Annotated in this window: 207 protein-coding genes, 4 tRNA genes, 2 pseudogenes and 2 riboswitches (2 of these 215 cut by a window edge); of the genes and pseudogenes, 122 read left to right on the top strand and 91 right to left on the bottom strand. The window is 66.1% G+C overall.

Features of this window, described 5'->3' with window-relative positions:
• A protein-coding gene (locus F9Z44_RS23175; protein WP_159607716.1) for a methyl-accepting chemotaxis protein crosses the window boundary here: on the top strand, window positions 1–1,412 show its 3' portion. The gene continues 178 nt to the left of window position 1, outside the view; only the last 1,412 of its 1,590 coding nucleotides appear in the window; its start codon lies beyond the left edge, outside the window; its stop codon occupies window positions 1,410–1,412.
• A gap of 19 nt (window positions 1,413–1,431) precedes the next feature.
• On the opposite strand, the gene F9Z44_RS15935 is transcribed toward F9Z44_RS23175, so the two are convergent.
• Window positions 1,432–2,877, bottom strand: coding sequence for an 8-oxoguanine deaminase (locus F9Z44_RS15935; RefSeq protein WP_159607715.1), 1,446 nt, complete (start codon window positions 2,875–2,877; stop codon window positions 1,432–1,434).
• Window positions 2,874–3,788, bottom strand: coding sequence for a LysR family transcriptional regulator (locus tag F9Z44_RS15930; RefSeq protein WP_159608766.1), 915 nt, complete (start codon window positions 3,786–3,788; stop codon window positions 2,874–2,876). The genes F9Z44_RS15935 and F9Z44_RS15930 overlap by 4 nt, the downstream gene beginning before the upstream one ends.
• A 130-nt stretch (window positions 3,789–3,918) precedes the next feature.
• Between F9Z44_RS15930 and gcl the strand changes: the two genes are divergently transcribed.
• The 8 genes from gcl to F9Z44_RS15890 all read left to right on the top strand — a co-directional run bounded on the left by gcl (window position 3,919) and on the right by F9Z44_RS15890 (window position 12,902).
• Window positions 3,919–5,709: a glyoxylate carboligase gene (gene gcl / locus F9Z44_RS15925; RefSeq protein WP_159607714.1), complete on the top strand. Its 1,791-nt coding sequence runs from the start codon at window positions 3,919–3,921 to the stop codon at window positions 5,707–5,709.
• Between the two features lie 13 nt (window positions 5,710–5,722).
• Window positions 5,723–6,520 (top strand): hydroxypyruvate isomerase, encoded by a 798-nt coding sequence (gene hyi / locus F9Z44_RS15920; protein WP_159607713.1) that lies wholly within the window; start codon window positions 5,723–5,725, stop codon window positions 6,518–6,520.
• A gap of 20 nt (window positions 6,521–6,540) precedes the next feature.
• The gene (gene glxR, locus F9Z44_RS15915; RefSeq protein ID WP_159607712.1) at window positions 6,541–7,449 is read left to right on the top strand and encodes a 2-hydroxy-3-oxopropionate reductase; all 909 of its coding nucleotides are present in this window, start codon (window positions 6,541–6,543) and stop codon (window positions 7,447–7,449) included.
• A gap of 82 nt (window positions 7,450–7,531) precedes the next feature.
• Complete coding sequence (locus tag F9Z44_RS15910) at window positions 7,532–8,857, top strand: glycerate kinase type-2 family protein (RefSeq protein WP_159607711.1); 1,326 nt, start codon at window positions 7,532–7,534, stop codon at window positions 8,855–8,857.
• A gap of 176 nt (window positions 8,858–9,033) precedes the next feature.
• Window positions 9,034–9,702, top strand: a complete 669-nt coding sequence (locus F9Z44_RS15905) for a DUF3348 family protein (protein ID WP_159607710.1) — start codon at window positions 9,034–9,036, stop codon at window positions 9,700–9,702.
• Window positions 9,699–11,726 carry a DUF802 domain-containing protein gene (locus F9Z44_RS15900; protein ID WP_159607709.1) on the top strand — a complete coding sequence of 676 codons (2,028 nt, stop codon included), beginning with the start codon at window positions 9,699–9,701 and terminating at the stop codon, window positions 11,724–11,726. Before F9Z44_RS15905 ends, F9Z44_RS15900 begins: the two co-directional genes overlap by 4 nt.
• Window positions 11,726–12,400 (top strand): OmpA family protein, encoded by a 675-nt coding sequence (locus F9Z44_RS15895; protein ID WP_159607708.1) that lies wholly within the window; start codon window positions 11,726–11,728, stop codon window positions 12,398–12,400. Before F9Z44_RS15900 ends, F9Z44_RS15895 begins: the two co-directional genes overlap by 1 nt.
• Window positions 12,393–12,902 (top strand): DUF2894 domain-containing protein, encoded by a 510-nt coding sequence (locus F9Z44_RS15890; RefSeq protein ID WP_159607707.1) that lies wholly within the window; start codon window positions 12,393–12,395, stop codon window positions 12,900–12,902. The genes F9Z44_RS15895 and F9Z44_RS15890 overlap by 8 nt, the downstream gene beginning before the upstream one ends.
• A gap of 45 nt (window positions 12,903–12,947) precedes the next feature.
• Here the strand turns inward: F9Z44_RS15890 and F9Z44_RS15885 are convergent, their stop codons facing one another.
• From F9Z44_RS15885 to F9Z44_RS15875, 3 genes are all read right to left on the bottom strand, one after another.
• Window positions 12,948–14,030 carry a TRAP transporter substrate-binding protein gene (locus F9Z44_RS15885; RefSeq protein WP_159607706.1) on the bottom strand — a complete coding sequence of 361 codons (1,083 nt, stop codon included), beginning with the start codon at window positions 14,028–14,030 and terminating at the stop codon, window positions 12,948–12,950.
• Window positions 14,031–14,166: 136 nt separating this feature from the next.
• On the bottom strand, window positions 14,167–14,928 hold the full coding sequence (locus F9Z44_RS15880; protein WP_159607705.1) for an ABC transporter permease: 762 nt from the start codon (window positions 14,926–14,928) through the stop codon (window positions 14,167–14,169).
• Complete coding sequence (locus tag F9Z44_RS15875) at window positions 14,925–15,890, bottom strand: ABC transporter ATP-binding protein (RefSeq protein WP_159607704.1); 966 nt, start codon at window positions 15,888–15,890, stop codon at window positions 14,925–14,927. The genes F9Z44_RS15880 and F9Z44_RS15875 overlap by 4 nt, the downstream gene beginning before the upstream one ends.
• Before the next feature lie 70 nt (window positions 15,891–15,960).
• On the opposite strand from F9Z44_RS15875, the gene F9Z44_RS15870 reads away from it, so the two are divergent.
• On the top strand, window positions 15,961–17,055 hold the full coding sequence (locus F9Z44_RS15870) for a PA0069 family radical SAM protein (RefSeq protein ID WP_159607703.1): 1,095 nt from the start codon (window positions 15,961–15,963) through the stop codon (window positions 17,053–17,055).
• Here the strand turns inward: F9Z44_RS15870 and F9Z44_RS15865 are convergent.
• The 3 genes and pseudogenes from F9Z44_RS15865 to ybaL form a co-directional block, all read right to left on the bottom strand.
• Entirely contained in the window at window positions 17,015–17,188 is a 174-nt protein-coding gene (locus F9Z44_RS15865; protein WP_442907294.1) for an oxidoreductase-like domain-containing protein, read from the bottom strand. The two genes, F9Z44_RS15870 and F9Z44_RS15865, sit on opposite strands and share 41 nt — an antisense overlap.
• Before the next feature lie 93 nt (window positions 17,189–17,281).
• Window positions 17,282–17,503, bottom strand: a pseudogene (locus F9Z44_RS22795) (DUF1653 domain-containing protein); the annotation flags it as partial.
• Window positions 17,504–17,511: 8 nt separating this feature from the next.
• Window positions 17,512–19,206, bottom strand: a complete 1,695-nt coding sequence (gene ybaL, locus F9Z44_RS15860; RefSeq protein WP_159607702.1) for a YbaL family putative K(+) efflux transporter — start codon at window positions 19,204–19,206, stop codon at window positions 17,512–17,514.
• Window positions 19,207–19,377: 171 nt separating this feature from the next.
• On the opposite strand from ybaL, the gene F9Z44_RS15855 reads away from it, so the two are divergent.
• The 4 genes from F9Z44_RS15855 (at window position 19,378) to F9Z44_RS15840 (ending at window position 22,393) form a co-directional block, all read left to right on the top strand.
• Entirely contained in the window at window positions 19,378–20,646 is a 1,269-nt protein-coding gene (locus F9Z44_RS15855; RefSeq protein ID WP_159607701.1) for an amidohydrolase family protein, read from the top strand.
• Window positions 20,647–20,650: 4 nt separating this feature from the next.
• Window positions 20,651–20,839, top strand: a complete 189-nt coding sequence (locus F9Z44_RS15850) for a hypothetical protein (RefSeq protein ID WP_159607700.1) — start codon at window positions 20,651–20,653, stop codon at window positions 20,837–20,839.
• 200 nt (window positions 20,840–21,039) lie between these two features.
• Window positions 21,040–21,258: a YdcH family protein gene (locus F9Z44_RS15845; protein ID WP_159607699.1), complete on the top strand. Its 219-nt coding sequence runs from the start codon at window positions 21,040–21,042 to the stop codon at window positions 21,256–21,258.
• 37 nt (window positions 21,259–21,295) lie between these two features.
• Window positions 21,296–22,393, top strand: coding sequence for an NAD(P)-dependent alcohol dehydrogenase (locus F9Z44_RS15840; protein ID WP_159607698.1), 1,098 nt, complete (start codon window positions 21,296–21,298; stop codon window positions 22,391–22,393).
• A gap of 9 nt (window positions 22,394–22,402) precedes the next feature.
• On the opposite strand, the gene F9Z44_RS15835 is transcribed toward F9Z44_RS15840, so the two are convergent.
• From F9Z44_RS15835 to xdhA, 4 genes are all read right to left on the bottom strand, one after another.
• Window positions 22,403–22,795: a VOC family protein gene (locus F9Z44_RS15835; RefSeq protein ID WP_159607697.1), complete on the bottom strand. Its 393-nt coding sequence runs from the start codon at window positions 22,793–22,795 to the stop codon at window positions 22,403–22,405.
• A 119-nt stretch (window positions 22,796–22,914) separates the two neighbouring features.
• Complete coding sequence (locus tag F9Z44_RS15830; RefSeq protein ID WP_236574161.1) at window positions 22,915–23,703, bottom strand: alpha/beta hydrolase; 789 nt, start codon at window positions 23,701–23,703, stop codon at window positions 22,915–22,917.
• 46 nt (window positions 23,704–23,749) lie between these two features.
• The gene (xdhB, locus tag F9Z44_RS15825) at window positions 23,750–26,059 is read right to left on the bottom strand and encodes a xanthine dehydrogenase molybdopterin binding subunit (protein WP_159607696.1); all 2,310 of its coding nucleotides are present in this window, start codon (window positions 26,057–26,059) and stop codon (window positions 23,750–23,752) included.
• Window positions 26,056–27,615: a xanthine dehydrogenase small subunit gene (gene xdhA / locus F9Z44_RS15820; protein WP_159607695.1), complete on the bottom strand. Its 1,560-nt coding sequence runs from the start codon at window positions 27,613–27,615 to the stop codon at window positions 26,056–26,058. Before xdhA ends, xdhB begins: the two co-directional genes overlap by 4 nt.
• 94 nt (window positions 27,616–27,709) lie before the next feature.
• Here xdhA and F9Z44_RS15815 point away from each other — a divergent pair, with 94 nt between their 5' ends.
• The 10 genes from F9Z44_RS15815 (at window position 27,710) to guaD (ending at window position 39,300) form a co-directional block, all read left to right on the top strand.
• Entirely contained in the window at window positions 27,710–28,690 is a 981-nt protein-coding gene (locus tag F9Z44_RS15815; protein WP_159607694.1) for a LysR family transcriptional regulator, read from the top strand.
• Window positions 28,687–30,225: an ABC transporter ATP-binding protein gene (locus F9Z44_RS15810; protein ID WP_159607693.1), complete on the top strand. Its 1,539-nt coding sequence runs from the start codon at window positions 28,687–28,689 to the stop codon at window positions 30,223–30,225. The genes F9Z44_RS15815 and F9Z44_RS15810 overlap by 4 nt, the downstream gene beginning before the upstream one ends.
• Window positions 30,212–31,267 (top strand): ABC transporter permease, encoded by a 1,056-nt coding sequence (locus F9Z44_RS15805; RefSeq protein ID WP_159607692.1) that lies wholly within the window; start codon window positions 30,212–30,214, stop codon window positions 31,265–31,267. Before F9Z44_RS15810 ends, F9Z44_RS15805 begins: the two co-directional genes overlap by 14 nt.
• 19 nt (window positions 31,268–31,286) lie before the next feature.
• Complete coding sequence (locus tag F9Z44_RS15800) at window positions 31,287–32,207, top strand: ABC transporter permease (RefSeq protein ID WP_159607691.1); 921 nt, start codon at window positions 31,287–31,289, stop codon at window positions 32,205–32,207.
• A gap of 109 nt (window positions 32,208–32,316) precedes the next feature.
• Complete coding sequence (locus F9Z44_RS15795; protein ID WP_159607690.1) at window positions 32,317–33,462, top strand: BMP family ABC transporter substrate-binding protein; 1,146 nt, start codon at window positions 32,317–32,319, stop codon at window positions 33,460–33,462.
• Window positions 33,463–33,529: 67 nt separating this feature from the next.
• Entirely contained in the window at window positions 33,530–34,543 is a 1,014-nt protein-coding gene (locus F9Z44_RS15790) for an aromatic ring-hydroxylating oxygenase subunit alpha (RefSeq protein WP_159607689.1), read from the top strand.
• Between the two features lie 10 nt (window positions 34,544–34,553).
• The gene (locus F9Z44_RS15785) at window positions 34,554–35,567 is read left to right on the top strand and encodes an adenosine deaminase (RefSeq protein ID WP_159607688.1); all 1,014 of its coding nucleotides are present in this window, start codon (window positions 34,554–34,556) and stop codon (window positions 35,565–35,567) included.
• Between the two features lie 90 nt (window positions 35,568–35,657).
• Entirely contained in the window at window positions 35,658–36,797 is a 1,140-nt protein-coding gene (locus F9Z44_RS15780; protein WP_159607687.1) for a Fic family protein, read from the top strand.
• A 72-nt stretch (window positions 36,798–36,869) separates the two neighbouring features.
• Window positions 36,870–37,964, top strand: a complete 1,095-nt coding sequence (locus F9Z44_RS15775) for a BMP family ABC transporter substrate-binding protein (protein ID WP_159607686.1) — start codon at window positions 36,870–36,872, stop codon at window positions 37,962–37,964.
• Between the two features lie 55 nt (window positions 37,965–38,019).
• Window positions 38,020–39,300, top strand: a complete 1,281-nt coding sequence (gene guaD, locus F9Z44_RS15770; protein WP_159607685.1) for a guanine deaminase — start codon at window positions 38,020–38,022, stop codon at window positions 39,298–39,300.
• 193 nt (window positions 39,301–39,493) lie between these two features.
• Here guaD and F9Z44_RS15765 read toward each other — a convergent pair whose 3' ends face one another.
• Genes F9Z44_RS15765 through F9Z44_RS15755 form a run of 3 tightly spaced genes read right to left on the bottom strand, consistent with a single transcriptional unit; the run spans window position 39,494 to window position 42,504 of the window.
• Entirely contained in the window at window positions 39,494–40,492 is a 999-nt protein-coding gene (locus tag F9Z44_RS15765; protein WP_159607684.1) for a cytochrome d ubiquinol oxidase subunit II, read from the bottom strand.
• Window positions 40,493–40,494: 2 nt separating this feature from the next.
• Window positions 40,495–41,862, bottom strand: coding sequence for a cytochrome ubiquinol oxidase subunit I (locus F9Z44_RS15760; RefSeq protein WP_159607683.1), 1,368 nt, complete (start codon window positions 41,860–41,862; stop codon window positions 40,495–40,497).
• 39 nt (window positions 41,863–41,901) lie between these two features.
• Complete coding sequence (locus F9Z44_RS15755) at window positions 41,902–42,504, bottom strand: GbsR/MarR family transcriptional regulator (protein WP_159607682.1); 603 nt, start codon at window positions 42,502–42,504, stop codon at window positions 41,902–41,904.
• Window positions 42,505–42,628: 124 nt separating this feature from the next.
• On the opposite strand from F9Z44_RS15755, the gene dcd reads away from it, so the two are divergent.
• The 4 genes from dcd to F9Z44_RS15735 all read left to right on the top strand — a co-directional run bounded on the left by dcd (window position 42,629) and on the right by F9Z44_RS15735 (window position 46,989).
• A complete protein-coding gene (dcd, locus tag F9Z44_RS15750) occupies window positions 42,629–43,201 on the top strand; it encodes a dCTP deaminase (RefSeq protein WP_056272648.1) in 573 nt (190 codons plus the stop codon).
• Between the two features lie 158 nt (window positions 43,202–43,359).
• Window positions 43,360–44,463 carry a fatty acid desaturase gene (locus F9Z44_RS15745; RefSeq protein WP_159607681.1) on the top strand — a complete coding sequence of 368 codons (1,104 nt, stop codon included), beginning with the start codon at window positions 43,360–43,362 and terminating at the stop codon, window positions 44,461–44,463.
• Between the two features lie 58 nt (window positions 44,464–44,521).
• The gene (gene ypfJ, locus F9Z44_RS15740) at window positions 44,522–45,400 is read left to right on the top strand and encodes a KPN_02809 family neutral zinc metallopeptidase (RefSeq protein WP_159607680.1); all 879 of its coding nucleotides are present in this window, start codon (window positions 44,522–44,524) and stop codon (window positions 45,398–45,400) included.
• 68 nt (window positions 45,401–45,468) lie between these two features.
• Window positions 45,469–46,989, top strand: a complete 1,521-nt coding sequence (locus tag F9Z44_RS15735; RefSeq protein WP_159607679.1) for a DEAD/DEAH box helicase — start codon at window positions 45,469–45,471, stop codon at window positions 46,987–46,989.
• Window positions 46,990–47,012: 23 nt separating this feature from the next.
• Here F9Z44_RS15735 and F9Z44_RS15730 read toward each other — a convergent pair whose 3' ends face one another.
• Window positions 47,013–47,852, bottom strand: a complete 840-nt coding sequence (locus F9Z44_RS15730; RefSeq protein ID WP_159607678.1) for a symmetrical bis(5'-nucleosyl)-tetraphosphatase — start codon at window positions 47,850–47,852, stop codon at window positions 47,013–47,015.
• 9 nt (window positions 47,853–47,861) lie between these two features.
• On the opposite strand from F9Z44_RS15730, the gene F9Z44_RS15725 reads away from it, so the two are divergent.
• The 5 genes from F9Z44_RS15725 (at window position 47,862) to F9Z44_RS15705 (ending at window position 53,825) form a co-directional block, all read left to right on the top strand.
• Window positions 47,862–49,172, top strand: a complete 1,311-nt coding sequence (locus F9Z44_RS15725; RefSeq protein ID WP_159607677.1) for a hemolysin family protein — start codon at window positions 47,862–47,864, stop codon at window positions 49,170–49,172.
• 214 nt (window positions 49,173–49,386) lie between these two features.
• The gene (locus tag F9Z44_RS15720; RefSeq protein WP_159607676.1) at window positions 49,387–50,850 is read left to right on the top strand and encodes a form I ribulose bisphosphate carboxylase large subunit; all 1,464 of its coding nucleotides are present in this window, start codon (window positions 49,387–49,389) and stop codon (window positions 50,848–50,850) included.
• A gap of 12 nt (window positions 50,851–50,862) precedes the next feature.
• A complete protein-coding gene (locus tag F9Z44_RS15715; RefSeq protein ID WP_159607675.1) occupies window positions 50,863–51,303 on the top strand; it encodes a ribulose bisphosphate carboxylase small subunit in 441 nt (146 codons plus the stop codon).
• Window positions 51,304–51,314: 11 nt separating this feature from the next.
• Window positions 51,315–52,271 carry a CbbX protein gene (gene cbbX / locus F9Z44_RS15710; RefSeq protein WP_159607674.1) on the top strand — a complete coding sequence of 319 codons (957 nt, stop codon included), beginning with the start codon at window positions 51,315–51,317 and terminating at the stop codon, window positions 52,269–52,271.
• Between the two features lie 201 nt (window positions 52,272–52,472).
• Window positions 52,473–53,825: an FG-GAP repeat protein gene (locus F9Z44_RS15705; protein ID WP_159607673.1), complete on the top strand. Its 1,353-nt coding sequence runs from the start codon at window positions 52,473–52,475 to the stop codon at window positions 53,823–53,825.
• Window positions 53,826–53,865: 40 nt separating this feature from the next.
• Here the strand turns inward: F9Z44_RS15705 and F9Z44_RS15700 are convergent, their stop codons facing one another.
• Window positions 53,866–56,160, bottom strand: a complete 2,295-nt coding sequence (locus F9Z44_RS15700) for a helicase C-terminal domain-containing protein (protein ID WP_159607672.1) — start codon at window positions 56,158–56,160, stop codon at window positions 53,866–53,868.
• Window positions 56,157–56,807 (bottom strand): glutathione S-transferase N-terminal domain-containing protein, encoded by a 651-nt coding sequence (locus F9Z44_RS15695; protein WP_236574160.1) that lies wholly within the window; start codon window positions 56,805–56,807, stop codon window positions 56,157–56,159. Before F9Z44_RS15695 ends, F9Z44_RS15700 begins: the two co-directional genes overlap by 4 nt.
• Before the next feature lie 121 nt (window positions 56,808–56,928).
• Here F9Z44_RS15695 and F9Z44_RS15690 point away from each other — a divergent pair, with 121 nt between their 5' ends.
• Both F9Z44_RS15690 and F9Z44_RS15685 read left to right on the top strand, forming a co-directional pair.
• Window positions 56,929–57,459 carry an Mpo1 family 2-hydroxy fatty acid dioxygenase gene (locus F9Z44_RS15690; protein WP_159607670.1) on the top strand — a complete coding sequence of 177 codons (531 nt, stop codon included), beginning with the start codon at window positions 56,929–56,931 and terminating at the stop codon, window positions 57,457–57,459.
• 134 nt (window positions 57,460–57,593) lie between these two features.
• Window positions 57,594–58,118, top strand: a complete 525-nt coding sequence (locus F9Z44_RS15685; protein WP_159607669.1) for a hypothetical protein — start codon at window positions 57,594–57,596, stop codon at window positions 58,116–58,118.
• A gap of 10 nt (window positions 58,119–58,128) precedes the next feature.
• Here F9Z44_RS15685 and chrA read toward each other — a convergent pair whose 3' ends face one another.
• Both chrA and F9Z44_RS15675 read right to left on the bottom strand, forming a co-directional pair.
• A complete protein-coding gene (gene chrA, locus F9Z44_RS15680; protein ID WP_159607668.1) occupies window positions 58,129–59,469 on the bottom strand; it encodes a chromate efflux transporter in 1,341 nt (446 codons plus the stop codon).
• A complete protein-coding gene (locus F9Z44_RS15675) occupies window positions 59,466–60,386 on the bottom strand; it encodes a chromate resistance protein ChrB domain-containing protein (RefSeq protein WP_201449975.1) in 921 nt (306 codons plus the stop codon). Before F9Z44_RS15675 ends, chrA begins: the two co-directional genes overlap by 4 nt.
• A gap of 209 nt (window positions 60,387–60,595) precedes the next feature.
• On the opposite strand from F9Z44_RS15675, the gene groL reads away from it, so the two are divergent.
• The 5 genes from groL to F9Z44_RS15650 all read left to right on the top strand — a co-directional run bounded on the left by groL (window position 60,596) and on the right by F9Z44_RS15650 (window position 64,713).
• Entirely contained in the window at window positions 60,596–62,230 is a 1,635-nt protein-coding gene (gene groL, locus F9Z44_RS15670; protein WP_159607667.1) for a chaperonin GroEL, read from the top strand.
• A 317-nt stretch (window positions 62,231–62,547) separates the two neighbouring features.
• Window positions 62,548–63,201, top strand: a complete 654-nt coding sequence (locus F9Z44_RS15665; protein ID WP_159607666.1) for a BON domain-containing protein — start codon at window positions 62,548–62,550, stop codon at window positions 63,199–63,201.
• A gap of 47 nt (window positions 63,202–63,248) precedes the next feature.
• A complete protein-coding gene (locus F9Z44_RS15660; RefSeq protein WP_159607665.1) occupies window positions 63,249–63,710 on the top strand; it encodes a CBS domain-containing protein in 462 nt (153 codons plus the stop codon).
• A gap of 149 nt (window positions 63,711–63,859) precedes the next feature.
• The gene (locus tag F9Z44_RS15655; RefSeq protein ID WP_159607664.1) at window positions 63,860–64,288 is read left to right on the top strand and encodes an Hsp20/alpha crystallin family protein; all 429 of its coding nucleotides are present in this window, start codon (window positions 63,860–63,862) and stop codon (window positions 64,286–64,288) included.
• Window positions 64,288–64,713 carry a c-type cytochrome gene (locus F9Z44_RS15650; protein ID WP_159607663.1) on the top strand — a complete coding sequence of 142 codons (426 nt, stop codon included), beginning with the start codon at window positions 64,288–64,290 and terminating at the stop codon, window positions 64,711–64,713. Before F9Z44_RS15655 ends, F9Z44_RS15650 begins: the two co-directional genes overlap by 1 nt.
• 273 nt (window positions 64,714–64,986) lie before the next feature.
• Here F9Z44_RS15650 and F9Z44_RS15645 read toward each other — a convergent pair whose 3' ends face one another.
• The 4 genes from F9Z44_RS15645 to F9Z44_RS15635 form a co-directional block, all read right to left on the bottom strand.
• A complete protein-coding gene (locus tag F9Z44_RS15645; RefSeq protein WP_236574159.1) occupies window positions 64,987–65,970 on the bottom strand; it encodes a hypothetical protein in 984 nt (327 codons plus the stop codon).
• 93 nt (window positions 65,971–66,063) lie between these two features.
• Window positions 66,064–66,372, bottom strand: a complete 309-nt coding sequence (locus F9Z44_RS15640; protein ID WP_236574158.1) for a hypothetical protein — start codon at window positions 66,370–66,372, stop codon at window positions 66,064–66,066.
• Window positions 66,373–66,379: 7 nt separating this feature from the next.
• Window positions 66,380–66,505 carry a hypothetical protein gene (locus F9Z44_RS23170; RefSeq protein ID WP_268894195.1) on the bottom strand — a complete coding sequence of 42 codons (126 nt, stop codon included), beginning with the start codon at window positions 66,503–66,505 and terminating at the stop codon, window positions 66,380–66,382.
• Between the two features lie 105 nt (window positions 66,506–66,610).
• Window positions 66,611–67,432 carry a universal stress protein gene (locus F9Z44_RS15635; RefSeq protein WP_159607662.1) on the bottom strand — a complete coding sequence of 274 codons (822 nt, stop codon included), beginning with the start codon at window positions 67,430–67,432 and terminating at the stop codon, window positions 66,611–66,613.
• Window positions 67,433–67,630: 198 nt separating this feature from the next.
• Between F9Z44_RS15635 and mgtA the strand changes: the two genes are divergently transcribed.
• The 3 genes and pseudogenes from mgtA to F9Z44_RS15620 all read left to right on the top strand — a co-directional run bounded on the left by mgtA (window position 67,631) and on the right by F9Z44_RS15620 (window position 71,390).
• Window positions 67,631–70,213: a magnesium-translocating P-type ATPase gene (mgtA, locus tag F9Z44_RS15630; RefSeq protein WP_159607661.1), complete on the top strand. Its 2,583-nt coding sequence runs from the start codon at window positions 67,631–67,633 to the stop codon at window positions 70,211–70,213.
• Window positions 70,213–70,937 (top strand): annotated as a pseudogene (locus tag F9Z44_RS15625) (alcohol dehydrogenase catalytic domain-containing protein). The gene mgtA and the pseudogene F9Z44_RS15625 overlap by 1 nt, the downstream one beginning before the upstream one ends.
• A 180-nt stretch (window positions 70,938–71,117) precedes the next feature.
• Complete coding sequence (locus F9Z44_RS15620) at window positions 71,118–71,390, top strand: DUF2934 domain-containing protein (RefSeq protein ID WP_159607660.1); 273 nt, start codon at window positions 71,118–71,120, stop codon at window positions 71,388–71,390.
• Between the two features lie 21 nt (window positions 71,391–71,411).
• On the opposite strand, the gene F9Z44_RS15615 is transcribed toward F9Z44_RS15620, so the two are convergent.
• The gene (locus tag F9Z44_RS15615; RefSeq protein WP_159607658.1) at window positions 71,412–71,819 is read right to left on the bottom strand and encodes a DUF2177 family protein; all 408 of its coding nucleotides are present in this window, start codon (window positions 71,817–71,819) and stop codon (window positions 71,412–71,414) included.
• Between the two features lie 18 nt (window positions 71,820–71,837).
• Window positions 71,838–73,208 carry a PQQ-dependent sugar dehydrogenase gene (locus F9Z44_RS15610; RefSeq protein ID WP_159607656.1) on the bottom strand — a complete coding sequence of 457 codons (1,371 nt, stop codon included), beginning with the start codon at window positions 73,206–73,208 and terminating at the stop codon, window positions 71,838–71,840.
• Between the two features lie 163 nt (window positions 73,209–73,371).
• Between F9Z44_RS15610 and F9Z44_RS15605 the strand changes: the two genes are divergently transcribed.
• From F9Z44_RS15605 to F9Z44_RS15585, 5 genes are all read left to right on the top strand, one after another.
• Complete coding sequence (locus F9Z44_RS15605) at window positions 73,372–75,066, top strand: hybrid sensor histidine kinase/response regulator (protein ID WP_159607654.1); 1,695 nt, start codon at window positions 73,372–73,374, stop codon at window positions 75,064–75,066.
• Complete coding sequence (locus F9Z44_RS15600) at window positions 75,063–75,881, top strand: response regulator (protein ID WP_159607652.1); 819 nt, start codon at window positions 75,063–75,065, stop codon at window positions 75,879–75,881. The genes F9Z44_RS15605 and F9Z44_RS15600 overlap by 4 nt, the downstream gene beginning before the upstream one ends.
• Before the next feature lie 70 nt (window positions 75,882–75,951).
• Complete coding sequence (locus tag F9Z44_RS15595; protein ID WP_159607650.1) at window positions 75,952–77,559, top strand: gamma-glutamyltransferase family protein; 1,608 nt, start codon at window positions 75,952–75,954, stop codon at window positions 77,557–77,559.
• Window positions 77,559–78,524: a diacylglycerol/lipid kinase family protein gene (locus F9Z44_RS15590; protein ID WP_159607648.1), complete on the top strand. Its 966-nt coding sequence runs from the start codon at window positions 77,559–77,561 to the stop codon at window positions 78,522–78,524. Before F9Z44_RS15595 ends, F9Z44_RS15590 begins: the two co-directional genes overlap by 1 nt.
• Window positions 78,521–79,318 (top strand): metallophosphoesterase family protein, encoded by a 798-nt coding sequence (locus F9Z44_RS15585; protein WP_159607646.1) that lies wholly within the window; start codon window positions 78,521–78,523, stop codon window positions 79,316–79,318. The genes F9Z44_RS15590 and F9Z44_RS15585 overlap by 4 nt, the downstream gene beginning before the upstream one ends.
• On the opposite strand, the gene F9Z44_RS15580 is transcribed toward F9Z44_RS15585, so the two are convergent.
• Window positions 79,312–79,545: a SlyX family protein gene (locus tag F9Z44_RS15580; protein ID WP_159607644.1), complete on the bottom strand. Its 234-nt coding sequence runs from the start codon at window positions 79,543–79,545 to the stop codon at window positions 79,312–79,314. The genes F9Z44_RS15585 and F9Z44_RS15580 overlap by 7 nt on opposite strands.
• Window positions 79,546–79,656: 111 nt before the next feature.
• Window positions 79,657–80,295: a glycine zipper 2TM domain-containing protein gene (locus tag F9Z44_RS23165; protein WP_159607642.1), complete on the bottom strand. Its 639-nt coding sequence runs from the start codon at window positions 80,293–80,295 to the stop codon at window positions 79,657–79,659.
• Between the two features lie 298 nt (window positions 80,296–80,593).
• Here F9Z44_RS23165 and F9Z44_RS15570 point away from each other — a divergent pair, with 298 nt between their 5' ends.
• A complete protein-coding gene (locus tag F9Z44_RS15570; protein ID WP_442907202.1) occupies window positions 80,594–81,310 on the top strand; it encodes a Crp/Fnr family transcriptional regulator in 717 nt (238 codons plus the stop codon).
• A 179-nt stretch (window positions 81,311–81,489) separates the two neighbouring features.
• Window positions 81,490–81,783 carry a GYD domain-containing protein gene (locus F9Z44_RS15565; protein ID WP_159607640.1) on the top strand — a complete coding sequence of 98 codons (294 nt, stop codon included), beginning with the start codon at window positions 81,490–81,492 and terminating at the stop codon, window positions 81,781–81,783.
• A 25-nt stretch (window positions 81,784–81,808) separates the two neighbouring features.
• On the opposite strand, the gene F9Z44_RS15560 is transcribed toward F9Z44_RS15565, so the two are convergent.
• Genes F9Z44_RS15560 through F9Z44_RS15545 form a run of 4 tightly spaced genes read right to left on the bottom strand, consistent with a single transcriptional unit; the run spans window position 81,809 to window position 84,815 of the window.
• Window positions 81,809–82,750 carry a thiamine phosphate synthase gene (locus F9Z44_RS15560; protein WP_159607638.1) on the bottom strand — a complete coding sequence of 314 codons (942 nt, stop codon included), beginning with the start codon at window positions 82,748–82,750 and terminating at the stop codon, window positions 81,809–81,811.
• Window positions 82,747–83,553: a thiazole synthase gene (locus F9Z44_RS15555; RefSeq protein WP_159608759.1), complete on the bottom strand. Its 807-nt coding sequence runs from the start codon at window positions 83,551–83,553 to the stop codon at window positions 82,747–82,749. Before F9Z44_RS15555 ends, F9Z44_RS15560 begins: the two co-directional genes overlap by 4 nt.
• A 17-nt stretch (window positions 83,554–83,570) precedes the next feature.
• Complete coding sequence (gene thiS, locus F9Z44_RS15550; RefSeq protein WP_159607636.1) at window positions 83,571–83,768, bottom strand: sulfur carrier protein ThiS; 198 nt, start codon at window positions 83,766–83,768, stop codon at window positions 83,571–83,573.
• Window positions 83,769–83,774: 6 nt separating this feature from the next.
• A complete protein-coding gene (locus tag F9Z44_RS15545; RefSeq protein WP_236574374.1) occupies window positions 83,775–84,815 on the bottom strand; it encodes an FAD-dependent oxidoreductase in 1,041 nt (346 codons plus the stop codon).
• Window positions 84,816–84,895: 80 nt separating this feature from the next.
• On the opposite strand from F9Z44_RS15545, the gene thiD reads away from it, so the two are divergent.
• Complete coding sequence (gene thiD, locus F9Z44_RS15540) at window positions 84,896–85,747, top strand: bifunctional hydroxymethylpyrimidine kinase/phosphomethylpyrimidine kinase (RefSeq protein ID WP_159607632.1); 852 nt, start codon at window positions 84,896–84,898, stop codon at window positions 85,745–85,747.
• A 20-nt stretch (window positions 85,748–85,767) separates the two neighbouring features.
• On the opposite strand, the gene F9Z44_RS15535 is transcribed toward thiD, so the two are convergent.
• Together F9Z44_RS15535 and F9Z44_RS15530 are read right to left on the bottom strand one after the other, a co-directional pair.
• Complete coding sequence (locus F9Z44_RS15535; protein ID WP_159607630.1) at window positions 85,768–87,093, bottom strand: purine-cytosine permease family protein; 1,326 nt, start codon at window positions 87,091–87,093, stop codon at window positions 85,768–85,770.
• A 74-nt stretch (window positions 87,094–87,167) separates the two neighbouring features.
• Window positions 87,168–87,277, bottom strand: a riboswitch (TPP riboswitch).
• Between the two features lie 152 nt (window positions 87,278–87,429).
• On the bottom strand, window positions 87,430–88,371 hold the full coding sequence (locus F9Z44_RS15530; RefSeq protein WP_159607628.1) for a LysR family transcriptional regulator: 942 nt from the start codon (window positions 88,369–88,371) through the stop codon (window positions 87,430–87,432).
• 73 nt (window positions 88,372–88,444) lie between these two features.
• Here F9Z44_RS15530 and F9Z44_RS15525 point away from each other — a divergent pair, with 73 nt between their 5' ends.
• From F9Z44_RS15525 to F9Z44_RS15495, 7 genes are all read left to right on the top strand, one after another.
• On the top strand, window positions 88,445–89,170 hold the full coding sequence (locus F9Z44_RS15525) for an HAD-IA family hydrolase (protein ID WP_159607626.1): 726 nt from the start codon (window positions 88,445–88,447) through the stop codon (window positions 89,168–89,170).
• Between the two features lie 28 nt (window positions 89,171–89,198).
• Window positions 89,199–90,290 (top strand): class 1 fructose-bisphosphatase, encoded by a 1,092-nt coding sequence (locus F9Z44_RS15520; RefSeq protein WP_159607624.1) that lies wholly within the window; start codon window positions 89,199–89,201, stop codon window positions 90,288–90,290.
• A gap of 27 nt (window positions 90,291–90,317) precedes the next feature.
• Entirely contained in the window at window positions 90,318–91,202 is an 885-nt protein-coding gene (locus F9Z44_RS15515) for a phosphoribulokinase (protein ID WP_159607622.1), read from the top strand.
• Window positions 91,203–91,221: 19 nt separating this feature from the next.
• Complete coding sequence (gene tkt / locus F9Z44_RS15510; protein WP_159607620.1) at window positions 91,222–93,234, top strand: transketolase; 2,013 nt, start codon at window positions 91,222–91,224, stop codon at window positions 93,232–93,234.
• A 100-nt stretch (window positions 93,235–93,334) separates the two neighbouring features.
• On the top strand, window positions 93,335–94,003 hold the full coding sequence (locus F9Z44_RS15505; protein ID WP_159607618.1) for a phosphoglycolate phosphatase: 669 nt from the start codon (window positions 93,335–93,337) through the stop codon (window positions 94,001–94,003).
• A gap of 25 nt (window positions 94,004–94,028) precedes the next feature.
• The gene (gene fba / locus F9Z44_RS15500; protein ID WP_159607615.1) at window positions 94,029–95,066 is read left to right on the top strand and encodes a class II fructose-bisphosphate aldolase; all 1,038 of its coding nucleotides are present in this window, start codon (window positions 94,029–94,031) and stop codon (window positions 95,064–95,066) included.
• An 87-nt stretch (window positions 95,067–95,153) separates the two neighbouring features.
• Entirely contained in the window at window positions 95,154–96,107 is a 954-nt protein-coding gene (locus tag F9Z44_RS15495) for a formylglycine-generating enzyme family protein (protein ID WP_236574157.1), read from the top strand.
• A 92-nt stretch (window positions 96,108–96,199) separates the two neighbouring features.
• Here F9Z44_RS15495 and F9Z44_RS15490 read toward each other — a convergent pair whose 3' ends face one another.
• Window positions 96,200–97,474 (bottom strand): NAD(P)/FAD-dependent oxidoreductase, encoded by a 1,275-nt coding sequence (locus tag F9Z44_RS15490; protein ID WP_159607611.1) that lies wholly within the window; start codon window positions 97,472–97,474, stop codon window positions 96,200–96,202.
• Window positions 97,475–97,484: 10 nt separating this feature from the next.
• Window positions 97,485–97,787 (bottom strand): c-type cytochrome, encoded by a 303-nt coding sequence (locus tag F9Z44_RS15485; protein WP_201449973.1) that lies wholly within the window; start codon window positions 97,785–97,787, stop codon window positions 97,485–97,487.
• Window positions 97,788–98,020: 233 nt separating this feature from the next.
• On the opposite strand from F9Z44_RS15485, the gene soxC reads away from it, so the two are divergent.
• The 8 genes from soxC to soxB all read left to right on the top strand — a co-directional run bounded on the left by soxC (window position 98,021) and on the right by soxB (window position 105,078).
• On the top strand, window positions 98,021–99,364 hold the full coding sequence (gene soxC, locus F9Z44_RS15480; RefSeq protein WP_159607609.1) for a sulfite dehydrogenase: 1,344 nt from the start codon (window positions 98,021–98,023) through the stop codon (window positions 99,362–99,364).
• Between the two features lie 10 nt (window positions 99,365–99,374).
• Window positions 99,375–100,433 (top strand): c-type cytochrome, encoded by a 1,059-nt coding sequence (locus F9Z44_RS15475; RefSeq protein WP_236574156.1) that lies wholly within the window; start codon window positions 99,375–99,377, stop codon window positions 100,431–100,433.
• Window positions 100,434–100,535: 102 nt separating this feature from the next.
• Window positions 100,536–100,874, top strand: coding sequence for a c-type cytochrome (locus tag F9Z44_RS15470; protein ID WP_274382129.1), 339 nt, complete (start codon window positions 100,536–100,538; stop codon window positions 100,872–100,874).
• A 47-nt stretch (window positions 100,875–100,921) separates the two neighbouring features.
• The gene (soxY, locus tag F9Z44_RS15465) at window positions 100,922–101,377 is read left to right on the top strand and encodes a thiosulfate oxidation carrier protein SoxY (protein ID WP_159607605.1); all 456 of its coding nucleotides are present in this window, start codon (window positions 100,922–100,924) and stop codon (window positions 101,375–101,377) included.
• Between the two features lie 51 nt (window positions 101,378–101,428).
• Complete coding sequence (gene soxZ, locus F9Z44_RS15460) at window positions 101,429–101,740, top strand: thiosulfate oxidation carrier complex protein SoxZ (protein WP_172823073.1); 312 nt, start codon at window positions 101,429–101,431, stop codon at window positions 101,738–101,740.
• Window positions 101,741–101,784: 44 nt separating this feature from the next.
• Window positions 101,785–102,591, top strand: a complete 807-nt coding sequence (gene soxA, locus F9Z44_RS15455; protein WP_159607603.1) for a sulfur oxidation c-type cytochrome SoxA — start codon at window positions 101,785–101,787, stop codon at window positions 102,589–102,591.
• Window positions 102,592–102,607: 16 nt separating this feature from the next.
• Complete coding sequence (gene soxX, locus F9Z44_RS15450; RefSeq protein WP_159607601.1) at window positions 102,608–103,258, top strand: sulfur oxidation c-type cytochrome SoxX; 651 nt, start codon at window positions 102,608–102,610, stop codon at window positions 103,256–103,258.
• Between the two features lie 95 nt (window positions 103,259–103,353).
• Window positions 103,354–105,078, top strand: coding sequence for a thiosulfohydrolase SoxB (soxB, locus tag F9Z44_RS15445; RefSeq protein ID WP_159607599.1), 1,725 nt, complete (start codon window positions 103,354–103,356; stop codon window positions 105,076–105,078).
• A gap of 82 nt (window positions 105,079–105,160) precedes the next feature.
• Here soxB and F9Z44_RS15440 read toward each other — a convergent pair whose 3' ends face one another.
• A complete protein-coding gene (locus tag F9Z44_RS15440) occupies window positions 105,161–106,168 on the bottom strand; it encodes a porin (protein WP_159607597.1) in 1,008 nt (335 codons plus the stop codon).
• A gap of 201 nt (window positions 106,169–106,369) precedes the next feature.
• On the opposite strand from F9Z44_RS15440, the gene F9Z44_RS15435 reads away from it, so the two are divergent.
• On the top strand, window positions 106,370–107,629 hold the full coding sequence (locus tag F9Z44_RS15435) for an NAD(P)/FAD-dependent oxidoreductase (RefSeq protein WP_159607595.1): 1,260 nt from the start codon (window positions 106,370–106,372) through the stop codon (window positions 107,627–107,629).
• A gap of 69 nt (window positions 107,630–107,698) precedes the next feature.
• Here F9Z44_RS15435 and F9Z44_RS15430 read toward each other — a convergent pair.
• From F9Z44_RS15430 to F9Z44_RS15405, 6 genes are all read right to left on the bottom strand, one after another.
• Window positions 107,699–107,774, bottom strand: a tRNA-Thr gene (locus F9Z44_RS15430).
• A gap of 11 nt (window positions 107,775–107,785) precedes the next feature.
• Window positions 107,786–108,793, bottom strand: a complete 1,008-nt coding sequence (locus F9Z44_RS15425) for a class 1 fructose-bisphosphatase (protein WP_159607593.1) — start codon at window positions 108,791–108,793, stop codon at window positions 107,786–107,788.
• A gap of 71 nt (window positions 108,794–108,864) precedes the next feature.
• Window positions 108,865–111,561 carry an aminopeptidase N gene (gene pepN / locus F9Z44_RS15420; protein ID WP_201449972.1) on the bottom strand — a complete coding sequence of 899 codons (2,697 nt, stop codon included), beginning with the start codon at window positions 111,559–111,561 and terminating at the stop codon, window positions 108,865–108,867.
• 2 nt (window positions 111,562–111,563) lie between these two features.
• Window positions 111,564–112,668 (bottom strand): peptide chain release factor 2 gene (gene prfB, locus F9Z44_RS15415; RefSeq protein ID WP_159607591.1). Its coding sequence is split into 2 segments (ribosomal slippage): window positions 111,564–112,586 and window positions 112,588–112,668, totalling 1,104 coding nucleotides; the frame shifts between segments, so codons are not numbered across the junction.
• Between the two features lie 71 nt (window positions 112,669–112,739).
• Complete coding sequence (locus F9Z44_RS15410) at window positions 112,740–113,279, bottom strand: hypothetical protein (RefSeq protein ID WP_159607589.1); 540 nt, start codon at window positions 113,277–113,279, stop codon at window positions 112,740–112,742.
• Between the two features lie 77 nt (window positions 113,280–113,356).
• Window positions 113,357–114,274 (bottom strand): alpha/beta fold hydrolase, encoded by a 918-nt coding sequence (locus F9Z44_RS15405; RefSeq protein ID WP_159607587.1) that lies wholly within the window; start codon window positions 114,272–114,274, stop codon window positions 113,357–113,359.
• 35 nt (window positions 114,275–114,309) lie between these two features.
• Between F9Z44_RS15405 and F9Z44_RS15400 the strand changes: the two genes are divergently transcribed.
• Window positions 114,310–116,052: an acyl-CoA synthetase gene (locus tag F9Z44_RS15400; protein WP_159607585.1), complete on the top strand. Its 1,743-nt coding sequence runs from the start codon at window positions 114,310–114,312 to the stop codon at window positions 116,050–116,052.
• A gap of 59 nt (window positions 116,053–116,111) precedes the next feature.
• Here F9Z44_RS15400 and F9Z44_RS15395 read toward each other — a convergent pair whose 3' ends face one another.
• Entirely contained in the window at window positions 116,112–117,032 is a 921-nt protein-coding gene (locus F9Z44_RS15395; protein ID WP_159607583.1) for a LysR family transcriptional regulator, read from the bottom strand.
• Between the two features lie 202 nt (window positions 117,033–117,234).
• On the opposite strand from F9Z44_RS15395, the gene F9Z44_RS15390 reads away from it, so the two are divergent.
• Genes F9Z44_RS15390 through F9Z44_RS15370 form a run of 5 tightly spaced genes read left to right on the top strand, consistent with a single transcriptional unit; the run spans window position 117,235 to window position 122,675 of the window.
• Window positions 117,235–118,422: an ABC transporter substrate-binding protein gene (locus F9Z44_RS15390; RefSeq protein ID WP_159607581.1), complete on the top strand. Its 1,188-nt coding sequence runs from the start codon at window positions 117,235–117,237 to the stop codon at window positions 118,420–118,422.
• A 4-nt stretch (window positions 118,423–118,426) separates the two neighbouring features.
• Window positions 118,427–119,440, top strand: a complete 1,014-nt coding sequence (locus F9Z44_RS15385; RefSeq protein ID WP_159607579.1) for an ABC transporter ATP-binding protein — start codon at window positions 118,427–118,429, stop codon at window positions 119,438–119,440.
• On the top strand, window positions 119,437–120,390 hold the full coding sequence (locus tag F9Z44_RS15380) for an ABC transporter permease (RefSeq protein WP_159607577.1): 954 nt from the start codon (window positions 119,437–119,439) through the stop codon (window positions 120,388–120,390). The genes F9Z44_RS15385 and F9Z44_RS15380 overlap by 4 nt, the downstream gene beginning before the upstream one ends.
• Window positions 120,380–121,186 carry an ABC transporter permease gene (locus tag F9Z44_RS15375; RefSeq protein ID WP_159607575.1) on the top strand — a complete coding sequence of 269 codons (807 nt, stop codon included), beginning with the start codon at window positions 120,380–120,382 and terminating at the stop codon, window positions 121,184–121,186. The genes F9Z44_RS15380 and F9Z44_RS15375 overlap by 11 nt, the downstream gene beginning before the upstream one ends.
• 34 nt (window positions 121,187–121,220) lie before the next feature.
• Window positions 121,221–122,675 carry a gamma-aminobutyraldehyde dehydrogenase gene (locus F9Z44_RS15370; RefSeq protein WP_159607573.1) on the top strand — a complete coding sequence of 485 codons (1,455 nt, stop codon included), beginning with the start codon at window positions 121,221–121,223 and terminating at the stop codon, window positions 122,673–122,675.
• 238 nt (window positions 122,676–122,913) lie between these two features.
• Here the strand turns inward: F9Z44_RS15370 and F9Z44_RS15365 are convergent, their stop codons facing one another.
• Entirely contained in the window at window positions 122,914–123,585 is a 672-nt protein-coding gene (locus F9Z44_RS15365) for an OmpA family protein (protein WP_159607571.1), read from the bottom strand.
• Between the two features lie 179 nt (window positions 123,586–123,764).
• Between F9Z44_RS15365 and F9Z44_RS15360 the strand changes: the two genes are divergently transcribed.
• The 4 genes from F9Z44_RS15360 to F9Z44_RS15345 all read left to right on the top strand — a co-directional run bounded on the left by F9Z44_RS15360 (window position 123,765) and on the right by F9Z44_RS15345 (window position 126,374).
• Window positions 123,765–124,817, top strand: coding sequence for an aldo/keto reductase (locus F9Z44_RS15360; protein ID WP_159607569.1), 1,053 nt, complete (start codon window positions 123,765–123,767; stop codon window positions 124,815–124,817).
• Window positions 124,818–124,825: 8 nt separating this feature from the next.
• Window positions 124,826–125,317 (top strand): aminoacyl-tRNA deacylase, encoded by a 492-nt coding sequence (locus F9Z44_RS15355; RefSeq protein WP_159607567.1) that lies wholly within the window; start codon window positions 124,826–124,828, stop codon window positions 125,315–125,317.
• 65 nt (window positions 125,318–125,382) lie between these two features.
• Window positions 125,383–126,015, top strand: coding sequence for a glycerol-3-phosphate 1-O-acyltransferase PlsY (gene plsY, locus F9Z44_RS15350; RefSeq protein ID WP_159607566.1), 633 nt, complete (start codon window positions 125,383–125,385; stop codon window positions 126,013–126,015).
• Window positions 126,012–126,374 (top strand): RidA family protein, encoded by a 363-nt coding sequence (locus F9Z44_RS15345; RefSeq protein WP_159607564.1) that lies wholly within the window; start codon window positions 126,012–126,014, stop codon window positions 126,372–126,374. The genes plsY and F9Z44_RS15345 overlap by 4 nt, the downstream gene beginning before the upstream one ends.
• Here the strand turns inward: F9Z44_RS15345 and F9Z44_RS15340 are convergent, their stop codons facing one another.
• On the bottom strand, window positions 126,375–127,022 hold the full coding sequence (locus F9Z44_RS15340) for a retropepsin-like aspartic protease family protein (protein WP_236574155.1): 648 nt from the start codon (window positions 127,020–127,022) through the stop codon (window positions 126,375–126,377). It lies immediately after the preceding gene.
• A 1-nt stretch (window position 127,023) separates the two neighbouring features.
• Window positions 127,024–127,509, bottom strand: a complete 486-nt coding sequence (locus F9Z44_RS15335; protein WP_159607562.1) for a YajQ family cyclic di-GMP-binding protein — start codon at window positions 127,507–127,509, stop codon at window positions 127,024–127,026.
• 40 nt (window positions 127,510–127,549) lie between these two features.
• On the opposite strand from F9Z44_RS15335, the gene murB reads away from it, so the two are divergent.
• The gene (murB, locus tag F9Z44_RS15330) at window positions 127,550–128,599 is read left to right on the top strand and encodes a UDP-N-acetylmuramate dehydrogenase (protein ID WP_159607560.1); all 1,050 of its coding nucleotides are present in this window, start codon (window positions 127,550–127,552) and stop codon (window positions 128,597–128,599) included.
• An 88-nt stretch (window positions 128,600–128,687) separates the two neighbouring features.
• On the opposite strand, the gene argG is transcribed toward murB, so the two are convergent.
• From argG to F9Z44_RS15315, 3 genes are all read right to left on the bottom strand, one after another.
• A complete protein-coding gene (argG, locus tag F9Z44_RS15325; RefSeq protein ID WP_159607558.1) occupies window positions 128,688–130,019 on the bottom strand; it encodes an argininosuccinate synthase in 1,332 nt (443 codons plus the stop codon).
• Between the two features lie 17 nt (window positions 130,020–130,036).
• Window positions 130,037–130,354: a pyrimidine/purine nucleoside phosphorylase gene (gene ppnP, locus F9Z44_RS15320; protein ID WP_159607556.1), complete on the bottom strand. Its 318-nt coding sequence runs from the start codon at window positions 130,352–130,354 to the stop codon at window positions 130,037–130,039.
• A gap of 79 nt (window positions 130,355–130,433) precedes the next feature.
• Window positions 130,434–130,778, bottom strand: coding sequence for an arsenate reductase (locus F9Z44_RS15315; RefSeq protein WP_159607555.1), 345 nt, complete (start codon window positions 130,776–130,778; stop codon window positions 130,434–130,436).
• Window positions 130,779–130,836: 58 nt separating this feature from the next.
• Here F9Z44_RS15315 and folC point away from each other — a divergent pair, with 58 nt between their 5' ends.
• The 9 genes from folC to F9Z44_RS15270 all read left to right on the top strand — a co-directional run bounded on the left by folC (window position 130,837) and on the right by F9Z44_RS15270 (window position 138,118).
• Window positions 130,837–132,186 (top strand): bifunctional tetrahydrofolate synthase/dihydrofolate synthase, encoded by a 1,350-nt coding sequence (gene folC / locus F9Z44_RS15310; RefSeq protein ID WP_159607554.1) that lies wholly within the window; start codon window positions 130,837–130,839, stop codon window positions 132,184–132,186.
• 80 nt (window positions 132,187–132,266) lie between these two features.
• Window positions 132,267–132,974 (top strand): SPOR domain-containing protein, encoded by a 708-nt coding sequence (locus F9Z44_RS15305; protein ID WP_159607553.1) that lies wholly within the window; start codon window positions 132,267–132,269, stop codon window positions 132,972–132,974.
• A gap of 22 nt (window positions 132,975–132,996) precedes the next feature.
• Window positions 132,997–133,482 carry a CvpA family protein gene (locus F9Z44_RS15300; protein WP_159607552.1) on the top strand — a complete coding sequence of 162 codons (486 nt, stop codon included), beginning with the start codon at window positions 132,997–132,999 and terminating at the stop codon, window positions 133,480–133,482.
• Between the two features lie 32 nt (window positions 133,483–133,514).
• A complete protein-coding gene (purF, locus tag F9Z44_RS15295) occupies window positions 133,515–135,020 on the top strand; it encodes an amidophosphoribosyltransferase (protein ID WP_159607551.1) in 1,506 nt (501 codons plus the stop codon).
• Window positions 135,021–135,032: 12 nt separating this feature from the next.
• Entirely contained in the window at window positions 135,033–136,238 is a 1,206-nt protein-coding gene (locus tag F9Z44_RS15290; RefSeq protein ID WP_159607550.1) for an O-succinylhomoserine sulfhydrylase, read from the top strand.
• Between the two features lies 1 nt (window position 136,239).
• Window positions 136,240–137,628 (top strand): glutamate--tRNA ligase, encoded by a 1,389-nt coding sequence (gene gltX / locus F9Z44_RS15285; protein ID WP_159607549.1) that lies wholly within the window; start codon window positions 136,240–136,242, stop codon window positions 137,626–137,628.
• A 76-nt stretch (window positions 137,629–137,704) separates the two neighbouring features.
• A tRNA-Ala gene (locus F9Z44_RS15280) sits at window positions 137,705–137,780 on the top strand.
• Between the two features lie 115 nt (window positions 137,781–137,895).
• A tRNA-Glu gene (locus F9Z44_RS15275) sits at window positions 137,896–137,971 on the top strand.
• 70 nt (window positions 137,972–138,041) lie between these two features.
• A tRNA-Asp gene (locus F9Z44_RS15270) sits at window positions 138,042–138,118 on the top strand.
• Between the two features lie 72 nt (window positions 138,119–138,190).
• Here the strand turns inward: F9Z44_RS15270 and F9Z44_RS15265 are convergent.
• The 3 genes from F9Z44_RS15265 to F9Z44_RS15255 all read right to left on the bottom strand — a co-directional run bounded on the left by F9Z44_RS15265 (window position 138,191) and on the right by F9Z44_RS15255 (window position 141,207).
• Complete coding sequence (locus F9Z44_RS15265; protein ID WP_159607548.1) at window positions 138,191–139,102, bottom strand: DMT family transporter; 912 nt, start codon at window positions 139,100–139,102, stop codon at window positions 138,191–138,193.
• 99 nt (window positions 139,103–139,201) lie between these two features.
• On the bottom strand, window positions 139,202–139,702 hold the full coding sequence (locus F9Z44_RS15260; protein ID WP_159607547.1) for a methylated-DNA--[protein]-cysteine S-methyltransferase: 501 nt from the start codon (window positions 139,700–139,702) through the stop codon (window positions 139,202–139,204).
• A complete protein-coding gene (locus F9Z44_RS15255; RefSeq protein WP_442907200.1) occupies window positions 139,699–141,207 on the bottom strand; it encodes a DNA-3-methyladenine glycosylase 2 family protein in 1,509 nt (502 codons plus the stop codon). Before F9Z44_RS15255 ends, F9Z44_RS15260 begins: the two co-directional genes overlap by 4 nt.
• A gap of 117 nt (window positions 141,208–141,324) precedes the next feature.
• Here F9Z44_RS15255 and F9Z44_RS15250 point away from each other — a divergent pair, with 117 nt between their 5' ends.
• Complete coding sequence (locus F9Z44_RS15250) at window positions 141,325–142,707, top strand: phosphomannomutase/phosphoglucomutase (protein ID WP_159607543.1); 1,383 nt, start codon at window positions 141,325–141,327, stop codon at window positions 142,705–142,707.
• A gap of 10 nt (window positions 142,708–142,717) precedes the next feature.
• Here F9Z44_RS15250 and F9Z44_RS15245 read toward each other — a convergent pair whose 3' ends face one another.
• Window positions 142,718–143,989: a 3-deoxy-D-manno-octulosonic acid transferase gene (locus F9Z44_RS15245; protein ID WP_159607541.1), complete on the bottom strand. Its 1,272-nt coding sequence runs from the start codon at window positions 143,987–143,989 to the stop codon at window positions 142,718–142,720.
• Window positions 143,986–145,383: a 3-deoxy-D-manno-octulosonic acid transferase gene (locus F9Z44_RS15240; RefSeq protein ID WP_159607539.1), complete on the bottom strand. Its 1,398-nt coding sequence runs from the start codon at window positions 145,381–145,383 to the stop codon at window positions 143,986–143,988. Before F9Z44_RS15240 ends, F9Z44_RS15245 begins: the two co-directional genes overlap by 4 nt.
• A 135-nt stretch (window positions 145,384–145,518) precedes the next feature.
• On the opposite strand from F9Z44_RS15240, the gene F9Z44_RS15235 reads away from it, so the two are divergent.
• The 6 genes from F9Z44_RS15235 (at window position 145,519) to F9Z44_RS15210 (ending at window position 151,737) form a co-directional block, all read left to right on the top strand.
• Window positions 145,519–146,208, top strand: a complete 690-nt coding sequence (locus F9Z44_RS15235; protein ID WP_159607537.1) for an acylneuraminate cytidylyltransferase family protein — start codon at window positions 145,519–145,521, stop codon at window positions 146,206–146,208.
• Window positions 146,198–147,100 (top strand): hypothetical protein, encoded by a 903-nt coding sequence (locus F9Z44_RS15230; protein ID WP_159607535.1) that lies wholly within the window; start codon window positions 146,198–146,200, stop codon window positions 147,098–147,100. The genes F9Z44_RS15235 and F9Z44_RS15230 overlap by 11 nt, the downstream gene beginning before the upstream one ends.
• A 30-nt stretch (window positions 147,101–147,130) precedes the next feature.
• Window positions 147,131–148,183 carry an N-acetylneuraminate synthase family protein gene (locus tag F9Z44_RS15225; RefSeq protein WP_159607533.1) on the top strand — a complete coding sequence of 351 codons (1,053 nt, stop codon included), beginning with the start codon at window positions 147,131–147,133 and terminating at the stop codon, window positions 148,181–148,183.
• A 71-nt stretch (window positions 148,184–148,254) separates the two neighbouring features.
• Window positions 148,255–149,376, top strand: a complete 1,122-nt coding sequence (neuC, locus tag F9Z44_RS15220) for a UDP-N-acetylglucosamine 2-epimerase (protein ID WP_159607531.1) — start codon at window positions 148,255–148,257, stop codon at window positions 149,374–149,376.
• A gap of 97 nt (window positions 149,377–149,473) precedes the next feature.
• On the top strand, window positions 149,474–150,649 hold the full coding sequence (locus F9Z44_RS15215) for an O-antigen ligase family protein (RefSeq protein ID WP_238407286.1): 1,176 nt from the start codon (window positions 149,474–149,476) through the stop codon (window positions 150,647–150,649).
• Window positions 150,646–151,737: a rhamnan synthesis F family protein gene (locus F9Z44_RS15210; protein ID WP_159607527.1), complete on the top strand. Its 1,092-nt coding sequence runs from the start codon at window positions 150,646–150,648 to the stop codon at window positions 151,735–151,737. The genes F9Z44_RS15215 and F9Z44_RS15210 overlap by 4 nt, the downstream gene beginning before the upstream one ends.
• A 10-nt stretch (window positions 151,738–151,747) precedes the next feature.
• Here F9Z44_RS15210 and F9Z44_RS15205 read toward each other — a convergent pair whose 3' ends face one another.
• From F9Z44_RS15205 to F9Z44_RS15175, 7 genes are all read right to left on the bottom strand, one after another.
• On the bottom strand, window positions 151,748–153,106 hold the full coding sequence (locus tag F9Z44_RS15205; protein ID WP_159607525.1) for a TolC family outer membrane protein: 1,359 nt from the start codon (window positions 153,104–153,106) through the stop codon (window positions 151,748–151,750).
• Between the two features lie 41 nt (window positions 153,107–153,147).
• On the bottom strand, window positions 153,148–153,498 hold the full coding sequence (locus F9Z44_RS15200) for a rhodanese-like domain-containing protein (protein WP_159607523.1): 351 nt from the start codon (window positions 153,496–153,498) through the stop codon (window positions 153,148–153,150).
• A 21-nt stretch (window positions 153,499–153,519) separates the two neighbouring features.
• The gene (locus tag F9Z44_RS15195) at window positions 153,520–154,227 is read right to left on the bottom strand and encodes a protein-L-isoaspartate O-methyltransferase family protein (protein WP_159607521.1); all 708 of its coding nucleotides are present in this window, start codon (window positions 154,225–154,227) and stop codon (window positions 153,520–153,522) included.
• A gap of 52 nt (window positions 154,228–154,279) precedes the next feature.
• Complete coding sequence (locus F9Z44_RS15190) at window positions 154,280–157,453, bottom strand: efflux RND transporter permease subunit (RefSeq protein ID WP_159607519.1); 3,174 nt, start codon at window positions 157,451–157,453, stop codon at window positions 154,280–154,282.
• Window positions 157,454–157,463: 10 nt separating this feature from the next.
• A complete protein-coding gene (locus F9Z44_RS15185) occupies window positions 157,464–158,624 on the bottom strand; it encodes an efflux RND transporter periplasmic adaptor subunit (protein ID WP_236574154.1) in 1,161 nt (386 codons plus the stop codon).
• A 19-nt stretch (window positions 158,625–158,643) separates the two neighbouring features.
• A complete protein-coding gene (locus F9Z44_RS15180; protein WP_159607517.1) occupies window positions 158,644–159,336 on the bottom strand; it encodes a TetR/AcrR family transcriptional regulator in 693 nt (230 codons plus the stop codon).
• Window positions 159,337–159,441: 105 nt separating this feature from the next.
• Window positions 159,442–160,635, bottom strand: coding sequence for an acyl-CoA dehydrogenase (locus F9Z44_RS15175; protein ID WP_159607515.1), 1,194 nt, complete (start codon window positions 160,633–160,635; stop codon window positions 159,442–159,444).
• A gap of 104 nt (window positions 160,636–160,739) precedes the next feature.
• Between F9Z44_RS15175 and F9Z44_RS15170 the strand changes: the two genes are divergently transcribed.
• Both F9Z44_RS15170 and msrA read left to right on the top strand, forming a co-directional pair.
• Complete coding sequence (locus tag F9Z44_RS15170; protein WP_159607513.1) at window positions 160,740–161,630, top strand: LysR family transcriptional regulator; 891 nt, start codon at window positions 160,740–160,742, stop codon at window positions 161,628–161,630.
• A gap of 61 nt (window positions 161,631–161,691) precedes the next feature.
• Entirely contained in the window at window positions 161,692–162,228 is a 537-nt protein-coding gene (msrA, locus tag F9Z44_RS15165) for a peptide-methionine (S)-S-oxide reductase MsrA (RefSeq protein WP_159607511.1), read from the top strand.
• A 37-nt stretch (window positions 162,229–162,265) separates the two neighbouring features.
• Here msrA and F9Z44_RS15160 read toward each other — a convergent pair whose 3' ends face one another.
• Window positions 162,266–163,135 (bottom strand): EamA family transporter, encoded by an 870-nt coding sequence (locus F9Z44_RS15160; RefSeq protein WP_201449971.1) that lies wholly within the window; start codon window positions 163,133–163,135, stop codon window positions 162,266–162,268.
• Window positions 163,136–163,247: 112 nt separating this feature from the next.
• Here F9Z44_RS15160 and F9Z44_RS15155 point away from each other — a divergent pair, with 112 nt between their 5' ends.
• Window positions 163,248–163,487, top strand: a complete 240-nt coding sequence (locus F9Z44_RS15155; protein ID WP_236574153.1) for a hypothetical protein — start codon at window positions 163,248–163,250, stop codon at window positions 163,485–163,487.
• A 102-nt stretch (window positions 163,488–163,589) separates the two neighbouring features.
• Window positions 163,590–164,492 (top strand): AEC family transporter, encoded by a 903-nt coding sequence (locus tag F9Z44_RS15150; protein ID WP_236574152.1) that lies wholly within the window; start codon window positions 163,590–163,592, stop codon window positions 164,490–164,492.
• A gap of 12 nt (window positions 164,493–164,504) precedes the next feature.
• Here F9Z44_RS15150 and F9Z44_RS15145 read toward each other — a convergent pair whose 3' ends face one another.
• Together F9Z44_RS15145 and F9Z44_RS15140 are read right to left on the bottom strand one after the other, a co-directional pair.
• Complete coding sequence (locus F9Z44_RS15145; protein WP_159607505.1) at window positions 164,505–164,963, bottom strand: NINE protein; 459 nt, start codon at window positions 164,961–164,963, stop codon at window positions 164,505–164,507.
• A complete protein-coding gene (locus F9Z44_RS15140) occupies window positions 164,960–165,490 on the bottom strand; it encodes a GNAT family N-acetyltransferase (RefSeq protein WP_159607504.1) in 531 nt (176 codons plus the stop codon). The genes F9Z44_RS15145 and F9Z44_RS15140 overlap by 4 nt, the downstream gene beginning before the upstream one ends.
• Window positions 165,491–165,676: 186 nt before the next feature.
• On the opposite strand from F9Z44_RS15140, the gene rpsP reads away from it, so the two are divergent.
• The 6 genes from rpsP to F9Z44_RS15110 all read left to right on the top strand — a co-directional run bounded on the left by rpsP (window position 165,677) and on the right by F9Z44_RS15110 (window position 169,575).
• Window positions 165,677–165,937, top strand: a complete 261-nt coding sequence (gene rpsP / locus F9Z44_RS15135) for a 30S ribosomal protein S16 (protein ID WP_159607503.1) — start codon at window positions 165,677–165,679, stop codon at window positions 165,935–165,937.
• A gap of 16 nt (window positions 165,938–165,953) precedes the next feature.
• Window positions 165,954–166,553 (top strand): ribosome maturation factor RimM, encoded by a 600-nt coding sequence (rimM, locus tag F9Z44_RS15130; RefSeq protein WP_159607502.1) that lies wholly within the window; start codon window positions 165,954–165,956, stop codon window positions 166,551–166,553.
• Window positions 166,554–166,562: 9 nt separating this feature from the next.
• The gene (trmD, locus tag F9Z44_RS15125) at window positions 166,563–167,339 is read left to right on the top strand and encodes a tRNA (guanosine(37)-N1)-methyltransferase TrmD (RefSeq protein ID WP_159607501.1); all 777 of its coding nucleotides are present in this window, start codon (window positions 166,563–166,565) and stop codon (window positions 167,337–167,339) included.
• A gap of 143 nt (window positions 167,340–167,482) precedes the next feature.
• On the top strand, window positions 167,483–167,848 hold the full coding sequence (rplS, locus tag F9Z44_RS15120) for a 50S ribosomal protein L19 (RefSeq protein WP_069048777.1): 366 nt from the start codon (window positions 167,483–167,485) through the stop codon (window positions 167,846–167,848).
• A 75-nt stretch (window positions 167,849–167,923) separates the two neighbouring features.
• The gene (locus F9Z44_RS15115; protein ID WP_159607500.1) at window positions 167,924–168,601 is read left to right on the top strand and encodes a CoA pyrophosphatase; all 678 of its coding nucleotides are present in this window, start codon (window positions 167,924–167,926) and stop codon (window positions 168,599–168,601) included.
• A 44-nt stretch (window positions 168,602–168,645) separates the two neighbouring features.
• A complete protein-coding gene (locus tag F9Z44_RS15110; RefSeq protein ID WP_159607499.1) occupies window positions 168,646–169,575 on the top strand; it encodes a CobD/CbiB family protein in 930 nt (309 codons plus the stop codon).
• A 6-nt stretch (window positions 169,576–169,581) separates the two neighbouring features.
• On the opposite strand, the gene rsgA is transcribed toward F9Z44_RS15110, so the two are convergent.
• The 3 genes from rsgA to F9Z44_RS15095 are packed head-to-tail and all read right to left on the bottom strand — an operon-like array spanning window position 169,582 to window position 172,126.
• Complete coding sequence (gene rsgA, locus F9Z44_RS15105; protein ID WP_159607498.1) at window positions 169,582–170,529, bottom strand: ribosome small subunit-dependent GTPase A; 948 nt, start codon at window positions 170,527–170,529, stop codon at window positions 169,582–169,584.
• Entirely contained in the window at window positions 170,529–170,849 is a 321-nt protein-coding gene (locus F9Z44_RS15100) for a 4a-hydroxytetrahydrobiopterin dehydratase (protein ID WP_159607497.1), read from the bottom strand. The genes rsgA and F9Z44_RS15100 overlap by 1 nt, the downstream gene beginning before the upstream one ends.
• Window positions 170,850–170,857: 8 nt before the next feature.
• Entirely contained in the window at window positions 170,858–172,126 is a 1,269-nt protein-coding gene (locus tag F9Z44_RS15095; protein WP_159607496.1) for a M48 family metallopeptidase, read from the bottom strand.
• Window positions 172,127–172,226: 100 nt separating this feature from the next.
• On the opposite strand from F9Z44_RS15095, the gene orn reads away from it, so the two are divergent.
• The 7 genes from orn to F9Z44_RS15060 all read left to right on the top strand — a co-directional run bounded on the left by orn (window position 172,227) and on the right by F9Z44_RS15060 (window position 181,877).
• Entirely contained in the window at window positions 172,227–172,832 is a 606-nt protein-coding gene (gene orn / locus F9Z44_RS15090; protein WP_159607494.1) for an oligoribonuclease, read from the top strand.
• A 14-nt stretch (window positions 172,833–172,846) separates the two neighbouring features.
• Window positions 172,847–174,442, top strand: coding sequence for an inorganic phosphate transporter (locus tag F9Z44_RS15085; RefSeq protein WP_159607492.1), 1,596 nt, complete (start codon window positions 172,847–172,849; stop codon window positions 174,440–174,442).
• A gap of 448 nt (window positions 174,443–174,890) precedes the next feature.
• Window positions 174,891–176,843 (top strand): DEAD/DEAH box helicase, encoded by a 1,953-nt coding sequence (locus F9Z44_RS15080; protein ID WP_159607490.1) that lies wholly within the window; start codon window positions 174,891–174,893, stop codon window positions 176,841–176,843.
• A gap of 471 nt (window positions 176,844–177,314) precedes the next feature.
• A complete protein-coding gene (ltrA, locus tag F9Z44_RS15075; protein ID WP_159606150.1) occupies window positions 177,315–178,700 on the top strand; it encodes a group II intron reverse transcriptase/maturase in 1,386 nt (461 codons plus the stop codon).
• Between the two features lie 153 nt (window positions 178,701–178,853).
• On the top strand, window positions 178,854–180,380 hold the full coding sequence (locus tag F9Z44_RS15070) for a cryptochrome/deoxyribodipyrimidine photo-lyase family protein (protein ID WP_159607488.1): 1,527 nt from the start codon (window positions 178,854–178,856) through the stop codon (window positions 180,378–180,380).
• Window positions 180,381–180,500: 120 nt separating this feature from the next.
• Entirely contained in the window at window positions 180,501–181,589 is a 1,089-nt protein-coding gene (locus F9Z44_RS15065; protein WP_159607486.1) for an alpha/beta fold hydrolase, read from the top strand.
• 135 nt (window positions 181,590–181,724) lie between these two features.
• Window positions 181,725–181,877, top strand: coding sequence for a hypothetical protein (locus tag F9Z44_RS15060; protein WP_159607484.1), 153 nt, complete (start codon window positions 181,725–181,727; stop codon window positions 181,875–181,877).
• A gap of 43 nt (window positions 181,878–181,920) precedes the next feature.
• Here the strand turns inward: F9Z44_RS15060 and atzF are convergent, their stop codons facing one another.
• From atzF to F9Z44_RS15025, 7 genes are all read right to left on the bottom strand, one after another.
• Complete coding sequence (atzF, locus tag F9Z44_RS15055; protein WP_159607482.1) at window positions 181,921–183,759, bottom strand: allophanate hydrolase; 1,839 nt, start codon at window positions 183,757–183,759, stop codon at window positions 181,921–181,923.
• A 28-nt stretch (window positions 183,760–183,787) separates the two neighbouring features.
• A complete protein-coding gene (locus F9Z44_RS15050) occupies window positions 183,788–187,360 on the bottom strand; it encodes a 5-oxoprolinase/urea amidolyase family protein (protein WP_159607480.1) in 3,573 nt (1,190 codons plus the stop codon).
• Window positions 187,361–187,448: 88 nt separating this feature from the next.
• Entirely contained in the window at window positions 187,449–188,114 is a 666-nt protein-coding gene (locus F9Z44_RS15045) for an urea amidolyase associated protein UAAP2 (protein ID WP_159607478.1), read from the bottom strand.
• A gap of 10 nt (window positions 188,115–188,124) precedes the next feature.
• Window positions 188,125–188,823, bottom strand: a complete 699-nt coding sequence (locus F9Z44_RS15040) for an urea amidolyase associated protein UAAP1 (protein ID WP_201450078.1) — start codon at window positions 188,821–188,823, stop codon at window positions 188,125–188,127.
• A 156-nt stretch (window positions 188,824–188,979) separates the two neighbouring features.
• A complete protein-coding gene (locus F9Z44_RS15035; RefSeq protein WP_159607474.1) occupies window positions 188,980–189,825 on the bottom strand; it encodes an ABC transporter ATP-binding protein in 846 nt (281 codons plus the stop codon).
• Between the two features lie 5 nt (window positions 189,826–189,830).
• A complete protein-coding gene (locus tag F9Z44_RS15030; RefSeq protein ID WP_159607472.1) occupies window positions 189,831–190,691 on the bottom strand; it encodes an ABC transporter permease in 861 nt (286 codons plus the stop codon).
• Window positions 190,692–190,747: 56 nt separating this feature from the next.
• Window positions 190,748–190,860: riboswitch (guanidine-I (ykkC/yxkD leader) on the bottom strand.
• A gap of 241 nt (window positions 190,861–191,101) precedes the next feature.
• A complete protein-coding gene (locus tag F9Z44_RS15025) occupies window positions 191,102–192,085 on the bottom strand; it encodes an IS5 family transposase (RefSeq protein ID WP_159607470.1) in 984 nt (327 codons plus the stop codon).
• 255 nt (window positions 192,086–192,340) lie between these two features.
• Here F9Z44_RS15025 and F9Z44_RS15020 point away from each other — a divergent pair, with 255 nt between their 5' ends.
• Window positions 192,341–193,087: a hypothetical protein gene (locus F9Z44_RS15020; RefSeq protein ID WP_159607468.1), complete on the top strand. Its 747-nt coding sequence runs from the start codon at window positions 192,341–192,343 to the stop codon at window positions 193,085–193,087.
• A gap of 169 nt (window positions 193,088–193,256) precedes the next feature.
• Here the strand turns inward: F9Z44_RS15020 and F9Z44_RS15015 are convergent, their stop codons facing one another.
• The 5 genes from F9Z44_RS15015 to F9Z44_RS14995 all read right to left on the bottom strand — a co-directional run bounded on the left by F9Z44_RS15015 (window position 193,257) and on the right by F9Z44_RS14995 (window position 198,749).
• Window positions 193,257–193,478, bottom strand: a complete 222-nt coding sequence (locus F9Z44_RS15015) for a TIGR02450 family Trp-rich protein (RefSeq protein WP_159608752.1) — start codon at window positions 193,476–193,478, stop codon at window positions 193,257–193,259.
• Window positions 193,479–193,508: 30 nt separating this feature from the next.
• Entirely contained in the window at window positions 193,509–194,579 is a 1,071-nt protein-coding gene (mltB, locus tag F9Z44_RS15010) for a lytic murein transglycosylase B (protein ID WP_442907198.1), read from the bottom strand.
• 22 nt (window positions 194,580–194,601) lie between these two features.
• Window positions 194,602–196,629 (bottom strand): transglutaminase family protein, encoded by a 2,028-nt coding sequence (locus F9Z44_RS15005; RefSeq protein ID WP_236574151.1) that lies wholly within the window; start codon window positions 196,627–196,629, stop codon window positions 194,602–194,604.
• 125 nt (window positions 196,630–196,754) lie between these two features.
• Window positions 196,755–197,825: a DUF58 domain-containing protein gene (locus tag F9Z44_RS15000; RefSeq protein ID WP_159607465.1), complete on the bottom strand. Its 1,071-nt coding sequence runs from the start codon at window positions 197,823–197,825 to the stop codon at window positions 196,755–196,757.
• Window positions 197,826–197,828: 3 nt separating this feature from the next.
• Entirely contained in the window at window positions 197,829–198,749 is a 921-nt protein-coding gene (locus F9Z44_RS14995) for an AAA family ATPase (protein ID WP_159607463.1), read from the bottom strand.
• A gap of 26 nt (window positions 198,750–198,775) precedes the next feature.
• Here F9Z44_RS14995 and F9Z44_RS14990 point away from each other — a divergent pair, with 26 nt between their 5' ends.
• Genes F9Z44_RS14990 through F9Z44_RS14980 form a run of 3 tightly spaced genes read left to right on the top strand, consistent with a single transcriptional unit; the run spans window position 198,776 to window position 201,938 of the window.
• Complete coding sequence (locus tag F9Z44_RS14990; RefSeq protein WP_159607462.1) at window positions 198,776–199,729, top strand: histone deacetylase family protein; 954 nt, start codon at window positions 198,776–198,778, stop codon at window positions 199,727–199,729.
• Between the two features lie 35 nt (window positions 199,730–199,764).
• Window positions 199,765–200,577, top strand: a complete 813-nt coding sequence (locus F9Z44_RS14985; RefSeq protein ID WP_159607461.1) for an enoyl-CoA hydratase — start codon at window positions 199,765–199,767, stop codon at window positions 200,575–200,577.
• A 32-nt stretch (window positions 200,578–200,609) separates the two neighbouring features.
• On the top strand, window positions 200,610–201,938 hold the full coding sequence (locus F9Z44_RS14980) for a mechanosensitive ion channel family protein (RefSeq protein WP_159607460.1): 1,329 nt from the start codon (window positions 200,610–200,612) through the stop codon (window positions 201,936–201,938).
• Here the strand turns inward: F9Z44_RS14980 and F9Z44_RS14975 are convergent.
• From F9Z44_RS14975 to F9Z44_RS14965, 3 genes are all read right to left on the bottom strand, one after another.
• Window positions 201,915–203,210 carry a TRAP transporter large permease gene (locus tag F9Z44_RS14975; RefSeq protein ID WP_159607459.1) on the bottom strand — a complete coding sequence of 432 codons (1,296 nt, stop codon included), beginning with the start codon at window positions 203,208–203,210 and terminating at the stop codon, window positions 201,915–201,917. The two genes, F9Z44_RS14980 and F9Z44_RS14975, sit on opposite strands and share 24 nt — an antisense overlap.
• Complete coding sequence (locus tag F9Z44_RS14970) at window positions 203,207–203,725, bottom strand: TRAP transporter small permease (protein ID WP_159607458.1); 519 nt, start codon at window positions 203,723–203,725, stop codon at window positions 203,207–203,209. Before F9Z44_RS14970 ends, F9Z44_RS14975 begins: the two co-directional genes overlap by 4 nt.
• 79 nt (window positions 203,726–203,804) lie before the next feature.
• Window positions 203,805–204,818 carry a TRAP transporter substrate-binding protein gene (locus F9Z44_RS14965; RefSeq protein WP_159607457.1) on the bottom strand — a complete coding sequence of 338 codons (1,014 nt, stop codon included), beginning with the start codon at window positions 204,816–204,818 and terminating at the stop codon, window positions 203,805–203,807.
• Window positions 204,819–205,166: 348 nt separating this feature from the next.
• Here F9Z44_RS14965 and F9Z44_RS14960 point away from each other — a divergent pair, with 348 nt between their 5' ends.
• The 4 genes from F9Z44_RS14960 (at window position 205,167) to F9Z44_RS14945 (ending at window position 209,736) form a co-directional block, all read left to right on the top strand.
• Window positions 205,167–205,916: an electron transfer flavoprotein subunit beta/FixA family protein gene (locus tag F9Z44_RS14960; protein WP_159607456.1), complete on the top strand. Its 750-nt coding sequence runs from the start codon at window positions 205,167–205,169 to the stop codon at window positions 205,914–205,916.
• Window positions 205,917–205,927: 11 nt separating this feature from the next.
• On the top strand, window positions 205,928–206,860 hold the full coding sequence (locus tag F9Z44_RS14955; RefSeq protein WP_159607455.1) for an electron transfer flavoprotein subunit alpha/FixB family protein: 933 nt from the start codon (window positions 205,928–205,930) through the stop codon (window positions 206,858–206,860).
• Between the two features lie 78 nt (window positions 206,861–206,938).
• The gene (locus tag F9Z44_RS14950) at window positions 206,939–208,729 is read left to right on the top strand and encodes an acyl-CoA dehydrogenase (RefSeq protein ID WP_159607453.1); all 1,791 of its coding nucleotides are present in this window, start codon (window positions 206,939–206,941) and stop codon (window positions 208,727–208,729) included.
• Between the two features lie 26 nt (window positions 208,730–208,755).
• Window positions 208,756–209,736 carry an NAD(P)H-dependent flavin oxidoreductase gene (locus F9Z44_RS14945; protein WP_159607451.1) on the top strand — a complete coding sequence of 327 codons (981 nt, stop codon included), beginning with the start codon at window positions 208,756–208,758 and terminating at the stop codon, window positions 209,734–209,736.
• Between the two features lie 75 nt (window positions 209,737–209,811).
• Here the strand turns inward: F9Z44_RS14945 and F9Z44_RS14940 are convergent, their stop codons facing one another.
• The gene (locus F9Z44_RS14940; protein WP_159607449.1) at window positions 209,812–212,121 is read right to left on the bottom strand and encodes a penicillin-binding protein 1A; all 2,310 of its coding nucleotides are present in this window, start codon (window positions 212,119–212,121) and stop codon (window positions 209,812–209,814) included.
• 126 nt (window positions 212,122–212,247) lie between these two features.
• Between F9Z44_RS14940 and creB the strand changes: the two genes are divergently transcribed.
• From creB to creD, 3 genes are all read left to right on the top strand, one after another.
• A complete protein-coding gene (gene creB / locus F9Z44_RS14935; RefSeq protein ID WP_159607447.1) occupies window positions 212,248–212,940 on the top strand; it encodes a two-component system response regulator CreB in 693 nt (230 codons plus the stop codon).
• A gap of 3 nt (window positions 212,941–212,943) precedes the next feature.
• Window positions 212,944–214,383: a two-component system sensor histidine kinase CreC gene (creC, locus tag F9Z44_RS14930; RefSeq protein ID WP_159607445.1), complete on the top strand. Its 1,440-nt coding sequence runs from the start codon at window positions 212,944–212,946 to the stop codon at window positions 214,381–214,383.
• 95 nt (window positions 214,384–214,478) lie between these two features.
• Window positions 214,479–215,828, top strand: a complete 1,350-nt coding sequence (gene creD, locus F9Z44_RS14925) for a cell envelope integrity protein CreD (protein WP_159607443.1) — start codon at window positions 214,479–214,481, stop codon at window positions 215,826–215,828.
• Here the strand turns inward: creD and F9Z44_RS14920 are convergent.
• The 7 genes in view from F9Z44_RS14920 to F9Z44_RS14890 are tightly spaced (at most 48 nt apart) and all read right to left on the bottom strand, a layout consistent with a single transcriptional unit that may run on beyond the window.
• Complete coding sequence (locus tag F9Z44_RS14920; protein WP_159607441.1) at window positions 215,822–216,109, bottom strand: DUF1330 domain-containing protein; 288 nt, start codon at window positions 216,107–216,109, stop codon at window positions 215,822–215,824. The two genes, creD and F9Z44_RS14920, sit on opposite strands and share 7 nt — an antisense overlap.
• 48 nt (window positions 216,110–216,157) lie before the next feature.
• The gene (gene xylB, locus F9Z44_RS14915) at window positions 216,158–217,630 is read right to left on the bottom strand and encodes a xylulokinase (protein WP_159607439.1); all 1,473 of its coding nucleotides are present in this window, start codon (window positions 217,628–217,630) and stop codon (window positions 216,158–216,160) included.
• Window positions 217,631–217,633: 3 nt separating this feature from the next.
• Window positions 217,634–218,569, bottom strand: a complete 936-nt coding sequence (locus tag F9Z44_RS14910) for an AraC family transcriptional regulator (RefSeq protein WP_159607437.1) — start codon at window positions 218,567–218,569, stop codon at window positions 217,634–217,636.
• Window positions 218,570–218,595: 26 nt separating this feature from the next.
• The gene (gene dalD / locus F9Z44_RS14905; protein ID WP_159607435.1) at window positions 218,596–220,014 is read right to left on the bottom strand and encodes a D-arabinitol 4-dehydrogenase; all 1,419 of its coding nucleotides are present in this window, start codon (window positions 220,012–220,014) and stop codon (window positions 218,596–218,598) included.
• 21 nt (window positions 220,015–220,035) lie between these two features.
• Complete coding sequence (locus tag F9Z44_RS14900) at window positions 220,036–220,770, bottom strand: SDR family oxidoreductase (RefSeq protein WP_159607433.1); 735 nt, start codon at window positions 220,768–220,770, stop codon at window positions 220,036–220,038.
• Window positions 220,771–220,808: 38 nt separating this feature from the next.
• On the bottom strand, window positions 220,809–221,852 hold the full coding sequence (locus F9Z44_RS14895; protein ID WP_159607431.1) for an ABC transporter ATP-binding protein: 1,044 nt from the start codon (window positions 221,850–221,852) through the stop codon (window positions 220,809–220,811).
• 20 nt (window positions 221,853–221,872) lie between these two features.
• Window positions 221,873–222,428 carry the 3' portion of a carbohydrate ABC transporter permease gene (locus F9Z44_RS14890; RefSeq protein ID WP_159607429.1) on the bottom strand. 275 nt of this gene lie beyond the right edge of the window, so 556 of the gene's 831 nt are visible here — the last part of the coding sequence; the start codon falls outside the window, past its right edge — the gene reads right to left on this strand; its stop codon occupies window positions 221,873–221,875.

The raw sequence follows: 222,428 nt of genomic DNA, 5'->3' as shown, positions 1-222,428 counted from the left end.
TGGGCGCCCTGTCGGATGCGCGTGCGCTGGCGGTGGAATACCGCGAGTTCGAGATCAAGCACAGCCGCACCGAGGACGGCAGTTACCACGCCGAGTACGAAGACAAGATGAAAGAGGCCGGCAAGTCGCTGGAGGCCTTGTTCGCCGGCTACCAGGGACGCGTTTCAGGCGACGAGGAAACGGCGCTGACTGGCAAGCTCTCGACAGCCTGGGCTGCCTACCAGCAGGCCAACGAGAAGGTCATCAAGCTCGGTCGCGCCAAACAGCAGGTGGATGCTGCCGACATCGCCGACGGTCTCTCCAGCATGGCGTTCGATGAAGTGGTGTCTGCCCTCAACGGTTTGATCCAGTTCAACTACGACGGTGGCGAAGCCTCTGCACAGCATGTGACCACCGTGTACGACCAGGCGCGTTTTGCCGTCATGGGCTTGCTGGGCATGTCGCTGGTGATCGGCATTGGCCTGGCGCTGATGCTCACCCGCAACATGCTGCGCCAGCTGGGTGGTGAGCCGCGCACCGCGGTGACCATTGCCCGGGCTGTGGCCGAAGGCGACCTGACCACGCCGATCCATCTCCGCAAAGGCGACACCGACAGCCTGCTGGCCTGGCTGCTGGCCATGCAGCAAGGTCTGTCCAAGGCCGTGACCGATGTGCGCCGGAGTTCCGACTACGTCTCGCACGCCAGCGGCGAGATCGCCTCGGGCAACCAGGATCTCTCGGCCCGCACCGAGCAGCAGGCCAGCGAGCTGCAGCAGACAGCGGCCACCATGGAGCAACTGGGCACGACCGTGCGCCACAACGCCGACAACGCGCGCCAGGCCAGCCAGCTGGCCCAGAGCGCGTCCAGCGTGGCGGTGCAGGGCGGTGAGGTGGTGGGCCGAGTGGTGCAGACCATGAAGGGCATCAACGAGAGCAGCCGCAAGATCAGCGACATCATCGGTGTCATCGACGGTATCGCGTTCCAGACCAACATCCTGGCGCTCAACGCCGCGGTGGAAGCCGCGCGGGCGGGCGAGCAGGGCCGCGGTTTTGCGGTGGTGGCTGGCGAGGTGCGCAACCTGGCACAACGCAGCGCCGAAGCGGCCAAGGAAATCAAGGGCCTGATCGGCGCCAGCGTGGACCGCGTCGAACAGGGCTCCGCCCTGGTTGATCAGGCCGGCACCACCATGCAGGAAGTGGTGGCATCGATCCGCCGCGTGAGCGATATCGTGGGCGAGATCAGCGCAGCGAGTTCCGAGCAGAGCTCGGGTGTGGCGCAGGTGGGTCAGGCCATCACCCGCATGGACCAGGGCACGCAACAGAACGCGGCGCTGGTCGAAGAGAGCGCAGCGGCCGCCGACAGCCTCAAGCAACAGGCGCAGCAGCTCGTGGCATCGGTGGCGGTTTTCAAGACCGGGGTCGCGCGCGCCTGAGCTGTCGCGCCTGCTCCCCTCAGACAACCGCCTGCGCCAGCTCCCTGGCCAGGCGGTTGTGCTTTTCCAGCAGCGGTCCGAGGTCCACCGTGGTCAGCTGGCCCTGCCGCACCACCACCCGCCCGTTCACGACCGTGCATGCGGCCTGCGCGCTGGCGCACAAGAGCAGGCTGGCTACCGGGTCGTGCACCGCGCCGCCGGCAAAGCCCAGCGTGCGCAGATCAAAGAGCGCGAAGTCGGCGCACAGGCCGGGCGCGAGATACCCGACATCGCTGCGTCCCAACACCTGGGCGCCGCCGCGCGTGGCGATAAAGAGTGCGTCGCGCGCCGTCATTTCGGCCGGGCCCAGGTCGCAGCCGAAGAAGGTTTTGTCTGCGCGCACCTCGGGCGGCTGCATCGCGCGGCCCACGCGGGCCAGCAGCAGGGCCTGGCGGGCCTCGGCCACCATGTGCGCGCCGTCGTTGCTCGCGCTGCCGTCCACGCCCAGGCCCACGGGAACGCCGGCGTCCAGCAAGCGGCGCACCGGGGCGATGCCCGAGGCCAGGCGCATGTTGCTGCAGGGGCAGTGCGCCACGCCAGTGCGGCTGGCCGCGAACAGCGAGATGCCGTCGTCGTCGAGCTTGACGCAGTGCGCGTGCCACACGTCGTCACCCAGCCAGCCGAGGTCTTGCGCGTACTGCGCGGGCGTGCGGTTGAACCTGGCCAGGCTGTAGGCGATGTCGTGGTCGTTCTCGGCCAGGTGGGTGTGCAGGCGCACGCCTTGCCCTTTGAACGATCGCGCCAGCGCGGCGCTGTCCTTCATGAGTCCGGTACTCACCGAGAACGGCGAACACGGGGCCAGCGCGATCTGCAGCATGGCGCCATGGCGCGCGTCGTGCCAGGTCTCGATGAGCCGCTGGCTGTCTTTGAGGATGGCGTCTTCGCGCTCCACCACGCTGTCGGGTGGCAGACCGCCTTGCGATTGCCCCACGCTCATGCTGCCGCGCGTGGCCACAAAACGCATGCCGATGGCCTGCGCGGCTTCGATGCTGTCTTCCAGCCGAACGCCGTTGGGATAGAGGTAGAGGTGGTCGCTGGTGGTGGTGCAGCCGCTCAGGAGCAGCTCGGCCATGGCCACCTGGGTGGAGACCCGAACCATCTCGGGCGTGAGGCCGGTCCACACCGGGTAGAGCCCTTGCAGCCAGCCAAACAGCTCGGCGTTCTGCACGGCGGGTAGAGCCCGCGTGAGGCTTTGATACATGTGGTGGTGCGTGTTGACCAGACCCGGTACCACCAGATGGCCGCGCGCGTCGATGGTTTCGTCGGCTTCCTTCAGCGCGGGCGGCAGTTCGCTGGCCGGGCCGATCCATTCGATCAGGTGGTCGCGCACAAAGAGCGAGGCGTCCTTGAGTTCGCGCCCCTGCGCCGGGTCGGTGTGGTCGAAGGTGGCGATGCAGGTTGCGTTGTGGATCAGCAGGGTGGTCATGGTGTGTCGCGCAGCCAGTAGCCAGGCCGTGCGTAGATCTTCTTGAGGTGGTCGATGAAGAAGCGCACCTTGGCCGGCAGGTGGCGCTGCTGCGGGTACACCGCCAGGATGTCGTACTCGGGCAGGGCGAACTCGTCGAGCACGGTCACCAGTTCGCCACGCTGGAGCTGGAGCTGGATCTCCCAGGTGCTGCGCCAGCCCAGGCCCAGGCCTTCGCTCACCCAGCGGTGCAGCAGCTCGCCGTCGTTGCAGTCCAGGTTGCCCTCGGCGCGCACCGTCACGGTCTTGCCGTCCTGCAAGAAATACCAGCCGCGCTGCTGGCCACCCTGCAGGTTGAAGGCCAGGCAGTTGTGGGATTTCAGGTCTTCCAACGTCTTGGGCTTGCCATGCTTGCGGAAGTAGGCGGGCGTGCCGCAGACCACGCGCTGGTTGGTCGCGAGTTTGATGGCCACGAAGTTCGGGTCGATCACGTTGCCGATGCGCAGGGCCATGTCGTAACCATCGCGCACCAGGTCGACCACGCGGTCGGTGAGGTTGAACGAGATGCGGACCTGCGGATTCGCCTTGAGAAAGGCGCTGGCGTGCGGCGCCACATGCATCCGACCGAAAGCCGCAGGCGCCGACACCACCAGGTGGCCGCTGGCGCTGTGGTGCTGCGAGGAGACGGCGGCTTCGGCGCTGGCCCATTGCGCCAGCAGGCCGCGGCATTCGTCGAGAAAGGTGGCGCCTTGTTCGGTGAGCACCAGGCGGCGGGTGGAGCGGTGCATGAGCTGGGTGCCCAGGCGCTTTTCCAGCGCATCGATGCGCCGGCCCATCATCACCGGCGTGATGCCCGCGTGCAGCGCGGCCGAAGCGAGGCTGCCGTGCTCCATCACCTGCACGAAGGCTTCGATTTCCTTGTAGCGGTCCATGACCGCATGGTAGTCCTGAAATTCCGATTCCATACCTCAGGTACCGAATCAACGTACAGCCAGTGGCATTCTCAAAACCGGGTGTGCTCCCTAGCATCGGGCAGCGTTCAAAAACCAACCGGAGACAGACATGCCGAAGATGAAAGCCGCGATGGCCGCCGTGCTCGTGATGGAGAAGGAAGGGATCACCCAGGCCTTCGGTGTGCCCGGTGCCGCCATCAACCCGCTGTATGCCCAGCTGCGCGAGCGCCAGACCATTGCCCATGTGCTGGCGCGCCACGTGGAGGGTGCGTCGCACATGGCCGAGGGCTACACCCGGGCCAAGGCCGGCAACATCGGCGTGTGCATCGGCACCAGCGGGCCGGCCGGCACCGACATGATCACCGGTCTGTACTCGGCCATCGCCGACAGCATCCCGATCCTGTGCATCACCGGCCAGGCACCGCGTGCACGCATGTACAAGGAAGACTTCCAGGCGGTGGACATCGAAGCCATCAGCAAGCCGGTGACCAAGTGGAGCGTGACGGTGCGCGAGCCTGCGCTGGTGCCGCGCGCCTTCCAGCAGGCGTTTCACCTCATGCGCTCGGGCCGCCCGGGCCCGGTGCTGATCGATCTGCCGATCGACGTGCAGATGGCCGAGATCGAGTTCGACATCGACACCTACGAGCCGCTGCCCGTCTACAAACCCGCCGCCACACGCAAGCAGGTGGAGAAGGCGCTGGACATGCTGGCTGCTTCAGCCAAGCCGCTCATCGTGGCCGGTGGCGGCATCATCAACGCCGACGCGTCCGACCTGCTGGTGGAACTGGCCGAACTCACCGGCGTGCCGGTGATCCCCACCCTCATGGCCTGGGGCAGCATTCCCGACGATCACCCGCTCATGGCCGGCATGTGCGGCCTGCAGACCAGCCACCGCTACGGCAACGCCACGATGCTGGCCAGCGACTTCGTGCTGGGCATCGGCAACCGCTGGGCCAACCGCCATACCGGGTCGGTCGAGGTCTACACCCAGGGCCGCACGTTCGTGCATGTGGACATCGAACCCACGCAGATCGGCCGCGTGTTCAACCCCGACCTGGGCATCGTGTCGGACGCGAAGATCGCGCTCGAACTCTTCGTGCAGGTGGCGCGTGAGCGCCAGGCCGCCGGGCGGCTGAAGGACTACAGCACCTGGGCCGCACGCTGCGCCGAGCGAAAGAAGCTCATGCAGCGCAAGACGCACTTCGACAACGTGCCGATCAAACCGCAGCGTGTGTACGAAGAAATGAATGCCGCCTTCGGCCGCGACACGGTGTACGTGTCCACCATCGGCCTGAGCCAGATTGCCGGTGCGCAGTTCCTGCATGTGTACGGCCCACGCCAGTGGATCAACTGCGGCCAGGCGGGCCCGCTGGGCTGGACGATCCCCGCCGCGCTCGGCGTGGTGGCGGCCGACCCGACCAAGACCGTGGTCGGCCTCTCGGGCGACTACGACTTCCAGTTCCTGGTGGAAGAGCTGGCCGTGGGCGCGCAGTTCCGCCTGCCCTATGTGCAGGTGCTGGTGAACAACAGCTACCTGGGCCTGATCCGCCAGGCGCAGCGTGGTTTCGAGATGGACTATTGCGTGCAGCTCGCGTTCGACAACCAGAACGTGGACGACCCGGCGCTCAAGGGCTACGGCGTGGACCACCAGGCGGTGGTGGAAGGCCTGGGTTGCAAGTCGCTGCGTGTGACCGATCCGGCGAAGATCCAGGCCGCGCTGCGCAAAGCGCAGGTGATGGCGCGTCAACACAGCGTGCCGGTGGTCGTGGAGGTGATCCTGGAGAAGGTGACCAACATCGCCATGGGCACCGAGATCAACGCCATCAACGAGTTTGAAGACATCGAGTGCCTGCACCCCGAGGGCCGCGAAGGCCTCGTGGCTGCCGGACTGTTGGAATAACAAGGAAATACACGTGCCTCGTTTTGCCGCCAACCTCTCCATGCTCTGGACAGAGCTGCCGTTCCTCGACCGTTTTGCCGCCGCTTCAAAAGCCGGCTTCAAGGCCGTGGAGTTTCTGTTTCCCTACGACCACCCTGCCGAGGAGGTCGCGAAGCGTCTCAAGGACAACCAGCTTGAGCCGGTGCTGCACAACCTGCCACCGGGCGACTGGGCTGGGGGAGAACGCGGCATCGCCTGCATCCCCGGACGCGAAGACGAGTTCCGCGCCGGGGTGGCCAGGGCCGCGAGTTACGCGCCGGTGATCGGCGTGCAACGCTGGCACTGCATGGCCGGCCTGGTGCCTGCCGGCGTGAGCCAGGCGCAGGCCAGCGCCACCTGGGTGGGCAATGTGCGCTACGCAGCAGCCGAGGCGAAGAAGCTCGGCATCCCGCTGCTGATCGAGCCCATCAACCGTTTCGACATGCCAGGTTACTTTGTCAACCGCCCGCGCCAGGCCATCGAGCTGATGGACGAGGTCGGCTCCGACAACGTCTTCCTGCAGTACGACATTTACCACGCGCAACGCATGGAAGGCGAGCTGGCCAACACCATCCGCGAGCTGCTGCCGCGCATCGCTCACATGCAGCTGGCCGACACACCGGGCCGCCACGAGCCCGGCACCGGCGAGATCGATCACCGCTTCCTGTTCGGGTACATCGACGCGCTGGGCTACACCGGCTGGATCGGCTGTGAATACAAGCCCAAAGATGCAAGCCCCGGCGGCACCGACCGGGGCCTGGGCTGGATCGCAGCCCACGGACAGACGCTTTGAACTCTCCAGCAGAAACACACATGACCAAGAACGGACTCAAAGTCGGCTTCATCGGCCTGGGCACGATGGGCACGCCCATGGCGCTCAACCTGCTCAAGGCAGGGCACGCCCTGTTTGTGAGCAGCCGCAGCAAGGTGCCCGAGGCGTTCGCCGAACAGGGCGCGACCATCTGCACCAACGCCACCGAGGTGGCCAAGCGCGCCGACATCGTCATCACCATGGTGCCCGACACCCCGCACGTGGAGGATGTGCTGTTTGGCGAACACGGCGTGTCCAAAGGACTGCAGGCCGGCAAGGTGGTGGTGGACATGAGTTCCATCAGCCCCATGGCCACCAAGCAGTTTGCGCAGAAGATCAACGCGCTGGGCTGCGAGTACCTGGACGCACCGGTCAGCGGCGGCGAGGTGGGCGCCAAGGCCGCCAGCCTCACCATCATGGTGGGTGGCTCGCAGGACACGTTCGACCGGGTGAAGCCACTGTTTGAAGCCATGGGCAAGAACATCACCCTGGTGGGTGGCAACGGCGACGGCCAGACCACCAAGGTGGCCAACCAGATCATCGTGGCGCTCAACATCGAGGCCGTGGCCGAGGCCCTGCTGTTTGCCAGCAAGGCCGGCGCCGACCCGGCCAAGGTGCGCCAGGCGCTGATGGGCGGATTCGCCGCCAGCCGCATTCTGGAAGTGCATGGCGAACGCATGATCCAGCGCACCTTCAAGCCAGGCTTTCGCATCGAGCTGCACCAGAAAGACCTGAACCTCGCGTTGCAGGGCGCGAAAGAACTGGGCCTGAGCCTGCCGCACACGGCGAGCGCGGCGCAGCTGATGCAGAGCTGTGCGGCGCATGGCATGGCGGGGCTGGACCATTCGGCGCTGTGCCGCAGCCTGGAGCACATGGCCAACCACGCCATCGCGCCAGACCCGGCTGCCTGAAGTGCATGCGCGCCCTCTCTCGCCAGCGGAGCGTGTTGGGGTGAAGGTTGGGGTGAGGGCCGGCATTCTCTAAACTCGCCCCATGCCCCACACAACCCCACCCCCCTCCCTGAACGACCCCCGCGCCCTGCTGCGCCACCTGTACGACGTGGCGGTGCAGCGCGCGCTGCCGCTGCACAATACGGCCGCGTTTCTGCCTCCCCCGCCCAGGGGCCGCACCGTGGTGATCGGTGCCGGCAAGGCCGGTGGTGCCATGGCCCAGGCGGTGGAAGCCCTGTGGCCAGCCGACGCACCCATCTCCGGCCTGGTGGTCACGCGCTACGACCACACGCCGCCCCGCCCGGCGGGTTTGAAGGACCGCATCGAGGTGGTGGAAGCCTCGCACCCGGTGCCCGACGCCGCTGGCCTGGCCGCTGCGCAGCGCATCCTGCAACTCACCCAGGGCCTCACGGCCGACGACCTGGTGCTCTGCCTGATCTCGGGTGGTGGCTCCTCGTTGCTCACGCTGCCGGCCGAGGGCCTCACGCTGGAAGACAAGCAACGCATCAACCGCGAACTGCTCAACAGCGGCGCCAACATCCTGGAGATGAACACCGTGCGCAAGCACCTATCGCGCATCAAGGGCGGGCGGCTGGCGGCCGGCTGCGCACCTGCGCGCGTGGTCACCATCACCATCAGCGACGTGCCGGGCGACGACGTGAGCGTGATCGCCAGCGGCCCCACCGTGGCCGACGCCACAAGTTGCGCCGACGCGCTGGATATCCTGCAACGCTACGGCATCGACGTGCCCGCCGGCGTGCGCGCGCAGCTGGAGCGCGGTGAGTTGGAGACGCCCAAGCCGGGTGATGCGCGCCTGCAAGGCCACGAGGTGCACCTGATCGCCACGCCGCAGCAAAGCCTGGAAGCCGCCGCAGCCGCGGCGCGCGCGATCGGGCTCAACACGTATGTACTCAGCGACGAGATCGAAGGCGAATCGCGCGAGGTGGGCAAGGTGCACGCCGCGCTGGCGCGCTCGGCGGCGCTGGGCCGCAGCGATTTCAAGACACCCTGCGTGATCCTCAGCGGCGGCGAGACCACCGTGACCGTGCGACCGCGCGTGGAGGGTCAAGCCAAGGGCAAGGGCGGCAGGGCGGGCGAGTTCTGCCTCGGCATGGCGCAGGCGCTCAATGGCATCGCTGGCGTGTGGGCGCTGGCCGCCGACACCGACGGCATCGACGGCATGGAAGACAACGCCGGCGCGCTCGTCACGCCCGACACCCTGGCCCGCGCCGCCGCGCAGGCACTCAAGGTCACCGATCACCTCGCGCGCAACGACGCTTACGGCTATTTCGAGCCGCTGGGTGACCTGGTGGTCACCGGGCCCACGCACACCAACGTGAACGATTTCAGGGCCGTGCTCGTTCTTTGACGCCCCAACGGGCCGGCAGACGGTTACAAATCGGCCCGGCGGATCGTTTCTAATGTCGCCTTGGCCGCCGGTTGTCCGGCCTGGCCACCGCTGACGGGCGTGCACGCCCCACCAAGTCGGCAAACCACCCTGTACTCGATGCCGATTGCGCCCGCAGGGCGCCAAGGAATGCTTTTTTGCGCAGCAACTTCAACCGCTCAGCCCTGGTGCGCCAGCTCGCCGGCTGGCAACCCACGCCCGCGGAGGTCTCCCGGCAAGACCTGGCCGAGCGGCTGGGTCATTGGCTCAACGTGGCCGACGCCATCGCGCTGAGTTCGCTCCACCAGGCCCTGCCCGCCGTGGCACGCGCCCGGCGCCCCGCAGTGTCGGCGAGCGCCAGCAGCGTGCAGGCCGAGCTCCAGCGCGTGCGCGCCACCCTGAGCCAGGCCATCACCGCCCCTCCAGGTGAACCCGGTGATGAGCCTGCCGATGACGCCGACGCCAGCTTCGCCCTGCACCACCAGCGCTGTCTGGAACAGCAGCGCCGCATGGAAATGAGCGTGGACGCCTTGCGTGGCCATGTGCGCAAGACCCTGTCACAAACCTCCCCGCGCCTGGCGCAGCTCGCCGCGCTGGACGCCGTGCTCGACCCGATGCTGGGCGGGCGCGAACAGAAGCTGCTGTCCACCGTGCCGGTCTTTCTCAAGGCGCGCTTCGACCAGTTGCGCCAGACCCACCCCGGCGGCTGGCAGCCGCTGTTTGAACACGAGCTGCAGCAAACGCTGCTGGCTGAGCTCGACCTGCGGCTGCAGCCTGTGGCCGGCATGGTCGAAGCCCTCGGCCAGGAAGTGAAACAACACCCATGAACCACAACGCAGTGAACCGCCTCTTTTTCGCCAGCGCCTTTGCCCTCGGCCTCATCGCCGTGGTCTGGGTCGGCGCGGGCTTTGTCGGCACCAGTGCCATCGCCCTGGCCATGACCGTGGCCATCGGCGGGGTCTACCTGCTGGGCGCGCAGGAGGTCCGGCGCTTTCGTGCCCTCACGGCCGGGCTGGCGCAGGCGCTGGCTGACGTGCCGCAGCCGCTGGTGCACTTGAGCGACTGGCTCGGCCGCGTGCCGCCCGGGCTGCACAACGCCGTGCGCACACGGATCGAAGGTGAAAGAGGTGCCTTGCCGGGCCTGGCCCTCACGCCTTACCTCATCGGCTTGCTGGTGATGCTGGGCATGCTCGGCACCTTCCTGGGTCTGGTCGTCACCTTCCGGGGTGCCGTGTTCACGCTCGAAGGAACGGCCGACCTGCAGGCCATCCGTTCGGCGCTGGCCGCGCCCATCAAGGGCCTGGGCCTGGCGTTCGGCACCTCCGTCGTGGGCGTGGCCACCTCGGCCATGCTGGGCCTCATGTCGGTCATCAGCCGGCGCGAGCGCATGGAGGTGGTGCGCCAGCTCGACGCCCAGATCACCACCGTGTTCCACCCGTTTTCGCTCGCGCACCAGCGCAATGAAACCTTCAAGGCGCTGCAGCAGCAGGCCGGTGCCTTGCCCGCCGTGGTGGACCAGCTGCAGGCCCTGATGGCGCAGATGGAGCGCCGCGGCCAGCAGCTCGACGAACAGTTGCTGGAGCGCCAGGCGCTGTTTCACCGCGAAGCCGGTGTGGCTTACCAGGAGCTTGGCCAGTCGGTGGCGCGCTCGCTGAACGAGAGCCTGTCGGCCAGCGCGCGCATCGCTGGCGAGACCTTGCAGCCGGTGGTGTCCAACGCCATGGCGGCCATCGCGAGCGAGTCCACGCGCCTGCACGAGCGCGTGGGTGCTGCGGTGCAGGCACAACTCGACGGCATCTCGATCCGCTGGGACGCCACCGCCACCACAGTGGCGCAGGGCTGGAGCGCCGCGCTGCAGCAGCACGCGCACACCACCGAACAACAGGCCGTTGGTCTGGAGCGGGCACTCGGGGCCTTCACCAGCACCTTCGAGCAACGTTCCGCCGCCTTGCTCGCCAGCGTGCACGACACCGTGTCGCGTTCCCGGGCTGAGCAGACCGTGGCCGAACAGCACCAGCAGACCGCCTGGAAAGAGGCCTTGCAGGCCATGGCCACCACGCTGCAGGGCGAGTGGCAACAGCTGGGTGCGCAGACCCTGGCCCAGCAGCAGGCTGTGGGCCAGACGCTGCAGCAGACCGCGACCGACTGGCGTTCCGAGCTGGCCGCCTTGCGCAGCGACGAAGCCACGCGCTTTGATGCGGCCGTGCAGCGCCTGGGCGAACTGCAGACGTCACTCAACACCCAGGTGGCCACCCACCTGGCCCTGCTGGGTGCCGCGATCGAGGCACCCATCGCGCGCCTGTTGGAAACGGCCACCGAGGCGCCCAAGGCCGCGGCCGAGGTGATCGCGCAGCTGCGCCGGGAAGCCACGCAGCTGGGCGAGCGCGACAACCTCGCACTGCGGGAACGCACGGCCCTCATGAACAACATCGGCAGCCTGCTGCAGACCGTTCAGCACGCCACGGGCGAGCAACGCGAGGCCATCGAATCGCTGGTGACCTCGGCCAGCGCCGTGCTCGACCAGGTGGGCCGCCAGTTCGCCGAGACCGTGGGTGCGCAAGCCCACCGCGCGCAAGAGGTGGCCGCTCAGGTGAGTGGCAGCGCGATCGAACTCGCCAGCCTCGGAGAAGCCTTCGGTCACGGCGTGCAGCTCTTCGCCGCCACCAACGAAAAACTCATCGGCAGCCTGCAACGCATCGAAGAGGCGGTGGGGCAGTCGATGGTGCGCAGCGACGAGCAACTGGCCTACTACGTGGCGCAGGCGCGCGAGGTGATCGATCTGAGCATCAGCTCGCAGCAAGGCATCGTGGACGACCTGCGCCGGCTGCGCGCGGCCGAGAGGGCTGCGTGATGACCGGGCTGGACAACGCCCTGGACGACAGCCTGGAGGACGGCACCGGCGAACAGACCGCGCCGGTCTGGGCCGTGTTCGGCGACCTCATGGCCGGTCTGGTGGGCGCCTTCGTGCTCATCCTCATCGGCGTGCTGGTGGTGCAGATGGATCTGGTGGCCAGCCTGCAGGCCGAGGTGCAGAAGCGCCAGCAGGAAGAGGCCCGCCGCATGGCGCTGGAAAAAGCGCTGGCGATCCCGCTGCAGACCGGTCGCGTGACGCTGGACAATGGCCGCATCGGCATCAGCGGCAGCGTGCTGTTTCCGCTCAACTCCGACGAGTTGCGGTCCGAGGGCCGCCTGCTGCTCAAGAGCCTTGTGCCGCCGCTGCAGGTGTACCTGGGCGAGCGCGACGAGATGCTGATGGTCAGCGGCTTCACCGACGATCGCCCGGTGCAGGCCAACAACCAGCGCTACACCGACAACCTGGAGCTCTCGGCCCAGCGCGCGCTCACCGTGACCCGCGTGCTGATCCAGGAGGGCATGCCACCGCAGCGCGTGTTCAGCGCGGCTTTCGGCGCCGAGCAACCCGTGGCCTCCAACGCCGACGAAAAAGGCCGCTCGCTCAACCGGCGGGTGGAGATGGCGCCCGTGCCCAAGGCGGCCAGCGCAGCGAAGGTTTCGCTGCGTGAGTGACGCTGTGCGCGCTCACTATGCGCAGGCCTTGCAGCGGCGCATGCAGGCCGCGCCCGAGGCCGTGCAGCGTGTGCTGCAGGAGCGGCTGCAACGCGCCCTGGCCGAGACAGCCGAGGCGCCCGAGGTGGGCGAAACAAGTCCACCACGCGCCCGGCAGAAGAAGACGCTGTCGCCACTGGGCCAGCTCAACCAGACACTGGCCTCCGCACAGGCCGGACCCGATCTGAAAAGCGCGCAGCGTTTCCGCGAAACCTGGTCCCGCATCTGCGCCGAAGAAGAGGTGACCCAGGCCGTGGAGCGGGGTCCCGAGAACGCGGGCCCGCTCAATTCGCACATGCTCGTGCTGCGCACCCTGGGGCTCATGCGCGATCTCTCGCCCGACTACCTGCGGCGTTTCATGTCGCACGCCGACACGCTGCTGTGGCTGGACCAGGCGCACGGCAGGCTCAAGGAACCAGCGGGCAAAACAAAGCCCGTCAAGACGGGCCGTGTGAAGCGCTGAGGGCCAGCGGCCGGCGGAATGTTCCGCCAGGCCGCTGCCGGTCCATCAGATCTTGGCGGTGGCGATGAAGCTGTCATAGCGCCACTCGGAGAAGCGGCTCCACAGAACCTGGTCGCGCTGGAAGGCGCGCATGTCCTGGTGGATCTTCTTGAACTCGGGCGACTTGGCTTCGTGCGTGGCAAAGACTTCCATGGCGGCCTTGAAGCCCGCGTCCAGCACGTCCTTGGAAAACGGCTTGAGCTTGGTGCCGCTGCCCACCAGGCGCTTGAGGGCGACCGGGTTCAGGGCGTCGTACTTGGCGGTCATGTCCCGCGCGGCCACGGCGCCAGCGGCACGCACGATGGCCTTGTTTTCTGGTGTCAGTGCGTCGAAGGCTTTCTTGTTGATGAAGAACTCCAGCTCGGCGCCACCTTCCCACCAGCCGGGGTAGTAGTAGAACGGCGCGACCTTGTTGAAGCCCAGGCGCTCGTCGTCCGCCGGGCCGACGAACTCCGTGGCGTCCAGCGTGCCTTTTTCCAGCGCCTGGTACACCTCACCAGCGGGCATGTTCTGCGCCACCACGCCCAGCTTGGCCATGGTCTCGCCGAACAGGCCGCCACCCAGGCGCATCTTCAGGCCCTTGAGATCGGCCACGCTCTTGATTTCCTTGCGGTACCAGCCACCCATCTGGGTGCCGGTGTTGCCCGAGCTCATGGAGAGGATGTTGAACTTGCCGTAGAACTCGTCCATCAGCTTGCGGCCATTGCCGTGTTCCATCCAGGCGTCCATGTGGCGCGCGGTCAGGCCAAACGGCACGGCGCAGCCGAAGGCGAAGATGGGGTCTTTGCCGGTGAAGTAGTAGGGCGCTGTCTGCGCCATCTCGATGGTGTTGTCCTGGAGACCATCCACCACACCGAAGGCGGGCATCAGTTCGCCAGCGGCGTGCACGGACACGTCGAACTTGCCGCCCGAGAGGGCCTTGACCGTCTCGGCGAATTTTTCTGCCGAACCGAAAATGGTGGGCAGCGATTTGGGGAAGCTGGAAGCCAGGCGCCAGCGCACAGCGGCCTGTGCGTGCACGGCGGGGGCGATACCGGTGGTCAGGACGCCGGCGATGCCAGCGTTCTTGATCATTGAACGACGATCCATTGAACTTGTCTCCAGAGGGAAGGTGGCAGTGAACAGGCATGGGGTTCCCATGCCCTGGGGGGTGTCAAGTGTGCCATTTCCTGAATGGCGGTTGGCCCGCGCCGGTGCCCGGTGCGACACCGGCCGGCAGCGACGATCAGCGCCGGATCTTCCAACCCGTCTTGAAGACCCACCACACCACCGCCAGGCACACCGCCATGAACGCCAGCGTCATGCCCGTGCTCACGGCGATGTGCACGTCGGCTACGCCGTAGAAGGCCCAGCGCAGACCGCTGATGAGGTAGACAACGGGGTTGAACAGCGACACCGTCTGCCACACCGGAGGCAGCATGTTGATGCTGTAGAACGCACCGCCCAGGAAGGTGAGCGGCGTGATGATGAGCAGCGGGATCACCTGAAGTTTCTGGAAGCTGTCGGCCCACAGGCCGATGATGAAACCGAACAGGCAGAAAGTGACGGCGGTGAGCACAAGGAAGCCCACCATCCACACCGGGTGCGCCACCTCGTACGGCACAAAGGCGCGCGCTGTCAGCAGGATCAGCAGACCCAGCGTGAGGCTCTTGGTGGCCGCCGCGCCCACATAGCCCAGCAGCACCTCGACCCAGTTCACCGGCGCACTCAGCAGTTCGTAGATGGTGCCGGACCATTTGGGCATGTAGATGCCGAAGGCCGCGTTGGAAATGCTCTCGCTCAGCAGCGAGAGCATGAGCAGGCCGGGGATGATGTAAGCGCCGTAGCTCACACCGTCGATGTTGCCCATGCGCGAGCCGATGGCCGAGCCGAAGACGATGAAGTACAGCGAGGTGCTGAGCACCGGCGCGATGATGCTTTGCGCCCAGGTGCGCAAGGCGCGGTTCATTTCAAACTGGTAAATGGCCCGCACGGCGTGAAAGTTCATGCCACGACCTCTTTCTGTTCATGGACCAGGCTGACAAAGATGTCTTCGAGCGAACTCTCGCTGGAGCGCAGGTCCTTGAAGTGGATGCCGTGCTCGCCCAGCGCGCGCAGCAGCTCGGCGATGCCGGTGTCGTCCTTCTGTGCGTCGAAGGTGTAGGTGAGGGCGTGACCACTCTCGGTGATCTCCAGCGCCCACGAAGCCAGCGCGTCGGGCACGCTGGTGATGGTCTGCTGCAGCGTGAGCGTGAGCTGCTTCTTGCCCAGCTTGCGCATGAGCACGTGTTTGTCTTCCACCACGATCAGCTCCCCCTTGCGGATCACGCCGATGCGGTCGGCCATGTCTTCGGCTTCTTCGATGTAGTGCGTGGTGAGAATGATGGTGGTGCCCGCTTCGCGCAGCTCGCGCACCATGCGCCACATGTCGTGTCGCAGTTCCACGTCCACGCCCGCGCTCGGTTCGTCCAGAAAAAGTATCTTGGGCTCGTGCGAGAGCGCCTTGGCAATGAGCACGCGGCGCTTCATACCGCCCGAGAGCGCCATGATCTTGTTGTCCTTCTTGTCCCAGAGCGAGAGGTCCTTGAGGATCTTCTCGATGTAGGCCGGATCGGGTGCCTTGCCGAAGAGGCCACGGCTGAAACTCACCGTGGCCCACACGGTTTCAAACGAATCGGTGTGCAGTTCCTGTGGCACCAGGCCGATGGCCTCACGCGCCTGGCGGTAGTCGCGCACGGTGTCATGGCCGTCGGCCACCACCGTGCCTTCGGTGGCGTTGGTCATGCCGCAGATGACGCTGATCAGCGTGGTCTTGCCGGCGCCGTTGGGGCCCAGCAAGGCAAAGATCTCGCCGCGGCGGATGTCGAGGTCGACCCGCTTGAGGGCCTGGAAACCACCGGCGTAGGTTTTGCTGACGCCGCGCACGGAGACGATGGCCTCGCTGCCGGGGCTGGCTGGAGTTGAAGACATGGGAGCTCCACGGAAGGTGGATGAAAAAGAGGGTGGATTCTAGGCTGTATCTGTGTACAGTGTTTGCTCCATGTCCACTGCCCACATTCCATTGCAGGCCATCAAGGGCCGCGGGCTGGCCCAGCACCAGCCGCACCGCTTCGAGCGCGACGCCCGCGAGGCGTTCGACGACGGCTGGGGTGCGCTCGACGACGCGTTGCGGGCGCGCGATGAGGCACCACCGCCGGCCACCGAGGTGAGCTTCGAGGACGCGAAGAGCGCCATCACCCACAACGACTCGCCCGACATCGGCTTTCGCCTGGGCCTCAACCCGTACCGGGGTTGCGAACACGGCTGCGTGTACTGCTACGCGCGTCCCAGCCACAGCTACCTCAACCTCTCGCCGGGCATCGACTTCGAAACGAAGCTGATCGCCAAACGCAACATCGCGCAGGTGCTGCAGCGCGAACTGGCCAGTCCGCGCCATGTGCCCGAGCTGCTCGCCATCGGCACCGTTACCGACGCCTATCAACCCGTTGAGCGGGAACTGCGCCTCATGCGCGGTGTGTTGCAGGTGCTGGTCGACACACGGCACCCGCTGGCCATCGTCACCAAGGGCAGCGGTGTGGAGCGCGACATCGACCTGCTCGCGCCCATGGCTGCGCAGGGTCTGGCGGCGGTGTACGTGACCATCACCTCGCTGGACGCCAAACTCACCCGCCTGCTGGAGCCCCGCGCGGCCGCGCCCCACCGCCGGCTGCGCACCATCCGCACGCTGGCCGAGGCTGGCATTCCGGTGGGCGTGAGCGTGGCGCCGCAGATTCCGTTCATCAACGACGACATGGAGCAGGTGCTGGAGGCGGCGCATGAGGCCGGCGCCCGGCGCGCCTTCTACACCGTGCTGCGCCTGCCGCATGAGTTGAGCCCCATGTTTCGGCAGTGGCTGGAGCTGCACTACCCGGACCGCGCCGCGCGTGTGATGGCCCGCGTGCAGGAGATGCGCGGCGGGCGCGACTACAACGCCGACTTCGCGCAACGCATGAAAGGCAGCGGCGTGTGGGCCGACCTGATCCGCCAGCGCTTCGATAAAACCTGCGACCGCCTGGGCTACGCGCGCGAACGCGAGCCGCTAAAAACCACGCTGTTCAGGCCGGCGAGCCTGCAGGGCCAGCAGTCGCTGTTTTGAGCAAGCCCAGCGCGTCCGTGCGCCAGTGGTGCAGGGCCTCGTAAAAGCCTTCCCACACGCAGCCGTTGCAACCGCGCCCGCAGCAGGTGGAGGGCTCGGGCGGGGGCGGGCGCAGGGCCGCATCCAGGTGCATGCCCTGGCGCTGCGCCAGGCCGCGCAGGTGGGCCACCAGGGCTTGTGCGGTGGGCAGGTCGGCCAGCGGCACCTGGGCCGGGTCGTGGCGCACGAAGCGGGGCTGTGTGCGGCCTTCAAATTCCCCTGTCTCGCCAAACATGGCCGCTGGACGCACCCACTGGCCCCATCCGCCGTAGAGCGCGCGGTACAGCGTCATGCCCTGCAGGGTCTCGCTGCAGCGCACAGTGTCGAGCACCTCGTACCAGCCGCCCTTGTAGTGGCGGTAGAGGCCGGGTGCGGTGGGGTTCAGCGGGGGCAGGTCGTTGTCGGTCATCGCGGATGTCAGCGTTTGAATTGCAGCAACACGTGCGCTGCCATGCCGCGCGCCAGTTCGGTGTCGCCCAGAAACACAGTGCCCAGACTCTCGCTCTTCAGCAGCGCGGCTTCTTCTTCGTTGTGCGTGCGCAGGATCACATCGATCTCGGGGTTGAGCGTGCGCGCAATCTCCACCATCTTGCGCACGCTCATGGTGTCGGGGATCGTGATCACCAGCACAGCCGCCCGGGCAATGTGCGCCTGTATCAGGACCTCGGGCGTGGACGCATCACCGCTGACAGCCGCGATGCCGTCCTTGCGCAGCGCGTCGACGATCTCCCGGTTTTCCTCGGCTACCACGAAGGGAATGTGTTGCTCGCGCAGCGTCTGCGCGATGCGCTGGCCCACGCGGCCATGGCCGACCAGCACCACCTGGCGGGCCAGCAGCGACTCGTGGGTGGACGCGGGCAACTCGGCCAGCGGGTCGTCGCGTGCTTCCAGCTTGCGGGCGTAGGCCGAGCGCTTGCGCACCCAGGCCTGCAGGGGTTCCACCGCCGAGAACAGCGCGGAGTTGGCGGCGATGGAAATGAGCGCACCCGCCAGCACCAGGCTCTGGCCTTCCACCGGCATCAGCTTCAGCGCCACACCCAGACCCGCCAGGATGAAGGAGAACTCGCCGATCTGCGCCAGGCTCACACCCACCGTGAGTGCGGTGTTGAGCGGGTACCGAAACAGCAGCACCAGCGCAACCGCCGCGAGCGTCTTGCCCAGCAAGATGATGGCGACCACCGCGAGCAGCTTGAGCGGCTCGTTCCACACCACGGCGGGATCGAACAACATGCCCACCGACACGAAGAACAGCACGGCAAACGCATCGCGCAGCGGCAACGATTCGTCGGCCGCGCGGTGGCTGAACTCGGACTCCCGCATCATCATGCCGGCGAAGAAGGCGCCCAGTGCGAAGGACACGTCGAACAGCTTGCCCGCGCCAAAGGCCACGCCCACCGCCACGGCCACCACGCTCAGTGTGAACAGCTCCTGTGAGCCGGTGCGCGCCACCCACCACAGCGCCTTGGGCAGGAGGCGGCGCCCCACCACCAGCATGAGCACGATGAAGGCCGTGACCTTGGCCAGCGTGATGCCCACCGCTTGCCAGATGTCGCTGCCCTGTGTGGCGGCCACGCCCTCGGCCGGTGCAATGACACCGGCCAGCGCCGGCAGCAACACCAGCACCATCACCATGACCAGGTCTTCCACCACCAGCCAGCCCACGGCGATCTGACCGTTGATGGATTTCAGCAGGCCCTTGGCTTCCAGCGCACGCAACAGCACCACGGTGCTCGCCACCGACAGACACAGGCCGAAGACCAGCGAGCCGGCCAGGCTCCAGCCCCAGAAGTGCGACAGGCCGATGCCCAGCAAGGTGGCCACGCCGATCTGCACGATGGCGCCCGGCACGGCGATGCGGCGCACGGCCATGAGGTCGTTGATCGAGAAGTGCAGGCCCACACCGAACATCAGCAGCATCACGCCGATCTCGGCCAGCTGACTGGCCAGTCCCACGTCGGCCACGAAACCCGGGGTGGCCGGGCTGATGACGATGCCCGCCAGCAGATAGCCCACCAGGGGCGGCATGCGCAGGCGCACCGCGATGTACCCGAAGACCATCGCCAGGCCGAAACCCGCTGCGATGGTGGCGATCAGGCTGACGTCGTGCGGCATCGGCGGGGCCTTTCTGCGGATGGGGTGGTGGGTGCTGCTTCCTCCGGTGCGGGCCGGTGTTGCGTTCGATTATGGAGGGCGTACTCGGCGAGCCGCGCAGCGGCCTGCCGAATTCCTGTGCGCCGCTTATCCTCAGAGCCTCACGAAACCCGACCGCCGAGGTGAACGCCGATGCTGGACCTGCTGATCACCCACGCCACCCTGCCCGACGGCCGCACCGACATGGGCGTGGCCGTGCAGGGCGGGTGCATCGTTGAAGTGGCTGCCGGCTTGAACGCACCGGCCCACGAACTGCTGGACGCCGAAGGCCAGTTGCTCACGCCGCCGTTTTGCGACCCCCACTTCCACATGGACGCCACGCTCAGCTACGGCCTGCCGCGCGTGAACCAGAGCGGCACGTTGCTCGAAGGCATTGCGTTGTGGGGCGAGCTCAAGCCCCTGCTGACCGAAGAAGCGCTGGTGGAGCGCGCGCTCGCCTATGGCGACTGGGCCGTGGCCAAGGGCCTGCTGGCCATCCGCAGCCACGTGGACACCAGCGATCCGAGCCTGCTGCCGGTGCGCGCCATGCTGGAAGCCAAGCGACGCATGTCGCCCTACCTCGACGTGCAGCTCGTCGCCTTTCCGCAGGATGGCGTGTTGCGCTCCCCCGGAGGGCTGGACAAGTTGAAGCGCGCACTCGACCTGGGCGTGGACGTGGTCGGCGGCATCCCGCATTTCGAGCGCACGTACCAGGAGGGCACCGCCAGCGTGAAGCTGCTGTGCGAACTCGCCGCCGAGCGCGGCCTGCCGGTGGACATGCACTGCGACGAAAGCGACGACCCGCTCTCGCGCCACATCGAGACCCTGGCCTTCGAGGCGCAGCGCCTGGGCTTGCAGGGTCGCGTCAACGGCTCGCATCTCACCTCCATGCACAGCATGGACAACTACTTTGTTTCCAAGCTGATCCCCCTGATTGCCGAAGCCGGCGTGAGCGCCGTGGCCAATCCGCTCATCAACATCACGCTGCAGGGCCGGCACGACACCTACCCCAAACGCCGTGGCATGACGCGCGTGCCCGAGCTCATGGCCGCTGGCGTGACGGTGGCCTTTGGCCACGACTGCGTGATGGACCCCTGGTATTCGCTGGGCAGTGGCGACATGCTGGAGGTGGCCCACATGGGTCTGCACGTGGCGCAGATGACCAGCCAGGCCGGCATGCGCCAATGTTTCGAGGCGGTGACGACGAACGCGGCGAAGGTGATGGGATTGGATGGCTACGGCATAGCGGCGGGCTGTGATGCCAGCTTCGTGCTGCTGCAGGCACGCGACCCGATCGAAGCGATCCGCCTGCGCGCCACGCGGCTGAAGGTTTGGCGCAAAGGACAACTGCTCTCAGAGACACCACCGACGACCGCGCGCCTGAATTTGCCTGGCCGAATGGACAACTTGCCCAAGCACTGAACCCATGCAACACAACAGCGACGAACGCTTCAAGACCGCCCTGCAGATTGCCGCCATCGTCTGCCTGCTGGGGCTCGTTTCCATGATCTTCCACAAGGCTTTGGCCGACATTTCCCTGGTGTGGCAGCAGCACTCGGGCGGCGATTTCTGGTTGGCGCTCGGGCGTTACCTGTTTCGCAATCTGGCGGGTTGAGCGGGCGGCGCTTTCAACCGGCTTCTGCTGGTCCGGGCGCTGGCGCACAGATGCGGCGGCGCATCGCGGCCAAGCTGGTACGTCGCGTTTTGCTTGACCTGCGTCAACAGCGATGGGCCCGCCCGGGTCCACACTGAAACCCAGGCCAAGACATCCCCTCAAGTCCGCGATCCCTGCGGCGCTCACCGAAAGGCACACCCATGTTTCCAGAGTACCGAGAACTCATCACCAGCCTCAAGGGCAACGACCATCATTTCACGCGCCTGTTCGACCAGCACAACGCGCTCGACCAGAAGATCAAGAACATGGAAGACGGCCTGGAGATCGCGACCAACGTCGAGATCGAAACGCTCAAACGCGAAAAGCTGCAGCTCAAGGACGAGCTCTACACCATCCTCAAAAAAGCCAGCGCTGCCTGAGCCTGCCGGGCTTGTTCAACCGTTTCAGGAGAACCCCATGGCCACCATGATGAAAGCCGCCGTGTTCGTGGAGAAGAACCGCATCGAGGTGGTGGACAAACCCATCCCCGACGTGGGCCCCAACGACGCGCTGATCCGCATCACCACCACCACCATCTGCGGCACCGACGTGCACATCCTCAAGGGTGAGTACCCGGTGGCCAAGGGCCTGACCATCGGCCACGAGCCTGTGGGCGTGATCGAAAAACTCGGCAGCGCCGTGCAGGGTTACACCGAAGGCCAGCGCGCGATTGCCGGGGCCATCTGCCCCAACTTCAATTCGTACGCCGCGCAAGATGGCGCGCCCTCGCAAGACGGCAGCTACCTCATTCCCCAGGGCCTGTGCGGCTGCCACGGCTTCAAGGCCACGGCGGGCTGGCGCTTTGGCAACCTGATCGACGGCACCCAGGCCGAGTACGTGCTGGTGCCCGACGCCCAGGCCAACCTCGCGCCCATTCCCGACGGCCTGACCGACGAGCAGGTGCTGATGTGCCCCGACATCATGTCCACCGGCTTCAAGGGCGCGGAGAACGCCAACATCCGCATCGGCGACACCGTGGTGGTGTTTGCGCAAGGGCCCATCGGCCTGTGTGCCACGGCCGGCGCGCGCCTGCTGGGTGCCTCCACCATCATCGCGGTGGACGGCAACGACCACCGCCTGGGCATCGCGAAAAAGATGGGCGCCGACCTCACGCTCAATTTCAAGAACTGCGACGTGGTCGACGAGATCATGAAGATCACCGGCGGGCGCGGCGCAGACTCGTCCATTGAAGCGCTGGGCACGCAGACCACGTTCGAATCGGCGCTTCGCGTGCTCAAACCCGGCGGCACGCTCTCCAGCCTGGGCGTGTATTCGAGCGACCTCACCATTCCCCTGGGGGCGTTTGCCGCCGGCCTGGGCGACCACCGCATCGTCACCGCGCTGTGTCCTGGCGGCAAGGAACGCATGCGCCGGCTCATGAACGTGGTGGCGTCTGGCCGCATTGACCTGGGCCTGATGGTCACGCACCAGTTCAAGCTCGACGACATCGTGGCCGCTTACGAGCTGTTTGCGAACCAGCGCGACGGCGTGTTGAAGGTGGCGATCAAGCCCTGACCGTGGGTCTCATGGCACGCGGTACAGGGCGCAGAGCTTGTTGCCGTCCGGGTCGCGCACATAGGCCAGGTGCGTGCTGCCCGATGGGCCGCCACGCGGGCCGGGTGCCTCTTCAACCGACACGCCACCGTGCGCCACCGCCGTGTCGTGAAACGCCTGCAACTGCTCGGCTGACGCGCACTTGAAGCCGATGGTGCCGCCGTTGGCGGGACACGCCGCTTCGCCGTTGATGGGTTCGCTCACGCAGAACGACGTGCCTTCGTGGCGAAAGAAGAGCCGCTTGTGGCCCGAGCCTGCCGTGTTTTCCACCGGTTTACCCACGCCGATCGTACCGAGCACCGCGGTGTAGAACTTCTTCGATCGCTCCAGGTCGTTGGTCCCGACCATCACATGACTGAACATCTTGTCTCCTTGCGGCAAAAAATTTTGCAGGCGGATGCTATCGCGTGGTGAGGAGTTGAGTGGGTTGCAAGGGTGACAGCGTCCTGCTGGCTCGGGCGAGCACCACCACGCGCCTGCGCCTAAGGTGCGAGCACCCAGCGGGCCACCTGTTGCACCACATCGGACTCAAGGCCGTTGAAGCCGTGGTAGGCGAACTCTGCACAGGGGTCGCCCGTGTTCTGCCCGCCTTTGAACGACAACAACTCGCGGCGTGTTGTGTTGACCAGCTTCGCCATCAGCGCGGGCGTCTCGGAGAACTGGCAGAGCGAACAGCCGTCCTGTTCGTGGTGAACGACCAGCACCGGAATTCGAATCTTTTCAAGCGGCATGGCCGTCACCGAGCGGCTGCGCTCGTCGGTGACGATGGAGGAGGTCAGGACCACGCCGTCGGGGCCTTCCACGCCGGAAAGTTCCGTGGCGAGGTAGGCGACCGACTGGGTTCCCCGGCTCGTTCCCACGAGCCACACGGGTACCTTGGCGTTCTGCCGCAGCCACGCCACCACGGCCTTGATGTTCCCCGCGTGCTCTGCCGTCTGGCGAAAGCCCGACAGGTAGGGCATGGACTGACGATCGGAGGGGGCATCCACCACCGCGACCACCAGCCCCTGTTCGGCGAACAACTGCCGTGTTCTGACAAGGAAGTTGGTGTTGCCCCATTTCATGGAACCACCAGGCTGGATTTGCAGGCCGCCATGACCTCCCGGCAGCAACACCACGGCCGCCTTGGGATTGGGTGGGGTGAGAACGATCATGCGCTGGGTGACGCCCGGCTGGGTCTGAATGTCCACCACGGCTTGCGTGGTTTGGGCGCTTGCCATGAACGTCAGAGTGCAAACCAGGGTCACCAAGAGTTGCTTCATGGAGAGCATGTTGCGTCCTTTCGGATACCACGTTGAATGGTCGTGGCAAGGCTGGTCATCCCGTCACCGCCCTCAAAACCTCCTCCGCCGTCCCCGGCGCATTCATCCCCTCCGGCGTCCCACCCGCCTGCGCCACCGCATCGCGCAGTGCTTCAAACACGCTGATGGCCAGCATGAACGGGGGCTCGCCCACGGCTTTGCTGCCGTGCACGTTGTCTTCCCGGTTGGGCTCGGGCCAGAGATTCACCTGGAAGTGTTCTGGGATGTCGCCGGTGGTGGGGATCTTGTAGGTGCTGGGGGCGTGGGTTTGTAAATAGCCCCTGTCGTTCCACACCAGTTGTTCGGTGGTGAGCCAGCCCATGCCTTGCACAAAGCCGCCTTCGATCTGGCCGATGTCGATGGCGGGGTTGATGCTGTGGCCCACGTCGTGAAGGATGTCGACCTTGAGCACGCGGCTTTCGCCGGTGAGGGTGTCGATGGCGACTTCGCTCACCGCTGCGCCGTACGCAAAGTAATAGAACGGCCGGCCCTGCATGGTGGTCTTGTCGTAGTGGATCTTGGGCGTGCGGTAGAAGCCGTCGCTCCAGAGCTGGATGCGGTTGGCGTAGGCGGCGTGCACCACGGCGTTGAACGCACGTGTGGTCTTGGGCGTGATCACCTGGCCGGCTTCGAACCGCACGGCGCCGGCGCCGCAGCCGTCGAGCCCTGCCACGAAGGCAGCGAGGTTGTCGCGCACGTGGCGCGCGGCAAACTGCGCGGCGCGGCCGTTGAGGTCGGTGCCGCTGCTGGCGGCGGTGGCGCTGGCGTTGGGCACCTTGCTGGTGTCGGCCGCGGTGGACATGACCTGCTCGAACGGCACGCCCAGTTCGTCGGCCACGATGGCGGCCACCTTGGTGTTGAGGCCCTGGCCCATTTCGGTGCCTCCGTGGTTGACCTGCACGCTGCCGTCGGTGTACACGTGCACCAGCGCACCGGCCTGGTTGAACAGCGTGGCGGTGAAGCTGATGCCGAACTTGACCGGGGTGAGGGCGATGCCTTTTTTGATGATGGGGCTTTTGGCGTTCCAGGTGGCGATCTGCTCGCGGCGTTCTCGGTAGTGGCTGGTTTGGGCCAGCGTGGTCATGAGCGGTTCGAGGATGTTGTCCTCCACCGGCATCTGGTAGTGGGTGACGTTCCTGTCTTCAATGCCGTAGAGGTTGCGCAGCCGCACATCCAGCGGGTCCAGGCCCAGCCTGCGCGCGATGTCGCTCAAGATGCGCTCGATCACGATCACACCCTGGGGCCCGCCGAAGCCGCGAAATGCGGTGTGGCTCTGGGTGTTGGTCTTGCAGCGGTAGCTGGCAATGGCCACGTCTTCCAGAAAGTAGGCGTTGTCGGCGTGGAAGATGGCGCGGTCGGCCACCGGACCGGAGAGGTCGGCTGAAAAGCCGCAGTTGGCCAGCATCTCCAGCTCCAGCCCGCAGAGCAGGCCAGTGGCGTCGAACCCGGCGCGGTAGTGGTAGGCGAAGGGGTGGCGTTTGCCAGTGATCAGGAAATCGTCGTCGCGGTCCAGCCGCAGTTTCACCGGGCGCTTGAGCCGGTTGGCTGCGATCGCAGCCCACACGGCCAGGTGCCCAGCCTGCGTTTCCTTGCCGCCGAAACCACCGCCCATGCGCCGGCATTCGACCGTCACGGCGTGGTTGGCGATGCCCAGCGCATGAGACACCCAGTGCTGCACCTCGCCGGGGTGCTGTGTGCTGGTGTAGACCCACCACTGGTTTTGCTCCAGTGGCAACACATAGGCGATCTGGCCTTCCAGGTAGAAGTGCTCCTGGCCGCCGACCTCGAAGTGGCCTTCGAGCGTGTGGGGCGCGCGCTTCAAGGCGGCGCTTGCATCGCCCCGTTTCACATGCACGGGCGGCAACACGTAGCTTTGCAGCGCGTGGGCTTCGTGCACGCTGATCACGGCGGGCAGGGGCTCGATGTCGAGCTGGACCAGCCTGGCCGCGCGGCGAGCCGTCATGGTGTCGTCGGCCAGCAGCAGCGCCACCACCTGACCGGTGAACTGCACGGTGTCGCTGGCAAACACGGGTTCGTCGTGGCCGAAGGCGGCGAGTACCGGGTCGCCAGGGATGTCGCGCGCATCGACGATGCCGCGCACGCCGGGCAGGGCGAGGGCGGCGGTGGCGTCGATGCCGCGCAGGCGGCCGTGGGCCACGGGGGAGCAGATGGGCGCTGCGTGCAGCGTGCCGCGCACCTCGGGGATGTCGTCGATGTAGGTGGCCCCGCCGGCCACCTGGGCACGCGCGCTTTCGTGGTGGCGCGAGACGCCGGCGGCGCGCGGGCTGTGGGTGGTCAGGGCGGTGAGGGTGTCGGGTGCGTTCATGCCATGGCCTCCATCGAAACCGATTCGAGGTTGATCGCCTGAAGGCCCTGGCCTTCCAGCCAGAAGCGCTGCAGCAGGTTGCCCAGCACGGCCTGGCGGTAGGCGGCGCTGGCGCGCATGTCGGAGATGGGCTGGAACTCGTCGCGCAGCACGGTCATGGTGGCCATCACGGTGTTGGCGTTCCAAGGCTGGCCGAGCAAGGCAGCTTCGGTCTGGCGGGCGCGCACGGGTGTGGCGGCCACGCCGCCTGCACCGATGGAGATGGAGCTGACCTTGCCACGGTCCAGCGTCATGCGGATGGCCAGGCAGACAGCGGAGATGTCGTCGTCGAAGCGTTTGCTGATCTTGTAAACCTTCATGGTTTCGTCCGCCCTCGGCCGCGGCACCTTGATCCAGCACAGCAACTCATCCGCCTTCATCACATGGGTGCGGTAGCCGGTGTACAGGTCTTCCAGCCGCAGCTCGCGGTGCACCACCGCCTTGCGCCTCAAATCCCACCGCATCAGCACGACGCTGGCGCCCAGCGCGATCAGCAGCGGCATGCTGTCGCCGATGGGCGAGCCGTTGGCCACGTTGCCGCCCAGCGTGCCCGAGTTGCGCACCGGCAGGCCGGCGAAGCGCTGGGCGAAGGTCTTGAGCTGCGGGCGCTCGGTCACCAGCGCGGCGTAGGCCTGGTGCAGCGACACCGCCGCGCCAATGGCGATGTGGTGCGTGTAGGTTTCCACGCGGCGCAGTTCTTTGGCGGCGGTCACGTCGAGCACCTGGGCAAAGCGCTTGTGCAGCTTGGTCACCCACAGACCCACGTCGGTGCAGCCTGCCACCACCTGGGCTTGGGGGTGGGCGGCGCGCGCCTGCAGCAGGCTTGTCAACGTGGAGGGTCGCAGGAAGTTCTGTTGTGTAGCGGCGGGCAGGCGCTTGAGCGCCGCGAGCACGCCTGCCTCGTCCACTTTGCAGCCCGCGGGCAGCGGCAGGCTGCCCATTTGCTGTGCTGCATCGAGGATGGGCCGGTAGCCGGTGCAGCGGCACAGGTTGCCCGAGAGGTCGGCGGCCGCCTGGGCGCGGTCGATGCCCTGGCCGCCCTGGGAGTTTTGGTACATGCTGAACAGGCTCATGACGAAGCCCGGCGTGCAAAAGCCGCACTGGCTGCCGTGGCACTGCACCATGGCTTCTTGCGCTGGATGCAAGCCCCCACGCTCCGCCGCTGGCGCGGGTCGCTGCCCGCCGGGGGGGCTGACCCCGCCTTGGGGCGGCCCGGCGGCGGTGTCGTCCTGCGCCCCGATGTCTTCCACCGTCCACACCGCCATGCCCTGCACCGAATGCGCCAGCCGGATGCAGCTGTTGATCGCCTTGTATTGCAGCTGCCCGCCCACCGCCTCGCCCAGCACCACGGTGCAGGCGCCGCAGTCGCCTTCACCGCAGCCCTCCTTGGTGCCGGTGCAGGCCAGGTCTTCGCGCAGCACCTCCAGCAGGGTGCGGTCGGGCGGTACGTTGTCCAGCGTCACGGCCTGGCCGCGGCGCCAGAAAGTCAGGGGTTGGGGTGAAATCAGGGGGGTCATGCGCATCAGCATACGCCGGGCCTCGTGGCACAACATATGCTCGGTCATATGTTGAAAATGCCGAAACCACCACCCCACCGACACTGACCTGGGTATGAAATACGTGTCGATGTTCGACAAGATTGATCTCCACCTGATCCGCGTGTTGCACACCGTGCTCACCGAGCGCAGCGTTTCGCGCGCGGCGCTGCGCATGGGCATGTACCAGCCGGCGGTGAGCGCGGCCCTCAAGCGCCTGCGCGAGCTGGCCGGGGACCCCTTGTTGGTGCGTTCGGGCTCGGGCATGGTGCCCACCGTGGCCGGTTTGCGCATGATCGAGCCGGCGGCGGACATCCTGCGCAGTGCAGAGGTGCTGTTTTCCGATGCGCGCAGCTTTGACCCGGCCACCGCCCACCACACCTTCAGCCTGGCCGCCAGCGACTACCTCGACCCGTTTTTCTTGCCGCAGCTGGTGTCGCAGCTCAAGAGCGCGGCACCTCACTGCCCGATCGACATCCACCCCCTCTCGCGCGATTCCGATTACCGCAACCACCTGGCCCAGGGCACGGTGGACGTGGTGATCGGCAACTGGGCGCAGCCGCCCGACGACCTGCACCTGGGGCGCCTGTTTGGCGACGAGGTGGTGTGCCTGGTGTCCAGCCAGCACCCGGCCGCGCGCCGGGGCTGGGACGTGGAGGCCTGGCTGGGCGCCGAACACATTGCACCCACGCCCACCCACCCCGGCGCGCGCGGCTTCATCGACGACCACCTGGCCACCCTGGGCATGGTGCGCAACATCACGGCGCGCTGCCCGCATTTCGGCTTGATCCCGGCCATGGTGGCCGGCAGCCTGCTGGTGTTGACCACCGGGCGACAGTATTGCGAGCGGTTTGTGGGCACGCTGCCGGTGCAGGTGTTGCCGTGCCCGGTGCCGTTCCCCCGCATGATGTATTACCAGCTCTGGCACGAGCGCACCCACGCCTCGACGGCCGGGCGCTGGCTGCGCGAGCAGATCAAGGGCGTGGCGGCTTCCCTGCGCCGACTGGAGCCCGAGCCCGTTGCCGGCGGCAACCCTTCTCAAGACGCATCCGCATGACCACCACCCGACTCCAGCTCAGCGGCATCACCAAGCGCTACCCCGGCGTGGTGGCCAACAGCGGCATCTCGCTCACCGTGCAGCCCGGCTCGGTGCACGCCGTGCTGGGCGAAAACGGCGCCGGCAAATCCACCCTGATGAAGATCATCTACGGCTCGGTCAAGCCCGACGAAGGCACCGTCACCTTCAACGGCCAGCCGGTGCACATCCGCAACCCTCAGGAGGCGCGCGCGTTGGGCATCAGCATGGTGTTCCAGCACTTCAGCCTGTTCGACACGCTCACCGTGGCCGAGAACGTGTGGCTGGGGCTGGACAAGAGCCTGAGCCTGCCCGAGGTGAGTGCGAGCATCACCGCCAAGGCCACCGAGTACGGGCTGGACATCGACCCCTCGCGCCCGGTGCACACACTCAGCGTGGGCGAGATGCAGCGGGTGGAGATCATCCGCGCGCTGCTCACGCGCCCGCAGCTGCTCATACTCGACGAACCCACCTCGGTGCTCACGCCGCAGGCGGTGGAGAAACTGTTCGTGGTGCTGCGGCTGCTGGCGGCGCAGGGCTGCAGCATCCTCTACATCAGCCACAAGCTGCACGAGATCCGCGAGCTGTGCGACGCCTGCACCGTGTTGCGCGGCGGCCAGGTCACCGGCGTGTGCGACCCGCGCCAGGAGAGCAACGCCTCACTCTCGCGCCTGATGATCGGTGCCGAGCCGCCGGCGCTGAACGTGCGCGAGCTGCACGCCGGCGCGCCGGTGCTGGAGGTGAGCGGCCTCACGCTGGCCAGCGACGACCCTTTCGGCACCCACCTCGCCGACATCGCGCTCACGGTGCGCGCGGGCGAGGTGGTGGGCATTGCGGGTGTGTCGGGCAACGGGCAGAGCGAGCTCTTGTATTGCCTGTCGGGCGAAGACACGCGCGCGCCGGCCCGCAGCATTCGCATGGGCAGCCACGACGTGGCGCGCCTGAGCCCGGGCAAGCGCCGCGCGCTCGGCCTGCACTTCGTACCCGAGGAACGCCTGGGGCGCGGCGCCGTGCCCACGCTCTCGCTGGCGCACAACCTGCTGCTCTCGCGCAAAGACGCGCTGGGCGCGGGCGGCTGGATCAGGCTGGGGGCCTTGAAGAAACAGGCGGCCGAGGTGATCGCGCGCTACAACGTGAAAGCCAGCGGGCCGGAGGCGGCAGCCAAATCGCTCTCGGGTGGCAATTTGCAGAAATTCATCGTGGGCCGAGAGATCGAGGCCAAGCCCAAGCTGCTCATCGTCAGCCAGCCCACATGGGGTGTGGACGTGGGCGCGTCGGCGCAGATTCGAGGCGAGATCCTGGCGCTGCGCGACGCGGGCTGTGCGGTGCTGGTGGTGAGCGAAGAGCTCGACGAGTTGTTCGAGATCAGCGACCGGCTGCACGTGATCGCCAAGGGGCGCCTGTCGCCGAGCCTGGACCGCAAGGACGCCACCATCGAGCGCATCGGCGAATGGATGTCGGGCCTCTGGGACGACCCACAGAACAACAAGAAGGAGACCGCCCATGCTGCGGCTTGAAGTCCGACCCCAACCGTCCAAAGGCTGGGGCTACGCGTCGCCGCTGCTGGCGCTCGCCATCACGGTCGTCATCGGCGTGATCCTGTTCGCCGTGCTCGGCAAAGACCCGGTGCGCGGCCTGCAGGTGTTTTTCTGGGAACCGATCAAGAGCACGTATGCGCTCTCCGAGCTCATGGTCAAGGCCACGCCGCTCCTGATCATCGCGCTCGGTCTGGCCGTGTGTTTCCGCTCCAACGTGTGGAACATCGGTGCCGAGGGCCAGTACATCCTGGGTGCGATCTTCGCGGCGGGTGTGGCGCTCACCGCCGACAAGACCACCGGACCCTGGATCGTGCCGGCGGTGCTGGCGGCCGGGGTGATCGGGGGCATGCTGTGGGCCGGCCTGGTGGCGCTGCTGCGCGACCGCTTCAACGCCAACGAGATCCTGGTGAGCCTGATGTTGGTGTATGTGGCCATCCAGGTGCTCAACTTCCTGGTCTACGGGCCCTGGAAGGACCCGCTGGGCTACAACTTCCCGCAGACCAAGACCTTTGAGTCGGTCACGCAGATACCCAAACTCATCCAGGGTTCGCGCGTCAACATCGGCCTGCTGCTGGCGCTGGCGGGTGTGGCGGCGGTGTGGGTGTTTTTGTTCCGCACCTACGCGGGCTATGCGCAACTCGTCGGGGGTCTGGCGCCTGCGGCGGCACGCTACGCCGGTTTTTCGTCGCGCAAGGCGCTGTGGACAGCCTTGCTGGTCTCGGGTGGAACGGCCGGTCTGGCTGGTGCGCTGGAGGTGGCCGGGCCGATCGGTCAGCTCACGCCATATGTGCCGGCGGGCTACGGCTTCGCCGCCATCATCGTGGCCTTCGTGGGCCGCCTGCACCCGGTGGGCATCGTGTTCTCGGCCATCCTCATGAGCATGTTCTACATCGGGGGCGAGCTCGCGCAGTCGCGCCTGGGGCTGCCGAAATCGATCACCGGGGTGTTCCAGGGGCTGCTGCTGTTTGCCTTGTTGGCCTGCGACACCTTGATCGCTTACCGACTGGTCTGGAAAAAATAACTCAACGGGACCGCACGCCATGGAATCCATCGCACTGCTCTTCGCCGCCTCGCTCAACGCCGGCACCGTGCTGGCCATTGCCTCGCTGGGCCTGCTGATCAACGAGAAAGCCGGCATCGTCAACCTGGGCGCCGAAGGCATGATGCTGTGCGCCGCGCTGGCCGGCTTTGCCACCGTGGTGCACACCGGCAGCACGGCGCTGGGCTTTGTCGCCGGCATGGGGGCGGGCGCACTCCTGGCGGCCATCTTCGGGGGCCTGGTGATCTGGCTCAACACCAACCAGTACGCCACCGGCCTGGCACTCAGCCTGTTCGGCGCCGGCTTCTCGGCCTTTGCCGGCTCGCGCTATGTGCAGGAAAAGCTGCCCGAGCAAAGCCAGTACGCCATTCCCTTCCTGTCCGACATTCCTTTGCTGGGCTCGGCGCTGTTTCGCCACCACCCCATGGTCTATGCCTGCGTGGCGCTGGTGTTCGGCCTCATCTGGTTCCTCTACCGCACGCGCGCCGGTCTGGTGCTGCGCAGCGTGGGTGAGAGCCCGGAGTCGGCCCATGCGCTGGGGTATCCGGTGCGGCGCATCCGCCTGATGGCCGTGATGGCCGGTGGTGCGCTGTGTGGACTGGCTGGGGCCTACGTGTCCACCGTGTACACGCCGCTGTGGGTGGAGGGCATGATCGCCGGCAAGGGCTGGATCGCGCTGGCCCTCACCACCTTTGCCACCTGGCGCCCGGCGCGCGTGTTGCTTGGTGCGTACCTGTTTGGTGGCGTGACCATGTTGCAGTTTCACCTGCAGGGCATCGGCGTCAACGTGCCCAGCCAATTTCTGACCATGATGCCGTACCTGGCCACCATCGTGGTGCTCGTGCTGATCTCGCGCAACCCGACCTGGATCCGCATCAACATGCCGACTTCCATCGGGAAGCCGTTTTATCCGGGCGCATAATTTCAAGCCAACTTTCTTGAAAAATCCGCCTGCGCAGATACCCTACGGGGTGAGGCTGAACTCGTTTTCCGTTTCCGTTCCACCACCCTCCCAACCTTGAGGTTCATCCATGACAGATTTGAGCAAACGTTCCCTGATGAAGGTCGCTGCGCTGACCGCCTTGGCCAGCGCCGTGCTGATCGGCTGTGGCAAGAAGGAAGAGGTCGCTGCGCCCGCTGCACCTGCGCCCGCCGCCGCACCGGCGCCGAAGCCCGAGCCGCTGAAGATCGCCTTTGCCTACGTTGGCCCGGTGGGTGATGGCGGCTGGACCTTCGCCCACGACAACGGCCGCAAGGCAGTCGAGAAGGAGTTTGGCGACAAGGTTGTCACCAGCTTCGTGGAGAACGTGCCCGAGAGCGCCGACGCCGAGCGCGTGTTGCGCGATCTCGCCAGCCAGGGCAACAAGCTGGTGTTCGGCACCACCTTCGGCTACATGGAGCCCATGCTCAAGGTAGCACCCGACTTCAAGGACGTGAAGTTCGAGCACGCCACCGGCTACAAGACCGCCGAGAACATGCGCACCTACGACAGCCGCACCTACGAAGGCGCGTACATGGCTGGCGTGATCGCCGGCAGCATGACCAAGAGCAACAAGCTCGGCGTCGTGGCCTCGATTCCAATTCCTGAAGTGATCCGCAACATCAACAGCTTCACGCTGGGCGCGCAATCGGTGAACCCCAAGATCAAGACCAGCGTGGTCTGGGTCAACGGCTGGTTCGATCCACCAAAAGAAACCGAAGCCGCCACCTCGCTGATCAACGGGGGTGCCGACGTGCTGTTCCAGAACACCGACTCGTCCGCCGTGCTGCAGACCGCAGAGAAGCTGGGCAAGCGCGCCTTCGGCTGGGACTCCGACATGACCGCCTATGGCCCCAAGGCCCACCTGGGCTCGGCCGTGATCAACTGGGCGCCTTACTACATCAAGGCCACCAAGGATGCGCTGGAAGGCACCTGGTCCACCGGTGGCGTATGGTGGGGCGTGAAGGAAGGCGCGATCGACATGGTTTCGGTGGCTGAAGACGTGCCCGCCGAAGCCAAGGCCAAGGTGGACGCCGTGCGCGCCGGCTTGAAGGACGGCAGCTTCTCGATCTGGAAGGGCCCGATCATGGGTTCGGATGGCAAGGAAGTGCTGGCCAAGGACGTGGTCGCCGACGACAAGTTCCTGGGTGGCGTGAAGTTCTACGTCAAGGGCGTCGAGGGCAAAGTTCCCAACTGATCCCGCCCGACATGCATTGACAACGAAAGCCGCCTTCGGGCGGCTTTCCTGTTTGAATGAGGCTCCGATGATCGAACAACAACTCTGGTACCCCGTGATCGCATCCAACCAGGTGCGTGAGGCGCCGGTGGCGTGCGCGCTGCTCGGGCAAGCACTGGTGCTCTGGCGGGAACCCGGGCACGACGCAGGCCGTGTGCACGCCTGGGCCGACCAGTGCCCGCACCGCGGCGCCCAGCTCTCGCTGGGCCGGGTGTTGATCGGTGTGCACGGTGCGCGGCTGGAATGCCCTTACCACGGCTGGCAGTTTGGTCACACGGGGCAGTGCCAGCACATTCCCGCCGCGCCCGACTTCACGCCGCCCGCTGGCCATGTGGCCACGGTGTTCGATGCGTGTGAGCGTTTCGGGCTGGTGTGGGTGCGGCTGCAGGCGCCACAGACCGCGCGCGGATCTCTCGATGACCTGCCCGTGTTCGCCCCAGGTGACGACGCGGCGTGGCGTCGTGTCGTCTGCGGCCCTTACGAGCTCAACACCAGCGCGCCACGCCTGGTAGAGAATTTTCTCGACCTCAGCCACTTCGGCTTCGTGCACGAAGGCTGGCTGGGCGAACGCAGCCATGCGAAGGTGGAAACAGGGCAGGTGGAAGAGGGCGCTGACGGATTGGCCGTGATCGGTGCGCGTGCCTGGCAGCCCCGCGCTTACGCGGGTGCGGACGGTGGTGCGTGGATCGCCTACCGCTACGACGTGCCGCACCCCTTTGCCGCCATCTTGCGCAAGGACGCGACCGCAGGCGACCCGGTGAGCAATGCCATTGCACTTTTCATCCGTCCCGATGCCGACACGGCATGCACCGCCTGGTTCGTGATGGCCACGCAGGGGGATGCGTCGAGCGACCAGCAGCTGATCGACTTTCAGGACACCGTGTTTGCACAAGACCGCCCGGTGGTGGAATCGCAGACGCCGCGCACCCTGCCGATTGGTCGCACAGCGCCGGTGACCGAAGTGCATGGACCCGCCGATCGCGTGTCGAGCGCTTACCGCCGCTATCTCAAACGCCTTGGCATCTCGCTGGGCACTTGTTGAAAGATCCGACATGACCACGACCGCCGCCGAACTCGCCGCCGCCATCCCCAAGGCCGAGCTGCACATCCACATCGAAGGCTCGCTGGAGCCCGAGCTGATTTTTGCGCTCGCGCAGCGCAACGGACTGAGCCTGCCCTATGCGAGCGTGGAAGCGCTGCGCGAGGCCTACGCCTTCACCAACCTGCAGAGTTTTCTGGACATTTACTACGCCGGTGCCAGCGTGTTGCTGCAGGAGGCCGACTTTCACGACATGGCCTGGGCCTACTTCCTGCACGCCAAGGCCGACAACGTGGTGCACGCTGAACTCTTCTTCGACCCGCAGACCCACACCGCGCGCGGCGTGCCCATGGCCACCGTGATTCAGGGCCTTTCGAGCGCGTGCAAGCGTGCCCAGGCCGAGCTGGGCATCAGTGCCTCGCTCATCCTGTGTTTCCTGCGCCACCTGAGCGAAGAAGACGCCTTTGCCACCTTGGAAGCAGCGCTGCCCCACCGCGAACACTTCATCGGCGTGGGTCTGGATTCGAGCGAGGTCGGCCACCCGCCAGCGAAGTTCTCTCGCGTGTTCGCGCGCTGCCGCGAACTCGGTCTGCGCATCGTGGCGCACGCGGGCGAAGAGGGACCACCGGGCTACATCTGGGAAGCGCTGAACGATCTGAAGACCGAGCGCATCGACCACGGCGTGCGCTCGCTCGAAGACCCGGCGCTGGTGGCCGAGCTCGCGAAGCGCCGCACGCCACTCACGGTGTGCCCGTTGTCCAACCTCAAGCTCTGCGTGGTGAACGATCTGAAGGACCACCCGATGAAGCGCCTGCTGAATGCCGGTCTGTGCGCCACCGTCAACTCGGACGATCCGGCCTATTTCGGCGGTTACATGAACGCCAATTTCGTGCAGACGGTCGAGGCCCTGGACCTGTCGCGCGACGACGTGATCACGCTGGCGCGCAACAGCTTTGAAGCCAGCTTCGTGAGCGAGGCCCGCCGCGCGGAGCTGATGGTCCTGCTGGATGGTTTCATTGCCACCTGAGCGGGGTGTGCGGCGAATAGCCGCGCCATTCGCCGCATGATGTGCGGTGAATGACTTGAAAATTCACCGCACCAGCGGCACAATCGCCGCATGAACAGCGGTGAATACCGGCGCGCCCCGCGCTACATCTGGCAGGCCCCTGAGTGGCCGGCCCTGCACTACGACCTGTCGGCGCTGGCTGCGCCGCTGGCGGACGTGAGCCGCGCCCAGGGCGTTTTGCTGGGCCGCCTGGCCGACGTGGGCATGGCCTTGCAGGAGCGCGCCAGCCTGCTCGCGCTGACCGACGACGTGGTCAAGACCAGCGCCATCGAAGGTGAGCAGCTGGACGTGTTGTCCGTGCGGTCGTCGGTGGCCCGCCGCCTGGGCGTGGACATCGGGGCGTTGTTGCCCGCGAACCGCCATGTGGACGGCGTGGTCGACATGGTGCTGGATGCCACCCAGCTCCATCAGGAGCCGTTGACAGCCGAGCGGCTTTTCGGCTGGCATGCGGCGCTGTTTCCCACCGGCTTCGGCAGTCTCACCCGCATTCGCGTGGGCGCCTGGCGCAACGACGCGTCGGGTCCGATGCAGGTGGTGTCGGGGCCGGTGCAGCGGCAGCGGGTGCACTTCGAGGCGCCGCCGGCCGAACGCCTGTCTGCCGAGATGGACGAATTTCTTGCGTGGGCCAATGCCGCCACCGGCGAGCCGGCGGTGATCAAGGCCGGGCTGGCCCACCTGTGGCTTGTGACGGTGCACCCGTTCGACGACGGCAACGGCCGCATTGCGCGAGCGGTGGGCGATCTTTTTCTTGCGCGGGGCGATGGCAGCCCGCAACGCTTCTACAGCCTCTCCGCGCAGATCCAGCGCGAGCGCAAACGCTACTACGAGGTGCTGGAGCGCACGCAGCGCGGCGACCTGGACGCCACCGAGTGGCTGAGCTGGTTTCTCGCCACTTTGCTGCGCGCGGTGGAGAGTGCCCACCAGACGCTGGATTCGGTGTTGCTCAAGGTGCGTTTCTGGCAGCGCTGGGCGCAGACCCCCTTGAACGAGCGGCAGGTGGCCATGCTCAACCGTGTGCTCGATGGTTTTGAAGGCCGGCTTACCAGCGGGCAGTGGGCCAAGCTGACCAAGTGTTCGCCCGACACGGCATTGCGTGACCTGCAGCAACTGCTGTCGCAAGGGGTGCTGCGCAAGACGGAGGCGGGCGGTCGAAGCACCGCATACGAGCTGGTTCACGGCGAGCGCAGTTAAAATCCATACCCAGCGAGCCCGGTGCTTCCCCGGCTCGCTTTTTCATTCACGGAAGCCATGTAGAGGACCACCATGTACAAAAACCTCGTGACCCGGTGCGTCTGCGCACTGGCGGTTGCCAGTTTTTCCATTCCCTTTTCCACCCACGCACAGGCCCCGGCGCCCACGCCGTTGAAGGCCGCGTTCGTCTATGTCGCGCCACTCACCCCCGCAGGCTGGGTGCGCCAGCACGAGCAGGGGCGTCTTGCGGTGCAGGCCGCCCTGGGCAACCGCGTGCAGACCAGTTTTGTGGAGAACGTGCCCGAGGGGGCCGACGCCGAGCGTGTGATCCGCGATCTGGCGCAGCAGGGCCACCGCATCATCTTCACGCCGAGCTTCGGCTACATGGAGCCCACGCTCAAGGTGGCGCGCGAGTTCCCCGACGTGAAGTTCGAATCCATCACCGGCTACAAGACTGCGCCCAACGTGGCCACGGCGAACGCGCGCTACTACGAAGGCCGTTATCTCGCTGGTGTGGCTGCGGGGCGTCTGGCGACGCAGGCTGGTTACGTGGCGGGCTTCCCCATCCCCGAGGTGATCCAGGGCATCAATGCGTTCACGCTGGGCATGCGCTCGGTCAACCCCAAGGCCACCGTGCGTGTGGTGTTCCTGGGCGAGTGGTTCAACCCGCCGCGCGAGCGCGACGCGGCCATGACGCTCATGAACCAGGGTGCCGAGGTGCTGGCGTTTCACACCGGCTCCACCGCCGTGATGACCGCAGCGCAGGAGCGCGGCAAGCTCGCCGTGGCTTACCACTCCGACATGCGCCAGTTCGGGCCCGACGCGCAGGTCGTGGCTGTGACCCACCTCTGGGGCGACTACTACACCCGCCGCGTGCAGGCCGTGCTGGACGGCAAGTGGGAGAGCGGCAGCGTGTGGGGCGGTGTGAAGGACGGCATGGTCCGCGTGGATGGTTTCGGCCCCAAGGTGCCGGCCGCCGTGCGTGACGAGGTGCTGGCACGACAGGCCGACATGGCTGCGGGCCGCCTGCAGGTGTTTGCCAGCGTCGGTGGTGTGCGCGACAACGAAGGTCAGGTCGCGATTGCTGCCGGAAAGTCGCTCTCCGACGCCGAGATCCTGGGCATGAAGTGGCTGGCCGAAGGCGTGCTGGCCAAGATCGACCGATAGGCGCCATGTCCCTTTTGGTATGTCGGACGTTCTTCGTGGCACTAAGCTCGTGCCCATGAAAGCTTACCGAGCGCCCCTGCTGCGTTTTGCCGACGACCAGTCTCCCGTGTTCGAGGCCGACGGCCTGCTGGTCGTGGGGCCGGACGCAAAAGGGCAATCGGTCGTGCGCGCCGTGGGCGACCACGCGGCGCTGATCGATCGCTTCCCCGGCGTGGCGGTGGAAGACCTGCGCGGCAAGATCATCGCGCCGGGGTTTGTGGACATGCACATCCACTACCCGCAGACGGACGTGATCGGTGCGCCCGCCGCGGGCCTGCTGCCCTGGCTGGAGAACTACACCTTTCCGCACGAGTCGCGTTTTCACGATGGTGAACATGCGGGTGAGGTGGCCCGTTTCTTCTTTGACGAACTGAGCCGCCACGGTGTGACCACCGCGCTCACATTCGCCACCTCGCACCCCGCGTCGGTGAACGCGGCATTTGAAGAGGCGCAACGCCGCGGCCTGCGGTTCATCACCGGCAAGGTGCTGCAGGACCGTCACAGCCCCGACGGCGTGCGCGACGACACCGAGCAGAGCCTGATCGACACGGAGGCGCTGATCCAGCGCTGGCACGGCGTGGACCGACTGGGCTACGCGATCACGCCTCGCTTTGCGCCCACCAGCACGCCCGAGCAGTTGCGCGGAGCGGGTGAGCTGGCCGCGAAGCATGGCGACGTGTGGATCCAGTCGCACGTGGCCGAAAACCTGGACGAAGTGCGCTGGGCGGCCGAGCTGTTTCCAAACGCGCGCAGCTACCTGGGCGTGTACGGCGACTTCGGTCTGCTGCGCGAGCGCGCGGTGTATGCCCACTGCATCCACCTCGACGCCGCCGACCGCGCGCTGATGGCGCACACGGGTGCGGTGGCAGCGGTGAGCCCCACGAGCAACCTGTTCCTGGGCAGCGGCTTTTTTGACTTTGCAGCGGCCGACGCCGCGGGCATGGGCTACGGCCTGGCCAGCGACGTGGGTGGTGGCACCAGCTTCTCACCGTTTCACACCATGCTGGCGGCCTACTGCGTGGGCCGAGAAGGCCAGAGCAAGCCGGGCCTTAGCCTCACGCCAGGCCAGCTGTGGTGGCAACACACGGCGGGTGCGGCGAAGGCGCTCGGCCTGGAGGGTGTGGTGGGCAACCTGCAACCTGGTAACGAGGCCGACTTCGTGGTGCTCGATCCGAAGGCCACACCGCTGTTGGCCCGCAAGACTTCTCAGGCCAGCAGCCTCGACGAACTGCTGTTCGCGCTGATCGTGCTGGGTGATGACCGGGTGATTGAACGGACGTTGGTCGCGGGCCAGTAAGCCAGACAGCCGCCCCTCACCCCAGCCCTCTCCCCAGAGGGGCGAGGGAGCGAAGACACACAACGCGCGAAGCAACGCAAGTGCCAGGGGCATCAAGGGTCCGGCTCCGCCGGCCCAAGATGCCATCCCCCCTCCCAGCGCCGAAGGCGCGCCAGAGAGGGGGAAGCCGCGTCAGCGGCGCAGGGGGGTGCTTCTAGTTGTACGTCAGATCGCGGGCTTTCCCCCAGAACACCCGGTACATGAAGACCGTGTAGACGATGATCACCGGCAGCGTGATCGCCACACCGATGAAGATCACGGTGAGCGACTCGGTGCCGATGGCCGCTTCCCAAACCGTCATGCGGCCGATCACGATGTCGGGGTAGATGCTGTACGACAGGCCGAAGAAGGCCAGCACGAAGATCAGCACGGTGGAGACGAACACCACCCACCCGTAGCCGGCCTTCACCACCTCGGGGTGGGTGACCACCCAGCGCACGGCGAAGAAGGCGATGGCGCAGGTCAGCGGCACCGGCAGCAGCGCGAACACCTCGGGCACGCCAAACCACTTCTGCACCACCGCCGGATTCACCAGCGGCGTGGCCGCCGAGATGGCCACCAACGCCACACCCATGGGCCAGAGCACGCGCCGCGCCCAGTGCACCGCGCGCGCCTGCAACTCACCGTCGGTCTTCATGATCAGCCAGCCTGCGCCCAGCAGGATGTAGGCGGCCGGCAGCGTGATCGCTATGCCCAGGCTGAACGCGAGGCCGAGCAGGCCTTGTTCGAAGCCGGTGATGTAGCTGCCCAGCATCCAGCCCTGCGCGCTGCTGGCGAGCAGCGAGCCGGCAAAGAAGGCCCTGTTCCAGAAGGCCTTGTATTGCAGCGGTGCCTTCACGCGGAAGTCGAACGCCACGCCGCGCAGGATCAGGCCGATCAGCATCACGGCCACCGGCAGATACAGCGCCTGCAACACCAGGCCGTGTGCAAACGGAAACGCCACCAGCAACACGCCAACGCCCAGCACCAGCCAGGTTTCGTTGGCGTCCCAGAACGGACCGATGCTGGCGATCATGGTGTCCTTCTGGCTTTCGGTGGCCAGCGGCAGCAGCAGGCCCACGCCGAGGTCGTAGCCGTCGAGCACCACATACGCCAGCAGGGCCAGGCCCATCACGGCGAGGAAGATGAGGGGGAGGAGTTGCGCCCAGGTCATGTTCAGACTCCTGCCTTGCCCAGCGCGGCATTGCCACCGGGAATCGGTGCGTGTTTGAACGGGTTCTCCGCCATGTACTTGAGCACGCCGATGTAGGTGACCAGCAGCAGGCCGTAGACGATGAGGTAGGCCGTGAGCGTGAGCGCGATCATGGGTGGCGCGATGTGGGTGGCGATCTCGCTGGTGCGCAGCAGGCCATAGACCATGAAGGGCTGACGGCCGATCTCAGTCACGTACCAGCCCGAGAGCGTGGCCACCCAGCCAGAGAACGTCATGCCCGCGAGCACATACAGCAGCGGCCTTGGCAGGCGCACCTTGCCGTCGTCCAGCTCCCGGCGCTTGCGCCAGAGTTGCCACGCAGCGAACCACGCCACTGCCAGCATCAGCGAGCCCATGCCCACCATCACACGGAAGGCCCAGAAGACGGGTGCCACCGGCGGGTGTGCGCCCGGGAACTCGTTGATGCCCTTGATTTCCGCAGCGGCGTCATGCGCGAGGATCAGGCTGGCCAGCTTGGGGACCTTGATCGCGTATCGCGTCTCGCCCGCCTTCTCGTCGGGGATGCCGAACAGCGTGAGCGGCGCGCCCTTCTCGGTGTGCCAGATGCCTTCCATGGCGGCGATCTTGGCGGGCTGGTGCTCCAGCGTGTTCAGGCCATGCATGTCGCCCGCCACAAACTGGATCGGGATGACGATGGCGGCGGCCACCAGCGCGGTGCGCATCGCCTTGTGGGTACCGGCGGTGGCGCTGCCCTTGATGAGCTGCCACGCGCACAGGCCGGCGATCAGGAACGAGGCGGTGAGGGCAGAGGCCAGCAGCTTGTGGGCGAAGCGGTAGGGGAAGGAGGGGTTGAACACCACAGCCAGCCAGTCGGTGGCGTGGAACTGGCCGTTGACGATTTCATAGCCGGCGGGGGTCTGCAACCAGGAGTTGAGGCTCAGGATCCAGAACGCCGACATGGTGGTGCCGAGGGCCACCAGGAACGTGGCGGTGAGGTGCACGCGTTCCGAAACGCGGCCCCTGCCGAACAGCATGATCCCCAGGAAGCTCGCCTCCAGAAAGAACGCGGTTAGCACTTCGTATCCGAGCAGCGGACCGGCGATATTGCCGGCCTTTTCCATGAAGCCAGGCCAGTTGGTGCCGAACTGGAAGCTCATGACGATGCCCGAGACAACCCCGAGCGCAAACGTCAGCGCGAACACCTTGGTCCAGAAGTAATAAGCCTCTTCCCAGGCAGGGTCGCGCGTCTTGATGAACCGCAGCCGGAAGAACAACAGGAACCAGCACATCGCGATCGTGATGGTCGGAAACAGGATGTGAAAGCTGATGTTGGCTGCGAATTGCAGGCGCGACAGGATCAAGGCGTCCATGGGGATGTCCGGTGCGGGTGAATCGGAGGGTGTGGGTGCTCAGGCCGCGTGGTCCAGTGGATCTTTTGGCGGCGCCTTGCGCGCGGGCGACTTGCCGGTGAGGCGGTCCTTGAATTCGAGCACCTTGGTGACCGTGGTGCCCATGCCCATGAGCTGCATGGCGGTCTCGGGCGCGAGTTTCTGCACGTCGTCGAACCAGGTCATGAGGCGGTCGATCAGGTCGTGCATCTCGCGCATGCGGGCCTGGGCGTGGCGCTCGGCGTCGGTCGTGGGCGTGTCGAGCAGGGCGGTGCGCAGCATCGAGAGCGTGGGCTCCACTTCGCGGCGGCGCCGCTCTTCGGCCAGCACGCGGAAGATTTCCCACACGTCGGCCGGGGCCTCGAAATATTCACGTCGGTCGCCAGGCTGGTGGCGCAGGCGCACCAGGCGCCAGGCCTGCAGCTCCTTCAGGCCCATGCTCACATTGGAGCGTGAGAATTCCAGCGTCTCGGCAATGTCGTCGGCGTTGAGCGCCTGCGGCGAGATGAAAAGCAGGGCGTAGATCTGGCCGACGGTGCGGTTGATGCCCCACTTGCTGCCCATTTCCCCGAAGTGGGCAACGAACTCGCGGTTGAGCGGGGGGAGGTGGTCTTGCAGCGGCATGGGCGTGACTCTACCGTTGCTCGCTTGAAGTTTCAGTAATTACTGAAATTCCGGAAAGTTCTCGGGGTTATCGCTTGGGGTCGAGGCGGCGTGGCCCGGGTCCGACTCCCTACAATCGCGCACCATGAGCATCAAAAGCGACAAATGGATCCGCCGCATGGCCGAAGAACACGGCCTGATTTCACCTTTCGAGCCAGGGCAGGTGCGTGCTGTGGACGGCAAGAAGGTGATCAGCTACGGCACGAGCAGCTACGGCTACGACATCCGATGCGCGCCCGAATTCAAGGTGTTCACCAACATCCACAGCACGGTGGTGGACCCGAAGAACTTTGATGAAAACAGCTTCGTGGACATCAACAAGGATGTCTGCGTCATCCCGCCCAACAGCTTCGCGCTGGCGCGCACCATGGAGTACTTCCGCATCCCGCGCAACGTGCTGACCATCTGCCTGGGCAAGAGCACCTACGCGCGCTGCGGGATCATCGTCAACGTGACGCCATTCGAGCCCGAGTGGGAGGGCTACGTGACGCTGGAGTTCAGCAACACCACGCCGCTGCCGGCCAAGATCTACGCGGGCGAGGGCTGTGCCCAGGTGCTGTTCTTCGAGAGCGACAAGGACGATGTCTGCGAGGTCAGCTACAAGGACCGCGGCGGCAAGTACCAGGGCCAGACGGGCGTTACCCTCCCCAAGGCTTAGGAAAGAACTCCCCCGCCGCGCTTCGCGCGACCCCCTCCGGGGGCAACACCTGCGGCCCGGCAAAGCCGGTTCCGCGTTGTTCTGGACCGTCGTTCCACCGCCGGTGCCTTGACTTGTATCAAGGCCTTGTGGGGCTTTGGCCGATAGCATCCCCGGCCATGTCCAGCAATCCCGTCTTCCTCGCTTCCCCCGACCCCATCCCTGCCAGCCAGCCCCTGCCACACCGCAAGGTGATCCGGAGCTGGCTCACCCCCATCGTCGAACGCCGCACCGCGCGCGCCGTCGCCTTGCTGGCGCTGGACTGGGCGATCTTTGCCGCGCTGATGGTCGCCACCGTGCTCCTGTCGGCCTGGTGGGCCAAGCTGCTGTGCGGCCTGGCGGCGGGCTTCATGATCGGGCGTCTTTTCATCATCGGCCACGATGCCTGCCACCAGAGCTACACACCGCACCGCGGACTCAACCGCGTGCTCGGCCGCATCGCCATGTTGCCTTCGCTCACGCCTTACAGCCTGTGGGAGGTGGGGCACAACGTGGTCCACCACGGCTACACCAACCTCAAGGGCGTGGACTTTGTCTGGGCGCCGCTGACCCGCGCGGAGTTCGATGCACTGAGGCCCGGCCAGCGCGCCCTGGAGCGGCTCTATCGCAGCGGCTGGGGGCCTGCTGCCTACTACCTGGTGGAGATGTGGTGGAAGCGCATGTTCTTTCCGCGCAAGACCTACCTGGGCACGCGGCGCGCCGAGTTCGTGTGGGACGGGGTGATCGTCGTGGCCACCGCCGCGGTGTGGATCGGTGCGCTGGTGGCGTCCGCCCTGGCCACCGATCAGTCGGTTGCCCTGCTGGTGAGCCTGGGCTTCGGCGTGCCATTTTTGTTCTGGAACGCCATGATCGGCTTCGTGGTCTACGTGCACCACACCCACACCGCCGTGCAGTGGCACGACGACAAGGCAGCCTGGGCGCGCGCCGCACCCTTCGTATCGACCACTGTGCACCTCACGTTTCCCCTGCGCATCGGCGCGCTGCTGCACCACATCATGGAGCACACCGCGCACCATGTGGACATGAGCATCCCGCTCTACAGGCTTGAACCTGCGCAGCAACTGCTGGAAACCACCTTGCCCGGGCGCATCACGGTGCAGCGCTTTTCGTGGCGCTGGTACTTCGACACCGCGCGCCGCTGCAAGCTCTACGACTTCAGTCGCTGCTGCTGGACCGACTTCGAAGGCCGCCAGACCAGTGCCTGCCAGACGGCCGTCGCCTGAGGTGGACCGGCCCGGATAATGGTCCGCGCAGCGACTCCCGCTGCGCAGGAGACGCAGCATGAAATGGGAAAACAACCGTGAGTCCGACCAGGTCGAAGACCGGCGCTCGAGCCCGGGCCGTGGGTTCGGCGGCGGAGGCGGACGCAACATCGGTCTGGGCACCATCGTGGTGGCCCTGGTGGCCGGCTGGATCTTCGGCATCAACCCCATGACCATCCTGGGCGCTCTCAGCGGAGGTGATCTTTCCGCACCCTCGCAGGTGGAATCCACGCAGGGTCCGACGCAGGCGCCCACCGACGACATGGGCCGTTTCGTGGCCTCGGTGCTCGGTGGCACCGAAGACGTGTGGGGCCCCATGTTCCAGCAGGGCGGATCGACCTACCAGAAGCCGCGCCTGGTGCTGTTTCGCGGCGCCACGCCCACGGCCTGCGGCACTGGCCAGTCGGCCATGGGCCCGTTCTACTGCCCGGGCGACCAGAAGGTCTACATCGACCTGGCCTTCTACGACACGCTGCGCAACCAACTCGGTGCCCCGGGCGACTTCGCGCAGGCTTACGTGATCGCGCACGAGGTGGGCCACCACGTGCAGAACCTGCTGGGCATCACCGGCAAGATGGACGAGATGCGCGGCAAGGTCAGCCAGCGAGAGTTCAACGCGATGTCGGTGCGGGTCGAGCTGCAGGCCGACTGCTTTGCCGGCATCTGGGCGCACCACAACCAGAAGACCGGCGCCATCCTGGAGCCAGGCGACGTGGAGGAGGCCATGAACGCGGCCGCCGCCATCGGCGACGATGCCCTGCAGCGCAAGAGCCAGGGCCAGGTGGTGCCTGACAGCTTCACCCACGGCACCAGCGATCAGCGCCAGCGCTGGTTCAACAGCGGTCTCAAAACGGGAAGTGTCCAGGCTTGTGACACCTTCAAGTCAGCAAATCTTTGAACGCCGCTCAGGGGGACTTGGGCGAAAAGTGGTCAAAGTGCGACAATACCGGGCTAACTCCGAACGCAATGACCCAATCTTTTTCAGAACTGTCCCTCTCCCCCGCCATCGAGCGTGCCGTGGCCGAAATGGGCTACGAGACCATGACGCCGATTCAGGCACAGGCGATTCCCGTGGTGCTGCAAGGCCGCGACGTGATGGGCGCCGCCCAGACCGGCACCGGCAAGACGGCCGCCTTCACGCTGCCCTTGCTGCAGCGCATGATGAAGCACGAGAACGCCTCCACCTCGCCCGCACGCCACCCCGTGCGCGCCCTGGTTCTGCTGCCTACGCGCGAACTCGCAGATCAGGTGGCCGAGCAGGTCAAGCTCTACGCCAAGTACACCCAGCTGCGCAGCATGGTGGTGTTCGGTGGCATGGACATGAAGCCGCAGACGCTTGAACTCAAGAAGGGCGTCGAGGTGCTGGTGGCCACGCCGGGCCGTCTGCTCGATCACATCGAGGCCAAGAACTGCGTGCTCAACCAGGTGGAGTACGTGGTGCTGGACGAGGCCGACCGCATGCTCGACATCGGTTTCCTGCCCGACCTGCAGCGCATCCTGTCCTACCTGCCCAAGCAGCGCACCACGCTGCTGTTCTCGGCCACCTTCTCAACCGAGATCAAGCGCCTGGCGGGCAGCTATCTGCAAGACCCGGTGACGATCGAAGTGGCGCGCTCCAATGCCACCGCGTCCACCGTGGAGCAGCATTTCTACAGCGTCGACGACGATGACAAGCGCGGCGTGCTCAAGAAGATCCTGGCCGAGCGAGGGCTCAAGCAGGCCTTCGTCTTTGTCAACAGCAAGCTCGGCTGCGCGCGTCTGGCGCGCTCGCTGGAGCGCGAGGGCCTCAACACCACGGCTCTGCACGGCGACAAGAGCCAGGACGAGCGCCTGAAGGCCCTGGAAGCGTTCAAGAGCGGCGCGGTCGACCTGCTGGTCTGCACCGACGTGGCCGCGCGTGGCCTCGACATCAAGGACGTGCCGGCGGTGTTCAACTTCGACATCCCGTTCAACGCCGAAGACTACGTGCACCGCATCGGCCGCACCGGCCGCGCCGGGGCTTCGGGGCTGGCGGTGTCTTTCGTGAGCCCGCGTGACGCGCGCCTGATGGGTGATCTGGAAAAACTGCTGGGCAAAAAGCTTGAGCTTGAAGCCCTGGAGCTCGAGGCGGACAAGCGCCCCGCCGGCCGCTTCAACGACGGCCAGCGCGCCTGGCAGACGCCCGAAGGTGACGAGCGTCGCGAACCTCGTGAGAGCCGCCCTTCGCGCGAGCGCGAATTCCGCGGCGAATCGCGTGGCGAAGCCCGCGCCGCCCCGGTCAGCCGTCCTGTGCGCGCGCCGCGTGCTCCGGCCGATCCCTTGTTCGACAAACCTTACGAGCCCAGCGCCAGCGGTGACACGCCGCCGGCCTGGGAAGCCGCGTCGCGCCCCACCGCGCGCACCCTGTCGCCCAACATCAAGTCCCGCAAGAAGGTGCCCGCCTTGTTCAAGAGCGCGCCCGCTCCGGTGGTGGCAGAACCCGTTGCGGCGCCGGTGCAGGAAGACTGAGCGCCGCTTTCAGCAGGGCGCGCTCAGAGCACTTTGCCGGGCTTCTGCGCTTGTGCGCAGCGCACGGCGATGCGCTCGACCTGCCCGGGCACGCTCAGGACCCGTGCCGCCGTGAGACAGCCTCCCCAAACACAACCCGTGTCCAGCGGCAACACACCCTCGCGGCGTGCGTCACCCAAGGTCGACCAGTGGCCAAACGCCACCGGCACGCCGGCCGTGCGCCGGCCTGGCACGTCGAACCAGGGCATGAAGCCCGCAGGCGCACCATCGGCGCCCTCGGTGGTGGCGAACTCCATGACCCCCTGCGCGGTGCAGAAGCGCAGGCGCGTGAAGGCGTTGACGATGACCCGCAAGCGATCGGCACCCTGGAGCGAATCGCTCCAGAAGGCCGGCTCGTTGCCGTACATCTGCTGCAGGAATGCGGTCCAGTCGCCGCTGCGCAGCACGGACTCGACCTCGTGCGCGCGCGCCAGTGTGTCGGCCACGTCCCACTGCGGCAGCACGCCGGCGTGAACCATCAGCCAGCCGTGCTCGAACAGCGCCATCGGGCGCTGTCGCAACCAGTCGAGCAAGGCGTCCCGGTCGGGCGCGGTGAGGATGTCGTCCACCGTGTCGCTGCGGTGGGGCTTGCGCACGCCGTGCGCGGCGGCGAGCAGGTGCAGGTCGTGGTTGCCCAGCAGGCAGTGCGCGGAAGCCTCAAGTGCAATCAAACGGCGCAGCACCTTCAGCGAAGCAGGTCCGCGGTTGACCAGATCACCGAGCAGGTAGAGCGTGTCGCGACTGGGGGAGAAATCGATTTCGTCGAGCAAACGGCCCAGGGCTTCGTCGCAGCCTTGGACATCACCGATCATGTAGAGTGACATTTACCCATTATGGACATCCTCCTCATCGTTTTCCTCACGTTGCTCAACGGCGCATTCGCCATGTCCGAACTGGCGCTGGCCTCCAGCCGCAAGGCCCGCCTGGTGGCCATGGCCGAGGCGGGTGACAAGGGTTCCATCACCGCGCTCAAGCTGCTGGAAAACCCCACGCAATTCCTCTCCTCGGTGCAGGTCGGCATCACCTCCATCGGCATGCTCAACGGCATCGTGGGCGAGGCCGCGTTCAGCGACGACCTGGGTGTCTGGATGCAGACCCAAGGCCTGACCGAGGCCACGGCCAACATCTTGTCCACCGCCCTCGTGGTGGTGGTCATCACCTTCATCACCATCGTGTTCGGCGAACTCGTGCCCAAGCGCATTGGCCAGCTGTATCCCGAAGCGGTCTCGCGCTGGGTCTCGCGCCCCATGGCCTTTGTGGCCAAGGCCGCCAAGCCCTTCGTGTGGCTGCTCACGCACACCACACAAGGCATGCTCAAGTTGCTGCGCATCGACACCAACGCGGTGCAGCACGTGACGGAAGAAGAGATCAACGCCAGCCTCGAAGAGGGCGTGGACGCCGGGATCATCGAGGAGCACGAGCACCAGATGGTGCGCAACGTGTTCCTGCTCGACGACCGCCAGCTCACGTCCATCATGGTGCCGCGCTCCGAAATCGAGTGGCTGGACGCGCAGGACAGCATCGACGCAGCGGTGCAGCGCGCCTGGACCACCGGCCACTCGTGGTACCCGGTGTGCCGGGGTGGGCTCGATGACGTGGTGGGCGTGATGCACCTGCCGCGCATGCTCGCGCTGCAGGCCGAGGGCAACAACGAGACGCTGATGCGCCATGTGCAGCCGGCCGTGTTCGTGCCCGAAACGCTCAGCGGCATGGAGTTGCTGGAGCAGTTCCGCGAGCGCGCCACGCGCATGGTGTTTGTGGTTGACGAATACGGCGTGGTGCAGGGCCTGCTGACGCCACTGGACATGCTGGAGGCCATCACCGGCGAGCTCTCGCCGCATGCCGCGGTGGACGCCTGGGCCACGCAGCGCGACGACGGCGCCTGGCTTATCGACGGTGCGATGCCCGTGACCGAACTCAAGTCGCGCCTGGACATCGACGAGCTGCCCGACGAGGACAAGGGCCGCTACAACACTGTGGCTGGCCTCATGCAGAGTGTGGCGGGCGATCTGCTCGACCAGGCCGACAGCGTGGAGTGCGCGGGCTGGCGCTTCGAGGTGCTGGTGCTTGATGGCCGGCGCATCGACCAGGTGCTGATCTCACGCTTGCCCGAACCCGAGACGGCTGCCGAAGTCGACGGCTGACGCCAGCGCAAAGCGCCTGCCGGGCAGCTCCCCGGCACCCCACTTCCATTCGATTGACGACCGCCTCCGCAACCTGGAGCTCGCGCACAGGTGCGCCTTTCGATTCAGATTTTATTAATCAACTTGCCAGCAAGTTTTAATTTACCTTATGTGACATCGTTTCTACAGTCCGTTCGTGCCCCCCGATTTCACAACCCAGACCTGAGGAGCCGACGTGACAGACACCACCAACAGCATCATCACCGATGCGAAAAAGCGCTACAGCGCTGGCGTGCTCAAGTACCGCCAGATGGGCTACTGGGTGCCCGACTATGTGATCAAGGAGACCGATACCTTGTGCCTGTTCCGCATCACCCCGCAGGACGGCGTGGACCCGGTGGAGGCTGCAGCAGCGGTGGCCGGTGAATCCAGCACCGCGACCTGGACGGTGGTGTGGACGGATCGGCTCACGGCCTGCGACAGCTACCGCGCCAAGGCCTACAAAGTCGAGCCTGTGCCGGGGCGCCCCGGTGAGTACTTTGCGTGGGTGGCCTACGACCTGATCCTGTTCGAGGAAGGTTCGATCGCCAACATGACGGCCAGCCTGATCGGCAACGTTTTCAGCTTCAAGCCCCTGAAGGCCGCGCGCCTGGAAGACATCCGCATCCCGGTGGCCTACGTGAAGACCTTCAAGGGTCCACCCACAGGTCTCGTCGTTGAGCGCGAACGGCTCGACAAGTTTGGTCGTCCCTTGCTGGGCGCCACCACCAAGCCCAAGCTGGGCCTGTCTGGCCGCAACTATGGGCGCGTGGTCTATGAAGGTCTCAAGGGTGGGCTGGACTTCATGAAGGACGACGAGAACATCAACTCGCAACCTTTCATGCACTGGCGCGACCGCTTCCTGTACGTGATGGATGCGGTGAACAAGGCGAGCGCGGCCACCGGTGAGGTCAAGGGCAGTTACCTGAACGTGACCGGCGCGACGATGGAGGACATGTACGAGCGGGCCGACTTCGCCAAGGAACTCGGCAGCGTGATCGTGATGATCGACCTGGTGATCGGGTACACCGCGATCCAGAGCATGGCCAACTGGGCGCGCAAGAACGACATGATCCTGCACCTGCATCGCGCCGGCCACGGCACCTACACGCGGCAGAAGAACCACGGCGTGAGCTTTCGTGTGATTGCCAAGTGGATGCGCCTGGCGGGTGTGGACCACATCCATGCCGGCACAGCGGTGGGCAAGCTCGAAGGCGATCCGCTCACGGTGCAGGGCTACTACGACGTGTGCCGCGCCAGCGTGACCAAGGTCGACCTGCCGCGTGGCAACCATTTCGAGCAGGACTGGGCCGACATCAAGAAGGTGATGCCTGTGGCGTCCGGTGGCATTCACGCCGGTCAGATGCACCAGCTGATCGACCTGTTTGGTGACGACGTGGTGCTGCAGTTCGGCGGCGGCACCATCGGCCACCCGCAAGGCATCCAGGCCGGCGCTGTGGCCAACCGGGTGGCGCTGGAGTGCATGGTCAAGGCGCGCAACGAGGGCAAGAACATCCTGGAGGAAGGCCCGAGCATCCTGCGCAAAGCCGCCGAAGGCTGCAGCCCGCTGAAGGCCGCGCTCGACACCTGGGGTGAGATCAGCTTCAACTACACCAGCACCGATACATCGGACTACGCCGTGACACCGGCCGTCGCTTGAGGAGAAACCACCATGATGACCAACCCCACCGGCCGACTCACGCAGGGCCAGTTCAGCTTTTTGCCCGACCTCACCGACGCCGAGATCGTGATGCAGATCGAATACGGCCTTCGCAAGGGCTACGCCTGGAGTGTCGAATACACCGACGACCCGCACCCGCGCAACACCTACTGGGAGATGTTCGGCAACCCGATGTTCGATCTGAAGGACGCTGCCGGTGTGATGGTGGAACTGCAGGCCTGCCGCAAGACATTCCCGAGCCACTACATCCGCCTGATGGCCTTCGACTCGACGCGCAACACCGAGTCGATCGTGATGAGCTTCATCGTCAACCGGCCTGCCACCGAGCCGGGCTTCGGCCTCGCGCGCCAGGAGGTGGGCGGTCGCTCCATGCGCTACACCGTGCACAGCTACGCCACCGACACGTCAGAAGCAGAACGGTACGGCAACTGAGCGACGGGGCCATGAACGCGCCGACCTACAGCATTCCGGGTGCGGCGACCGCTGCCGCCCCGCCAGCGGCCGCTGCGGTGGCCTGCGTGCCCGACAGCGGTGCGCGCACCGTCAACGAGGTGCTGGCGCAAAGCCAGGTCGAAGCGGTCATGGACGAGCTGGACCGCGACCTCATCGGTCTTGCTCCGGTGAAGGCGCGCATCCGCGACATTGCAGCGCTGCTGGTGGTCGACAAGCTGCGCCTGAACCTCGGCCTGCAGGCGCAGACACCTTCGCTGCACATGAGCTTCACCGGCAACCCCGGTACCGGCAAGACCACGGTGGCGATGCGCATGGCGGAGATCCTGCACCGCCTTGGGTACGTGCGCAAAGGCCATGTGGTCAGCGTGACGCGCGACGATCTGGTGGGCCAGTACATCGGGCACACCGCGCCCAAGACCAAGGAGGTTTTGAAAAAGGCCATGGGCGGGGTGCTCTTCATCGACGAGGCCTACTACCTGTACCGCCCCGAGAACGAACGCGACTATGGACAGGAGGCGATCGAGATCCTGCTGCAGGTGATGGAGAACCAGCGCGACGACCTGGTGGTCATCGTTGCGGGCTACAAGGACCGCATGGACACCTTCTTCAAGTCCAATCCCGGCCTGTCGTCGCGCATCGCGCACCACCTCGACTTCCCCGACTACGGCCAGGGCGAGTTGCTGGACATCGCCGACCGGATGCTCGGCACCATGAATTACCGCTTTGGCGACGGCGCGCGCGAGGTGTTCGAGAGCTACCTGCAGCACCGCATTCCGTTGCCGCATTTTGCGAATGCGCGCAGCGTGCGCAACGCGCTTGACCGCGCGCGCCTGCGCCAGGCCAGCCGCCTGTTCGTCGATCGCGATCGCGAACTCAGCCGCGACGACCTCACCACCCTCATGCCCGCCGACATCCTGGCCAGCCGGGTGTTCGCCGCTGCACCCTGATTATTTTGTTGATCGGGGTGTGCCCGTGTGAGAACTAGTTCATGAGTCGGTCTGAAAAGGCTGTTTTGTAACGCCTTTGGAGTATGTTTCTCCAGGCCTTGATTGAAGACCATCTGCGCCACCGAACGAACGGTGGAAGAGGGCCTCGCGTGCCGAGTCCACCGGATCGTTGCAGATCAACGATTCAACAGGACTTGCACCATGACTTCCACGATGACCTTCGTCTACCGGCGCTGCGTGGCCATTCCCCTTCTGGCCGTGACGGCGTGGTTGGGCGCTTGCGCCAGCGATCAGGCTTCGCCGCTGGCCCACGACCTGCCCGCGAGCTTGCATCCAGCTGCCCAGGTTCAAGTCGCGCCTGTCCATCTCCGGGCCATCGACGCGTCGGTGTCCGATGCGTTTGGTTCGGCGGTTGCGCTCTCGCGCGATGGCAACACGCTGGCGGTGGGTGCCGACCTCAAGGACTCGGGTGCCGGTGCGGTGTATGTCTATGCGCGCATGCCACAAGGCTGGGTCCAGCAGGCACGGCTGACGGCGGTGGTTCCCACGGCGGGCAGTGGTTTCGGCTTCAGCCTGTCGCTGTCTGACGATGGCCGCAGGCTGGCGGTGGGCGCACCGTTCGAGTCGCTGACGGGAGCCGAGCAGGGTGCCGCGTACCTGTTTGAGCAACAGGACAATACCTTCGTTGTGCGCGCGCACCTGAGGGCCTCCAACGCACGCGAATCCGACTGGTTTGGTGCGAGCGTGGCGCTCTCGGGTCGGGGCGATGCGCTGGCCGTGGGCGCCCGCCACGAGGACGGCCCGACCGCCCGCCCGGTGGCCGACAGCGGTGCGGTGTATGTGTTCGGGCAGGGCGCGGGCGGATGGTCGGAGCAGGCTTACCTGAAGGCCAGCAGCGCGCACGCGGGTGACCGGTTTGGCGCCAGCGTGGCGCTGTCCTTCGATGGCGCGACGCTGGCGGTCGGAGCGCAACCCCGGAAGCGCGGTGCCGTGCGCGTGTTCAAGCGCACGCCGGCAGGGTGGGGAGAGCAGGCCCTGTTGCAGTCTCAGGACGCCGTGGCCCAGGACCGTTTTGGCGCCCAGCTGGCGTTGTCTGCCAACGGCGACACGCTGGCGGTCGGCGCCACCGGTGCGCCGGGCGCGGCCGGTGCCGCCCATGTCTACACCCAGCGGGGTGGCCTCTGGCTGCAGCAGGCGCGCCTGCAAGCCCCCCAGGCCCAGGCCGGCGATGCCTTTGGTGAGCGGCTGGCGCTGTCGGCCGACGGTTCGGTGCTGGCGGTGTCCGCGGTCCACGGTGGGCATGCCATTGAAGCGGGTGTGGTGCACCTGTTCGCGCGAGCTGCGGCGTCATGGAGCCAGCAGCGGCGCCTGACATCGGCCAACGCTGGCTCGGGCGACTTGTTTGGCTCGGCACTCGGGCTCTCAGGCGATGGCCGGCTGCTCGCCGTGGGCGCCCGGCTGGAAGACGGCCCCAGCCCCTGGCGCCTGGGTGGCCTGCAGCTTGGCGATCGCGCGCAAAACATCGGCGCGGTGCACCTCCTCCCGGCGCTGTGATCTTGCGCGTCGATCGCAGGGGCTCTGTGGCGCAGCGGGCTCAGCCGGGCTCCACGCGCCACCAGGCGGGCAGCAGGCCACGCACCTCGGGGCGGGCAAAGCGGTCGTCCATCAGCACCACCACGCCCCGGTCGTCGGGTCCACGGATCACGCGACCAGCGGCCTGCACCACTTTCTGCAGACCGGGGAACAGGTAGGTGTAGTCGTAGCCCCGGCCAAAACGGGCCTGCAGCCGCGCGCGCAGCTGCTCGTTCAACGGGTTGACCTGGGGCAGGCCCAGCGTGGCGATGAAGGCGCCAATGAGCCGCTGACCCGGCAGATCGATGCCTTCGCCAAAGGCGCCCCCCAGCACCGCGAAGCCGATGCCCTGGCTGCGTTCGGTGAAGCGCGCCACAAAGGCGTTGCGCTCGGGCTCCGCCATGCCGCGCGATTGCGACCACACGGCGACGTCCGGGTGTGCCGCTTCAAAACGCGCCAGGGCCAGTTGCAGGTAGTCGAAGCTGCTGAAAAAAGCCAGGTAGTTGCCGGGCAAGGAGCGGTACTGCGCCGCCATCACGGCCACCACATCGTCCAGCGACGCGGTCCGGTCGTTGAAACGCGTGGAAATGTGCGGCGTGACCCGCACCGTGAGTTGTGCCGGGTCGAACGGTGAAGCCACTTCCAGGCGCGCGCAGTCCACCGGCAGTCCCAGCAGATCGACCGCGTGGTCCATGGGGCTGAGCGTGGCCGAGAACAGCGTGGCACTGTGCGCGGCCTGCCAACGCGGCTGCAGGTGCGGGGCGGGCACCAGGTTGCGGATGGCCAGCCTTGGGCGGGGCGCGCGGGTGCGCACCGCTGTGCCGGGGCGTGTGATCTCCACCAGCGAATGGTCGCCAAACACCTCGGCCACGCGCAGGAAATGCAGCACCTCGAACAGCCAGGCCTGCACGCGCGCATCGGGTGCCGCGGCGTCCAGCGCAAGGTATTCCGCGAGGTCGGCGCTGTGCTGTTGCAGTGCGCCCAGCAGGCCATCGGGCAGCTCGCTCAGCAGCGCCTGCTCGACCGCTTGCTCGCGGCCCACGGTGCCCCAGAAGCGGTGCAGCCGGTCCAGCGAGGCCTTGAGACCCGGCGGGGGCGCTTTACGCAGCTCGGCGAGCATCATGGGGTCGAGCTCGGCGCTGTACATCTGCCGCGCGCGCTCGACCAGGTTGTGCGCCTCGTCCAGCAGCAGCCCCACGCGCCAGGGCTCGCCCACGGTCAGCGCCCAGGCGTGCGCGCTGAGGTCGAAGAAGTGGTTGAAGTCGCCCACCACCACGTCGCTCCAGCGCAGCATGTCCTGGGCAAGGTAGTAGGGGCAGACGCCGTGTTTCAGCGCCACCGTGCGCAGGCCGGCTTGGTCGAGCCAGGCGGCTTGCGCAGCCTCTTCGCGCGCCTGTGGCAGCCGGTCGTAGAAGCCGCTGGCCAGCGGGCAGGCGTCGCCATGGCAAGCCTTGTCCGGGTGTTCGCAAGCCTTCTCGCGCGCCACGCGCTCCAGCACCCGCAAGGTGCCGGCGGATGCGCCGGGTTGAAGCCGCCGCAAGGCATGGAGGGCGAGCTGGCGCCCGGGCGTCTTGGCGGTGAGGTAAAAAAGTTTGTCGGTGCCTTGCGCGGGCATGGCCCTGAGCGCGCCGAACAGCGTGGCCATGGTCTTGCCGATGCCGGTGGGCGCCTGCACCAGCAGGTGCCGACCACGGCTGTGCGTGCGCCAGGTGGCGCCGGCCAGATCGCGTTGGCCGGCGCGAAAGCCGTCGAAGGGAAAACCCAGCGTCTGCAGTTGTGCGTCGCGCGCCTGCCGGTGGACCTGCTCGCCGCGCGCCCACTGCAGGTAGCGCGCGCACAGGTCGTGGAAATGCTGGCGCAGTTCGTCGGCGGTGTGCCAGGCCGTCAACGGGGTTTCGACCTGGGTGTCGATGTTGAAGTACACCAGGGCAACCTCGATGCGCGCCAGCGCGAGCTGCTCGCACAGCATCCACGCGTACACCCGCGCCTGCGCCCAGTGCAGGGCACGGTGGTTGTCGCGCACCAGCGCCACGTCGCCGCGGTGGGTCTTGATCTCTTCGAGCCGTGGCGTCGTGGGATCAAAACCGTCGGCGCGGCCCTGCACCAGGAGGTCGCCGCAGCGTGAGCGCAGCGGCACCTCGCGCTGGTAGGGCGAGGGTCGGCGCGCGGTCACGGTTTCGTGGCCGGCCACGCCGTCCTGCGCGGTAGGCGAGGGGGTGAAGCGCAGGTCCAGATCACCGGCCTGGGCTGTGAACGCACACAGCACGCGCACGGCCACCTGCAGGCTGTCTGGGGGCGTCAGGGTCTCCGCAGTCATGCGGCTCCCGGCGGAAACACGGTCACGGGAGCACCCGGCTGCCAGGTCGGCGTCTTGTGCATGCAGGCGGTCATCAGCGCGCTGCCCTGCCACGCGTCGTGCCAACGCCGCGTGGCCACCCACGGCGAGGCGGCCCACCACACCGCATCCACCGCGGCGAACTGGCGCACGAACGGGAAGACCGCGGCGTCCGTCAGGCAGGGCTGGGCGCCGCCGAGCTGCGGGTCGTCGGCCAGACGGGCCTCCAGGGGGTCGATCAGGCAGCGCACCGCTTCATCGCGCCATTCGTGCGCACTGCGTTGCGGGTGGCGCTCGGCGTATTTGTAGCGGTCCAGCGCCTGCTTGAAATCACCGTCGCAGGTGTCGATCAGCGTTCGGTGGTCAGGCGATTCGGCGCGAACCAGCCAGCCGTCGGCGTCGCCCTGGCCCAGGGCCCAGCGCATGATGTCCAGGCTCTGTGCGATCACCCGGCCAGGTTCGATCTGCAGCACCGGCACCGTGCCGGCTGGCGAAGCCGCCCACAGCTCGGCGGGCTTGCGGGAGAGCACCACCTCGCGCAGCTCCACCGCCACGCCGGCCTGGCCCAGCGCCAGGCGAGCGCGGATGGCATAGGGGCAACGGCGAAAGGAGTACAGGATGGGCAGCACGGGCCGACATGATGGCACGCGCGGTGTCTCCGACCGGTCGCTGCTCATCGCATTCCCCATGGTCAGCGAGGTGTGCGCTGGACACAATGGTGCACGGGCCCGCTGCCCCAGGAGAACCGCCATGAAATCCCTCACCGACCACCTCAGCCAGTACGCCACCTACCACCGCGACCGCCGCAACATCGCCACCCATTTCGTGGGCATTCCCATGATCGTGCTGGCGGTGGTGGTGCTGCTCGCGCGCCCCACCTTCGATGTGGCTGGCCTGGCGGTGTCGGGCGCCACGCTGGCCGTGATCGCGGCCACGCTGTACTACCTCCGCCTCGACCTGCGCCTGGGTGCCGTCATGGGCGTGCTGCTGCTGTGCTGCCTGTGGCTGGCAAAGGCCACGGCGCCTCTGTCGCTGGGCGCCTGGGCCGCTGCGGGCGTGGGGCTGTTCGTGGTGGGCTGGATCATCCAGTTCGTCGGCCACATCTTCGAAGGCCGCAAGCCAGCCTTCGTGGACGACATCAGCGGCCTGATCATCGGGCCGCTGTTCGTGGTGACCGAGGCCGGCTTTCTGCTGGGTCTGCGTCCCGAACTCGAAGCGGAGATCGAACAGCGCGCGGGGCCTGTCCGCTCGGGCCGCGCAGGGTCCGCACAGACGAGATAGACCGCCCTGCGCCGGGGGTGTGTTGCGTTGCCGCACACCATCGGTTGGTCACCGTACAGACCCACTCGGCCCCTTGCCCGAGGCTTGCATCTTTGCCAGGTAACCACGCCTGGCGGTCCACCCCGGAGATGCCCATGCTTCGCGCCCGCTCCCAGTCCCAGCTGCCCGATACACCTGCCCAACGGGGTCTGCCGGGCGCCGTGCGTTCGATCTTCACCCAACGCACCAACGCCCAGGTGTCGCTGCACTGGCTCTCCACCGCCGCTGCGTTCACGGGCACCGGCGGTCTGGTCAGTGGCGACGACCTGGCCGAGCTGATCCGTCACCGCTGCGAGGTGGCCGGCTGGCTGCCCGGGTCGTTGCCGGTGTCGCTGGTGGCGCGCTGGATCGTGTCGCGCGCGGTGGTCTCGCTCGACAGTCCCTGGGGCCTGTTGTTCCCCTTGTTCCAGTTCGACCTGCCCACCGCTTCGCTGGTGGATGGCATGGCGCCCCTGCTGGCCGAACTGCGTCCGGTCCTGGATGACGTCGAGCTCGCGCTGTGGTTCGTCACCCCCAACGACTGGCTCGGCGGCGCACGCCCGGTATCGGCCATGCAGCACAGCCTGCCTGCCGTGATGCAGGCCGCGCGCGCCGACCGATTCGTGGCCGGCGGGCACTGACGGCGCCGCGTCAGCCGCTGGCCACGGCGAGCATCCGCCAGGCCACCCCGAGCAGGCCGCACACCACGATCAAGGGCACCACGCCCACCTTGAAGCGGAACAGGGCGAGCGCCGCGAGCAGCGTGAGCGCTGCCGACGGGGCGTCAAAGGGACCAGCGAAGCCCTGTGGCCACCAAACGTGGTACGCGAAGAACATGGCCAGGTTGAGGATCACGCCCACCACCGACGCGGTGATGGCGGTCAGCGGTGCGGTGAACTTCAGCTTGCCGTGCGTGGTTTCAATGAACGGCCCGCCCACCAGGATGAAAATGAAAGACGGCAGGAAGGTGAAGTAGGTCACCACCGAGGCCGCCAGCGCACCCGACCAGAACAGCGAATCGGGTCCGAGCACCTGGTGCAGCCAGCCCCCCATGAAACCCACGAAGGCCACCACCATGATCAGCGGACCCGGCGTGGTTTCACCCAGCGCCAGACCGTCGATCATCTGCTGCGCGTTGAGCCAGCCGAACTCCTCGACAGCCCCCTGGTACACGTAGGGCAACACCGCATAGGCGCCGCCGAAGGTCATCAGCGCGGCCTTGGTGAAAAACCAGCCCATCTGCGTGAGCGTGCCCTGCACGCCGTAGCGCGCCACCAGCACCGCCATGGCCAGCACCCACAGCCCGATGCCGACCACCAGCACCCGGGCGAGCCGGCGGCGGGTGAACAGCGCGTGGGCCGGTGCCGGTGTGTCGTCGTCGATCAGGGCTGGTGCATGGGCCTGCGTGCTGCCGGTGTGGCCTGCGCCCGTCACGAAAACATGGGGCCAGCGCCGCCCACCCCAGTGGCCCACGAGTGCGGCCACCAGAACGATGGCGGGGAAGGGCGCGTCCAGCGCGAAGATCGCCACGAAGGCCGCCGCCGCGATGCCCCAGAGCCAGCGGTTCCTCAAGGCGCGGCTGCCGATGCGGTGCGCCGCGTGCAGCACCAGCGCGGTCACCGCCGGCTTGATGCCGTAAAACACGGCGGCCACCGCGGGCAGGCTGCCAAAGGCGATGTAGATCCACGACAGCAACACCAGCAACAACAGTGAGGGCAGCACGAACAGGGCGCCGGCCACCACGCCACCGCGCGTGCCGTGCATCAGCCAGCCGATGTAGGTGGCCAGCTGCTGGGCTTCGGGGCCGGGCAGCACCATGCAGAAATTCAGCGCGTGCAGGAAACGCTTCTCGCTGATCCAGCGGCGGCGCTCGACCAGCTCGGTGTGCATGATGGCCATCTGGCCCGCGGGCCCGCCAAAGCTGATGAAACCGAGCTTGAGCCAGAACCAGAAGGCCTCGGCGAACGACACGGGGGCGGGACGCTCGCTCATGGCTGGGTGGCTTTCATCGTGTCGGGGCTCCAGTTGTGACGTTCGGTCTGGCCGGTGACTTCCTGGCGGCACCAGATGAGGAGCGCGTCGTACACCGGCATGGCGGCCTCCAGCATCGCCGGGTCGTCGCTGGCGTGCAGGGCCGAGAGGCCCAGCGACAGCGCCAGCAGGCCCGCGGCCTGTGGCGCGAGGTCCAGGCGGTCGGTGTCGGCCGCGCGCACGATGCGCGCAAGCGCAGCCAGTGCCGGGTCGTCCTGCAGATCAAAGGCACGCATCAAGGTGTCGAAGCTGCAGAGCTCGCCCTCGTGGCTGATGGGGGCGCCGGGGAAGTCGAAGGCCACCGCGCCCAGGCGCCCGGCCTGCGCGAGCACATCAGCGGTCGGCACGTAGAGGAAGCTGGCCCGAGGGTCAATGAAACGGCGCACCAGCCAGGGGCAGGCGATGCGGTCGATCTTGGGCCGCTCGCGCGTGATCCAGGTGGAAGCTTGCACGCCGTTCACGCCCAGGTCGGGGCGTTTGCGGATGCTGGGTGGTCGCACGGCCCGCCATTCGGCGATGTCCTGTGGTGTGTCCACGCCGGGCTCGCCGCCCTCGAAGCCGCCCGCGAGAAACCGGGCGTTCCAGCCGCCCGCCCGCAGCGTGGTGGCCGCTTCCTGGCAGACGCCGTGACCATGCACGCACACCACCACCACGTCACCCGTGGGTGGGGTAGCGGCCAGTGCCGCGATGGCTTCGGGCGAACACCAGCGCGCTGTGGCGAGCAGGCGGGGACTCTCTTCGAATCGGGCGGCCCGCCGCACATCGAGGATCAGCGGGGCAGCGGGCATGCCGATGCGCGCGGCGAGCTCGCGTGGGGAAATGGACAAGGGGGAAATGGGAATGGGAGAACGAACAGGGGTGAAGCGTGAGGTGTCCATGAATGGCTCCAGGGTATGGCCAGCACTTGGATGGGACACCATCTGTTCGTCAAGATCCGGGAGGCTGTTTTCCCGTGGGCAAATGGTAGCAGCAGCGCCCGGGTGGCGCCACGGAGGGATTGCGCAGGCTCAATGGAAGCGGTGCCAGTGCGCCCAACAATGGCGCTCCACCAAACCGGTTGAACCCTCATTGAGGAGCCGCGACGATCATGGCTGCACGACAACTGCTGTTTCGCGACGACGCGCGCGCCCGCATTCGCCGGGGCGTCGATACCTTGGCTGAAGCGGTGCGGGTGACGCTGGGCCCACGCGGGCGCACCGTGATCCTGGAGCGCGATTTCGGCCCACCGCAGATCGTCAATTCGGGGGTGATCGTGGCGCGCTCGGTCGAGCTTGAGGACCGCTTCGAGAACATGGGCGCACAGTTGCTGCGCGAAGTGGCCTCGCGCACCAGCGACATGGCCGGCGACGGCACCACCACCGCCACCGTGCTGGCCCACGCCATGATCCTGCAAGGCCTGCGCTACCTCTCGGGCGGCATGAACGCCATGGAACTCAAACGCGGCATGGAACAGGCCATCGACGCGGTGGTGGCCGAGCTCCGCAACATGGCCAGGCCCTGCGCCGACTCCCAGGAGATCGCCCACGTGGCCTCCATCTCGGCCAACAACGACCGCTCCATCGGCGAGCTGCTCGCCCAGGCCATCGACAAGGTCGGGCGCGAGGGCGCGATCTCGATCGAGGACGGCTCCGGCCTGAGCAGCGAGCTCGAAGCGGTGGAGGGCCTGCAGTTCGACCGCGGCTTTCTCTCCCCGTACTTCATCAACAACCCCGAGCGCCAGACCGCCCTGCTCGACGAGGTGCTGATCCTGCTGTGCGACAAGCGCCTGTCCTCCCTGAAAGACCTTTTGCCCCTGCTGGAAGAAGTGGTCAAGAGCGGCCAACCGCTGCTGGTGATCGCGGAAGACATCGACAGCGATGCACTGGCCACGCTGGTCATCAACACCATGCGCGGCACCCTCAAGACCTGCGCGGTGAAGGCGCCCGGCTTTGGCGATCGTCGCAAGGCCATGCTGCAGGACATCGCCGCGCTCACCGGGGGCACCGTGGTCAGCGATGAGGTCGGTCTGTCGCTGGCCAAACTCCAGCTCGCCGACCTGGGCCGGGCCAAGCGGGTGGAGGTGAGCAAGGATGAGACGACGCTCATTGGTGGCGCCGGCAACCCGCAGGCGATTGCCGAGCGCGTGGCCAACCTGCGCAAGGAACGCACGACCACCACCTCCGACTACGACCGCGAGAAGCTGGACGAGCGCATCGCCAAGCTCTCGGGGGGTGTGGCCCTGATCAAGGTGGGTGCGGCCACCGAGACCGAGCTGAAGGAACGCAAGATCCGCGTGGAAGACGCGTTGCACGCCACGCGCGCCGCGATTGAGGAAGGCGTGGTGCCCGGCGGAGGTGTGGCGCTGCTGCGGGCGCGTCGCGTGCTGCAGGCGCTGCGCGGACCCACGCTCGACCACGATTCGGGCATCCGGCTGGTCGAGCAGGCCTTGCAGGAGCCCCTGCGCTGCATCGCTGCCAACGCCGGCGTCGAGCCTTCGGTGGTGGTGCAGCGGGTGGACGATGCGACCGAGCGCAACCACGGCTACAACGCCGCCACGCTGGCCTACGGCGACATGCTTCAGATGGGGGTGATCGATCCCGCCAAGGTGACCCGCCTGGCCCTGCAGAACGCAGGCTCGATCGCAGCCCTGGTGCTGACCACCGACTGCATGATCGCCAACGCACCCAAGCCGCACGACCGCGGTGAGCCAGGTGGTGCCGATGCGGCCCTTCCCGACTTCTGAGCGCAAGTCGATTCAAGCCGCACCGTCTGTGCGCAACACGGGGTTCCATTGAGCACGCTCAATGCCGAAGGCGTGGTGCCCGCGCACACTGGGTTTGCCGATGCCCTTCTGGGTGAAGCCGGAACGCAGAGGCCAAGTGAGGAATCCCCTGAGGGGGAGTTTTCCTGGTGTGTTCCCACACCATGGAGGGATGAAGGCAACCTCAGACCGGCCAAACCCGAGAGGGCATTGCCGGGGACCTTCACCATGGCCCGCCATTCGAGAGGATGGCGGGCCATCTTGTTTCCGAACCTGGCGATGCAACAGAAAGGGTGAACATGAAAACCGATGCACAGCTCAAGAAGGACGTGGAAGCCGAACTCGAATGGGACCCTTCGATCAACGCCGCCGAGGTGGGTGTGGCGGTCAAGGACGGGGTGGTCACCTTGTCGGGCCACCTGGACACCTTCGTGGAGAAGTACGAGGTGGAGAAGGTGGTCCAGCGCGTGGCCGGCGTGCGTGCCGTGGCGGTGGAGATCGACGTCAAGCTGACCGCCGGCAGTGCGCGCAGCGACTCCGAGATCGCCCACGCGGTGGAGACGGCGTTCGCCTGGCACACCTCGGTGCCGGCCGACCGCGTCCAGGCCAAGGTGGAGAGAGGCTGGGTCACGCTCAGTGGTGAAGTCGACTGGGAGTACCAGCGCGCCGCTGCCGCCAACCTGGTGCGGCCCCTGGTCGGTGTGGTGGGCGTCAACAACGCCATCGCGCTCAAGCCGCGCACCACGCCGGGCAACATCAGCACCCGCATCCGCGACGCGCTTGCTCGCCAGGCCGAACGCGAGGCCAAGGGCATCGAGGTGCAGGTCAATGGCTCCACCGCGGTCCTGCGCGGCTCGGTGCATTCGCTGGCCGAGCGGGTGGCCGCGCAAGGCGCGGCCTGGTCGGCGCCAGGCATCACGCGGGTCGACAACGAGCTGCGGGTGAGCCCCTGAGGTCCGACCTGTGCAGCCTGTCCTCACCGACGAACCCGGAGAGCAACATGCGTGAAAAGATGCTGGCAGGCGACATTTGCAACCGCATCGTGGTGATCGCCGAGCGCGGCCTGTCGCTGGTGCAGGCTGCGCAGCTCATGCGCGAGCGGCACGTGGGCTGTCTGGTGGTGGTCGACGAAACCGCCGCGGGGCGTCTGGTGGTGGGCATGTTCACCGACCGCGACATCGTGACGGCGGTGGTGGCCAACGAACTCGACCCAACCGAGCTCACGGTGGGCGACGTGATGAGCAGAGAACTGATCAGCGTTCTGGAAGACGACTCGATCAAGGACATGCTGGTGACGATGCGGCGCAAGGGCATTCGCCGCCTGCCGGTGGTCAAGGCGCACGGGGTGCTGATCGGGCTGGTGACGCTGGACGACCTGCTCGCCGTGATGGCCGAGCAACTGCGCGAGATCGCGTCGGTGGTCGAGACAGAGTGCCTGCGGGAGCGGCGCGAGCGGGCGTGATTGAGTCGCTGCTGCCAACTGCGTCCCTGTTGCGTTCGCTCAATGGTGCCAGGGCAGTGTCGCTCCAACATCGTTCTGCGTCTGCACGCTGCCGCCTTGCCGCAGACCTGCCAGGCGATCCATTTCCACAGTTCAACAGGAGCAACACCATGAGCCAACTTCGCACCCTGGATCCGTTTGCACTCGATCCCATCGACGACACCTTTCGCTCGCTCATGCGTCCGTGGCGTTTCGAGATGCCGGAAGGCGCGCCCCGCATCAAGATCGATCTCTCCGAGCAGGACGGCAGCTACGCCGTCAAGGCGGAGATTCCCGGCGTGAAGAAGGACGACATCGACGTGCGCATTGATGGCAACGTGGTCACCATCAGCGCCGAGGTGAAGACGGAGAAGGAAGAAAAGGACAAGGGTGGGCGCATGTTGCGCCACGAACGCCAGGAGGGCTATGCCAGCCGCACCTTCACGCTGGCCTGCCCGGTGGATGAGGGCAAGGTCGAGGCCAACTACAAGGACGGCATCCTGGCGCTGACCCTGCCCAAGAAGGCCAACACCTCCAGCAAACGCATCGCGGTGCAGTGATGTCGGGCACCACGACACCACGCTGGATCGCGTTGACCGTGCTGCTGGCGCTGGCCGCCTCTGTGCAGGCCCAGTCCAGGAGTGACCCTGGTCGCTGGGACTACCAGAACAGCTGCGCCAGTTGCCACGGCGCCAGCGGACGGGGCGACGGCCCGGTGGTGCGTTACCTGGTGACGCCTCCGACCGACCTCTCAAGGCTGGCGCAGCGCAACGGCGGTGTGTTCCCGCGCGATCGGCTGGTCACGCTGATCGATGGTCGCGCATCCCCCGCGATCGGACCGCACGGTTCGCGCGAGATGCCTATCTGGGGCAACACCTACGTTGAACGCTTCACGCAGTCGGGTGGCAGCCCGCAACTGGCCGAAGACGCCGCGCTGCGGCGCATCCTGGACCTGGTCGACCACCTCGAACGTCTGCAGCGGTAGCGCTGCAAGCCGCGATACGGTGTGCCATGCCTTCCTGGATTTCACGAGCCTGGCTGTTCGCACCGTCTTTTGCCGTGAGGAGGTTCACCTCAGTGCCCGCCTTGCGCCGGCTGTCTGCCTGGGCGTGGTGGCCCTGCATTGCAGTCAGGGAACGCCATTGATTGGCACGGGGCTCGGTGCTGCCCGGTGATGTGGGTGCGCTGGTCCGGGTGCTCGCCGACTTACACATGTCCACGGTCCGCGCCAGATCGGTGCCCGGATCGAGCGAGAAGATCAACATGTGGCGTCCCAGCGCGCTTGCGACAGCGCGTGCACGAAAGTCTCCAGCGCGTTCGCCGGCAGGGCGTCGATGCCGGCGGCGGCGCTGCGTCCGCTGCCGCCGAAGCGCTGGCACAAGGCATGTGCGCCAAATGGCGATGCCCTTGGCGCACGCACGCTCACCGAGAAGCCGCCATCGCGCCGCTCGGTGGCCACCGCCTGGGCTTGTGCAGGGTGCACGGCGGCCAGGGCGTTGGCCAGGAAGCCCGAGACACGTCGGCTCCACGGCGCGGCGGGCAACACCAACACCCGGGCTTGTGCACTGTCCCAGTGAGGCTTGACGCTCATCGCCACGCGGAAGTCGCGCCGCCGGCAGGCCTCGATGTCGTGGATCACCGGCTCGTCGCGCAGCAGCGTCCACGGTGAGGCGTGGCGCGCCAGGCGTTCGTACAAATCCGCCGGTGCGATGCACACATCCGATGGGTCTTCGCCGTAGGCGTTGTAGTTGATGGCCAGGCCCAGGCGCCGCAGCAAGGCGCGGTGCAGCGTGTCCAGCCCCGAGGCTGCCCCGAGCTGGTCGGCCACGGCGGTGAGCTCATCGCCATAGGCACCCACCAGGGCCCACGCGCGGTAGCGTCCGCCCAGGTGCCGGTCCATCAGCAGACTGGTGCAGACGGTGCTGCTGAAATCCAGATGGGCCTGAAGGCCTTCGTGCACCGGCACATCACCGCTCCAGTGGTGATCGAACCAGCGCACATGTGCGCCACTGTCCAGCAGGCGGTCCAGGGCCGCGCGGTTGCGCTGCATCGACAGGTCGCACACCAGCACCTCGCTGGCGCCGGTGCTGGGCACGCGCTGCAGCAGCGCGATGTCGCGCTTGAGTCCGGTGATCAAGCGGGCTGCCGACGGGTCGTGTAGCCGCCATTGCCGCACCGCGCACAGGCCATCGGCATCGCCGTTACAGACATCGAAGCGCTCAACGGGAAGGCCTTGCAGCACGGCTTCAATCCGGCCCGCCCGGCCAGGGCATCCCGTCCTGGTGGCAGGCCGAGCGCGCGCGTTGCGCTGCGCGGGCGCGATCCGCTCGCATGTTCAGGGTTCCTCCAGGTGGGGTGGTGACCCGCCTTCGGCTGGCTCACCCGTCTCGGGGTCCAGCCAGGTGGCCAGGCCGATTTGTTCCTCGACCTGCGCAAGCGACTCGTCGGCTTGCAGTTCCTGCGTGCCCGTGTTCATGTCGATGCGGGCAGCCTCCACTGTGGCAAACGGGCCAAACTCCTGGTGACCGTCCGGCGCGCGCCAATAGACGCCATCGGGACGAAGGAGGAAGGGCGTTTCGAGCGCTTCGACCAGAGCCCTCGTGCGCCGCAGCGGCGGTGGTGGTTGGCGCCGGCGCAACTTCATGGTCTTCTCAGGCTTCTTCAGCCGGGGCACACAGCTTGGCCTTGAAATCGGGCCAGGGCATGGCCCCGGTGCGGGCCTTGCCGTGGCTGCGCACCAGCAAGGCGGCGCGGGTCAGAAGTACAAAGGTGGGCATGGTGGAATTTCCCGTTGCGTGACAGCATGGCCGCTACTCTACGGATCGCGACGCCTCGCCACTTGAGCATGCTCAACGCCGGCGCATCGGGCCGTCGGCCGGTGTTCAGTGCGACATCAACACCGGCAGCGTCATCGACCCCAGGACGGTGCGTGTCACGCCCCCCATCACCCACTCGCGCGCGCGTCCATGCCCGTAGCAGCCCATCACGAGCAGGTCCGCCCCCACATCGGTTGCCATCGACAGCAGGTGGTTGCCGGCGTCGCCTTGTTCCGGGCCGCCGTTGTGGCTCGTGGCGCTGACGCCCTGGGCTTTCAGGTACCGCTGCAACGAGTCCAGGGACATGCCGGCGTCTTCACCATAAGACACCACGTGCACCTCATTCGCGCGCTGCAGCCAGGGCAGGGCCGCCGAAACCGCCCGTGCCGCCTCCCGTGTTTCCTTCCAGGCCACCAGGACGCTCTGCCCGATGGAGCCGAAGGTGCCGGCGTAGGGCAGGATCAGGGCCGGTCGAGCACTCTCGATCAGCACGCTGGGCAGAAAGTCCGAGGGCAGCTCCACGGCGGCAGGATCGGCCGCATTGCGTTGACCCAGGACCATCAGGTCGGCATACAGGGAGCGACGCGCGAAGCCCCATGGCCCCTGGGCCAGGGGCTCGGCCCACTGAAGCCGGGTGGAGCCGCCAGCGGCCTGCAGGAAGCTGCTGTGAATCCGGGCAAGCGCGTCCTTGTCCTGCTCCTGCATCAGCGCCATGGCCGCGGCCGCGCCCTCCATCGCAAACGGGTAGCGCACCAAGGCGGTGAGCAGACAGGGCTGGCCGATGACCTCGGCCTCGAAATCGTCGGCCAGGCGACGCGCTGCCTTGACGCGCTCGGCCGTGCGCGCGGAGCTGTCGAGGTGCAGCAGGATGGATTTGGGCGTCTGCATGGGCACTCCTCTGGATGTGGGTTGAAGTCCGATGGAAATTACGCCTCTTCGATTGAAATGCGTTGCGCAGCGTCAATGCGCCTGACCCTGAATGGCACCGCCGGCGCGACATGTATTGAGCAAACGCAAGCGCCATGGTCATGCAGCCGCCTAGTCTTGTGCCTTCACGCCCTTGCGCGAAGCATCTCCATCGCGAGCATGAACCCTCCCACCTCGACCCCTTTCACCGCTGCGGCGTCGAGCTGGTGGCTGGGCCCTGAACCGCCAGCCACCACAGGTCTGTCGCAGGCGCAGGCCCGGGAGGCACTGGCGCGCTTCGGCCCCAACGTGCTGGAGATCCGCCAGGACAAAGCGGTCGTGCTGCAGTTCGCTGCGCGCTTTCGCAACCCGCTGGTGCTCACGCTCCTGGTGGCCAGCGCGGTCTCTGCCGCCACCGGTGATGTGATGAATTTCGTGATCATCATGGCGATGGTGCTGTTGAGCGTGGCACTGGACTTCGTGCTGGAACACCGCGCCACCCGGGCGGTGGAACAGCTGAGCGCATCGGTGGCGCTTCGCGCCACGGTTGTGCGCGATGGCCAGCCACAGGTCATTCCGGTCGCTGCGCTCGTGCCGGGCGATGTGGTGCTGCTGTCGGCTGGCGACCGGGTGCCCGCCGACGGCCGCCTCGTCGTTGCACTCGACTTCTTCGTCAACCAGGGACTGCTCACGGGGGAGTCCTACCCCGTGGAGAAGCGCCCTGGCGTGCTGGGCGCGGACGCCACCGAACTGCAGCAGGCCCTGAATGCGGCGTTCATGGGCAGCACCGTGGTCAGTGGCAGTGCGAGCCTGTGTGTCGTGGCCACCGGGGCCTCGACCGCCCTGGGCGAGGTGGCACACAGCATCCTGGTCGATCCAGCCGCGACCGCCTTCGAGCACGGCATGCACCGGTTTGGCCTGCTGCTCACGCGCATCACCCTGCTGCTGGTGCTGTTCGTCATGCTGGTCAACCTGACCCTTCACCGACCGCTGCTGGACTCGTTCCTGTTCGCCGTGGCACTCGCGGTGGGACTCACGCCGGAGCTGCTGCCCATGGTGGTTTCGGTGACGCTGTCGCGCGGCGCGATGCGCATGGCCCGCCGGCGAGTGATCGTGAAGCGGATGGTCGCGATCCACGACCTGGGCGCCATGGACGTGCTGTGCACCGACAAGACCGGCACGTTGACCGAAGCCACCATCAGCCTGGCGCGCTGCGTGGACGCGCAAGGCCAGGACAGCACCCGCGTGCTGATGCTGGCCTACCTCAACAGCGTCTTTGAAAGTGGGCTCAAGAGCCCGTTGGACAGCGCCATCCTGGCCCGCCATGACGTGGATGTGACCGGTTGGCGCAAGGTTGACGAGGTGCCGTTCGACTTTGAGCGGCGGCGGGTTTCGGTGCTGGTCGATCGGGGCGATGCGCGATGGCTGGTGGTCAAGGGGGCACCCGACGATGTGCTGGCACTGTGCAGCCGCCATGAGCAGGGCGCGACAGACGCACCGGTCTCACTGGACGCGCTCACGCGGCAGACCCTGCGCGAGCGCTGCCACGGCCTGGAGCGCGAGGGCCTGCGCGTGCTCGGCGTGGCCTGGCGTGCGGTGCCCCCCGACCACGCGCATGCCGATGTCCGCGACGAGCGCGACCTGGTGTTCGCGGGTTTCGCTGCCTTCATCGATCCGCCCAGACCCGGTGCTGGCGCTGCGCTGGCCGCGCTGGCCCGCAGCGGCGTGGCGGTCAAGATCGTCAGTGGTGACAGTGAGCTGGTCACCCAGCACCTGTGTTCGCTGCTGAAGCTGCCGGTCAAGGGCGTGCTGACGGGGCAGGAGATCGCCCACATGGACGAGGCTGCCTTGCGGGCCAGGGTCGGGCGCACGACGCTGTTCTGCCGCGTCAATCCAACCCAGAAGAACCGCATCATCCTGGCGCTCAAGGCGCGTGGGCATGTGGTTGGTTACCTGGGGGACGGCGTCAACGACGCGCCACCCCTGCACTCCGCCGACGTGGGCATCACGGTGGACTCGGCGGTCGACGTGGCGCGCGAGGTTGCCGACATGGTGATGCTGGACCACGACCTCGCGGTCTTGCACGATGGTGTTCTCGAAGGCCGGCGCACCTTCGGCAACGTCATGAAGTACATCATGATGGGCACCAGCTCCAATGTCGGGAACATGGTCAGCATGGCGGGCGCCTCGCTGTTCCTGCCCTTTCTGCCCATGTTGCCGACACAGATCCTGCTCAACAACGTGCTGTACGACCTGTCGCAATCGGCCCTCCCGCTGGACCGGGTTGACGCCAGCGACCTGCGCCGCCCACGCGCCCTGGACATGGTCTTCATCCAGCGCTACATGTGGCTGTTCGGCCTGATCAGCTCCGCCTTTGATGCGCTGACTTTCTGGATCCTGCTGCGGGTGCTGCACGCGAACGAGCGGCTGTTTCACACCGGCTGGTTCATCGAGTCGCTGGTGACCCAGGTGCTGGTGGTCTTCGTCATCCGCACCCGGGGCAGGCCCTGGGCCAGTCGACCCAGCGCGGTTCTGGTCGCTGTGTCGCTGGGAGTCGTGCTGGTCGCACTGGCGCTGCCCTTCACGCCACTGAGCGCGCTGTTCCAGCTGGAGCCACCGCCACCGGTCTTTTTTGCCTGGCTGGCGGGCCTGGTGCTGGCTTACCTGGCGCTGGCCGAAGGCGGCAAGCGATTCTTCCATGCCCGCCTGGCACCACGCGGTCTGCGCGCTCGCAGGGCGGCGCGTTCCGGGGCAGACGGATGATGCGCGCCATGGTTCTGCACGGTGCTGGTCAGGCGCTGCGACTGGAAACCCGACCGCTGCCGGAGCCAGGCCCGGGCGAGGTTCGCCTGCGGGTCGAGGCGTGCGCGGTGTGCCGGACCGATCTGCATGTGGTGGACGGTGAACTCCCGGCACCCCGTCTGCCCTGGGTGCCGGGTCACGAGATCGTCGGCGTGGTGGAGGCTCTGGGCCCGGACGTGGGCACGCCGCGGTGCTCGGGCTCTACGGGCTTGGCGCGGCCGCGCACCTGGTCGCTCAGGTCGCGCAACACCAGGGCCGGCAGGTGCACGCCTTCACGCGCCCTGGCGATGTGCCGGCCCAGATGTTCGCGCGTGCGCTGGGCGTGGCCTGGGCCGGCGGGTCGGACGAGTTGCCGCCGACTCCGCTGGACGCCGCGATCATCTTTGCGCCGGTGGGCTCCCTGGTGCCGCTTGCACTGCGCGCCGTGCGCAAGGGCGGACGTGGCGTGTGCGGTGGCATCCACATGAGCGACATCCCGGGTTTCCCGTACCGGTTGCTTTGGCAGGAACGCCAGTTGCTCTCGGTGGCCAACCTCACGCGGGCCGATGCCACCGAATTCCTGAGCTTCGCGGCCGCCGTGCCATTGCGCGTCGAAACCACCACCTACCCGCTCGAACAGGCCAACGAAGCATTGAATGACCTTCGCTCCGGTCGGCTGCAAGGTGCGGCGGTCCTGGTGATGTGAGCCAGGGCCGAGGTCTGGACGCCGAACGCTGTCGCTGTGGAGGATGAAACCTGCCCATCGGCGTTCGCATTGAGTGCACTCAATTCGCGGCACGCCAGTGTCACTAGGCTGGACACCTTCCCATGGCTGTGGTCACACAGCAGCGGTCCAGGTCCAACAGACAGTCACAGGAGTACAGGCATGAAGCAGACCACAGGCAGTGCGGTGCGCACGCGAGCGGTGGCCAAGCGGCCGCCGATGGCGGTGATGGCGAAGGGCGATGGCCATGCGCGTGCGGACGGGCCCGGGTTTGAGCCCTCACGCGAAGGGCGCATCCACGAAGCGGCCTATGCGCTCTACGAGGCGCGTGGCTGCGTGCATGGTCACGACGTCGACGACTGGCTGGCGGCCGAGGCTGCGGTGGCACGTGAGGCCTCCGGGGCCATCGCCGGGTGCTCTGCCCTGGATCACTGACGGCGGCCACGGCGCCGCATTTCAGCCCCGAACGGCCCAGTCCAGCGCGGCTTTGCCGCCCGCGGCCGAGGCCGTGCTCACCAGCGTGCCCCAGGCCATGTCGATCAGGGAGAGCTTCCACGGCCAGTCCTTGAGCGTGGCCCAGTTGGTCAGGTCGTAGGTGGCGTAGGTGAAGAAGCCGAACAGCGCGGCCAGGGTCAGCGTGGTGGTCCAGCCGTGGGGGCCGCTGTGCGGCGCCACGGCAAAAATCACCAGGCCCAGCGCGAACAGCAGGTAGAACACCACGGCCACCGGCACGTTGGGCGCGGCGGCCATGAGGTGGCCGATGCCCTGCTGGTACATGGGCTTGGCGATCACGCCCAGCCACACGAGATCAAGCGCGACCATCACCACGGCGGTGCCGCCGTAAGCGGCGAGGTATTTGTTCATCGGTGCTTTCAGCGTTGCTCAGGGTTTTGGGCTCACGCGCCAGATCACATTGCCCACGTCGTCGGCCACCAGCAGCGCGCCGCGCGTGTCCACCGCAACGCCCACGGGACGGCCCAGCGCTTCACCCTGCTCGCTCAGGAAACCGGTGAGCACGTCGACCGGCTGGCCCGCTGGCTGGCTGCCCTGGAACGGCACGAAGACCACCTTGTAGCCGCTGTGCGGGCGGCGGTTCCACGAGCCGTGCTGGCCGATGAACATGCCGCTGGCAAAGGGTGCGCCCAGCGCGTTGCCGGCCGACGATGCCAGACCCAATGACGCGGTGTGTGGACCGAGCGCGTAGTCGGGCTTGATAGCCGTGGCCACCAGGTCCGGACGCGCAGGCTTCACCCGCACGTCCACCGTCTGGCCGTAATAGCTCCAGGGCCAGCCATAGAAGCCACCGTCCTTCACCGAGGTCAGGTAGTCGGGCACGAGGTCGCTGCCGAGTTCGTCGCGCTCGTTGACCACGGTCCACAGCGTTTTGCCCGATGCGTCCCAGGCCATGCCCACCGGGTTGCGCAGGCCAGAGGCGAAGACGCGGTGCGCGCCGGTCTTCAGGTCCACCGCCCAGATCGCGGCCCGGCCCACCTCGGCTTGCATGCCGCGTTCGCCCACATTGCTGTTGGAGCCCACGCTCACGTAGAGCGTGTTGCCATCGGTGCTGGCAAGCAGGTTCTTGGTCCAGTGGTGGTTCACGCCTGCGGGCAGCTTCACGAGTTCGGTGGCGGGCGCGGTGATGGTGGCGTCGCCCGTGCGGTAGGGGTAGCTCACCACCGCGTCGGCGTTGGCCACATACAGGCGCTCACCCACCAGGGCCATGCCGAAGGGTGAGCGCAGATCGCGCAACAGCACCGAGCGGGTCTCGGCCACGCCGTCGCCGTTGGCGTCGCGCAGCAGGGTGATGCGGTTGGCGCTGGGCACGCCCGCACCGGCGCGCTGCATCACCTGGCCGGCAATCCAGTCCATCAGGCCGGTGCTGCCGGCGGGCTTGGGCGGTGCATTGCTCTCGGCCACCAGCACGTCGCCGTTGGGCAGCACCAGCAGCCAGCGCGGGTGGTCCAGGCCCGCGGCGAACGCCACCACGCCCAGGCCCGCAGCGGGCACCGGGGTGGCGCCGGTGGGCCAGCCCTTGGCCGGCGCGATGTTGACCGTGGGAATCAGGGTGGTGGTGGGTTCGGGCAGGGTGGGGGCGGGGCCCGTGCCTTGGGCCACGGTGAGCCTGGCCGATTCGGCGCAGGCGCCCAGCAGGAGCAGCGAGGCCACCGCCGCAGCCAGCCACGCGTGGCGGTGGCCCGCGCCGGGGGCGCGAGCCCGCCGCAGGAAAAGGGTGTGTCGGGGGGCTTGGGTCATGCGCGCAGCCTAAGCCGGGTGGCGCCGCATGTCCATGCAAAAACCCCTGGCGCCACTGGCCTGGAGCGCCTATGTGGGCTAGCGCACGGACGGACGATCCGGGGGTGCGTAGGTTCAGGTTGGCGTGTCCGCTCCCGGCCGCGCCGCAACCAGCAAAGACCCGATGTCCGAGAACAGAACTGCCCCGACCCACCCGCCCGCCGGCACCGGCGAACAGTCCGAGGCGGGCCGCCGCAGTGCCCTGCTCAAGGCCGGTGCGCTGCAAAACGCCATCCTCAACAGCGCCAACTTCTCCATCATCGCGACCGACGAGGAGGGCATCATCCAGATCTTCAACGTGGGTGCCGAGCACATGCTGGGCTACCGCGCCGAGGAGGTGGTCAACCGCATCAGCCCGAGCGACATCCACGATCCGATGGAGGTGACGGCCCGCGCGGTGGCGCTCAGCGCCGAACTGGAAACGACTATTGCTCCGGGTTTTGAAGCGCTGGCGTTCAAGGCTTCGCGCGGCATCGAGGACATCTATGAGCTCACCTATATCCGCAAGGATGGCAGCCGTTTTCCGGCCATCGTGTCGATCACCGCGCTGCGGGACGACGCGGCCAACCTGATCGGCTACCTGCTGATCGCCACCGACAACTCCGCGCGCAAGCGGGTTGAGGTGCAGCTCAACGAGGCGGTGGCCGCCGCGGAAAAGGCCAACCTGGCCAAATCCGATTTCCTCTCCAGCATGAGCCATGAATTGCGCACGCCGCTCAACGCCATCCTGGGTTTTGCGCAGCTGGTGGAGTCGGGCACGCCCGCGCTCACACCCACGCAGAAACGCAGCATCGACCAGATCCTCAAGGCCGGCTGGTATTTGCTGGACCTGATCAACGAAATCCTCGACCTCGCACTCATCGAGTCGGGCAAGCTGTCGTTGTCGGTGGAGCCGGTCTCGCTGCAAGAGGTGTTGATGGAATGCCGCTCCATGGTGGAGTCGCAGGCCCGTCAGCGCAGCATCGGCATGGCCTTCCCGCGCCTGCCGGCGCACAGCTATGTCAAAGCCGACCGCACGCGCCTCAAGCAGGTGTTGATCAATTTGCTGTTCAACGCCATCAAGTACAACCAGCCGTCCGGCCATGTGTCGGTGGAATGCGCGGAAGCTTCGCCCGGCACCTTGCGCATCAGCGTTCGCGACACCGGCGCGGGCCTGACGCCCGAGCAGGTGAGCCAGCTGTTCCAGCCGTTCAACCGCCTGGGCCAGGAGGGCGGACGAGAAGAGGGCACCGGCATCGGCCTGGTGGTCACCCAGCGGCTGATGCACCTCATGGGCGGTGAGATCGGAGCCGACAGCCTGCGCGGTGTGGGCAGCGTGTTCTGGGTCGAGATGGCGCTGGCCACCGCACCGGGCCTGGCGCTGGAGATCAGCGCAGAGGAACCGCTTCCCCAGGCCGTGGATGGCGCGGCGATGCAGACCGTGCTGTACGTGGAAGACAACCCGGCCAACCTGGAGCTGGTGGAGCAGATTCTGGCGCGCCGCGCCAACCTGCGCCTGCTGGGCGCGGCCGACGCCAGCCTGGGCATCGAGTTCGCCCGGGTCTACAAACCCAGCGTTATCCTCATGGACATCAACCTGCCCGGCATCAGCGGCACCGAGGCCATGATGCTTCTGCGCAAGGACCCCGTCACCGCCCACATTCCCATCATTGCGCTGAGCGCCAACGCCGTGCCGCGCGACATCCAGCGCGGACTGGAGGCTGGCTTCTTCAACTACATCACCAAGCCCATCAAGGTCAACCAGCTCATGGACGCGATCGACGCCGCCCTGGCGGTGACCAACCAGGCACAGGGCACCACCGCGCACGACATCACATGACCATCACAGCCCAAGACATCCTCCAAGCCCGCATCCTGATCGTTGACGATCAGGAGTCCAACGTGATGCTGCTTGAGGAAATGCTCAAGAGCGCCGGCTACACCCACGTGGTCTCCACCATGGACCCCGCCGCCGTGACCGGCATGCACCGCCGCACACCGTTTGACCTCATCCTGCTCGACCTGCAAATGCCGGTGATGGACGGCTTTCAGGTGATGGAGGGGCTCAAGGCCAACGCGATCGATGACTACATCCCGGTGCTGGTGATCACGGCCCAGCCGGGCCACAAGCTGCGTGCCCTGCAGTCGGGCGCCAAGGATTTCGTGAGCAAGCCCTTCGACATGCTCGAAGTCAGGACCCGCATCCACAACCTGCTGGAAGTGCGGCTGCTCCACCAGCGCCTGGCCAACCTGAACCACGCCCTGGAACTGCAGGTGCGGGAACGCACCGCCGAGTTGCGCGAGAGCGAGGCGCGCTACCGCGCGCTCACCGAACTGGCCACCGACTGGTACTGGGAGCAGGACAGCGAAGGCCGGTTCACCAAAGTCTCGGGCCCGGTGCTGGAAATGCTGGGCATGCGCGTGGACCCGCTGGTGGACGAACCGACAACCGTCCCGGCCGATGGCTGGGACCCGATCCAGCGCGCAGCCCTGCAGGCCCGCATTTCGGCGCGCACGCCGTTCCTCGATGTGCTGCTGCAGCACAACCAGTCCGACGGCACGGCGCGGCGTTACCGCGTCAGCGGCACGCCGATGTTCGATGGCAGCTGCAACTTCATCGGGTACCGCGGCTTCGGGGTCGAGATCCTCCCTTGAGTCCAGAGGGGATGGGCCCCATCGAATATCCTGCGCCTTGTTCGACGCAACCTGGACAAGGCACCAAGGCATGACTTTCAACTGGACCAATCCCTATCCCACCGTGCGCAGCCCCGTGATGGCGCGCAACGTCGTTTCCACTTCGCATCCACTGGCCTCATCCGCCGGCCTGCGCATGTTGCACAAGGGTGGCAACGCGGTGGACGCGGCCATCGCCGCTGCGGCGGCGCTCACCATCGTCGAGCCCATCTCCAACGGCCTGGGCAGCGACAACTTCGCGATCCTGTGGGACGGCGAGAAGCTGCACGGCCTCAACTCGTCTGGTGTGGCACCGGCCACCTGGAACACCGACTACTTCGCGCGCCGCCACGGCGGCGAGATGCCCCAGCGCGGCTGGGATTCGGTCACGACACCGGGCGCGGTGGCGGGCTGGGTGGCCTTGTCCGAACGGTTCGGCAAACTGCCGTTTGCCGACCTGCTGGAGCCCGCCATCGAGCTGGCCGAGCGCGGCCACGGCGTGGGCTGCATCACCGCCGACAAGTGGGCGCGTCAGGTGCCCATCCTGAAAAACCAGCCGGGCTTTGCCGAGGCCTTCATGCCGCGCGGCCGCGCCCCCACCGCGGGCGAACGTTTCACCTTCAAGGCTGCGGGCGCCACGCTGCGCAAGATCGCCGACACGCGCGGCGAGGCCTACTACCGAGGCGACATCGCCGAGGCGCTGGTGGCCCACGCGGCTGCGAACGGGGGCAGCATGACCCTGGCCGACCTGGATGCCTACCGCCCCGAGTGGGTGACGCCGATCCAGAAAGACTTTGCCGGCCACACCATGCACGAGATCCCACCCAACGGCCAAGGCATCGCGGCGCTCATGGCGCTCGGCATGTTGGAGCACCTCGACATTGCCCGCCTGCCGGTGGACAGCATCGAATCGCAGCACCTGCAGATCGAGGCCATCAAGCTGGCCTTTGCCGACACCTACCGCTGGGTGGCCGACGCCAGCCACATGCGCGAGGTGAGCGCAGCCGATCTGCTGAGCGACGCGTACCTCGCCGAGCGCGCGCGGCTCATCCAGCCCGGCAAAGCTGGCGACTTCGCACACGGCACACCGCCGCGCGGCGGCACCGTGTACCTGACTGCGGCCGACGAGAGCGGACAGATGATCAGCCTGATCCAGTCCAACTACATGGGCTTTGGCAGCGGTGTGGTGGTGCCCTCGGTGGGAGTGAGCCTGCAGAACCGGGGCTTTGGTTTCACCCTGGCCGAGGGCCACCCCAACCAGGTGGCCGGCGGCAAGCGGCCGTTCCACACCATCATCCCGGGCTTCGTCACCAAAGACGGCCGCCCGCAGATGAGCTTTGGCGTGATGGGCGGCAACATGCAGCCGCAGGGCCATGTGCAGACGCTGGTGCGCATGCTCGCGCACCGGCAGCAGCCGCAAGCCGCGTGCGACGCGCCGCGCTGGAAAGTGGGCGCCGGCATGAATGTGGACTTCGAGCCCACCATGGCGCCCGGGCTGTTGCAGGGGCTGAAAAACCTGGGGCACCGCTTCGAGCCCGCCGCCGACGCCTACATGGACTTCGGCAGCGGCCAGTTCATCTGGCGCCTCGGTGACGACATGGAAGAGGGCTATGTGGCCGCGAGCGATTCGCGCCGTGACGGTCAGGCAGTTGGCTTCTGATGGAGCGTCCCCTGTTCAACGCGGCATCGGCGTTGCGGTTTGTGGTCAATGGTCAGGCGGGTCAGGGCGACGCCGACGCCACACGCGAGGTGATCGAGGGCGCGCTGCGCGAATCCGGGCGCACCGGCACCGTGCTGTTCGCATCACCGGGCGAGCTGGCGGGTGTGGCGCGCAAGGCCGCCGCGCTGGCCCTGGCCGAGGCTTCGGCGGTGGTCGCGGTCGGGGGTGACGGGACCATCAACACCGTGGCGCAGGCCGCCCACGCCGCCGGCTGTGCCATGGGTGTGATTCCCAAAGGGACGTTCAACTACTTCGCGCGCGAACACGGCGCGCCCACCGAGACCGTGGAGGCGCTGCGCTGGCTGCTCGATGCACGGCCCGAGCCGGTGCAGGTCTCGGCGATCAACGAGCAGGTGTTCCTGGTCAACACCAGCCTGGGTCTGTACCCCGACCTGCTGCAGGACCGCGAAACGTGGAAAGGGCGCTTTGGCCGCAGCCGCCTCGTGGCGTTTGGTGCCGGCATGGCCACGCTGCTGCGTGCGCAGCGCCGGCTCAGGCTGGCAATCGAATGGGAGCAGCAGGTGCGTGACGTGCGCACGCTCACGCTGTTCGTGGGCAACAACCGGCTGCAACTGGAACAGCTCGGTCTGAGCGACGCGGGTGGGCGGTCCGAAGGCAGCAACGAGGGCGCGGTCGCCGACGGACACATCACCGCCGTCATCCTCAAGCCCGTCGGCACCCTGGCCATGGTGGGTCTCATGCTGCGCGGTGCACTGGGCCAGCTGGGCGAGGCCAGCGGCATCGAGCGCTTCGTGTGCCGCGGCCTGGTGGTCCAGCCCGCACGGCTGCTGGGTCGGCGCAAGGTGAAGGTGGCTTTCGACGGGGAGGTCGGCTGGATGCGTTCGCCACTGACCATCCGTGTGCTGCCTCAGCCGTTGTGGCTGCTCAAGCAAGCTCAGGCATGAGTGTTCTTCTGCAGGTCTCCGACCCGCACTTCGGCACCGAACGAGCGTCTGTGGTCGAAGCGCTGGTGGCGCTGGCCGCGCAGGCACGCCCCGATCTCGTGGTGCTCTCGGGTGACATCACCCAGCGCGCCCGCGTCGATCAGTTTCGCGATGCGCGCGCCGTGATGGACCGGCTCGGTGCGCCGCTGCTCGCGCTGCCCGGCAACCACGACATCGCGCTGTTCGATCTCTGGAGCCGCGTCGTGCGGCCCCATGCGCGCTACAGCGCGGCCTTCGGTGCCGACCTCGCCCCCGTGTTTGCCTCACACGAGCTGCTGGTGGTGGGCGTGAACACCACCCGCGCGTGGCGCCACAAAGACGGCGAGGTATCCGGCGCGCAGATCGAGGCGGTGGCCGAGCGCCTGCGCAAGGCCACGCCTGGGCAGTTGCGTGTGGTCGTGGTGCACCAGCCCATTGACGTGATGCGCGCCGAGGATGTGCCCGACCGCCTGCACAACCACCGTGCCGCCCAACTGGCCTGGGCCGAGGCCGGCGCCGATCTCGTGATGGGCGGCCACATCCACCTGCCCTATGTGATGCCGCTGCCGGGGCTGCCGCGTCCGGTGTGGGCGGTGCAGGCCGGCACGGCGGTTTCCAGCCGCGTGCGCAGCGGCGTGCCCAACTCGGTGAACCTGGTTCGGTGGGCTGCGGCCACCGGCTGCGTGGTGGAGCAATGGGATTTTTCAGCGGCCGTGGGTGCCTTCGTGTGCGCGGTGAGCACACCCATCGCGCCGCAGCGCGCTGCGCCTCAGTAGTGCGGTGGCAGTTCGTCGCGCGGGTCGCGCGGCGCCGCTGACACGCCGTCGTCGCTGCCGCGCTGGCGCTGGCGGCTCACTTCGCGCAGCAGCAGGTCGATCTGCTCCTGCTGCCGGGCCACCAGCTGGTTCAGGGTGTCGAGCAAATCGTCGGCGTAGCTGACCTTGATCTCCAGATCGGTCAGGCGCTGCTCGGTGTCGTTGGGGTGGTTGCTGGGTTCGGTCATGGTGCTATTGGACCGCATCCGCCCTGGCGAAAAAAACCCGCGCCGGCAAGACGTGGTCTTGCTTGCAGCGCGGGGAAGGGGGGATCTCTTCAGCGTTCGGAGGTCAGGCGATCAGGTGCGCGGTTCGCCGTCGCCATTGACCAGGATGGTGCGACCGGGTGGCGAGGTCATCTGCACGCGGTGGCCGACACTGCGGAAGGTGTAGGTCACGTCCCAGTAGTCGGGCTGGGCCGAGCGGGCCGACGTCGGGGTGCAGCGCTGCACTTCCTGTGTCTGCGGCTGGCCGCCGTATCCGCTGCGACCCACGTTGGAGCCCACGGCCGCGCCGGCCACGGCGCCGCCCACGGTGGCGATGTCGCGACCGCTGCCGTTGCCGATCTGGTGGCCCAGGATGCCGCCGATCAGCGCGCCGGCGATGGCGCCGGGCACGTTGCGCTGGGGCTGCTGCACCACTTCTTCGCGCTCGATCCAGCAGCGCTGGCCGCTGTTGGGGCCAACCACGGCGCGCACCGAGGTCACTTCGGCTTCGTACAGGCGCTCCTGGTTGCGGCGGCGGTAGTCGCGGCGGTCGGGCTGTTGCTGGGCTTGTGGGTATTGGCCGGGGTACTGATAGACCGGCTGGGGTGCTTGTGACACCGGCTGTTCGTAAACCGGATAAGGTGCGGCGCAGCCGGCCAGGCCCACCACTGCCAAGGTGGCCAGGGCCGTGAGGCGCAGCAGGGGAGATGAGCGCTGGTTCGTGTGTTTCATGGTGTGTTCCTGGGGAGGGCAGCCGGGTGGCGGGAGGCCGTTGCTGGTGGCCCGTGGGTTGAAGGATGTTGGATCGTGAGGCCGCCGTCTGTGCGTTGTGCCACTTGCGCGGTATCTGGTGGGTAAAGAAGGGCCAACAATTGTGTGCGGTCGTGTATCAGCGGCGTTGCTGGACAGCGCATCGCAAAGCGCCCCTCACCAAAGTCAGGACGCGCGAGCGGATCTGTGCCATGCTTGAGCCGGATCACCGGTGTGCGCAGCTGTGCACATGCCATTCGGTCCCAGCCTAGGAATCCTCTTGAACCCACCCGATCCGCGCCAGAACCAATTGCTGGAGCAGTTGCCCGACGCCGAGTGGTCGCGCTGGTTGCCTCAGCTGGAGCGGATCGATCTGCCCTTGGGCAAGGTGCTCTACGAGTCCGGCGCACCCATCAACCACGTTTACTTTCCCACCAGCGCCATCGTCTCCCTGCTCTATGTGCTGGAAAACGGTTCCTCCGCAGAAATAGCGGTGGTGGGCTTCGAGGGGGTGGTCGGCGTGTCCGCCTTCATGACCGGCGGTTCCATGCCGAGTCGGGCGGTGGTTCAGAGTGCCGGCCAGGGCTACCGCCTGCGCGCCGACGTCATCAAGTCCGAGTGCGAGCGCTCGGGCCTGGTGCTGCGCCTGATGATGCGCTACACCCAGGCGCTCATGGCACAGATGAGCCAGACGGCCGTGTGCAACCGTCACCATTCGCTGGACCAGCAGCTCTGCCGCTGGCTGTTGCGCAGCCTGGACCGCCTGCGCGGCAACGATCTTGTGATGACGCAGGAGCTGATCGCCAACATGCTGGGCGTGCGCCGCGAAGGGGTGACCGAAGCGGCGCTCAAGCTGCAGGCCGCCGGTCTCATCCGCTATGCGCGCGGCCACATTTCGGTGCTGGACCGCCCGGGGCTGGAGCACCGCACCTGCGAGTGCTACCGGGCGGTGAAAAAGGAATACGACCGCCTGCTGCCCGCGCGCGAGGCAAGCTGAGGTCATTCAAGCATTCGGCTTGGCCTGGCGTCGCCTTGTCCTTTGCCGGCCGTCGGCGTAGCATCCTTGTCGCCATCGCCCACCACAGCCCTGCTGCGCTCGAGATGACCTGAGGCGACGCCGTCGGGGGCAGCGCTGCCTCTGTGATCCATCCCCCGTGAACAACACAGGAGAACAAGATGGTCACCTACATCGGTATGTTGAGCTTCACGGACAAGGGCATTCAGAACGTCAAGGACACCACCAGGCGGGCCGCCGCCGCGAAGGAGGCCGGCAAGAAAATCGGCGTGAACATGCGCGATATTTTCTGGACCATGGGTGACTGTGATCTGGTCTGTGTGCTGGAGGCCGAGGATGAGCACGCGTTGACCGCGTTCAACCTCGCCATCGCCATGCAGGGCAATGTTCGCTCGCGCTCCATGCGCGCCTTCCCTGCCGGGGACATGGACAAGATCCTGGCCAAACTGCCTTGACGCGACGCCCGGTTGCGCGCACCGCTCAGGCCGGTGCGAGTGCCGCGTTCCAGGTCGCCACGGCCGCGTCGAGGTCGTCTGCCGCCATCAGGGCGCGCACGACACCGACCGAACCCACGTCGGCCTTCAACACCTCGGGCAGCTTGCCGAGGTCGATGCCACCGATGGCCACGCGCGGGTAGTCGCGCAGCATCCTGGAATAAACCGCGAGCCGACCGGTGCCTTGGGGCGCGGTGGCCATCTGTTTGAGGGTGGTGGGAAACACCGCGCCCATGGCGATGTAGCTGGGGCTGTGCTGGTCGGCGATCAGCATCTCGGCGTAGCCGTGCGTGCTCAGGCCCAGGCGCAGGCCAGCGTCCTTGATGGCCTTCAGGCCCGCGGGTGTCATGGCCTGCAGGTCTTCCTGGCCCAGGTGCACGCCGTAAGCACCGGCCTCGATGGCGAGCTGCCAGTGGTCGTTGATGAACAGGCGTGCGCCGGTGCCTTCAACACCGGCCACGGCGCTGAACACCTCAGCGCGCACGGCGGCCGCATCCATCGACTTGAAACGCAACTGCACGGTGGGCACACCCGCGCGGGCCATGTGGATGGTCCAGGCGGCATCGGGCATCACGGCGTAGAGGCCGAGCGCGGCCGGGCAAGGTGCAAACGCATTTGGGCGCGGCCAGGGTGCGAGACCAAAATCGATCGGTTCGGTGGGCCATTGCTCGGGATGGAATTCACCTGTGCGCAAGGCCTGCCGGGACCAGGCCTGGGCCAGGCACAGCGCATCTGCCGGCACAAAACCCAGGTCGTGGCCGGCCAGCAAGGCGGCGGCAAAGACCATGTCGTCCGCGTCGCCCTTGAGGGCCTGCGCTTGCGGCGGGACGGGCAAGGCCAGTGCTGACTGGTGGGCCTGCACGATGGTCTGCGCCATCGCCTTCACGTTCATGTCCACATTCAGGACGGGATTGCGGGTGACGATCATGGGTGGTGCCAGAAAGGGGTGCCGAGCACCGGGGTGCTGGGTTGGGCGCTGTCCTGCTGCTGCATGGCGCCCGAGCGGTAAGCGGTGCGCCCGGCGCGCACCGCGTCGGCAAATGCGCCGGCCATGTCCACCGGCGACTGCGCCAGCGCCACCGCGGTGTTGAGCAACACGGCATCAAAGCCCCACTCCATCACGGTGCAGGCGTGCGAGGGCAGGCCCAGGCCGGCGTCCACGATCAGCGGCACTTTCAGGCGCTCGCGCAGCAGGCGCATGGCGTAAGGGTTCACCGGGCCACGGCCGGTGCCGATGGGCGCGGCCCAGGGCATCACGGCCTGGCAGCCCACATCGACCAGGCGCTGGCACAGCACCAGGTCTTCGGTGCAGTAGGGCAGCACCTTGAAACCGTCGTTGATCAGCTGGCGCGCGCAGTCCACCAGGTTGAGCGTGTCGGGCTGCAGGCTGTAGTCGTCGCCGATGAGTTCGAGCTTGATCCACGGCGTGTTGAACACCTCGCGCGCCATCTGCGCGGTGGTGATCACCTCTTGCGCACTGTGGCAGCCGGCGGTGTTGGGCAGCACCGGCACGGCGAGGTCTTGCAGCAGTTTCCAGAAGGCCGCGCCAGCCTCGGGCTGCACCGCGCCCTGGCGGCGCAGCGATGCGGTGAGCATGGCGGGCTGCGCGCGGCGCGCGGCTGCTTCGAGCGTGGCGGGTGAGGGGTAGCGCGAGGTGCCCAGCATCAGGCGGCTCTGGAACACCTCGCCGTAGAGGATCAGCGGGTCGTCGTGCGAGATCGGGGTGGTCATGTACATGGCGGTATTTCTCAGCCTCCGGTGATGGGCGCGATGATTTCAATGCGATCACCTTCACACAGCACGTGCTGCGCATAGGTGGAGCGCGGCACGAACTGCAGGTTGACCGCGGCCGCAAACACGGCCGGCGGATCGCACACCCGCAGCGCGTCGGCCAGCGTGGCGCCCTCGGGCAGCTCGCGGGGTTCGTGGTTGATCAGGACGTTCATGGGGTGTTAGTGCGCAGCATTCTGGAGCGACAGGCCCCATTGGTCGGCCAGCGCGGAGTGTCCATTGTCCATGGCCTGCAGGGCGGCATCGAGCATGGCCGGTGCGATCAGAAAGCCGTGGCGGTACAGGCCATTGATCGCCATGCGGCGCGGTGCGCTCAGCCGGATTTCCGGCAGGTTGTCGGGCAGGGTGGGGCGCAGTTGCACGCCCAGCTCGGTGATGCGCGCTTCGCCAAAGCCGGGGTGAACGGTGTAGGCCGCGCTCAGCAGTTCCAGGGTGGAGCGCACGCTCGCGGGCGAGAGGTCGTCGGACTCGATCTCGGTGGCACCGATGACGAACATGCCGCCCGGTTTGGGCGCGATGTAGAGCGGGTAGCGCGGGTGCAGCAGGCGCGTGGGGCGCGAGAGGCTCACGCCTGGCGCGTGCACGCGCGCCACCTCGCCGCGCACGCCGCGCAGCGCGCTCCACTGCGGCTGGGCGCCGAGGCCGCGGCAGTCGAACAGCCAGGCGCCCGGGCCCGGGTCGACGTCGTCGGGTGTGCGTGGGCTGTTCCAGTGCACGGTCACGCCGAGGGTCTGCATCTGGTGCGCGAGCGCCGCCAGCAGCTCTCGGTTGTCGAGCTGGCCTTCATCGGGCAGGTACAGACCTTGCGCGAAGCGGTGTTCAAGGGCGGGTTCCAAAGTTGCCAGCGCATCGGCGTTGACGCGCTGCGCCTGCGGTAGCGAGGGCAGGGCGGCCGAGGTGCGCGCGAGCTGGCCCGAAAAGCGCTCGGCCTCGGCGCTGTCCTGCCGGTGCCACAGCACCAGCGTGCCGCTCTGCTGGAAAAAAACCGGCTGCTCCAGCCCACCCAGCAATTGCGGCCAGCGGACCAGCGCGTGCTGACCCATGCGCACCACCGGGAGTTCGGTCACGGCCGATTCGGCCAGTGGCGCAAGCATGGCTGCGGCCACGCGCGCGGCCGCGTTCTCAGCATGCGGCCCGCCAGCATCGAACACCTCCACCCGGTGGCCGCGCTGCGCCAGCGCGCAGGCCAGCAAGCGCCCCATGAGGCCGGCGCCAAGCACCACGGCAGTGGAATTTTTTGCGACCGTCACGAATCTCTCCGGGCGCTGCCACAATCCGCGCCATGCAAAGCCAAGCCCACAGCGAACCCCTGCGCTACACGCGCGTCCTGTCCATCGCCGGCTCCGACAGCGGCGGCGGTGCCGGCATCCAGGCCGATCTGAAAACCTTCGCGGCACTGGGCTGCTACGGCATGACGGCCATCACCGCCATCACCGCTCAGAACACGCTGGGCGTGACCGGCATCCATGCCATCCCGCCCGAGATGCTCAAGGCGCAGCTGTGCGCGGTGTTCGACGACATCGGCGTGGACGCGGTGAAGATCGGCATGTTGCACGCGCCCGAGACGGTGCGAACAGTGGCCTGGGCGCTGCGGCAATACGGTGTGAAACAGGTCGTTCTCGACCCGGTGATGGTGGCGACCAGCGGCGACCGACTCATCACCCCCGACACGGTGCAGGTGCTGATCGACGAGCTGTTTCCGCTGGCCACGTTGGTCACGCCCAACCTCGACGAAGCCGCCTTGTTGCTCAGCCGCCCGATCAACGCCGCGCACGAACTCGAAGCCGCTGCGCGCGACCTGCTCGCCATGGGGGCTCCGGCCGTGTTGCTCAAAGGCGGGCACCTGCCGGGAGCCGAGGTGGCCGATCTGTTGGTGACCGGTTCCGGCTCCATGCAGCGGTTCGCTTCTGCGCGCATCGAAAGCCGCAACACACACGGAACGGGCTGCACGCTCTCGTCGGCTGTCGCGGCCTACCTCGCGCTCGGCGAGCCTCTGGAGCGTGCTGTGGCGAAGGCGCGCCAGTACATCCTGCAGGCGATCGAGGGTGGTGCGGACGTGTACACCGGTGCAGGCCACGGCCCCTTGAACCACGGCTTCGCGCCCGTGGCGCAGTTCAAGCGCCCTCGGGTTTGAAGCACGGCGCGGCTTGAGCATCAGGCCCGGGCCGGGTTGAGGCCACTGGCCTTGCCGGGCCGCGAGAGGGCGGCCAGGGTGAAGGTCAGGGCCAGGGTGGGCAGGGCCGAACCGAGTTGCGGTGCGAACTTGGCCAGCAGGTGGTAGCAGGCGATGCCCAGCACCCACAGCGCGGCAGCACTCCAGTCCACCGAGCGTTTTTCACCGAGCGCGTGGCCCGCGCCCAGCCGGCCCAGGATCACGCCGTACAGCGGAACGAACACCGAGCTCAGCAGCAACAGGAAGGGCTCGATCGCATGGATCGGCAGCAGCAGCGCGAACACCGTGCACACCGCGGCAAACGCGAGGCCAGCGCGCCGGATGCTCCAGCGCGGGCGCAGGCTGTGCACCGAGACCGCGCCCGAGTGCGCGTCGCCATAGGCGTTGTCCATTTCATCCAGCAGGATCAGGCCGAGTGCGATCAGGCCGCCCTGGGCCAGCAGCAATGCGCCGACCAGGTTGGTGCCCGGCTCCACCGTGCTCACCACCAGCACACCCAGCGCGTAGCACCAGATGTTGGCCAGCGCGTAGCCCAGCCAGGTGCCACCCAGGGTGGAAGCCGTGCGTTTGCCGTGGCGCGCGTAGTCGGCCACCAGCGGCAGCCACGACACGGGCATGGCGATCACCAGGTCCATGGCGGAAAAGAGGCCCATGCCACCCGCACCGGGGCGGCTCCAGAAGGCGTCGAAACCCTGTGCCTGCAGGCGCGTGCCGAACTGCCAGGTGAGCCAGGCTAGTGAGGCGATCACCAGCGGCAGGCCGAAGCGGCTCACGAAGCGGCGCACCAGCGTGAGCATGGAGCCGGCCATGAGCGCGATCAGCACCCCGCCCCAGAGCAGCGTGGCCAGCAGCTTGCCTCCTGAGCCATCGAGCACGCCACCGGGTGCAGCACCCAGCGCCTGCTTGAGGATGGCCACCGTGCCCTCTTGCATGATGACCAGCTCGAACGTGGTCCAGCCCACGAGCTGCGCGATGTTGAGCAGCACCGGCAGGCGCGCGAACGCGCTGCCGTAAGTGGCGTGCATCAGGCCGGCGCTGGCCAGCCCCGTCTGGCAGCCCAGCCGCGCGGTCCAGGCCAGCAGGCCGGCTCCGATGAGCGAACCCAGCACGATGGCGATGAGCGCGTCTTGTGTGCCCACGGCGGGCACCAGGTAGGCCCCGATCTGCATGACGAGCAGGCCTGTGCCCAGGCTGAACCAGAGCGCGGCGTGTTCGTGGAAATGGAACACCCGATCACCTGGCGGCACGGGAGTGAGGGCCAGGTTGGCCGGTCGGGCGGTTGCGGAATGGGAATGGTCGGATGCCATCAATTTGCTCCATGCAAGTTGAGGCAGGTGGGCTGGGCCGGATGCGTCCCGCCAAGCGCTGCGCGACGGTGTGGGACGGTATCGGCCTGCTTCCCTGCGCGAGGATTACCTCAATCAGGTTCAAAGGGACTTTCTCAGTCACGCCCGGGCGCAAAACCCGGGCACAACACCCCTAGCGGATGTGCATTGCGGCACGGGGTGGAGTATACGAGCGCGGACCACGCGCAGCGGGGGAGCGTGGGGGCTCCAGATCCGCCGCCGGGCCGCCCCAAGGCGGATCAGCCCCCTCGGGGGGGGCAGCGGACCGCGCGCAGCGGGGGAGCGTGGGGGCTCCAGCTACCCGGCCGGCGTCAACCGCATGAACCGACCGTACTCGTCGGCCAGAAAACGCTCGGCGCGCTCCAGCATGAAGTAGCGGAAAGACTCGGCCGCGGGCGACAGCAGTTTGGAGAGCGTGTGCACCACGTTCCAGCCCCGCACCACCGGGCTGCCTTCCACATCGAGCACCGCAATCAGCTGGTGTTCCAGCTCCAGGCCGATGGTGTGCAGCGACAGGAAGCTGATGCCCATGCCGGCCATCACCGCCTGCTTGATGGTCTCGTTGCTGGACATCTCCATCACCACACGCGGCTGCGTGTGCGTGCGCTCAAGAAATTGTTCGAGGGCCGCGCGTGTGCCCGAACCGCGCTCGCGCAGGATGAAGCCGTAAGGCTTGAGCGAATCCACCGTGGGGTGGCCGACCTTGAGCAGCGGGTGGTCGGTGGGTGCAACGAACACATGGGGGTGCGCGGCAAAGGGCTCGGCACGCGTGGCCAGTTCGTTGGGTGGGCGGCCCATGATGGCGATGTCCACCTCGTTGCCGTGCAACATCTTCACCAGTTGCTCGCGGTTGCCCACCGCCAGCTTGATTTCGATGCCCGCATGGTCGCGCTGGAACTCCGCCAGCAGGCGTGGCAGGAAGTACTTGGCCGTGCTCACCATGCCGATGGTCAGCGTGCCCACCTCCAGGCGCTGCAGGCGTGCAGCGGCGTCCTCGGCATCCTTGAGCGTGGCCAGAACCTTGCGTGCGTAGACCAGCATGTACTCGCCCGCCGTGGTCAGCGACACCACGCGACCGCGCCGGTCAAAGAGGGGCAGACCCACGTGCCCTTCCAGCTCCTTGATCTGCATGGTCACGGCCGGCGGCGTGAGGTGCAGGACCTCGGCGGCGCGGGCAAAACTGAGGTGACGCGCGACTTCGTTGAACACGCGCAGCTGGCGGAAGGTGGCGTTCTTCATTCAGGTTTAACTTAATCGAAGTTCAACGAATCGTGAATTTACCTTGTTTGATGGCGTCTCTACAGTGGGTTGCATGCTCAAAGCCCTGATTTTTGATGTCGACGGTACCCTGGCAGACACGGAAAGCGTGCACCTGGCGGCCTTCAACCACGCATTCACCCAGGAGGGCCTGGACTGGCATTGGGACACCGCGCTCTACACCCGGTTGCTGGAAATTTCGGGTGGCAAGGAGCGCATGGCGCACCACTGGCGCACGGTGAACGCCGGCATGAAAGAGGTGAGTGCAGGGGCCGTGCAGGCCACCATCGCCCGCCTGCACGAGATCAAGACGGCGTATTACGAGAACGCCGTGAACAACGGCGCGGTGCAGCTGCGTCCCGGTGTGCTGGCGCTGATGAACGAGGCCCTTCACCAGGGTTTGGGCCTGGCGATCGCCACCACCACTTCGCCGGTCAACATCGCAGCCCTGCTGCGCGCAGCCGTGGGGGCCGACTGGCGCAGCCATTTCCTGGCGGTGGGTGATGCGTCGTCGTCGCCGGTCAAAAAACCGCATCCGCAGGTGTACCTGCAGGTGCTGGGCGACATGGGCCTTCCGGCCTCGCGCTGCCTGGCGTTCGAGGATTCGGCCAACGGCTTGCGCTCGGCCACGGCCGCCGGGCTTGGCACCGTCATCACGCCCAACAGTTTCACAGCCCATCACGATTTCAGCGGCGCGCTGCGCGTCGTGCCCGACCTCGGGGCGGTCGGGCTGGCGCAATTGCGCGAATGGCATGCCCAGGGCAGCGCCAGCAAGGCCTGAGCCGTGAACACAACAACGAGAGATCGCCATGCCCTTGTCCAGACGCTCCACCCTGACCCAGTTCCTGATCGAGGAGCGACGCCGTTTCCCCGCCGCCAGTGGCGATTTCAACGCGCTGATCCTTGACGTGGCGCTGGCCTGCAAGGCGATCGCGCGCAGCGTGGCCTTCGGCGCGCTGGGCGACATGCTGGGCAACCACGGCGGGGGCGACAGCGTCAACGTGCAGGGCGAGACACAGAAGAAGCTCGACGTGATCAGCAACGACATGTTCATCCGCGCCAACGAGTGGGGCGGGCACCTCGCGGGCATGGCGTCGGAAGAGATGGAGCAGCCGTATCCGATCCCGCCCGAGTACCCGCGCGGCAAATACCTGCTGGTGTTCGATCCGCTCGATGGTTCGAGCAACATCGACGTGAACGTGTCGGTGGGCAGCATCTTCAGTGTGTTGCGCGCGCCGCAGGCCGTGGTGGACGAAGACCGCGCGTTGACGGTTGACGACTTCCTGCAACCCGGCACGCAGCAAGTGGCTGCGGGCTACGCGCTTTATGGCCCCACCACCATGCTCATGCTCACTGTGGGCAGTGGCGTGCATGGCTTCACCCTCGACCCCAACCTCGGCGAATTCAAGCTCACGCACCCGCACATCCGCATTCCGGACGACACGCACGAGTTCGCCATCAACGCGTCGAACAGCCGTTTCTGGGAGGCGCCCGTCAAACGCTACGTGGACGAATGCCTGGCCGGCAAAACCGGGCCACGTGGCAAGGACTTCAACATGCGCTGGATCGCCAGCATGGTGGCGGAGGCTCACCGCATCCTCATGCGTGGCGGTGTGTTCCTCTACCCGCGCGACACCAAGGACACCAGCAAGCCCGGCCGCCTGCGCCTGCTGTACGAAGCCAACCCGGTGGGCATGCTGATGGAACAAGCCGGCGGACGCGCCAGCACCGGGCGCGAGCCCATGCTGGGCGTGCAGCCCACCGAGTTGCACCAGCGCATTGGCCTCGTCTTCGGCTCGAAGCGCGAAGTCGAGCGCATTGAGCGCTACCACGCCGAACCGCAGACCTTCAAGGGCGACAGCAACCCGCTGTTCGCCGAGCGCTCCCTGTTCCGCGACTGAGCACAGAACAACAAGCGAGGAGAACCCATGTCAGAGCGTCACCCCATCATCGCGATCACAGGCTCCAGCGGCGCCGGAACCTCCACCGTCACACGCACCTTCCAGAACATCTTCCGCCGCGAAGGGGTGAGCGCCGCCATCATCGAAGGCGACAGCTACCACCGCTTTGATCGCAAGGAGATGAAGCTCAAGATGGCCGAGGCCGAGCAAGCCGGCAACCTGAACTTCAGCCACTTCGGTGCCGAGGCCAATTTGTTCGACGAGATCGAAAGCCTGTTCAAGACCTACAGCGCCACCGGCGCCGGCAAGAGCCGCAAGTACCTGCACAACACCGAGGAAGCCGCGCCCTACCAGCAGGAGCCGGGCACCTTCACCGCCTGGGAAACGCTGCCCGAGAAAACCGACATGCTGTTCTACGAAGGCCTGCACGGCGCGGTGGTCACGCCCGAGGTGGACGTGGCGCAATACCCCGACCTGCTGGTGGGTGTGGTGCCGGTGATCAACCTCGAATGGATCCAGAAACTCTGGCGCGACAAGAACATGCGCGGCTACAGCGCCGACGCGGTGACCGACACGATATTGCGCCGCATGCCCGACTATGTGAACTACATCTGCCCGCAGTTCCAGCACACGCACGTGAACTTCCAGCGCGTGCCCATCGTGGACACCAGCAACCCCTTCATCTCGCGCGACGTGCCCACCGCCGACGAGAGCATGGTGGTGATCCGTTTCGCCAAGCCCAAGGGCATCGACTTCCAATACCTGCTCAACATGATCAACGGCTCCATGATGAGCCGCGCCAACACCATCGTGGTGCCCGGCGGCAAGATGGAACTGGCGATGCAGCTGATCTTCACGCCCTTCATCTGGCGCATGGTGGAGCGCAAGAAGAGAGCCATGGGACTGGTCTGAAAGCGACGGGAACACAAACATGAAGAACCCGTCGCCCGAACTCGCCCGCCAGATGGCCAACGCGATCCGCATGCTCGCGGTGGACGCGGTGGAACGGGCCAAGAGCGGCCACCCCGGTGCGCCCATGGGCATGGCCGACATCGCCGAGGTGCTGTGGAACCGCCACCTGCGCCACAACCCCGCCAACCCCCACTGGCCCGACCGCGACCGTTTCGTGCTCTCCAACGGCCACGGATCCATGCTGATCTACGCGCTGCTGCATCTCACCGGCTACGACCTGCCGATGAGCGAGATCAAGGCCTTCCGCCAGCTGCACAGCAAGACCGCCGGCCACCCCGAGGTGGGTGTGACACCAGGTGTGGAAACCACCACCGGCCCGCTGGGCCAGGGCATCGGCAACGCGGTGGGCATGGCGCTGGCCGAGAAACAACTGGCCAGCGAATTCAACCGGCCAGGACACGCCGTGGTGGACCACCTCACCTACGCGTTTCTCGGCGACGGTTGTCTGATGGAAGGCATCAGCCACGAGGCGTGTTCGTTGGCGGGCACCCTGCGCCTGTCCAAGCTGATCGCCTTCTACGACGACAACGGCATCTCCATCGACGGCCATGTGCAAGGCTGGTTCACCGACGACACGCCGCAGCGCTTCGAGGCCTGCGGCTGGTACGTGATCCCGAAGGTGAATGGCCACGACCCGACAGCGGTGGAGCTCGCGCTCATTGCGGCCCAAGAGCAGGCGCGCCGCCCCGACGGCAAACCCACGCTGATCTGCTGCCAGACCGTGATCGGCCAGGGCTCGCCCAACAAGGCCGGCACGCACGATGTGCACGGCGCTGCGCTGGGAGCGGCCGAGGTGCAGGCCACGCGCGACGCATTGGGCTGGACCGCACCGCCGTTCGAGGTGCCCACCGACGTGGCGCTGGCCTGGCACGCGGTGGACCGCGGGCAGGCGATGGAAGCCGAGTGGCAGCGTCGTTTTGAAGCCTACCGCGCCGAGTACCCGAACGAGGCGGCCGAGTTCGAACGCCGCATGGCCGGCGAGCTGCACGCCAGCTTTGCGCCCGCGCTGGCCCAGGTGTTTGAAGGCGTGGCCGCCAAGCTGGATGCGGTGGCCACGCGCAAGGCGAGCCAGAACGCACTGGACGCGCTCAACACCCTGGTGCCCGAGTTCTTTGGTGGCAGCGCCGACCTCACCGGCTCCAACCTCACCAACTTCAAGGGCTGCGTGAAAGCCGGGCGCGACCGCTGGGGCAACCACCTGAGCTACGGCGTGCGCGAATTCGGCATGGCCGCTGTCATGAACGGCATGGCGCTGCACGGCGGCCACATTCCGTACGGCGGCACCTTCCTCACCTTCAGCGACTACAGCCGCAACGCCATCCGCATGGCCGCACTCATGAAGCTGCGCGTCATTCACGTGTTCACGCACGACAGCATCGGTCTGGGTGAAGACGGGCCCACCCACCAGTCGGTGGAGCACGTGCCCAGCCTGCGCATCATTCCGCAGCTCGATGTGTGGCGCCCGGCCGACGGGCTGGAGACCGCCGTGGCCTGGGCCAGCGCCATCGAGCGGCGGGACGGCCCGAGCGCGCTGTGCCTTTCGCGCCAGAATCTGCCGCGCCTGACCGAGGTGGCCATGGTGGAGAAGATCCGCCAGGGCGGCTACGTGCTGGCCGAGGGCGCGAACCCACGGGCCGTCATCGTGGCCACCGGCTCCGAAACGTCGCTCGCCATGGAAGCGCACCACGCGCTCGCCGCCGAGGGCATCAACACCCGCGTGGTCTCCATGCCCTGCACCAACGTGTTCGACCGGCAACCGCGCAGCTACCAGGACAGCGTGTTGCCGCTGGACCTGCCCACGGTGGCGGTGGAAGCAGCGCACCCCGATTTCTGGCGCAAGTACGTGGGCCGCAGCGGCGCGGTGGTGGGCATCGCCAGCTTCGGTGAATCGGCGCCTGCCAAGGCGCTGTACGCGCACTTCGGCATCACCACCGAGCGGGTGTGTGAAGAAGTGCGACGGCTTTTGGCATGAAAGAAAACCCGTTCGGGCTGAGCTTGTCGAAGCCCTCGCGCCATTGTGCTGGTGAGCCCTTCGACAGGCTCAGGGCGAACGGTAAACCCTGGACGTTCTCATGAACCAATACGACCTCATCCTCTTCGACCTCGACGGCACGCTGATCGAAACCGCGCCCGAGATCGCCGACGCGGTCAACGACACGCTGGTGCAGTTCGGCCTGCACGCCGTGACGCAAACCCAGGTGAACGACTGGATCGGTCACGGCACGCGCGAGCTGCTCATTTCGGCCTTGGCCGACCGGCGCCACACCACCACCGACGTGGTGCGCCACAGCGCCGACTTCCCCACCATCGAGGCCGCGTTTGGCGGTCATTACCAGCAGCGCTGCGGCACGCGCAGCCACCTCTACCCGCAGGTGCGAGAGACCTTGCAGGTGTTGAAAGACGCGGGTGTGAAGCTCGCCGTGGTGACCAACAAGGAAGGCCGTTACACCCAGACCGTGCTGGACGCGCACCAGCTCGCGCCGATGTTTCACCGCGTGATCAGCGGCGACACCTTGATGGTGAAAAAACCCAACCCCGCTGCCGTGCACGACTGCCTGCAACGCTTCGGCGTGAAGGCCGAACGCGCGCTGTTTGTGGGCGATTCGTCCATCGACGTGGCCACGGCGCGCAACGCCGGCGTGAGCGTGTGGGCGCTGCCCTATGGCTACAACATGGGCGAGCCCATCGAGGCCTGCAACCCGGACCGCGTGATCGCCGATTTTTCCGCTTTGCTGAACTGAACCATCTGCCTTCTGAAGGAACCCCATGGCCCTCATTGCGCTTCGCCAACTGCTCGACCACGCCGCCGAACACCACTACGGCGTGCCTGCGTTCAACGTGAACAACCTGGAGCAGATCCAGGCCATCATGCAGGCGGCCGACGCGAGCAATGCGCCGGTGATCCTGCAGGCCAGCGCCGGGGCACGCAAGTACGCGGGTGAGCCGTTTCTGCGCAAGATGGTGGAGGCCGCTATCGAGATGTACCCGCACATCCCTATCGTGATGCACCAGGACCACGGCGCCACACCGGCCGTGTGCCAGCAGTCCATCCGCAGCGGCTTCAGCAGCGTGATGATGGACGGCTCGCTGATGGAGGACGCCAAGACCCCCGCGAGCTACGACTACAACGTGTCCGTGACGCGCGAGGTGGTGAAGTTCTCGCACGCGGTGGGCGTGTCGGTGGAAGGCGAACTGGGTTGCCTGGGTTCGCTGGAAACCGGCGAGGCCGGTGAAGAAGACGGCGTGGGCGCCGAGGGCCAGCTCACCCACGACCAGATGCTGACCGACCCGCAGCAGGCCAAGGACTTCGTGGCGCAGACCGGCGTGGACGCGCTCGCCATTGCCATCGGCACCAGCCACGGCGCCTACAAATTCACCCGCCCACCCACCGGGGACATCCTGGCCATGGACCGCATCGTTGCGATCCACCAGGCCATCCCCAACACGCACCTGGTGATGCACGGATCGAGCAGCGTACCGCAGGAGTGGCTGGCCATCATTCGCGAACACGGTGGCGACATCAAGGAAACCTACGGCGTGCCGGTGGAAGAAATCGTGCGTGGCATCAAAAGCGGCGTTCGCAAGGTCAACATCGACACCGACATCCGCCTGGCCATGACCGGCGCCATGCGCCGCACCATGGCGAAGAACCCGGGTGAGTTCGACCCGCGCAAGTTCTTCAAGGACGCGACCGTGGCCGCCAAAGACATCTGTCAGGCCCGCTTCCAGGCCTTCGGCTGCGCCGGCATGGCCGGTAAGATCGTGCCGCTGCCGCTGGAGAAAATGATTGCGCGGTACGCATGATGCCAACCGCCACACACCACTCAACCCCGATGGGCAGGAATGACGCGACGCTTACCCCCGACCCTCTGGTGGACACCGATGCTCTGGATGGCGCTCCTCGCTGGTTGTGCCACACCGCCGTCTGCCATCGACTCGTTGGGCATTTCGTTCGTGCAAGTGCCCGCGGGCGAGTTTTCGATGGGCAGCGACGAGTCGGTGCAGGCGCTGGCAGAGGCCTATCCGGCGCTTGAGCGCTCCCGCTTCGAAGGCTTGACGGACGAAGCGCCGGTGCACCGCGTTCGCATCACGAAGGCTTTTGAAATGAGCCGGCACGAGATCACGGTGGGCCAGTTTCGGCGCTTCCTCCAGCGCTCTGGCCATGTGCCGGAATCGGTGGCAGATGGCAGCGGCGGCTATGGCTACAACCCTGCCTACGACCCCGCCACCAGCAGCCGGGGTGACGCGTTCGAGGGCCGATCGCCCAGGTATTCATGGCAGAACCCGGGCTTTGCGCAAGGGGATGATCACCCTGTTGTCAATGTCACGTGGAACGACGCGGTCGCGCTGACCCGCTGGCTGTCCCTCCAGGAAGGCCGCACCTACCGCCTGCCCACCGAGGCCGAGTGGGAGTACGCGTGCCGCGCGGGCGGCACGGGCCGTTACCAGCACGGCAATGACCCCGCCGGCTTGCTCCGGGTGGGCAACACGTTCGACCAGGACAGCGCGGTGAACTGGCCGGCCTGGCGCGACCGTGCGCTGCCTGGCCGTGATGGACACGCATTCACCGCACCCGTGGGCTCACACGCAGCGAACGCCTTGGGTCTCTTCGACATGCATGGCAATGTCTGGGAGTGGGTGTCGGACTGGTATGGAGAGGACTACTACGCGCGCTCTTCCAGAGACGACCCGCCGGGTCCGGCGGATGGGTCCGTGAAAGTGCGCCGGGGGGGCTCATGGCACACGTGGTCTTTGTATGCGCGGTGTTCGTACCGAAACTGGAACTCGGTTCAAACGCGTTACACCCTCGTGGGCATCCGCTTGGTCCGCGAGCTTGCGCCGTGATCGATGGGGGTGAACCCAAGCCAGGGCCACGGTTCCAAAGCAAAACGCCCCGGTGGTCCGGGGCGTTTTTCATGGCGAAGCCAAAGTGGGCATCAAGCCAGTGAATCCGCCCAGATGTTGCGCGCCCAGGCCTTGGCGTAAGCGCCTTCGAGCTCGCTCGCCGCGCTCGACAAACCGCCCGCACCCGGCACCGCCACCATGGTCTTTTTCTCGGCGTCGTATTTGTGCACGCTGGCCACGTGCACCACGTCCTTGGCGGTCACGAAGCTGTAGCAGGTGTTGGCGTAGAGCGGGTTGGCTGGGGGCTCCTGGCCTTGCAGCAGCGAGACCACGGCGGCAGCACAGGTCTTGCCGTGTGCGTTGGCCATGTGGCCCGACTTGGGCATGGCCGGGGCGATCTGGATCGAATCACCCAGCACGTGGATGTTCTTCTGCGCCTTGGATTCGAAGGTCAGGAAGTCCACCTCGCACCAGCGTGCGTTGGCCGTGGCCAGGCCGGTCTTCACCGCGATGTTTCCTGCGCGCATGTCGGGCAGCACGTTGGCCACGCCGGCCTTGAAGTCGTCGTTGAACTCGAACTTCAAGGTGTTGGTGGCGGCGTCCACATCCACCAGCTTGTGCTTGGGCCGGTATTCGATCAGGCCGGCGTAGTGGTCGGCCCAGGCCTTCATGAACAGGCCCTTCTTGGAGGTGATGTCGTCGTTGGCGTCGAAGATCACGACCTTGCTCTTGGGCTTGGCGGTCTTGAAGTAGCTCGCCACCATGCACGCGCGCTCGTAGGGGCCGGGAGGGCAGCGGTAGGGCGCCAGCGGGATGCTGATGGCGTAGGTGCCGCCGTCGGGCAGGGCTTCGAGCTGCTGGCGCAGGGCGGTGGTCTGCGGGCCTGCTTTCCAGGCGTGCAGCACCTTCTCGGCCGCGCCGGCTTTGGCCATGCCGGGCAGGGTGGGCATGAAGTCGATGCCGGGCGAGAGGATCAGGCGGTCGTAGGGCAGTTCGCCCCCGCTGGCCAGCTTCACTGTGCGCTTCACCGGGTCGATGCTGTCGACCATGTCGCGCACCACCTTCACGCCGTGGCGCTGGCTGAGGTTGCTGTAAGGCGTGGTGATCTCGGCCAAGGTGGAGTGACCGCCCACCACCAGATTGGACATGGGGCACGAGACAAACGCCGCATTGGGTTCGATCAGCGTCACGTCGATGCTGTTGTTGGAGAACATGCGCACGTATTTGGCGGCGGTGGCGCCACCGAAGCCACCCCCGACCACCACCACCTTGGCGCTGCTGGATGTTGTGGCGCAGCCGCTCATGAGGCCCATGCCGGCCAGTGCGGAACCCGCGCCGATGCTTTGTACGAATTGACGACGTTTCATGGCGGACTCCTCAAGGTTTCTGGGCGGCGAAATAGCCAGCGATCTGGCCCAGTTGCTCGTCGGTGTAACCCTTGGAGATCTGGTGCATCAGCGTGGCGGGGCGGTTGCCGGCCTTGTATTCGAGCAGGATCTTCTGCAGCTCGGCCTGGTTGCGACCGGCCAGCGCGGCCATGCCGGGTTGGGCGCGCCCATCGGTGCCGTGGCAGCTGGCGCAGGCCGCGGCCCACACGCGGATCTGGTTGACCTGGGCTTGCGCCCCGACCGCCGAGGCGCACAGCACAGCGGCCGCCAGCCATTTCATTGATGTCCCCATCGTCGTCTCCAGGAGGGTGGTTGAAGGAAGTTGCATCCAAAACTGTAGCAGCCACTTGAAACACAACGGGTTTTGGGTGTGATCGCTCGTGGGTGTGACGCATCGTAACGGCGTGCGTTTTCTTGCGCCAAGACATGGAAACCCTGCTCGGGTTTCTACCTATCCAAATATCAGCAAGCACGAATATAGTTGCATAATCGATGCGGCGAGACCGCCAAAGAAGGAAGATTCCCATGCCGCCCCACCTGAATGATGTGATCGGACGCGTGCTGCCCGCACCCGAGAACCACCTGAGCGCCGAGAAGCTGGAGCTCGCCCGCAAGGCGCGCCGCAGCTTCATGGGGCGTGCCCTGGCCATGGGCGCGGGCGTGGCGGCCAGCAGCGCCGTGGCCACCCGCGCGGTGGCTGCTGATGGCGAAGAGGCCATCCTGAAACTGCCACCACACACCACGGGCCTGGGGCAGTCGGTGGCCACCGATGGCTACGGCAAGCCCAGCCAGTGGGAGGCCAACCTGCAGCGCCGCCAGAGCCCGGGCCTCACGCGCGTGCCGCAGGCCTCGGTGAGCTTCACGCCGCTGCAAGGCCTGTTCGGCATCATCACGCCCAGCGGTCTTCACTTCGAGCGGCACCACCAGGGCTGGTGGGACATCGACCCCTCCAAGCACCGCCTCATGGTCAATGGCCTGGTGAAGCGCGAGCGTGTGTTCACCATGGACGACCTCATGCGCCTGCCCAGCGTCTCGCGCATCCACTTCATTGAATGCGGCGCCAACTCCGCGCCCGAGTGGGGCAACGTGGCCTTGCCCGCCGTGCAGTACACGCACGGCATGGTGAGCTGCTGCGAGTTCACCGGCGTGCTGCTCTCCACGCTGCTGGAGATGTGTGGGTACGACAAGAAGAACGGCAAGTTCGTCCTGGCCGAAGGCGCGGACGGTTCTTCGATGACGCGCACCATCGACATCGACCGTGCCATGGACGACTGCCTCGTGGCCTGGGCCATGAACGGCGAGATGCTGCGCCCGGAAAACGGCTATCCGCTGCGCCTGGTCGTGCCGGGCGTGCAGGGCGTGAGCTGGGTGAAATACCTGCGCCGCCTGGAAGTGGGTGACCAGAAATACGCCGCCAAAGACGAAGCGGTGCACTACATCGACCACATGCCCGACGGCACGCACCGTCAGTACACCGGCATCCAGGAATGCAAGAGCGTGATCACCACGCCCTCGGGCAGCCAGACGCTGCTGGACAAGGGCTACTACAACGTGACGGGCCTGGCCTGGTCTGGCCGGGGCACGGTGAAGCGGGTGGACGTGAGCGTGGACGGTGGGCGCAACTGGCGCACCGCGCGGCTTGAAGGACCGGTGCTGCCCAAGGCGCTCACGCGCTTCAACATCGACTGGGTGTGGGACGGCAAACCCGCCGTGTTGCAAAGCCGCGCCATCGACAGCACGGGCTATGTGCAGCCCAAGATCAACCAGCTGCGCGCGGTGCGGGGCACGCGTTCGGTCTACCACCAGAACGCCATCCAGTCGTGGCGCGTTGCAGAAAACGGCGAGGTCTCCAATGTCCAGGTGTTTTGAAGCCGTGTCGATGCGCGCGGCCCTGTTGATCGGCGCGGCGTTGATCGCTGGCCAGGCCTTTGCCCAATCCCCGCCCTGGCACAACCTGGGCCGCGCAGCCACGCAGGCCGAGGTGAAGGCCTGGGACATCGACGTGCGCCCCGACTTCAAGGGCCTGCCCCAAGGTGCGGGCAGTGTGGCCCTGGGCGAGCGCGTGTGGGAAGCGCAGTGCGCGTCTTGCCACGGCAGTTTTGGTGAGAGCAACGAGGTGTTCACGCCGATCGTGGGCGGCACGACCAAGGCCGACATCGAGCGCGGGCGGGTGAAAAACCTGGAGTTGGGCAGCACCTTCCCGCAGAAGACCACCCTGATGAAGGTGGCCACCGTCTCCACGCTGTGGGACTACATCAACCGCGCCATGCCCTGGAACGCACCGAAGTCGCTCAAGCCCGACGAGGTGTACGGCGTCCTGGCCTACATCCTGAGCCTGGCCGAGGTGGTGCCGACCGACTTCACGCTGAGCGACCAGAACATCGCCGAGGTGCAAAAGCGCATGCCCAACCGCAACGGCATGGTGTTTCACGAGCCGCTGTGGAAAGCCAATGGCCAGGGCGACGTGAAGAACGTGGCCTGCATGAAGGACTGTCCGGTGGAGACCACCATCCGCTCGTTCCTGCCCGACTTTGCGCGCGACGCGCACGGCAACATCCAGGAGCAGAACCGCGTGATCGGCCCGGTGCGCGGTGCCGACACGAGCAAGCCCGCGCCCACGGTGCCTTTGGGCAGCGCACCGGCGCCCGTGCCAGTGGTGGTGGCCGCGGCCAAGCCCGCCGCTGGCGATGTGAAGCCCCTGCTGGCGGCCAACAGCTGCACCGCCTGCCATGGCATGACCCAGAAGATCGTGGGCCCGGCCTTCAGCGACATCGCGGTCAAGCACAAGGGCAATGCAGGGCTGGAGTCGTACCTGGCGATCAAGATCCGCGAAGGCGGTGTGGGCGTGTTTGGAGCCGTGCCCATGCCGCCCCAGCCGCAACTGAGCGCCATTGAGGCCACCGCCATCGCCAGGTGGATCGCCGCAGGCGCGAAGTGACTGGCGGCTGTCGAGTCGAATGGCCGATCAGATGCACTCTTTCTTAAATATTCGCATGTACTGGTATTCCCCATTTCCCCACACACCTGGAGTGCTTAACCTATGCCGATGACTTCAATCCCGCTGCTCGCGGTGGCGCTGCTGGCGCTCAGCAACACCACCGCCCTGGCGCAAAACGCCGCAGCGGCCAAGACGCTCGCCTCAAAAAGTGCCTGCCTGGCTTGCCATGCGGTGGACAAGAAACTCGTGGGCCCCGCTTTCAAGGACGTGGCGGCCAAACACCAGGGTCAGGCCGATGCCCTGGACAAGGTGTCGGCGCGCATCCGGTCGGGCGGCGTTGGTCTGTATGGGCCGGTGCCGATGCCGGCGCAAGCCCAGTTGAAAGACGATGAACTCAAGTTGCTGGCAGGGTGGATCCTGGCCGGCGCCCCCGATCAGTGACCCCAACCGTACACTCTCGCCCTTTCCTCATTTCACAGGAGCCCCCCATGAACAACTCACGCAGAAGTGCACTCAAGACCACTGGGGCTTTCGCCACGCTGGTTTCGCTGGGCATCGTCACCCAGAGCCAGGCCCACGCCGCCATGGACCGAGCCGGTTTTGACATCAAGACCATGGCCGATGCCGTCAAGGCCCTGGGTGGAACCGCTGCCAACAGCGACCAGATCACCGTGGTGGCTCCCGACATCGCCGAAAACGGTGCCGTGGTGCCCGTGGGCGCCACCAGCAAGCTGGCCAACACCACCGAGATCTACCTCATCGTCGAGAAGAACCCAACGCCCATGGCCGCCGGGTTCAAGATTCCCGCCGGCACCGCAGCCGACGTGCAGACCCGCCTGAAGATGGGCCAGAGCTCCAACGTGTTCGCCGTGGTCCGTGCCGACGGCAAGCTGTTCTCGGCCTTCAAGGAAACCAAGGTCACGCTCGGCGGTTGCGGCGGCTGATCGCCCTCGCCCCCTCACACCCAACCCTTCACAGAATTTCAGGAGTCCAACATGGCAGATCCGATGCGCATCCGCGCCGCCGTCGCTGGTGACGAAACCACCGTCCGCGTGCTCATGTCCCACATCATGGAGCCCGGTACCCGCCGCGACGCGGCTGGCGCCCTCATCCCCGGCCACTTCATTCGCGACGTGGAAGCCACCCACAACGGCAAAGTCGTGCTGGAAGCCGCCTTCAGCGGCGCCGTGGCGCAAAACCCCTTCCTGTCTTTCAAGTTCAAGGGCGGCGCCAAGGGCGACAAGGTCGTCGTCAAATGGGTCGACAACAAGGGCGACACCCGCACCGATGAGGCTGTGATCGCTTGAACTGAGCCCCGTTTTCCGCGATTCGATAACAAGAGGAGACACCCATGAAATTCAACGCTTGCCGCGCCGTCTTGGTGCTCAGTGGCCTGGTTGCCGCTGGCGCAACCCACGCACAAGGCACCGCCGCCGAAGGCATTGCCAAGTACCGCGAGATGCTGCAGGACGGCAACCCGGCCGAGCTGTTCGAGATGAAGGGTGAGGAGCTCTGGAAACAGAAACGGGGCCCGAAGAATGTGTCGCTGGAGCAGTGCGATCTGGGCAAGGGGCCCGGGGTCATCAAGGGGGCGTTCGTTGAGCTGCCCAAATTCTTTGCCGACACCGGGCGCGTGCAAGACCTGGAGACGCGCCTGATCACCTGCATGGAAACCTTGCAAGGCTTCAAGGGTGAGGACATTGCCAAGACACCGTTTGGCCGCGGCGAGATGGCCAACGTGACCGCGCTGGCCACCTATGTGGCCACGGCCTCCAAGGGCATGCGCTTCAACCTGTCGCAGTCGCATCCGCAGGAAAAGATGATGTTTGCCACGGGCAAGCAACTGTTTTTCACGCGCGGGGGCACGCACGACTTTTCGTGTGCCTCGTGCCACGGCAGCGACGACAAACGCATCCGCCTGCAAGACCTGCCCAACCTCACCAAGAACCCGGGCGACGGCATCGGCTTTGCGGCCTGGCCGGCCTACCGTGTGTCCAACGCGCAGATGTGGGGCATGCAACTGCGCCTGAACGACTGCTTCCGCCAGATGCGCTGGCCCGAGCCCAAGTTCGGCAGCGACGCCACCATTGCCCTGTCCGTCTACATGGGCGTGAACGCGAAGTCGGCCGAGTCCATCGTGCCGGCCATCAAGCGCTGATCAGGAGACACACACCATGACAAAAATCTTCTCTCTTGCCCTGCTGCCCGTGGCGGCTGTTCTGTTGTCTGGCTGCACCTCGGCACCCTCGCCAGCCGACGTGAACAAAGCCACCGCCGACATGCTCAAAGGCTCGTTCCAGGCGCGCGGCATTGCCACGCTGGACCGGCTCAACCAGGACCAGGCCAACGCCGAGTGCGCGGCGGCCGATGCCACCGGCAAACCGCTGGACGCCAAGATGACCCAAGCCATCGAAGAGGCCAGCATGAAGACCGTGAAATGGCCCTCCGACGGCAAATTCATCGGCGACTGGAAAGAGGGCGAGAAGATCGCTCAGAGCGGCCGCGGCCTCACCTGGACCGACACCGCCACCACCGAGAACGGCGGCAATTGCTACAACTGCCACCAGATCAGCAAGGAAGAAATCTCCTTCGGCACGCTGGGCCCCAGCCTCTACAACTACGGCAAGCTGCGCGGCGTGAGCGACCCGAGCAGCGCCGGTGGTAAGGCCATTGTGGAATACACCTGGGGCAAGCTGTGGAACGCACGCGCCTACAACGCGTGTTCACAAATGCCGCGCGTGGGCCACATGGGCATCCTGAACCAGAAGCAGATCCAGGACGTGATGGCGCTGCTGCTCGACCCGGCTTCGCCCGTCAACAAATGAGGTGGGGCCCCTGGTCGCCACTGGCGGCCAGGGGCCTTTGATTCCGCAAAAAATTTCGCTTGAATATCAGCGTTCAATTATTGACAGGTGCAGAGATGAGTTTCAGCCGCCGTGAATTCATGCAGGTGCTGGCCGTGGCCAGCGCCACCGGCATGGCCCTCAACCACCGTGATGTGCTGGCCGCAACGCCCGGCGCGGGTGAGCGTCTCTACGACGTGCCCAAGTTCGGCAACGTGAGCTTTCTGCACTTCACCGACTGCCACGCACAGCTCACGCCCATCCATTTCCGCGAGCCCAGCGTGAACCTGGGCGTGGCCGAGGCCGTGGGCCGTCCGCCGCACATCGTGGGCGAGAAGCTGCTCAAGCAATTCGGCATCAAACCTGGAAGTGCGCAGGCCCATGCCTTCTCTTACCTCGACTTCAGCCAGGCCGCCAAGACCTACGGCAAGGTCGGTGGCTTTGCGCACATGGCCACGCTGGTCAAACAACTCAAGGCCAGCCGGCCCAACGCGCTGCTGCTCGACGGCGGCGACACCTGGCAGGGTTCGGCCACCTCGTTGTGGACCAACGGCCAGGACATGGTCGATGCCTGCAAGCTGCTCGGCGTGAACATGATGACCTCGCACTGGGAGCACACCTTTGGCGCCAGGCGCGTGCAGGAGATCGTGGAGAAGGACCTGAAGGGGAACATGGAATTCCTCGCGCAGAACATCAAGACGACCGACTTCGAGGACATGGTCTTCAAGCCCTATGCGATGCGCGAAATGAATGGCGTGCAGGTCGCGGTGATCGGTCAGGCCTTCCCCTACACGCCCATCGCCAACCCGCGCTACATGGTGCCCGACTGGACCTTCGGCATCCAGGACGAGCACATGCAGAAGATGGTGGATGAAGCGCGCGGCAAGGGCGCGCAGGTGGTGGTGGTGCTCTCGCACAACGGCATGGACGTGGACATCAAGATGGCGGCTCGCGTGCGCGGCATCGACGCCATCCTCGGCGGCCACACCCACGACGGTATGCCCGCGCCCATCATCGTGAAGAACGCTGGTGGCCAGACCCTGGTGACCAACGCCGGCTCCAACAGCAAGTTCCTCGGCGTGCTCGACTTCGACGTGCGGGCTGGCCGGGTGCAGGGCTTTCAATACAAGCTGCTGCCCATCTTCTCCAACCTGCTGCCGGCCGACGCTGCGATGCAGGTGCACATCGACAAGGTGCGCGCGCCCTACAAGGCCAAACTCGAAGAGAAGCTCGCCGTCACCGAAGACCTGCTGTACCGCCGTGGCAACTTCAACGGTTCGTGGGACCAGGTGATCTGCGACGCGCTGATGGAAAACAAAGGCGCCGACATCGCGTTTTCGCCCGGTGTGCGCTGGGGCACCTCGCTGTTGCCGGGCGACACCATCACCTATGAACGCATGATGGACCAGATGGCGCTGACCTACCCGGCCACCACGCTCAACACCTTCACCGGCGAGCAGATCAAGACCATCCTGGAAGACGTGGCCGACAACATCTTCAACCCCGACCCCTACTACCAGCAGGGCGGCGACATGGTCCGCGTGGGCGGCATGCAATACACGATGACGCCGAACGCGCCCATGGGCCAGCGCATCAACAACATGACCCTCAAAGGCAAGCTCATCGAAGCCGACAAAACCTACAAGGTGGCCGGCTGGGCCTCGGTGCAGGAGGGCGCCAAGGGCGAGCCGATCTGGGACGTGGTTTCGGGCTATCTGCGCGCCAAAAAGGTGGTCAAGGGCGTGCAGATCAACACGCCGCGCATCATCGGCATGGACGGCAATCCGGGGCTGGCGGCCTGACGCGCTGCAAACGCAAAAAACCCACCGCCCTTGCGAGCGGTGGGTTGAAACAAGCCTTGGAGAGTCGAGAGGGCTTGGGAAATCAGAAGGTGTGGGCCAGACCCAGGGCGTAGACCTCGCGCTCGCGCACCTTGGTGCCCGCTGCGTTCTCGATATCGCCGGTGGTCAGGCCTGCGTACACGCGGGTGCGCTTGGACAGGTTGTAGGCCACGGCTGCGGAGAATGCGTCACCCTTCTCGAAGGTGGCGCTGCCCTGCTTGGCTTTGGCGGTGCTGTAGCCCAGCGAGAGGTCGAACGCGCCGACCGGCACGATGGCGCCGATGCTGTAGGCGTCCGACTTGCGCGAGGCCTTGTTCTTGGCCTGGTTCCAGCCGCCGGAGAGGCGGAAGCTGCCGAAGTTGTAGGCGGCACCCAGGGTGTTGTATTCGAGGTTGCTGGCGGCCACTTCGTTGGCGTTTTCCTGGTAGCCGTAACCCACATCCAGGTTGCCTGCCTTGTAACGCAGGTTGAACGCGGTGACATCGCGCTTCACCGGGGCGGCCGCTTCGTCAAGACCGTAGCTGAAGCCAGCCGAGAAACCGCTGAACGAAGGCGACTCGTAGCGGATCTGGTTGCTGGCGCGGTCGCCGTAGTCGGCGAGCTGACCAACACCGGCGTAGCCCGACGTGCCCACCACGCCTTCGGTGGTGGCGAAGGTGCCCGAGTCAAAGATGTTGCTGACGACGGTGAGGTCGCGGATGTCGTCGAACGAGGTGTCGTGGCGGCCGAACTTGACCGTGCCGAAACCGCCGCTCAGGCCAACGATGGACATGCGGTTGAAAGCGTCGCCGGCGGTTTGGGTGCCGTTGCTGGCGTCAAAGCCTTGCTCCAGGCCAAAGATGGCTTTGAGACCGCCGCCCAGGTCTTCCGTGCCGCGCACACCCCAGCGTGTGGATGTCAGGTTTCCGCTGAACAGCTTCGAGGTGCTCACGCCGTTGAGCTTCTCGCTGCCGATCGAGGTGTCGATGCGGCCATAAAGGGTAACGTTGGACTGCGCCATGGCGCCGGTGGTGGCGGCCAGGACGGCCAGAGCGATGAGGCTCTTTTTCATGTGGATGCTCCGAAGAAAAAATGCAGGGCTTGTGGCCTGTGCTTCCTGCACTATGCAGAAAGTGATTTGGAGTCTAGGGACTTGAAGTGCTTATTTGATTACGACAATGTAATGCAACAGGGTTTTCCCGATATTTACAACGGAAGCCCCACAGGGCGCCAGGACTGTCATCAGAGTGCAATAAAAAACGCAGCAACCAAAATGAGTTTCACCACAAAACAAGACACCATCGTTCTCGGTGCAGGCATGGTCGGCGTGGGGTGCGCGCTGCACCTGCAGGCACTGGGAAAAAGCGTGGCGCTGCTCGATCGGCGCGCGCCCGGACTCGAAACCTCCTACGGCAACGCCGGCATCATCCAGCGCGAAGCCATTGCCCCCTACGCGCTGCCGCGCGACCTGGGCTTCCTGATGTCCGGCGTCACCAACCAGCGCGTCGACGTGCGCTACCACGCGGCTGACGCCGCGCGCATGCTGGGGCCGCTGTGGGACTACCACCGCAACTCGGCGCCCGGCCCGTACAAACGGATCTCTCGCGAGTACGAAACCCTCATCGCCCGCTCGCTGGAAACGCACACGCAGCTGATGAACGATGCGGGCGCCAGCCATCTCGTGGCAGGCCGGGGCTACCTCATGCTCTACCGCACCGAGCGCGAGCTGCTCGACTTCTTCAAAGTCGCCGACGAGCGCGCCGAGGCCGGTGTGAACCACATCAAGCTCACCGGCGCCGACGTGGCCAGGGAAGAGCCCGCGCTCGTGGGCTCGTTCGCCGGCGCCGTGCGTTGGACCGATCCTCTGGCCATCCGCAGCCCCGGGGATCTGGTGCAGGCCTACGCGCGGCTGTTCGAGCAGCGGGGTGGGGCGGTGCACCTGGGCGATGCCGGCACGCTGCGCCAGACCGATGCAGGTGGCTGGCAGGTGGAAACCGCCAACGGGTTCACGCTGGAAGCGAAGCAGGTGGTGGTGGCCCTCGGCCCCTGGACCACCCAGCTCACCGCGCGCTTCGGCTACTCCGCGCCCGTGATCCCCAAGCGCGGCTACCACATGCACTATGCGAACCTCCCTGGAAGACCCCTCAACAGCACCATCATCGATGCCGAATTCGGCTACGTGATCGCCCCCATGAAAGACGGCCTGCGGCTTACCACCGGCGCCGAGCTCGCCAATGCCGATGCCCCCAGAACGCCTAGCCAGATCGATGCCGCGGAAAAGATCGCACGGCAGAACTTCCCGCTCGGCGAACGCGTGGACGCGGAACCCTGGATGGGCACACGCCCCTGCATGCCCGACATGAAACCCGTCTTCGGCGCCGTGCCTGGCGTGCCCGGCCTGTGGTGCGCCTTCGGGCACGGCCACCAAGGCTTCACCCTGGGGCCGGTGACGGGAGAACTGCTGGCGGCCATGATGACCGGGGGAACACCGAGGGTGGACGTGCGGCCGTTTTCGCCGGAGCGGTTTGGGTAGAGGTTGAAGACCCTCTCGACCGCCCATGAAAAAAGCCCTGAATCTTTGGAATCAGGGCTTTTTGAATGTTGGTGCCGGAGAGATGAATCGAACACCCGACCTTCTCATTACGAATGAGCTGCTCTACCGACTGAGCTACACCGGCAACGCCCGAGATTATAGCCCGGTGTGGTAGCTGGTCACCCGGTCGACTTCGTTCTTCGAACCCAGCACCACGCTCACGCGTTCGTGCAGTTTGCCGGGCTGGATGTCCAGGATGCGTTGTTGGCCGTTGGTGGCGGCGCCGCCGGCCTGTTCGATCAGCCAGCCCATGGGGTTGGCCTCGTACATCAGGCGCAGCTTGCCTGGCTTCTCGGGCTCGCGTTTGTCCCATGGGTACATGAAGATGCCGCCGCGCGTGAGGATGCGGTGCACGTCGGCCACCATGCTGGCGACCCAGCGCATGTTGAAGTCCTTGCCGCGCGGTCCTTCCTTGCCGGCCAGGCATTCGTCCACGTAGCGCTTCACCGGTTCGTCCCAGTGGCGCATGTTGCTCATGTTGATGGCGAATTCCTTCGTGTCGGGCGGGATCTGCACGTTCTCTTTGGTCAGCACGAACGAGCCCTGCTCGCGGTCGAGCGTGAACATGGCCACGCCGTCGCCCACGGTGAGCACCAGCGTGGTCTGCGGGCCGTACACGCAGTAGCCGGCGGCCACTTGCTGGGCGCCGGGTTGCAAGAAGTCCTGTTCGCTCACACCAGCGCTGCCTTCGGGCTTCTTGAGCACGCTGAAGATGGTGCCGATACTCACGTTCACGTCGATGTTGCTGGAGCCGTCGAGCGGGTCGAACAGCAGCAGGTATTCACCTTGCGGGTAGCGGTTGGGCACCACGTAGATGCTGTCCATTTCCTCGCTGGCCATGGCCGCGAGGTGGCCGCCCCATTCGTTGGCTTCGATCAGCACCTCGTTGGCAATGATGTCGAGCTGTTTCTGCATCTCGCCTTGCACGTTCTCGGTGGTGGCGGCACCGAGCACGCCACCGAGGTCGCCTTTGTTCACAGCCTGGCTGATGCTCTTGCAGGCGCGAGCCACCACTTCCAGAAGCAGGCGCAGCTGGGAGGGAATATGCCCGTCGACGCGTTGTTGTTCGACGAGGTAGCGGGTGAGGGAGATGCGTTTGGTCATGGTGATGTGTGAGGAAGGGCTTCGACAGGCTCAGCCCGAACGGGACAGCAGCTCAGTCCGGGCGGTTGGTTTCAGTCTGCCAAAGCCCGCGTGACGACTTCACGCACGTCGTTGCTCAGGTCGGCTTTGGCTGCCACACGGGCAATGGCTTCGCGCGCGGCGCTGCGGTAGGGCTCGGCAAGTTTTTTCCAGCGGTCGAGCGCGCGCGCCAGGCGGGCGGCCACCTGCGGGTTGAAGGCGTCGAGTTCGAGCACACGCTCGCTCCAGTAGAGGTAGCCTGCAGCGTCGGTGCGGTGAAAGGCGCCTGGGTTGGCGCTGCAGTAGCTGAAGATCACGCTGCGCGCGCGGTTGGGGTTCTTCAAGTGGAAGTCGGGGTGCTTCATGAGCTGGCGCACCGCGGGCAGCACATTGCCGCCGCGGTCGGGAGCGCCGGCCTGCAGGGCAAACCATTTGTCGAGCACCAGGTCTTCGTTCTGGAACATCTGATGGAAGCGGGCCAGGGCATCGCGCGCAAGCGCGTGGTCGCTCACCACCAGGGCCGACAAGGCGTTGAAGCGGTCGGTCATGTTGCCCGCATCCTTGAAGTGCTGGAAGGCCTTGCCGGGCCACACCGCGTCTGCGCTGGCGCGTGCGTTCAGGCACAGCATGGTCAGCGACATGCCGGCCAGCGCGCGGCGGCCAGTGCTCACCGGGTCGGGGCGGTAGGCGCCGTTGTCCTTGTGCGCGTCGAAGGCCCAGGCCCAGTCGGCCTGCAGGGCCTGCGCCAGTTGCAGGCGCATGGCTTCGCGCACCGCGTGCACGCGCTGCGGATCGACTTCAACCAGTTGCTCCGAGATGTAGGTCTCGCTGGGCAGCGTGAGCACCAGTTCCTTGAAGGCTGCGTCCAGCGCAGGGTGGCGCAAGACTTCGCGCATGGCGCCCAGGTAAGCGTCGTCCAGCGGCGTGGACGGCACCGGCTCGTTGCTCTGGATGGCCATGAGCGCGCGGCGCAGGGCCAGGCGCTGGGCTGCTTCCCAGCGGTTGAACGGGTCGGGGTCGAAGGCCAGCAGCGTGAGCAGCTGCGCGTCGGTGTAGTGGCAGTCAAGCACCACGGGCGCCGAGAAGCCGCGCAGCAGCGAGGGAACGGGCTCGCTCTCCAGATTGACGAAGGTGAAGCTTTCGCTGGCTTGCGTCAGCACAAAGGTGCGGCTGCCGACCTCGGGTTGGGTCCAGTGGGCCAGCTGCAGTGGCAGTTCTGCGCCCTGGGCGCTGAGCAGGCCGAGCGAGACCGGAATCACGAACGGCTCCTTGGCGCTCTGGCCTGGTGTGGGTGCACAGCTCTGGGTGACGGTGAGCGTGTAGCTGCGGGCGGCAGCATCAAACACACCACTGGCGTGCAGGCGGGGTGTGCCTGCCTGGCTGTACCAGCGTTTGAACTGCGGCAGCAGGCGGGCCAGATCGCTGTGGGGGTTGGCATCGGCCACCGATTGCGCGAAGTCGTCGCAAGTGACCGCCTGGCCGTCGTGGCGCTCGAAGTAGAGCTTCATGCCCTGGGCAAAACCTTCGCGCCCCACGAGCGTCTGCATCATGCGCACGACCTCGGCGCCTTTTTCATACACGGTGACGGTGTAGAAGTTGTTGATCTCGGCGTAGCTGTCGGGCCGCACCGGGTGCGCCATGGGGCCGGCGTCTTCGGGGAACTGCGCCGTGCGCAGCACGCGCACGTCTTCGATGCGCTTGACCGCACGCGCCGAGGGTTCGGCGCACAGGTCCATGCTGAATTCCTGATCGCGGAAGACGGTGAGGCCTTCCTTGAGCGAGAGCTGGAACCAGTCGCGGCAGGTCACGCGGTTGCCGGTCCAGTTGTGGAAGTACTCGTGACCCACCACCGATTCGATGTTGGAGAAATCGGTGTCGGTCGCGGTGGCGCTGTTGGCCAGCACGTACTTGGTGTTGAAGATGTTGAGACCCTTGTTCTCCATCGCGCCCATGTTGAAGTCGGCGGTGGCCACGATCATGAAGCGCTCCAGATCGAGCGGCAGGCCAAAGCGCGCTTCGTCCCAAGCCACGCTGGCAATCAGCGAGTTCATGGCGTGTTCGGTCTTGTCCATGTCGCCGGGGCGCACATACACCTGCAGCAGGTGGTTGCCACCGCTGCGCGAGGTGATGCGCTGTTCACGCGCCACCAGCTGGCCCGCAACGAGTGCGAACAAATAGCAGGGCTTTTTGTGCGGGTCGACCCACTTGGCGAAGTGGCGGCCATCGGGCAGTTTTCCTTCTTCCACCAGGTTGCCGTTGGACAGCAGCACCGGGTACCTGGCCTTGTCGGCGCGCAGCGTCACGCTGTAGCTGGCCATCACATCGGGGCGGTCCAGAAAATACGTGATGCGGCGAAAGCCTTCGGCCTCGCACTGCGTGAAGAAGGTGCCCTGGCTCACGTACAGGCCCATGAGCTGCGTGTTTTTCTCGGGCGTGCAGGTGGTGAAGATTTCCAGATCGAACGGCTCGGTGCCCTCGGGCAGGCTCTCCAGCACCAGCTGCTGGCCGTCGATCTTGAAGGAGCAGCCGGCGCCGTTGACCAGCACGCGGGCCAGGTTCAGGTCTTCACCATCGAGCCGCAAGGCTTGCGACGGCACGGCCGGGTTGCGGCGCAGGCGCATCTTGTTGAGCACGCGTGTCTTGGCCGGGTCCAGGTCGAAGCAGAGGTCGACCGTGTCGACGAAGTAGGCGGGGGCGGCGTAATCTTCGCGGCGAACCACGGTGGTGGGGCCTTCACGCAGTGAGCTCATGGTCAAACGCCTTGCTTCAGTGATGCTTCGATGAAGGGATCCAGATCGCCGTCCAGCACTTTTTGCGTGGCGGAAATCTCGACGTTGGTGCGCAGGTCCTTGATGCGGCTGTTGTCCAGCACGTAAGAACGGATCTGGTGACCCCAGCCCACGTCGGTCTTGGTGTCTTCCAGCTTCTGTTGTTCTTCCTGCTGCTTGCGCAGCTCGAAGTCGTAGAGCTTGGAACGCAGGCGTTTCCAGGCCACGTCGCGGTTGCCGTGCTGGCTGCGACCGTCCTGGCACTGCACCACGATGCCGGTGGGGATGTGCGTGAGGCGCACGGCCGAGTCGGTCTTGTTGATGTGCTGACCACCGGCGCCAGACGCGCGGTAGGTGTCGGTGCGCACGTCAGACGGGTTGATGTTGATCTCGATCGAATCGTCGATCTCAGGGTACACAAACACCGACGCGAACGAGGTGTGGCGACCGCCCGAGGAGTCGAAAGGGCTCTTGCGCACCAGGCGGTGCACACCGGTTTCGGTGCGCAGCAGGCCGAAGGCGTAGTCCCCCTCGATCTTGATGGTGGCGCTCTTGATGCCGGCGGTGTCGCCCTCGGTCTCGTCCTCAATCACGGTCTTGAAGCCCTTGCGCTCGGCATAGCGCAGGTACTGGCGAAGCAGCATGCTGGCCCAGTCGCAGGCCTCGGTGCCACCGGCGCCGGCCTGGATGTCCAGGAAACAATTCAAGGGATCGGCCGGGTTGCTGAACATGCGGCGGAATTCGAGCTTCTCAACCTCGACCGCGACCTTGGCGGCTTCGCCTTCGATGGTGATGAGGCCGGCGTCGTCGCCGTCCTCGCTCGACATCTCGAACAGTTCGGTGTTGTCCGTCAATTCACCGGTGAGGCGGTCGAGCACCAGCACCACGTCTTCCAGGTATTTTTTCTCGCGGCCCAGGTCCTGGGCGCGTTTGGGGTCGTTCCAGACCGTGGGGTCTTCCAGAGCCGACTCGACTTCCTTCAACTTCGATGCTTTGGCATCGTAGTCAAAGATACCTCCGGAGCTCGACCACGCGTGTGGTCAGGTCTTCGAGCTGGCTTCGGATGGCGTTGCTGCGTTCGGCTTCCATGGGGTGTTCCTGCGGTCGATGTTCAAAACCGCGATTTTCTCACGCCATGCCGTCCCGAACGGCCGCGGCCGTTAAAAGCGCCAGGTGGTACCGAACATGACCGCCGCGGTGCCCAGCAACTGGATTTCGAGCGAGCTCTTGGGAGACAGGCGGTAGCCGATGGCGGGAATGACCACGGGCGAAAAGCCGCCCACGTTCAGCGGCACCTTGTTCTTGTACTTGCCGACGTAGCCGTAGATGACGCCCGCGCTCAACGAGGCGTAAAGCGCCGGTTGGGCCTGCCAGAAACCCGGCCAACTCTTGCCGATGAAGGCGTAGGCCGAGGGTTGCCCGAAGGAGTTGTTGAACAGGCTGAACCCGCAATAGCGGTTGTTGGGCAACAGTCGGCTCACGCTCAGGGCGTACACCTGTTCGTGTTCGTCGTTCGGCGTCCAATGGTGGGTGTAGGGTGAGAAGAAGGCTTCGTACCGTGGTGCGTCGGGCTCGGCACTGGCGGGCTGGTCAAAGCCCGGGCAGAGTCCCCCTTCGCCCGCCAGGGCTGGTGCACCAATGAGAAGACACAGCGCGGCAACGGCCGCGGGCTTGAAAAGTGCGCGTGGAATAAATGGCATAGCGCGCGAGTATGCCGGCTGCTCCTTGAACGGACGGTAAAGGGGTTGCAACAACCCGCACCCGCACGCGGCACCGCTCAGGGCGCGGTGCTCAGGAACGCTTCAATCAGGCGCGCGAGTTCGTTGGGTTGGTCGTGGTGCATCATGTGCCCCGCTTCATGCACCACGGCGCTTTGCAGGTGCGGCACGGCGCGGATGCGCTCAAGGTACTGGGCCAGCGTGAAGCGGCCCTTCCACCACTGCCCCAGGCTGTCGTCGCTCGCGGTGACCGACAACACCGGGGCACTGATGCGGCGGTAGATCTCCAGTGCCTCGTCCAGGCGGTAGAGGTGGGCACTGGTCACTTTGTGGGCCGCATCGCCCAGAATTTCCCACTCGCCCTGCGCATTGGGGCTGGCCCACTGCCGGGCGAGCCAGTCGGCTTTGTCTTGCGCCAGGCGCGGGTTGGTTTTCATGAGGCGTTGCGCCACGCCCTGGGCGTCGGGGTAGCTCTTGAGCGCCTTGCCGCCGCGTTGCACGGTCTTGATCTCGTCCATCCATTGCGCGTAGCGGCCGGGCGCCTGCGCCGGTCGTGTTTCGGGCATGCCGAAGCCTTCAAGATTGACAAGGTGTTCGATGCGATGGGGCCGGACGCCCGCATACATCATGGCGATGTTGCCGCCCATGCTGTGGCCCACCAGATCGACCTGACGCTCGCCGACGTAATGATCCAGCAAGGCGTCGAGGTCGGCCATGTAATCGGGGAACCAGTAGCTGTCGACCGCCGGGCCTTCGAGCCGCGTGTGGCCGAAGCCGCGCCAGTCGGGCGCGATGATCCATCGCTCGGTCTGCAGCGCGTCCACCACGAACTGCCACGACGCGGCCACATCCATCCAGCCATGCACCAGCACCAGCGGTGTCACGGTGTCGCTGCGATGACCCCACATGCGCACGTGGTAGTTCAGGTTGCGGACCGGGACGAATTCACTGCGTGAGGCTCTCAGTGCTTGGTACATTCATCGGATCATAGAGAACGAGAGCGAGACACACCATGCGCCCGAGTCAAGCCAGAGACAAGACAGCCGCACCCATCAATCTGTACGAAGAACTGCACCGCCGCTTTGGCTGGCAGGTGCCCGAACACTTCAACATGGCGCAGATGTGCCTGCGGCGCTGGGCGCAGGACCCCCGGCATGCCAGCGCCACGGCCGTTATTGCCTGCGGACCCCAACAGAAAGACCGGCGCCACAGCTACGCCGAATTGCTCGACCAGGCGAACCGCCTGTCCAGCGCGCTGGTTGCGTTGGGCGTTCAGCGCGGTGACCGTGTGGCGATCGTGCTGCCGCAACGCTTCGAGACCGCTGTGGCTTACATGGCGGTGCTGCAAATGGGGGCGGTGGGCATGCCGCTGTCGCAGTTGTTTGGTCCCGAGGCGCTGGAGTTCCGGTTGCAGGACAGCGAAGCCGTGGTGGCCATCTGCGACCAGCCTTCGTTGCCCGCGCTGCTGGGTGTGCGCGACGACTGCCCGCTGCTGCGCTGCGTGATCGGGGTGGACGGTGACGGCACGCCCGAGGGCATGCGCGCCGACCTCGACTGGACCGAGCTGCTGGCGCAGGAGCCGGCCGGGTTCAAACCGGTGGATACCCTGGCCGACGAGGCCGCCGTGCTGATCTACACCAGCGGCACCACCGGCAACCCCAAGGGCGCGCTGATCCCGCACCGCGCGCTCATCGGCAACCTCACCGGTTTTGTGTGCAGCCAGAACTGGTTCGGTTTCGATCCGTTCGACGCCTCGGCGCCTTCAACAGCCGTGTTCTGGTCGCCCGCCGACTGGGCCTGGACGGGCGGTTTGATGGACGCGCTGCTGCCCACGCTGTACTTCGGTCGGCCCATCGTTGCTTTCAACGGGCGCTTCGGCCCGCAAACCGCGTTCGAGCTGATCGAGCGCCATGGTGTGACGCACAGCTTCCTGTTTCCCACCGCGCTCAAGGCCATGATGAAAGCGGTGCCCACGCCAAAGCAGCACTACAAATTCAAGCTGGAAGGTCTCATGAGCGCGGGCGAGGCGGTGGGGGACGCGGTGTTCGCTTACTGCCAGAACCAGCTGGGCGTGACGGTGAACGAGATGTTTGGCCAGACCGAGATCAACTACATCGTGGGCAACTGCGCGCGCCTGTGGCCCGCCAAGCCGGGGAGCATGGGCAAGGGCTACCCGGGCCACCGCGTGGCGGTGATCGACGAGGAGGGCCGTGAGTGCGCGGTGGGCGTGCCGGGCGACGTGGCGGTGCACCGGCTCGACGTGCATGGCGATCCGGACCCGATCTTTTTTCTGGGCTACTGGAAGAACGAAGCATCGACCCGGGCCAAGTTCACCGGCGACATGACGAACAGCTGGTGCCGCACGGGCGACATGGCCACGCGCGACGCCGAGGGCTATCTCTGGTACCAGGGTCGTGCCGATGACGTGTTCAAGGCGGCGGGCTATCGCATTGGCCCGAGCGAGATCGAAAACTGTCTGGTGAAGCACCCGGCGGTGGCCAACGCGGCGGTGGTGCCCAAGCCCGATGCCGAGCGTGGTGCGGTGGTGAAGGCCTATGTGGTGCTGGCGCCGGGTCACGCGGCGGGTGACGAGCTGGTGAAGCAGCTGCAGGCGCATGTGAAGGGCAAGCTCGCGCCTTACGAATACCCGAAAGAGATCGAGTTCATTGACGCGCTGCCCATGACCACCACGGGCAAGGTGCAGCGGCGGGTGTTGCGCTTGCAAGAGGAATCGCGGGCTGCGTTGCGTGCCTGAACCTCGCGGAGCAGAGTGCCAAGGCCGTCGATGACCGGACCAGCCGGAGAAAACCCAAATCAGGCCAAAAGACGCCGAGACCGCGACTGGTCCCGCGCCACCTCGATGAACTCAAGCACCTCCGCGCGCGGCTGCGAACCACGTCGCCACACCAGCCCCACTTCAACCGTGGGCACAGCGTCGCGCAAGGTCCGCACCTCCACGTGCTCCGCGTCCAGCGTCCATGGCCGGTACAGAAAGTCGGGCAGCACCGCCAGCCCCGCACCCACCCCCACCAGCGAACGCACCGCCTCCAGCGACGAGGTGCGCAACACCGTGCGTGGTTTCAGCTGGTGGCGCGCCCACACGCTGCGCATCAAAACCTCAATGCGGTCGGCCTGCAGCACCACCAGATCGTGCTGCACGCACTCGGCCAGACTCACCTCGGCCTGTGAAGCCAGCGGATGGTCGGCCGCCATCCACACGCGGTTGGGCGAACGCGTGAGCGTCTCCGCCACCAGCGCCTGCGGCTCGCCCAACGCGTTGCTCACCATGATCGCGATGTCCAGTTCGCCGTTGATCAACAGGTGTTCGAGGAAGGGTGGCGCGTCTTCCACCACCTGCAGGTCCACGCCCGGGCAGGTGCGGCGAAAGCGCGCGAACACCTCGGAGAGGTAGTAACCCGCCACCAGGCTGGTCACGCCGATGGTGATGGCTCCGGCCAGTGGCGTGGCGCTCGGGTACACGCCACGCGTGGCGTCGGCCACAGCGCCGATCACGCGCCGTGCCTTCACCTGGAAGCGGTGGCCCTCGGGCGTGAGGCGCATGCCCTTGGGGCTGCGCTCGAACAGCACCAGGCCCAGCTCGTCTTCGAGTTCCAGCACGCTCTTGGTGATGGCCGACTGCGCGATGCTGAGCATGCGCGAGGCCGCGGCCACCGAGTCCGATTCGGCCACCGCGAGGAAGTAGCGGAACTGCTTGAGCGTGATGTGGCGGTTCATGGTGGTGCACCGTGACAAGGTGACGCCCTGTTGCAGTGCAAAAAAGATATGGGTAAACCCTTGATCTCTATTTTCGAGATAGCTTACCGCAGCAATATTGAATTTTGAAAGCGGGTTGGGGCTTCATACGATGCGCTTCGGTTGGCCTGCCGCGCGGTGGGCTGCGTTTCACAAACCGTTTTCAAACCGAAGGTGATCGACCATGAAAATCGCACAACGCCCCCTTGCCCGCACCGTCGCGGGTCTCGTGACGACGGCCTTCACCCTGGCCACCCTGGCACCCGCCGCGCAGGCACAGTCGGCCCTGAAAAAACTGGGCAAGGGTGAAGGCCAGGTGGACATCGTGGCCTGGCCCGGCTACATCGAACGCGGCCAGACCGACAAGGCCTTTGACTGGGTGACCGACTTCGAGAAGAAGACCAGCTGCAAGGTCAACGTGAAGACCGCCGGCACTTCCGACGAGATGGTTGCGCTCATGAACGAAGGCGGCTTCGACCTGGTGACCGCTTCGGGCGATGCCAGCATGCGCCTGATCGCCGGCAAGCGCGTGCAGCCCATCAACGTGGACCTCATCCCCAGCTACAAGACGGTGGACCCGCGCTTGCAGAAGGCGCCCTGGCACTACGTGAACAACACGCACTACGGCACGCCCTACCAGTGGGGCTGGAACGTGCTCATGTACAACACCACGGTGTTCAAGGACAAGCCGCCGACCAGCTGGAGCGTGGTGTTCGAAGAGACCACGCTGCCTGACGGCAAGAGCAACAAGGGCCGTGTGCAGGCCTTCGACGGTCCGATCTACATCGCCGACGCCGCGCTCTACCTGATGAAGAAGAACCCGGCGCTGGGCATCAAGGACCCCTACGAGCTCAACGAGGCGCAGTACAAGGCGGCACTGGATCTGCTGCGAGGCCAGCGCAAGCTGGTGGGCAAGTACTGGCACGATGCCTTCGTGCAGATCGACGACTTCACCAACGAAGGTGTGGTGGCGTCGAGCAGCTGGCAGTTCATGGCCAACATCCTCAAGAGCAAGAACCGCCCGGTGGCCACCGTGGTCCCGGCCGAAGGTGCGACCGGCTGGGCCGACACGACCATGATGCATGTGGACGCCAAGAACCCGAACTGCGCCTACATGTGGATGGAGCACTCGCTCAACACCAAGCTGCAAGGCGACCTGGCGGCCTGGTTCGGCTCGGTGCCGTCGGTACCCACGGCCTGCAAGGGCAACAAGCTGCTGACCGACCAGGGCTGTGCCAACCAGGGCTACAACAGCTTCGATCGCATCTCGTTCTGGAAGACGCCGACGAGCAAGTGCGCCACACAAAACAATGCCTGTGTGCCATATCACAAGTGGGTCTCCGATTACATCGCCGTCCTTGGGGGCCGCTGATCACATGACGGTTGCTGTCACGCTTGAAGCCGTGTCCTGCGTGTTCGGCAGCGGCGCACAGACCGTGCGCGCTGTCGATCACGTGGACCTCACCATCGAAGGAGGGGAGTTCTTCACCTTGCTCGGGCCTTCGGGCTCGGGCAAGACGACCTGCCTGCGCATGATCGGCGGCTTCACGTTGCCCACGTCGGGGCGCATCCTGATCGGTGGGCAGGACGTGTCGCACCTGCCGCCGTACGCGCGGCCGGTCAACACCGTGTTTCAGGACTACGCGCTGTTCCCGCACATGAGCATCCGCGACAACGTGGCCTATGGCCTCATGGTGCAGGGCGTGGAGCGCGCTGCGCGCCACGCACGCGCCGATCAGATGCTGGACCTGGTGCGCCTCTCGGGCGTGGGCGCGCGCCGCCCCGGCCAGCTCTCGGGCGGGCAGCGCCAGCGCGTGGCGCTCGCACGCGCGCTCATCAACCAGCCACAGGTGCTGCTGCTTGACGAGCCCTTGGGCGCACTCGACCTCAAGCTGCGCGAGCAGATGCAGACCGAGCTGAAGGCGCTGCAGCGGCAGCTGGGCATCACCTTTCTCTTCATCACGCACGACCAGCACGAGGCGCTGTCCATGAGCGACCGCATCGGCGTGTTCAACAACGGTCGCCTGGAGCAGGTGGGCGCGCCGCAGGCCATCTACAACCAGCCCGCCACGCGTTTCGTGGCCGAGTTCGTGGGGGCGGCCAATGTGTTTGATGGCGCGCGGGCGCGCGAGCTCGCGGGCGTTGAAAGCGTGATGCTGCGGCCCGAGCGCATCCGCATCGGCGCGGCACCGCAGGCGCGCCTGAGTGGCGCCGTGATCGACGCGCAGTACTTCGGCTCGTTCTCTCGCGTGCGGGTGGACTGGGCCGGCGAGGCGGTGGCGGTGGATCTCAACCCCGAGCAGCACCCCGAGCTGCCCACGCCGGGTGACACCGTGCACCTGCACTGGCAGGCCGACGCGGTGCACCCGCTGCAAGGTGTGGGGCCATGAACCTGGCCTTGCCTGCCGCCGCCGTGGTGCCTCGCAGCAGTGCGCTGCGCTGGCTCTCGGACTTGCTTTACACGCGTCGCGGTCTGCTGCTGGCCGCACTGCTCGGGCCACCGCTGCTGTGGTTCGGCGTGGTCTACCTCGGCTCGTTGTTCGCGCTGCTGGCCAACAGCTTTTTCACGCTCGACGAGTTCTCCGGTGTGGTCGACCGCTCGCGGCTTTCGCTGGACAACTTCCGCGCCATGACCGAGCCGGCCAACGTGGACGTGGTGCTGCGCACGGTGCTCATGGCAGTCAGCGTCACGCTGGCCTGTGGCCTCATCGCCTTCCCCATCGCCTACTACATGGCGCGCTACGCACGCGGTCCGCAGAAGGCGCTGCTCTACATCGCCGTCATGCTGCCGCTGTGGTCAAGCTATCTGGTGCGGCTGTACGCATGGAAACTGCTGCTGGCCAAGGAAGGCGCCATTTCCTGGGTGCTGGCCGAGGTGCACATGACCTGGCTGCTCGACGCGCTGCTGTCCACGCCCGGCATCGGCGGCAACTCGCTGTCGTTCTCGCGCCTGGGCACCTTCATCGTCTTCGTCTACATGTGGCTGCCCTTCATGATCCTGCCGATCCAGGCTGCGATCGAGCGCATTCCGGGTTCGCTGCTCGAAGCCTCCAGCGACCTCGGTGCTCGAAGTGGCACCACCTTCTGGCAGGTGATCTTTCCGCTCGCCATGCCGGGCATCGCGGCCGGTTCCATCTTCACCTTCTCGCTCACGCTGGGCGACTACATCATTCCGCAGGTGATCGGCGACTCCACGCTGTTCATCGGCCAGGTGGTGTACCGGCAGCAGGGCGTGGCGGGCAACGTGCCGTTTGCCGCCGCGTTCTCGCTCGTGCCCATCGTGGTGATCGGCGTCTACCTCTGGATCGCCAAACGGCTGGGGGCTTTCGATGCGCTCTGACCCTTCGCGCGCTGGCTGGGGCCTGAAGGCCGCCACCTGGGTGGGCGTGCTGTTCCTGCACATTCCGCTCGCGCTCATCATCCTCTACGCCTTCAGCGCCGAAGACAAAAGCTACGTGTTTCCGCCGCCCGCGCTCACCACGCAATGGTTTGCCGCGGCCTGGGCGCGCGAGGACGTGTGGGCCGCGATCGGCCTGTCGTTCCGCGTGGCGCTGGTCTCCACCGCGCTGGCCATGGTGCTGGGCACGCTGGCCGCAGCCGGCCTGGCGCGCACGCGCTTCTTCGGCCGCGACGCGATCTCGCTGCTGCTGATCCTGCCGATCGCGCTGCCCGGTATCGTCACCGGCATTGCGTTGCGCACCGCGTACCACACGGCCGAGATCCCGTTCAGCTTCTGGACCATCGTGGTCGGCCACGCCACCTTCTGCGTGGTGGTGGTCTACAACAACGCGGTGGCGCGGTTGCGGCGCACCAGCCCGTCGCTGATCGAGGCCTCGATGGACCTTGGCGCCGACAGTTTCCAGACCATCCGCTACGTGATCCTGCCGCAGCTCGGCTCGGCCCTGCTGGCCGGCGGCCTGCTCGCGTTTGCCCTGAGCTTTGACGAGGTGATCGTCACCACCTTCACCGCGGGTCAGCAGACCACGCTGCCGATCTGGATGCTGCAGGAACTGATCCGACCGCGCCAGCGCCCGGTGACCAACGTGGTGGCCGTGGTGATCATCGCGCTCACCTTCATCCCCATCCTGGCGGCGTACTACCTCACGCGCGCCGACGAACAACCTGGCGGGCGCTGAGCCCGCTCTCCCTTCAACCCCAACGGAGAACACCATGGGCAAGACCCCCGACTTCCAGATCCCGATGTCGACCGAGCTGTTCATCGACGGCCAGTTCGTGGCCGGCGAGGGCGAGGCCGAGCGCGTGCTCAACCCGGCCACCGGCGAGGTGATCGCGCAGGTGCCCGAGGCCTCGTTTGAACAGATCCACAAGGCGGTGCTGGGCGCGAGCCGCGCCTTCGACAGCTGGAGCGAGACCACGCCGATGGAGCGCTCGCGCCTGTTGCTGAAAGTGGCCGACGCGATCGAGCAGCGCGCCGAGCAGTTCGCGCGCCTGGAGTCGCTCAACTGCGGCAAGCCCTACCTGCGCGCGCTGGAAGATGAAATTCCGGCCATCGTCGACTGCTTCCGCTTCTTTGCCGGCGCGGCGCGCTGCATGACGGGCTCGGTGGCAGGTGAGTACCTGCCGGGTCACACCAGCATGATCCGACGCGACCCTGTCGGCGTGGTCGGTTCGATCGCACCGTGGAACTACCCGTTGATGATGGCCGCATGGAAATGTGCGCCAGCGCTCGCGGCCGGCAACACGGTGGTGCTCAAACCCAGCGAGCAGACCCCGCTGACCACGCTGATGCTCGCGCGCGTGGTCGCCGAGATCCTGCCCAAGGGTGTGTTCAACGTGATCTGCGGCCGGGGCCCCAGCGTGGGCCAGCCGCTGGTGGAGCACCCGCTGGTGCGCATGGTCTCGCTCACCGGCGACGTGTCCACCGGCCGCAAGATCCTGCAGGCCGCCACCGGCACCTTGAAACGCACGCATCTGGAGCTCGGCGGCAAGGCGCCGGTGCTGGTGTTCGACGACGCCGACATCGAGGCCGTGGTGGAGGGCATCCGCACCTTCGGCTACTACAACGCGGGCCAGGACTGCACGGCCGCGTGCCGCCTCTACGCAGGCGCCAAGGTGTACGACCGCCTGGTCGCCGACCTGAGCAGCGCGGTCAAGTCGATCCAGATGGGCACGCAGGACGAGCCCGGCGTGGAACTCGGACCACTCATCACCGACCGGCAACGCGACCGCGTGGCCAGCTTCGTGGAGCGGGCGCAGATGGTGGGCCACATGGAGGTGACGGCGGGCGGCAAGATGCGTGCGGGTAGCGGCTTCTTCTACGAGCCCACGGTGATCGCCGGTGCGCGCCAGGACGACGAGATCGTGCGCCGCGAGGTGTTCGGCCCGGTGGTGTCCATCACGCGCTTCACCGACCCCGACGAGGCCGTGACATGGGCCAACGACTCCGAGTACGGCCTGGCCTCGTCGGTCTGGACGCAGGATGTTTCGCGCGCGCTGCGCACGGCGCGCAAGCTGCAGTACGGCTGCACCTGGATCAACACCCACTTCATGCTGGCCAACGAAATGCCGCACGGCGGCATGAAGGCCAGCGGCTACGGCAAGGACATGTCGATGTACGCGCTGGAGGACTACACCGTGGCGCGGCACATCATGGTCAGGCTTTGAAGTACCCCCCGCCGCGCTGCGCGCGACCCCCCTCAAGAGGGGGGCGACACCTGGGACCGGCGGAGCCGGATCCTCGGTGTCTCTGGACGACTGGCAGCCACCGCGCGCGCAAGAAAAAGCCCGGCGATTGCCGGGCTTCAATGGGGTCAGAAGGGATGCGATCCGCCGCCGGGCCGCCCCAAGGCGGATCAGCCCCCTCGGGGGGCAGCGACCCGCGCAGCGGCGGAGCGTGGGGGCCTCACTTCGCAGCTGGCTCGGCCACGTAGATCTCGACGCGGCGGTTTTGTGCGCGGCCAGCGGCGGTGCCGTTGTCGGCGATCGGCTCGCGTGAGCCACGGCCGTCGGTGGCGAAGCGGTTGGACGCCACACCACGGGCCACCAGGTAGTCGCGCGTGGCGTTGGCGCGGTCGAATGACAGCGGGTTGTTGACCGCATCGCTGCCGGTGCTGTCGGTGTGGCCGACGATGGCCACAGCCGTCACAGGGTTGGCGTTGAGGGTGCCGGCGAACTGGCCAAGCACGCGCTGCAGCGTGGGGCTGACCGTCGAGCTGCCGGTGGCGAAACCTGCGTCGGCGGGCACATCGAGCTTGAGGCGGTTGTCGGCCGTCTGGCTCACACCGATGCCGGTGCCAGCGGTGGCGGCTTCCATGGCGCGCTTCTGTTCCTGCATCTTGGTCGACCAGATGTAGCCACCCAAGGCGCCCGCGCCCGCGCCGATGACCGCGCCTTTGGCCGCACCCTTGGAGCCACCGGTGGCCGCACCCAACAGCACACCAGCCAGAGCACCGATGCCGGCGCCCTTGGCCGAATCGGTCTGGGTTTCGCTCATGTTGGCGCAGCCGCCGAGCGCCATGGCGGCAGCGAGTGCGGTGATGGTCAGTCCGCGCGTGAAATGGGTGATGGTTTTCATGTTCAATGCTCCACTGGCGTTGTTGATGGATGGTTTCGACGGATCAGCCGCCGGGCAATCATCACCACGACACGCGGGGGTGTGTTGATGGCGACTGCGCAGCGGCAAGATGCCTTCTAAACTTATACCCCGGCTTATCGCTTTGGCATCACTTAACACCTGACTTTACAAAAAATTGCATGAAAAACGTTCCATTGGGCGCCAGTGCGCTGCAAGTCCCACCCATCTGCCTGGGCACCATGACGTTTGGTGAACAGGTCAATGAAGTCACCGCGCACAACATCCTTGATCGATCGATCGAGCGCGGCATCAACTTCCTGGACGCTGCCGAAATGTATTCGGTGCCGGCGCGCGCCGAGACCTGCGGCGCCACTGAAACGATCCTCGGCAACTGGTTCGCCAAGGATGCTGGTTTGCGCGCCAAGGTGGTGCTGGCCACCAAGGTGGCGGGTCCTTCGCGCGGCATGCCCTGGATACGGGGCGAGAACTCGGGCGTGAGCAAGGCCGAGATCATCAAGGCCTGTGAAGACAGTTTGCGCCGTCTTCAAACCGACGTGATCGACCTCTACCAGATCCACTGGCCCGCGCGCAACGTGCCGGCGTTTGGCCTTCTGACCTTCGACCCGTCCAAGGACAAGCCCTGCGCCTCGGTGCTGGAGCAGCTTGAGGCCATGGCCGAACTGGTGAAGGCGGGCAAGGTCAAGGCCATCGGCCTGTCCAACGAATCGCCGTACGGCGTGCACGAGTTCGTGCGCCTGGCCGAGCAGCACGGCCTGCCGCGCGTGGCCACGGTGCAGAACCCATACTGCCTGATCAACCGCAGCTACGAAAACGGGCTGGACGAAACCTGCCACCGCCTGGGTGTGTCGCTGCTGGCCTATTCACCGCTGGGTTTCGGTTTGCTCAGCGGCAAGTACGACGAGACCGGCCTGGTGGGCGACGCCGGGCGCATGGCCTTGTACGAGTCGATGCGCAAGCAGCGCTGGGGCCGGCCCGAAGCGCTGGACGCCGCGCGCCGCTACAACGCATTGGCGCGCGATCACGGTCTCACCCCTTCGCAGCTCGCGCTGGCGTTCTGCTATACCAACTGGCGCGTGGCCAGCACCATCATCGGCGTGACCTCACTGACCCAGCTCGACGAATGCCTGGACGCCTGGGGCACGAAGCTGTCTCCAGAACTGCTCGCTGCCATCGACAAGATCCGCTGGGAGTCGCGCGACCCCGCCCAATGAGGTAGCGCTTGGCCAAGAAGTCGCACGTCAGTGAAACGCCCGCCACCGCCTGGCTCAAGAGGCACGGCGTGGTGTTCACCGAGCACAGCTACGAGTACCTGGAGCACGGCGGTGCGCAACACAGTGCGCAGGTGCTGGGGCTGGACCCGTTTTCCGTGGTCAAGACCTTGATCATGCAGGACGAGGCCGCCAAACCGCTGGCGGTGCTCATGCACGGCAACCGCACGGTGTCGACCAAGAATCTGGCGCGTCAGATCGGCGCCAAGTCGATCGAGCCCTGCAAGCCCGAGGTGGCCAACCGCCACAGCGGGTATTTCGTGGGCGGCACGTCGCCGTTCGGCCTGAAGCGCGCCATGTCCATCTATGTGGAGGCCACGGTCTTGACGCTGCCTCGCATCTGGATCAACGGCGGGCGCCGTGGTTACCTGGTTGGCATCGATCCGGCCGTGCTCAGTGGCCCCCTGGCCGCGAAGCCCGTGGATTGCGCGCTGGCAGAATAGCCAGCCCGTTCATCCAGCCTGCTCCTGTCCTTTGGAGTGCGGCCCGAACCACCGAGGAGACTTCGTTGCCCATGCTCTACCCCCTGCTGGCCACCGTGGCCGCGTACCTGATCGGCTCGCTGTCGTTTGCCGTGCTCGTGAGCCGGTCCATGGGGCTGAGCGACCCGCGCACCTACGGCAGCAAGAACCCTGGCGCCACCAACGTGCTGCGCTCGGGCAACAAGGCGGCGGCCGTGATCACACTGCTGCTCGATGCACTCAAGGGCTGGCTGCCCGTGGTGGCGGTGAAGTGGTGGGGCGAGGCTTATGGCCTGGGCGATGGCACGGTGGCGCTGGTCGGCCTCGCGGCGTTCCTGGGCCACCTGTACCCGGTGTTCTTTCGCTTCCAGGGCGGCAAGGGCGTGGCCACGGCTGCGGGCGTGATCTTCGGTTTTCAGCCCTGGCTGGGGCTGGCCGCGTTGGCCACCTGGGTGATCATCGCCGCGTTCTTTCGCTACTCCTCGCTGGCCTCCATCGTCACGGCGGTGTTTGCCCCGGCCTTCTTCCTGCTGGGCCACCGAGTGGCGTGGGACGCTCCGGGGCTGCAGGTGGCGAGTCTGGTGGTCATGGGCATGCTGCTGGTCTACCGCCATGCCGAGAACATCAACCGCCTGGTGGCCGGCAAGGAAAGCAAACTCGGCGCGAAGAAGAAAGCATGAGCTCGCACATCACCCGCATCGGGGTCGCAGCTCGCTACAGCGAAGCCGCTGTGTTCAATGGCGTGGTCTTCCTCGCCGGGATGGTGCCCGAGCGTGGCGACACCGACATTCGGGGCCAGACGCAGGATGTGCTGGAGCAGGTGCATCAGCGCTTGATGGAGGCGGGCAGTGACAAGTCGCGCATCCTGCGCGCCCAGATCTACCTGGCCGACATCCAGGACATTGGTGCGATGAACGAGGTGTGGGACGCCTGGGTGGTGCCGGGCACCGCGCCACCGCGTGCCACGGTGCAGGCCGCGCTGGCGAATGCCGCATGGCGCATTGAAATCGTGGTGACTGCAGCGCAGAAAGCGCTGTGATCAATAGCGGCGGTCCAGTGTGAGCTGGTCGTTGGTGCGCTGCATCTGAAAGCGCGACAGAAAGCTGTTGCCCAACAGCACAAAAGGCATGGGCTGGGGCAGCACGATGGCAGACACGTCAAACACCTGTGCTTCACCAATGCGCACCGACTCCAGCCGCACCTGATACCCGACGGCCCCCCCGTTGGCGGTGCTCACATTCACCTTGCGGCCGAGCTCGTACTTCAGGTTGATGCGTTTGGCGTCCGACTCGCTCAAGATCACCTGGGTGGCGCCCGTGTCCACCATGAACTGGACCTGACGACCGTTGATCTGGCCCGGTGGCATGAAGTGCCCTTGCGAATCGGCGGTGAGCACCACGCGTTTCCCACCTGCATCGGTCTTGCTCTGGCCCTGACTCACCGGGGCTTCACCCACGCGCAGGGTTTGCCGCTGGCCGTTCACCTCGATCACAGCCGCGTCGCCCAGCACGCTCAACAGCTTCACACCCTGGTGCGCCTGGCCGGGGCTCAGGAAGCGCGGCGCTGCAGCGTCGATGGTGACCAGCGCCTTGCCGCCGGCCACACCCGCCAAGGCCACCTGCTGCGCCGCCGCTGGCAACGCCAACAGGAGACTGAGCGCACCGAAGGCGGCGCGGATGGTGTTCAACTCAATCTCTGAAGTTGTTGAAAGAGAGCGGCAGGTCCTTGAGTTCGGACTTGATGAGCGCCATGGCCGCTTGCAGGTCGTCACGCTTGGCACCGGTCACACGCACCGCATCGCCCTGGATAGCGCCCTGCACCTTGAGCTTGCTGCCCTTGATGGCCTGCTGGATCTTCTTGCCGTCTTCGGTACTGACGCCGTTGCGCACCTTCACCACCTGCTTGACCTTGTCACCGCCGACTTTTTCAACCTTGCCCACGTCGAGAAAACGCGCGTCGACACCGCGTTTGGTGAGCTTGCCGCGCAGCACGTCGTCGATCTGCTGGAGCTGAAAATCGGCGTCACCGTGCAGGATGATTTCCTTGTCCTTGAGTTCGATGGCCGCACTCGTGCCCTTGAAATCGAAGCGGGTGCCGATCTCGCGCGCGACCTGATCGACCGCATTTTTCACTTCAACGAAATCGGCTTCAAGAACGGTGTCAAAAGAAGGCATGCTGGGGGTCTTGCAAAAAGGTGAATGAGAGAATCGAAGAATGGTAGTCGAGAACAACGTGGCGCTCCAGCCGCATAACACTTTTGGCATCGTTGCCCGGGCGCAGCGCCTGGTGCGCGTGCGCTCAACGGACGACGTGCTGGCGCTGCTGGCCGACCAGGAGGTGAGCACGGCGTCGGGCACGCCGCCCTTTGTGTTGGGCGGCGGCAGCAACCTGGTGATCACCGGTGACATCAAGCAACTGGTGATCAAGGTCGAAATCACCGGGCGGCGCCTGGTGGAAGAAACCGCCAAGGGCTGGCTGGTGGAGGCCGGCGCCGGCGAAGACTGGCACGATTTCGTGCGCTGGACGCTGGAGCAGGGCTATCCGGGGCTGGAAAATCTCGCGCTGATTCCAGGCACGGTGGGCGCTTCGCCGGTGCAGAACATTGGAGCCTATGGCGTGGAATTGCAGGACCGATTCAGCGCGCTGGACGCCATCGACCTGCAAACGGGACAGCGCTTCTCGCTGGATGCCGCGCAGTGCGGTTTTGGTTACCGCGACTCGGTGTTCAAACACGTTCCGGCCGGTGACAAAGGTCTGGGTCTGGCGGGCCGTGCGCTGATCACGCACGTGCGTTTCTGGCTGCCCAAGCCGTGGAAAGCTGTGCTGGGCTATGCCGATCTGGACCGCAAGATGGCCGAGACCGGTATCTCTTCACCGAGCGCCCAACAGATCTTTGACTGGGTCTGCTCCATCCGCCGCGCCAAGCTGCCCGACCCGGCGGTGATCGGCAACGCCGGCAGTTTTTTCAAGAACCCGACGGTGAGCCCCGAGCAGTGCGCGGACATCATCGCGCGCGAACCCAAGGTGGTGCACTACCCGATGGCGGATGGCAGCATCAAGCTGGCTGCGGGCTGGCTGATCGACGCCTGTGGCTGGAAGGGCAAGGGCGTGGGCAGTGCGGGGGTGTACGAGCGGCAGGCGCTGGTGTTGGTGAACCGGGGCGGTGCCACCGGTGGTGAGGTGATGACCTTGGCCAAGGCGATCCAGACCAGTGTGTACGAGCGCTTCGGGATCTTGCTGGAGACCGAGCCAGTCGTTGTTTGATGGACTGTTCGCGCGCGACTGTCATTTCAGAACGCCGCAGCGCAACGATCCCGCGAGGTTTCAGCGTGAAACCTCGCGGCGCGAGAAGTTACTCCCCCTCAAGCTTCAACATGCTGGCCCCGTCCCCCAGCGACAACAACCCAGCCTTGGCATAGACGCCCAGCTTGGCGCGCGTGTCGGTGATGTCGAGGTTGCGCATCGTCAGCTGGCCGATTCGGTCCAGCGGCGTGAACGGCGCGTCTTCCACCTTCTCCATGCTCAAACGCTCGGGCGCATACGTGAGGTTGGCGCTCTCGGTGTTCATGATGGAGTAGTCGTTGCCGCGGCGCAGCTCGATGGTGACCTCGCCCGTGATGGCGCGCGCCACCCAGCGCTGGGCCGTTTCGCGCAGCATGATGGACTGTGGGTCGAACCAGCGGCCCTGGTAGAGCAGGCGGCCCAGCTTCAGACCGTTGACGCGGTACTGCTCGATGGTGTCTTCGTTGTGGATGCCGGTCACCAGGCGCTCGTAGGCGATGTGCAGCAGCGCCAGGCCAGGGGCTTCGTAGATGCCGCGGCTCTTGGCTTCGATGATGCGGTTCTCGATCTGGTCGCTCATGCCCAGACCATGGCGGCCACCGATCTCATTGGCCTTGAGGATCAGGTCCACCGGGCTGGCGAAGGTCTCGCCGTTGAGTGCCACCGGTTGGCCTTCTTCAAAGCGCACCGTCACGGTCTCGCGCTTGACCACCACCTCGTCTTTCCAGAAGGCGACGCCCATGATGGGGTTCACGATCGAGATGCCGCTGCTGAGGTGCTCGAGGTCTTTCGCTTCATGGGTGGCGCCGAGCATGTTGCTGTCGGTGCTGTAGGCCTTCTCGGCGCTCATCTTGTAGCCGAAGCCGTTGGCCGTCATGAAGGCGCTCATCTCGGCGCGGCCACCCAGCTCGTCGATGAACAGCTGGTCGAGCCAGGGCTTGTAGATTTTCAAGCTGGGGTTGGTCAGCAGGCCGTAGCGGTAGAAGCGCTCGATGTCGTTGCCCTTGTAGGTGCTGCCGTCGCCCCAGATGTTGACGTCGTCTTCCTTCATCGCGGCCACCAGCATGGTGCCGGTGACGGCGCGACCCAGCGGCGTGGTGTTGAAGTAGGTCACGCCCGCTGTGCTGATGTGGAAGGCGCCGCATTGCAGCGCGGCAATGCCTTCGTGCGCGAGCTGGGTGCGGCAGTCGATCAGGCGCGCTTTTTCAGCGCCGTACTGCATGGCCTTGCGCGGGATCTCTTCGTAGTCCGGTTCGTCGGGCTGGCCCAGGTTGGCGGTGTAGGCGTAGGGAATTGCGCCCTTCTGTTTCATCCAGAGCAGCGCTGCGCTGGTGTCGAGGCCGCCCGAGAAGGCGATGCCAACTTTCTGTTGCGTGGGGAGGTTCTGGAGGATGGTGGCCATGGCGGTCGTTCAGTGGTTCAGCCGAAATGGCAGATGTAGTGGTAGGGCTCGGTCACGCGGATGTCGAAGCTGCTGTTGCCGGGCACGCTGAATTTCTCACCAGGACCGGACTTGAGCCAGGCGTCGGTGCCGGCGAGTTTGTATTCACAGCCGCCCGCCACGCATTCCATGATTTCCGGTGCGCCGGTGTTGAAGGTGAGTGTGGCGGGCAGCACCACGCCGACCGATTTTTTCGTGCCGTCGGCAAATGTGATGCCGTGGCTGACGCACTTGCCGTCGAAGTACACGCTGGCTTGGGTGTTGACGGTCACGCCGTCGAATTGGGTGGTGCTCATGGTGTTGGGGTGTGGTGCGAAGACGAAAGCGAATGGCGAAACCGCGATTTTAGGCCGCAGGGTGGGGCGGTTGCCGGGATCACAGACGCGCTTGCCAGGCGGCAGCGTCAAACCCCACGGTGATGCCGTCGGCCCACTGAACCACCGGGCGTTTGATCGCGCTGGGATGGGCCAGCAGCAGGGCGCGCGCGCTGGCCGTGTCCACCACCGAGGCCCGCACGGCGTCATCAAGCTGGCGCCAGGTCGTGCCCTTGCGGTTGACCAGGGTTTCCCAGCCTGCGGCGGCCAGCCAAATATCAAGGTCGGCTTCGGGCACGCCCTGTTTCTTGAAATCGTGGAATCGATGCTCCACGCCGTGGTCGGTCAGCCAGGCTCGGGCTTTTTTGACGGTGTCGCAGTTGGGTATGCCATGTACGGTGATCATGGAAAGGGATTGTCGGTGATGCCGGCAAAGGCCAAGGAGCCGATGGGACAATCCAGCCATGCTCCACATCGATCTGCCTCCCCACCCCACCACGCTGCCCGAGTGGCTGGCCCATGCCGAGCGCCTGCACCCCGTCACCATCGACATGGGGCTGGAGCGCGTGCAACGCGTGGCCCAGCGCATGGGCCTGGCCCTCACTTGCCCGGTGATCACCGTGGCCGGCACCAATGGCAAGGGGAGCACCTGCGCCATGCTGGAAGCCGTGTACACCCAGTCGGGCTACCGCACCGGCGTCTACACCTCGCCGCACCTGGTGCATTTTGAAGAGCGCTGCCGCATCGCCGGTGAGCCCGTGGCCACCGACGAGCTGCTGCCGGCGTTTGCCGAGGTGGAAGAAGCGCGCAAAGGGCAGGGCGGCGACGAAGAGATCAGCCTGAGCTATTTCGAATTCACCACACTGGCCATCCTGCGCACGCTGTCGCGCGCGGGCCTGGACGTGGCCATTCTTGAAGTGGGCCTGGGCGGCCGGCTGGACGCGGTGAACATCATCGATGCCGACTGCGCCGTCATCACCTGCATCGCACTCGACCACATGGCCCTGCTGGGCAACGACCGCGAGGCCATCGGTTTCGAGAAAGCCGGCATCATGCGCACCGGCCGCCCGGTGGTGGTGAGCGACCCGGTGCCACCGCAAAGCGTGCTCGACCGAGCACTGGAGATCGGTGCCGATCTCTGGCGCATCGGCAAAGACTTTCATTTCGCCGGCGACCAGCAGCAGTGGGGCTGGGCCATGCACCCTTCACACGGCGGCCGGCGTTACGCGGGGTTGGCCTACCCGGCGCTGCGTGGTGCCAACCAGTTGGTGAACGCTTCGGGCGTGCTGGGTGCGGTGGAGGCCCTGCGCTCGAAGTTGCCGGTGACGGCGCAGGCCGTGCGCAACGGCCTGGCGCTGGTGGAGCTGCCCGGGCGCTTTCAGATCGTGCCCGGCACGCCCACCCTGGTGCTGGACGTGGCGCACAACCCGCACTCGGTGGCCGCGCTGACCGAAAACCTCGACGCCATGGGCTTTTACCCCACCACCCACGCCGTGTTTGGCGCCATGGCCGACAAGGACCTCGGTGCCATGGTCGAGCGCATCGCGCCGTTGATCGATCGCTGGCACCTGACCGACCTGCCGCTGCCCCGGGCCAGCACCGCCGTGGCCCTGGCCGAGACCTTGAAAGCCCATCCCGCCACGGCCAAAAGCACGGTGGCTGGCTGCCACGCCAGCCCCATGGAGGCCCTGCAGGCGGCGGTGTCCCAGGCGGACCCCGCTGATAGAATCGTGGTCTTCGGATCGTTCTTCACCGTGGGGGGAGTTCTGCAGGACGGTGTGCCCCGCTTGTCGGCCAAACACCTGCCCTCCTGACCCCTTCGCCCGAACCTTCCCGACCGCTCCCGTGTCGCGCCCCTCGCCAGGCCTCCTTTGGCGTCATGGTTCCCACCCGAATGTTCACATCCCGTTCAGGCTCACAGGGCAATCCATCGACACCGCCGCCGCAGAGCATTGACGCCGTGCGCCGCCGTGCGCGCCATCGGCTGATCGGTGCCAGCGTGCTGGTGCTGCTGGGCGTGTTGGGTTTCCCTTTGTTGTTCGACACGCAGCCGCGCCCGATTTCGGTCGACATCCCGATCGAGATTCCGGCCAAGAACACGCCCGCGCCGGCCGTCAAGGCGCCGGCCACGGCAGCGGCACCCGCTGCGGCGCCGGCCGCCGCCAAACCACCTGCGCCCAGCGTCGAAGCCCGCGAGACCCTGAGTGCGCGCGAAGAGGTCGTTGAGGCTGCTGCGCCTTCCAAGCCAGCGGCGGAGCCGACCAGGCCCGCTCCTGCACCCGCTGACGCCGATCGCGCCCGTGCCCTGCTCGAAGGCAAGATCGCCACCCCACCCGCAACGACAACCGCTGCACCCACCACCGCAGTTGCCGCCGAGCGCCTGGTGGTGCAGGTGGGCGCGTTCTCTGAAGAAGCGGGTGCCCGCTCGGTGCGCCAGAAGCTGGAAGCCGCCGGACTCAAGACCTACACCCATGTGGCTGAAACCGCCGAGGGGCGCCGTATCCGCGTGCGTCTGGGGCCTTATGCCAGCCGTGCCGAGGCTGACAAGGCTGCAGCCCGCGTGAAGGCCCTGGGCTTGCCTGCGGCCATCCTCACGCTGTGACGCACAAACGGATGATGGTTGCATGGTGTTGACGGATTGGCTGCTGCTGGCGGTGTTGTTGTTGTCGGTGTTGCTGGGTGCGTGGCGTGGGCTGGTGTACGAGGTTCTGTCGGTGGCGGGCTGGGTGGCGGCGTTCGTGCTTGCGCAGGCCTACGCCGACGAAGCGGCCGCCCTGTTGCCGCTGAACGGCATCTCGCCACCGCTTCAGCTGGCTGCTGGCTTCGTGCTGGTTTTCATCGCGGTGGCTTTTGCGGGCGGCCTGCTCGCGTGGATGGTCAAGAAGCTGGTGGCGTCGGTCGGCTTGCGGCCGGTGGACCGGATTCTGGGCGGTGCCTTTGGTCTGGCGCGTGGCGTGGTGATGTTGCTCGCGTTCGCCGTGGTGATGAGCATGTCGCCCCTGCGGGATGCGCTGTGGTGGCAGGGCTCGGCGGTAGCCGACGTGCTGGTGGCCACGCTGCACGCCATCAGGCCCTTGTTGCCCGAGCCAGTGGCCCGATATATCGCGTGAACAGCATTTGAAATTTTTCTGAGGATCGAAACATGTGTGGAATCGTGGGCGTGGTCAGCAAAACGCCAGTCAACCAGCTGATTTACGACGCCTTGTTGCTCCTGCAGCACCGCGGCCAGGATGCGGCGGGCATCGTCACCCAGCAGGGTCGAAAATTTTTCATGCACAAGGCCAAGGGCATGGTGCGCGATGTGTTTCGCACCCGCAACATGCGCTCGCTGCCCGGCATATGCGGGCTGGGCCAGGTGCGCTACCCAACGGCCGGCAATGCCTACAGCGAAGAAGAGGCACAACCGTTCTACGTGAACGCGCCGTTTGGTCTGGTGCTGGTGCACAACGGCAACCTGACCAACGCGCATGCGCTGAAGCAGGAGCTGTTCCAGACTGACCACCGCCACATCAACACCGAGAGCGACTCCGAGGTCCTGCTCAACGTGCTCGCACACGAACTGGAGAAGGTCACGCGCGGCATCACGCTGAAACCAGCCGATGTGTTCGCAGCCGTGCGTGGCGTGCACCAGCGCGTCAAGGGGTCGTATGCGGTGGTGGCGCTGATCGCCGGTCACGGCTTGCTGGCCTTCCGCGACCCGTTTGGCATCCGTCCACTGTGTGTGGGCCACAACGACCAGGGCGGCGTGATGGTGGCCAGCGAGTCGGTGGCGCTGGAAGGCAACGGCTTTGAGCTGGACCGCGACGTGTTGCCCGGTGAGGCGGTGTTCGTCGACCTCGACGGCAAGATGCAGTTCCAGCAGTGCGCCGACAAGGTCAGTCACAACCCCTGCATTTTCGAGTTCGTGTACCTGGCCCGGCCCGACTCCGTGCTGGACGGCATCTCGGTCTACCAGGCGCGTTTGAACATGGGCGTGACCCTGGCCAAACGTGTGGTGTCCACCGTGCCTCCGAACGAGATCGACGTGGTCATCCCCATTCCCGAATCGTCACGCCCCAGCGCCATGGAGCTGGCCCAGCTGCTCGGTCTGCCGTACCGCGAGGGCTTCGTGAAGAACCGCTACGTGGGCCGCACCTTCATCATGCCGGGGCAGGGCGTGCGCAAGAAGTCGGTGCGCCAGAAACTCAACGTGATCGGCAGTGAGTTCAAGGGCCGCAACGTGTTGCTGGTGGACGACTCCATCGTGCGTGGCACGACCAGTCGCGAGATCGTGCAGATGGCGCGCGACGCCGGCGCGCGCAAGGTCTACCTGGCCAGCGCCGCGCCGCCGGTGCGCTACCCCAACGTCTATGGCATCGACATGCCCACACCCGATGAACTCGTGGCGCACAACCGCACGGTGGACGAAGTGCGCGAAAGCATCGGCTGCGACGCCCTGATTTACCAGGACGTGGACGCGATGAAGCAAGCGATTGGCTCGCTCAATCCCGAGCTCGCGGGTTTTGATGCGTCGTGCTTCGACGGTGTGTACGTCACAGGTGACATCACGCTGGCCGACATCGCCCGCCTGAACGCCGGGCGCGATACCAGTGAAGAGGGTGAAGAGGACACCTCACGCCTGGCCTTGCCCAACGCGCAGGTCGCCTGAAAGCCACGGCCCATGACGCAGAAGAAAACCAACCTGCACCGCGACACACTGGCCGTGCGCGAAGCCGTCGAGCGCAGCCAGTACGGCGAGAACTCCGAGGCCTTGTACCTCACCAGCGGTTATGTGCAACCCAGCGCCGAAGCCGCCGCGCGCCGCTTTGCCGGCGACGAGGAAGGCTTCACCTACGGCCGCTACGGCAACCCCACGGTGGCCAGTTTCGAGCAACGCCTGGCGGCGCTCGAAGGCGCCGAGGCCTGCCTCTCCACCGCTTCTGGCATGTCCGCCATCCTCATGATGTGCATGGGCCTGCTCAAGGCTGGCGACCACGTGGTGTGCTCGCACTCCATGTTTGGCTCCACCATCAAGCTGATCGGCACCGATTTGGCCAACTTCGGCATCGAGTCCACCTTTGTGTCTCAAACCGATGTGGCGGCATGGCGGGCCGCGATCAAGCCGACCACGAAACTCTTGTTCGCCGAAACGCCGACCAACCCGCTCACCGAGGTGTGCGACATCCGCGCGCTGGCCGACATCGCGCACAACGCGGGCGCGCTGCTGTGCGTGGACAACTGCTTCGCCACGCCAGCGCTGCAATTGCCGATGAAGCTGGGCGCCGACATCGTCATGCACTCGGGCACCAAGTACCTCGATGGCCAGGGCCGTGTGATGGCCGGCGCCCTGTGCGCCAGCCAGGACCTGGTCACCAAGACCTTCCTGCCCGTGCTCAAGAGCGCGGGCATGACGCTCGCGCCGTTCAACGCCTGGGTGGTGCTCAAGGGCCTGGAAACGCTCGACATCCGCATGCAGGCGCAGTCGGCCCGCGCACTCCAGTTGGCCCAGTGGCTGCAAGACCACCCGGTCGTGGCGCGCGTGCACTACCCGGGCCTGGCCAGCCACCCACAGCACACGCTGGCGATGGCGCAGCAGTCGGATTGCGGGGGCGCCGTGCTCTCGTTCGAGGTCAAGGCGTCTGACGCCGAGCAGGCCCGCGCACGCGCGTTCCACGTGCTCGACTCGCTGCAGGTGATGTCGCTCTCGACCAACCTGGGTGACACCAAGACCCTGATGGCGCACCCCGCGAGCACCTCGCACGGCCGCCTCACCGAAGCGCAGCGCCAGACGGCGGGCGTGGTGCAGGGGCTGATCCGCGTGGCGGTGGGCCTTGAACATCTCCCAGACATCCAGACCGACCTCGACCGCGGACTCCTCACTTTCTGACATGACCACCACCGTCCGCACCCGCTTCGCGCCATCGCCTACCGGCTTCATCCACCTCGGCAACATCCGCTCCGCGCTTTATCCCTGGGCGTTTGCGCGCTCCACCGGCGGCGTCTTCATCCTGCGCATCGAAGACACGGATCTGGAACGTTCCTCGCAGGCCGCGGTGGACGTGATCATTGAAGGAATGAGGTGGTTGGGCCTGGACCACGACGAAGGCCCGTTCTACCAAATGCAGCGCATGGACCGCTACAAGGCCGTGCTCGCCGACATGGTGACTGCTGGTCTGGTGTACCCCTGCTACATGAGCGTGGCCGAACTCGATGCGCTGCGCGAAGCGCAGATGGCGGCGAAGGAAAAACCGCGCTACGACGGTACCTGGCGGCCCGAGCCGGGCAAGGTGCTGCCGGCCGTGCCCGAGGGCGTGAAGCCCGTGCTGCGCTTCAAGAACCCGCAGGGCGGCGTCGTGGCCTGGGACGACAAGGTCAAGGGCCGCATCGAGATCAGCAACGACGAACTCGACGACCTCGTGATCGCGCGCCCCGACGGCACGCCCACGTACAACTTCTGCGTGGTGGTCGACGACATCGACATGACCATCACCCACGTGATCCGGGGCGACGACCACGTGAACAACACGCCGCGCCAGATCAACATCTTTCGCGCGCTCGGCAAGGAGCCGCCGGTGTACGCCCACCTGCCCACCGTGCTCAACGAGCAGGGCGAGAAGATGAGCAAGCGCAACGGCGCCAAGCCCGTCACACAGTACCGCGACGAAGGCTACTTGCCCGATGCGATGGTGAACTACCTCGCGCGCCTGGGCTGGAGCCACGGCGACGATGAAATCTTCAGCCGCGCACAGTTTTTGGAGTGGTTCAACCTCGACCACCTGGGTCGCAGTGCAGCGCAGTTCGACGAAGCCAAGCTGCGCTGGGTCAACGCCCAGCACCTCAAGGCCATGACCGACGACGCACTCGCGCCGCTGGTGGCCGAGCAGCTCAGGTGGCAGGGCATTGCGGCGGATGACCGCCTGCCGCGCATCTGTGGCCTGTTCAAGGACCGCTGCGACACCACCGTGGCATTGGCCCAGTGGGCGAAGGCTTTCTATGCCGACATCACGCCCAACGCGGACGAACTCACGCAGCACGTGACCGACGCGGTGCGCCCGGCGCTGGCCGCCTTGGCTGGCAAGCTCGGCGGCGCTGCGTGGGACAAGGCCAGCATCTCGGCGGCCATCAAGGAAGTGCTCACCGCGCACAGCCTGAAGATGCCGCAGATCGCCATGCCGGTGCGTGTGTTGGTGATGGGCACTGCCCAGACGCCGTCGCTCGATGCCGTGCTCGAATTGCAGAAACGTGAAACAGTCCTGGACCGTTTGCAGAAGGCTTGAAAAAATCGCCTATAATCTGAGGCTTGCTGAAATGCAGCGCTGAATCAAACCGGCGAAGCAGATCAACAAACCCTGTGGGGGTATAGCTCAGCTGGGAGAGCGCTTGCATGGCATGCAAGAGGTCAGCGGTTCGATCCCGCTTACCTCCACCAAAAATCAGGGACTGCGAAGCGCAGCAGAGGAAGGAACATCACCTTCCGATGCTACAATTCGAAGTTCCAAAAAACGCGGTGCAGAGAGTCGCGTTTCGGTTAGTCCCAAGGTTTTGACCCTATCGTCTAGAGGCCTAGGACATCACCCTTTCACGGTGAGTACCGGGGTTCGAATCCCCGTAGGGTCGCCAGAATTTGCCGCAAGGCAACTCAGGCACAAGTGGTTGGCACTTGGTTCGCAAGAACGAACGCCATCTACCAGGAGTGGTAGTTCAGTTGGTTAGAATACCGGCCTGTCACGCCGGGGGTCGCGGGTTCGAGCCCCGTCCACTCCGCCAGTCAAGAATCAAATCACCGCGGTCGCAAGACCCCGGTGATTTTTTTCGTCTGTCGCTCTTGCAGGCTTCGGTTCAGGTCGCCCGTTCCAGCCACCGCAGGCGCACAAGCCCGGTCGACAACGCCGTGCCGCAAATGATCACCAGGCCACATCCCACCATCCACGGCGTGATGGTCTCGTTCAGGAACAGCGCGCCGTAACCCAGTGCAAACACCGGCACAAGGAAGGTGACGGTGAGGGCCTTGCTCGGGCCGGCCTGTTCGATGATGTGGAAGAACAGGATGTAGGCGATAGACGTGCACAAGAGTGCCACCGCGGCCACCGCGGCCCAGGCCGTGAAGCTCACGGGCTCGGCGGGCCAGAACCACAGGGTGGGCACAGCCAGGCCGAGCGCTGCACCGATCTGGCTTCCGGTGGCGGTGGCCAGCGGGTGGGCGCCGGTGAGGTAGCGTTTGGTGAAGCTGGCGGCCAGGCCGTAACACAGGGTGGCGAGCAGACAGGCGCCCATGGCCAGCAACGTGATGCCAGTGGAGCCCGCGCCGGCCACGCCAGTGGCGCTGAAACCCGATTTGCCAACGACCAGCAGCGTGACTCCTGCAAATCCGATGGCCAGGCCCAACATGCGCGAGCCACCGGGACGGTCCTTGAGCCACAGCCAGGCGACCAAGGCACCAGTGAGCGGCACGGTGGCATTGAGGATGGAGGTGAGCCCCGTGGTGATGTGCATCACCGCGAACGCGAACAGCATGAACGGGATGCCGGAGTTGAGCAGGCCCACGAACAAGATGGCCTTGGCGCGTTGGCGGAAGTCGGCCCAGACACCCTTGACCAGAAAGACCGGCAACAGAAAAAGCGCGGCCAGCATGACCCTCAGGCCCGCGGTGGGAACGATGCCGAACTCGGTGGCGCCCAGGCGCGTGAAGAGAAACGACGAGCCCCAGAGGGCGGCGAGCAGGACAAATTCCAGGGCGAGGACGGGGTTCATGGCGTGAAAGTATGCACGGGCACTGTTCGCGCCCAGTGGTGGTATTGATGCCGTATGGGTGCGCCATTGATGCGCCGTCTGCCTCAATGGCATGGCTTGTCAGGGTGGAGTGGCGCCCTCCAGCGACAGCAGCGCGGTCTTGCGCTCCAACCCGCCGGCATAACCGGTGAGCGAGCCGTCAGCGCCCAGGACGCGGTGGCAGGGGACGACGATGCTGACCGGGTTGCGGCCCACGGCCGCGCCCAGGGCGCGCACGGCGGCGGGCTTGCCGATCGCCGCACTCAGGCTGCCGTAGCTGGTGGTGGCTCCTGGTGGAATGCGCCGCAGCGCCTGCCACACCTGTTGCTGGAACGGCGTGCCCGCTTGCAGGTCCAGTGGCAGGTCGAAGGCCGTGCGTTGCCCTGCGAAGTACTGGTCGAGCTGCTGAATGGCCATTTGCAGCACGGGATGCTCGGGATCGCGGCGCCAGGCCGAGGTATCGGGTCCGTGGCGTTGGCCGTCGAACCAGACGCCGCTGAGGCCACGCTTCGTCGCAGCCAGGGTCATGGCGCCCAGCAGGCCTTCCCATGAGGTGAAGGCGGTGAGGGGATCGTGTTTCATGCGCAAGCTCCTGTGAGTGGGGTGACGTGTCCGGCCGACCAGGCCCGGAGGACGGCGTAGCTGCGCCACGGTTTCCAGGCCAGCGACGCGGCTTCGGCCTCGCGCGCCGAATGCTTGAGGTCCTGCACGCCCAGCGCCTTGTGCAGTGCCACGTCGCCAGCGGGAAAGGCGTCGGGCCAGCGCAGCGCGCGCATGGCGATGTACTGCGCCGTCCAGTCGCCGATGCCGGGCAGCGCCTTGAGCGCTGTGACGGTGGCCGGCACGTCGGCGCTGCCGTTGAGCACGAGGCCTTGTTCGGCCACGCCCCGCGCCAGCGCCACGATGGCGGCCTGGCGTTGTTTGACGATGCCCAGCTCGCCCAGCGCATCGCCACCGGCCTGCGCCAGCACTTCGGGCGCGGGAAACAGCCGGGTTAGTGCCGCGAACGGCGTGTCGATGCGCTCGCCGAAGCGGTTCACCAGCCGCTGCGCGAGCGTGCGCGCGGCGGCCACCGTGATCTGCTGGCCGAGCACCGCGCGCACGGCGAGTTCGAAACCGTCGAGCGCACCCGGCACGCGCAGGCCGTCGCCAGCCGGAAATGCACCATGCAGCACAGCGTTGATCGCGCTCGGGTCGGCGTCCAGGTCGAGCGCGGCGCGCACCCGGTGGATCACCTGCGGCAGCACCTCGCGCAGCTCGTCGCTCACGCGCAGCACGAGCTGGCACCGCGTTTCATCGAACTCGGCCAGCAACCAGCCGCGGTGGCTGCGCTCGCCGATGTTCATGCGCAAGGTCTGCCCGAGGCGCAACTGGTCGTCGACGAAGGCCACGCCTTCGATCAGGCGCTGACGAAAAAAGGCCAGTGTGGCTGTGACGTCGTAGGGCGGTCGGTAGCCCAGGCGCACTGTGGTGCCCTGGCCGCTGTCGCGGGTGCTGGTCTCGCGTCGCAGCTGGGTCGGGTTCAGGCGGTAGTGGTCGAGAAAGGCGGCGTTGAAGCGGCGCACGCTGGCAAAGCCGCTGGCGCCCGCGATCTGGGTGATCGGCAGGTCGGTGTCGGTGAGCAGTTGTTTGGCGGTGAGCAGCTTGCGCGTGAGCAGGTATTGCAGTGGCGAAACACCGAGCCGATCCTCGAACACGCGGCGCAGGTGGCGGTCGCTCACGCCGAGGCGCGCGGCCAGCCGTTCTCCCATGTTGCCTTCCGTGTCGCACCAGTGCTGGGGATCGTCGAGCCACAGCGTGGCTTGCTGCAGCAAGATGGTGGAGGCGTCTTCGGTGGACCAGTGCCGATCCATCGGCGCCAGCTCGGGCCGGCAGCGCAGGCACGGGCGAAACCCCGCGTGCTCGGCCTGTGCCGCATGCTCGAAGAAACGGCAGTTCTCGCGCCGGGGGGTGCGCACGCGGCAGACTGGCCGGCAATAGATGCCGGTGGAGGTGACAGCGGTGAAGAACTGCCCGTCAAAGCGCGCGTCGTGCGAGCACAGCGCGCGGTAGCAGGCGTCGTCGTCGATGCGGTCCAGGCGTTTCATGGTTGCCATGGTAGGCCGTTCGGATGGGCGTGGCTGGCCGTTTCCGGACATGTGGCTCCCGAGGCGTCAAAGGCCACTCCTACAATGGCCGAACCTCACCGAACCCAGGACATCACCATGCAAGTCACCCCTTCGATCTTCAAGGCCTATGACATCCGCGGCGTGACGCCCACCGCGCTCAACGAAGAGGTGGCCGAGGCGCTGGGCCTGGCGTTTGGCACGCAGGCCATGAAGCTGGGCGAGAAGAGCGTGGCCGTGGGCCGAGACGGGCGGCTGAGCGGGCCGGCTTTGTCGGCAGCGCTGATTCGCGGGCTCGTGGCGGCGGGTGTGGACGTGATCGACATCGGTCTGGCCACCACGCCCATGCTGTATTTCGCCGCCACCACGCTGTGCACCAGTGGCATCCAGGTCACGGGCAGCCACAACCCCAAGGACTACAACGGTTTCAAGATGGTGCTGGCCGGGCGCGCAATCTATGGCGACGACATCCAGGCGCTGCGCAAGACGATGGAAGCCGAATCACACACGCGTGCCGAGGGCGGGCGTGTTCGCCTGATCAACGTGCAGGCGGCTTACCAGGCGCGCATCGTGGGCGACATCAAACTCTCGCGCCCCATGAAGATCGTGGTGGATTGCGGCAACGGCGTGGCCGGTGCATCGGCGCCTGCGATCTTCCGCGCGCTGGGTTGTGAGGTGATTGAACTGTTCAGCGAGGTGGACGGCAACTTCCCCAACCACCACCCGGACCCGAGCAAGCCCGAGAACCTGCAGGACGTGATGCGCGCGCTGCGCGAGACCGACGCCGAACTCGGCCTGGCCTTTGATGGCGACGGTGACCGCCTGGGCATCGTCACCAAAGAGGGCAACAACATCTACCCCGACCGCCAGATGATCCTGTTCTCGCAGGACGTGCTCTCGCGCGTGCCCGGTGGCGACATCGTGTTCGACGTGAAGTGTTCGCAGCGCCTGGCGCCTGCGATTGAAGCGGCCGGCGGCGTGGCCCACATTTACAAGACAGGCCACTCGCTGATCAAGGCCCGCATGAAGGAGCTGAACAGCCCGCTGGGTGGTGAGATGAGCGGCCACATCTTTTTCAAGGAACGTTGGTACGGCTTTGACGACGGCACCTACGCTGGTGCACGCCTGCTTGAGATCGTGAGCCGCAGCCCGAACGCCAGCGAGGTGCTCAACGCCTTGCCCACCAGCTTCAGCACGCCCGAACTCAACGTGGCCTGTGCCGAAGGCGAACCCCATGCGGTGGTGAAGCAACTGGTGGCGCAGGCGAAGTTCGACGAGCCGGCCAAGCTGTCCACCATCGACGGTGTGCGGGTGGACTGGCCCGATGGTTTTGGTTTGATCCGCGCGTCCAACACCACGCCGGTCCTGGTGCTGCGCTTTGAGGGGCAGACCACCGAGGCGCTGCACCGCATTGAAGCGGTGATGCTGGCCTTGCTCAAGAGCGCCAAGCCCGACGCCGTGGTCGGCGCCAGCGCCCACTGAACGGCAGCGTTCAGCGCGGCAGCAGGGCCTGCACGCGCTCGATCACCGCTTCGGCCTGTTCGTCCACCAGTGCGGTGGTGTCCACCGGGCGGTTGACCCCCCACACGGCGGCCACTTCGCGGATCACGTCGCCCTCACTGTTCACCGGTCGAGCCTGGCGCAGGCCGTTGAGCCGTTCGTAGCTTTCGGCAAAGTTCCACACATTCGGCCCGTGCAGCACCGCACAGCCCAAGGCCAATGGCTCGTGCGGGTTGTGCCCCCCCACGCTGGCGAACGATCCACCCACCAGGGCCACCGGCGCCAGTCGGTACCACAGGCCCATCTCGCCGATGGTGTCGGCGATGTAGACCGGGGACCTGGTGGCGATGTGGGCGCCGGCGCTGCGCAATGGGGCATCTCTGGAGACCACTGCCGACGCGAGCGCGGCCACCTCAAGCCCGCGCGCGGGTGCCCGTGGCGCAATGATCAGCAGGGCGCCGGGACGCTGTTCACACAGCCGGACGTGTGCCGCGAGCGCGAGCGCCTCTTCCCCGGGATGGCTCGATGCCAGCAACCACACTGGCCGGCCTGCGAGGGCTTGTTGCCAGGTCTCCAGATCGACCGCATCGCATCCCAGCGGTGGCACCAGCGCCTTGATCGTGCCGCTGATGGTGATGCGTTCGCGCGGCGCACCCAGCGCCACCAGCGCGTCGGCAGTGGCTTCGTTCTGCGCAAACAGGTCCCGAAAGCCGGGCAGCAAGGCCTGGTACAGCCAGCGCCCCCAGCGGCGCTTGGCCAGCGACTCGGGCGACAGCCGTGCATTGACCAGGGCGCGTGGAATGGCACGCGCGTCGGTCTCCGCGATGAGCGCGGGCCACAGGTCCATCTCGCACCACAGCGCCAGCGACGGCCGCCAGTGATCGAGGAAGCGCGAGACGGCCTCGGGTGTGTCCACCGGGGCGAACTGGTGCTGGCAACGCGCCGGCAGGCCGGTGCGCCGCAGCGCGTCGCCCGAGGTGCGCGCGGTGGTGGTGATGAGGAAGCTGCAATCGGGACGCCGCTCGGCCAGTCGGGCAAACAGGCCGGCCAGCGCCATGGATTCGCCCACGCCCACTGCATGCCCCCACACCAGTGGGCCGGTGGGTCGGTCGGCGTATTCGCTGCCCAGCTTCTGCCGCACGCTGCGCGGCGTTTCCTTGCCGCGCAGCAAGCGCCGCTGCAAGCCCTTGTGCCACACGGGCGCGAGCCAGCGGGCCAGCACCAGGTAGGCCCGCAGTGCCCAGGGAGGACGCGCTGGCTTCATCGGGCTTCCAGCCAGGGCACGAGCGTGGCCATGTGTTTGGCGGTGGCGCCGCCGTGTTCGGCGTAAAAGGCCTCTGCTCCGGCGATGGCCTGGGCGTAATCGGCGGGTGAGGTAAGCAATTGGACCAACGCCTTCGACAGGCTGTCGATCGTCATGTGCTGCTGCAAGACCCCTGCGGCCAGCGCCTCGACGCCGGGGTACTCGATACCCCAGATGCTGTGTCCGACCATCACCGGCTTTTTCAGGGCCAGCGGCTCGATCACGTTGTGCGCGCCCAGCGGCACGAACGATGCACCGACCACCACCACCTGGGAGAGCGCGAGGTAGAAGTACATCTCGCCCAGCGAGTCGCCCACCAGCACGTCAACCGTGCTCATGTCGGGCGCATCGGGCGTGGGTTGCAGTGCTGCATCGAGCATGCGACTGCGCCGCGCCACGCGCAGGCCCTCCGCCTCCATCAAATGCACCACGGTGTCGAAGCGCTGCGGGCTGCGCGGCACGTACACCACCAGCGGTGACGGCAGATCCGCTGCCCGCAGGCCTGCCTGGACCTGGCGGATCGCGTCGATGAACTGCTCGTCTTCGCCCACGATGGCACTGGCAAAACACAGCACGGGCCTGCGTCCAGGCGAAGCCGTGGCGAGCTGCCAGGGGGCCAGCAGGGCGTGGGCGGCGGCCAGCTGTTGCGGCGACACCGGCAGGTCAAAGCGGGTCTCGCCCGCGATCACCACGCGCTCGCAGCCCACGTCGCGAAAGCGTTGCGCGTGCGTCTCTGATTTGCACAGCACCAGCTCGTAGGCCTGGAAGATGCCGGCGCGAAAGCCACCCCATTTCCGGTCGCGCACGATGCTCTTTTTCGGATACTGCGCATTGGCCATGGCCAGTTGAACACCTTGGCGGCGGATGGTGGTCAGCAGCACCGGCCAGGTGTCGATTTCGGTCATGAGGGCCGCGCGCGGGCGCACCCGGCGGATCAAGCGGCGCACCGCCCAGCCCAGCTCCAGGGGCACATAGCCCACCCGCAGGCGGCCCTGTGCAATGGCTTCGTCAAACAGGGTGTGGGCGGCGGTGCGGCCGGCCGGGGTGAGGGTGGTGATGAAGACCGGGTAGCCCGCCGCCAGCAGGGCCCTCACCAGCGGCGCGGCACCGCGCATCTCGCCCATGGATGCCGAATGCATCCACACCGGGCGGTCCAGCCCGGTGGGCGAGGCACCGAAACGCTCGCCCCAGTGCGCTCTGTAAAGCGGCTCGCGCTTGCCGCGTTTCCACAGAAACAGCAGGAACACCGGCAGCAGCAGATGCCACAACACCTCGTACACGCCGATGAGCGCGGATATCCGCCAGTTGGGCGGAAACGGACGGGAGGCGACGTGTGTGGAAGAGGGGGATGCCATCGTTGGGAGCGATACGGTACGGGCGGGGGTGCCTGCACGTCCCATCAAGGGCTTCGGGCGAAGGCCATTCAGTATAGTTACGCCCTCGGGCAGCCCCCTACCCAGCGGCCTGCCTCCCACACAGGAACACCACCGATGCCCCTTCCCACGCCGGCCTGGACCGCAGTCATCCCGCTGCGCGCCGGATCCAAGGGCCTGCCCTCCAAGAACATTCGCCCGCTGGCGGGCAAGCCCCTGTACCGCCATGCGGTGGACCAGGCGCTGCAGGCCGGTGCCCAGCGCGTGGTGATCACGACGGACATCCCCGAAGTGCTCTGGGCCGAATTGCCCACCCAGGTGACGCTGGTGGAGCGGCCACCCGAGCTGGCGGGCGACACCGTGCCCATGGCGCCGGTGCTGCAACATGCGCTGCAGAGTGCCGACTGCCACGGCACGGTGGTGCTGTTGCAGGCCACCTCGCCGCTGCGTTTGCGCAGCGACATTGAAGCCGCGCTGGCCGTGTTTGCCGGTGGCTATTTCGAACTCGTCATGTCGGTCACCAGTGCCGACCGGGGTGTGCTCAAGTGGGGCACACTGCGCGGCAACCGTTTCCAGCCCCTGTCGGACCCGGCACACTGCTTTGCCAACCGCCAGAGCCTGCCGCCGGTGGTGCGCCCCAACGGCGCGCTGTATGTGTTGAATGCCGAACGCTTCGTGGCCAGCGGCAGCTTCGTCTCCGAGCGCATTGGCGTGGTGGAAATGCCAGCCGAGCGCAGCCAGGACATCGACTCGCTGGAAGATTTCGAGCGCTGTGAAGCCGCACTGGAGGCCGCGCATGGTCAGTGAGATGAACACCGACTACGTGGACCTTTACGCCGCGCCCACCTGGCAGTGCGTGATGATCTGCTGGGGCACGAAGTACGCCACCTCGCTCATCAACAACCTGGCGCGCAGCATCGCAGAGAAGGCGTCGTCAACGCCACGGTTCATCCTGATCTCGGACCGCGAGCGGGACGATCTGGCCGAAGGCATCGAGCTGGTGCGGTTCCCTGAGTACTGGCTTCAAGACAAACTCAAGACATCGGGCTGCCAGGCCAAGCTGGTGATGTTCGACCATGGCATCGTGCCCACCGACCTGCCTGCGATCTACGTGGATCTGGACACCATCGTGCTGGGCGATCTGGGGACCGGGCTTTCCTTGATGAAGAACCGGCAGACTGTAGCCATCCTTCCGAGCGCGATCATTCCGTTTGGCTGGATCGGGCGCACGCTGTACCGCTGGACCAACCGCCGCCGCTACGCGCGCGGCAACTCGTCTTTCGTGATCTACCACCCGGCCGAATGCCATTTCATTGCCGAACGCTTCAAAGTGCTGCTTGAGCAGAACCCTCAGCTCGAGTTTCGTCCGATGGCGGCTGATGAACGCTTCATCAGTTGGGTGGCGCAAGAGCACATGGTGCGCATTCCGAACTCGTTTGCGGTCAAGTTCCCCGGTGAGTTCATGTTCTATTGGGGCTTCTGGCTCTATGTCAGAGCCTGTCTTCCCTGGGTGCAAAGTCGGCGCAAAGGCCTGGTGGCCGTGACGCTCAACGGCCTGATGATCAAGCCCGAAAAATTGCTGTCGCTCAAAGAAGGCGACGTGATCATTGACGAAAAATCCCGCAAGCTGATCTGGAGCGAAAAGACACTGGGCTTCATGCGGTCCAAAATCCAGGCGTTCTACGCCGGTTCCCTGTAATTTCCCGACGCCACCTGGCAAGAGGCCTTCATGAAAATCGCCCACCGCGACATCTCCCCCGCACACCCCCCGCTGGTCGTGGCCGAAATCGGCATCAACCACGGCGGCAGCCTAGACGTGGCCAGAGGCATGGTGCTCGCCGCGCACCGCGCTGGCTGTGAAATGGTCAAACACCAGACGCATTTCGTCGAAGACGAAATGACCGACGAGGCGAAGCAGATTTTCCCGCCCAACGCCGACAAATCCATCTGGGACGTGATGGAAGAGTGCGCGCTGTCCAAGGACGACGAGATCGCGCTCAAGACCTACGCCGAGTCGCTGGGCATGATCTACATCTCCACGCCGTTCTCGCGCGCTGCGGCCGATTTCCTCAACGACATCGGCGTGTCCGCGTTCAAGATCGGCTCGGGCGAGTGCAACCACGTGCCGCTGATCCGCCACATCGCGAGTTTCGGCAAGCCCGTCATCATGAGCACCGGCATGCAGACCATCGACGGCATGCGGCCGTCGGTGCAAGCGCTGGACGACTCGGGCGTGGAATACGCCCTGCTGGAGTGCACCAACCTCTATCCCTCGCCGCCCGAGATCGTGAGCCTGCAGGGCATCACCGAGCTGAAGTGCGCGTTTCCGCGCGCCGTCATCGGTTTCTCCGACCACAGCATCGGCCCCGAGATGGCACTGTCTGCCGTGGCGCTGGGCGCGTGCATTCTGGAGCGCCACTTCACCGACACGCGCTACCGCAAGGGCCCGGACATTTCCTGCTCCATGGACCCGGCCGAGCTCAAGTTTTTGATCGACCGCTCACGCGAGATCCACACCGCGCTGCACAACCCCAAGGTGCGCACCGCGCCCGAGGAAGACGTGTACCGCTTCGCACGCGGCTCCATGGTGGCCGACCGCGACCTGCCCGCCGGTCACGTGGTCACGCCCAGCGACATCTGGGCACGCCGCCCCGGCTCGGGCGAGATCTCGGTGCAGCACTTTGACCGCCTCGTGGGCGCGAAGCTCACGCGCGCCGTGAAGCGCAACCAGCAGTTGCTCTGGAGCGACCTGGACGGCGTGAAGCCCCTGGCCAACAGCTGACCCGAATGAGTGCAGCGCCGGGCCGATCCCAAGCAAGCTTGCACCGCAGCCCGCAGGGCGAAGGTACTCCAATGAACGCGAAAAAACTGCTCTTCGTCACCGGCACGCGGGCCGATTTCGGCAAGCTGGAGCCGCTCGCGCTGGCCGCGCAGCAGGCCGGGTTTGCCGTGAGCTTCTTCATCACCGGCATGCACATGATGCGGCGCTACGGCGAAACGCGGCTGGAAGTGAAGCGCTTTCCCGGCGCCGAGTTCTTCGAGTTCGTGAACCAGCGCGAGGGCGACGCGCAGGACTTCATCCTCTCCAAGACCATCCTTGGGTTCTCCGATTTCGTGCACGAGCACCGACCCGATCTGGTGGTGATCCATGGCGATCGGGTGGAGGCGCTGGCCGCCTCCATCGTCTGCGCCATGAAGTACATCCCGTCGGCGCACATCGAGGGCGGTGAAGTCTCGGGCACCATCGACGAAAGCATCCGCCACTGCAACACCAAGCTGTGCGCCGCGCATTTCGTGAGTTCCGACAACGCCCGCCAGCGTGTACTGGCGCTTGGCGAGTCGCCCGAGAGTGTCTACAACATCGGCTCACCCGAACTCGACACGCACGCGCGGCCGTCGGGCGTGACGCTGGCGCAGGTCAAGGAACGTTACGCGATCCCGTTTGACGACTACGGCATTGCGATCTTCCACCCGGTGACCTCGGAGGCCAACACCATTGGTGCCCAGGCGCAATCGCTCTTCGCTCGGCTGGAGGCCAGCGGGCGCAACTTCGTGGTGATCGCGCCCAACAACGACCCGGGCACCGAAGATATTTTTGCCGTGCTGGAGAAACTGCCCAAGGAGCGCTTTCGCCAGATTCCGTCCATGCGGTTTGCCTACTTCAGCGAACTCATGCGCCACGCTTCGGCCATGGTGGGCAACAGCAGTGCTGGCGTGCGCGAGGCCCCTTTCCTGGGAGTGCCCAGCCTGGATGTGGGCACGCGCCAGAACCGGCGGGCCAGTGGCGCATCGATCACGGCGTGCTCGGCAATGGACCAGGGTTTGATTGATGTGTTTCTCAAGAACGTCTGGGGCAAGCGCTTCCAGCCAGACGTCACTTTCGGAGCGGGGAACGCGGCCGCCGGTTTTGTGGAGGTGCTCGACCGGCCAGACTTCTGGCTCAAGCCACTGCAAAAGGCCTTTGCTGGTGATTGATCTGCCATTCATTCGGGCGCGTTTCCAGTCTTCGATGGACATCACCGCAAAGTGCGGTGCCGTGGCCTTGCTGCTCGGTGTTCCAACCTCCATCGCGTTGGTCAACATCGGCATTCTGCTTGTTCTGGTCGGCTGGCTTCTGTCGGGTCAGTGGCGGTGGAAGCTGGATGTGATCCGCCACAACCCGATCACGCTGCCCGTGATGTTGCTGTCAGCACTCGTGCTGGTCGGCATCGCCTACACCGATGCGCCGAGGGCCTACATCGGGCACCACCTGTACGTGTACAGCAAGCTGCCGCTCATGCTTATGCTGCTTACCTTGCTGTATGAGCCTTGTTGGCAGCGACGTGGCCTGTTGGCATTTACAGTGGGGTCGTTGATCACGGTTGCCAGCACCTACGCCAACATCTGGTTCGACGTGCCCTGGTCCGATTCTCATAATCAGGGACTCGGGGTCACGCATCACGTGTTCAACGACTACATCGCGCAAGGCTTGGCCATGTCGTTCTTCACGGCGCTCGCCGTGGTGATCGCGTTGGATGCGCGAACAAGGTCGATGCGCTGGGCTTGGGCGCTGGTGGCTGTGTTCACCGTCTTCAGCATCACGCACCTGCTCCAAGGGCGCACAGGTCAGGTGGTGTTGCTGGCCATGCTCTGTGCGCTCGCCTGGGTGGCTGCTCCCATGGCCTGGCGTTGGCGTGCCTTGGCGCTGGTGGTGCTGGCCACGGTGTTGCTGTTCCTATCGTCGTCTTTGCTGCGCCATCGGGTCACTTCGTTGTTCACTGAGTTTGCGCAATACACCGATGCCGGTTTGCTCACCACTTCTACGGGTTTCCGACTGGATATGTGGAAAAACGCACTGGAGATGTACTTGACAAGCCCGCTGTGGGGTCATGGCACCGCGAGTTACCGGGTCTTGTCGGAGCAGATCTATACCGATCCCGGTGTTTGCGCGGTCTCGTGTCTGCACCCGCACAACCAGTTCCTATTTCTTGCTGCAGAGTTCGGCTTGCTCGGCCTTGTTGCCTATGTCCTGTTGCTGCAGAGAGCGTTCGCGGCCGCCTTTGATCTGACGGTGAGGTACCGCAACCTTCTGGTGGCTTTTATGGCCATCCTGTTTGTGGACAGCTTCATCAACGGCCCGTTCTGGGTGACCACCGAGCGTCATCTCTTCGCTTCCGTCTTGCCATTGCTCGTGGCGGGCTGGCGCTTGCCTGTGAACAAAGGCGAAACAGTCGCAGCGTCTGAGCCCGAGGTGGAGCGTTCAGCATGATCCCGAGCTGGAAAATCCGGCGAGAGTTGGAGACCTTGCGCCAGCAATTCCAGGCTATTCCTGAACGCTTGATCGGTCCAGCACGTCAGCGGCGCCTCGACAGCCAATTCCCTGATTATTTTCGAGTCATGAACGGCGCGGCTCCTTTGGGTCGCAAAGTGGCCATCTTTTTAGTGTACCAGCCGCGTGGCATGTCTGCCTCTGCCGTGGCCACCTGCCGCCACCTCACCGAGCGCGGCTATTCGGTGGTGCTGGTCGCCAATTCGCCCGTGTCTGCATCCGATGAGCAGGCCATGGGTCGCTGGGTCTGGCGTTTTGTCGAGCGCCCGAATTTCGGCTATGACTTTGGTGGATACCGTGATGGCATTCGCCTGTTGTGGCATTGGTCCGTGTCGCCGGAGTGCCTGATCATCCTCAATGACAGCGTGTGGTTTCCTCTCGACCGAAACGAGGCGATGCTGAATTCGATGGAGGCCTCAAAAGCAGGCTTTCTGGGCGCGCTGCGCCATGTGGACTGGCCTGAGATGGACACCGAGCACGCCGGCATTTTTCTGTCGTATTTTTTCCTGATCAAACGCGCTGTATTGAACTCGGATGTGTTCGTCAACTACTGGAACAACTACGTCTCCACCAGCAACAAGTACCTCACCGTTCGGCGGGGCGAGCGAGGTTTCTCCCGCACGCTGTTTGCGGCCGGTGTGCCGAGTGAGGGGCTGTATTCCAGAGACCGCTTCATGGCTGCGGTGGAGCAACAGCCCGCAGCATTCCTGCGCCAGACGCTGGTGTATGGCGCCTACACCGACAAGGATCTGGAGTCGCAGCGCGATGCTCTTCTACGGGCTGACGCCAGGCCAGAGGCCTGGCGCACTCAGGCTATTGACCACATTCGCCTAGTTGTAAAAAAGCGCAACTTTCATTCGTCGTTCTGTTTTGCCAGCATCCGATTGCTGGGCATTCCCTTGCTCAAGAAAAACAAGGGTGAGCTTCAGGTGCGGATGCGTCGTCGGTACCTGAGCGCTGTGAAGGCGGGCGATCTGCCATCGCCCGAGCTGGCGGTGCTGGCCGAGATCGAAGCCAGCATCCGCTGACGGGTAGGACTCACTTCGCCAACAACGAATTGATCGGCAGGAGGTCTTCAGGCACCAGCTTGCCGCTGGCCTGCTTCAGGCGCAGGCCGCCGAGCAGCACGTTGTAGCGGGCCTGGGCGAGGTCGCGCTTGGTCTGGAACAGCTGGCTCTGTGCGTTGAGCACGTCGATGTTGATGCGCACACCCACCTGGTAGCCCAGGCGGTTGGCGTCCAGGGCGCTCTGGCTGGAGGCTTCCGCGGCTTCCAGGGCCTTCACCTGGCCCTGGCCGGAGAGCACGCCCAGAAACGCGCTGCGTGTGGCCAGGTCGATGCCGCGCTTGGCAGCTTCCAGATCGGTGCGGGCCTTTTCTTCGAGCGACATGGTTTCCTTCACCCGGTTCTGAATGGCGAAACCGGCGAACAACGGCATGTTGAACTGCACACCGATGCTGGCGTTGTTGCTGCGCACCGTGTTTTGGGCGATGGACGCTGTAGAAGGCGCGCGAGCCACCTGGTACTGCGCCACCAGGTCCACCGTGGGCTTGTGGCCGGCTTCGGCCTTGCGGGTCTCCAGTTGTGCGATCTCCAGCCCGCGCGTGGCTTGCAGGATGGTGGGGTGGGTTTCGTCGTTGAGAGCCACCCAGGCTTGCGGGTCGGCTGGCAGCAGCGGGGGCAAGACCACCGGCGCCACCAGCGGCTTGGGCGCCACGGCCACTCGGCCCACCAGTTGGTCCAGCGTCAGTTGTTTGACGCGCATGTCGTTCTCGGCGGCGATCTCTTGCGCCACGACCAGATCGAAGCTGGCCTGGGCTTCGCGCGAATCGGTCACGGTGGTGGTGCCGACTTCGAAGTTGCGCTTGGCCGCGGCGAGCTGCTCGGCCACGGCGGTTTTCTGTGCCCGCACGAACGCCAGTGTGTCGGTGGCGGCGAGCACGTCGAAGTAGGCCTGCGTGGTGCGCACGATCAGGTCTTGCTCGGCCAGGGTGAGCGTGGCCTTGGCCACGTCTACCGAGAGCAGGGCCTGGTCGTTGATGAGCTTGTTGACCGGGCGGTACAGCGGCTGGCTGGCCGAGAGGGTGGCGCTCTGGCTGTTGCTGGTGCTGTCGGTGCCACCGCTGATCTCGCGGCGCGCCCAGCTGGCGGCTGCGCCCAGGCCCACTTCGGGCAACAGGCCGGCCTTGGCCTGGTCTGCCCGGAAGAGGTTGGCCTCGTATTGGGAGCGTGCCGACAGGTACGTCGCATCAAAACCTCGCGCCGCCTCGTAAAGATCCACCAGGCTCTGGGCCTGCGCTCCCGTGGCAGTGCCCAGGGCCAACACGGCGGCTGCGGCCAGTCGGCTCAAGGCGAAAGGTCGGCCAAAAATGGAGGCGGGTGCGTGAGGGACTGTCATGGAGTTCCTTTGAAACGGATGGCGGGACAGGGAGTGAGCGGTCAGTAGACCGGAACACCGGGGTCGCGCTCCTGCGACCAGGCGTGGATGCCACCATGAATGTTCACGATTTGTGTGAAACCCTGGTTCATCAGAAAGTTCGCTACTTGCGCGCTGCGCATGCCGTGGTGACACAGGCACGCAATCGGTTGATCGCGGTCGAGCTCGGTGAGGCGCTCGGGCACGCTGCGCATGGGGATGTGTCGAAGCTCGAAACCGTCGGCCTTGACGGAGGCCGTCTGCAGTTCCCAGGGCTCGCGCACGTCCAGCACCACCGGCAGGCTGCCCACGGGTGTTTCGCTGGTGGCCTGCGCAAGCCAGTCATCGAGCTGTGCGGGTTGAATCGCTTTCATGGGCATCCTTGAGGGAAGACTTCAGAAACGGAAGCGCGATGGCTCCGGAAAGTTGAGCAGGCGCGGGGCCACCGTGTCCCAGGGCTGCGCGGTCTGGAACGAGGCGTCACCCACGCGGGTGACGATGGTGGCGCGCATCATGGGTTCAAAACCGACGATGGCCGCGAGTCGGCCGCCGGGTGCCAGCAGGGCAAGCAGGGCGGGCGGGATCTCGGCCACCGAACCGCTCAGCAGGATGGCATCGAACGGGCCATTGACGCCACAGGCGGCAAAGCCCTGGGCCGCCGCATCGGCGTGCTTGATATCGACGTTGCCGATGCCGGCGTTGCGCAGGTTGTCGCGCGCGGTGCTGGCCAGCGCGGCGTCAATCTCGATCGATACCACACGCTGCGCCAGGTTGGCCAGCAAGGCGGCCATGTAGCCACTGCCGCTGCCGATTTCCAGCACCTTGTCGGTGGGTTTGAGGTCCAGGTCCTGCAGCAGGCGGGCTTCGACCTTGGGTGCCAGCATGCATTGCCCTTCCACGGCGGGGTGGGTCAGGGGCAGTTCCATGTCGGCGAAGGCGAGCGCGCGGTGGGCGGCGGGCACGAAGGCTTCGCGGTGCATGCGTGCGAGCAAGGCCAGCACTTGAGGAGCAAGCACCTCCCAGGGGCGGATCTGCTGCTCGATCATGTTGAAGCGGGCGTGGTCAAAGCCGGTGTGGATGGTGGGGACGGTCGAAGTGGTCATGGCGGGGGCTCCTGGGAGCGACTGAAGTGAGAGACGGAAAAGTGAATGAATTTTACTGAGCGACAGTGACCGGACCGGAGGTGGCCGGACCCATGCCGAGCCGGCGCCGGAACCAGCGCGCCAGATCGTCCATGTAGCAGTACACCACCGGCACCACGACCAGGGTCAGCAGCGAGGACGTGATCACCCCGCCGATGACGGCCTGGCCCATGGGCGCACGCTGCTCCGAGCCTTCGGTGAGCGCAAACGCCAGCGGCACCATGCCGAAGACCATGGCCAGCGTGGTCATGAGGATGGGGCGCAGCCGCACGCGAGCGGCCAGCAGCAGGGCCGACTCGCGGTCCAGCGGCGGCTCGCCGGCCAGGCCGTGGCGGGCTCGGATCGCAAAATCCACCAGCAGGATGGCGTTCTTGGTCACCAGGCCCATCAGGAGCACGATGCCGATCACCGAGAACATGCTCATGGTCGAGCCGAACAAGAGCAGGGACAGCGCCACGCCGATCAGCGTGAGCGGCAGTGCCGTCATGAGCGCCAGCGGTTGCAGGAAGCTCTGGAACTGGCTGGCCAGGATCATGTAGATGAAGATGATGGCCAGCGCCAGCGCCGAGATGGCGTAGCCGAAGGATTCCTGCATGTTCTTGGTGGAGCCGCCGAATTCATAGCGGTAGCCGGGCGGGAAGGCGATGCCGTCGAGCACCTGCCGTATGTCGGCCGAGACCTCACCGGCCGAGCGGCCGAACACGTTGGCGTTGATCGAGACTTCGCGGTTGAGGTTGCGCCGGTTGATCTGGTTGGGTCCGGTGGAGGCCACCACCTCGGCCACCTGGCCCAGGCGCACCACGCGGGCCGTGCCGTCGGTGGCGGTGCCCACCATGAAGGGCAGCTGTTCCAGGTCGCTGGCGCGCTCGCGCCCGGTGGCGGCCAGTTGCACGTTCACGTCGTAGCTCTCGCCGTTCTGCGCGCGCCAGTTGCCTACCGTGGTGCCGGCCACCAGCGTGCGCAGTGCACCGCCCACCGCGGCCACGTTCATGCCGGCGTCCGATGCCAGCTCGCGCCGCATCTTCACGTCCACCGTGGGCTTGTTGGGCTTCACGCTGGCGTCCAGATCCACCAGACCCACGATGGGGCGGATGCGCTCCATGACCGTGGCGCTCAGGCGCTCCAGCTCGGCGAGGTCGTCGCCCTGCAACGAGAACTCCACTTGTTTGTTGCCCCCCACGGCGTCCAGCAGGCCCACATGGGTCACGGTGATGCCGGGCACGCTGCGCAGGCGCTCGCGCAACTGGGCCGACATGGCGTCGGCACTCAGGGCGCGGTCCTTGCGGTCAACCAGACGCACATAAACGCTGGCGTACATGGTGCCCTGGGCGTTGCCGGTGTTGAGCGTGGACAGCGTGTACTTCACCTCGGGGAACTGGCGCAGGATGCCCTCGACCTCGCGCGTCTTGGCCTCGGTGGCCCGCAGCGACGAACCCACCGGCGTGTGAAAGGTCAGCGAGGTTTCGGAGAAGTCGGCCTTGGGCACGAACTCGGTGCCCAACAGCGGCAACACGAACAGGCTGCCGATGAAGGTGGCCAGCGCCAGGCCCAGCGTGGCGAGCTTGTGCTTGAGCGACCAGCGCAGCGTGGTCTGGTAGGTGTCGGCCAGGTCGTCCTGGAAACGGTCGAACCAGCCGGTGACGCGGCCGATTGTGCGGTCGTACAGAGACCGTTCGCCCTGAGCCTGTCGAAGGGTCGAAGGGTCGTGCCACACCGACGACAGCATGGGGTCGAGCGTGAAGCTCACGAACATCGAGATGAGCACCGCTGCCACCATGGTGATGCCGAACTCGTGGAAGAACTTGCCGATGATGCCGCCCATGAAACCGATGGGCAGGAACACCGCCACGATGGACAGCGTGGTGGCCAGCACGGCCAGGCCGATTTCCTGCGTGCCGTCCATGGCCGCGTCGAACGGCTTCTTGCCCATCTGCATGTGGCGCACGATGTTCTCGCGCACCACGATGGCGTCGTCGATCAGCAGGCCCACCGACAGCGTGAGCGCCATCAGCGTGATCATGTTGATGGTGAACCCGAAAAGGTTCATGAAGAAGAAGGTGCCGATCAGCGCAATGGGCAGCGTGAGGCCGGTGATCACGGTGGAGCGCCACGAGTTCAGGAACAGGAAAACGATGAGCACGGTGAGCAGCGCGCCTTCGATCAACGTGCGGCGCACGTTGTCCACCGAGACGCGGATTGGGCGCGAGCCGTCGGCGATCTGCTCCAGCCGGATGCCCGGGGGCAGCTCGGCGCGAAGCCTTTCCACCGCAGCCTTGAGGCCATCGGTCACGGCGATGGTGTTCTCGTCCTGCGCCTTCTGCACCTGCAGCAGCAGCGTGCGCTGGCCGTTGTAGAGCGCCAGGCTCTGCACTTCCTCGGTGCCGTCGTTGACGGTCGCCAGCTGAGACAGGCGAACCGGCTGGCCGGCGCGGCGGGCCACGATGATGTCGCCGAAGTCCTGTGGGTTCTGCAGGCGCGAGAGCACCTGCACCACGCGCTCGCTCTCGCCGGTCTTGAGCGTGCCCACCGGCAGGTCCTGGTTTTCGTTGCGCACGGCGTTGGTTACCTGCTCGGTGGTCACGCCGAGCGCTTCCATGGCCGAGGGGTTGAGCTCGATGTTGATGGCGCGCTGTGTGCCGCCCACCAGCGTGACCGAGCCCACGCCGCGCACGTTTTCCAACCGCTTCTTGAAGGTCTGTTCGGCCCAGGTGGTGAGTTCCACCGCGCTGGGGGCCTTGCCATTGACGGTTTCGGGGATCACGGCGACGGACCAGATCGAGCGCGCCGCCGGGTCGAAACGCAGCACGCGGGGTTCTTCCACTTCGTCGCGCAGCAGTGGGCGCAAGATGCCGATCTTCTCGCGCACGTCGTCGGCCGCCTTGCGCCCGTCCACCGTGAGCTGGAACTCGATGATCACCACCGACGAGCCTTCGTAGCTGCGCGAGGTCAGGGTGTTGACGCCTGCGATCGCGTTGACCGCTTCTTCCACCTTCTTGGTGACTTCCGATTCCACGATCTCGGGGGAAGCGCCGGGGTAGGCGGTGGTGACCACCACCACGGGAAAATCGATGTTCGGGAACTGGTCCACCTGCAGGCGCTGAAACGAGAAGATGCCCAGCACCACGAAGGCGATCATCACCATGGTGGCGAACACCGGGTTGCGCAGGGAGACCTGGGTGAACCACATGGCGGGCTGCTCAGTTGGCGGCTGTGGCGGGCGCGTTCAGGCGCACGGCGGTGCCTTCGCGGATCAGCCCGGCCTGGGCGCGCAGCAGCTGCGTGCCGGGCGGCAAACCCTCGACGGCGCGCATGGGCTCGGAGCCCAGCAGACCGGTGGCGCCGGGCTGCAGCGGCACATGCACCACCGCACCTTCACGCACCACCTGCACATAGGGCTGCGGCTTGTCGTTGCGCACGGTGGAGGTGGGCACGGCCAGCGCTGTGACCGAGCCGATCACGATGTGACCCTGGGCAAACAGGCCCTGGCGCATGCCGGGCTGGGCGGGCACGCGCAGGTACACCAGCACGCTGCGGCTGGCCGCCTGCACGCTGGGGTTGATGCGGGCCACGGTGGCCTGTACTGGCTCGCTCAAGCCTTCCACGGCCAGGCGCGCCTTCTGGCCCACCTTCACGGCCACCGCATCGGCGGGCGCAATCGCGGCTTCCATTTCGAAGCTGGAGAGATCCACCACGTCGAGCACGCGCGTGTCGATGGCCACGCGTTCGCCGTTTTGCACCAACCGCGCCGAAACCTGGCCCGTCAGTGGCGAGCGCAGCGTGGTGTCGGCAAGCGACTTGCGCGCGATGTCGAGTGCGGCCAGCGCGGCCTGGTGCGTGGCTTCGGCACTGGCGAGGTTGGCGGTGGCGGTCTCCAGCGCGGTGCTGGAGATGAAGCCCTGGCGCACCAGGGCCTGGTTGTTGTCAAAGGTGCGTCTGGCGATCGCCACCTGCGCCTGGGCCGACTCGGCCTGTCGCGCGGTCTGGCGCACCCGGGCCTGGGCCTCGGTGCTGTCGATGCGAGCCACCACTTCGCCAGCTGTCACCGGATCCCCCTCGCGTTTGCTCAGGCCCTGGATTTCACCGGCGGTTCTGGCCTTGATGGCGGCGGTCTGCAGCGCATCCACCGAGCCCGACAGGGCCACTGTCTGGGTGAGTTCGATCGCCTGCACCGCCACCACATCGGTGGGCGAGAGTGTGTAGGTCGGGGTTTTCTGCAGCGATTCGGCGGCGGCGCGGGCTGCTTCGCTCGTGGCTTTGCGTTTGCCCAGTGCCCGCGTGACACCCAGGGCGATCCCGAGCACCAGGGCGATCATCAGCAACCATTTGATCCAGAAAGACAACGGGCGGCGTGAGGTCATGGTGATCGGTGCGGTCGGGTCAGGTGGCCGTGGATTGGGTCCGGGGGGCCAGCATGCCGGCCAGCAGCAGGTCAACCTGGGCATCGATGAAGCCGACGGGGTCGATCTGTGCGGTCTTGGGGCAGCAAGGCGCCATGGAGTGTTTCCACATCAACAGGAAGATCATCGGCGCGATCAGGCTGTAGACCGCGTATTCCATGGGCAGGGGCCGGAAATCACCCCGATCGACGCCGCGTTGCAGGATGCGTCGGATCAGGTCGTGCCCGGGCTCGATCACTTCACGCTGGTAGAAGGCCGCGATCTCGGGAAACATGCCGGCTTCGCTCATCACCAGCTTGGTGATGCCCGAGGCAGGTGTGGTGCCGATGCGTTCCCACCACGAGTGCATGCAGTAGCGCACCAGCTCGGCGCTGCCGCCGCTGAAGCGCTCGAACTCTTCGTTCCACTCGGTGAAGCGCCCGGCAAGGTTTTCCCGCACGACCGCCTTGAACAACTCTTCCTTGCTCGGGAAATAGAGGAAGAGGGTGCCTTTGGAGACGCCCGCCATGGCGGCCACTTCTTCCACGCGGGTGGCGGCGAAGCCCTTCTCCACAAACAGGGTGAGCGCGGCATCCAGCAGCTCGCCCGGTCGCGCTTCCTTGCGGCGCGAACGGCGCTGCGGAAGGTCGGGCTCGGCGGAAGCGCTGGTGTCGGAGGCGGCGTACGAGGGCATGCGAGCTGATTTAATGACCGGTGGGTTATTAAATATACCCCACACCCCTACGCCCGCCGTGTCCCCACGGTAAAGCCCCGGTCAGCGGGGCAGCGCCCCGCCGCTTCAGGAAAACGCCTGGATGCCGGTGATCGCACGGCCCAGGATGAGCGCGTGGATGTCGTGCGTGCCTTCGTAGGTGTTGACCACTTCCAGGTTCACCAGATGGCGCGCCACGCCGAACTCGTCGCTGATGCCGTTGCCACCCATCATGTCGCGCGCCAGGCGGGCAATGTCCAGCGCCTTGCCGCAGCTGTTGCGCTTGAGGATGGAGGTGATCTCCACCGCGGCTGTGCCCTCGTCCTTCATGCGGCCCAGACGCAAGCAGCCCTGCAGGCCCAGGCTGATCTCGGTCAGCATGTCGGCCAGCTTCTTCTGGATCAGCTGGTTGGCGGCCAGTGGGCGACCGAACTGGTGGCGGTCCATCACGTACTGGCGGGCGCGGAAGAAGCAGTCTTCGGCCGCACCCAGCGCACCCCAGGCGATGCCGTAACGCGCGCTGTTCAGACACGTGAACGGACCCTTCAAGCCACGCACCTCGGGGAAGGCGTTTTCTTCGGGGCAGAACACCTCGTCCATCACGATCTCGCCGGTGATGGAGGCGCGCAGGCCGACCTTGCTGTGGATGGCCGGGGCGCTCAGGCCCTTCATGCCCTTGTCGAGAATGAAGCCGCGGATCGAACCTTCGTCGTCCTTGGCCCAGACCACGAACACGTCGGCGATCGGCGAGTTGCTGATCCACATCTTGCTGCCCGAGATGCTGTAGCCGCCGGCCACCTTCTTCGCGCGGGTGACCATGCTGCCCGGGTCGGAGCCGTGGTTGGGTTCGGTCAGGCCGAAGCAGCCGATCCAATGGCCGCTGGCCAGCTTGGGCAGGTATTTCTGCTTCTGCTCTTCGGTGCCGAACTCGTTGATCGGCACCATCACCAGCGAGCTCTGCACACTCATCATGGAGCGGTAGCCGGAATCCACGCGCTCCACTTCACGCGCCACCAGGCCGTAGCACACGTAGTTCAGGCCCGAGCCGCCGTAGGCCTCGGGGATGGTCGGGCCGAGCAGGCCAAGTTCACCCATCTCGCGGAAGATCGCCGGGTCGGTCTTCTCGTGGCGGAAGGCCTCGGTCACGCGCGGCAGCAGTTTTTCCTGGCAGTAGGCGTGGGCGGCATCGCGCACGGCGCGCTCGTCGTCGGTGAGCTGTGCGTCCAGGTGGAAGGGGTCTTCCCAGTTGAAGCTGGCTTTGGCTTTGGTGGGGGAAAGCATGGTCGGTGTCTCCGTGTATTGGGGTGGCAATGCGCGCATTGTCCGTCCGGCATGAATACCTGTCTAATATCGAATAGGTATCCATCCATACAGGAAAGCTATTCATGGAATTCCGCCACCTGCGCTATTTCCTCGTGCTGGCCGAAGAGCTGCATTTCGGCCGCGCGGCACAGCGCTTGGCCATCACGCAGCCACCGCTGTCGCTCAACATCCAGCAGCTCGAAGCCTCGGTGGGCGCGTTGCTCTTCACGCGCAACAGTCGGGGCGTGCAGCTCACCGCTGCGGGGCAGGCGTTTGTGCCGGCGGCGCGCTCGCTGCTGGATCAAGCGGGCCTGGCCGCGCGCGAGGCGCGCGAGGTGTCGCAGGGCATGCTGGGCAGCCTGCAGATCGGTTTTGCCGGTACGGTGCTCTACCGGGGGCTGCCGCAAATCTTGAAGGGCTTCGCGGCGGGGCACCCCAAGCTGCACCTGGTGTTGCGAGAGCTGAGTTCGAGCGACCAGCTCATCGACCTGATGCACGAGCGGCTGGACATCGGTTTCGTGCACACCACGCGGGTGCCGGTGGGCTTCTCGCAGATCCTGGTCTCCAGCCAGCCGTTTGTGGCCTGTCTCCCGGCGGGCCATGCGCTGGCCCGACGCAAACAGCTGTCGCTGGCGCGGCTGCAGGGGGAGCCGTTCGCGGTGGTGTCGCGGGCGGTGTCGCCCGACTATCACGAGCGCATCCTCGGTCTGTGCGCCGACGCGGGGTTCTTGCCCGAGATCCGCTTTGAGCTGCGCCACTGGCTCAGCGTGGTGTCCGTCGTGTCGCAGGGCCTGGGTTGTGCGCTGGTGCCGGCGGCGTTGCAGCAGGCTGGGCTGCCCGGCGCGGTTTTCGTGCCGCTGGATGTGGACACGCCGCCTTACGAGACCCATTGCCTGTGGAAAACGGACAGAGACCAGGCCGCGTTGGGGGCATTTCTGGGCGCGGTGCGTGCGTTTGCCCAGCCACTACAGTGAGGCGTTGAAAGAATCCTGCGCCTGGCACGACCAACGCAGGTCAACACACTTGGAGAGAACGATGAGCGACAAAGAAGTTTTGGTGTTGGGCGGCGGCTGCTTCTGGTGCACCGAGTCGGTGTACGTGGCGGTCAAGGGCGTGACCGATGTGGAGTCGGGCTACAGCAACGGCCACGTGAAGCAGCCCAGCTACGAGGCGGTGTGCACCGGCACGACCGGGCACAACGAGGTGGTGCGGCTGGAATACGACCCTGCGCAAATCAGCACGCGCGAGATTTTGGAGATCTTTTTCGTGATCCACGATCCGACCACGCTGAACCGTCAGGGCAACGACGTGGGCACGCAGTACCGCAGCGGCATTTACTTCACCACGCCCGAGCAGCAAGCGGTGGCGCAGGGGTTGATCGACGAACTCACGCGGGACCATGCGTTTGGCAAACCGATCGTGACGGAGGTGGTGCCGCTGGACAACTACTCGGCCGCGGAGCAATACCACCAGGATTTCTTTGCGCGCAACCCGCATCAGGGCTACTGCATGATGGTGGCTGCACCCAAGGTGGCGAAGTTTCGCAAGACGTTTGCCCGGTTGGCCAAGTAGCTTCTCTCGTGCGGCAACATTTCGAGCACCAACGAGCTCACCGCCCTGGCCGCCACCGTGGCCAGAGAACAATCACCGCCAGACCCAGCAACACCAGCGCCGCGGCACCGAGCTTCCAGCCTGGAAGCGACTCACCCAGCGACAAGGCCGAAGCTCCCATGCCGAACACCGGGATCAACAGCGCCAGTGGCGTCACCGTGGCCGCCGGGTGGCGTGCCAGCAGCCAGTTCCACACGCCGTAGCCAAACAACGTGTTGCCCACCGCCTGCCACAACACGCTGGCCCACACCAGCGAGTCGGCCTGTGCAACGGCCGAGCGCATGAGTTCTGGCCCTTCGATGAACCACGACAAGGCGAACAGCGGCGGCACCGCGAACAGACTGCTCCAGACCATGAAGTGCAGCATGTTCACCGGCCCGAGCGACTTCACCACCAGATTGGCCAGCGACCAGAAGAACGCCGCGCTGAGCACCATGCCGATGCCCGCCAGCGTCACGGTGGCGTCGAGGTTGGCCGCGATCACGCCCAGACCGCACAGTGCAAGCAACAGTCCGGCGATCTGGAAACCACGCACCCGTTCACCCATCAGCCACAGCGACAGGCCGATGGTGAAGAACACCTGCAACTGCACCACCAGCGAAGCCAGCCCGGGCGAGATGCTGCTGCGCATGGCGAGGAACAGCAGGCCGAATTGGCCCACGCCCAGCAGCACGCCAAAGGCCGCGAGCTTGTGCCAGGGTGCGGTGGGTCGGGGAACGAAGAAGAGCCAGGGCAGGGCAGAGAACGCAAAGCGCAGCGTGGCGAACAGGAAAGGCGGCAGCCCGTCCAGCCCCCAGCGGATCACCACGAAATTGGTGCCCCAGACAAACACGACGGACAAGGCCAGCAGAAGGTGGGCGGTGGGCAAGGGGCAATCCGGCGATGGTGGGACCGGCAGTGTAGCGAGAGCGATCGTCATCTGCTGTACAAACGCCAGTGGCCGCGGCCACATGTCTACAACCCGAACCCAAGGTGACCCAATGAGAAAAGCCCTTTTTATGTTGTGCGCCGCGCTGTGGGCTTGCGCGGCCGTGGCCCAGCACTCCGACAAGGACACGCAGGAAGACATTCAGCGCCACCGCAGCATGGCGGCAGCTCACGGAGCGGCCGCCCAGTGCCTGGCGGCGGGAAAAGGCGAGAAGGCCTGCATGGCCGAGCTTCAGCTGGCCTGCAAGGGGCTGGCTTTGGGCAAGTACTGCGGGATGCGCCACGCGCACTGAGTGGGCACCCAGCCCGCCCCCGCACCCGTCGGTTGATACCATCGGCGGGTGAACCTTGCTGCACATCCCGCCGTCGCGTCGCTGACCCCCGTCTTTCTCCTGATGGCCATCGGCTTCCTCGCCGGGCGGCTGCAATGGATCCGCGATGCTGCGGTGAAGGACCTCTCCAACCTCGTGTTCCTGGTGCTGATCCCGGCGCTGCTGTTTCGCACCATGAGCGCGGTGCAATTCGAAGAGCTCGACCTGCGGCCTGTGCTGGCCTATTTCCCCGCCGCGCTCTTGCTGCTGGCGCTGTCCATCGCCTGGCGGGGTTTCAACCGCGCCAGCGTCGTCATGGCCATGGCAGGGGTGTTCTCCAACATGGTCATGATCGGTATCACGCTGGTGGAGCTGGCCTATGGCAAGGCAGGGCTGGTCACGCTGCTGACCCTGGTGTCGGTGCATGCGCTGATTCTGCTGACCACAGGCTCCATCGTTCTGGAGTTGGCCGTGGCGCGCGAAGCACGCGTGGGCGGGGAGCGCGCACCCCACCTGCTGCAGACGGCGACTTCGGCCATCAAGGGCGCACTGATCCACCCGATTCCTTTGCCCATCATCAGTGGCCTGCTGTTTTCGCAAACCGGCTTGACCTTGCCCACGGTGATCGACAAGCCGCTGCTGCTGCTGGGCAACGCCTTCGGCCCGCTGTCGCTGGTGTTGATGGGGGTGACGCTGGCCAGCACGCCGCTGCGTGGGCACCTGCGCGACGCGCTGTGGATCACGGTGTCCAAGAACCTCGTGCTGCCGGTGATGGTGGGTCTGAGCGCCTGGGCCCTGGGCATCACTGGCCTGCCCCTGACCGTGATCGTGGTGGCGGGCGCTTTGCCGATAGGCGCCAACGTGTTCCTGTTTGCCCAGCGCTATGACGTGGCACAGGAACTCACCACCGCCAGCATGGGCATGACCACGCTGGTGTCGCTCTTCACGCTGAGTTTTTTCATGCTGGCCATGTCCTGGCTGAACTGATCGGCGAGTGCGTTATTGGCTTATTTTTCGCGCCTCTTCAATCTGGTACTCGAAGTAGCGCTGAATGCCGAAGGCCAGGCTGCCCATGAAAGCCACGGTGCCCATGAGCAGCGCGAGCACCAGCGTGCCGATGGTCAGCCAGTGCGTGGCGCCGGCGTTGGCGTCCACCGGCAGCGTCGGGTTGAACCAGCGGTTCCACTTTTCGCGCTCGGTCAGCGCATAGACGATGCCGGTGAGGCAGCTCGCGGCGATCGTCATGCCCAGCAGCGGAATCAGCACCCAGGAGAGCTTGTCGTCCTGCCCGTAGGTGAGCACGCGGTCCACGCCCCACCAGCCCAGGGCCGCGGGAATCGGGTGCAGCCAACCGATCCAGTCGCCCAGACCGCGCAAATAGAAGCGGTGCAGCCCCAGCGTGCCGCCGAGCACTGCCAGCACCGCGGCCAGCGTCTTGTTCTTGCCGCGCCCGCTCACGCAGCGCTTTCAGGCGGCGTGGTGTCGCCGGCACCCAGCGTTCGTTGCATCAACACGATGTCCAGCCAACGGTCGAACTTCCAGCCGCACGACTGCACCACACCCACCGTCTCGAAGCCCAGCGCCTTGTGCACGCCGATCGAACCCGCGTTGGCCGAGTCGCCAATCACGGCCATGACCTTGCGCACGCCACCGCGCTCCAGCACCGCCAGCAACTCGGTCAACAGCGCGCGGCCCAAACCCTTGCCGTGCGCGGCCGGGTCCATGTAGATCGAGTCCTCTACCGAAAAGCGGTAGGCCGGCCGGGGCTTGAACCAGTTGCCGTAGGCAAACCCCAGCACCTGACCGCCCACTTCAACCACCAGCCAAGGCAGGCCTTTGGACAACACATCGGCGCGGCGCGCGGTCATGTCGGCCAGGCTGGGCGGCGTGGTTTCAAAGGTACCGGTGCCGTGCAGCACGTGGTGGGCATAGATGCGGGTGATGGCGTCTAGGTCGTCTTCTCGGCTGGGGCGGATCGTGGACATGGGGCGTTTCAGAACGAACAGGGTGGAGTCTGTGGCCTTGGGGGCCAGCAGACGGGCTATAATCGCGGGTTTCGTGGCGTTTCGCTGACCGGGTGGTCAGTCGTGTGTCTCAAGCGCTGCAGATAAGCGGATCGAAAGATCCAGTGATGTGCCAATTTCGGCACCTCTCCACCCGAAGGATAAATCATGGTCGTCATTCGACTCTCCCGCGGCGGCTCAAAGTCCCGTCCTTTCTACAACATCGTTGTGGCCGACAAACGCAACCGCCGCGACGGTCGTTTCATCGAGCGCATCGGCTTTTACAACCCCCTGGCACGCGGTGGTGAAGAGCCCCTGCGCATCGCCCTGGACCGCCTGACCTACTGGACCGGCGTGGGTGCCACCCCGTCCGACACGGTGGAGCGTCTGGTCAAGCAGAACGCCACCAAGGCCGCCGTCGCAGCCTGATCTTGCCGACCGCACGGTGAGCAGCCCCGCGTCCGGCGCCTTCACGGCGTCGTCCCTCCCGGCCGATGCGGTCGAGTTGGGGCGCATACAAGACGCGTGGGGCATCAAGGGCTGGGTCCGCATCCTGCCCTACAGCGCCGACACCTCGGCGCTGATCGCTTCCCAACAATGGTTCCTGGAGCCGCCCGAAGCCCGCTTCGCGCGCGGCTTTTCGGCGTTTTCGGGCTGTGTGACCATTGGTCTGCTGGAGGTCAAGCCGCACACCGACGGTCTGGTCGCCCAGATCGAAGGCATCGGCGATCGCAACTCGGCCGAAGCGCTCAAGGGCGTGCGCGTCTACCTGCCGCGCAGCGCCTTCCCCGCCACACCCGAGGGTGAGTACTACTGGGTCGATCTGATCGGCCTGGACGTGGTCAACCGCGAAGGCGTGTGCCTGGGCGTGGTGCGTGACCTCATGGCCACCGGGCCAACTTCCGTGCTGGTGCTCGAATACACCGAAACTGTCGACGGGGTTGAGCAAGTGGCCGAACGCATGATTCCGTTCGTGGCGGCCTACATCGACAACGTGGACAGGGCGGCACGCCGCATCACGGCCGACTGGCAAACTGACTATTGATTTGCCTTGATGCGCTTCGACGTCATCACGCTGTTTCCTGAGCTGTTCGCTCCCTTCCTGCAGCACGGCATCAACCGCCGCGCCTTCGAATCCGGCTTGGTGGATGTTCACCTGTGGAATCCGCGCGATTTCGCCGAGGGCAACTACAGGCGTGTGGACGACCGTCCGTTCGGCGGTGGACCTGGCATGGTTATGATGGCCGAGCCACTCTGGCAGTGTCTGCAGGCGGTGCGCGTCGAGCGCGCCGAGCCCGAGGACGTGCGCGCTCCGGTCGTGTTGTTCTCCCCCATCGGCGAAACCCTTGACCACACCGCCGTGGCGCGTTGGTCGGACAGCCAGGGCGCGGTGTTGCTCTGTGGCCGCTACGAGGGCATCGATCAGCGCTTCATCGACGCCTGTGTCGACCTGCAAATCAGCCTGGGCGACTTCGTGCTTTCGGGTGGCGAGATCGCCGCCATGGCGCTGCTTGATGCGGTGGCGCGACTGCAGCCCGGCGTGTTGAGCGACGAGGGCAGCCATCAGCAGGACAGTTTCAACCCCGCGCTGGACGGCCTGCTCGACAGTCCGCACTACACGCGTCCCGAGGTCTGGCAGGGCCCGCAGGGTCCAATGCCGGCGCCCGACGTGCTGATGGGGGGTCACCACGAGCGCATTGCCCATCATCGGAGAGAGCAGAGTCTGCTGGTCACCGCCCGCCAGCGGCCCGACCTGCTGGTCCGCGCCCGGGAGCAAGGGTTGCTCGATGCCAAAGATGTGACTTTCCTGCGCGCCCAGGGCTTGCTATAATCCAAGGCTTTTCGATCCTCTACCGGCCGCCGCGACCGGGTCAGCCCGCAACCCCAGCAGATCTTCTGCAACAGGTTGGACAGGGCCCCTGCCGGATTCGTGGCCTTTAGTGCAGCGCGGGAATGATCGACGAACAGGAAACCATGAACCTCATCCAGACCCTAGAGCAAGAAGAAATTGCTCGCCTCGGCAAAGTCATTCCGCCGTTCGCCCCTGGCGACACCGTGATCGTCAGCGTGAACGTGATCGAAGGCACCCGCAAGCGTTTGCAGGCCTACGAAGGTGTGGTGGTTGCCCGCCGCAACCGTGGCCTCAACTCCAGCTTCATCGTGCGCAAGATCTCCAACGGCGAAGGCGTCGAGCGCACCTTCCCGCTGTACAGCCCGCTGATCGCCAAGATCGAAGTCAAGCGCCGCGGTGACGTGCGCCGTGCCAAGCTGTACTACCTGCGCGACCGCAGCGGCAAGTCGGCACGTATCAAGGAAAAGCTGGGCGCCAAGGCTGCATAAGCCTCGTCTGCTCTGCCAGCAAGAAAGCCGCTCCCCGGAGCGGCTTTTTTGCGTCTGGCCTATGCTCTGCCACCCATGACCCAACTGTTGCCCGCGTTCGATCCCCGCCTGGTGCCCATCGTCAACGCCGACGAAATCACGCACCCCGCCCACCCCGAGCGCCTTACCGCGCACGGCTTGCGCCAGCTGTTCGCCAACCCGCCGCAGTGGACGCCCGAGCTGGTGCGCGAGATCAAGTTCGCCAACCGCGCACCGGCCCATGCGGCCGTGATGTTGCCGCTGGTGATGCGCGACGAGCTCACCCTGCTGCTCACCCAGCGCACGGCTCACCTCTCCACCCATTCGGGCCAGATTGCCTTGCCCGGCGGCAAGATCGACCCCACCGACGCCGACCCCACCGCCGCTGCGTTGCGTGAGACGTTTGAAGAGATCGGTATTGCGCCCGAGCGCATCGAGGTGCTGGGCACGCTGCCGGTGTACGTCACGGGCACCTCGTTCATCGTCACGCCAGTGGTGGGGCTGGTGGAGCCAGGGTTCGAGCTGGTGCCCAACCCCGACGAGGTGGACGACGTGTTCGAGGTGCCGCTGTCCTTCCTCATGAACCCGCTGCACCACCGCCGGCATGCCTTCGACTTCGAAGGCGTGGTGCGCGAGTGGTATTCCATGCCCTACCAGGACGGCGACCAGGAGCGCTTCATCTGGGGTGCCACCGCCGGCATGCTGCGCAACTTTTACCGGATGCTCAGCGCCTGATCCGCTTCATGGGTCTGCGCCCCGCAGGCCACTATGATCGGCCCATGGGTTTTTTTGCCATCTTCATCGCCTTGCTGCTGGAGCAGGCGCGTCCACTGGCCTATGACAACGTGGTTCACGCTGCGCTGCGCGCCTGGTCCCGCACGGTTCGCCGCAACCTCGATGCGGGCGAATCTTCGCACGGCTGGGTGGCCTGGGGGCTGGCCGTCGGTGTGCCTGCGCTGCTGGTTGCACTGGTGCACTGGGGCCTGTGGTGGTTCAGCTCTGTACTCGCTTTCGTTTGGATGGTGGCGGTGCTCTATGTGACGCTGGGTTTTCGCCAGTTCAGCCACCACTTCAGCGAGATCCGCAACGCGCTCGAAGAGGGCAACGATGCGCTGGCGCGCGAGAAGCTCGCCGCCTGGCTTCGGGTGGACGCGTCCAGCTTGCCGCGCAGCGAGCTGCTGCGCCAGGTGATCGAGCACTCGGTACTCTCGGCACACCGCCACGTGTTTGGTGTGCTGGTGTGTTTTGTGGTGTTCTGGGCGTTGGGGCTGGGGCCGGCAGGCGCGGTGTTTTACCGTTCGGCCGAGTACCTCTCGCGCAACTGGCGCGCGCGCCCCGATGGCACACCGAGTATTGCCCTGCAGAACGCCGCAGCCCGCGCCTGGGCTTTGGTTGACCATGTGCCCGCCCGAGTCACGGCGCTGGGCTTTGCTGTGGTGGGCAATTTCGAGGAAGCGGTGGCCAGCTGGCGCGGCGATGCCGAACGCTTCGCACCGGGCAGCAACGGCGTGGTCTTGGCTGCAACATCGGGCGCGCTCAATGTGCGCCTCACACCGCAGCCCGACCCGATGGTCGTGCCCGAAGAGGGCGATCCGGGCAACCGGCCCGAGCCCCAACTGGCGCACCTGGGCAGCGTGGTGGGGCTGGTCTGGCGCGCCGTGGTGTTGTGGATGCTGCTGCTTGCGCTGGTCACGCTCGCGCGCCTCTGACACCGTTCAGTATTTGCGTTTGTCCGACAGCTCGGCGAACAGCTCGCGGTAGAGCCGGTAGCGGTTCTCGCTGATCGCCAGCGGATCGCCCCCGGTCACTTCGGCATCCCCTGACTGCACATGCGCCACCACGGCACAGCCTGGCTCGTGCAGGTGGGTGCAGTTGTAGAAGCGGCAATTGCCCAGCGTGGCGTTCAGGTCGGGCATCAGGTGCGCAAGCTGCATCGGTTCAATGTGATTGAGGCCGAATTCCTGGAATCCAGGCGAGTCGATCAGGGCTGTGCTCCGAGCGCCGTCAACCCAGTACCAGGTGGTGCTGGTGGTGGTGTGTTTGCCTGAATTCAACGCGCGCGAAATTTCGCCGGTGAGCGCCTTGGCCATGGGCACCAGCCGGTTCACCAAGGTGCTCTTGCCCACACCCGACGGCCCCAGCACCAAGGTGCGCTTGCCCGCCAGGCGTTGCTGCAGCGCGTCCAGACCATCGTCTCCGCCCGCGTCCTGGCCGTCTGCCTTGAGGCGCAGCGGCATCACCGTGCAACCCATGCGGCGGTAGGGGTCCAGGCGCGCCCAGGCGCGGTCGAAGGCGGGCTGCAGATCGCTCTTGTTGAGCACGATCAACACCTCGATGTGCTCGGCCTGGGCTGCGATCAGCGCGCGTGCAAGCTGGCTCTCGGAGAACTCGGGATCGGCTGCCACCAGCACCAGCACCTGATCGAGGTTGGCCGCGAACGACTTGGTGCGCATCTCGTCCTGCCGGTAAAACAGGTTGCGTCGCTCGTCCACGCGCTCGATGCTGCCTTCGTCACCGGTGATCTGCCATTGCACCTGATCACCCACGACCACCTGGCTTTTTTTCCCCCGGGGATGGCAGATGCGGCGCTCACCGTCTGTGCTTTCCACCATGCAGTGGCGGCCATGGGCGGCCACCACCAGACCAGTCTGGAGATCGGCCATCAGGCCTTCTGCAGTGCTTCCACTGCAGCTGCGCAGTGGAAGTCACTCACCGAGATGCCATCCACGTCGTGCGTATTGAACCGCACCGTGCAGCGGCTGTAGCCCAGGGCCAGGTCGGGGTGGTGGTCTTCGCGGTGGGCGATCCAGGCGACCGCATTCACGAAGGCCATGGTCTCGTGGAAGTTGGCGAAGGTGAAGGTTTTGTCCAGCGCGCCATCGATCAGTTTCCAGCCCTGGGCGGATTCGCCGTTGAGCTGGGTGAGCTGGCTCACGATTTCGGTGGCCGAGAGGGCGCGGCGGTTGTGGTGAATGGTGTTCATGCGGGTGTTCAGGCAGCAGCGGCTTGCAGGCGCGTCAGGCGCTCGCTGGCCGGCGGGTGGGAGTAGTAGAAGCGCGCGTACACCGGGTCGGGCGTGAGCGTGCTGGCGTTGTCCTTGTAGAGCTTGAGCAGTGCGCTGGCCAGATCGGGCCCGCTGGTGTGTTCCACCGCGTAGGCGTCGGCCTCGAACTCGTGCTTGCGCGAGAGCTGCGCCATCAACGGCGACAGAAAGAAGGTGAGCAGCGGCACGACCATCATGAACAGAATGAGGGCCAACGCGTTGTTGGGCACGTCCAGAGACGGCATGACACCCAGACCGGTGAAGAACCAGGCCTGACTGGATACCCAGCCCAGCAGAGCGAAACCGGCCAGGCTGAGCGCGAACATCAGCACGATCCGCTTGATGATGTGTCGGCGCTTGTAGTGGCCGAGTTCGTGCGCGAGCACGGCGTCGATCTCTTCGGGGCTGAGCTGCTTGAGCAGCGTGTCGAAGAACACCACGCGCTTGGCCGCACCGAAGCCGGTGAAGTAGGCGTTGGCGTGGGCGCTGCGTTTGCTGCCGTCCATCACGAACAGGCCTTTGGCCGCGAAGCCGCAGCGCTGCATGAGGGCGTTCACGCGGGCCTTCAGGGTCTCGTCGGCCAGTGGCTCGAACTTGTTGAACAGCGGCGCGATCACCGTGGGGTAAAACACCAGTGCCAGCAGGTTGAACGCCATCCAGACGCCCCAGGCCCACAGCCACCACGCCGGCCCGGCAGCGCCCATGAGCCAGAGCACCAGCGCGGCGATGGGCAGGCCGATCAGCGCGCCGACCAGCGCGCCCTTGATCAGGTCACCCAACCAGAGCGACACGGTCATCTTGTTGAAGCCGAAGCGCTCTTCGATGCGGAAGGTGGCATACCAGCCCAAGGGCAGCGTGATCAGGCTGCCGATGACCGCGAACGAGCCGAGCAGCGCGAGCTGCTGAACCATGCCGCCACCCAGGGCCGCCAGCAGGGCCTGGTTGAGCCAATCCAGGCCACCCAGGAGCGTCCAGCCGATCAGCAGCGCGGCGTCGATGGCGATCTCCAGCAAGCCAAAGCGGGCCTTGGTGATGGTGTAGTCGGCAGCCTTCTGGTGAGCTGCGATCGAGATGGTGTCGCTGAACGCCGCCGGCACGGTGCCGCGGTGGGTGGCGACGTGGCGGATCTGCCTGCTGGCCAGCACGGTGCGGATGACCAGGCCGAGCACCAGCAAGGCGCAGAAGAGGGCGGTGAAGGTGAGCGATGCGGTGTCCATGGGGGTGGAGTCTATCGAAGACGGACGCTGCCACACGCATTGGGGGCATGGTCGAACGGCCGTGTATCAGGGGACGCGGCGGATCGGTCAAAATCCCCGCATGACTTCTGCCCCCACTCCGGCCGACACGGCCCTGGCGACCGCCGCCACCGACACCCCCACCCTCGCAAAAAGTGACCAGAACCTGGTCTGGATCGACTGCGAGATGAGCGGCCTGGATCCTGAGAAAGAGCGATTGCTGGAGATCGCGGTGATCATCACTGGCCCGCAACTCACGCCGCGCATCGAAGGCCCGGTGCTGGTGATCCACCAGAGCGATGCGGTGCTGGGCGCCATGGACAACTGGAACAAGGGCACGCACGGCAAGAGCGGCCTGATCGACAAGGTCAAGGCCAGCGCGGTGACCGAAGAACAGGCGCAGGCCGAGCTGCTCGCCTTCATTGGCAAGTACGTGCCGCGCAGCGGATCGCCGATGTGCGGCAACACCATCAGCCAGGACCGCCGCTTCCTTGTGAAGTACATGCCCAAGCTGGAGGCGTATTTCCACTACCGGTGCCTGGACGTGAGCACCCTCAAGGAGCTGGCCAAGCGCTGGCGACCCGAGGTGTACGACGCCTTCAAGAAACACCAGAAGCACACCGCATTGGCCGACGTGCACGAGTCCATCGACGAGCTCGAACACTACCGCACGCACTTCCTGCGCTGAACTGGTCGACCCTCATGCCCAAGAGCCCACGCGCCCGGTTCCTCTCCAAGCACCTGGAGGTGCTGCAGTTCGGTGCCGCGGTGCTGTTTCTGTTGATGGTGGGCGGGTATGCGTGGCTGAGCGGTGCAGCGGCAGGCGGGCTCCCCGCTCCTGCCCTGTGGTTGGTGGTGGTGGCCACTGTGATGGCCGGTTACATGGCCATGAACATCGGCGCCAACGACGTGGCCAACAACATGGGGCCGGTGGTGGGTTCGGGTGCCATGTCCCTGGGCTGGGCGCTGGCGGTGGCCGCGGTGTTCGAGGCGCTGGGTGCCGTGGTGTCCGGTGGCGACGTGATCGGCACGATCAAGGGCGGGATCATCGACGCCCGCCAGATCACCGATCCGAGTGCATTTGCGTGGGTCATGCTCGCTGCGCTCATCGCTGCAGCCTTGTGGATCAATCTCGCCACCGCGCTGGACGCGCCAGTCTCGACCACCCATTCCATCATCGGTGCGATCACGGGTGCGGGTGTTGCTGCGGGCGGCTGGAGTCTGATCAACTGGTCCACGCTGGGCGATATTGCCCTGGGCTGGCTGGTGTCGCCCTTGGCGGGCGGTGTGCTGGCGGCCGCGTTCCTCTACCTCATCAAACGCCGCGTGACCTACCGGAACAACGCGGCCGAGGCGGCCCGGCGCCTGGTGCCAGTGCTGATTGCCATGATGGTCTGGGCCTACATCACCTACATGTTGATCAAGGGACTGGGTCAGGTGTGGCGGGTGGAGCTGACCGAGGCCTTGGTCGCTGGCGCGGCCGTGGCGCTGATCACATGGTCGATCATTCGTTTGCCGATCAGGCGCATGGCAGTGCGGCATGAAAACGGCAAGAAGGCGGTCAATCAACTGTTCACCTGGCCGCTCATCGGCTCGGCCGCCTTGCTGAGCTTTGCGCATGGCGCCAACGACGTGGCCAACGCCATCGGGCCATTGGCTGCCATCCATGAGGCGATTCAGTCGGGTGCCATCGCCGCCCGTGCGCATACGCCGCTGTGGATTCTGGCGGTGGGTGCGCTTGGCCTGTCGGTGGGTCTGGTGCTGTACGGTGCACGGCTGATCCGCATCGTCGGTCGGGAGATCACCGAACTCGACAACATGCGCGCCTACGCCATCGCGATGGCGGTTTCCCTCACGGTCATCGTGGCATCCCAGTTGGGTTTGCCGGTCTCCACCACCCAGATATCCATTGGCGCGGTGTTTGGTGTGGGCTTCTTGCGCCAATGGCTCAAAGGCAACTACGCCAGGATGGAAGCCGAAGTGCTGGCCGGACATCCGGGGCAGGATCGCGCCGAGGTCGAGGCCTATCTTCGGCGCTTTGCATCGGCTGAAGTGCGGGACAAGAAGCGCATGCTGGCCGAGCTGAAGCAGCGCAACCGCCAGCACGAGGCCACGCAGGTGGTGGAGGGTGGCTTGCTGGCCAAGAGGGAGCGCAAAGTGTTGAAGAAGGCGGTCGACAAAGAGATCGTGAAGCGTTCCCTGGCGCTGCGCATCGTGACCGCGTGGATCGTCACCCTGCCCGCCACGGCGGTGCTGGCCGGCATCCTTTTCCACATCGTCAGGGCGGTTCTCCATTGACGCTCTCGCGCTGGCCCACAGAGCGTGGTCCGGCGCCGTCCCTGGAGTGCTGTTTCGCCTCGGAGCGGCTCGGCGGAAAAAGCGAGTTTGAAAAACAATTCAGGGTTTTCCCTGAACTTCAGGCTATAATCAGCGGCTTCGCAGACAACTGCGATGATTTGTGCATCTGCCTCACACACAGGCCCCCCGATTGCATCGGTGGCGCGGTTCTCCAAAAAGATCGCATCACCCGCCCGACTCCCCGGAGCCAGGCCAACGGATGGGGACCATTCGCTCCCAGCGTCACCGGAACTTTCCAGGTTGACCCCAGGCGCGTAGACCGTTTGATGGTTGATGTTTTGTAACCACGAACGGATCTAGCGCCATGGAGCGGCCACCCCCTTGCGGGTCGGCTGTCCTTCCCAGCGTCTTCATTCGATCAATTGCGCTTTTTTGCGCATGGACGAACATGAGCGACTCTTTTGAAACGATGGGCGAATTCACGCCTGAAACCCTCTCCGCCGACACCGACGCAGAGATCATTTCCACCACCGACACCGTCGAGGCCGCAGCACCCGAAGTGCCCGCAGGCCCCAACGGCTTTGAGCTGCTGGGTCTGGCGCCCGAGCTGGTGCAAGCCTGTGCCGACCTCGGCTACGTGCAGCCCACCCAGGTGCAGAACAACGTGATCCCCAAGGCCATGCTGGCCCAGGGTGAAGCGCGTTTTGCCGACCTGATGGTCTCCAGCCAGACCGGCAGCGGCAAGACCGCCGCTTTCCTGCTGCCCGTGTTGCACACCCTGCTGCAGCAGCGCGCCGATGCCGACGCCAAAGAACGCGCCGAGCGCGAGCGCCTGACCGCCGAAGCCCTGGCCCGCGGCGAAGCGCCACCCAAGGCGCCCAAGCGCAAGGACCCGACCAGCTCGCGCAACTTCAAGGCCGCCACCCCCGGCGCCCTGATCCTGTGCCCCACGCGCGAACTCGCCCAGCAGGTGGCCAACGACGCCATCGACCTGGTGCGCCATTGCCGTGGCCTGCGTGTGGCCAACGTGGTGGGCGGCATGCCTTACCAGTTGCAGATCGCCAAGCTGCAGAACGCCGACCTCGTCGTCGCCACCCCCGGCCGTCTGCTGGATCTGCAGCGCTCGCAGCAGCTCAAGCTCGACCAGGTGCAGTTTCTGGTGGTGGACGAAGCCGATCGCATGCTCGATCTGGGCTTCTCTGACGACCTGGCCGAAGTCAACGACCTCACCAGCCAGCGCCGCCAGACCATGATGTTCAGCGCCACGTTTGCGCCGCGCATCCAGCAGCTCGCCATGCGCGTGATGCACGAGAACGGCAAGCACGTTCAAAAGGTGCAGATCGACAATCCGCAAGAGCAGCACGCCAACATCAAGCAGGTGCTGTTCTGGGCCGACAACGCCGATCACAAGCGCAAGTTGCTCGACCACTGGCTGCGCGACACGTCGATCAACCAGGCCGTGGTGTTCTGCAGCACGCAGATTGAGTGCGACGGCCTCGCCACCGATCTGCAGCAGGCCGGCTTTGCCGCCGTGGCGCTGCACGGTGCACTCAGCCAGGGCATCCGCAACCGCCGTCTGATGGCACTGCGCGCCGGCCAGGTGCAGATCCTGGTGGCCACCGACGTAGCCGCCCGTGGCATTGACGTGCCCACCATCACCCACGTGTTCAACTTCGGCCTGCCGATGAAGGCCGAGGACTACACGCACCGCATCGGCCGCACCGGCCGTGCTGGCCGCGACGGTCTGGCCGTCACGTTCGCCGAGCTGCGCGATCGCCGCAAGATCTTCGACATCGAGGCTTACACGCGCCAACGCATCAACGTGGAAACCGTGACCGGCCTCGAGCCGCGCCAGCGCGCGCCGCAGAACGAAGCGTTTGGCCGTGGCCGCCCAGCGGGCCGCTCCAACGACCGCTTTGGCGGCAACGATCGTTTCGGTGGCAACGACCGCCGTGGCCCCGCGCCGCGCTTCGAAGCCCGCAACGAAGCGCCTCGCGTCGACCACAGCCGTCCCGGCACGCGTTTTGACCCGCGTTTCGAAGGCCGTGCCGAGCCGCAGCGCCCCGAAGGCCGCTTTGACAACCGCGGCGAGAACCGCTTTGGTGATCGCGGCGACAACCGTGGTGACGCCGGTGGCTACCGCCCCGACACGCGCCCCGCGGCAGGCCGCAACTTTGCCGACCGCGCCCCCGCGCGCCCTGGCTTCGGCCCCAAGCCCGGTGGTTTTTCCAGCTTCGGCCGCAGCGACAAGCCCATGGGTGACCGTGGTGATCGCGGTGCTGAACGGGGTGGATTCAGCGACCGTGGCAACGCAGAGCGCGGCGCCATGCGCGGTGAATTCGCACCGCGCCGACCAGAAGGCGCACCGTCGCGCCCGATGGCCCGTCGCAGCCCGCGTTAAATGCATTCAGGCCTCAACAGCCTGACAAAAAAACCAGACCTTCGGGTCTGGTTTTTTTTCGTCTGGTGCGCCCAGCATGGGCGCCCACCTGCGGGTGCAAGTCCCGCTGCGAGCTGGTCACAGTGAGCAAAGTGAAGCGCAACTGCGTGAGGGCGACCGAGCGTGGGAAGGAAGCGTGGAGCGTAAAGCGCGAGCCGATGAACAAGAACCGCATAGAAGGCGTTGCCGAGCAGGGCGAGTGGGCCAGAAACCACGAAGCTCTTGTGACCAAAGGCGAGGCGACGTAGATGCGGCGGTTGTGCGCTGAAGGTGTGCGTTCTTACCTGGGGAGATCTCGCCTTGTTTCTGAAAGGAAGACGGCTCTGCCGGAGCGAGAAGTCAGCATAGGTCGTAGTAGCTGGCGCCGGGGCCGATGAGGCCAGAAGGCAAGAGCGAAGGACCGAACGAGAGTGAGTGAGCGAGGACAAGGAGATGTCAAAGGCCATGCGTCAGATGCTGGAGCGATCCGGGCGGGTGGGCGTAGCGTACGGTGAAGCCGTGCGCGATCTCATCAGCGACGAAGCCTGCGGCCCGCTCCTTGAGCACCCGCACACAGGGTCGGCACAGCCGAAGGCGGGCACTGGTGGCCTGCTGGAAGTGGCGCTGACGAGACAGAACCTGCAAGCCGCCTGGAAGCGGGTCAGGGCCAACAAGGGTGCCGCCGGGGGGGACGGGCTCGACATCGAGCAAACCGCCCAGCTGATCCGCCAGCACTGGCCCGACATCCGCCAAGAGCTGCTGGCAGGGCACTACCGGCCCAGCCCGGTACGCAAGGTGATGATTCCCAAGCCGGATGGAAGCCAGCGCGAGCTGGGCATCCCCACGGTGCTGGACCGACTGATCCAGCAGGCACTGCTGCAAGTGCTGCAACCCCTGATCGACCCCACCTTCAGCGATCACAGCCATGGGTTTCGTCCGGGCAGGCGGGCGCACGATGCGGTCAAGGCCGCGCGGGCGTACGTGCAAACGGGCAAGCGCGTGGTGGTGGACGTGGACCTGACGAAGTTCTTCGACCGGGTCAACCACGACATCCTGATCGATCGAGTGAGAAAGCGCATCGACGATGCTGGAGTGATCCGGCTGGTTCGGGCCTATCTGAACGCTGGGATCATGGATGGCGGGGTGGTGGTTGATCGCCACCTGGGCACGCCGCAAGGTGGGCCCCTCTCGCCACTGCTGGCCAACGTGCTGCTTGACGATGTGGACAAGGCGCTGGAGGCCCGGGGCTACAGCTTCGCGCGCTACGCCGACGACTGCAACGTCTACGTGGGCAGCAGACGAGCCGGGGAGCGGGTGATGGCCTATCTCCGGGAGCTGTACACCGGTTTGAGGCTTCAGATCAACGAAGCCAAGAGCGCGGTGGCCAGCGCCTTCGGGCGCAAGTTCCTGGGGTATGCGTTGTGGGTGAGCAAGGGAGGAGAAGTCAAATGTGCAGTCGCAAAGAAGGCACTGGAGACCTTCAAGGCCCGGGTGCGGCAGCTCACACGCCGCTCGGGCGGGCGCAGCATGGGCGAGGTGGTGGAGAAGTTGCGGCCCTATCTGCTGGGCTGGAAGGCGTACTTCGAGATGGCGCAAACGCCCAAAGTCTGGCGAGAGCTGGATGAGTGGCTGCGCCACCGGCTGCGGGCCATCCAGCTCAAGCACTGGAAGCGGCCGCGGCCGATCTACCGGGAGCTCAAGGCGCTTGGGGCGAGGGAAAACGTGGCGCTACAAGTGGCTGGCAACAGCCGCCGCTGGTGGCGCAACAGTGACCGGCTGCTCAAGACCGTACTCACCATTGCGTACTTCGACCGATTGGGAATGCCAAGGCTGTCCTGACCTCAAGCTCTCGAACCGCCCGGTGCGGACCCGCACGCCGGGTGGTGTGGCAGGGGTGCCTCCGAATATGGAGGCCCCCTATGCCGATCGCACCGCCACAACGGCAAAGCCCCCAGCCACGCAACAAGGCTTCACACGAATCAGAATCCTCCGATGACGTATCGGGTGGTCTGGTTCAAGCGCGACTTGCGGGTGTGGGATCACGCGCCGCTGGCCGAGGGCGCGCGCCTGGGGCCGGTGCTGTGCCTCTACGTGTTGGAGCCCGCGCTGTGGCGCCAGCCCGATGCCGCGCGGCAGCACCTCGGCTTTGTGCAGGAGAGCCTGAAAGATTTGCAGGCCGAGCTCAAACACCTCGGCGGCCGGCTGCAGCTCGCGGTGGGCGACGCGGTGGAAGTGCTCGAACGCCTGCACCGGCAAGCCCCTTTTCTCGAACTGCTCTCGCACGAAGAAACCGGTAACGCCGCCAGCTTTGAGCGCGACCTGCGTGTGAAACAGTGGTGCGCCGCCAAGGCCCTGCCGTGGCGCGAGTTCCGCCAGTTCGGCGTGGTGCGCGGCCTGCGCGAACGCCAACACTGGGTGCGGCAGTGGGAACAACTCATGCACGCCGAGCCCGCGCCCGTGCCCGAGCTGCAAGCGGCCGATGTGCCGCGCTTCGCTGACCTCTGGCCGAGCGCCGACGAGCTGGGTCTGGCCGCACCAGAACCACCGCAGCGCCAACGCGGCGGCCGCGCGCGAGGCGTGGCCGTGTTGCAGAGTTTCCTGAACGAGCGCAGCGCGAGCTACCGCGGTGGCATCTCCTCGCCGCTCTCCGCCCCCACCGCGTGTTCGCGCCTCTCGCCTTACCTCACCTGGGGCTGCCTGAGTCTTCGCGAAGTGGTGCAGGCCACGCGCAGCCGCCTGGACGACCCCATGCTCCCCGCTCGCCAGCGCCAGGGGCTTGAAGGTTTCATGAGCCGGCTGCACTGGCACTGCCACTTCATCCAGAAGCTGGAGACCGAGCCCGCCATCGAACACCACAACATGCACCCCGGCTACCAGGGTCTGCGCGAGCACGACCACAACCCGGCGCATTTGCAGGCGCTCATGGATGGACGCACCGGCTGGCCGCTGGTGGACGCCTGCGTGGCCATGCTGCGCGAGACCGGCTGGATCAACTTCCGCATGCGCGCCATGTTGGTGTCGGTGGCAGCCTACCCGCTGTGGCTGCACTGGCGCCCGGTGGGCGAGTGGCTGGCGCGCCAGTTCATCGACTACGAACCCGGCATCCACTGGAGCCAGCTGCAGATGCAGAGCGGCACCACCGGCATCAACACCACGCGCGTCTACAACCCCATCAAACAGGCGCAGGACCACGACCCGCACGGCCACTTCGTGCGCCGCTGGCTGCCAGCAATGCAACGCGTGCCCGACACCTGGCTGTTCCAGCCCTGGCTGATGCCGCCCGAACTGCAGGCCCGTTGTGGCGTGGTGGTGGGCGGGGACATTGCCGTGCCGCTGGTGGATCTGGAGTCGGCCACGCGCGCTGCCAAAGAGCGCGTCTACACCCTGCGCACCGACCCGGCCGTGGCGGCGGTGCAAGGCGCCATCGTCAAGCGCCACGGCTCGCGCAACCGCAGCGCGGAAAACCTCTCAAAACCGCGCAACGTGGAAGCACCCGCGCAGGCCACGCTGGATTTTTGATGTCCGGATCCACGCGCATTTTGTTGGTGTGCATCGGCAGCCGTTCGCGCTAGCGGGCTCGACTCCGCCGGCCTGACCCATGTGCAGGTGACCATGACCCTTGCCCGTTACCATGCAGCCATGGCCCGATTGTCCCAATCCATCCGCTTCTGCACATCGGCAGACCAGACGCGGATTGCGTTCGCCACCACCGGGCAAGGCACCGCCGTCGTGCGCGCGGCCCATTTCCTCACCCACCTCGATTTCGACCTGAACAGCCCTGTCTGGGCACCCTGGATCACCGAGTTGAGCGAGGGCCATACGCTGCTGCGTTATGACGGTCGTGGTTGTGGCCTGTCCGACGCGGCACGCACGCCCCTCTCGCTCGATGCCTGGGTGTCTGACCTGGAGGCGGTGGTGGACGCCGCCGGGCTGGAGCGCTTTGCCCTTTTCGGCTGCTCGCAGGGAGCGGCCATCTCGCTGGCCTATGCGGCGCGCCACCCCGAGCGCGTCAGCTGCCTCGTCCTGCTCGGTGGCTATGCCCGAGGACCGCTTCAGAGAAACCCAACCCCCGAGCAACGCAAGCAGGCCCAGCTGATGCTTGACTTGATCGAGCTGGGATGGGGCCAGGACAACCCGGCGTTTCGCCAGGTGTTCACCTCGCTCTTCATTCCCGGCGGCAGCGCCGAACAGGTGAGCTGGTTCAACGAACTGGAGCGCCTGTCGTGCACGCCGGTGCACGCGGCGCAGATGGTGGCGGCCTTCGGTCAGATCGATGTCTGTGAGCTGGCCGCCCGGGTCCATTGCCCCACGCTGGTGCTGCATGCGCGGGGCGACGCCCGCGTGCCCTTTGAAGAGGGGCGACACCTGGCGGGTGTCATTCCCGGTGCCCGTTTCGTGCCGCTGGACAGCCGCAACCACGTGCTGCTTCACGGTGAGCCCGCCTTCGCCAGCTGCTTCGCAGAGATCCAGGACTTTCTGCAAACCCACCACCGCGCGGCGGCCCCCCGCACGGCGTTCCCGACGCTGACACCGGGCGAGCGCGAATTGCTCGAACTTCTGGCGCACGGGCTGGACAACCTCCAGATATCGGCCCACCTGGGGCTGTCCGAGAAAACCGTGCGCAACAAGGTGTCGTCGGTGTTTGCCAAGCTCGATGCCGACACCCGTGCCCAGGCCATCGTGCGTGCCCGCGACGCCGGCTTTGGCTGCGCACCCTTGCCACGCTGACGCGGGACACCCGTCCCGGTTTCCAGGCTGGTTTGCGCGCCGACCCGGCGCGGTCCCGGGACACCTGCCCCGCGCCAGCCGTGCCGTTCTCCGGTGCAATGGACCTCACGGAATGCATCCGTTCTGGAGGTCAACATGGCTCAACTGTCTTTTCCCGTCGAGCAGGCGACGCACACCGCTGTCGCCATCCGGCCGGCCACATCGCGCATCGTTCGCGCCCTGCTGTCCTTGTGGCAGTCGGCGTGCCGCCAGGCGGAGCGGCCCAACCGTGTCGTTCCTTACTATTGAAAACCGCGTCGCCTGTCCAATGCGCGTGTGAACGACCCGCGCTTCAGCGCGGCGCGCCCGCTGCCAGCCAGGCCCGCCAGCCGCCGAACCGCGTGATGTCGGTGGCACCCGCGATGCCGATGCCCTCGCAGATGAACCCGGGCACCTCGCTGCCATCGGCCAGCTTCACCTTGCCGATGCCCAGCGGTGCCGGGATGCCCGCCACGAAGCTGCCGAAGTGGGCCGCAGGCAGCTCCCACACCTCCAGCGCAATGGCCGAGCCACCCTCGGCCACGCGCACCATGCCGGGCCTCTGCACCGGACCACCAGCCAGCGCGTGCAGCTGGTAGTCGGGGGCCGAATGTGGACTGCCGACAAGGCGCGCGCCACGCGAGGTGAGCTGGTGGTTCAGAGGCAGGCCCGAGAGGTGGGCGCCGCACACTGCCACGCGCACGGTGCCGCTGCCGGCCACGCCCACCTCGCCCGAGGGCAGGCCTGTGCACGCGGGGGTGCTGGCCAGCGGTGTGGGCGTGGCGCCCAGCGTGAAGGCCTCGGCGCGGTGGAAGCGGTCGGCCAGGCGCAGCAGCGCGATGTCCTTGAACGCGGGCGCCGCCAGCGTCACGCCCCAGGGCAGGCCTTGCGCGGGGCCGCCTTCCAGAAAGCCCGAGGGCACGGCCACCGCGCTGTAGTCCAGCAGGTTCATGAAGTTGGTGTAGCGGCCCAGGTTGGAGTTGAGCTGGATCGGATCGGCCTGCATGTCGGCGATGCGGTAGAGGGTGCCGGCGGTGGGGGTGAGCAGGCAGTCGATGCTGTTCCACACGGCATCACACGCGCGCTTGAGCGCCTTGAGGCGGTAGCTCGCTGCAAAAGCCTGGGCGCCGGTCACGCCTCGACCACCTTCGATGATGGTGCGCACCGGGGGAAACACGGCCTCGGGCTGCGCGTTGATGAAGTCCTGGATGGCGACAAAACGCTCGGCCACCCACGGTCCGTCGTAGAGCAGGCGCGCGGCTTCGAGGAACGGCGTGAGGTCGACCTCGACCGGCGTGCCGCCCAGCGCTTTGAGCCGCGCCACCGACGTGGCGAACAGTTGCGCCGCGGCGGTGTTGCCGAAGAACTCCAGGTCTTGCGCGCGCGGCACGCCGAAGCGGAAATCACCCGAAGAAAAATCCACACCGAAGGGCTGGGCTGCGCGGCTGTAGGCGTCGCTCGCATCAAACGCCGCCGCAGCGCCCAGCACGGCCTGCACGTCGCCCGCCGTCAGCGCAAAGATGCTCACCGTGTCCAGCGAACGGCAGGCCGGCACCATGCCCGTGCCCGAGAGCAGGCCCAGCGTGGGCTTGAGGCCCACCAGGTTGTTGAACGAAGCCGGCACACGTCCCGAGCCGGCGGTGTCGGTGCCCAGCGAAAACGTGGCACAGCCCTTGGCCACCGACACCGCCGAGCCCGAGCTGGAACCGCCCGAGATGAAGTCCGGATCAAACGCGTTCTGACACGCGCCATACGGCGAGCGGGTGCCGTTGAGCCCGGTGGCGAACTGGTCGAGGTTGGCCTTGCCCACCGGCACCGCACCAGCCGCCATGAGCTGCTGGATGAGGAAGGCGCTCTCGGTGGGCGTGTAGGCAAATTCGGGGCAGCCGGCGGTGGTGGGCACGCCGGCCAGGTCGATGTTGTCCTTGATCACGAACGGCACACCGAACAGCGGCAGGCTGGCCGGGTCCACGCCGTCGAGCCGGGCCACGTGGGGCGCTACCTCGGCGTCAGTCAGCACATGGATGAAGGCGTGGTGCGTGTCGGTGCGGCAGCGCGCCAGCGACTCGGCCACCACCGCGCGCACGGTGGTGCCGCTGCGGTAGGCGGCTTGCAGGCTGGCGAGGTCGAAAGACAATTGGTTCAAGGACATGGAAACACTCCGTTGTTGTTCTGACAGTTCAGACGGCTTCGTCGATCAGCACCAGCACGTTCTGCCCGGCCGACACCGCACCGCCCTGCGCGCACATGAGGCTGTGCACCGTGGCATTGGCCGGTGCAAGCAAGTTGAATTCCATCTTCATGGACTCGATCACCAGCAGCACGTCGCCGGCCTGCACCTGCTGGCCCACGCTCACGGAGACCTTCCACACATTGCCCGGCACGCTGGTGGCCAGCAGGCGCCCGCCCTCGGGCAGGTCGACTTCGTCGGCCACACCCGCGCTGGCCGCCGCATCGTCGCTGCTGAAGTCGTTTTGCCCGGCGGCGACCCAGCGATCGCGCTCGGCTTCAAACGCGGCCTGTTGCCTGGCTTTGAAGCTGGTGATGCTCTCGGCGTTCTCGTTGAGGAAGCGCCTGTAGTCCTTGAGGCTGAACGTGCCGTCTTCGGTGCGCAGCGCGTGGCCGCCGTGCGGGAAATTGGCGCGGATGGTCTTCAGCGCGTCTTCGCTCACCGGCTCGAAGCGGATCTGGTCGAAAAAGCGCAGCAGCCAGGGCTGCTCGAACGGCGTGCCCGGCGCGCCGTGGCGCCAGCGGTTCCACATCTGCAGCGTGCGGCCCACAAACTGGTAGCCGCCCGGGCCTTCCATGCCATACACGCAGAGGTAGGCGCCACCAATGCCCACCGCGTTCTCTGGCGTCCAGGTGCGCGCCGGGTTGTACTTGGTGGTCACGAGGCGGTGGCGCGGGTCCAAGGGAGTTGCCACCGGCGCGCCCAGGTACACATCGCCCAGGCCCAGCACCAGATAGCGCGCATCGAACACGATGTTGAACACGTCCTCGATCGAGTCCAGCCCGTTGATGCGGCGGATGAATTCGATGTTGCTCGGGCACCAGGGCGCATCGGGCCGCACCGACTGCATGTACTTCTCGATGGCCAGCTTGGTCTGCGGGTCGTCCCAGCTCAGCGGCAGCACCACGGTGCGCGAGGGCACCACCATTTCGTCCACCGGCGGCAGCGCGTCGTCTGCCTCGCTGATGATCTGGAGCAACGCGTCGCGCGGCAGCAGGGTTGGGTCGAAGTGCACCTGCAGCGAACGGATGCCCGGGGTGAGGTCGATCACTCCTTTCAGTTCCCGTGCTTTCAGGCCGTGCAGCAGCGCCTGCACGCGCATGCGCAGTTCCAGGTCCAGCGTGAGCGGGCCGAACTCGATGAGCACATAGCGGTCGCCGGCCTGGCGGATCACGCGGCGCGGGCGGTCGCCTTGCGCCGCGCGGTCGTCGAGCACGGGGCTCGCTGGCGAGCCGGCCTGGCGGTGAAAGCGCACGGTGTCTCCGGGGCGCAGCTGGCCGAGCTTCCACAGTTCGTCGTGCAGCACCACGGCCGGGCACACGAAGCCGCCCAGGCTGGGGCCATCGGGCCCGAGGATCACCGGCATGTCGCCGGTGAAGTCGATCGCGCCGATGGCGTAGGCGTTGTCGTGGATGTTGGACGGGTGCAGCCCCGCCTCGCCGCCGTCGGTGCGCGCCCATTGGGGTTTGGGGCCGATGAGGCGAACACCTGTGCGGCTGCTGTTGTGGTGGATCTTCCAGTCGGTGCCGAAGAACATCGTGATGTCGTCGGGCGTGAAGAAGTCGGGTGCGCCGTGTGGTCCGTAAAGGACCTTGATGTCCCAGTGGTGTGTGTACTCGGGGACCTCCAGCCGTTCGCCCTGAGCTTGTCGAAGGGTTTGCGCGCGCTGGGCTTCGACAGGCTCAGCCCGAACGGAAGGGAGCTCAGCCCGAACTGGATCAGCGAGGTGCAGCACATCCCCCGTGCGCAAATGCCGCCCCGCATGCCCACCAAACTGCCCCAGCGTGAAGGTGCTGCGGCTGCCCAGGTAGAGCGGCACGTCGAGCCCACCCGCCACCGCCAGCGCGAGGCGAACGCCGTGTTCGCAACGGCCCACGGCGAGCAGGCCACCAGCGGGCACCTGAATGGCTTGCCACATCGGCACGGCCTCGCCATTCAGCGTCAGCTTGGCTGGCGCACCCGTCACGGCCACCACCGTGGCGGTGTTGAAGCGCAACGTGGGTCCGGCCAGCGTGATCTCCAGCGCGGCCGCGTCGCTCGTATTGCCCACCAGCGCGTTGGCCGCGCGGTGGGCATGCATGTCCATCGGGCCGCTGGGCGGCACACCCACGTCCCAGTAGCCTTGGCGGCCCGGCCAGTCCTGCACCGAGGTCTGCACACCCGGTTCGATCACGTCGATGGTGGCCGGGCGGTAGGCGAAGGTGGAGAGAAAACGCGTGACCTGTTTGCCGGTGCGAAACACCGGGTCGCGCACCACCTGGCGCAGGTAGCCCAGGTTGGTTTCGATGCCGGCCAGGCGCGTGGCGTCCAGCGCGTCTTCCATCTTTTTCAGCGCTGCTTCGCGCGTGTCGGCGGTCACGATCAGCTTGGCCAGCATCGGGTCGTACCAGGCGGGCACCTCGGTGCCGCGCTCCACCCAGCTGTCCAAGCGGGCGTCTGCAGGAAACACCACCTCCGTGAGCAGGCCTGCACTCGGTTGGAAGTTTTTCGCCGGGTCTTCGGCGTACAGCCGCACCTGGATCGACGCACCTTGTGGCGTGGGTTGCAGCGTGTGCAAAGTTGGCAAATCGCCGGCCGCGAGTTGCAGCATCCACGCCACCAGGTCCACGCCACACACCTGCTCGGTCACGCCGTGCTCCACCTGCAGGCGCGTATTCACTTCAAGGAAATAGAACTCGCCAGTGGACGCGTCGTACACAAACTCCACCGTGCCGGCGGAGCGGTAGTTCACCGCCTGCGCCAGCCGCACGGCGGTGGCGTGCAGCTCGCTGCGCTGTGCGTCGCTCAGGCCCGGCGCGGGCGTTTCTTCAATCACCTTCTGGTTGCGCCGCTGCACCGAACAGTCGCGCTCGCCGAGCGCGATCACGCCGCCCACGCCGTCGCCAAACACCTGCACCTCGATGTGCCGCGCCTGCTCCACGTATTTTTCGATGAACAGGCCCGCGTCCTTGAAGTTGGCCTGTGCCATGCGGCCCACCGAGTCGAAGGCGTCGGTGAGCTCGGCCGCGTTCCACACCAGCCGCATGCCGATGCCGCCGCCGCCCGCCGTGCTCTTGAGCATGACCGGGAAACCCACGCGCGAGGCTTCGCTCTGCGCCTGTGCGAGATCGGTCAACAGGCCCGAGCCCGGCAGCAGCGGCACACCGCGCTGCTCGGCCAGATCTCGCGCCGTGTGCTTGAGGCCAAAGGCGCGCATCTGCTCGGGCGCGGGGCCGATGAAGGCGATGCCCGCAGCCTCGCAGGCTTCGGCAAACGCCGGGTTCTCGGAGAGAAAACCGTAGCCGGGGTGGATGGCCTGCGCGTCGCAGTCTTTGGCGATTTGCAGGATGCGGTCGGCGCGCAAATAACTCTCGGCCGCTGGGGCTGGACCTAGCAGGTAAGCCTCGTCGGCCTCGCGCACATGGCGGGCCTGCGCGTCGGCTTCGGAGTACACGGCCACGCTCTGCACGCCCAGGGTTTTGAGCGTGCGGATGATGCGGCAGGCAATGGCGCCTCGGTTGGCAATCAGGACCTTGCTGAACATGGGGGGAACCTTGGATCGAAGAGGGCAGGCCGTCCTGCGAAGGGGTCTTGCGGCAGCGGGTCGTCCCGCTGCGCGCATCGGCGAAGGTTCAGACCGGGTCCCAGACCAGGAGCTGGATCGGCGTGGGGTTGTAGGCGTTGCACGGGTTGTTCAACTGCGGGCAGTTGCTGATCAACACCCACACATCCATCTCCGCCCGCATCTCCACGTACTTCCCCGGGCCCGACACGCCGTCTTCAAAACTCAGCGCGCCGTCGGCCGTGACGGGCACGTTCATGAAGAAGTTGATGTTGGGCACCAGGTCGCGTTTGCCCAGGCCCACATCGGCGTGTTGCAGGGCGATCAGGTAGTTGTCTCGGCAGCTGTGCATGAACTTCTTCTGCAGCGCGTAGCGCACCGTGTTGCTCTCGGCCGCGCAGGCGCCGCCCAGCGTGTCGTGGCGGCCGCAGGTGTCGGCCACGATGGTGAGCATGGCGCGGCCGTCGTTGCTGCGGATCACCGAGCCGGTGGTGAGGTAGATGCCGCCCTGGCGCTGCATGGTGTTGGTGGCGCTGTAGTGCTCGGCCGGGTCGTGGCGGTTGTAGAACAGCACGTCGGCGGCCTGGTTGCCCTCCAGGTCCACGATGCGCAGCGTTTGCCCGCGCTTGACTTCAAACAGGATGGGCTCGCCGGCGGGGTGGCGCTGGTTCATCACGGCTTGGGCTGGGTCGAGGCTGCTTTCGAGAATGCGGATGTCGGTGGCGGTGGTGTTCATCGTGTGCTCCTCACAGGTACAGCATGTCGGTGTTGTGCAGGGCGCGCGCGTTTTCCGGGCGGAAGGCGCGGCACACGTCGTTCTCTGGCGCGGCTCCGCAGCGCCAGGCCAGCAGGCCCACTTTCTTCGGGCTGTAGGCGGGCGCGGTGTCCAGCCCGTGGGGTGCGGTGCTCATGGCCAGGACCACATCCATGTCGAAGCGCATCTCCACAAAATCACCGGCCTTGGCGTGCTCGGGCACAAAGGCAAAACGGCCCTGCGCGTCCACACCCACCTTGCTGAACAGATTCACCGGCGCGATGAGGTCGCGCTTGGTGAGGCCGTATTTGCCGATCTCGATCAGCAGGCCGTCTTTGCCGGATCGGTGCATGGCGTTGCGCGCGTGCTCGTAGCGCTTCTCGCCGTATTTCTCCTGCATCAGTTCGGCGTCCAGCAGGGCGCCCAGCGGGTCGTGCCAGCCCAGACTGTCGGCCGTGAAGCTGGCCATGCTGCGGCCCATGTCGCTCATGAGCACATGGCCTTGTGTGTAGTGCGCCGTGTGCTGCGCCTTCAGGCTGTCGGGCATGTTGTAGCGCTCCAGCTTTTCCAAGGCGCTGTAGAGCACCAGGCTCACGTTGGCCCCAGCCTCCAGCGCCACAAAGCGGATGGCGCTGCCGCGCGGCATGCGCCAGCTCCAGTGGCTGCCGCCGGGCACCACCTCGCTCCACATGGTGCGGGCCGTGTCCACGCCCTCCAGCGCGGCGGCGGGGAAGCGTTGCCACAGCGCGGGTGCGTCCACCGGCGCGGCCTGCGGCGGGTTGGGCGGCACCACGGTCAAGGGGTCGGCAATGTCGTGTGGGTTCATGGTTGTGTCTCCTTTGAAATGTCAAACGCCCACGCCCGAAAGGCGTTGCAGCTGTTCCAGATCGGTCTTCATGCCCGAGGTCTCGCGGATGCGGTCGAGGATGTCGCGCTTGAGGCGCACGAACTCCGGCTCGTGCTTGAGGTCCTGCACGCGCTGGTCGCCGAAGGGCACGTCGTACACGGTGTCGATGCGCCCGGGGCGCGGCGCCATCAGCACCACACGGCCACCCAGATACAGCGCTTCTTCCACGTCGTGCGTCACGAAGACGATGGTGGTTTTCTCCAGCTTGTGCACGTAGCGGATCAGGTCGTGCATCACCTCGCGGGTTTGTGCGTCGAGCGCGCCGAAGGGCTCGTCCATCAACAGCACGTCGGGCCGGCCCATCAGCGCGCGCGCAATCGCCACGCGCTGCTGCATGCCGCCCGAGAGCTGGTTGGGCCAGGCGTGGGCCACCGGCTGCAGGCCCATGAGGCGCAACAGCGCGTCAGCCCGGCCCGAGGCGGCTTCCACGTCGGCCGAGCTGCTGTCGTGGGTGTGGGCCTTGAGCTGGCGGCAGAACTTGATGTTCTCCATCACCGTCATCCACGGGTAGAGGCTGTAGTGCTGGAACACCATGGCGCGGTCGATGCCCGGGCCGTCCACCGCTCGGCCGTCCACGAGCAGGTCGCCGCTGGTTTGTGTTTCCAGCCCGCCGATGGTGCGCAGCAACGTGGACTTGCCGCAGCCCGACGCACCCACAAAGGTGACGAACTCGTTTTCGGCGATGTCGAGGTTGATGCCTTCCAGCGCGTTGATGGGGGCTCCGTCAAAGCGTTTGGTGAGGCTGCGGACGACGATCTTGGGCAGGGGAATGTGGGCGGTGCTCATGGGGCTCAGCCTTTCAAATACAACCATGGGAAGGCACGGCGGTGCCCCCAGCGGAACAGCTGGTCGGTGACCAGCCCGATGAGGCCGATGACGATGATCCCGGCGAAGATGGTGTCGGTCTGCAGGAAGCGCTGCGCGCGCAGGATCGCGTAGCCCAGGCCCGAGTTGGCGGCCACCAGCTCGGCCACCACCAGATACGTCCAGGCCCAGCCCATGGTGATGCGCAGCGTGTCCAGCAGCGCGGGCTTGGCGCTCGGCAAGATCACCTTTTCAATCAGCTCGCTGCGGCTCGCGCCCATGGTCTGCGCCGCCTCCACCTGCGCAGCCGGCACGCGGCGCACGTCTTCGGCCACCATCAGCACCATCTGGAAAAAAGTACCGATGAAGATGATGGCGATCTTGGAACCCTCGCCAATGCCCACCCACAGCATCACCAGCGGAATGAAGGCCACTGCCGGCATGTAGCGGATGAAATCGGTGAGCGGCTCCAGCAGCGCCTGCACCGAGCGGAACGAACCGATCAACAGCCCCAGCGGCAGCGCGATCACGGCCGACAGCACAAAGCCCGCGACCACGCGGTAGATGCTGATGCCCATGTCTTCAAACAGGCCGGTCTCGGTGGCCCAGGTCCAGGTCTTGGTGAGCACCTGCAGCGGGGCCGGCATGAACACCGGATCGATCCCGCCCCACAGGCCCACCGCCGCCCAGAGCACCAAAGGGGTGAACAGCCCGGTGAGCGCAAGCACCCAATAGGTGCGCCGCGAGATGCCGGCGCGCACGGTGAACAGGTTGGAGCGTTTCCTGGGCCGGGTTGGTGCACCAGCAGCGCGCGGCGCCGTGGCTACGGGGGCAAGGGGCAAGGACATGCGGGGCTCCTGAGCGGGGGACAAAAGGCGGAGAGGCATGGCTTTGCAGCGCAAGCGTCTCCCGGGCTTTTGTCCCTCCGTGGAACCACGCGATGGTGGCCGACTGCTCTCGGACCAGACAGCTCAGATCGGCAAGTGATCTGAGCCCGGAACCCTAGCGGTCTTCAAGGCTGGCGTGTGTGTGGGCACAACGCCTCTCTGGTTGGAGAGTTAGCAACTTCGGTGCCAGCGGTACCTGGAGCGGGCAAGCTATCGCTAACATGCAATCGCCTAGGGAAGGTCTGCACAACACCCGCCGCAATGGGCACTGATGCGCGATGTTTTAGATGGCGACAGACGCAGCGCGATTCTGGTCATTTCAGAGCCGATTTGCGGCCCGTTGGCGGCCTCTTGGGCCGTTGCGGGCGCACTCATCCCCGGGCCTCTTGCAAAAGCGTTCGGCGCACCATCCACAAGTTGCTCAATGCGAACAGCGTGTGCAACTGCGCCGTGTTCTTCGCCAGGCCGCGATAGCGCACCTTCACATGGCCGAACTGGCGCTTGATGACCCGAAACGGGTGTTCCACCTTAGCCCGGATGCTGGCCTTGACGTGTTCGAGCTTGTCCACGACCGCGCCCAGCGGTGTGCCCTTGTCCAGGACCTTGCGTTTGCCCGGGCGCAGCGCTACGTGCCAGTTCACATCAATGCCTTGAGTCTCTTTGCGCTTGGCAACGCCCTGGTATCCCGCGTCAGCGAACACATCTGTTTCTTCGCCATGCACCAGCGCACTGGCTTGCGTCACGTCGTTGACGTTGGCAGCCGTACCCACCACGGTGTGCACCAAGCCCGAATCGGCATCAACACCGATGTGCGCCTTCATCCCGAAGTGCCACTGATTGCCCTTCTTCGTCTGGTGCATCTCGGGGTCGCGCTCGCCGCTGCTGTTCTTGGTCGAACTGGGCGCGGCTATCAGCGTGGCATCGACCACCGTGCCCTGCTTGAGCAGCAGTCCCTTGGCCGTGAGCGTGGCGTTGACCGTGGCCAGCATCTGCATGCTCAGGTTGTTCTTCTCCAGCAGGTGACGGAACCGAAGAATGGTGCTCTCGTCGGGCAGGTTCTCCTCGCCCATGTCCAGCCCGGTGAATTCCCGAAACATCGGCGTGTCGTACAGCGCCTCTTCCATCGACGGGTCCGACAGGTTGAACCACTGCTGCAGGAAGTGGATGCGCAACATGGTCTCGACCGCAAACGGCGGGCGACCGCCTTTAGCTCCAGGGGCAGGTGCATGCGGGGCAATCAACGACACCAGCTCGGCCCACGGCACCACCAGGTTCATCTCATCGAGGAACTCGCGCTTGCGCGTCCTCTTCGTCTTACGCTCGTACCCGCTCTCGCCAAGGCTCATTTGTTTCATGTCGTCAATGTCTCACATCACGTGGACAACGCCGGGGTTGTGCAGACCTTCCCTAGGTTGATGAGATTGAGCGAGCCGAGCGTTGTCAGCTCACATACAGCCCTTGAGACTGGCTTGTTCCTCTCGCCATCGACAGCTCATACGTCCGCTCTCAATCGATTCGGTCTTACAAGTTGCCGTGGTGGACAGTGGCGAAGTTGTTGATCTAACGGCTGCCTAATGTTTAATGGTGCCTCCATTAGAACAAGGTGCAGGATGAAGTACACGCTCGCGCAGAAGATGAATCGCTCGCTCCGATGGTTGCTCGCCATCGGAGCGGTCTCGGCAGTTTGCGTCCATGGGATGTATCTGTATGAGTTCGGCTCTTGGCCGATTGCCCTGTCCAACGACCCCGCAGTGTGGGGCCAATACGGTGACTACATCGGTGGGTTGCTGAACCCGATCTTTTCGTCACTCGCATTCAGCGGTTTGGTTGTCACCATCGTCCTGCAGGCCCGCCAGATCGACGAAGGTAAGCACAACGCCGAGCTTGAAGAAATGCAGCGCGTGCAGAGCACCGTGGCGGCTCGGATTGACCAGCTCTTGACATCCACAGTCATCGCGGACGCCGGTAAGTACCGCGAGTTAGCACAATTCGCCGGTAACCCGCAGACGGTGTTCCAGTTGATTTCGGCGCTCGGCACCATGGCCTTGAGCGAGCCTGACAAGGACCACCCCGACTGGGGGAAGTGGTTGTGGAATGACGTGTCGCTTGAAGGCCTTCGGGCTGCGCTGGACGTCCAAACCGTACCCCTTCGCCTTGAGTTCGAAGCACTGAGCTTCATGCTCCTGCGGTACGAAGCATCCAGCGGTTCAAACGATGTCATGGCGTTCTATCGGTACCGGTATGCAGCGGTCCTGACATGGCTTGATGCGCTCAAGCTGCTAACGACGCACAAGCAGGTACAAGAGTTTTTCCAGCCGTATCGACTTCACGAGACGATGAACCCGAAAGGCAGGTGATTTTCAACTGATGTTTCCCATATCTGGTCACTTCTAAACTGGAGTTGGGCGGCTCTCCAGCTGTTGATCTGACCTCCTTCTGACGAACTCACTCGGGGTCAAGTCGCATGCAGTTGCCGTGTCAGTTGGCAGGGTTCGCAGCCTTGCGGGCCCTGCGCCATCCAGGCCCTCAAACCCAGCCTTGTTTCCAGACGCCCTCATCCTGCAGGTCACGCCACGGCATGATTTGCGTGGCCTTGGAGAACACGGCTTCAATCTCCACCAACTCAATGGGGTCCGTGGGCAAGTCGGGTTGAATCACCCGGCTGACCAGAAAGTGCTTTTGTTTGGCCATAGGCGTCACCGCCGTCCATTTGGTCAACAAGAGCTTTTTGGGGTTCAGGGGGTTCAGGGGGTTCATGGTTTTTGCTCGATCCCAAGGTCAGCGGCTGGGCAGCAACGCTCGCACCGCTTCCCCCAACTCGATCACCGCCAGCGCGTAGTAGCTGCTCCAGTTGTAGCGCGTGACCACGTAGAAATTGTCCGTGCCCGCCACATAGCTGGGTGGGGCACCGGCGTTTTCCAGCAGCACCAGGGCGAGCTTGCCGGGGTGTTGCAGGGCGGGGCCTTCGAGCACGGCGCCTTTGGCGGTGAAGCTCTCCACGCCGAAACTGGGCAGGATGTCGGGGGCGAGCAGGGTGTCGAGGTCGAGCTTGCTGGTGTCGAAGGCCACCGGGTAGTGGGTGGGCATGCCGGTTTGCCAGCCGAAGGCCTTGAAGTAGTTGGCCACCGAGCCGATCACGTCGGCCTGGCTGTTGTTGAGGTCGACCTTGCCGTCGGCGTCGAAGTCGATGGCGTATTTCACCCAGCTGCTGGGCATGAACTGCGGCCAGCCCATGGCGCCGGCGTAGCTGCCGCGCGGCGTCTGTGGGTCGGTGCTGGTGCGTTCTGTGAGGCTCAGGAATTGTTCGAGTTCGCTCTTGAAGAACTCGGTGCGTGCGGCGGCGCGCGGGTGGCTGGCAGGGAAGTCGAAGGCCAGCGTGCTGAGCGTGTCGATCACGCGGTAGTTGCCGGTGTGCTGGCCGTAGAGGGTTTCCACACCGATCACGCCGACGATGAGGCTGGCGGGCACACCGAATTCGAGCTCGGCGCGGGCGAGTGTGTCGCGGTTGTCTTCCCAGAACTTCTGCCCGGCGCGCAGGCGAATGGGCTCGATGAAGCGGGCGCGGTAGGCGGCCCAGTTCTTGGGTGTTCCGCTGGGCGCGGGCTGCATGAGGCGGATGACGACGGGCAGGCGCTGGGCCTGGCCGATCTGCTGGCGCACCCAGGCGGGGTCGAGGTTGCGGCGCACGGCGAGGTCGGTGGCGAAGGCCATGGCGGCTTCGCTCTGGTCGTAGGTGAAGGCGGGCGCGGTCTTGGCCGTGCTGTTGGGCCGGGCCTTCGGTGGTGATTGGGCCAAGGCGGGTGCGGCCACCATGAGCGCGGCGGTCAGTGCGGAGAGGAGGCGGTTCACAGATTGCAAAGGATGCCTTGATCTAGGGCCAGGTGTCGGTGCCGTTGGGCCACGCCAGCCGCTGAAACTCGCGTTGCAGGCTGGAGAGCGTGACGCTGCCCGGGCCGGGGCGCGCATAGCGCAGGGCCTCAAGCTGAAGCAGCCATTGTGCAAGCTGCGCGGCGGCATCGGCGTGCACGCTGGTGTGGTTCCAGCGTTGGCGCACGCGTAGCGCGAGCTCGCGCGGCGGGGTGTGGTCGGCGCTCTCCACGCCCAGCTTGTGCAGGCGGGCGCGGGCGCGGCGCAGCAGGCGCAGCCAGGGGTCGTGTTGCTGGCGCTCCCACAGCGTCCAGCCGGCGCCGATCACGCTCACCCCCACGATCACGCCGATGAGCACATAGGCCAGATCGGCCCAGCTGGGGGAGGTGAAGCCCAGGTTTTTCAGCAGGTCGAGCTGGCGGCCCTGGGTGTAGTTCAGTACCCACTGGTTCCAGCCGTTGTTCACGGCTTCCCAGGCGGCGCGCAGCTGGGCCGCGAGGTTGGGGTTGATGTTGCCGATGGCGCCGGCCAGCGCGCCCTGCGGTGCGCGCAGGCGCTCCAGCGAGCCGATGCGCCCGGGTGCCACGGCCGAGGTCGGGTCCACGCGGACCCAGCCCTGGCCCTGCAGCCAGACCTCGGCCCAGGCGTGGGCGTCGCGCTGGCGCACGGTCCAGTAGCCGTCCACGCCGTTGACCTCACCGCCCTGGTAGCCGGTGACGATGCGGGCGGGGATGTCGAGCGCGCGCATGAGGATGACGAAGCTGCTGGCGATGTGTTCGCAGAAGCCCTGGCGCTTGTCGAACCAGAATTCGTCGGCGGTGTTGGGGCCGAACACGCCGGGGTCCAGCGTGTAGCGGTAGCCGCCGGTGCGCAGGCGGTCCATCACCGCGCTGATGAGCTTGGTGTTGGCCTCGGGGCCGGTGCCGTGCTCGCGGCGCAGCTCCTGCGCCAGCGCCAGCGTGCGCGGGTTGAAGCCGGCGGGCAGCTCGATCTGGTCTTGCAGGGCCGTCACCTGTGTGAGCGGGCCGTAGCGGAATGCGGGGTAGCTCTCGGCGCTGTAGCGCACCAGCGTGTTGATCGGGCGCTGGGTGAACCATTGCATCTCGTTGCTCATGCGCACCGCGTTGTCGGGCACCTCGGGGCTTTGCGGGGTGGCCTCCATCACGAAGAGCCAGGGTCGGCGGTTGGGCTCCATGGTCACCTGGTAGCGCACGGGCTCGCCCGAGACGCGCAGGTCGGTGGGCAGCGCCATCGACAGCGGAAAGCCCGAGCGCAGGGCGCGCCACTCCACTCCGTCGAAGCTGCTGAGCACCGGGCCGCGGAAATACAGTTGGCCTTGCGGCGGTGGGCGGTCTTCAAAACGCACCCGCAGGGCAATGCTGTCGTCGAGCACCAGCTCGGCGATCTGGCCCACGCGCATCTGGCCCGACAGGCCGCTGCGCCCGGTTTCTTCTTGCCCCGGCATGCCCCACAGCGGCGACAGGCGCGGGAACAGCAGGAACAGCACCAGCATGATGGGTGCACCCATGAGCGCCATGCCGCCTGCAATGCGCGCTGCCTGCAAGAGCGGCGGGCGGCCCACCGGCATGTGGGCGTTGACCAGCGCGGTGAGCAGGCCGAGCAGCGCCACCAGAATGCCCGCCGCCGTCAGCAGCGACTGCGAATAAAAGAAGTGCGTGAGCAACGTGAAGAATGCAAGGAAGAACACCACGAAGGCATCGCGCCGCGCGCGCATCTCCAGGGTTTTGAGCGCCAGCAGCACCACCACCAGCGTCACGCCCGCGTCGCGCCCGATCAGGGTGCTGTGGGTGACGAAGGTGGCGCCCAGCGTGAGCCCCAGCAGGCCCACGCGCACCGGCCAGCCGGGCAGGGGCAGGCCGCGCAAGGCCAGCATGGTGCGCCACACCAGCACGCCGGCGGTGAGCGCGGTGCACCACCAGGGCGCGTGGCCCACCTGCATGAAGGCCACCCAGCCGAGGACGGCAAGCAGGAACAGCGTGTCTCGCGTGTCGCGAGGGAGGTTGGCCCCCACGTTCCACCGCTTCGCGGGTCGCTGCCCCCCGGGGGGGCTGAAGCGCCTTGAGGCGGCCCGGCGGCGGATCGGCTCGTCTGCGGCCCCCGGCGTTGGCGTGTCCGCGAGCCCCGGAGCTTGCGTGTTCAGCATATGGCCAGCGCCTCCAGGCAACGCGCGCGGTGGGCCGGGCCCTGGTCGGGCGGTATCTCGCGGCCGGGCACGCGCAGGCCGTAGTCCAGCCCCTGCCGGTCGGCCATGAGCACCCAGGCCGTCAGGCGCGAGAGCCGCGCTTCCAGGCCCGCGCCGCCGCACTGCGCGTGGTCCAGCCAGAGCTGCTGGCGCTGGTGCGACAAGGCGTCGCGGCTCACCAGATCGTCGCGTCCGCTGGAGAACGCCTGCGCGGCCTTGCGCCACACCACGGCCTTGAGCGGGTCGCCCCGGCGGTAGGCGCGCACACCGTCGAATTCGCCCGTGCTCTGCACGCGCGCCGCGCCCGAGCTGCCGGCCTGCGGCTCGCCCGGCGGCAGCGGCGGCGGGTGACTCTCAGGCTCCGGGTAGACGAGCACGCCCGAAGCCAGGCGCCACACCGTCCACACGCGGAAGGTGCCGAGCGGAAACAAGGTCTGCGCACTCAGCGGCGGCAGCGGGTGCAGGCCTCGCTCGGGTGAGGGAAAGCTCACCTTGAGCTGAGCGCTGCCTTGCGCGGGCACGTCGGTCCAGGCCAGCGGGGTGTGGGTCGGGTCGGCGCCGATCACGCCCATGCCGATGCCGTAACGCGTTGACTTGCGTTCGCTGGACAGGCGCACGGTCAGCGTTACCGCTTGGCCTGCGTGCACTGGCTCGGGCGGCGTGAGCAGCAGCGTGGTGCCGCGCAGGTTGCCGTGGCACACGTGCATGCCCACCACCGCACTGCCGGCCAGCAAAAACGTGAGCAGGTAACCCAGGTTGAGCTGGTAGTTGATGCTGGCCACCAGCAGCAGCAGCAAGGTGAAGGCCAGCATCCAGCCCGGGCGGGTGGGCAATATGTAGACGTTGCGCTGGGTGAGCGTGAGCGTGTCGGACTTGGGCAGGCGGTTGTGCCACCAGGCCTGCAGGTGGGCACGTAGGTATCGCAAGGGGTGCCTCCAACCCAGAGCACCGCGGAACTGGCTTTGCCAGGCCGCAGGTGCTGCCCCCCGGGGGGAGGCGCCGAAGGCGCTTCGGGGGGTGTCCATTCGTCAAGGCAACGGAATGGCTTCCAGCATCGCGCGCACCTGCTCCACCGGGCCTCGCCCCGCGTCGCGCACGGGGATCAGCCGGTGTGCCACCGTCTGCGGCAGGATGGCGGCGATGTCGTCGGGCGCCACGTAGTCGCGCCCATTCAGGTAAGCCTGCGCCTTGGCCGAGCGCACCACAGCCAGGGCTGCGCGTGGCGACAGGCCTTGCGCAAACCACTGCCCGTTGCGCGTGGCGGCCACCAGGTCTTGCAGGTACTCCAGCACCGGTTCGGCGGTGTGCACCTGGCTCACCGTGTGTTGCAGGGCCGCGAGGTCGGCGGGCGTCAAGGCCGGCGGCAGTTTGTCGAGCATGTCGCGCCTGTCCTGGCCGCGCAGCAGTTCGCGCTCGGCCGCGCGGTCGGGGTAGCCGATGGACAGGCGCATGTGGAAACGGTCCAGCTGCGATTCAGGCAGCGCGTAGGTGCCCAGCTGGTCGTGCGGGTTCTGGGTGGCAATCACAAAGAAGGGTTCGGGTAGCGCGCGCGTTTCGCCTTCCACCGTCACCTGCTTCTCTTCCATCGCTTCAAGCAGCGCACTCTGGGTCTTGGGGCTGGCGCGGTTGATCTCGTCGGCCAGCAGCACCTGGGCGAACACCGGGCCGGGGTGGAACACGAAGGCCTCGCGCCCGCGCTCGTAAATCGACACGCCCACGAGGTCCGATGGCATGAGGTCGGCGGTGAACTGCACGCGCGAAAACTGCAGGCCGAACGAGCGGGCCAGTGCGTGCGCCAGGGTGGTTTTGCCCACCCCCGGAACGTCTTCGATCAAGAGGTGTCCACCGGCCAGCAAGCAGGCCACGCAGTCAGAAACCTGCTGACTTTTGCCCACGATCACCGTGTTAAGCTGATTCAGCAACTGTTGAATTTTTGTGTCGGCTTGCATGCCGCGAACCTTACCGTAAAACCGTCATGGGCCAGGCCACCGGGTATTTCACCCACAGGGATTGTTGGAGACACGAAATGGGCGCCGGACACCCGGAGTGCCCCGAGCGTCTGGACGCGATCGAAGACCGTTTGCTCATGAGCGGACTCGACGTGGCGCTGGAGCGCCGCGAGGCCACAGCCGCTTCCATGGCCGACCTCGAACTCGCCCACGGCCGCATGCACCTCGCGTCGCTGCGCGGTCTGAGCGACAACCTGCGCGACGACATCAAAGCCGGCGGCCCAAGCCACGCACAGGTCGACCCCGACACCTCCATCAACGTGCACAGCTGGGACGCCATCCTGATGGCGGCGGGCGCTGCCATCGACGCCACCGACGCGGTGATGGCCGGCGAGATGCCCAACGCCTTTTGTGCTGTGCGCCCACCCGGCCACCACGCCACGCGCAACCAGGCCATGGGCTTCTGCTTCGTGAACAACGTGGCTGTGGCTGCCAAGTACGCGCTGGAGCGCCACGGTCTGAAGCGCGTGGCCATCATCGATTTCGACGTTCACCATGGCAACGGCACCGAGGACATCGTGGCCGGTGACGAACGCATCCTCATGTGCAGCTTCTACCAGCACCCGTTCTATCCGGTGTGTGAACACTCCACCGCGCCCAACCTGGTCAATCTGCCGGTGCCGGCCTACACCAAGGGCATGGACATCCGCGAGTTGATCGACATGAGCTGGATGCCCCGGTTGGAGGCGCACAAGCCGCAGATGATCTTCATCAGCGCGGGCTTCGATGCCCACCGCGAAGACGACATGGCGCAGCTCGGCCTGGTCGAGCAGGACTACGCGTGGATGACGATGCGGGTGAAGGAGGTGGCGCAGCGCCATGCGCAGGGCCGTATCGTGAGCTGCCTCGAAGGCGGCTATGCCTTGAGCGCGTTGGGCCGCAGTGTGGAAGCGCACCTGCGGGTGCTGGCCGACGTCTGAACTTCTGCTGCGGGCGGGCGTCCGATAATGTTTCGATGACCCACCCCGCAACTCCTCCATTCCCAACGGCCGGCGGCGAAGTGCTCCTGCACACCCGCGACGATCGCGGCGTGCACACCCTGACCCTGAACACCCCGCGCAGCTTCAATGTGTTGTCCGAAGCCATGCTCGCGGCGCTGCAGGCGGCCATCGATGCGGTGGCGGCCGATCCGCTGGCGCGCCTGGTGGTGATCGCAGCAAACGGTCGCGCCTTCTGCGCCGGGCACGATCTCAAGGAGATGCGCGCTACACCCGAGCAGGCCTACTACCAGGCCTTGTTTGCGCGCTGCTCGCGGCTCATGCTCGCGATCCGCAAGCTGGAGGTGCCGGTGATCGCGCGCGTGCAGGGGCTGGCCACGGCGGCCGGCTGCCAGCTCGTGGCGCAGTGCGATCTGGCCGTGGCCAGCGAGAGCGCGAGCTTCGGCGTGAACGGCATCGACGTCGGTTTGTTCTGCCCCACGCCGGGCGCGGCCTTGTCGCGCAACATCCTGCCCAAACAGGCGATGGAGATGCTGCTCACGGGCGATTTCATCTCGGCCGACGAGGCCTGCGCGCGCGGGCTGGTCAACCGTGTGGTGGCGCCCGATGCGCTTGACGAGGCCGTGGCGGCCCTGGTGGATCGCATCCTGGCCAAGCCGCCCGAGGCCATCGCCATGGGCAAGGCGCTGTTCTACCGCCAGCTGGAAACCGGCATCGAGTCGGCCTACCAGCTCGCGGGGCAGAGCATGGCCTGCAACATGGCGCATGCCGTGGCCCAGGAGGGCGTGCAGGCCTTCATCGACAAACGCGCGCCGAGCTGGCGCACCTGACACGCCTTCACTGCGACCCGTTTCGCCGACACATGAATTCCTCCACAGCCCAACCCAAACCCATCGACGACATCGGCCTGTGGCTGGCGGGTTTCACACAACCCACGGTGCTGATCGAACTCGGCGCGCTGATGGTCTGCATCGCGCTGGCTTTGGCCTTCAGTTGGGCCTTGCGCAGAGCGATGCGCATGCAGGACGAAAAAACATCCGTGCTGTTCGGCCGGCGCTTGATCGACGGCGTGATGTTCCCCCTGTTGTTGCTCGCTCTGGGGTTCATCGCGCGCGCGCTCATCACCGAGCTGATGCCGCTGGCGGCGTTCAAGGTGGCCATTCCGGTGCTGGTGTCGCTGGTGGTGATTCGCGTGGGCGTGAAAGTGCTGCAGGTGGCCTTTGCCACCGCGCCCTGGGTGCGTGCGCTGGAGCGCACGATCTCCTGGGTCGCGTGGCTGGCCATGGTGCTGTGGGTGAGTGGTCTGCTGCCGGTAGTGTTGGCCGAGCTCGACCAGATCACCTGGAAGATCGGCGCCACCACGCTGAGCCTGCGCACCATGATCGAAGGCATTCTCACGGCCGGCGCGGTGCTCATCCTTTCGCTCTGGGTGTCGTCGGCCATCGAGACGCGCCTGCTGCGCAAGGCTGCGGGTGCCGATCTGTCGCTGCGCAAGGCGGCGAGCAATGCCACGCGTGCGTTGCTCATGTTTGTTGGGCTCATCATCGCGTTGTCGGCCGTGGGCATCGACCTCACCGCGCTGTCGGTGTTGGGCGGCGCGGTTGGTGTGGGCATTGGCTTTGGCCTGCAGAAGCTGGCCTCCAACTACGTGAGCGGCTTCGTGATCCTGGCCGAGCGCCGCATGCGCATTGGCGACAACGTCCGGGTGGACAACTTCGAAGGCCGTATCCTCGACATCAACGCCCGTTACACCGTGATCCGCGCGCCTGCTGGCCGCGAGTCCATCGTGCCCAACGAGTTCATGGTCATCAACCGGGTGGAGAACCTCTCCAGCGCCTTGACCCGCGTGTGGCAGACCACGGTGGTGTCGGTGGCCTACGGCAGCGACGTGGAGCAGGTGAGTGCGCTGCTGCTGGACGCCGTGCTGGAGCAGGCCGATGCGCTCAAGGAGCCTGCGCCGCTCGTTGCGCTGTCGGCCTTTGGCGCCGATGGTCTGGAATTCACCGTGGGTTACTGGATCGAGTCGTCCGACAACAGCGACCAGCTCCGGCTGCGCTCGCTCGTCAACCGCCGCATCCTGCAGTCGCTGCAGGTGCACGGCATCGAAATGCCGTATCCGCAGCGCGTGGTGCACCTGCAGCGGGTTCCGCTCGCCGGGTCCTCGGATTCAGCGGTTCATGAATCCCGGTAGCCACAACGAGATGGCGGGGAAGGCGATCAGGATGCACAGGCGCAAGACGTCGGCCATGACGAAGGGCCAGACGCCCTGAAAGATCGTTTTGAGCTTGACCAGCGGCAGCAGCGAGTTCATCACGAACAGGTTCATGCCCACCGGTGGCGAGATCATGCCGATCTCCACGATGGTCACGATCAGAATGCCGAACCAGACCGGATCGAACCCCAGCCCGGTGATCACCGGAAAGAACACCGGGATGGTCAGCAGCACCATCGACAGTTCCTCCATCACCAGGCCGAGCGCCACGTAGATCGCCATCATCACCGCCACCACCATGATGGGATGCGGGCTGAACTGCAGCAGGAAGTCGCGCAGGTCGCCCGGCATGCTGGTGAAGTTGATGAAGCTGGTGAAGACCATCGCGCCGATCAGGATGGTGAACAGCATGGCCGTGGTGCGCGTGCTCTCCACCAGGATGTCCAGCAACACGCGCGGCGTGAGCGCGCCGCGAAACAGCGCGAAGAAGAAAGCGCCTGCTGCGCCCACACCGGCGCCCTCGGTGGCGGTGAATACACCGCCGTAGATGCCGCCGATGACCAGGGCGAACAGCAAGCCCACGCCCCAGATGCCGCGCACGGCGGCGAGGCGTTCTGCCCAGTTGTAGCGCTCGGCGGGCGGGCCGGCGGCCGGGTCGCGCCAAGTGATGTAAGCCACCGCCACGCACAGGCAGATGATGGCCACCAGCCCGGGCAGGATGCCCGCGATGAACAGCTTGCCGATGTCGGTCTCGGTGATGATGCCGTAGATCACCATCACGGTGGACGGCGGAATCAGGATGCCCAATGTGCCACCCGAGGCAATGGCCCCGGTGGCCAGGGTGTCCTTGTAGCCATGGCGCTTCATCTCGGGGTAGGCCACGCGCGTCATGGTGGCGGCGGTGGCGATCGATGAGCCGCAGATGGAGCCGAAGCCGCCCGAGGCAATGATGCTGGCCATGGCCAGGCCGCCCTTGCGGTGCCCCACGAAGGCATTGGCGGCGGTGTAGAGTTCGCGCGCCATGCCGGCGCGCGCCACCAGATTGCCCATGAGGATGAACAGCGGGATCACCGAGAGCACATACGCAAAGCCGGTCTCGAAGATCACCTGGCTGGTGCTGGCGAACGCGGGCTGCCAGCCGCGCATGAGGCCCAGCCCCGCCACGCCGGCGATGGCCATGGCCAGCGCCAGTGGGATGCGCAGGAATGCCATCGCGAAGACAGCCAGAAATCCCAGCGAGGCTTCGGTCATGACGAAGCTCCTTCAAGCTCGACGGGCGGGGGATGGTGGGGCGATGCCACCGGGACCACAACGAACACGAAGAGCAGGTGCACGGCGGCGGTGATGGCCAGGAAGAGCGCCATCATCCAGGCCACAGGCGCGATGGAAACCTGCAGATAGACGGTGGTGTCGCCGTACTCGGCGAAGCGGTCGGCGCGTGTGCTCATGAGATAGGCGAGAAAGCCGAACGCCGATGCGCAGGCGAGGTTGACCAGGCGGGCCTGGATGCCGCGCACCCAGTCTGGCAGGAAGGCGTCGAGCGAGTCGAACACCACGTGTTCGTTGCGCCAGGACACCATGGGCAGGGCGCCAAAGATCACGATGACCATGAGGATCTCGGTGATCTCCAGGCCGCCGGGCACCGAGTGGCTGAAAAAGCGCCGCCCGGTCACGTCCACCAGCGTGAGCCACATGATGGCAAACAGGGCCATGGCAGCCATGAGCCCGGTGGACCACCGCAGCGTGCGTTCGATCGTCTTGAGCATGATGAGTCTTGATGTGAAAAGGCCGGCTGTGCGCTTGCTCAGCCGGCCCGGCAAGGCCACACCCGGATGGCCTCGGGGTTTACTTGACCTTGGCGATTTCTGCGCGGAACTCGCCCAGCACGCCCTTGGGATTCTGCAGACCCTTGACCTGGGCGCTCGCCGCCCACTTGGTCTCCAGGTAGTCCTGCTTGTCCATCACCGCTTTCACAAAAGCCTTGTCGGCGGTGATGCGCGCCACACCCTGGCCCTTCTGCAGTTCGCGGCTGGCCGCGTCCACCTTGTCCCAGCCTTCGCCAAACAAGCGGGCAGCCGGCTCGCCCGAGAGCTTGTCGACCACGGCCTTGTCTTGGGCCGAGAGGGCGTTGTACTTGGCCGGGTTCATCATGAAGACGAAGCTGGTGTTGTACAGGCCGCCGGGGAAGTCGGTGGCGTGTTTGATCATGCTCAGCTTGAACGAGGCGATCGATTCGTCGGGGAAGAAGGTACCGTCCATCACGCCGGTGGAGAGCAGTTCGAACGACTCGGGCGCGGCCTTCAGCGTGGTGTTCCAGCCCATCGCCTTGGAGAGTTCGTTGATGTTGCCGCCACCGATGCGGAACTTCAGACTCGCGGCTTCGGCGGCCGAGGTCACCGGCTTCTTGCTGTTGAAGATCACACCGGGGCCGTGCGTGAACACCGCCAGCACCTTCACGCCGCGGTGCTCGCCCAGGGGCGCGAAATACTTGCTGTAGACGCGCTGGTAAGCGACCGAGGTGGCCACCGCGTTGTTGCCGAGGAATGGAAATTCCGCGACCTGGGTGTTGATGAAGCGACCGGGGGTGTAGCCGTCCACCGTGTACGAGATGTCGGCCAGGCCGTCGCGCACCGCATCAAAGGTGCCGGGCGCGGCCACCACGCCCTTGGGCAGGATGTTGCACTTCATGCGGCCGGTGCTTTCTTTCTCCAGCATGTCGCACCAGGTCTTTTGCGAGGTGCTCAGCGTGTGGCTGGGCGGCAGCCAGCTGGAGACGGTGAACACGGTCTGCGCCGACACCAGACCGCTGGTCAGCAGGGTGGACGTCAAGGCGAGGGACACCAGGGTGCGTGAGGGCATTCGAAAACTCCTGTGCTGGCGGGTGAAATGGTTACTCAACATAAACAAAACAGCAAAAGGAATATAGGCCAGTTCCCTCCATCGGCATCTCATGGCTTACCCGAATTCGCCGACTCTGCGGTCGGTGAATGCGCGACGGGCGGCGATGTGGAGGTGCTGAAAATAAGGGCTTTGTGGCTTCCGAGCCTTCTCCTATAATTCACAAAAAGCACGACCGTTCTTTTTTGTTCTGTCGTCCAGATTTGTCTTGGTCTGTCCGCCCTCGATAGGGGGTGGGGCATACAATCCGCAATTGACGTGCACGTCAATGCATGGCGCCATTTTTCCAATCATCAGGAGCAACCCAACATGAAGGTCATCGTCCCCGTCAAACGCGTGGTGGATTACAACGTCAAGGTGCGCGTGAAGAGCGACGGCAGTGGCGTGGACATCGCCAACGTCAAGATGAGCATGAACCCGTTTGACGAAATCGCGGTGGAAGAAGCCGTGCGCTTGAAAGAGAAGGGCGTGGTCACCGAGGTGATCGCTGTCTCCTGCGGTGTCACGCAGTGCCAGGAAACCCTGCGCACGGCCATGGCCATCGGCGCCGACCGCGCCATCCTGGTGGAGACCACCGAAGAGCTGCAGCCACTGGCCGTGGCCAAGCTGCTCAAGGCGCTGGTCGACAAGGAACAACCCGGCCTGATCATCCTGGGCAAACAGGCGATCGACGACGACTGCAACCAGACCGGCCAGATGTTGGCGGCGCTGGCCGGCCTGCCGCAAGCCACGTTTGCTTCGAAAGTGGAAGTGGCCGATGGCAAAGCCACGGTGACCCGCGAAGTCGATGGGGGTCTGGAGACCCTGTCGATCACGCTGCCCGCCGTCATCACCACCGACCTGCGCCTGAACGAGCCGCGTTACGTGACGCTGCCCAACATCATGAAGGCCAAGAAGAAGACGCTGGACATCGTCAAGCCCGAAGACCTCGGTGTGGACGTGAGCCCGCGCATCAAGACCCTGAAGGTCAGCGAGCCGCCCAAGCGCGGCGCCGGCATCAAGGTGGCCGATGTGGCCGCCCTGGTCGAGAAGTTGAAGAACGAAGCCAAAGTGATCTGAGGAACCGACAAATGACCGCACTCGTTATTGCAGAACACGACAACGCCAGCATCAAAGGCGCCACGCTCAACACCGTCGCTGCCGCTGCCCAATGTGGCGGTGATGTGCACGTGCTCATCGCCGGCCACAACGCCGGTGGTGCAGCCGCAGCCGCCGCGCAGATCGCCGGCGTGAGCAAAGTCATCCACGCCGACGCCCCGGGGTTTGAGCACGGCCTGGCCGAGAACGTGGCCGCGCAGGTGCTCACCATCGCCGCGAACTACAGCCACATCCTTTTTCCCGCCACCGCCAGCGGCAAGAACGTGGCGCCCCGCGTGGCCGCCCACCTCGACGTGGCCCAGCTGTCGGATGTGACCAAGGTCATCAGCGCCGACACCTTCGAGCGCCCGATCTACGCCGGCAACGCGATTGCCACCGTGCAGGCCCTGGACGCCACCAAGGTCATCACCGTGCGCACCACGGGCTTTGACCCGGCAGCGGCCACCGGCGGCAGCGCCGCGATTGAAACGGCAGCCGCCGCCGCCGACGATGGCAAGGCGAAGTTCCTGGGCAGCGAGATCGCCAAGAGCGACCGCCCCGAGCTCACCGCCGCCAAGATCATCGTCTCGGGTGGCCGGGCGCTGGGCAGCGCCGAGAAGTTCAACGACGTGATGACACCGCTGGCCGACAAGCTCGGTGCAGCCCTGGGCGCGAGCCGCGCCGCGGTGGACGCGGGCTACGCGCCCAACGACTGGCAGGTCGGCCAGACCGGCAAGATCGTGGCACCGCAGCTCTACATCGCCGCCGGCATCTCGGGTGCGATCCAGCACCTGGCCGGCATGAAGGACAGCAAGGTCATCGTGGCGATCAACAAGGACCCCGAGGCCCCGATCTTCTCGGTGGCCGACTACGGCCTGGAGGCCGACCTGTTCGAGGCTGTGCCCGAATTGATCAAGGCGCTCTGAGCCCTCTGAAAGACACAAGGGCATCGTTCGCGATGCCCTTGTCGTATCTGCACCCGTGAATTCCCTGGAGACAACAGAATGAGTTACACCGCCCCCCTCAAAGACATGCTGTTCGACATCGAGCACCTGGCGCGCATCGACCAGGTCGCGCAGATGCCGGGCTTTGAAGACGCCGGACTCGAAACCGCGCAGGCGGTGCTCGAAGAGTGCGCCAAGCTCAACGAAGGCGTGATCGCGCCGCTGAACTGGGAGGGCGACAAAAACCCCTCGTTCTTCAAGGACGGCAAGGTCACGACCACACCGGGTTTCAAGGAAGCCTTCAAGCAGTACGCCGAGGGCGGCTGGCAAGGTCTGCAGCACCCCACCGACTTCGGCGGCCAGGGCCTGCCCAAGACCATCGGTGCTGCGTGTGGCGAGATCCTCAACAGCGCCAACATGAGCTTTGCGCTGTGCCCGCTGCTCACCGACGGCGCGATTGAGGCGCTGATCACCGCCGGTAGCGACGAGCTCAAAGCCATTTACCTGGAGAAGCTGGTCAGCGGCCAGTGGACCGGCACCATGAACCTCACCGAGCCGCAGGCCGGCTCCGATCTGGCCGCTGTGCGCAGCCGCGCCGAGCCGCAGCCCGACGGCACTTACAAGGTGTTCGGCACCAAGATCTACATCACCTACGGTGAGCACGACATGGCCGAGAACATCGTGCACCTCGTGCTCGCGCGCGTGACCGGCGCGCCCGAAGGCGTGAAGGGCATCAGCCTGTTTGTCGTGCCCAAATTCATGGTCGGCAAAGACGGCTCGCTGGGTGCGCGCAACGACGTGCATTGCGTGAGCATCGAACACAAGATGGGCATCAAGGCCAGCCCCACGGCCGTGCTGCAGTACGGCGACCACGGTGGCGCGGTCGGTTACCTCGTGGGCCAGGAAAACCGCGGCTTGGAGTACATGTTCATCATGATGAACGCCGCGCGTTACGCCGTGGGTGTGCAAGGCATTGCGATCGCCGAGCGGGCTTACCAGAAGGCCGTGGTGTACGCCAAGGACCGCGTGCAGAGCCGCCCGGTGGACGGCACGCTGTCGGCCGCAGCGCCCATCATTCACCACCCCGATGTGAAGCGCATGCTCATGACCATGCGAGCGCTCACCGAAGGCTGCCGCGCCATGGCTGCCGTGGCCGCAGCCGCCTACGACGCCGCGCACCACCACTCTGACACCGACACGCGCAAGCAAAACGCGGCCTTCTACGAATTCCTGGTGCCGCTGGTCAAGGGCTACAGCACCGAGATGAGCCTGGAGGTCACCAGCTTGGGCGTGCAGGTGCATGGCGGCATGGGTTTCATCGAAGAAACCGGCGCGGCGCAGTATTACCGCGACGCCAAGATCCTCACCATCTACGAAGGCACCACGGCCATCCAGGCCAACGATCTGGTGGGCCGCAAGACCGCGCGCGACGGCGGCACCGGCGCCAAGGCGATCGCCGCGCAGATCGAGAAGACCGAAGGCGAACTTGCGAAGCGCGAGAGCGCCAACGCCAAGGCCGTGCACAAACGCCTGAAAGCCGCGCGCGAAGCGTTTGTGGACGTGGTCGAGTTCATTGCCGCCAACACGCGCAGCAACCCCAACGCGGCGTTTGCCGGCAGCGTGCCCTACCTGATGCTGGCCGGCAACCTCATGGCCGGCTGGCAGCTCGCACGCTCGCTGATGGTGGCCGAGGATCTGTCGGCCCAGGGACAGGACACGGCCTTCATGCAGGCCAAGATCACCACCGCGCGCTTCTACGCCGATCACATCCTCAGCCGTGCTCCGGGCACGCGCGATGCGATCGTCGAAGGCGCCGAGGCCGTGACCGCGCTGGCCATCGAATCGTTCTGACCCACCACAAACCCGACGGAGACTTCATGACCGCACCCGCCCGCAGCCTGCCCCCGGTTCTCAAGAACATCAAGTTCCCGGTGATCGGCTCGCCGCTGTTCATCATCAGCAACCCCAAGCTCGTCATTGCCCAGTGCAAGGCCGGTGTGGTGGGCTCCATGCCCGCGCTCAATGCGCGCCCGGCTTCTCAGCTCGACGAGTGGCTGGCCGAGATCACCGAAGCGCTTGCTGCGCACGACGCAGCGAATCCGGACAACAAGGCCGCGCCGTTCGCCATCAACCAGATCGTGCACAAGAGCAACGACCGGCTGGAGCACGACATGCAGTTGTGCGCCAAGTACAAGGTGCCGATCGTCATCACCAGCCTGGGCGCACGCGAAGACGTGAACAGGGCGGTGCAGAGCTGGGGCGGCGTGGTGCTGCACGACGTGATCAACAACGTGTTCGCGCACAAGGCGATCGAGAAGGGTGCTGACGGCCTGATTCCGGTGGCGGCCGGTGCCGGCGGCCACGCCAGTGTGAAGAGCCCGTTTGCCATGGTGCAGGAAATCCGTGAGTGGTTTGGCGGCCCGATCGCGCTCTCGGGCTCCATTGCTTCGGGCGGCGCCATCCTGGCCGCGCAGGCCATGGGCGCCGACTTCGCCTACATCGGCTCGGCCTTCATCGCTACCGAGGAAGCGCGTGCGGTGGAGGGCTACAAGGAGATGATCACGAAGTCGAACTCCGACGACATCGTCTACAGCAACTTCTACACCGGCATCCACGGCAACTACCTCAAGGGCAGCATCCAGAACGCCGGCATGGACCCGGACAACCTGCCGCAGAGCGACCCGAGCAAGATGAACTTCGGCACCGGTGAAGGTGCCAACGCCGCCAAGGCATGGAAAGACATCTGGGGCTGCGGCCAGGGCATCGGCGCCATCCGCGAGGTGGTGCCGGCGGCCGATCTGGTGGCGCGCTTCAAGCGCGAGTACGCGGAAGCCAAGGCGCGCATCTGCGCCGCTTGATCAGGCTCTTCACTGACAAAAAAGCCGGCTTCCAGAGCCGGCTTTTTTGCGTCTGCCAAGCAAGCTCCGGCAGGTTTATCTCTCACCGCGAAGCCAGGCGCCGAAGCTGCTCAAAGCCTCACCAATGGCCGCACCCGGCGTCTGCGCGTACTGCACACCACCGTGGTCTGAAATCTGCGCCACCGAGCCGCTGCTTTGCCATTCGGCGTACATCCAGTCGTCCGCAGTGCGCACAAGACCTTCGGGCGCTGCAGGCGGCGGCGCCACCGGCGTGCTCTTGAGCGCGGCGCCCATGTAGTCGATCCAGATCGGCAGCGCGATGCGCCCGCCCGATTCACCGCCGCCCAGGCTGCGCGGCTTGTCGTAGCCCACCCACACGGCGGTGGCCAGGCTGGGCTGGTAACCCGTGAACCAGGCGTCGACAGCGTCGTTGGTGGTGCCGGTCTTGCCGTAGATGTCGGGGCGCTTGAGCGTGGCCTGCGCGCGCGCGGCCGTGCCGCTGCGGGTCACTTCGTTGAGCAGGCTGGACACCACGAAGGCGTTGCGCGCCGGGATGGCGCGGTTGGCTTCCGTCAGCGGCTCGGGCGGGGGCGCTTCAAACAGCACTTTGCCTTGTGCATCGGTGATCTTCTCCACCACCACCGGTGCCACCTTCCAGCCGCCGTTGGCCAGCGTGGCGTAGGCCTGCGCCATCTGCATCGGCGTGACGCTGCCGGTGCCCAGGGCCAGGGTGAGGTTGTCGGGCTGGCGGGCAGCGTCCAGACCGAAGCGGGTGGTCCAGTCGCGCGCGACCTGCGTGCCGGTGTGCTGCAGCACCCGCACGCTGGCGAGGTTGCTGGAGCGCGCCAGTGCCTGCCGCAGCGTGATGGGGCCGGCGTACTGCCCGTTGCTGTTGGTGGGGCTCCAGCCGTTGGATGCGGTGAACGGCAGGTCGTCGACCAGCGTGCCCGGCATGACGCGCGCTTCGAGCGCCGCCGAGTACAGCAGCGGCTTGAGCGCCGAGCCCGGCTGGCGCCAGCCCTGGGTGACGTGGTTGAACGGCTGCTGGGTGAAGTCGAACCCGCCCACCAGCGCGCGCACGCGCCCGGTGTGGCTGTCCATGGCCACCAGCGCTGCTTCGGCTTCGGGCCACTGCGAAATCGCCCAGGCCGGTTTGCCCTTTACCTTGCCCGCGCTCACCACCCGCACGATGGCGCCGCGCGCGATCTTCAGCGGTGCCTGGGCCTTGGGCTCCAGACCCTTCTGCGCCCAGCGCAGGCCCTCGCCCTGCAGCGTGACACGCTCGCCGCTGGACAACTGCACCTGCATGGCTTTTGGGCTGGCCGCGAGCACGATGCCCACGCGCAGGGTCTCGTCGTCGCGGTGGTCTTTCAGGGCCTCAGCCGCTGCGCGCTCCACCTCGGCGCCATCACCCGAAGGCAGGCTCTCCATGTCCTCCGGACCACGCCAGGCGCCGCGGCGGTCGAAGTCCAGCACCCCGCGCTGCACGGCGGCGTGGGCGGCGCGCTGGTCGGCCGCGCGCAGCGAGGTGGTGACACGCAAGCCGTTCGAATAAGCCTCGGTGCCGAAGCGCTCCACCACCGCCCGGCGTGCCATTTCGGCCACGTGGGCGGCGTGCACGCTGCGGGTGCCCGGCTCGCGGATCACGAGCTTCTCAGCGCGCGCGGCGGCGAGTTGCCGATCGTTGATGGCGTCGGTGGCCCGCATGCGCTCAAGCACCACGCGCTGGCGCTGTGTGGCGCGCTCGAAGTTGGCCACCGGGTTGGCGTAGTAGGGGTTCTGCGGCAGGCCGGCGAGCATGGCGGTTTCGGCCAGCGAGAGTTTGTCCAGCGGTTTGCCGAAATAGGTTTGTGACGCGGCGGCAAAGCCGTAGGCCCGCTGGCCGAGAAAGATCTCGTTGAGGTAGATCTCCAGGATGCGGTCCTTGGAGAGTTCGTCTTCCAGCTTGAGCGCGAGCCAGATTTCCTTGGCCTTGCGTTCGGCAGAAAACTCCCGCGTGAGCAGCATGGTGCGCACCAGCTGCTGTGTGATGGTCGACGCACCCTGCTTGCGCCCACCCGTGACCGCCGCCAGCAGCGCGCGCGCCATGCCCTTGGGATCGACACCGTTGTGTTCACGAAAGCGGGCGTCTTCCACCGACAGCACGGCGTCCTGCAGCAGCTTGGGCGTGCGCGACAGCGGCAGGTATTCGCGCCGCTCGGTGCCGAACTGCGCGATCTCCACGCCGTCGGCGGTGAACACCTGCAAGGGCAGCTTGGGCTGGTACTTGACGATGCTGTCCAGCGGCGGCAGATCGAAGGGCGAGGCCTGCAGGGCAGGCGCCATGAAGGCGGCGGGCATCACGGCCAGGGTGATCACCGCACGGCGAAGGTTGAGCATGGGCATGAGGTGGCATTGTCCCGGATCGGTGTGCGCTGCATGTGCAGCCTGTGCGTGAGGGTGGTAACCAGCTGTGTCCTCAGCCACAGTTAAGATGGCCCGCCACCCCCGGCCTACCCGGTGAAACCGCCCATGCGCAAGCGCATTCTGTTGCTCGAAGACGAACAAGCCATCGCGGACACCTTGCTCTATGCGCTGCAAAGCGAGGGCTTCGAGGTGCAGCATGTGCGCCTGGCCACGCACGCGCTCGAGGCCTTCCGTTCGCAGCCACCAGACCTCGCCATTCTTGATGTGGGTGTGCCCGACGGCAGCGGCTTCGATGTCTGCCGCGCCATCCGCAAGACCAGTGAGATGCCCATTGTGTTTCTCACCGCGCGGCATGAGGAGATCGACCGCGTGCTTGGCCTGGAGCTGGGCGCGGATGACTACGTGGTCAAGCCGTTTTCGCCGCGCGAGGTGTGCGCCCGTGTGCGAGCGATCTTGCGACGCAGCGCGGCCACGCCGTTGACCTCCGAGCCCGCGCCGCCCACAAGCGCACTGCTTCAACTCGACGAAGCCGCGCAACGCATCCGCTGCGGCAACGAGTGGCTCGCGCTCACCCGCTACGAATTCCAGTTGCTCGCCACGCTGCTGCGCCGGCCCGAGCGCATCTTCTCGCGTGTGGAGCTGATGGACCTGGTGTGGGGCGGTGCGCTGGACACGTCGGACCGCACGGTGGACGCGCATGTGAAGCTGCTGCGCGCCAAGCTGCGCGCGCGGGGTGTGCAGGCCGAGCTGATCCAGACCCACCGCAACATGGGTTATTCGATCCGCGCGGTGGACTGAACCATGCGCATCGGTCTGCGGCTGCTGCTGGGCTTTTTCCTCATCCTGGGCGTGGCCCTGGTGGTGGTGCTCAACGTGTTCCTGCAGGAGGTCAAGCCCGGCACGCGCCTGGCCATGGAAGACAGCCTGATCGACGCGGCCCACGCGTTCGCCCAACTCGCGGCCGCCGACATGAAGGCCGGCACCATCGCCACTGGCGGTTTTGCACAGGCGCTGCAGGCCTACCCGGGTGCGCAGCCCGGCGCCAGCATCTGGGGCTTTCAGAAGAACAGTGTTGACTACCGCATCACCATCACCGACGCGCAGGGCATCGTGCGTTTCGACACGCGGCAAGCGGCGGTGGGGCAGGACTTTTCGCGCTGGAACGACGTGCTGCGCACGCTGCGCGGCGAGTACGGGGCGCGCTCCAGCCTGGCCAACCCGAACGACCCGAACAGCACGGTGATGCACGTGGCCGCGCCCATCCGCGATGGTGACCGCATCATCGGCGCGCTCACGGTGTCGCGGCCCAACCGCAGTCTGGAGCCCTACATCGAACGCAGCCAGCAGCGCATCCTGCGCTGGTCCTGGGCACTGCTCGGTCTGTCGTTGTTGATGGGTGTGCTGCTGAGCTGGTGGGTGGCCAGCTCGCTCTCGCGCCTGCGGGGCTATGCCAACGCGGTGGCCAGCGGCGAGCGCGTGGCCCTGCCGCGCTTCGGGCGCCTGAGTGGCAACACCGAGTTCAACGACCTGGCCCAAGCGGTGGAGCGCATGCGCGTCAAGCTCGAAGACAAGGCCTATGTCGAGAACTACGTGCACACGCTCACCCACGAACTCAAGAGTCCGCTGGCCGCCATTCGGGGCGCGGCCGAGTTGCTGGAAGAAGACCTGCCCGAGCCGGACCGCCAGCGTTTCGCCGGCAACATCCAGCGCCAGACCGAGCGCCTGCGGCAGTTGATCGACAAACTGCTGCGCCTGGCTGATGTGGAGCAGATGCGCGCCTTGCGCCAGCGGGAGCCCGTGGATTTGAGCGCGTTGACGCGCGACCTGCTGCAACGCGCCGAGCCAAGACTGCGTCTGAAGGGATTGCGTGTGCGAGACGAGTTGGGCAGGGGCGAGGTGGTGCGCGGTGACGCTTTCCTGCTGGGTCAGGCGCTGCAGAACCTGCTGGACAACGCGATCGATTTTTCGCCCCGGCAGGGTGAACTGTGGCTGAAGCTGGTCAACGATGGAGACGCGCTCGTGTGGTCGGTTCAAGACCAGGGCTCGGGTGTGCCCGGCTACGCGCAGGCGCACATCTTCGAGCGGTTTTACTCGCTGCCGCGCTGCGAGTTGCAAGAGAAGAGCTCGGGCCTGGGCCTGTGCCTGGTGAAAGAGGTGAGCGACCTGCACCATGGCGAGATTCAGGTGGCGAACGTTGACCAACCGCCCGGCTGCCTGGTGCGCTGGCGCCTGCCGCTCTGAGCGTTTTCACACCCACTGCACAAACCGCCGCGGCACTGCACGGCCGCTGCACATCCGCTTGAGAGACTGGCACTGTTGCAACCACGGAGCCCGCCTTGAAAAAACACCCCCTGCTGAGCAAATTGCTCGTCATCTTCTCGCTGATGCTGCTGCTGTCTATCCCTTTGTTGATGGTGTTCGACACGATCCAGGAGCGCAGCGCCTACCGCGCCGAGGCCGCCAGCGACGTGGCGCGCGCCCACGCCGGGGAACAGACCATCACCGGCCCGGTGCTCTACGTGCCGTACACCGAAACCTTCACTCGCACCGTGCTGGTGGAAACAGGCCGGGGCGAGACGCGCGAAGAGCGTGTGACGCAGGCCCATGTGGCCTTGCGCTTCCCCACCCGCCTGGACACACGCAGCCAGCTGGAAACGCAAACCCGTTGGCGCGGCATTTTCCCGGTCACGGTCTACACGAGCTCCCACCAGAGCACGGGCCGCTTCGTGTGGAGCGGCGTTGAGCCGGTGGAGAAAAACGGCCAGATCACGCTCGGGCAGCCGCGCATGGTGCTGGGCGTGAGCGATCTGCGGGGTCTGCTGAGCGCGCCGCAGCTCACCGTGGCGGGCAAGGCCGTGACCATGGCACCGTCACCCGCAGCACAGAAGCTGCCGCTGCCGCTGGCCGCGCCGGTGGATCTGGAGCTGCTCAAGCCCGGTGCGACGTTCGAGATCGCGCTGAACGTGGAGCTGGCCGGCACCGGGCGCATGGGTTGGGTGCCGCTGGCCGACGAGAACAGCGTGAGCCTGCGCTCGTCCTGGCCGCACCCGAGTTTTGGAGGTGACTTTTTGCCGCGCACGCGCAGCGTGAGCGATCAAGGTTTTGAGGCCACCTGGAGCGTGCCCTCGCTCTCCACCCAGGCGCAGCAGCAGTTTGCGCAGCGCGGTGAGGCCAGGGGGTCGCCAGACAGCTTCTCGGTGTCGCTGGACAACCCGGTGGACGTGTACCGCCTGACCGAGCGCGCCACCAAGTACGGGCTGATGTTCATCGTGCTCACCTTCGCCGCGTTCTTCGTGTTGGAGATGGTCAAACGCTGGCGCATCCACCCCATGCAGTACCTCATGATCGGCGCGGCGCTGGTGCTGTTTTTCCTGCTGCTGCTCTCGCTCTCGGAACACCTGGATTTCGCCTTGGCTTACCTGCTGGCGAGTGCGGCGTGCATCGGTCTGCTCACGCACTACCTGCGCCATGTGCTGCGCGGCTGGCGGCCGGCCGTGGGCATGAGCGCCATGCTGGTGGCGCTGTACGGCGTGCTCTACGGCATCCTGGTGTCGGAAGACAACGCCTTGATGATGGGTTCGCTGCTGCTCTTCGGCGCGCTCGCGGCCATCATGGTGGTCACACGCAAGCTGGACTGGTACAGCGTGATTGGTTCGCCGCAACCACCCGCTCAGCCGTCTCAGTAACCTTCGATGGCCAACAGCGTGCCGGTGGACGCGCTCTGGCGGACCTTGACCAGGCGTTGGTACTCGGGCGATGTGTAGAAGGCCTGCAGGTGCGCCATGTCGGGGAACTCCAGGATCACCTGACGCTGTGGCACGCCATTGCCTTCAAGCACCGAGACCGCGCCACCGCGCACCAGGTAGCGCCCGCCGTGCGCGGCGATGAGCGCAGGCACCTCGCGGCGGTATTCCTCGTACAGATCAGGGCGGGTGACTTCGATGTTGCCGTAGAGGTAAGCGGGCATGGTGTCTCCTGTTGTTTGGGGCGCACCGGGGAGCTTACCGCCGCCGCATCAGTTCGTGGCAATGAACTGCGGCAGCAGCGCCGCGTACAGCGCCTGGAAGCGCGCGTGCCGTGGCAGCAGCGCGGCGTGCGACGCAGCGTCGGGCTCGAAGCTTCGCGTGACGGGAGGCGTGGTGCACACCGTGTCCACCGTGCCCCCGCAGGCCAGCCAGGCCAGGCGCGCTGCGCCCAGCGCGGCGCCGGTCTCGCCACCGGCGTGCACGCGCAGCGTGAGGCCCAGCGAGTCGGCCAGCAACTGCGCCCACCACGCGTCGCGCGCACCGCCGCCCACCAGTGAGAGCGCGTGCAGCGGTGGCTCGGTGGCGCTCAGGGTCTGCAGGCCGTCGCGCAGGCCAAAGCCCACGCCTTCGGCCACCGCGTAGGCCAGGGCATCGCGGCCGTGCGCGGCCGTCATGCCGAACCACACGCCGCTGGCCAGCGGCTGGTTGTGCGGCGTGCGCTCGCCGCTCAGGTAGGGCAGGAACAGCGGGGCCGTGGTGCGCTCGGCCGGTGTGAGGCGCGCGGCCGCCTTGAGGAGCGCGGCTTCGTTGTCGAAGGCCAGTGTTCGGCTCGCCCAGCTCACCGCGCTCGCCGCGCTCAGCATCACCGACATCTGGTGCCAGCGCCCGGGCAGCGCGTGGCAGAAGGCGTGCAGCGCGCGCTGCGGGTTGGGCTGAAAACGGTCGCCGCTGACGAACACCACGCCCGAGGTGCCGAGCGACACAAAGCCTTCGCCCGGCCGCACCAGCCCCATGCCCACGGCGCTGGCCGCGTTGTCGCCCGCACCACCGGCCACCGGCACGCGCGCGGGCAGGCCCCAGCGCGCGCAGAGCTCGGGGGTGATGAACGCCGAGACTTCGCTGCCCTCCACCAGGCGCGGCATGTGGCTGCGCGTGAGGCCGCAGGCGTCGAGCAGGGCGTCGGACCAGTCGCGCCGCGCGCAGTCGAGCCACAGCGTGCCTGCTGCGTCCGACATCTCGCTCACCGCTTCGCCGGTGAGCTGCAGGCGCAGCCAGTCCTTGGGCAGCAGCACTCGGCGCACCCGCGCGAACAGGGCCGGCTCGTGCTCGCGCACCCAAAGCAGCTTGGGTGCCGTGAAGCCGGGCATGGCGAGGTTGCCGGTGATGCGGGCGAGCTCGGGCACCGCAGCGCTGAGCTGCTCGCACTGCGCGCCGCTGCGTCCGTCGTTCCACAGAATGGCCGGGCGCAACACCGTGTGGTGTTCGTCAAGCAGCACGGCGCCGTGCATCTGGCCCGAGAAGCCCACGCCTTGCAGGCGAGCGAGTGCGGCGGGCTGGGCGTGCTGCAACTGCGCCATCACGTCTTCGAGCGCGCGCCACCAGTCGGCAGGGGCTTGTTCGGCCCACAGGGGTTGCGGGCGCTGAACGGTGAGCGGCGAGCGCGCGGTGGCGATCACCTCGTGGGTGTCGGTGAGCAGCAGGGCTTTGAGTTCGGACGTGCCGAGGTCGAGACCGAGGAACATGAATCAGGCCGCGCCTCGGAAGCGGGTGAGCGACTGGCGGCGAAATTCGCTGGGTGTCATGCCCTTGATTTCAAGAAAGCGGCGGTTGAAGTTGGCCACGTTGTTGAAGCCCACTTCGTAGCAGATGTGGGTGATCTGCTGGTCGGTGTCCATCAGCAACTGGCAGGCGCGGCTGATGCGCACGCGGTTGACGAAGTCGGTGAAGGTGTTGCCGGTGGCCTTGCGGAAGAAGCGGCTGAACCTGCTCTCGCTCATGCCCAGTTCGGTGGCGAGCGCGGCGGCGGAGTGTTCGTCGGCCAGATGGTCGGTGATGCGGCTGACCACGGCGTCGATCTGGTCGAGCGAGGCGTCGTCGTCGGTGCTCTGCAGCTGCACGCTGGAGAGCAGGCGGTAGTCGGTGCAGGCGGCGAGGTCGCTCAGGAAATCGCAGAAGGCGGTGAAGCGTTTGAGGCCACGCGTGCTCTTGACTTTGTGCCAGTGGGCCTCTGCAGATTCGGACATGCCGAAGAACTCGATGCCGTGCTTGGCGCGTTCCAGCAGTGGAAGCACCTCGGCCAGCTCGGGGATGGTGTCGCTCGCGCGCACCAGCGGCTCATGTGAAAACTGGATCACCAGATCGCGCAAGGCCACGCCGCCTTCGGGCATGTCCATGCTGACCCAGTTGTGCGGCAGGCGCGGGCCGGTGAGCACGAGCTGACCGGCCTGGAAGGGGCCGATCCAGTCGCCCACGAACAGCTTGCCGCTGGTGCTGGTGATCAGGTGCAGCTCGTACTCGTCGTGGTAGTGCCAGCGGGCCAGGGGCGTGGGGAAGCCGTGTGACAGGCAACGCACGAAGCCCACGTCGTTCGACGACTCGTAGCCCAGGTTGGGCGAACGGGCCAGCTCGTGTTCCAGCTCGGGCTTGATCTGGCGCGGGGTGGTGCGGTTGCGAACGGTCATGGAACTTGCCGGCACCGGTGTCCGGGTCAGGTGGGGGTGGCGCTCACGCCGGTGTGGGCCGTGACGAAACGGCTCACCCGATCGCGGGCGCGGCGCACGGCGTCCACCAGCCGCGGATCGCCGGCCAGTTCACCCCACAGCGTGGTGTCGGCGCAGAACGCAACCACAGGGTCGGCGGCGTCGCACATCGCGTGGGCGGTCTCGGGTTTCATCGCCTGGTCCTGGTAGGTGTAGGGAATCTGGCCGGTATGCCAGCGTTGCAGATAGGCCAGGAAGAGTGCCGGCAGCATGGCCACGCTGTCAATGGGTTCACCCCGCGCCAGCCGCTCGCGTATGGTGGGCGCGATGAAGCCCGGGATCTTGCTGAAGCCGTCCATGGCGACACGCTGGTTGGTGTCGGCAATGGCCGGGTTGCTGAAGCGGTCGAGCACCACATCGCGGTAGTCGGGCAGGTTGATGGGGCAGGGATGTTCGGGGGTGTCCAGCACGGGGATCACGTCGTCGGTCACGTAATCGTAGGCGAAGCGGCGGATCACCGCGTTGTGTGTGCCTTCATGGATGTAGCGGTGGCCGATCAGCGTGCCGGCCCAGGCAATGCAGGAGTGCGTGGCGTTGAGCAGGCGGATCTTGGCTTCTTCATACGCATCGACCGACGCCACCATCTCCACACCCACCCGCTCCCATTCGGGCCTGCCAGCGATGAAGTGGTCTTCGATGACCCACTGGATGAAGCTCTCGCCCATGAGGGCGGCCGGGTCGTGCTGGCCGGTGGCGGCTTGCACGCGCACGGCCACGTCGGGCGTGGGGCGCGGGGTGATGCGGTCCACCATGGCGTTGGGGCTGCTGGTGTTGGCCTGCACCCAGGCCTTGAGAGGCGCATCGCCCAGCGCATCGATGAACTGCAGCAGGCCGCCGCGCGAGCGCTCGCCGTTGTGGCGCAGGTTGTCGCAGTTCATCAGCGTCACCGGGCCCGCCTGGGCCTGCATGCGCGCGCGCAACAGGGTGACCAGACCGCCGTAGAGGGTGTGGCCGGCCTGGCCGGCTTTCACGGCCGCCAGATCGGCGCGCAGGTCGGGGAAGCTGGCCCAGTCCAGCCGGTTCTGGGCGTCGAGGTAGTAGCCGGCTTCGGTGACGGTGAAGGAGATGATGCGCGTGGCCGGATCGGCGGCCACGGCCACCAGCGGGGCCAGATCGTCCTGGTACGGCAGCACGCGCTGGATGGACGTGATGCGCGTGTAGCTGCGCTCGCCCTGTGGTGTGACGGTCTCCAGCGTGTAGGCGCCGCCCTGCGCCTGCAGCGCGCTGATGGTGTCCAGCATGTCGGGGCGCAGGTTGCCGGCGGCGATGGTCCAGCGGGTGTCACCGAGCTGGCGCAGCTGGTGAACATAGACGGCCTGGTGTGCGCGGTGGAACGAGCCCAGGCCCAGGTGCAGGATGGTGTTCATGGTCAGTGATGAAAGACAGGATCAGAGGTCGAAGTTCGTGGGCATCATCACCACGTCGCGGATCGTCATGCCGCGTGGGCGCGTGAGCATGAACAGCACCACGTCGGCCACTTCCGAGGCTTCGATCAGGCTGCCGCTGGCCTTGGCCTCGGCCAGCTTTTCGGCCGGCCAGTCGGCCAGCAGCGAGGTGATCACCGGCCCGGGCGAGATGGAGCCCACGCGGATGCCGTGCTTGAAAACCTGGCGGCGCACCGTCTGCACAAAGCAGTTCACGGCCCACTTGGACGAGGCATAGACCGGTTCCCACGGTGTGGGGAAATGCGCCGCCAGCGAGCTGGTGACGATGATGTCGCCGCTGCCTCGCGCGATCATGTGGGGCAGCACGCCGCGCACGTTCTTCATGACCACGTTCACGTTCAGGTTGAGCATGCGGTCGATGGCGTCGTCGGTGGCGTCGATCAGGTCGCCGCCCACGTAGAGCCCGGCGTTGGCGTGAAAGACATCGAGCCTGCCGGCCAGACCGAGGATGCGTTCGGGCATCGTTGCGCATTGCGCGGGGTCCAGCAGGTCCAGCACCAGCGGCAGGGCGGTGGGGCCCAGCGTGTCGCAGGCCTTTGCCAGGGCTTGCGCATCGCGGTCGATCAGCACGACATGGGCGCCCGCTGACAGCATGGCCTGGGCACTGGCGAAACCGATGCCCGATGCCGCGCCCGTGACGGCGGCCACCTGGCCATTCAAAGGATGTGTAGCACTCATGTTGTTGCTTGATCGTGGGGTGTGCTGGTTCGGGGGGCTCAGGCGGCGGCTCGACCAACCACACGGCCGGCGTTGTCGAACCAGTGCGCGTGGTCGGTGGCAATGTCGAGCGTGACGGCGTCGCCCGGCGTGAGCGTGGTGCGATCGCTCTGGCGTGCCACCAGCGGCGCACCTTCGGTGGTTCTCAGGTAAATGAGCGTTTCGGCACCGAGCGCTTCGATCAGGTCCACCTGGCCTTTGATGGCGCCCTGGCCGGCCGGGCGCACCACCACGTTCTCTGGCCGCAATCCGATGGAGCCACCCACCGCGCCCGCAGGGGCCTGCTGCTGGATCAGTGCGGGCATCTGCTGCAGCGGCGACACGTTCATCTGCGGTGTGCCGATGAACTGCGCCACGAACTGGTTGGCCGGGCGGTCGTAGAGCTCCAGCGGCGTGCCCACCTGTTCGATCAGGCCGTCGCGCAGCACCACCACGCGGTCGGCCAGTGTCATGGCCTCCACCTGGTCGTGCGTCACGTAAATGGTGGTGGCGCCCAGGTCGCGGTGCAGCTTGGCAATCTCCACGCGGGTCTGGCCGCGCAGCGCGGCGTCCAGGTTGGACAGCGGCTCGTCGAACAAGAACACCTTGGGCGCGCGCACGATGGCGCGGCCGATGGCCACCCGCTGGCGCTGGCCGCCCGAGAGTTCCTTGGGTGTGCGCTGCAGGTAGGGCGTGAGGTTGAGGATGTCAGCGGCGCGCTTGACCTTGTCTTCGATCACCTTGGGGTCGACCTTGGCGAGCTTGAGCGCGAAGCTCATGTTCTCGAACACGCTCATGTGCGGGTAGAGCGCGTAGCTCTGGAACACCATGGCCAGGTCGCGTTTGCTGGAGGGCTGGTGGGTGATGTCGCGTCCCTCCAGGCTGAGCGTGCCGCCGTCGATGTGCTCCAGCCCGGCAATGAGCCTCAGCAGGGTGGACTTGCCGCAGCCCGACGGCCCGACAAAGACGATGAATTCGCCGGGCTGGATGTCCAGGTCGATGCCCTTGATGGCGCGGTGTTCACCGAAGAATTTCTCGATGCCCTTGAGTTGCAGGTAAGCCATGGTTTGTGTCCTGAAGAGGTTTACTTGACCGCGCCGAAGGTGAGGCCTTGGACCAGTTGTTTCTGGCTGAACCAGCCGAACACCACGATGGGCGCGATGGCCATGAGCGAAGCGGCGGAAAGCTTGGCCCAGAACAGGCCCTCGGGGCTGGAGTAGCTGGCAATCAGCGTGGCCAGCGTGCCGGCCTTGGCCGAGCTGAGGTTCAGGCTCCAGAAGGCTTCGTTCCAGCTCAGCACCAGGCACAGCAGACCGGTGGATGCAAAGCCACCCAGCGACAGGGGCAGCAGCACCTTGGTGGCCTCCTGCCAGAGCGTGGCGCCGTCCATGCGCGCAGCCTCCAGGATCTCGTTGGGAATTTCCTTGAAGCCCGAATACAGCATCCACACCATGATGGGCAGGTTGGACAGCGTGAACACGATGATCAGGCCGAGCTGCGTGTCGAGCAGGTGGCTCTTTTGCGCCAGCACATAGATGGGCACCAGCGCGCCCACGGCCGGCATCATCTTGGTGGAGAGCATCCACATCAGGATGTCCTTGTCGTACTTGCCCTTGAAGAAGGCCATGGCGTAGGCTGCC

The sequence above is a fragment of the Hydrogenophaga sp. PBL-H3 genome (genome assembly GCF_010104355.1).
GTDB lineage: Bacteria > Pseudomonadota > Gammaproteobacteria > Burkholderiales > Burkholderiaceae_C > Hydrogenophaga.
Note: the sequence above shows the minus strand (reverse complement) of the source record. Positions and strands in the feature narration are given on the sequence as shown.

What these genes read in the sequence shown, in the direction of transcription:
- F9Z44_RS15485 (WP_201449973.1), bottom strand. Translation starts at nt 97,787, where the DNA reads ATGGGGACATCAATGAAATGGCTGGCGGCCGCTGTGCTGTGCGCCTCG.
- F9Z44_RS15175 (WP_159607515.1), bottom strand. Translation starts at nt 160,635, where the DNA reads ATGCTTTCCCCCACCAAAGCCAAAGCCAGCTTCAACTGGGAAGACCCC.
- ppnP (WP_159607556.1), bottom strand. Translation starts at nt 130,354, where the DNA reads ATGAGCACCACCCAATTCGACGGCGTGACCGTCAACACCCAAGCCAGC.
- F9Z44_RS15635 (WP_159607662.1), bottom strand. Translation starts at nt 67,432, where the DNA reads ATGCAGACGCCCAAATCCATCCTGCTGCACCTCGACAGCTCCGCGCGC.
- F9Z44_RS14960 (WP_159607456.1), top strand. Translation starts at nt 205,167, where the DNA reads ATGAAGGTCATCGTCCCCGTCAAACGCGTGGTGGATTACAACGTCAAG.
- F9Z44_RS15155 (WP_236574153.1), top strand. Translation starts at nt 163,248, where the DNA reads ATGAGAAAAGCCCTTTTTATGTTGTGCGCCGCGCTGTGGGCTTGCGCG.
- F9Z44_RS15705 (WP_159607673.1), top strand. Translation starts at nt 52,473, where the DNA reads ATGACTTCCACGATGACCTTCGTCTACCGGCGCTGCGTGGCCATTCCC.
- chrA (WP_159607668.1), bottom strand. Translation starts at nt 59,469, where the DNA reads ATGAGCGAGCGTCCCGCCCCCGTGTCGTTCGCCGAGGCCTTCTGGTTC.
- trmD (WP_159607501.1), top strand. Translation starts at nt 166,563, where the DNA reads ATGCGCTTCGACGTCATCACGCTGTTTCCTGAGCTGTTCGCTCCCTTC.
- F9Z44_RS15265 (WP_159607548.1), bottom strand. Translation starts at nt 139,102, where the DNA reads ATGAACCCCGTCCTCGCCCTGGAATTTGTCCTGCTCGCCGCCCTCTGG.
- F9Z44_RS15440 (WP_159607597.1), bottom strand. Translation starts at nt 106,168, where the DNA reads ATGAAAAAGAGCCTCATCGCTCTGGCCGTCCTGGCCGCCACCACCGGC.
- F9Z44_RS15865 (WP_442907294.1), bottom strand. Translation starts at nt 17,188, where the DNA reads ATGCACCTGGATGCGGCCCTGCGCCCGCCCCCGCCCGAGCCCTCCACC.
- F9Z44_RS15290 (WP_159607550.1), top strand. Translation starts at nt 135,033, where the DNA reads ATGACGCAGAAGAAAACCAACCTGCACCGCGACACACTGGCCGTGCGC.
- F9Z44_RS14900 (WP_159607433.1), bottom strand. Translation starts at nt 220,770, where the DNA reads ATGAGTGCTACACATCCTTTGAATGGCCAGGTGGCCGCCGTCACGGGC.
- F9Z44_RS15255 (WP_442907200.1), bottom strand. Translation starts at nt 141,207, where the DNA reads ATGAAACGCCTGGACCGCATCGACGACGACGCCTGCTACCGCGCGCTG.
- rplS (WP_069048777.1), top strand. Translation starts at nt 167,483, where the DNA reads ATGAACCTCATCCAGACCCTAGAGCAAGAAGAAATTGCTCGCCTCGGC.
- F9Z44_RS15385 (WP_159607579.1), top strand. Translation starts at nt 118,427, where the DNA reads ATGACGGTTGCTGTCACGCTTGAAGCCGTGTCCTGCGTGTTCGGCAGC.
- F9Z44_RS15930 (WP_159608766.1), bottom strand. Translation starts at nt 3,788, where the DNA reads ATGGACCGCTACAAGGAAATCGAAGCCTTCGTGCAGGTGATGGAGCAC.
- F9Z44_RS14970 (WP_159607458.1), bottom strand. Translation starts at nt 203,725, where the DNA reads ATGCTCAAGACGATCGAACGCACGCTGCGGTGGTCCACCGGGCTCATG.
- F9Z44_RS15490 (WP_159607611.1), bottom strand. Translation starts at nt 97,474, where the DNA reads ATGAAACGTCGTCAATTCGTACAAAGCATCGGCGCGGGTTCCGCACTG.
- F9Z44_RS15765 (WP_159607684.1), bottom strand. Translation starts at nt 40,492, where the DNA reads ATGACCTGGGCGCAACTCCTCCCCCTCATCTTCCTCGCCGTGATGGGC.
- F9Z44_RS15840 (WP_159607698.1), top strand. Translation starts at nt 21,296, where the DNA reads ATGGCCACCATGATGAAAGCCGCCGTGTTCGTGGAGAAGAACCGCATC.
- F9Z44_RS15030 (WP_159607472.1), bottom strand. Translation starts at nt 190,691, where the DNA reads ATGTCCTTGCCCCTTGCCCCCGTAGCCACGGCGCCGCGCGCTGCTGGT.
- F9Z44_RS15780 (WP_159607687.1), top strand. Translation starts at nt 35,658, where the DNA reads ATGAACAGCGGTGAATACCGGCGCGCCCCGCGCTACATCTGGCAGGCC.
- F9Z44_RS15170 (WP_159607513.1), top strand. Translation starts at nt 160,740, where the DNA reads ATGGAATTCCGCCACCTGCGCTATTTCCTCGTGCTGGCCGAAGAGCTG.
- F9Z44_RS15495 (WP_236574157.1), top strand. Translation starts at nt 95,154, where the DNA reads ATGGCGCTCCTCGCTGGTTGTGCCACACCGCCGTCTGCCATCGACTCG.
- F9Z44_RS15555 (WP_159608759.1), bottom strand. Translation starts at nt 83,553, where the DNA reads ATGACCACCCCGATCTCGCACGACGACCCGCTGATCCTCTACGGCGAG.
- F9Z44_RS15390 (WP_159607581.1), top strand. Translation starts at nt 117,235, where the DNA reads ATGAAAATCGCACAACGCCCCCTTGCCCGCACCGTCGCGGGTCTCGTG.
- xdhA (WP_159607695.1), bottom strand. Translation starts at nt 27,615, where the DNA reads ATGACCCCCCTGATTTCACCCCAACCCCTGACTTTCTGGCGCCGCGGC.
- F9Z44_RS15850 (WP_159607700.1), top strand. Translation starts at nt 20,651, where the DNA reads ATGCAACACAACAGCGACGAACGCTTCAAGACCGCCCTGCAGATTGCC.
- F9Z44_RS15760 (WP_159607683.1), bottom strand. Translation starts at nt 41,862, where the DNA reads ATGGACGCCTTGATCCTGTCGCGCCTGCAATTCGCAGCCAACATCAGC.
- glxR (WP_159607712.1), top strand. Translation starts at nt 6,541, where the DNA reads ATGACCAAGAACGGACTCAAAGTCGGCTTCATCGGCCTGGGCACGATG.
- murB (WP_159607560.1), top strand. Translation starts at nt 127,550, where the DNA reads ATGGTAGTCGAGAACAACGTGGCGCTCCAGCCGCATAACACTTTTGGC.
- F9Z44_RS15715 (WP_159607675.1), top strand. Translation starts at nt 50,863, where the DNA reads ATGATGACCAACCCCACCGGCCGACTCACGCAGGGCCAGTTCAGCTTT.
- F9Z44_RS15205 (WP_159607525.1), bottom strand. Translation starts at nt 153,106, where the DNA reads ATGACAGTCCCTCACGCACCCGCCTCCATTTTTGGCCGACCTTTCGCC.
- F9Z44_RS15235 (WP_159607537.1), top strand. Translation starts at nt 145,519, where the DNA reads ATGCCCCTTCCCACGCCGGCCTGGACCGCAGTCATCCCGCTGCGCGCC.
- F9Z44_RS15755 (WP_159607682.1), bottom strand. Translation starts at nt 42,504, where the DNA reads ATGCCGCTGCAAGACCACCTCCCCCCGCTCAACCGCGAGTTCGTTGCC.
- F9Z44_RS15045 (WP_159607478.1), bottom strand. Translation starts at nt 188,114, where the DNA reads ATGAACACCACCGCCACCGACATCCGCATTCTCGAAAGCAGCCTCGAC.
- F9Z44_RS14910 (WP_159607437.1), bottom strand. Translation starts at nt 218,569, where the DNA reads ATGACCGTTCGCAACCGCACCACCCCGCGCCAGATCAAGCCCGAGCTG.
- F9Z44_RS15690 (WP_159607670.1), top strand. Translation starts at nt 56,929, where the DNA reads ATGAAATCCCTCACCGACCACCTCAGCCAGTACGCCACCTACCACCGC.
- tkt (WP_159607620.1), top strand. Translation starts at nt 91,222, where the DNA reads ATGAAGAACCCGTCGCCCGAACTCGCCCGCCAGATGGCCAACGCGATC.
- F9Z44_RS15880 (WP_159607705.1), bottom strand. Translation starts at nt 14,928, where the DNA reads ATGAACTTTCACGCCGTGCGGGCCATTTACCAGTTTGAAATGAACCGC.
- F9Z44_RS14920 (WP_159607441.1), bottom strand. Translation starts at nt 216,109, where the DNA reads ATGCCCGCTTACCTCTACGGCAACATCGAAGTCACCCGCCCTGATCTG.
- neuC (WP_159607531.1), top strand. Translation starts at nt 148,255, where the DNA reads ATGAACGCGAAAAAACTGCTCTTCGTCACCGGCACGCGGGCCGATTTC.
- F9Z44_RS15775 (WP_159607686.1), top strand. Translation starts at nt 36,870, where the DNA reads ATGTACAAAAACCTCGTGACCCGGTGCGTCTGCGCACTGGCGGTTGCC.
- F9Z44_RS15140 (WP_159607504.1), bottom strand. Translation starts at nt 165,490, where the DNA reads ATGTCCACGATCCGCCCCAGCCGAGAAGACGACCTAGACGCCATCACC.
- F9Z44_RS15000 (WP_159607465.1), bottom strand. Translation starts at nt 197,825, where the DNA reads ATGGACACCCCCCGAAGCGCCTTCGGCGCCTCCCCCCGGGGGGCAGCA.
- F9Z44_RS15200 (WP_159607523.1), bottom strand. Translation starts at nt 153,498, where the DNA reads ATGAAAGCGATTCAACCCGCACAGCTCGATGACTGGCTTGCGCAGGCC.
- F9Z44_RS15335 (WP_159607562.1), bottom strand. Translation starts at nt 127,509, where the DNA reads ATGCCTTCTTTTGACACCGTTCTTGAAGCCGATTTCGTTGAAGTGAAA.
- F9Z44_RS15115 (WP_159607500.1), top strand. Translation starts at nt 167,924, where the DNA reads ATGACCCAACTGTTGCCCGCGTTCGATCCCCGCCTGGTGCCCATCGTC.
- F9Z44_RS23170 (WP_268894195.1), bottom strand. Translation starts at nt 66,505, where the DNA reads ATGCCCACCTTTGTACTTCTGACCCGCGCCGCCTTGCTGGTGCGCAGC.
- F9Z44_RS15195 (WP_159607521.1), bottom strand. Translation starts at nt 154,227, where the DNA reads ATGACCACTTCGACCGTCCCCACCATCCACACCGGCTTTGACCACGCC.
- F9Z44_RS15795 (WP_159607690.1), top strand. Translation starts at nt 32,317, where the DNA reads ATGACAGATTTGAGCAAACGTTCCCTGATGAAGGTCGCTGCGCTGACC.
- F9Z44_RS15620 (WP_159607660.1), top strand. Translation starts at nt 71,118, where the DNA reads ATGAAGCAGACCACAGGCAGTGCGGTGCGCACGCGAGCGGTGGCCAAG.
- F9Z44_RS15225 (WP_159607533.1), top strand. Translation starts at nt 147,131, where the DNA reads ATGAAAATCGCCCACCGCGACATCTCCCCCGCACACCCCCCGCTGGTC.
- F9Z44_RS15395 (WP_159607583.1), bottom strand. Translation starts at nt 117,032, where the DNA reads ATGAACCGCCACATCACGCTCAAGCAGTTCCGCTACTTCCTCGCGGTG.
- F9Z44_RS15810 (WP_159607693.1), top strand. Translation starts at nt 28,687, where the DNA reads ATGACCACCACCCGACTCCAGCTCAGCGGCATCACCAAGCGCTACCCC.
- F9Z44_RS15060 (WP_159607484.1), top strand. Translation starts at nt 181,725, where the DNA reads ATGGCTCAACTGTCTTTTCCCGTCGAGCAGGCGACGCACACCGCTGTC.
- thiS (WP_159607636.1), bottom strand. Translation starts at nt 83,768, where the DNA reads ATGAACGTCCTGATCAACCACGAACCCCGCGAGCTGCCCGAGGGCGCC.
- ybaL (WP_159607702.1), bottom strand. Translation starts at nt 19,206, where the DNA reads ATGCCGCACGACGTCAGCCTGATCGCCACCATCGCAGCGGGTTTCGGC.
- F9Z44_RS15675 (WP_201449975.1), bottom strand. Translation starts at nt 60,386, where the DNA reads ATGGACACCTCACGCTTCACCCCTGTTCGTTCTCCCATTCCCATTTCC.
- F9Z44_RS15020 (WP_159607468.1), top strand. Translation starts at nt 192,341, where the DNA reads ATGAAGTACACGCTCGCGCAGAAGATGAATCGCTCGCTCCGATGGTTG.
- xylB (WP_159607439.1), bottom strand. Translation starts at nt 217,630, where the DNA reads ATGTTCCTCGGTCTCGACCTCGGCACGTCCGAACTCAAAGCCCTGCTG.
- F9Z44_RS15870 (WP_159607703.1), top strand. Translation starts at nt 15,961, where the DNA reads ATGTCCACTGCCCACATTCCATTGCAGGCCATCAAGGGCCGCGGGCTG.
- F9Z44_RS15595 (WP_159607650.1), top strand. Translation starts at nt 75,952, where the DNA reads ATGACTTTCAACTGGACCAATCCCTATCCCACCGTGCGCAGCCCCGTG.
- F9Z44_RS15185 (WP_236574154.1), bottom strand. Translation starts at nt 158,624, where the DNA reads ATGACCTCACGCCGCCCGTTGTCTTTCTGGATCAAATGGTTGCTGATG.
- F9Z44_RS14945 (WP_159607451.1), top strand. Translation starts at nt 208,756, where the DNA reads ATGACCGCACCCGCCCGCAGCCTGCCCCCGGTTCTCAAGAACATCAAG.
- gcl (WP_159607714.1), top strand. Translation starts at nt 3,919, where the DNA reads ATGCCGAAGATGAAAGCCGCGATGGCCGCCGTGCTCGTGATGGAGAAG.
- F9Z44_RS15050 (WP_159607480.1), bottom strand. Translation starts at nt 187,360, where the DNA reads ATGTTCAGCAAGGTCCTGATTGCCAACCGAGGCGCCATTGCCTGCCGC.
- F9Z44_RS15895 (WP_159607708.1), top strand. Translation starts at nt 11,726, where the DNA reads ATGACCGGGCTGGACAACGCCCTGGACGACAGCCTGGAGGACGGCACC.
- fba (WP_159607615.1), top strand. Translation starts at nt 94,029, where the DNA reads ATGGCCCTCATTGCGCTTCGCCAACTGCTCGACCACGCCGCCGAACAC.
- F9Z44_RS15735 (WP_159607679.1), top strand. Translation starts at nt 45,469, where the DNA reads ATGACCCAATCTTTTTCAGAACTGTCCCTCTCCCCCGCCATCGAGCGT.
- F9Z44_RS15095 (WP_159607496.1), bottom strand. Translation starts at nt 172,126, where the DNA reads ATGGACACCGCATCGCTCACCTTCACCGCCCTCTTCTGCGCCTTGCTG.
- F9Z44_RS14985 (WP_159607461.1), top strand. Translation starts at nt 199,765, where the DNA reads ATGACCCACCCCGCAACTCCTCCATTCCCAACGGCCGGCGGCGAAGTG.
- F9Z44_RS15100 (WP_159607497.1), bottom strand. Translation starts at nt 170,849, where the DNA reads ATGAACACCATTCACCACAACCGCCGCGCCCTCTCGGCCACCGAAATC.
- rpsP (WP_159607503.1), top strand. Translation starts at nt 165,677, where the DNA reads ATGGTCGTCATTCGACTCTCCCGCGGCGGCTCAAAGTCCCGTCCTTTC.
- xdhB (WP_159607696.1), bottom strand. Translation starts at nt 26,059, where the DNA reads ATGAACGCACCCGACACCCTCACCGCCCTGACCACCCACAGCCCGCGC.
- F9Z44_RS15065 (WP_159607486.1), top strand. Translation starts at nt 180,501, where the DNA reads ATGGCCCGATTGTCCCAATCCATCCGCTTCTGCACATCGGCAGACCAG.
- F9Z44_RS15600 (WP_159607652.1), top strand. Translation starts at nt 75,063, where the DNA reads ATGACCATCACAGCCCAAGACATCCTCCAAGCCCGCATCCTGATCGTT.
- F9Z44_RS14895 (WP_159607431.1), bottom strand. Translation starts at nt 221,852, where the DNA reads ATGGCTTACCTGCAACTCAAGGGCATCGAGAAATTCTTCGGTGAACAC.
- F9Z44_RS15260 (WP_159607547.1), bottom strand. Translation starts at nt 139,702, where the DNA reads ATGAAACACGATCCCCTCACCGCCTTCACCTCATGGGAAGGCCTGCTG.
- soxB (WP_159607599.1), top strand. Translation starts at nt 103,354, where the DNA reads ATGAGTTTCAGCCGCCGTGAATTCATGCAGGTGCTGGCCGTGGCCAGC.
- F9Z44_RS15470 (WP_274382129.1), top strand. Translation starts at nt 100,536, where the DNA reads ATGCCGATGACTTCAATCCCGCTGCTCGCGGTGGCGCTGCTGGCGCTC.
- F9Z44_RS15910 (WP_159607711.1), top strand. Translation starts at nt 7,532, where the DNA reads ATGCCCCACACAACCCCACCCCCCTCCCTGAACGACCCCCGCGCCCTG.
- F9Z44_RS15875 (WP_159607704.1), bottom strand. Translation starts at nt 15,890, where the DNA reads ATGTCTTCAACTCCAGCCAGCCCCGGCAGCGAGGCCATCGTCTCCGTG.
- F9Z44_RS15565 (WP_159607640.1), top strand. Translation starts at nt 81,490, where the DNA reads ATGGTCACCTACATCGGTATGTTGAGCTTCACGGACAAGGGCATTCAG.
- F9Z44_RS15190 (WP_159607519.1), bottom strand. Translation starts at nt 157,453, where the DNA reads ATGTGGTTCACCCAGGTCTCCCTGCGCAACCCGGTGTTCGCCACCATG.
- soxC (WP_159607609.1), top strand. Translation starts at nt 98,021, where the DNA reads ATGCCGCCCCACCTGAATGATGTGATCGGACGCGTGCTGCCCGCACCC.
- F9Z44_RS15790 (WP_159607689.1), top strand. Translation starts at nt 33,530, where the DNA reads ATGATCGAACAACAACTCTGGTACCCCGTGATCGCATCCAACCAGGTG.
- gltX (WP_159607549.1), top strand. Translation starts at nt 136,240, where the DNA reads ATGACCACCACCGTCCGCACCCGCTTCGCGCCATCGCCTACCGGCTTC.
- F9Z44_RS15805 (WP_159607692.1), top strand. Translation starts at nt 30,212, where the DNA reads ATGCTGCGGCTTGAAGTCCGACCCCAACCGTCCAAAGGCTGGGGCTAC.
- argG (WP_159607558.1), bottom strand. Translation starts at nt 130,019, where the DNA reads ATGGCCACCATCCTCCAGAACCTCCCCACGCAACAGAAAGTTGGCATC.
- F9Z44_RS15815 (WP_159607694.1), top strand. Translation starts at nt 27,710, where the DNA reads ATGAAATACGTGTCGATGTTCGACAAGATTGATCTCCACCTGATCCGC.
- F9Z44_RS15505 (WP_159607618.1), top strand. Translation starts at nt 93,335, where the DNA reads ATGAACCAATACGACCTCATCCTCTTCGACCTCGACGGCACGCTGATC.
- soxY (WP_159607605.1), top strand. Translation starts at nt 100,922, where the DNA reads ATGAACAACTCACGCAGAAGTGCACTCAAGACCACTGGGGCTTTCGCC.
- creB (WP_159607447.1), top strand. Translation starts at nt 212,248, where the DNA reads ATGCGCAAGCGCATTCTGTTGCTCGAAGACGAACAAGCCATCGCGGAC.
- F9Z44_RS15245 (WP_159607541.1), bottom strand. Translation starts at nt 143,989, where the DNA reads ATGAAGCCAGCGCGTCCTCCCTGGGCACTGCGGGCCTACCTGGTGCTG.
- F9Z44_RS15605 (WP_159607654.1), top strand. Translation starts at nt 73,372, where the DNA reads ATGTCCGAGAACAGAACTGCCCCGACCCACCCGCCCGCCGGCACCGGC.
- creC (WP_159607445.1), top strand. Translation starts at nt 212,944, where the DNA reads ATGCGCATCGGTCTGCGGCTGCTGCTGGGCTTTTTCCTCATCCTGGGC.
- F9Z44_RS14965 (WP_159607457.1), bottom strand. Translation starts at nt 204,818, where the DNA reads ATGCCCTCACGCACCCTGGTGTCCCTCGCCTTGACGTCCACCCTGCTG.
- F9Z44_RS14955 (WP_159607455.1), top strand. Translation starts at nt 205,928, where the DNA reads ATGACCGCACTCGTTATTGCAGAACACGACAACGCCAGCATCAAAGGC.
- soxX (WP_159607601.1), top strand. Translation starts at nt 102,608, where the DNA reads ATGACAAAAATCTTCTCTCTTGCCCTGCTGCCCGTGGCGGCTGTTCTG.
- F9Z44_RS15835 (WP_159607697.1), bottom strand. Translation starts at nt 22,795, where the DNA reads ATGTTCAGTCATGTGATGGTCGGGACCAACGACCTGGAGCGATCGAAG.
- F9Z44_RS15250 (WP_159607543.1), top strand. Translation starts at nt 141,325, where the DNA reads ATGCAAGTCACCCCTTCGATCTTCAAGGCCTATGACATCCGCGGCGTG.
- F9Z44_RS15110 (WP_159607499.1), top strand. Translation starts at nt 168,646, where the DNA reads ATGGGTTTTTTTGCCATCTTCATCGCCTTGCTGCTGGAGCAGGCGCGT.
- F9Z44_RS15830 (WP_236574161.1), bottom strand. Translation starts at nt 23,703, where the DNA reads ATGCTCTCCATGAAGCAACTCTTGGTGACCCTGGTTTGCACTCTGACG.
- F9Z44_RS15040 (WP_201450078.1), bottom strand. Translation starts at nt 188,823, where the DNA reads ATGTGGAGCGAGGTGGTGCCCGGCGGCAGCCACTGGAGCTGGCGCATG.
- mgtA (WP_159607661.1), top strand. Translation starts at nt 67,631, where the DNA reads ATGAACCCTCCCACCTCGACCCCTTTCACCGCTGCGGCGTCGAGCTGG.
- F9Z44_RS15375 (WP_159607575.1), top strand. Translation starts at nt 120,380, where the DNA reads ATGCGCTCTGACCCTTCGCGCGCTGGCTGGGGCCTGAAGGCCGCCACC.
- soxZ (WP_172823073.1), top strand. Translation starts at nt 101,429, where the DNA reads ATGGCAGATCCGATGCGCATCCGCGCCGCCGTCGCTGGTGACGAAACC.
- F9Z44_RS15345 (WP_159607564.1), top strand. Translation starts at nt 126,012, where the DNA reads ATGAGCTCGCACATCACCCGCATCGGGGTCGCAGCTCGCTACAGCGAA.
- F9Z44_RS15025 (WP_159607470.1), bottom strand. Translation starts at nt 192,085, where the DNA reads ATGAAACAAATGAGCCTTGGCGAGAGCGGGTACGAGCGTAAGACGAAG.
- F9Z44_RS15730 (WP_159607678.1), bottom strand. Translation starts at nt 47,852, where the DNA reads ATGTCACTCTACATGATCGGTGATGTCCAAGGCTGCGACGAAGCCCTG.
- F9Z44_RS15640 (WP_236574158.1), bottom strand. Translation starts at nt 66,372, where the DNA reads ATGAAGTTGCGCCGGCGCCAACCACCACCGCCGCTGCGGCGCACGAGG.
- rsgA (WP_159607498.1), bottom strand. Translation starts at nt 170,529, where the DNA reads ATGGCCGATCTCCAGACTGGTCTGGTGGTGGCCGCCCATGGCCGCCAC.
- F9Z44_RS15655 (WP_159607664.1), top strand. Translation starts at nt 63,860, where the DNA reads ATGAGCCAACTTCGCACCCTGGATCCGTTTGCACTCGATCCCATCGAC.
- ltrA (WP_159606150.1), top strand. Translation starts at nt 177,315, where the DNA reads ATGTCAAAGGCCATGCGTCAGATGCTGGAGCGATCCGGGCGGGTGGGC.
- F9Z44_RS15150 (WP_236574152.1), top strand. Translation starts at nt 163,590, where the DNA reads ATGGCCATCGGCTTCCTCGCCGGGCGGCTGCAATGGATCCGCGATGCT.
- F9Z44_RS14995 (WP_159607463.1), bottom strand. Translation starts at nt 198,749, where the DNA reads ATGCAAGCCGACACAAAAATTCAACAGTTGCTGAATCAGCTTAACACG.
- F9Z44_RS15885 (WP_159607706.1), bottom strand. Translation starts at nt 14,030, where the DNA reads ATGGATCGTCGTTCAATGATCAAGAACGCTGGCATCGCCGGCGTCCTG.
- F9Z44_RS15300 (WP_159607552.1), top strand. Translation starts at nt 132,997, where the DNA reads ATGGTGTTGACGGATTGGCTGCTGCTGGCGGTGTTGTTGTTGTCGGTG.
- F9Z44_RS15410 (WP_159607589.1), bottom strand. Translation starts at nt 113,279, where the DNA reads ATGCCATTTATTCCACGCGCACTTTTCAAGCCCGCGGCCGTTGCCGCG.
- F9Z44_RS15855 (WP_159607701.1), top strand. Translation starts at nt 19,378, where the DNA reads ATGCTGGACCTGCTGATCACCCACGCCACCCTGCCCGACGGCCGCACC.
- F9Z44_RS15725 (WP_159607677.1), top strand. Translation starts at nt 47,862, where the DNA reads ATGGACATCCTCCTCATCGTTTTCCTCACGTTGCTCAACGGCGCATTC.
- F9Z44_RS15085 (WP_159607492.1), top strand. Translation starts at nt 172,847, where the DNA reads ATGCCCAAGAGCCCACGCGCCCGGTTCCTCTCCAAGCACCTGGAGGTG.
- F9Z44_RS15545 (WP_236574374.1), bottom strand. Translation starts at nt 84,815, where the DNA reads ATGGGGCGCTTGCTGGCCTGCGCGCTGGCGCAGCGCGGCCACCGGGTG.
- F9Z44_RS15610 (WP_159607656.1), bottom strand. Translation starts at nt 73,208, where the DNA reads ATGACCCAAGCCCCCCGACACACCCTTTTCCTGCGGCGGGCTCGCGCC.
- dalD (WP_159607435.1), bottom strand. Translation starts at nt 220,014, where the DNA reads ATGAACACCATCCTGCACCTGGGCCTGGGCTCGTTCCACCGCGCACAC.
- F9Z44_RS15515 (WP_159607622.1), top strand. Translation starts at nt 90,318, where the DNA reads ATGTCAGAGCGTCACCCCATCATCGCGATCACAGGCTCCAGCGGCGCC.
- F9Z44_RS15360 (WP_159607569.1), top strand. Translation starts at nt 123,765, where the DNA reads ATGAAAAACGTTCCATTGGGCGCCAGTGCGCTGCAAGTCCCACCCATC.
- F9Z44_RS15425 (WP_159607593.1), bottom strand. Translation starts at nt 108,793, where the DNA reads ATGACCAAACGCATCTCCCTCACCCGCTACCTCGTCGAACAACAACGC.
- F9Z44_RS14990 (WP_159607462.1), top strand. Translation starts at nt 198,776, where the DNA reads ATGGGCCAGGCCACCGGGTATTTCACCCACAGGGATTGTTGGAGACAC.
- F9Z44_RS14950 (WP_159607453.1), top strand. Translation starts at nt 206,939, where the DNA reads ATGAGTTACACCGCCCCCCTCAAAGACATGCTGTTCGACATCGAGCAC.
- F9Z44_RS15590 (WP_159607648.1), top strand. Translation starts at nt 77,559, where the DNA reads ATGGAGCGTCCCCTGTTCAACGCGGCATCGGCGTTGCGGTTTGTGGTC.
- F9Z44_RS15800 (WP_159607691.1), top strand. Translation starts at nt 31,287, where the DNA reads ATGGAATCCATCGCACTGCTCTTCGCCGCCTCGCTCAACGCCGGCACC.
- F9Z44_RS14980 (WP_159607460.1), top strand. Translation starts at nt 200,610, where the DNA reads ATGAATTCCTCCACAGCCCAACCCAAACCCATCGACGACATCGGCCTG.
- F9Z44_RS15035 (WP_159607474.1), bottom strand. Translation starts at nt 189,825, where the DNA reads ATGAGCACCGCCCACATTCCCCTGCCCAAGATCGTCGTCCGCAGCCTC.
- F9Z44_RS15650 (WP_159607663.1), top strand. Translation starts at nt 64,288, where the DNA reads ATGTCGGGCACCACGACACCACGCTGGATCGCGTTGACCGTGCTGCTG.
- orn (WP_159607494.1), top strand. Translation starts at nt 172,227, where the DNA reads ATGACTTCTGCCCCCACTCCGGCCGACACGGCCCTGGCGACCGCCGCC.
- F9Z44_RS15700 (WP_159607672.1), bottom strand. Translation starts at nt 56,160, where the DNA reads ATGACTGCGGAGACCCTGACGCCCCCAGACAGCCTGCAGGTGGCCGTG.
- F9Z44_RS15745 (WP_159607681.1), top strand. Translation starts at nt 43,360, where the DNA reads ATGTCCAGCAATCCCGTCTTCCTCGCTTCCCCCGACCCCATCCCTGCC.
- F9Z44_RS15405 (WP_159607587.1), bottom strand. Translation starts at nt 114,274, where the DNA reads ATGTACCAAGCACTGAGAGCCTCACGCAGTGAATTCGTCCCGGTCCGC.
- F9Z44_RS15530 (WP_159607628.1), bottom strand. Translation starts at nt 88,371, where the DNA reads ATGAAGAACGCCACCTTCCGCCAGCTGCGCGTGTTCAACGAAGTCGCG.
- F9Z44_RS15585 (WP_159607646.1), top strand. Translation starts at nt 78,521, where the DNA reads ATGAGTGTTCTTCTGCAGGTCTCCGACCCGCACTTCGGCACCGAACGA.
- F9Z44_RS15615 (WP_159607658.1), bottom strand. Translation starts at nt 71,819, where the DNA reads ATGAACAAATACCTCGCCGCTTACGGCGGCACCGCCGTGGTGATGGTC.
- F9Z44_RS15475 (WP_236574156.1), top strand. Translation starts at nt 99,375, where the DNA reads ATGCGCGCGGCCCTGTTGATCGGCGCGGCGTTGATCGCTGGCCAGGCC.
- F9Z44_RS15240 (WP_159607539.1), bottom strand. Translation starts at nt 145,383, where the DNA reads ATGGCATCCCCCTCTTCCACACACGTCGCCTCCCGTCCGTTTCCGCCC.
- F9Z44_RS15845 (WP_159607699.1), top strand. Translation starts at nt 21,040, where the DNA reads ATGTTTCCAGAGTACCGAGAACTCATCACCAGCCTCAAGGGCAACGAC.
- F9Z44_RS15080 (WP_159607490.1), top strand. Translation starts at nt 174,891, where the DNA reads ATGAGCGACTCTTTTGAAACGATGGGCGAATTCACGCCTGAAACCCTC.
- F9Z44_RS15070 (WP_159607488.1), top strand. Translation starts at nt 178,854, where the DNA reads ATGACGTATCGGGTGGTCTGGTTCAAGCGCGACTTGCGGGTGTGGGAT.
- groL (WP_159607667.1), top strand. Translation starts at nt 60,596, where the DNA reads ATGGCTGCACGACAACTGCTGTTTCGCGACGACGCGCGCGCCCGCATT.
- F9Z44_RS15660 (WP_159607665.1), top strand. Translation starts at nt 63,249, where the DNA reads ATGCGTGAAAAGATGCTGGCAGGCGACATTTGCAACCGCATCGTGGTG.
- F9Z44_RS15230 (WP_159607535.1), top strand. Translation starts at nt 146,198, where the DNA reads ATGGTCAGTGAGATGAACACCGACTACGTGGACCTTTACGCCGCGCCC.
- guaD (WP_159607685.1), top strand. Translation starts at nt 38,020, where the DNA reads ATGAAAGCTTACCGAGCGCCCCTGCTGCGTTTTGCCGACGACCAGTCT.
- thiD (WP_159607632.1), top strand. Translation starts at nt 84,896, where the DNA reads ATGCAAAGCCAAGCCCACAGCGAACCCCTGCGCTACACGCGCGTCCTG.
- pepN (WP_201449972.1), bottom strand. Translation starts at nt 111,561, where the DNA reads ATGAGCTCACTGCGTGAAGGCCCCACCACCGTGGTTCGCCGCGAAGAT.
- F9Z44_RS15370 (WP_159607573.1), top strand. Translation starts at nt 121,221, where the DNA reads ATGGGCAAGACCCCCGACTTCCAGATCCCGATGTCGACCGAGCTGTTC.
- F9Z44_RS15180 (WP_159607517.1), bottom strand. Translation starts at nt 159,336, where the DNA reads ATGCCCTCGTACGCCGCCTCCGACACCAGCGCTTCCGCCGAGCCCGAC.
- ypfJ (WP_159607680.1), top strand. Translation starts at nt 44,522, where the DNA reads ATGAAATGGGAAAACAACCGTGAGTCCGACCAGGTCGAAGACCGGCGC.
- dcd (WP_056272648.1), top strand. Translation starts at nt 42,629, where the DNA reads ATGAGCATCAAAAGCGACAAATGGATCCGCCGCATGGCCGAAGAACAC.
- F9Z44_RS15365 (WP_159607571.1), bottom strand. Translation starts at nt 123,585, where the DNA reads ATGAAAACCATCACCCATTTCACGCGCGGACTGACCATCACCGCACTC.
- soxA (WP_159607603.1), top strand. Translation starts at nt 101,785, where the DNA reads ATGAAATTCAACGCTTGCCGCGCCGTCTTGGTGCTCAGTGGCCTGGTT.
- atzF (WP_159607482.1), bottom strand. Translation starts at nt 183,759, where the DNA reads ATGTCCTTGAACCAATTGTCTTTCGACCTCGCCAGCCTGCAAGCCGCC.
- F9Z44_RS14975 (WP_159607459.1), bottom strand. Translation starts at nt 203,210, where the DNA reads ATGACCGAAGCCTCGCTGGGATTTCTGGCTGTCTTCGCGATGGCATTC.
- F9Z44_RS15380 (WP_159607577.1), top strand. Translation starts at nt 119,437, where the DNA reads ATGAACCTGGCCTTGCCTGCCGCCGCCGTGGTGCCTCGCAGCAGTGCG.
- F9Z44_RS15665 (WP_159607666.1), top strand. Translation starts at nt 62,548, where the DNA reads ATGAAAACCGATGCACAGCTCAAGAAGGACGTGGAAGCCGAACTCGAA.
- F9Z44_RS15400 (WP_159607585.1), top strand. Translation starts at nt 114,310, where the DNA reads ATGCGCCCGAGTCAAGCCAGAGACAAGACAGCCGCACCCATCAATCTG.
- F9Z44_RS15315 (WP_159607555.1), bottom strand. Translation starts at nt 130,778, where the DNA reads ATGATCACCGTACATGGCATACCCAACTGCGACACCGTCAAAAAAGCC.
- F9Z44_RS15685 (WP_159607669.1), top strand. Translation starts at nt 57,594, where the DNA reads ATGCTTCGCGCCCGCTCCCAGTCCCAGCTGCCCGATACACCTGCCCAA.
- F9Z44_RS15535 (WP_159607630.1), bottom strand. Translation starts at nt 87,093, where the DNA reads ATGGCATCCGACCATTCCCATTCCGCAACCGCCCGACCGGCCAACCTG.
- purF (WP_159607551.1), top strand. Translation starts at nt 133,515, where the DNA reads ATGTGTGGAATCGTGGGCGTGGTCAGCAAAACGCCAGTCAACCAGCTG.
- F9Z44_RS15580 (WP_159607644.1), bottom strand. Translation starts at nt 79,545, where the DNA reads ATGACCGAACCCAGCAACCACCCCAACGACACCGAGCAGCGCCTGACC.
- F9Z44_RS15785 (WP_159607688.1), top strand. Translation starts at nt 34,554, where the DNA reads ATGACCACGACCGCCGCCGAACTCGCCGCCGCCATCCCCAAGGCCGAG.
- msrA (WP_159607511.1), top strand. Translation starts at nt 161,692, where the DNA reads ATGAGCGACAAAGAAGTTTTGGTGTTGGGCGGCGGCTGCTTCTGGTGC.
- F9Z44_RS14940 (WP_159607449.1), bottom strand. Translation starts at nt 212,121, where the DNA reads ATGCCCATGCTCAACCTTCGCCGTGCGGTGATCACCCTGGCCGTGATG.
- folC (WP_159607554.1), top strand. Translation starts at nt 130,837, where the DNA reads ATGCTCCACATCGATCTGCCTCCCCACCCCACCACGCTGCCCGAGTGG.
- F9Z44_RS15560 (WP_159607638.1), bottom strand. Translation starts at nt 82,750, where the DNA reads ATGATCGTCACCCGCAATCCCGTCCTGAATGTGGACATGAACGTGAAG.
- cbbX (WP_159607674.1), top strand. Translation starts at nt 51,315, where the DNA reads ATGAACGCGCCGACCTACAGCATTCCGGGTGCGGCGACCGCTGCCGCC.
- F9Z44_RS15935 (WP_159607715.1), bottom strand. Translation starts at nt 2,877, where the DNA reads ATGACCACCCTGCTGATCCACAACGCAACCTGCATCGCCACCTTCGAC.
- F9Z44_RS15900 (WP_159607709.1), top strand. Translation starts at nt 9,699, where the DNA reads ATGAACCACAACGCAGTGAACCGCCTCTTTTTCGCCAGCGCCTTTGCC.
- F9Z44_RS15305 (WP_159607553.1), top strand. Translation starts at nt 132,267, where the DNA reads ATGTTCACATCCCGTTCAGGCTCACAGGGCAATCCATCGACACCGCCG.
- F9Z44_RS15210 (WP_159607527.1), top strand. Translation starts at nt 150,646, where the DNA reads ATGATCCCGAGCTGGAAAATCCGGCGAGAGTTGGAGACCTTGCGCCAG.
- F9Z44_RS15520 (WP_159607624.1), top strand. Translation starts at nt 89,199, where the DNA reads ATGCCCTTGTCCAGACGCTCCACCCTGACCCAGTTCCTGATCGAGGAG.
- F9Z44_RS15435 (WP_159607595.1), top strand. Translation starts at nt 106,370, where the DNA reads ATGAGTTTCACCACAAAACAAGACACCATCGTTCTCGGTGCAGGCATG.
- F9Z44_RS15525 (WP_159607626.1), top strand. Translation starts at nt 88,445, where the DNA reads ATGCTCAAAGCCCTGATTTTTGATGTCGACGGTACCCTGGCAGACACG.
- F9Z44_RS23165 (WP_159607642.1), bottom strand. Translation starts at nt 80,295, where the DNA reads ATGAAACACACGAACCAGCGCTCATCTCCCCTGCTGCGCCTCACGGCC.